This window comes from Mycobacterium parmense, from assembly GCF_010730575.1.
Classification (GTDB): Bacteria; Actinomycetota; Actinomycetes; order Mycobacteriales; family Mycobacteriaceae; genus Mycobacterium; species Mycobacterium parmense.
Genome location: NZ_AP022614.1, coordinates 3,084,027 through 3,311,906 on the forward strand (window position 1 = coordinate 3,084,027; position 227,880 = coordinate 3,311,906).

General features: G+C 70.1%; 211 protein-coding genes, 4 pseudogenes and 1 riboswitch (2 of these 216 running past the window's edge). Of the genes and pseudogenes, 100 read left to right on the forward strand and 115 right to left on the reverse strand.

The window, feature by feature from the left end; all coding sequences use genetic code 11:
- On the forward strand, window positions 1-257 hold the final stretch of the coding sequence (locus G6N48_RS14155) for an NUDIX hydrolase (protein ID WP_085270691.1). The gene continues 283 nt to the left of window position 1, outside the view; the window shows 257 of its 540 coding nt (coding positions 284-540); its start codon lies off the left edge, out of view; its stop codon occupies window positions 255-257.
- A gap of 34 nt (window positions 258-291) precedes the next feature.
- Here G6N48_RS14155 and manB read toward each other — a convergent pair whose 3' ends face one another.
- From manB to rfbD, 3 genes are read right to left on the reverse strand one after another with little or no spacing between them, the layout of a single operon-like run.
- A complete protein-coding gene (gene manB, locus G6N48_RS14160) occupies window positions 292-1,371 on the reverse strand; it encodes a mannose-1-phosphate guanylyltransferase (RefSeq protein WP_085270690.1) in 1,080 nt (359 codons plus the stop codon).
- Window positions 1,372-1,384: 13 nt separating this feature from the next.
- Window positions 1,385-2,275, reverse strand: coding sequence for a glycosyltransferase family 2 protein (locus tag G6N48_RS14165; protein WP_085270669.1), 891 nt, complete (start codon window positions 2,273-2,275; stop codon window positions 1,385-1,387).
- On the reverse strand, window positions 2,268-3,182 hold the full coding sequence (rfbD, locus tag G6N48_RS14170) for a dTDP-4-dehydrorhamnose reductase (protein WP_085270668.1): 915 nt from the start codon (window positions 3,180-3,182) through the stop codon (window positions 2,268-2,270). Before rfbD ends, G6N48_RS14165 begins: the two co-directional genes overlap by 8 nt.
- 78 nt (window positions 3,183-3,260) lie before the next feature.
- On the opposite strand from rfbD, the gene G6N48_RS14175 reads away from it, so the two are divergent.
- From G6N48_RS14175 to ctpC, 4 genes are all read left to right on the forward strand, one after another.
- Window positions 3,261-4,730: an LCP family protein gene (locus G6N48_RS14175; RefSeq protein ID WP_085270667.1), complete on the forward strand. Its 1,470-nt coding sequence runs from the start codon at window positions 3,261-3,263 to the stop codon at window positions 4,728-4,730.
- A complete protein-coding gene (locus G6N48_RS14180) occupies window positions 4,718-5,449 on the forward strand; it encodes a TIGR03089 family protein (RefSeq protein WP_197745593.1) in 732 nt (243 codons plus the stop codon). The genes G6N48_RS14175 and G6N48_RS14180 overlap by 13 nt, the downstream gene beginning before the upstream one ends.
- 79 nt (window positions 5,450-5,528) lie before the next feature.
- The gene (locus G6N48_RS14185; RefSeq protein ID WP_085270688.1) at window positions 5,529-5,810 is read left to right on the forward strand and encodes a DUF1490 family protein; all 282 of its coding nucleotides are present in this window, start codon (window positions 5,529-5,531) and stop codon (window positions 5,808-5,810) included.
- A 92-nt stretch (window positions 5,811-5,902) separates the two neighbouring features.
- Window positions 5,903-8,011 (forward strand): manganese-exporting P-type ATPase CtpC, encoded by a 2,109-nt coding sequence (ctpC, locus tag G6N48_RS14190; protein ID WP_139825908.1) that lies wholly within the window; start codon window positions 5,903-5,905, stop codon window positions 8,009-8,011.
- 9 nt (window positions 8,012-8,020) lie between these two features.
- Here the strand turns inward: ctpC and G6N48_RS14195 are convergent, their stop codons facing one another.
- Window positions 8,021-8,677: a cation transporter gene (locus G6N48_RS14195; protein WP_085270665.1), complete on the reverse strand. Its 657-nt coding sequence runs from the start codon at window positions 8,675-8,677 to the stop codon at window positions 8,021-8,023.
- 64 nt (window positions 8,678-8,741) lie between these two features.
- Window positions 8,742-10,349 (reverse strand): AMP-binding protein, encoded by a 1,608-nt coding sequence (locus G6N48_RS14200; RefSeq protein ID WP_085270664.1) that lies wholly within the window; start codon window positions 10,347-10,349, stop codon window positions 8,742-8,744.
- Window positions 10,350-10,480: 131 nt separating this feature from the next.
- On the opposite strand from G6N48_RS14200, the gene G6N48_RS14205 reads away from it, so the two are divergent.
- Window positions 10,481-11,395 carry a class I SAM-dependent methyltransferase gene (locus tag G6N48_RS14205; protein WP_085270663.1) on the forward strand — a complete coding sequence of 305 codons (915 nt, stop codon included), beginning with the start codon at window positions 10,481-10,483 and terminating at the stop codon, window positions 11,393-11,395.
- Between the two features lie 25 nt (window positions 11,396-11,420).
- Window positions 11,421-12,614: a CoA transferase gene (locus G6N48_RS14210; RefSeq protein ID WP_085270662.1), complete on the forward strand. Its 1,194-nt coding sequence runs from the start codon at window positions 11,421-11,423 to the stop codon at window positions 12,612-12,614.
- Window positions 12,615-12,620: 6 nt separating this feature from the next.
- On the opposite strand, the gene G6N48_RS14215 is transcribed toward G6N48_RS14210, so the two are convergent.
- The 6 genes from G6N48_RS14215 to G6N48_RS14240 form a co-directional block, all read right to left on the reverse strand.
- Window positions 12,621-13,064 (reverse strand): response regulator, encoded by a 444-nt coding sequence (locus tag G6N48_RS14215; protein ID WP_085270661.1) that lies wholly within the window; start codon window positions 13,062-13,064, stop codon window positions 12,621-12,623.
- Complete coding sequence (locus tag G6N48_RS14220) at window positions 13,061-14,590, reverse strand: sensor histidine kinase (RefSeq protein ID WP_085270687.1); 1,530 nt, start codon at window positions 14,588-14,590, stop codon at window positions 13,061-13,063. Before G6N48_RS14220 ends, G6N48_RS14215 begins: the two co-directional genes overlap by 4 nt.
- Before the next feature lie 71 nt (window positions 14,591-14,661).
- Window positions 14,662-15,852: a PP2C family protein-serine/threonine phosphatase gene (locus G6N48_RS14225; protein WP_085270686.1), complete on the reverse strand. Its 1,191-nt coding sequence runs from the start codon at window positions 15,850-15,852 to the stop codon at window positions 14,662-14,664.
- A 209-nt stretch (window positions 15,853-16,061) separates the two neighbouring features.
- Window positions 16,062-17,231, reverse strand: coding sequence for an acyl-CoA dehydrogenase (locus G6N48_RS14230; RefSeq protein WP_085270685.1), 1,170 nt, complete (start codon window positions 17,229-17,231; stop codon window positions 16,062-16,064).
- Window positions 17,232-17,303: 72 nt separating this feature from the next.
- Window positions 17,304-17,816 (reverse strand): 5-(carboxyamino)imidazole ribonucleotide mutase, encoded by a 513-nt coding sequence (gene purE, locus G6N48_RS14235; RefSeq protein ID WP_139825906.1) that lies wholly within the window; start codon window positions 17,814-17,816, stop codon window positions 17,304-17,306.
- 48 nt (window positions 17,817-17,864) lie between these two features.
- Window positions 17,865-19,106 carry a 5-(carboxyamino)imidazole ribonucleotide synthase gene (locus tag G6N48_RS14240; RefSeq protein WP_085270660.1) on the reverse strand — a complete coding sequence of 414 codons (1,242 nt, stop codon included), beginning with the start codon at window positions 19,104-19,106 and terminating at the stop codon, window positions 17,865-17,867.
- A 98-nt stretch (window positions 19,107-19,204) separates the two neighbouring features.
- Here G6N48_RS14240 and G6N48_RS14245 point away from each other — a divergent pair, with 98 nt between their 5' ends.
- Window positions 19,205-19,873 carry a GtrA family protein gene (locus G6N48_RS14245; RefSeq protein ID WP_085270659.1) on the forward strand — a complete coding sequence of 223 codons (669 nt, stop codon included), beginning with the start codon at window positions 19,205-19,207 and terminating at the stop codon, window positions 19,871-19,873.
- Here the strand turns inward: G6N48_RS14245 and G6N48_RS14250 are convergent.
- From G6N48_RS14250 to G6N48_RS14260, 3 genes are read right to left on the reverse strand one after another with little or no spacing between them, the layout of a single operon-like run.
- Window positions 19,828-20,346 (reverse strand): PH domain-containing protein, encoded by a 519-nt coding sequence (locus G6N48_RS14250; protein WP_085270658.1) that lies wholly within the window; start codon window positions 20,344-20,346, stop codon window positions 19,828-19,830. The genes G6N48_RS14245 and G6N48_RS14250 overlap by 46 nt on opposite strands.
- 37 nt (window positions 20,347-20,383) lie before the next feature.
- Window positions 20,384-21,202, reverse strand: coding sequence for a biotin--[acetyl-CoA-carboxylase] ligase (locus G6N48_RS14255; protein WP_085270657.1), 819 nt, complete (start codon window positions 21,200-21,202; stop codon window positions 20,384-20,386).
- 17 nt (window positions 21,203-21,219) lie between these two features.
- The gene (locus G6N48_RS14260; protein WP_085270656.1) at window positions 21,220-22,767 is read right to left on the reverse strand and encodes an FAD-binding protein; all 1,548 of its coding nucleotides are present in this window, start codon (window positions 22,765-22,767) and stop codon (window positions 21,220-21,222) included.
- Window positions 22,768-22,840: 73 nt separating this feature from the next.
- Here G6N48_RS14260 and G6N48_RS14265 point away from each other — a divergent pair, with 73 nt between their 5' ends.
- From G6N48_RS14265 to G6N48_RS14295, 7 genes are all read left to right on the forward strand, one after another.
- Complete coding sequence (locus G6N48_RS14265; RefSeq protein ID WP_085270655.1) at window positions 22,841-24,490, forward strand: acyl-CoA carboxylase subunit beta; 1,650 nt, start codon at window positions 22,841-22,843, stop codon at window positions 24,488-24,490.
- Between the two features lie 77 nt (window positions 24,491-24,567).
- On the forward strand, window positions 24,568-24,813 hold the full coding sequence (locus tag G6N48_RS14270) for an acyl-CoA carboxylase subunit epsilon (protein WP_232066627.1): 246 nt from the start codon (window positions 24,568-24,570) through the stop codon (window positions 24,811-24,813).
- Window positions 24,810-25,463, forward strand: a complete 654-nt coding sequence (locus tag G6N48_RS14275) for a Maf family protein (RefSeq protein ID WP_085270653.1) — start codon at window positions 24,810-24,812, stop codon at window positions 25,461-25,463. The genes G6N48_RS14270 and G6N48_RS14275 overlap by 4 nt, the downstream gene beginning before the upstream one ends.
- A 75-nt stretch (window positions 25,464-25,538) precedes the next feature.
- Complete coding sequence (locus G6N48_RS14280) at window positions 25,539-26,429, forward strand: sulfurtransferase (RefSeq protein ID WP_085270652.1); 891 nt, start codon at window positions 25,539-25,541, stop codon at window positions 26,427-26,429.
- Window positions 26,429-26,848, forward strand: a complete 420-nt coding sequence (locus G6N48_RS14285) for a cysteine desulfuration protein SufE (RefSeq protein ID WP_085270651.1) — start codon at window positions 26,429-26,431, stop codon at window positions 26,846-26,848. Before G6N48_RS14280 ends, G6N48_RS14285 begins: the two co-directional genes overlap by 1 nt.
- A gap of 124 nt (window positions 26,849-26,972) precedes the next feature.
- Window positions 26,973-28,766 (forward strand): acetyl/propionyl/methylcrotonyl-CoA carboxylase subunit alpha, encoded by a 1,794-nt coding sequence (locus tag G6N48_RS14290; protein ID WP_085270650.1) that lies wholly within the window; start codon window positions 26,973-26,975, stop codon window positions 28,764-28,766.
- A 181-nt stretch (window positions 28,767-28,947) separates the two neighbouring features.
- Entirely contained in the window at window positions 28,948-29,376 is a 429-nt protein-coding gene (locus G6N48_RS14295; protein ID WP_085270649.1) for an STAS domain-containing protein, read from the forward strand.
- Here the strand turns inward: G6N48_RS14295 and G6N48_RS14300 are convergent.
- Together G6N48_RS14300 and G6N48_RS14305 are read right to left on the reverse strand one after the other, a co-directional pair.
- Window positions 29,347-30,135: an RNA polymerase sigma factor SigF gene (locus tag G6N48_RS14300; RefSeq protein WP_085270648.1), complete on the reverse strand. Its 789-nt coding sequence runs from the start codon at window positions 30,133-30,135 to the stop codon at window positions 29,347-29,349. The genes G6N48_RS14295 and G6N48_RS14300 overlap by 30 nt on opposite strands.
- Entirely contained in the window at window positions 30,132-30,569 is a 438-nt protein-coding gene (locus G6N48_RS14305; RefSeq protein WP_085270647.1) for an ATP-binding protein, read from the reverse strand. The genes G6N48_RS14300 and G6N48_RS14305 overlap by 4 nt, the downstream gene beginning before the upstream one ends.
- Before the next feature lie 140 nt (window positions 30,570-30,709).
- Here G6N48_RS14305 and G6N48_RS14310 point away from each other — a divergent pair, with 140 nt between their 5' ends.
- Entirely contained in the window at window positions 30,710-30,850 is a 141-nt protein-coding gene (locus G6N48_RS14310; RefSeq protein WP_163670751.1) for a hypothetical protein, read from the forward strand.
- Window positions 30,851-30,982: 132 nt separating this feature from the next.
- On the opposite strand, the pseudogene G6N48_RS14315 reads toward G6N48_RS14310, so the two are convergent.
- Window positions 30,983-31,366, reverse strand: a pseudogene (locus G6N48_RS14315) (hypothetical protein).
- A gap of 327 nt (window positions 31,367-31,693) precedes the next feature.
- Here G6N48_RS14315 and G6N48_RS14320 point away from each other — a divergent pair.
- The 4 genes from G6N48_RS14320 to nei2 all read left to right on the forward strand — a co-directional run bounded on the left by G6N48_RS14320 (window position 31,694) and on the right by nei2 (window position 38,641).
- On the forward strand, window positions 31,694-32,401 hold the full coding sequence (locus tag G6N48_RS14320) for a methyltransferase domain-containing protein (RefSeq protein ID WP_085270646.1): 708 nt from the start codon (window positions 31,694-31,696) through the stop codon (window positions 32,399-32,401).
- A gap of 207 nt (window positions 32,402-32,608) precedes the next feature.
- Entirely contained in the window at window positions 32,609-33,277 is a 669-nt protein-coding gene (locus G6N48_RS14325; RefSeq protein ID WP_085270645.1) for a TetR/AcrR family transcriptional regulator, read from the forward strand.
- A gap of 31 nt (window positions 33,278-33,308) precedes the next feature.
- Window positions 33,309-37,883 carry an ATP-dependent helicase gene (locus tag G6N48_RS14330; protein ID WP_085270644.1) on the forward strand — a complete coding sequence of 1,525 codons (4,575 nt, stop codon included), beginning with the start codon at window positions 33,309-33,311 and terminating at the stop codon, window positions 37,881-37,883.
- A gap of 2 nt (window positions 37,884-37,885) precedes the next feature.
- A complete protein-coding gene (gene nei2, locus G6N48_RS14335; protein WP_085270643.1) occupies window positions 37,886-38,641 on the forward strand; it encodes an endonuclease VIII Nei2 in 756 nt (251 codons plus the stop codon).
- Window positions 38,642-38,645: 4 nt separating this feature from the next.
- Here nei2 and G6N48_RS14340 read toward each other — a convergent pair whose 3' ends face one another.
- Window positions 38,646-39,563, reverse strand: coding sequence for an extracellular catalytic domain type 1 short-chain-length polyhydroxyalkanoate depolymerase (locus G6N48_RS14340; protein WP_085270642.1), 918 nt, complete (start codon window positions 39,561-39,563; stop codon window positions 38,646-38,648).
- Window positions 39,564-39,767: 204 nt separating this feature from the next.
- Here G6N48_RS14340 and G6N48_RS14345 point away from each other — a divergent pair, with 204 nt between their 5' ends.
- From G6N48_RS14345 to G6N48_RS14355, 3 genes are all read left to right on the forward strand, one after another.
- On the forward strand, window positions 39,768-40,118 hold the full coding sequence (locus G6N48_RS14345; RefSeq protein ID WP_085270641.1) for a DUF732 domain-containing protein: 351 nt from the start codon (window positions 39,768-39,770) through the stop codon (window positions 40,116-40,118).
- A gap of 207 nt (window positions 40,119-40,325) precedes the next feature.
- The gene (locus tag G6N48_RS14350) at window positions 40,326-40,664 is read left to right on the forward strand and encodes a DUF732 domain-containing protein (RefSeq protein ID WP_085270683.1); all 339 of its coding nucleotides are present in this window, start codon (window positions 40,326-40,328) and stop codon (window positions 40,662-40,664) included.
- Between the two features lie 92 nt (window positions 40,665-40,756).
- Complete coding sequence (locus G6N48_RS14355) at window positions 40,757-40,975, forward strand: hypothetical protein (RefSeq protein ID WP_085270640.1); 219 nt, start codon at window positions 40,757-40,759, stop codon at window positions 40,973-40,975.
- A gap of 170 nt (window positions 40,976-41,145) precedes the next feature.
- Here G6N48_RS14355 and G6N48_RS14360 read toward each other — a convergent pair.
- Window positions 41,146-41,304, reverse strand: a pseudogene (locus tag G6N48_RS14360) (hypothetical protein); the annotation flags it as partial.
- Window positions 41,305-41,457: 153 nt separating this feature from the next.
- Here G6N48_RS14360 and G6N48_RS14365 point away from each other — a divergent pair.
- Both G6N48_RS14365 and G6N48_RS14370 read left to right on the forward strand, forming a co-directional pair.
- Window positions 41,458-43,206, forward strand: a complete 1,749-nt coding sequence (locus G6N48_RS14365; protein WP_085270638.1) for an ABC transporter permease — start codon at window positions 41,458-41,460, stop codon at window positions 43,204-43,206.
- A 26-nt stretch (window positions 43,207-43,232) separates the two neighbouring features.
- Window positions 43,233-44,558 (forward strand): ABC transporter ATP-binding protein, encoded by a 1,326-nt coding sequence (locus G6N48_RS14370; RefSeq protein WP_085270637.1) that lies wholly within the window; start codon window positions 43,233-43,235, stop codon window positions 44,556-44,558.
- On the opposite strand, the gene phoU is transcribed toward G6N48_RS14370, so the two are convergent.
- Window positions 44,552-45,217, reverse strand: a complete 666-nt coding sequence (phoU, locus tag G6N48_RS14375) for a phosphate signaling complex protein PhoU (RefSeq protein WP_085270636.1) — start codon at window positions 45,215-45,217, stop codon at window positions 44,552-44,554. The genes G6N48_RS14370 and phoU overlap by 7 nt on opposite strands.
- A gap of 216 nt (window positions 45,218-45,433) precedes the next feature.
- On the opposite strand from phoU, the gene G6N48_RS14380 reads away from it, so the two are divergent.
- Window positions 45,434-46,081 (forward strand): DUF5994 family protein, encoded by a 648-nt coding sequence (locus G6N48_RS14380; RefSeq protein ID WP_085270682.1) that lies wholly within the window; start codon window positions 45,434-45,436, stop codon window positions 46,079-46,081.
- Here G6N48_RS14380 and G6N48_RS14385 read toward each other — a convergent pair.
- The 7 genes from G6N48_RS14385 to G6N48_RS14415 form a co-directional block, all read right to left on the reverse strand.
- Complete coding sequence (locus G6N48_RS14385; RefSeq protein ID WP_085270635.1) at window positions 46,067-47,608, reverse strand: FMN-binding glutamate synthase family protein; 1,542 nt, start codon at window positions 47,606-47,608, stop codon at window positions 46,067-46,069. The two genes, G6N48_RS14380 and G6N48_RS14385, sit on opposite strands and share 15 nt — an antisense overlap.
- A gap of 167 nt (window positions 47,609-47,775) precedes the next feature.
- Window positions 47,776-49,011: a PPE family protein gene (locus G6N48_RS14390; RefSeq protein WP_085270634.1), complete on the reverse strand. Its 1,236-nt coding sequence runs from the start codon at window positions 49,009-49,011 to the stop codon at window positions 47,776-47,778.
- Between the two features lie 101 nt (window positions 49,012-49,112).
- Window positions 49,113-50,291: a PPE family protein gene (locus G6N48_RS14395; protein ID WP_085270633.1), complete on the reverse strand. Its 1,179-nt coding sequence runs from the start codon at window positions 50,289-50,291 to the stop codon at window positions 49,113-49,115.
- 336 nt (window positions 50,292-50,627) lie between these two features.
- Window positions 50,628-51,806, reverse strand: coding sequence for a cytochrome P450 (locus tag G6N48_RS14400; RefSeq protein WP_139825905.1), 1,179 nt, complete (start codon window positions 51,804-51,806; stop codon window positions 50,628-50,630).
- 445 nt (window positions 51,807-52,251) lie between these two features.
- Window positions 52,252-53,109: a pseudouridine synthase gene (locus G6N48_RS14405; protein WP_139825904.1), complete on the reverse strand. Its 858-nt coding sequence runs from the start codon at window positions 53,107-53,109 to the stop codon at window positions 52,252-52,254.
- Entirely contained in the window at window positions 53,106-54,860 is a 1,755-nt protein-coding gene (locus tag G6N48_RS14410) for a glycerol-3-phosphate dehydrogenase/oxidase (protein ID WP_085270630.1), read from the reverse strand. Before G6N48_RS14410 ends, G6N48_RS14405 begins: the two co-directional genes overlap by 4 nt.
- Window positions 54,861-54,969: 109 nt before the next feature.
- The gene (locus G6N48_RS14415) at window positions 54,970-56,394 is read right to left on the reverse strand and encodes an NAD(P)H-quinone dehydrogenase (protein WP_085270629.1); all 1,425 of its coding nucleotides are present in this window, start codon (window positions 56,392-56,394) and stop codon (window positions 54,970-54,972) included.
- Between the two features lie 59 nt (window positions 56,395-56,453).
- Between G6N48_RS14415 and G6N48_RS14420 the strand changes: the two genes are divergently transcribed.
- Window positions 56,454-56,927, forward strand: a complete 474-nt coding sequence (locus G6N48_RS14420) for a gamma-glutamylcyclotransferase (RefSeq protein WP_085270628.1) — start codon at window positions 56,454-56,456, stop codon at window positions 56,925-56,927.
- A gap of 55 nt (window positions 56,928-56,982) precedes the next feature.
- Here G6N48_RS14420 and G6N48_RS14425 read toward each other — a convergent pair whose 3' ends face one another.
- The 3 genes from G6N48_RS14425 to G6N48_RS14435 are packed head-to-tail and all read right to left on the reverse strand — an operon-like array spanning window position 56,983 to window position 60,032.
- Entirely contained in the window at window positions 56,983-58,152 is a 1,170-nt protein-coding gene (locus tag G6N48_RS14425; RefSeq protein ID WP_085270627.1) for an amidohydrolase, read from the reverse strand.
- Window positions 58,149-59,333 (reverse strand): M20 family metallopeptidase, encoded by a 1,185-nt coding sequence (locus G6N48_RS14430; RefSeq protein ID WP_085270626.1) that lies wholly within the window; start codon window positions 59,331-59,333, stop codon window positions 58,149-58,151. Before G6N48_RS14430 ends, G6N48_RS14425 begins: the two co-directional genes overlap by 4 nt.
- Window positions 59,334-59,372: 39 nt before the next feature.
- Window positions 59,373-60,032: a cutinase family protein gene (locus tag G6N48_RS14435; protein WP_085270625.1), complete on the reverse strand. Its 660-nt coding sequence runs from the start codon at window positions 60,030-60,032 to the stop codon at window positions 59,373-59,375.
- Between the two features lie 17 nt (window positions 60,033-60,049).
- Here G6N48_RS14435 and G6N48_RS14440 point away from each other — a divergent pair, with 17 nt between their 5' ends.
- Window positions 60,050-60,883: a purine-nucleoside phosphorylase gene (locus tag G6N48_RS14440; protein ID WP_085270624.1), complete on the forward strand. Its 834-nt coding sequence runs from the start codon at window positions 60,050-60,052 to the stop codon at window positions 60,881-60,883.
- Between the two features lie 39 nt (window positions 60,884-60,922).
- The gene (locus G6N48_RS14445; protein ID WP_085270681.1) at window positions 60,923-62,503 is read left to right on the forward strand and encodes a phospho-sugar mutase; all 1,581 of its coding nucleotides are present in this window, start codon (window positions 60,923-60,925) and stop codon (window positions 62,501-62,503) included.
- On the opposite strand, the gene upp is transcribed toward G6N48_RS14445, so the two are convergent.
- Window positions 62,500-63,123 (reverse strand): uracil phosphoribosyltransferase, encoded by a 624-nt coding sequence (upp, locus tag G6N48_RS14450; RefSeq protein ID WP_085270623.1) that lies wholly within the window; start codon window positions 63,121-63,123, stop codon window positions 62,500-62,502. The two genes, G6N48_RS14445 and upp, sit on opposite strands and share 4 nt — an antisense overlap.
- 147 nt (window positions 63,124-63,270) lie before the next feature.
- On the opposite strand from upp, the gene G6N48_RS14455 reads away from it, so the two are divergent.
- The 3 genes from G6N48_RS14455 (at window position 63,271) to G6N48_RS14465 (ending at window position 66,651) form a co-directional block, all read left to right on the forward strand.
- On the forward strand, window positions 63,271-64,110 hold the full coding sequence (locus tag G6N48_RS14455; RefSeq protein ID WP_443677841.1) for an alkaline phosphatase family protein: 840 nt from the start codon (window positions 63,271-63,273) through the stop codon (window positions 64,108-64,110).
- 107 nt (window positions 64,111-64,217) lie between these two features.
- Window positions 64,218-65,567: a protein export chaperone SatS gene (satS, locus tag G6N48_RS14460; protein WP_085270621.1), complete on the forward strand. Its 1,350-nt coding sequence runs from the start codon at window positions 64,218-64,220 to the stop codon at window positions 65,565-65,567.
- 100 nt (window positions 65,568-65,667) lie between these two features.
- Complete coding sequence (locus G6N48_RS14465; protein WP_085270680.1) at window positions 65,668-66,651, forward strand: VWA domain-containing protein; 984 nt, start codon at window positions 65,668-65,670, stop codon at window positions 66,649-66,651.
- A gap of 4 nt (window positions 66,652-66,655) precedes the next feature.
- On the opposite strand, the gene G6N48_RS14470 is transcribed toward G6N48_RS14465, so the two are convergent.
- The gene (locus G6N48_RS14470; protein ID WP_085270620.1) at window positions 66,656-67,663 is read right to left on the reverse strand and encodes a VWA domain-containing protein; all 1,008 of its coding nucleotides are present in this window, start codon (window positions 67,661-67,663) and stop codon (window positions 66,656-66,658) included.
- A 228-nt stretch (window positions 67,664-67,891) separates the two neighbouring features.
- On the opposite strand from G6N48_RS14470, the gene G6N48_RS14475 reads away from it, so the two are divergent.
- The gene (locus G6N48_RS14475) at window positions 67,892-69,406 is read left to right on the forward strand and encodes a sensor domain-containing protein (RefSeq protein WP_139825903.1); all 1,515 of its coding nucleotides are present in this window, start codon (window positions 67,892-67,894) and stop codon (window positions 69,404-69,406) included.
- Window positions 69,407-69,439: 33 nt separating this feature from the next.
- Here G6N48_RS14475 and G6N48_RS14480 read toward each other — a convergent pair whose 3' ends face one another.
- Window positions 69,440-70,492 (reverse strand): cupin domain-containing protein, encoded by a 1,053-nt coding sequence (locus G6N48_RS14480; protein ID WP_085270618.1) that lies wholly within the window; start codon window positions 70,490-70,492, stop codon window positions 69,440-69,442.
- A 144-nt stretch (window positions 70,493-70,636) separates the two neighbouring features.
- Between G6N48_RS14480 and G6N48_RS14485 the strand changes: the two genes are divergently transcribed.
- The 3 genes from G6N48_RS14485 to G6N48_RS14495 all read left to right on the forward strand — a co-directional run bounded on the left by G6N48_RS14485 (window position 70,637) and on the right by G6N48_RS14495 (window position 72,456).
- Window positions 70,637-71,308: a GntR family transcriptional regulator gene (locus G6N48_RS14485; RefSeq protein WP_085270617.1), complete on the forward strand. Its 672-nt coding sequence runs from the start codon at window positions 70,637-70,639 to the stop codon at window positions 71,306-71,308.
- 89 nt (window positions 71,309-71,397) lie between these two features.
- Entirely contained in the window at window positions 71,398-71,682 is a 285-nt protein-coding gene (locus G6N48_RS14490; RefSeq protein WP_085270679.1) for a GlsB/YeaQ/YmgE family stress response membrane protein, read from the forward strand.
- Window positions 71,683-71,781: 99 nt separating this feature from the next.
- Window positions 71,782-72,456 carry a GAP family protein gene (locus G6N48_RS14495; RefSeq protein ID WP_161494236.1) on the forward strand — a complete coding sequence of 225 codons (675 nt, stop codon included), beginning with the start codon at window positions 71,782-71,784 and terminating at the stop codon, window positions 72,454-72,456.
- A 28-nt stretch (window positions 72,457-72,484) separates the two neighbouring features.
- On the opposite strand, the gene G6N48_RS14500 is transcribed toward G6N48_RS14495, so the two are convergent.
- From G6N48_RS14500 to G6N48_RS14510, 3 genes are read right to left on the reverse strand one after another with little or no spacing between them, the layout of a single operon-like run.
- Entirely contained in the window at window positions 72,485-73,567 is a 1,083-nt protein-coding gene (locus tag G6N48_RS14500; RefSeq protein WP_085270615.1) for an adenosine deaminase, read from the reverse strand.
- On the reverse strand, window positions 73,564-74,847 hold the full coding sequence (locus tag G6N48_RS14505; RefSeq protein WP_085270614.1) for a thymidine phosphorylase: 1,284 nt from the start codon (window positions 74,845-74,847) through the stop codon (window positions 73,564-73,566). Before G6N48_RS14505 ends, G6N48_RS14500 begins: the two co-directional genes overlap by 4 nt.
- Complete coding sequence (locus G6N48_RS14510; protein WP_085270613.1) at window positions 74,844-75,239, reverse strand: cytidine deaminase; 396 nt, start codon at window positions 75,237-75,239, stop codon at window positions 74,844-74,846. Before G6N48_RS14510 ends, G6N48_RS14505 begins: the two co-directional genes overlap by 4 nt.
- A gap of 280 nt (window positions 75,240-75,519) precedes the next feature.
- Here G6N48_RS14510 and sdhC point away from each other — a divergent pair, with 280 nt between their 5' ends.
- The 4 genes from sdhC to G6N48_RS14530 are packed head-to-tail and all read left to right on the forward strand — an operon-like array spanning window position 75,520 to window position 78,919.
- Window positions 75,520-75,858 carry a succinate dehydrogenase, cytochrome b556 subunit gene (gene sdhC / locus G6N48_RS14515; protein WP_232066792.1) on the forward strand — a complete coding sequence of 113 codons (339 nt, stop codon included), beginning with the start codon at window positions 75,520-75,522 and terminating at the stop codon, window positions 75,856-75,858.
- Window positions 75,855-76,325: a succinate dehydrogenase hydrophobic membrane anchor subunit gene (locus G6N48_RS14520; RefSeq protein ID WP_085270611.1), complete on the forward strand. Its 471-nt coding sequence runs from the start codon at window positions 75,855-75,857 to the stop codon at window positions 76,323-76,325. The genes sdhC and G6N48_RS14520 overlap by 4 nt, the downstream gene beginning before the upstream one ends.
- Before the next feature lie 3 nt (window positions 76,326-76,328).
- Window positions 76,329-78,101: a succinate dehydrogenase flavoprotein subunit gene (gene sdhA / locus G6N48_RS14525; protein ID WP_085270610.1), complete on the forward strand. Its 1,773-nt coding sequence runs from the start codon at window positions 76,329-76,331 to the stop codon at window positions 78,099-78,101.
- Window positions 78,101-78,919: a succinate dehydrogenase iron-sulfur subunit gene (locus G6N48_RS14530; protein WP_085270609.1), complete on the forward strand. Its 819-nt coding sequence runs from the start codon at window positions 78,101-78,103 to the stop codon at window positions 78,917-78,919. Before sdhA ends, G6N48_RS14530 begins: the two co-directional genes overlap by 1 nt.
- 55 nt (window positions 78,920-78,974) lie before the next feature.
- On the opposite strand, the gene G6N48_RS14535 is transcribed toward G6N48_RS14530, so the two are convergent.
- Window positions 78,975-79,289: a hypothetical protein gene (locus G6N48_RS14535; RefSeq protein ID WP_163670840.1), complete on the reverse strand. Its 315-nt coding sequence runs from the start codon at window positions 79,287-79,289 to the stop codon at window positions 78,975-78,977.
- 462 nt (window positions 79,290-79,751) lie between these two features.
- Between G6N48_RS14535 and G6N48_RS14540 the strand changes: the two genes are divergently transcribed.
- From G6N48_RS14540 to G6N48_RS28280, 5 genes and pseudogenes are all read left to right on the forward strand, one after another.
- A complete protein-coding gene (locus tag G6N48_RS14540; RefSeq protein WP_163670842.1) occupies window positions 79,752-80,084 on the forward strand; it encodes a hypothetical protein in 333 nt (110 codons plus the stop codon).
- The gene (locus tag G6N48_RS14545) at window positions 80,018-82,564 is read left to right on the forward strand and encodes a WD40 repeat domain-containing protein (protein ID WP_332107557.1); all 2,547 of its coding nucleotides are present in this window, start codon (window positions 80,018-80,020) and stop codon (window positions 82,562-82,564) included. Before G6N48_RS14540 ends, G6N48_RS14545 begins: the two co-directional genes overlap by 67 nt.
- Before the next feature lie 16 nt (window positions 82,565-82,580).
- A pseudogene (locus G6N48_RS14550) lies at window positions 82,581-84,950 on the forward strand (WD40 domain-containing protein); the annotation flags it as partial.
- 86 nt (window positions 84,951-85,036) lie between these two features.
- Window positions 85,037-85,234 (forward strand): hypothetical protein, encoded by a 198-nt coding sequence (locus G6N48_RS28955; protein WP_408632585.1) that lies wholly within the window; start codon window positions 85,037-85,039, stop codon window positions 85,232-85,234.
- Window positions 85,235-85,241: 7 nt separating this feature from the next.
- Window positions 85,242-85,886 (forward strand): annotated as a pseudogene (locus tag G6N48_RS28280) (carboxymuconolactone decarboxylase family protein); the annotation flags it as partial.
- Here G6N48_RS28280 and G6N48_RS14555 read toward each other — a convergent pair.
- Window positions 85,858-86,760 (reverse strand): sigma-70 family RNA polymerase sigma factor, encoded by a 903-nt coding sequence (locus G6N48_RS14555; protein WP_085270899.1) that lies wholly within the window; start codon window positions 86,758-86,760, stop codon window positions 85,858-85,860. The pseudogene G6N48_RS28280 and the gene G6N48_RS14555 overlap by 29 nt on opposite strands.
- Before the next feature lie 111 nt (window positions 86,761-86,871).
- On the opposite strand from G6N48_RS14555, the gene G6N48_RS14560 reads away from it, so the two are divergent.
- The 4 genes from G6N48_RS14560 to nagA all read left to right on the forward strand — a co-directional run bounded on the left by G6N48_RS14560 (window position 86,872) and on the right by nagA (window position 92,032).
- The gene (locus tag G6N48_RS14560) at window positions 86,872-88,215 is read left to right on the forward strand and encodes an aspartate aminotransferase family protein (RefSeq protein WP_085270900.1); all 1,344 of its coding nucleotides are present in this window, start codon (window positions 86,872-86,874) and stop codon (window positions 88,213-88,215) included.
- A gap of 123 nt (window positions 88,216-88,338) precedes the next feature.
- Window positions 88,339-89,568: a D-alanyl-D-alanine carboxypeptidase family protein gene (locus G6N48_RS14565; protein ID WP_085270901.1), complete on the forward strand. Its 1,230-nt coding sequence runs from the start codon at window positions 88,339-88,341 to the stop codon at window positions 89,566-89,568.
- Complete coding sequence (locus tag G6N48_RS14570) at window positions 89,565-90,923, forward strand: sugar porter family MFS transporter (protein ID WP_085270902.1); 1,359 nt, start codon at window positions 89,565-89,567, stop codon at window positions 90,921-90,923. The genes G6N48_RS14565 and G6N48_RS14570 overlap by 4 nt, the downstream gene beginning before the upstream one ends.
- Complete coding sequence (nagA, locus tag G6N48_RS14575; protein WP_085270903.1) at window positions 90,914-92,032, forward strand: N-acetylglucosamine-6-phosphate deacetylase; 1,119 nt, start codon at window positions 90,914-90,916, stop codon at window positions 92,030-92,032. The genes G6N48_RS14570 and nagA overlap by 10 nt, the downstream gene beginning before the upstream one ends.
- Here nagA and yhjD read toward each other — a convergent pair.
- The gene (gene yhjD / locus G6N48_RS14580) at window positions 92,029-93,057 is read right to left on the reverse strand and encodes an inner membrane protein YhjD (protein ID WP_085270904.1); all 1,029 of its coding nucleotides are present in this window, start codon (window positions 93,055-93,057) and stop codon (window positions 92,029-92,031) included. The genes nagA and yhjD overlap by 4 nt on opposite strands.
- 9 nt (window positions 93,058-93,066) lie before the next feature.
- Window positions 93,067-94,098 (reverse strand): tryptophan--tRNA ligase, encoded by a 1,032-nt coding sequence (trpS, locus tag G6N48_RS14585; protein ID WP_085270905.1) that lies wholly within the window; start codon window positions 94,096-94,098, stop codon window positions 93,067-93,069.
- Window positions 94,099-94,172: 74 nt separating this feature from the next.
- Here trpS and G6N48_RS14590 point away from each other — a divergent pair, with 74 nt between their 5' ends.
- Window positions 94,173-95,027: an alpha/beta fold hydrolase gene (locus G6N48_RS14590; RefSeq protein ID WP_163670848.1), complete on the forward strand. Its 855-nt coding sequence runs from the start codon at window positions 94,173-94,175 to the stop codon at window positions 95,025-95,027.
- A 7-nt stretch (window positions 95,028-95,034) separates the two neighbouring features.
- Here G6N48_RS14590 and G6N48_RS14595 read toward each other — a convergent pair whose 3' ends face one another.
- Both G6N48_RS14595 and G6N48_RS14600 read right to left on the reverse strand, forming a co-directional pair.
- Window positions 95,035-96,264: an NADP-dependent isocitrate dehydrogenase gene (locus G6N48_RS14595; RefSeq protein ID WP_085270907.1), complete on the reverse strand. Its 1,230-nt coding sequence runs from the start codon at window positions 96,262-96,264 to the stop codon at window positions 95,035-95,037.
- A 37-nt stretch (window positions 96,265-96,301) separates the two neighbouring features.
- Entirely contained in the window at window positions 96,302-98,539 is a 2,238-nt protein-coding gene (locus G6N48_RS14600) for an NADP-dependent isocitrate dehydrogenase (protein ID WP_085270908.1), read from the reverse strand.
- 168 nt (window positions 98,540-98,707) lie between these two features.
- Window positions 98,708-98,825, forward strand: a riboswitch (SAM riboswitch).
- Between the two features lie 200 nt (window positions 98,826-99,025).
- Here G6N48_RS14600 and G6N48_RS14605 point away from each other — a divergent pair.
- Genes G6N48_RS14605 through G6N48_RS14615 form a run of 3 tightly spaced genes read left to right on the forward strand, consistent with a single transcriptional unit; the run spans window position 99,026 to window position 102,289 of the window.
- Entirely contained in the window at window positions 99,026-100,411 is a 1,386-nt protein-coding gene (locus G6N48_RS14605; protein ID WP_085270909.1) for a bifunctional o-acetylhomoserine/o-acetylserine sulfhydrylase, read from the forward strand.
- A gap of 10 nt (window positions 100,412-100,421) precedes the next feature.
- Window positions 100,422-101,558, forward strand: coding sequence for a homoserine O-acetyltransferase MetX (metX, locus tag G6N48_RS14610; RefSeq protein ID WP_085270910.1), 1,137 nt, complete (start codon window positions 100,422-100,424; stop codon window positions 101,556-101,558).
- Window positions 101,555-102,289 carry a class I SAM-dependent methyltransferase gene (locus tag G6N48_RS14615; protein ID WP_085270921.1) on the forward strand — a complete coding sequence of 245 codons (735 nt, stop codon included), beginning with the start codon at window positions 101,555-101,557 and terminating at the stop codon, window positions 102,287-102,289. Before metX ends, G6N48_RS14615 begins: the two co-directional genes overlap by 4 nt.
- Before the next feature lie 45 nt (window positions 102,290-102,334).
- Here the strand turns inward: G6N48_RS14615 and G6N48_RS14620 are convergent, their stop codons facing one another.
- A complete protein-coding gene (locus tag G6N48_RS14620; RefSeq protein ID WP_085270911.1) occupies window positions 102,335-103,738 on the reverse strand; it encodes an HNH endonuclease signature motif containing protein in 1,404 nt (467 codons plus the stop codon).
- Between the two features lie 90 nt (window positions 103,739-103,828).
- The gene (locus G6N48_RS14625) at window positions 103,829-105,289 is read right to left on the reverse strand and encodes an FAD-dependent oxidoreductase (RefSeq protein WP_085270922.1); all 1,461 of its coding nucleotides are present in this window, start codon (window positions 105,287-105,289) and stop codon (window positions 103,829-103,831) included.
- 205 nt (window positions 105,290-105,494) lie between these two features.
- Between G6N48_RS14625 and G6N48_RS14630 the strand changes: the two genes are divergently transcribed.
- The gene (locus G6N48_RS14630) at window positions 105,495-105,998 is read left to right on the forward strand and encodes a DUF732 domain-containing protein (RefSeq protein WP_085270912.1); all 504 of its coding nucleotides are present in this window, start codon (window positions 105,495-105,497) and stop codon (window positions 105,996-105,998) included.
- Here the strand turns inward: G6N48_RS14630 and G6N48_RS14635 are convergent.
- Together G6N48_RS14635 and G6N48_RS14640 are read right to left on the reverse strand one after the other, a co-directional pair.
- Window positions 105,995-106,300, reverse strand: coding sequence for a DUF3017 domain-containing protein (locus tag G6N48_RS14635; RefSeq protein ID WP_085270913.1), 306 nt, complete (start codon window positions 106,298-106,300; stop codon window positions 105,995-105,997). The two genes, G6N48_RS14630 and G6N48_RS14635, sit on opposite strands and share 4 nt — an antisense overlap.
- Window positions 106,297-107,142, reverse strand: a complete 846-nt coding sequence (locus G6N48_RS14640; protein WP_085270914.1) for a bifunctional methylenetetrahydrofolate dehydrogenase/methenyltetrahydrofolate cyclohydrolase — start codon at window positions 107,140-107,142, stop codon at window positions 106,297-106,299. The genes G6N48_RS14635 and G6N48_RS14640 overlap by 4 nt, the downstream gene beginning before the upstream one ends.
- A 243-nt stretch (window positions 107,143-107,385) precedes the next feature.
- Here G6N48_RS14640 and G6N48_RS14650 point away from each other — a divergent pair, with 243 nt between their 5' ends.
- The 3 genes from G6N48_RS14650 (at window position 107,386) to G6N48_RS14660 (ending at window position 113,924) form a co-directional block, all read left to right on the forward strand.
- A complete protein-coding gene (locus G6N48_RS14650; RefSeq protein ID WP_085270915.1) occupies window positions 107,386-108,576 on the forward strand; it encodes an NADH:flavin oxidoreductase in 1,191 nt (396 codons plus the stop codon).
- 35 nt (window positions 108,577-108,611) lie between these two features.
- A complete protein-coding gene (locus G6N48_RS14655) occupies window positions 108,612-111,248 on the forward strand; it encodes an FHA domain-containing protein (protein WP_085270916.1) in 2,637 nt (878 codons plus the stop codon).
- 69 nt (window positions 111,249-111,317) lie between these two features.
- Complete coding sequence (locus tag G6N48_RS14660) at window positions 111,318-113,924, forward strand: ATP-binding cassette domain-containing protein (protein WP_139825926.1); 2,607 nt, start codon at window positions 111,318-111,320, stop codon at window positions 113,922-113,924.
- 1 nt (window position 113,925) lies between these two features.
- Here the strand turns inward: G6N48_RS14660 and G6N48_RS14665 are convergent, their stop codons facing one another.
- The 6 genes from G6N48_RS14665 to G6N48_RS14690 form a co-directional block, all read right to left on the reverse strand.
- A complete protein-coding gene (locus G6N48_RS14665; protein ID WP_085270923.1) occupies window positions 113,926-114,462 on the reverse strand; it encodes a pentapeptide repeat-containing protein in 537 nt (178 codons plus the stop codon).
- Between the two features lie 26 nt (window positions 114,463-114,488).
- The gene (locus G6N48_RS14670; protein WP_085270917.1) at window positions 114,489-115,064 is read right to left on the reverse strand and encodes a GTP-binding protein; all 576 of its coding nucleotides are present in this window, start codon (window positions 115,062-115,064) and stop codon (window positions 114,489-114,491) included.
- Complete coding sequence (locus G6N48_RS14675) at window positions 115,045-115,431, reverse strand: DUF742 domain-containing protein (RefSeq protein WP_085270918.1); 387 nt, start codon at window positions 115,429-115,431, stop codon at window positions 115,045-115,047. Before G6N48_RS14675 ends, G6N48_RS14670 begins: the two co-directional genes overlap by 20 nt.
- A 9-nt stretch (window positions 115,432-115,440) precedes the next feature.
- Window positions 115,441-115,836 carry a serine protease inhibitor gene (locus G6N48_RS14680; protein WP_085270919.1) on the reverse strand — a complete coding sequence of 132 codons (396 nt, stop codon included), beginning with the start codon at window positions 115,834-115,836 and terminating at the stop codon, window positions 115,441-115,443.
- Entirely contained in the window at window positions 115,833-118,688 is a 2,856-nt protein-coding gene (locus G6N48_RS14685; RefSeq protein WP_179969876.1) for a sensor histidine kinase, read from the reverse strand. The genes G6N48_RS14680 and G6N48_RS14685 overlap by 4 nt, the downstream gene beginning before the upstream one ends.
- Window positions 118,689-119,077: 389 nt before the next feature.
- Complete coding sequence (locus tag G6N48_RS14690) at window positions 119,078-119,701, reverse strand: class I SAM-dependent methyltransferase (RefSeq protein WP_085270589.1); 624 nt, start codon at window positions 119,699-119,701, stop codon at window positions 119,078-119,080.
- A gap of 66 nt (window positions 119,702-119,767) precedes the next feature.
- Here G6N48_RS14690 and G6N48_RS14695 point away from each other — a divergent pair, with 66 nt between their 5' ends.
- On the forward strand, window positions 119,768-120,232 hold the full coding sequence (locus G6N48_RS14695) for a tRNA (cytidine(34)-2'-O)-methyltransferase (RefSeq protein WP_085270590.1): 465 nt from the start codon (window positions 119,768-119,770) through the stop codon (window positions 120,230-120,232).
- 1 nt (window position 120,233) lies between these two features.
- Here the strand turns inward: G6N48_RS14695 and G6N48_RS14700 are convergent, their stop codons facing one another.
- Both G6N48_RS14700 and G6N48_RS14705 read right to left on the reverse strand, forming a co-directional pair.
- Window positions 120,234-120,881 (reverse strand): nitroreductase family protein, encoded by a 648-nt coding sequence (locus G6N48_RS14700; RefSeq protein WP_085270591.1) that lies wholly within the window; start codon window positions 120,879-120,881, stop codon window positions 120,234-120,236.
- A 92-nt stretch (window positions 120,882-120,973) separates the two neighbouring features.
- On the reverse strand, window positions 120,974-124,261 hold the full coding sequence (locus G6N48_RS14705; RefSeq protein ID WP_085270592.1) for an error-prone DNA polymerase: 3,288 nt from the start codon (window positions 124,259-124,261) through the stop codon (window positions 120,974-120,976).
- A 153-nt stretch (window positions 124,262-124,414) separates the two neighbouring features.
- Here G6N48_RS14705 and G6N48_RS14710 point away from each other — a divergent pair, with 153 nt between their 5' ends.
- Both G6N48_RS14710 and otsB read left to right on the forward strand, forming a co-directional pair.
- Entirely contained in the window at window positions 124,415-125,791 is a 1,377-nt protein-coding gene (locus G6N48_RS14710; protein ID WP_085270593.1) for a wax ester/triacylglycerol synthase domain-containing protein, read from the forward strand.
- Window positions 125,748-126,971, forward strand: a complete 1,224-nt coding sequence (otsB, locus tag G6N48_RS14715) for a trehalose-phosphatase (protein WP_085270594.1) — start codon at window positions 125,748-125,750, stop codon at window positions 126,969-126,971. The genes G6N48_RS14710 and otsB overlap by 44 nt, the downstream gene beginning before the upstream one ends.
- Window positions 126,972-127,019: 48 nt before the next feature.
- Here the strand turns inward: otsB and G6N48_RS14720 are convergent, their stop codons facing one another.
- Window positions 127,020-127,892 carry a MaoC family dehydratase gene (locus G6N48_RS14720; protein WP_085270595.1) on the reverse strand — a complete coding sequence of 291 codons (873 nt, stop codon included), beginning with the start codon at window positions 127,890-127,892 and terminating at the stop codon, window positions 127,020-127,022.
- An 89-nt stretch (window positions 127,893-127,981) separates the two neighbouring features.
- Here G6N48_RS14720 and G6N48_RS14725 point away from each other — a divergent pair, with 89 nt between their 5' ends.
- The 4 genes from G6N48_RS14725 (at window position 127,982) to G6N48_RS14740 (ending at window position 132,115) form a co-directional block, all read left to right on the forward strand.
- A complete protein-coding gene (locus G6N48_RS14725) occupies window positions 127,982-128,689 on the forward strand; it encodes a histidine phosphatase family protein (protein WP_085270596.1) in 708 nt (235 codons plus the stop codon).
- A 64-nt stretch (window positions 128,690-128,753) separates the two neighbouring features.
- Window positions 128,754-130,787 carry an SDR family oxidoreductase gene (locus G6N48_RS14730; protein WP_085270597.1) on the forward strand — a complete coding sequence of 678 codons (2,034 nt, stop codon included), beginning with the start codon at window positions 128,754-128,756 and terminating at the stop codon, window positions 130,785-130,787.
- Between the two features lie 111 nt (window positions 130,788-130,898).
- Window positions 130,899-131,039 (forward strand): hypothetical protein, encoded by a 141-nt coding sequence (locus tag G6N48_RS14735; protein ID WP_161494235.1) that lies wholly within the window; start codon window positions 130,899-130,901, stop codon window positions 131,037-131,039.
- Window positions 131,039-132,115 carry a nucleoside hydrolase gene (locus G6N48_RS14740; RefSeq protein ID WP_085270598.1) on the forward strand — a complete coding sequence of 359 codons (1,077 nt, stop codon included), beginning with the start codon at window positions 131,039-131,041 and terminating at the stop codon, window positions 132,113-132,115. Before G6N48_RS14735 ends, G6N48_RS14740 begins: the two co-directional genes overlap by 1 nt.
- Before the next feature lie 140 nt (window positions 132,116-132,255).
- Here the strand turns inward: G6N48_RS14740 and G6N48_RS14745 are convergent, their stop codons facing one another.
- Complete coding sequence (locus G6N48_RS14745; protein WP_179969877.1) at window positions 132,256-133,827, reverse strand: DNA polymerase Y family protein; 1,572 nt, start codon at window positions 133,825-133,827, stop codon at window positions 132,256-132,258.
- 5 nt (window positions 133,828-133,832) lie between these two features.
- The gene (locus G6N48_RS14750; protein WP_085270599.1) at window positions 133,833-134,534 is read right to left on the reverse strand and encodes a hypothetical protein; all 702 of its coding nucleotides are present in this window, start codon (window positions 134,532-134,534) and stop codon (window positions 133,833-133,835) included.
- 98 nt (window positions 134,535-134,632) lie between these two features.
- On the opposite strand from G6N48_RS14750, the gene G6N48_RS14755 reads away from it, so the two are divergent.
- Window positions 134,633-135,238 (forward strand): hypothetical protein, encoded by a 606-nt coding sequence (locus G6N48_RS14755; RefSeq protein WP_139825900.1) that lies wholly within the window; start codon window positions 134,633-134,635, stop codon window positions 135,236-135,238.
- Here G6N48_RS14755 and G6N48_RS14760 read toward each other — a convergent pair whose 3' ends face one another.
- The 3 genes from G6N48_RS14760 to G6N48_RS14770 form a co-directional block, all read right to left on the reverse strand.
- Entirely contained in the window at window positions 135,239-136,171 is a 933-nt protein-coding gene (locus G6N48_RS14760) for an LLM class flavin-dependent oxidoreductase (RefSeq protein WP_085270601.1), read from the reverse strand. It abuts the gene before it with no gap.
- Between the two features lie 92 nt (window positions 136,172-136,263).
- Window positions 136,264-137,847: a glutamine-hydrolyzing GMP synthase gene (gene guaA, locus G6N48_RS14765; RefSeq protein WP_139825901.1), complete on the reverse strand. Its 1,584-nt coding sequence runs from the start codon at window positions 137,845-137,847 to the stop codon at window positions 136,264-136,266.
- Window positions 137,848-137,962: 115 nt separating this feature from the next.
- Window positions 137,963-138,610 (reverse strand): winged helix-turn-helix transcriptional regulator, encoded by a 648-nt coding sequence (locus G6N48_RS14770; RefSeq protein WP_085270602.1) that lies wholly within the window; start codon window positions 138,608-138,610, stop codon window positions 137,963-137,965.
- A gap of 76 nt (window positions 138,611-138,686) precedes the next feature.
- Here G6N48_RS14770 and G6N48_RS14775 point away from each other — a divergent pair, with 76 nt between their 5' ends.
- From G6N48_RS14775 to G6N48_RS14790, 4 genes are all read left to right on the forward strand, one after another.
- A complete protein-coding gene (locus G6N48_RS14775) occupies window positions 138,687-140,222 on the forward strand; it encodes an MFS transporter (RefSeq protein ID WP_085270603.1) in 1,536 nt (511 codons plus the stop codon).
- Between the two features lie 28 nt (window positions 140,223-140,250).
- Window positions 140,251-141,075 (forward strand): class I SAM-dependent methyltransferase, encoded by an 825-nt coding sequence (locus G6N48_RS14780; protein ID WP_085270604.1) that lies wholly within the window; start codon window positions 140,251-140,253, stop codon window positions 141,073-141,075.
- Entirely contained in the window at window positions 141,072-141,884 is an 813-nt protein-coding gene (locus G6N48_RS14785; protein WP_085270605.1) for a class I SAM-dependent methyltransferase, read from the forward strand. The genes G6N48_RS14780 and G6N48_RS14785 overlap by 4 nt, the downstream gene beginning before the upstream one ends.
- A 115-nt stretch (window positions 141,885-141,999) precedes the next feature.
- The gene (locus G6N48_RS14790) at window positions 142,000-142,542 is read left to right on the forward strand and encodes an alpha/beta fold hydrolase (protein WP_232066628.1); all 543 of its coding nucleotides are present in this window, start codon (window positions 142,000-142,002) and stop codon (window positions 142,540-142,542) included.
- 45 nt (window positions 142,543-142,587) lie between these two features.
- On the opposite strand, the gene G6N48_RS14795 is transcribed toward G6N48_RS14790, so the two are convergent.
- Together G6N48_RS14795 and G6N48_RS14800 are read right to left on the reverse strand one after the other, a co-directional pair.
- A complete protein-coding gene (locus G6N48_RS14795; protein ID WP_163670851.1) occupies window positions 142,588-143,829 on the reverse strand; it encodes an HNH endonuclease signature motif containing protein in 1,242 nt (413 codons plus the stop codon).
- Window positions 143,830-144,235: 406 nt separating this feature from the next.
- Window positions 144,236-145,366 (reverse strand): NmrA family NAD(P)-binding protein, encoded by a 1,131-nt coding sequence (locus G6N48_RS14800; RefSeq protein WP_085272036.1) that lies wholly within the window; start codon window positions 145,364-145,366, stop codon window positions 144,236-144,238.
- A gap of 108 nt (window positions 145,367-145,474) precedes the next feature.
- Here G6N48_RS14800 and G6N48_RS14805 point away from each other — a divergent pair, with 108 nt between their 5' ends.
- The 3 genes from G6N48_RS14805 (at window position 145,475) to G6N48_RS14815 (ending at window position 149,335) form a co-directional block, all read left to right on the forward strand.
- Window positions 145,475-146,098 (forward strand): TetR/AcrR family transcriptional regulator, encoded by a 624-nt coding sequence (locus G6N48_RS14805; protein ID WP_085272035.1) that lies wholly within the window; start codon window positions 145,475-145,477, stop codon window positions 146,096-146,098.
- A 103-nt stretch (window positions 146,099-146,201) separates the two neighbouring features.
- Window positions 146,202-146,942 (forward strand): beta-phosphoglucomutase family hydrolase, encoded by a 741-nt coding sequence (locus G6N48_RS14810; protein WP_085272034.1) that lies wholly within the window; start codon window positions 146,202-146,204, stop codon window positions 146,940-146,942.
- Entirely contained in the window at window positions 146,939-149,335 is a 2,397-nt protein-coding gene (locus G6N48_RS14815) for a glycoside hydrolase family 65 protein (RefSeq protein WP_085272033.1), read from the forward strand. The genes G6N48_RS14810 and G6N48_RS14815 overlap by 4 nt, the downstream gene beginning before the upstream one ends.
- Here the strand turns inward: G6N48_RS14815 and G6N48_RS14820 are convergent.
- Window positions 149,298-149,876 carry a TetR/AcrR family transcriptional regulator gene (locus G6N48_RS14820; protein WP_085272032.1) on the reverse strand — a complete coding sequence of 193 codons (579 nt, stop codon included), beginning with the start codon at window positions 149,874-149,876 and terminating at the stop codon, window positions 149,298-149,300. The two genes, G6N48_RS14815 and G6N48_RS14820, sit on opposite strands and share 38 nt — an antisense overlap.
- Window positions 149,877-149,940: 64 nt before the next feature.
- Here G6N48_RS14820 and G6N48_RS14825 point away from each other — a divergent pair, with 64 nt between their 5' ends.
- Window positions 149,941-150,843: a TauD/TfdA dioxygenase family protein gene (locus G6N48_RS14825; RefSeq protein WP_085272031.1), complete on the forward strand. Its 903-nt coding sequence runs from the start codon at window positions 149,941-149,943 to the stop codon at window positions 150,841-150,843.
- A gap of 255 nt (window positions 150,844-151,098) precedes the next feature.
- Here G6N48_RS14825 and G6N48_RS14830 read toward each other — a convergent pair whose 3' ends face one another.
- From G6N48_RS14830 to guaB, 3 genes are all read right to left on the reverse strand, one after another.
- A complete protein-coding gene (locus tag G6N48_RS14830; RefSeq protein ID WP_085272030.1) occupies window positions 151,099-152,835 on the reverse strand; it encodes a GMC family oxidoreductase in 1,737 nt (578 codons plus the stop codon).
- A gap of 127 nt (window positions 152,836-152,962) precedes the next feature.
- A complete protein-coding gene (locus G6N48_RS14835) occupies window positions 152,963-154,090 on the reverse strand; it encodes a GuaB3 family IMP dehydrogenase-related protein (protein ID WP_085272029.1) in 1,128 nt (375 codons plus the stop codon).
- 7 nt (window positions 154,091-154,097) lie between these two features.
- Window positions 154,098-155,708, reverse strand: a complete 1,611-nt coding sequence (guaB, locus tag G6N48_RS14840; RefSeq protein WP_085272028.1) for an IMP dehydrogenase — start codon at window positions 155,706-155,708, stop codon at window positions 154,098-154,100.
- A 173-nt stretch (window positions 155,709-155,881) separates the two neighbouring features.
- Between guaB and G6N48_RS14845 the strand changes: the two genes are divergently transcribed.
- Window positions 155,882-156,292, forward strand: coding sequence for a DUF5319 domain-containing protein (locus G6N48_RS14845; protein WP_085272027.1), 411 nt, complete (start codon window positions 155,882-155,884; stop codon window positions 156,290-156,292).
- 28 nt (window positions 156,293-156,320) lie between these two features.
- Here G6N48_RS14845 and G6N48_RS14850 read toward each other — a convergent pair whose 3' ends face one another.
- From G6N48_RS14850 to G6N48_RS14860, 3 genes are all read right to left on the reverse strand, one after another.
- Window positions 156,321-157,130: an anti-sigma-D factor RsdA gene (locus G6N48_RS14850; RefSeq protein ID WP_372511253.1), complete on the reverse strand. Its 810-nt coding sequence runs from the start codon at window positions 157,128-157,130 to the stop codon at window positions 156,321-156,323.
- Window positions 157,117-157,692 carry a sigma-70 family RNA polymerase sigma factor gene (locus G6N48_RS14855; RefSeq protein WP_085272025.1) on the reverse strand — a complete coding sequence of 192 codons (576 nt, stop codon included), beginning with the start codon at window positions 157,690-157,692 and terminating at the stop codon, window positions 157,117-157,119. The genes G6N48_RS14850 and G6N48_RS14855 overlap by 14 nt, the downstream gene beginning before the upstream one ends.
- Before the next feature lie 81 nt (window positions 157,693-157,773).
- Window positions 157,774-158,595: a hypothetical protein gene (locus tag G6N48_RS14860; protein WP_139826033.1), complete on the reverse strand. Its 822-nt coding sequence runs from the start codon at window positions 158,593-158,595 to the stop codon at window positions 157,774-157,776.
- Window positions 158,596-158,964: 369 nt separating this feature from the next.
- On the opposite strand from G6N48_RS14860, the gene G6N48_RS14865 reads away from it, so the two are divergent.
- The 4 genes from G6N48_RS14865 to G6N48_RS14880 all read left to right on the forward strand — a co-directional run bounded on the left by G6N48_RS14865 (window position 158,965) and on the right by G6N48_RS14880 (window position 161,541).
- Complete coding sequence (locus G6N48_RS14865; protein WP_085272024.1) at window positions 158,965-159,273, forward strand: WhiB family transcriptional regulator; 309 nt, start codon at window positions 158,965-158,967, stop codon at window positions 159,271-159,273.
- Between the two features lie 91 nt (window positions 159,274-159,364).
- Window positions 159,365-159,826 (forward strand): OsmC family protein, encoded by a 462-nt coding sequence (locus tag G6N48_RS14870; RefSeq protein WP_085272023.1) that lies wholly within the window; start codon window positions 159,365-159,367, stop codon window positions 159,824-159,826.
- A gap of 223 nt (window positions 159,827-160,049) precedes the next feature.
- Window positions 160,050-160,340 (forward strand): hypothetical protein, encoded by a 291-nt coding sequence (locus G6N48_RS14875; RefSeq protein WP_085272022.1) that lies wholly within the window; start codon window positions 160,050-160,052, stop codon window positions 160,338-160,340.
- A 235-nt stretch (window positions 160,341-160,575) separates the two neighbouring features.
- On the forward strand, window positions 160,576-161,541 hold the full coding sequence (locus G6N48_RS14880; RefSeq protein WP_372511251.1) for a lytic transglycosylase domain-containing protein: 966 nt from the start codon (window positions 160,576-160,578) through the stop codon (window positions 161,539-161,541).
- A 97-nt stretch (window positions 161,542-161,638) separates the two neighbouring features.
- On the opposite strand, the gene groL is transcribed toward G6N48_RS14880, so the two are convergent.
- The 13 genes from groL to glmS form a co-directional block, all read right to left on the reverse strand.
- Window positions 161,639-163,270, reverse strand: a complete 1,632-nt coding sequence (gene groL, locus G6N48_RS14885) for a chaperonin GroEL (RefSeq protein WP_085272021.1) — start codon at window positions 163,268-163,270, stop codon at window positions 161,639-161,641.
- A gap of 89 nt (window positions 163,271-163,359) precedes the next feature.
- Window positions 163,360-163,662 carry a co-chaperone GroES gene (groES, locus tag G6N48_RS14890; RefSeq protein ID WP_085272020.1) on the reverse strand — a complete coding sequence of 101 codons (303 nt, stop codon included), beginning with the start codon at window positions 163,660-163,662 and terminating at the stop codon, window positions 163,360-163,362.
- A gap of 240 nt (window positions 163,663-163,902) precedes the next feature.
- Window positions 163,903-164,937 carry a tRNA (adenosine(37)-N6)-threonylcarbamoyltransferase complex transferase subunit TsaD gene (tsaD, locus tag G6N48_RS14895; RefSeq protein WP_085272019.1) on the reverse strand — a complete coding sequence of 345 codons (1,035 nt, stop codon included), beginning with the start codon at window positions 164,935-164,937 and terminating at the stop codon, window positions 163,903-163,905.
- A complete protein-coding gene (rimI, locus tag G6N48_RS14900; RefSeq protein WP_085272018.1) occupies window positions 164,934-165,401 on the reverse strand; it encodes a ribosomal protein S18-alanine N-acetyltransferase in 468 nt (155 codons plus the stop codon). Before rimI ends, tsaD begins: the two co-directional genes overlap by 4 nt.
- Window positions 165,398-166,021, reverse strand: coding sequence for a tRNA (adenosine(37)-N6)-threonylcarbamoyltransferase complex dimerization subunit type 1 TsaB (tsaB, locus tag G6N48_RS14905; protein WP_085272017.1), 624 nt, complete (start codon window positions 166,019-166,021; stop codon window positions 165,398-165,400). Before tsaB ends, rimI begins: the two co-directional genes overlap by 4 nt.
- The gene (gene tsaE / locus G6N48_RS14910) at window positions 166,018-166,494 is read right to left on the reverse strand and encodes a tRNA (adenosine(37)-N6)-threonylcarbamoyltransferase complex ATPase subunit type 1 TsaE (protein WP_085272016.1); all 477 of its coding nucleotides are present in this window, start codon (window positions 166,492-166,494) and stop codon (window positions 166,018-166,020) included. Before tsaE ends, tsaB begins: the two co-directional genes overlap by 4 nt.
- Complete coding sequence (locus tag G6N48_RS14915; protein WP_232066794.1) at window positions 166,487-167,539, reverse strand: alpha/beta fold hydrolase; 1,053 nt, start codon at window positions 167,537-167,539, stop codon at window positions 166,487-166,489. The genes tsaE and G6N48_RS14915 overlap by 8 nt, the downstream gene beginning before the upstream one ends.
- A 52-nt stretch (window positions 167,540-167,591) precedes the next feature.
- Window positions 167,592-168,758, reverse strand: coding sequence for an alanine racemase (gene alr, locus G6N48_RS14920; RefSeq protein WP_179969878.1), 1,167 nt, complete (start codon window positions 168,756-168,758; stop codon window positions 167,592-167,594).
- A gap of 238 nt (window positions 168,759-168,996) precedes the next feature.
- Window positions 168,997-170,361 (reverse strand): glutamate decarboxylase, encoded by a 1,365-nt coding sequence (locus G6N48_RS14925; RefSeq protein WP_139826053.1) that lies wholly within the window; start codon window positions 170,359-170,361, stop codon window positions 168,997-168,999.
- 31 nt (window positions 170,362-170,392) lie between these two features.
- A complete protein-coding gene (locus tag G6N48_RS14930; RefSeq protein WP_085272088.1) occupies window positions 170,393-171,814 on the reverse strand; it encodes an NAD(P)H-hydrate dehydratase in 1,422 nt (473 codons plus the stop codon).
- Between the two features lie 52 nt (window positions 171,815-171,866).
- On the reverse strand, window positions 171,867-172,580 hold the full coding sequence (locus G6N48_RS14935; RefSeq protein ID WP_232066629.1) for a rhomboid-like protein: 714 nt from the start codon (window positions 172,578-172,580) through the stop codon (window positions 171,867-171,869).
- Window positions 172,581-172,631: 51 nt separating this feature from the next.
- Window positions 172,632-173,480, reverse strand: a complete 849-nt coding sequence (locus G6N48_RS14940) for a DUF4436 domain-containing protein (RefSeq protein WP_085272012.1) — start codon at window positions 173,478-173,480, stop codon at window positions 172,632-172,634.
- 84 nt (window positions 173,481-173,564) lie between these two features.
- Window positions 173,565-175,433: a glutamine--fructose-6-phosphate transaminase (isomerizing) gene (gene glmS, locus G6N48_RS14945; protein ID WP_085272011.1), complete on the reverse strand. Its 1,869-nt coding sequence runs from the start codon at window positions 175,431-175,433 to the stop codon at window positions 173,565-173,567.
- A gap of 606 nt (window positions 175,434-176,039) precedes the next feature.
- Between glmS and G6N48_RS14950 the strand changes: the two genes are divergently transcribed.
- The 3 genes from G6N48_RS14950 to G6N48_RS14960 are packed head-to-tail and all read left to right on the forward strand — an operon-like array spanning window position 176,040 to window position 178,254.
- Window positions 176,040-176,255: an Rv1535 family protein gene (locus G6N48_RS14950; RefSeq protein WP_085272010.1), complete on the forward strand. Its 216-nt coding sequence runs from the start codon at window positions 176,040-176,042 to the stop codon at window positions 176,253-176,255.
- Window positions 176,256-176,314: 59 nt separating this feature from the next.
- Window positions 176,315-177,154 carry a dienelactone hydrolase family protein gene (locus G6N48_RS14955; protein WP_085272009.1) on the forward strand — a complete coding sequence of 280 codons (840 nt, stop codon included), beginning with the start codon at window positions 176,315-176,317 and terminating at the stop codon, window positions 177,152-177,154.
- Window positions 177,155-177,201: 47 nt separating this feature from the next.
- A complete protein-coding gene (locus G6N48_RS14960) occupies window positions 177,202-178,254 on the forward strand; it encodes an LLM class F420-dependent oxidoreductase (RefSeq protein WP_085272008.1) in 1,053 nt (350 codons plus the stop codon).
- Window positions 178,255-178,258: 4 nt separating this feature from the next.
- Here G6N48_RS14960 and G6N48_RS14965 read toward each other — a convergent pair whose 3' ends face one another.
- The 9 genes from G6N48_RS14965 to eccCa all read right to left on the reverse strand — a co-directional run bounded on the left by G6N48_RS14965 (window position 178,259) and on the right by eccCa (window position 188,305).
- Window positions 178,259-179,626 carry a hypothetical protein gene (locus G6N48_RS14965; protein ID WP_085272007.1) on the reverse strand — a complete coding sequence of 456 codons (1,368 nt, stop codon included), beginning with the start codon at window positions 179,624-179,626 and terminating at the stop codon, window positions 178,259-178,261.
- Window positions 179,627-179,628: 2 nt separating this feature from the next.
- A complete protein-coding gene (locus G6N48_RS14970) occupies window positions 179,629-179,958 on the reverse strand; it encodes a type VII secretion target (RefSeq protein WP_085272006.1) in 330 nt (109 codons plus the stop codon).
- 44 nt (window positions 179,959-180,002) lie between these two features.
- The gene (gene glmM, locus G6N48_RS14975) at window positions 180,003-181,352 is read right to left on the reverse strand and encodes a phosphoglucosamine mutase (RefSeq protein WP_085272005.1); all 1,350 of its coding nucleotides are present in this window, start codon (window positions 181,350-181,352) and stop codon (window positions 180,003-180,005) included.
- Window positions 181,353-181,503: 151 nt separating this feature from the next.
- Window positions 181,504-182,034, reverse strand: coding sequence for a 30S ribosomal protein S9 (rpsI, locus tag G6N48_RS14980; RefSeq protein ID WP_085272004.1), 531 nt, complete (start codon window positions 182,032-182,034; stop codon window positions 181,504-181,506).
- Window positions 182,031-182,474, reverse strand: coding sequence for a 50S ribosomal protein L13 (gene rplM, locus G6N48_RS14985; protein ID WP_085272003.1), 444 nt, complete (start codon window positions 182,472-182,474; stop codon window positions 182,031-182,033). Before rplM ends, rpsI begins: the two co-directional genes overlap by 4 nt.
- A gap of 265 nt (window positions 182,475-182,739) precedes the next feature.
- Entirely contained in the window at window positions 182,740-183,036 is a 297-nt protein-coding gene (locus G6N48_RS14990; RefSeq protein WP_085272002.1) for a WXG100 family type VII secretion target, read from the reverse strand.
- Window positions 183,037-183,048: 12 nt separating this feature from the next.
- Window positions 183,049-183,366 (reverse strand): WXG100 family type VII secretion target, encoded by a 318-nt coding sequence (locus tag G6N48_RS14995; protein WP_085272001.1) that lies wholly within the window; start codon window positions 183,364-183,366, stop codon window positions 183,049-183,051.
- A 53-nt stretch (window positions 183,367-183,419) separates the two neighbouring features.
- Window positions 183,420-184,631, reverse strand: coding sequence for a type VII secretion-associated protein (locus G6N48_RS15000; RefSeq protein WP_085272000.1), 1,212 nt, complete (start codon window positions 184,629-184,631; stop codon window positions 183,420-183,422).
- The gene (gene eccCa / locus G6N48_RS15005) at window positions 184,628-188,305 is read right to left on the reverse strand and encodes a type VII secretion protein EccCa (RefSeq protein WP_085271999.1); all 3,678 of its coding nucleotides are present in this window, start codon (window positions 188,303-188,305) and stop codon (window positions 184,628-184,630) included. Before eccCa ends, G6N48_RS15000 begins: the two co-directional genes overlap by 4 nt.
- Before the next feature lie 130 nt (window positions 188,306-188,435).
- Between eccCa and eccD the strand changes: the two genes are divergently transcribed.
- Window positions 188,436-189,809: a type VII secretion integral membrane protein EccD gene (gene eccD / locus G6N48_RS15010; RefSeq protein WP_232066630.1), complete on the forward strand. Its 1,374-nt coding sequence runs from the start codon at window positions 188,436-188,438 to the stop codon at window positions 189,807-189,809.
- Window positions 189,806-191,098, forward strand: a complete 1,293-nt coding sequence (mycP, locus tag G6N48_RS15015) for a type VII secretion-associated serine protease mycosin (protein WP_139826032.1) — start codon at window positions 189,806-189,808, stop codon at window positions 191,096-191,098. The genes eccD and mycP overlap by 4 nt, the downstream gene beginning before the upstream one ends.
- On the opposite strand, the gene eccB is transcribed toward mycP, so the two are convergent.
- Window positions 191,054-192,433 carry a type VII secretion protein EccB gene (eccB, locus tag G6N48_RS15020; RefSeq protein ID WP_085272086.1) on the reverse strand — a complete coding sequence of 460 codons (1,380 nt, stop codon included), beginning with the start codon at window positions 192,431-192,433 and terminating at the stop codon, window positions 191,054-191,056. The genes mycP and eccB overlap by 45 nt on opposite strands.
- 124 nt (window positions 192,434-192,557) lie before the next feature.
- Here eccB and G6N48_RS15025 point away from each other — a divergent pair, with 124 nt between their 5' ends.
- Window positions 192,558-193,394: a cutinase family protein gene (locus G6N48_RS15025; RefSeq protein ID WP_085271997.1), complete on the forward strand. Its 837-nt coding sequence runs from the start codon at window positions 192,558-192,560 to the stop codon at window positions 193,392-193,394.
- A gap of 63 nt (window positions 193,395-193,457) precedes the next feature.
- Window positions 193,458-194,075 (forward strand): cutinase family protein, encoded by a 618-nt coding sequence (locus tag G6N48_RS15030; RefSeq protein ID WP_139826051.1) that lies wholly within the window; start codon window positions 193,458-193,460, stop codon window positions 194,073-194,075.
- Here the strand turns inward: G6N48_RS15030 and truA are convergent.
- The 8 genes from truA to infA form a co-directional block, all read right to left on the reverse strand.
- Window positions 194,072-194,956: a tRNA pseudouridine(38-40) synthase TruA gene (truA, locus tag G6N48_RS15035; protein ID WP_085271995.1), complete on the reverse strand. Its 885-nt coding sequence runs from the start codon at window positions 194,954-194,956 to the stop codon at window positions 194,072-194,074. The genes G6N48_RS15030 and truA overlap by 4 nt on opposite strands.
- The gene (gene rplQ, locus G6N48_RS15040; RefSeq protein ID WP_085271994.1) at window positions 194,913-195,518 is read right to left on the reverse strand and encodes a 50S ribosomal protein L17; all 606 of its coding nucleotides are present in this window, start codon (window positions 195,516-195,518) and stop codon (window positions 194,913-194,915) included. Before rplQ ends, truA begins: the two co-directional genes overlap by 44 nt.
- Window positions 195,519-195,555: 37 nt before the next feature.
- Window positions 195,556-196,599, reverse strand: a complete 1,044-nt coding sequence (locus tag G6N48_RS15045; protein WP_085271993.1) for a DNA-directed RNA polymerase subunit alpha — start codon at window positions 196,597-196,599, stop codon at window positions 195,556-195,558.
- A gap of 130 nt (window positions 196,600-196,729) precedes the next feature.
- A complete protein-coding gene (rpsD, locus tag G6N48_RS15050; RefSeq protein ID WP_085271992.1) occupies window positions 196,730-197,335 on the reverse strand; it encodes a 30S ribosomal protein S4 in 606 nt (201 codons plus the stop codon).
- A gap of 11 nt (window positions 197,336-197,346) precedes the next feature.
- Entirely contained in the window at window positions 197,347-197,763 is a 417-nt protein-coding gene (rpsK, locus tag G6N48_RS15055) for a 30S ribosomal protein S11 (RefSeq protein ID WP_085271991.1), read from the reverse strand.
- Between the two features lie 3 nt (window positions 197,764-197,766).
- Window positions 197,767-198,141 carry a 30S ribosomal protein S13 gene (gene rpsM, locus G6N48_RS15060; protein WP_085271990.1) on the reverse strand — a complete coding sequence of 125 codons (375 nt, stop codon included), beginning with the start codon at window positions 198,139-198,141 and terminating at the stop codon, window positions 197,767-197,769.
- 172 nt (window positions 198,142-198,313) lie between these two features.
- On the reverse strand, window positions 198,314-198,427 hold the full coding sequence (rpmJ, locus tag G6N48_RS15065; RefSeq protein ID WP_003879483.1) for a 50S ribosomal protein L36: 114 nt from the start codon (window positions 198,425-198,427) through the stop codon (window positions 198,314-198,316).
- Window positions 198,428-198,479: 52 nt separating this feature from the next.
- The gene (gene infA, locus G6N48_RS15070) at window positions 198,480-198,701 is read right to left on the reverse strand and encodes a translation initiation factor IF-1 (protein ID WP_003418601.1); all 222 of its coding nucleotides are present in this window, start codon (window positions 198,699-198,701) and stop codon (window positions 198,480-198,482) included.
- 255 nt (window positions 198,702-198,956) lie between these two features.
- Between infA and G6N48_RS15075 the strand changes: the two genes are divergently transcribed.
- The 7 genes from G6N48_RS15075 (at window position 198,957) to G6N48_RS15105 (ending at window position 207,149) form a co-directional block, all read left to right on the forward strand.
- Window positions 198,957-200,636 carry an FAD-dependent oxidoreductase gene (locus G6N48_RS15075; RefSeq protein WP_085271989.1) on the forward strand — a complete coding sequence of 560 codons (1,680 nt, stop codon included), beginning with the start codon at window positions 198,957-198,959 and terminating at the stop codon, window positions 200,634-200,636.
- 4 nt (window positions 200,637-200,640) lie between these two features.
- Entirely contained in the window at window positions 200,641-202,146 is a 1,506-nt protein-coding gene (locus G6N48_RS15080) for an ATP-binding protein (RefSeq protein ID WP_085271988.1), read from the forward strand.
- Between the two features lie 29 nt (window positions 202,147-202,175).
- Complete coding sequence (locus tag G6N48_RS15085) at window positions 202,176-203,027, forward strand: LLM class F420-dependent oxidoreductase (protein ID WP_085271987.1); 852 nt, start codon at window positions 202,176-202,178, stop codon at window positions 203,025-203,027.
- A gap of 21 nt (window positions 203,028-203,048) precedes the next feature.
- Complete coding sequence (locus G6N48_RS15090; protein ID WP_085271986.1) at window positions 203,049-203,915, forward strand: LLM class F420-dependent oxidoreductase; 867 nt, start codon at window positions 203,049-203,051, stop codon at window positions 203,913-203,915.
- Window positions 203,916-203,943: 28 nt separating this feature from the next.
- Window positions 203,944-204,939 (forward strand): dTDP-glucose 4,6-dehydratase, encoded by a 996-nt coding sequence (gene rfbB, locus G6N48_RS15095; protein ID WP_085271985.1) that lies wholly within the window; start codon window positions 203,944-203,946, stop codon window positions 204,937-204,939.
- Between the two features lies 1 nt (window position 204,940).
- Window positions 204,941-205,549 carry a dTDP-4-dehydrorhamnose 3,5-epimerase gene (rfbC, locus tag G6N48_RS15100; protein WP_085271984.1) on the forward strand — a complete coding sequence of 203 codons (609 nt, stop codon included), beginning with the start codon at window positions 204,941-204,943 and terminating at the stop codon, window positions 205,547-205,549.
- Window positions 205,550-205,712: 163 nt separating this feature from the next.
- Window positions 205,713-207,149, forward strand: coding sequence for a PecA family PE domain-processing aspartic protease (locus tag G6N48_RS15105; RefSeq protein WP_085271983.1), 1,437 nt, complete (start codon window positions 205,713-205,715; stop codon window positions 207,147-207,149).
- Here G6N48_RS15105 and G6N48_RS15110 read toward each other — a convergent pair.
- Genes G6N48_RS15110 through G6N48_RS15135 form a run of 6 tightly spaced genes read right to left on the reverse strand, consistent with a single transcriptional unit; the run spans window position 207,098 to window position 211,535 of the window.
- Window positions 207,098-207,505 carry a hypothetical protein gene (locus tag G6N48_RS15110; protein WP_085271982.1) on the reverse strand — a complete coding sequence of 136 codons (408 nt, stop codon included), beginning with the start codon at window positions 207,503-207,505 and terminating at the stop codon, window positions 207,098-207,100. The genes G6N48_RS15105 and G6N48_RS15110 overlap by 52 nt on opposite strands.
- Window positions 207,502-208,410, reverse strand: coding sequence for a metallophosphoesterase family protein (locus G6N48_RS15115; RefSeq protein ID WP_085271981.1), 909 nt, complete (start codon window positions 208,408-208,410; stop codon window positions 207,502-207,504). The genes G6N48_RS15110 and G6N48_RS15115 overlap by 4 nt, the downstream gene beginning before the upstream one ends.
- A gap of 14 nt (window positions 208,411-208,424) precedes the next feature.
- The gene (locus tag G6N48_RS15120; RefSeq protein WP_372511245.1) at window positions 208,425-208,823 is read right to left on the reverse strand and encodes a cupredoxin domain-containing protein; all 399 of its coding nucleotides are present in this window, start codon (window positions 208,821-208,823) and stop codon (window positions 208,425-208,427) included.
- Window positions 208,824-208,844: 21 nt separating this feature from the next.
- On the reverse strand, window positions 208,845-209,546 hold the full coding sequence (locus G6N48_RS15125; RefSeq protein ID WP_085271980.1) for a Rieske (2Fe-2S) protein: 702 nt from the start codon (window positions 209,544-209,546) through the stop codon (window positions 208,845-208,847).
- Window positions 209,543-210,082: an RNA polymerase sigma factor gene (locus G6N48_RS15130; RefSeq protein WP_085271979.1), complete on the reverse strand. Its 540-nt coding sequence runs from the start codon at window positions 210,080-210,082 to the stop codon at window positions 209,543-209,545. Before G6N48_RS15130 ends, G6N48_RS15125 begins: the two co-directional genes overlap by 4 nt.
- 16 nt (window positions 210,083-210,098) lie before the next feature.
- On the reverse strand, window positions 210,099-211,535 hold the full coding sequence (locus G6N48_RS15135; protein ID WP_085271978.1) for an NAD(P)-binding protein: 1,437 nt from the start codon (window positions 211,533-211,535) through the stop codon (window positions 210,099-210,101).
- Between the two features lie 89 nt (window positions 211,536-211,624).
- Between G6N48_RS15135 and G6N48_RS15140 the strand changes: the two genes are divergently transcribed.
- The 3 genes from G6N48_RS15140 to mmsB are packed head-to-tail and all read left to right on the forward strand — an operon-like array spanning window position 211,625 to window position 215,231.
- A complete protein-coding gene (locus G6N48_RS15140) occupies window positions 211,625-213,145 on the forward strand; it encodes a CoA-acylating methylmalonate-semialdehyde dehydrogenase (RefSeq protein WP_085271977.1) in 1,521 nt (506 codons plus the stop codon).
- Window positions 213,146-213,158: 13 nt separating this feature from the next.
- The gene (locus G6N48_RS15145; protein WP_085271976.1) at window positions 213,159-214,334 is read left to right on the forward strand and encodes an acyl-CoA dehydrogenase family protein; all 1,176 of its coding nucleotides are present in this window, start codon (window positions 213,159-213,161) and stop codon (window positions 214,332-214,334) included.
- A gap of 12 nt (window positions 214,335-214,346) precedes the next feature.
- Window positions 214,347-215,231, forward strand: coding sequence for a 3-hydroxyisobutyrate dehydrogenase (gene mmsB / locus G6N48_RS15150; protein WP_085271975.1), 885 nt, complete (start codon window positions 214,347-214,349; stop codon window positions 215,229-215,231).
- 23 nt (window positions 215,232-215,254) lie between these two features.
- On the opposite strand, the gene G6N48_RS15155 is transcribed toward mmsB, so the two are convergent.
- The 6 genes from G6N48_RS15155 to secY are packed head-to-tail and all read right to left on the reverse strand — an operon-like array spanning window position 215,255 to window position 219,782.
- Window positions 215,255-215,761 carry a MarR family transcriptional regulator gene (locus G6N48_RS15155; protein ID WP_085271974.1) on the reverse strand — a complete coding sequence of 169 codons (507 nt, stop codon included), beginning with the start codon at window positions 215,759-215,761 and terminating at the stop codon, window positions 215,255-215,257.
- A 17-nt stretch (window positions 215,762-215,778) separates the two neighbouring features.
- Window positions 215,779-216,495: an anti-sigma factor family protein gene (locus G6N48_RS15160; RefSeq protein WP_372511244.1), complete on the reverse strand. Its 717-nt coding sequence runs from the start codon at window positions 216,493-216,495 to the stop codon at window positions 215,779-215,781.
- A 21-nt stretch (window positions 216,496-216,516) separates the two neighbouring features.
- Entirely contained in the window at window positions 216,517-217,062 is a 546-nt protein-coding gene (locus tag G6N48_RS15165; RefSeq protein WP_085271972.1) for a sigma-70 family RNA polymerase sigma factor, read from the reverse strand.
- A 52-nt stretch (window positions 217,063-217,114) separates the two neighbouring features.
- Complete coding sequence (gene map, locus G6N48_RS15170; RefSeq protein WP_085271971.1) at window positions 217,115-217,912, reverse strand: type I methionyl aminopeptidase; 798 nt, start codon at window positions 217,910-217,912, stop codon at window positions 217,115-217,117.
- Between the two features lie 2 nt (window positions 217,913-217,914).
- Window positions 217,915-218,460, reverse strand: a complete 546-nt coding sequence (locus G6N48_RS15175) for an adenylate kinase (protein ID WP_085271970.1) — start codon at window positions 218,458-218,460, stop codon at window positions 217,915-217,917.
- On the reverse strand, window positions 218,457-219,782 hold the full coding sequence (gene secY / locus G6N48_RS15180; protein WP_085271969.1) for a preprotein translocase subunit SecY: 1,326 nt from the start codon (window positions 219,780-219,782) through the stop codon (window positions 218,457-218,459). The genes G6N48_RS15175 and secY overlap by 4 nt, the downstream gene beginning before the upstream one ends.
- A gap of 244 nt (window positions 219,783-220,026) precedes the next feature.
- On the opposite strand from secY, the gene G6N48_RS15185 reads away from it, so the two are divergent.
- Together G6N48_RS15185 and G6N48_RS15190 are read left to right on the forward strand one after the other, a co-directional pair.
- Window positions 220,027-220,932: a class I SAM-dependent methyltransferase gene (locus G6N48_RS15185; RefSeq protein ID WP_085271968.1), complete on the forward strand. Its 906-nt coding sequence runs from the start codon at window positions 220,027-220,029 to the stop codon at window positions 220,930-220,932.
- 152 nt (window positions 220,933-221,084) lie between these two features.
- On the forward strand, window positions 221,085-222,071 hold the full coding sequence (locus G6N48_RS15190; RefSeq protein ID WP_372511309.1) for a GGDEF domain-containing protein: 987 nt from the start codon (window positions 221,085-221,087) through the stop codon (window positions 222,069-222,071).
- Window positions 222,072-222,118: 47 nt separating this feature from the next.
- On the opposite strand, the gene G6N48_RS15195 is transcribed toward G6N48_RS15190, so the two are convergent.
- Together G6N48_RS15195 and G6N48_RS15200 are read right to left on the reverse strand one after the other, a co-directional pair.
- On the reverse strand, window positions 222,119-222,784 hold the full coding sequence (locus tag G6N48_RS15195) for a GNAT family N-acetyltransferase (protein WP_085271966.1): 666 nt from the start codon (window positions 222,782-222,784) through the stop codon (window positions 222,119-222,121).
- A gap of 9 nt (window positions 222,785-222,793) precedes the next feature.
- The gene (locus G6N48_RS15200) at window positions 222,794-224,164 is read right to left on the reverse strand and encodes a xylulokinase (protein WP_085272083.1); all 1,371 of its coding nucleotides are present in this window, start codon (window positions 224,162-224,164) and stop codon (window positions 222,794-222,796) included.
- Between the two features lie 30 nt (window positions 224,165-224,194).
- On the opposite strand from G6N48_RS15200, the gene G6N48_RS15205 reads away from it, so the two are divergent.
- The gene (locus G6N48_RS15205; protein WP_085271965.1) at window positions 224,195-225,184 is read left to right on the forward strand and encodes an NAD(P)-dependent oxidoreductase; all 990 of its coding nucleotides are present in this window, start codon (window positions 224,195-224,197) and stop codon (window positions 225,182-225,184) included.
- Entirely contained in the window at window positions 225,181-225,837 is a 657-nt protein-coding gene (locus G6N48_RS15210) for an L-fuculose-phosphate aldolase (RefSeq protein WP_085271964.1), read from the forward strand. The genes G6N48_RS15205 and G6N48_RS15210 overlap by 4 nt, the downstream gene beginning before the upstream one ends.
- A gap of 8 nt (window positions 225,838-225,845) precedes the next feature.
- Here the strand turns inward: G6N48_RS15210 and G6N48_RS15215 are convergent, their stop codons facing one another.
- Window positions 225,846-227,078 (reverse strand): zinc-dependent alcohol dehydrogenase, encoded by a 1,233-nt coding sequence (locus G6N48_RS15215; protein ID WP_085271963.1) that lies wholly within the window; start codon window positions 227,076-227,078, stop codon window positions 225,846-225,848.
- A 97-nt stretch (window positions 227,079-227,175) separates the two neighbouring features.
- Here G6N48_RS15215 and G6N48_RS15220 point away from each other — a divergent pair, with 97 nt between their 5' ends.
- Window positions 227,176-227,880: the 5' portion of a class I SAM-dependent methyltransferase gene (locus G6N48_RS15220; RefSeq protein ID WP_085271962.1), read on the forward strand. The gene runs 243 nt beyond the window's last position; the window shows 705 of its 948 coding nt (coding positions 1-705); the start codon lies at window positions 227,176-227,178; its stop codon lies off the right edge, out of view.

Here is a 227,880-nt window from a genome sequence, read left to right on the forward strand (position 1 = left end):
CCACCGAGGAGTCCGGAGTCGACGCCCTGCGCATCGACCCCGAGCTGGCCGCGGTGCACGTCCACCCGGTCACGTGTTCGCTGGGTGTGCCGACCCGTCACCTGGACCTGCAGTTCGTCGCGCACGCGCCCGCCGGCGTGCACATCGCGATCAGCGACGAGTCGGTGGACCTGCGCTGGTGGCCGGTCGACGCGCTGCCGGACGGCAGCGACGACGCGCTGGCCTATCTGGTCGCGCGGGCCACGCGTCGATCGTGACGTCAGCCGCACGCCCGGCGGGACAGCCAGCGGGCTAGACGTCCGAGGAGTAGCGGATCCCGCCGTCGGGAATGGAGATACCGGGCCAGACCCGGGCGCCGCGCAGCAGCTCGCAGCGCGCGCCGATGTCGGCGCCGTCGCCGATGACGCCGTCGCGGATCAGCGCCCGCGGGCCGATGCGCACCCCGAAGCCGATGATCGAGCGCTCGATCACGCTGCCGGCCTCGACCTTGACGCCGTCGAAGACCACCGCGCCGTCCAGCCGCACGCCGGGGCCGATCTCGGCGCCCCGCCCGACGACCGTGCCGCCGATCAGCACCGCGCCCGGCGACACCGCCGCGCCGTCGTGGACCAGCTGCTCCCCGCGGTGGCCCCGCAGCGCCGGTGACGGGGCGATCCCGCGGACCAGGTCCGCCGAACCGCGCACGAAGTCTTCGGGTGTGCCCATGTCCCGCCAGTAGGTGGCGTCGACGTATCCGCAGACCTTGACGTCGGCGTCCGAGAGCAGGGCGGGGAACACCTCGCGCTCGACGGAGACCTCGCGGCCGCGCGGGATCCGGTCGATCATCGCGCGTCCGAAGACGTAACAGCCGGCGTTGATCTGGTCGGTCGGCGGGTCCTGCGTCTTCTCCAGGAACGCGGTGACCCGGCCCTGGTCGTCGGTGGGCACGCAGCCGAACGCGCGCGGGTCGCCGACGCGGACCAGGTGCAGGGTCACGTCGGCGCGGTTGGTCTGGTGGAAGTCCAGCAGCTGGCCCAGGTCGGCGCCCGAGAGCACGTCGCCGTTGAACACCATCGCGGTGTCGTGGCGCAGCTTGTCGGCGACGTTCGCGATGCCGCCGCCGGTGCCCAGCGGGGTCTCCTCGGTCACGTAGTCGATCTGCAGGCCCAGCTTCGAGCCGTCACCGAACTCCGCCTCGAACACCGCCGCCTTGTACGACGTGCTGAGGATCACGTGCTCGATGCCCGCCGCCGCGATCCGCGACAACAGATGCGTCAGGAACGGCAGCCCGGCCGTCGGCAGCATCGGCTTGGGCGCCGACAGTGTCAGCGGCCGCAGCCGGGTGCCCTTGCCACCGACCAGGACCACGGCGTCAACCTGAGAGCCTCCCAACACGTTCGCCACTTCAGCGCCGCCCTTCTGCCAGCTTCCGACGTACCGCGTTGCGCACCATCAGCCGCGACCGCATGGCCAGCGACGCGCGCAGCGTCCAGCGCAGCGGCGCGCGCCGCCAGCCGGCGTGCCGATCGGCCAGGAAGAGATACGTGCTGCGGTGGTGGGCGGCGAGGTGGCTGGCCGGGTCGTGGCCGGTGGAGTGACCCTTGTGGTGCAGCACCTCGGCCGAGGGCGCGTAGACGCTCAGCCAGCCGGCCCGGCCGAGCCGGTCGCCGAGGTCGACGTCCTCCATGTACATGAAGTAGCGCTCGTCGAACCCGCCGATCTCACTGAACGCGCAACGCCGCACCAGAAGGCAGGATCCCGACAGCCACCCCACCGGGCGCTCGCTGGGCTCCTGGCGCTCCTGGCGGTACGCCGCCGTCCAGGGATTGCGCTTCCAGAGGGGACCGACGACGGCGTGCATGCCGCCGCGAAGCAGGCTGGGCTGGTGGCGCGCCGACGGGTACACCGACCCGTCGGGATCGCGGATCAGCGGGCCCAGCGCGCCGGCGCGCGGCCAGCGGGTGGCGGCCTCCAGCAGGGCGTCGATGCTGCCGGGTCCCCACTGCACGTCCGGGTTGGCGATGATCACCCAGTCCCGGTCCTCTTCCGAACCCTGGTCGAGCTGCGCCACCGCCCGGTTGATCGCGGTGCCGTAGCCGACGTTGCCGCCGGTGTGGAAGAGGCGGACGTTCGGGTAGCGCTCCACCGCCGCCTCCGGGGTGCCGTCGACCGAGCCGTTGTCGGCCAGCAGCACGCTCACCGGCCGCTCGGTGGCCATCGGCAACGAGGCCAGGAAACGCTCCAGATGGGGGCCCGGCGAGTAGGTCACCGTCACGACCGGCAGGACGTCAGTCACGCGTAGAGGGTAGCGGTCGCGGGCCGTCGGCGTCGGTCGCAGCGGCGGCCAGCGCCGCCACGAGCGCATCCCGCCAGGGCCGCAGCGGGGTCAGCCCCGCCGCGGCGGATTCGCGGCCCGACAGTGCCGAATAGGTGGGCCGCGGCGCCGGTCGCGGGAACTCGGCCGTGCTGACCGGGTGCACGCGCGACGGGTCGGCGCCGCACTCCTCGAAGATCGCGCGGGTCTGCTCGAACCGGGAGCACGCGCCCTCGTTGGCCGCGTGCAGGATGGGGCCGGGCACGCCGTCGTCGACGATCTGCAGCAGCGCGGCGGCGAGGTCGGCGACGTAGGTCGGCGAGCCGGTCTGGTCGTCGACCACGTTCACCGGCTTGTCGCCGCCGGCCAGCCGGCGCATGACGGCGACGAAATCCTTGCCGGTGCCGCCGGTGTAGACCCAGGCGGTGCGGACCACGACGCAATTGGAGGCGTCCGGGTACGCCTCTTGCACGGCCCGTTCGCCTGCGAGCTTGCTCAGGCCGTACACCCCGTGCGCGTCGGTGGGGTCGCTGGGCTCGTACGGGCGGGGCTGCGCCCCGCCGAAGTCGCCGCTGAACACGTAGTCGGTGGACACGTGGATCAGCCGGGCGCCGGCGCGGGCGCAGGCCTTCGCGATGTGACCCGGGCCCTCGGCGTTGACCGCGTAGGCGCGGGCCTCGTCGCTCTCGGCTCCGTCGACGTCGGTGTAGGCGGCGCAGTTGATCACGACGTCGCCGCGCCCGACCAGCCGTTCGGCGGCGGCCGCATCGGTGATGTCCCACTGCGACGACGTGCACGCGACCGTGTCGCGTCCCTGACCGGCGGCCAGCGACGCCAGGCAGGCACCCAGCTGACCACCGCCTCCGGCTATGACAATGCGTCCCGACATGGCATCGAGTTTGGCACGGGCCGGGCACGCCGGGGATCGCTACCCGTGAAGCAGCTGGGCCGCAAGTAATCTAGTGGGATGCCTGTGCAACGTGTGATTCGTGTGGTTGCCGCTGCGCTGACCCTCGTGGTGGTCCTGGGCACCGGGGTCGCGTGGAGCAATGTCCGGTCCTTCGAAGACGGCATCTTCCACATGTCCGCGGCCTCGCTCGGCAAAGGCGGCGACGACGGCGCGATCGACATCCTGCTGGTCGGGCTCGACAGCCGCACCGACGCGCACGGCAACCCGCTCTCGCAGGAGGAGCTCGAGACCCTGCGCGCCGGCGACGAGGAAGCCACGAACACCGACACGATCATCCTGATCCGGATCCCCAACAACGGGAAGTCGGCGACCGCGATCTCGATCCCCCGCGACTCCTACGTCCAGGCCCCGGGCCTGGGCAAGACCAAGATCAACGGCGTCTACGGCCAGACGCGCGAGGCGAAGCGGGCCAACCTGGTCAAGGCCGGCGACTCCGCTCAGGACGCCGCGGCGCAGGGCACCCAGGCCGGGCGGGACGCCCTGATCAAGACCGTCGCCGACCTCACCGGCGTCACCGTCGACCACTATGCCGAGATCGGGCTGCTCGGCTTCGCCTTGATCACCGACGCGCTCGGCGGCGTCGACGTCTGCCTCAAAGAGCCGGTGTTCGAACCGCTGTCGGGCGCGGACTTCCCCGCCGGCCAGCAGCGGCTGTCCGGCCCGGAGGCGCTGAGCTTCGTCCGCCAGCGCCACGAGCTGCCGCGCGGTGACCTCGACCGGGTGGTCCGCCAGCAGGTGGTGATGGCCTCGCTGGCTCACCGGGTGATCTCCGGCCAGACGTTGTCCAGCCCCGCGACGATCAAGCGGCTGGAGGCGGCGGTCCAGCGCTCGGTGGTGATCTCGGCGGGCTGGGACGTCATGGACTTCGTCCAGCAGATGCAGAAGCTGGCCGGCGGCAACGTCGCCTTCGCCACCATCCCGGTGCTCGACGGGGCCGGCTGGAGCGACGACGGCATGCAGAGCGTGGTGCGGGTGGACCCGCACCAGGTGCAGGAGTGGGTCGGGAGCCTGCTGCACGACCAGGAGCAGGGCAAGACCGAGCAGATCGCCTACACCCCCGACAAGACCACCGCCAGCGTGGTCAACGACACCGACATCAACGGGCTGGCGGCATCGGTGTCGCAAGTGCTGACGTCCAAGGGCTTCGCCACCGGCACCGTCGGCAACAACGACGGCGGCCACGTCAAGGCCAGCCAGGTGCGGGCGGCCAAGGGCGACGACCTGGGCGCGCAGCAGATCTCCAAGGAGCTGGGTGGCCTGCCGGTGGTCCCGGACCCCTCGCTGGCACCGGGATCGGTCCGGGTGGTGCTGGCCAACGACTACACCGGCCCGGGCTCCGGGCTTTCCGACGGCGGCCTGGTGAGCGCCGCCGCGGTGTCCAAAGCCGGAGGGGCGGCCGACCCGAACGTTCCGGCGCCCTCACCGATCCTGACCGCCGGCTCCGACAAGCCGGAGTGCATCAACTGAACACGCTGTCCGGCGCCATCCTGGGCCCGATGTTGCGGGCCGACCCCGTCGGTCCGCGCATCACCTATTACGACGACGCGACCGGCGAGCGCATCGAGTTGTCGGCGGCGACGCTGGCCAACTGGGCCGCCAAGACCGGCAACCTGCTGCGCGACGAGTTGGGGGCCGGGCCGGGCAGCCGGGTCGCGGTGCTCCTGCCGGCGCACTGGCAGACGGCGGCGGTGCTGTTCGGTGTGTGGTGGATCGGGGCCGAGGCGGTACTCGGGGTGGGCCCCGCGGACCCCGCCGCGGACGTGGCCCTGTGCACCGTCGAAAGGCTCGACGAGGCGGACGAAGCGGCGCCGGGGGGCGAGGTGGCCGTGCTGTCCCTGGACGCGTTCGGCCGCCCGGTGGCCGGCCTGCCCGTCGGCGTCACCGACTACGCGACGGCGGTGCGGGTGCACGGCGACCAGATCGTCGCCGAAGACCACCCGGGTCCGGCGCTGGCCGGCCGATCGGTCGACGAGGTCCTCGCGGATTGCGAAAGCGCCGCTGCGGCAAGGGATTTGACCGCCAAGGACCGGGTGCTCTCGAGCGCGTCGTGGTCCGGGCCGGGCGAGCTGGTGGACGGCCTGCTAGCGGTCCTGGCCGTGGGCGCGTCGCTGGTGCAGGTGGCCAATCCCGACCCGTCGGCGCTGCAGCGCCGCATGGAGTCCGAGAAGGTCACGCGGGTGCTGTAGGTGTATTCGCCGGGAATACATATTGATATCGCAATATGCCAATGTTAACGTCGTGGCAATCGACGAGGAGGTTCCCACAATGGCGGCGTACGGGCTCTTGGCGAAAGCGGCATCGACGGTGGCCACCGGCCTGGTCGGGGTGACGGCCTACGAGCTGGTGCGCAAGGCGGTGGCCAGGGCGCCGCTGCACGAGACCGCGGTCTCGGCGGCCGAACTCGGGCTGCGCGGGACCCGCAAGGCGGAGGAGGCGGCGGAGTCGGCGCGGCTCAAGCTCGCCGACGTCATGGCCGAGGCCCGCGAACGCATCGGCGAGGAAGCCCCCACCCCGTCGGTCACCGACGCCCACCAGCACGACCACTGATCGGGCGGGCGGACGTGTCCCTCGCCCTGGTCGTCGACGATTCCCCGTCCAACGACCCCGCGTTGCGGGTGATCTCGGATGCCGCGGGACGCATGCGGGTGTCGGTCGACTGGGTGCGCGGCGATTCCCGGCGCGCCGTGGCCGTCGAGGAGTCCGTCGCCCACCAGGCCGGCGTGCGCGCGGTACACGCCTACCCGCGCACCGGCTCCGTCGTCGTCTGGTACTCGCCGCGGCGCGCCGACCGGCCCGCGGTGCTGGCGGCGATCGGCGCCGCCGCGCGCGTCGCCCCCGAGCTCATCCCGGCGCGGGCCCCGCACTCGGACGAGATCCGCAACGCCGACGTGCTGCGCATGGTCGTCGGCGGCGCGGCGCTGGCCCTGCTGGGCGTGCGGCGCTACGTGTTCGCGCGGCCGGCGCTGCTCGGACCGAACGGGCGGGTCCTGGCGACCGGCGTCACCGTCTTCACCGGCTATCCGTTCCTGCGCGGGGCGCTGCGCTCCCTGCGCTCGGGGCGCGCCGGCACCGACGCGCTGGTGTCGGCCGCGACCGTGGCCAGCCTGGTGCTGCGCGAGAACGTCGTCGCCCTGACCGTGCTGTGGCTGCTCAACATCGGCGAGTACCTGCAGGACCTGACGCTGCGCCGGACCCGGCGCGCCATCTCCGAGCTGCTGCGCGGTAGCCGGGACACGGCGTGGATCCGCCTGACGGACGGGCCGCAGGCCGGCACCGAAGTCCAGGTACCCACCGACAGCCTGCAGATCGGCGACGAGGTGGTGGTGCACGACCACGTCGCCATTCCGGTCGACGGCGAGGTCGTCGACGGCGAGGCGATCGTCAACCAGTCCGCGATCACCGGCGAGAACCTGCCGGTCAGCGTCGTGGCGGGTGCACATGTGCACGCGGGCTCGGTGGTGGTGCGCGGCCGTTTGGTGGTGCGCGCCCAGGCCGTCGGCAACCAGACGGCCATCGGCCGCATCATCGCCCGCGTCGAGGAGGCCCAGCACGACCGGGCGCCCATCCAGACGGTGGGCGAGACCTTCTCCCGCCGGTTCGTGCCCACGTCGTTCATCGTGTCCGCGCTGACCCTGGCCGTCACCGGTGACGTCCGCCGCGCGATGACGATGCTGTTGGTCGCCTGCCCGTGCGCGGTCGGCCTGGCCACGCCGACCGCGATCAGCGCCGCGATCGGCAACGGCGCCCGCCGCGGCATGCTGATCAAGGGCGGCTCCCACCTGGAGCGGGCCGGGCGGGTCGACGCGATCGTCTTCGACAAGACCGGGACGTTGACCGTCGGGCGCCCCGTGGTCACCAACATCGTTGCGATGCACAAAGATTGGGAGCCCGAGCAGGTGCTGGCCTACGCGGCCAGCTCGGAGATCCACTCGCGGCACCCGCTGGCCGAGGCGGTGATCCGCTCGACGGAGGAACGCCACATCAGCATCCCGCCGCACGAGGAGTGCGAGGTCCTGGTGGGCCTGGGCATGCGGACCTGGGCCGACGGCCGGACCCTGCTGCTGGGCAGCCCGTCGCTGCTGCGCTCGGAGAAGGTCCGGGTGTCGAAGAAGGCGTCGGAATGGGTGGACCGGCTGCGGCGCCAGGCCGAGACACCGCTGCTGCTGGCGGTGGACGGCACGCTGGTGGGGTTGATCAGCCTGCGCGACGAGGTGCGCGCCGAGGCGCCCGAGGTGCTCGAGCAGTTGCGGGCCGGCGGGGTGCGCCGAATCGTGATGCTCACCGGCGACCACCCCGAGATCGCCGAGGTCGTCGCCGGTGAACTCGGGATCGACGAGTGGCGGGCCGAAGTGATGCCCGAGGACAAGCTCGAGGTGGTACGCGAGCTGCAGGAAGCCGGCTTCATCGTCGGCATGGTCGGCGACGGCATCAACGACGCGCCGGCGCTGGCCGCTGCCGACATCGGCATCGCCATGGGTTTGGCCGGCACCGACGTCGCCGTCGAGACCGCCGACGTGGCGCTGGCCAACGACGACCTGCACCGCCTGCTCGACGTGCGGGACCTGGGTTCGCGCGCGGTGGACGTCATCCGGGAGAACTACGGAATGTCCATCGCCGTCAACGCCGCCGGGCTGCTGATCGGGGCGGGCGGTGCGCTGTCCCCCGTGCTGGCCGCGATCCTGCACAACGCGTCCTCGGTGGCGGTGGTGGCCAACAGCTCCCGGCTGATCCGCTACCGGCTGGACTGACCGGCGGCACTAACAGCCGCAGTCGTGGCCGCGCCAGGCCCGAACGCCCTGCCACGCGGCGACGCCGGCGATGCCCAGCCCGACCGCCGGGTCGATCCGCCAGCCGCCGGACCACAGCGCCGCGGCGGCCAGGCCGACCAGCACCCCGGCCGCCTGGGCGGCGCACAGATAGTTCTGGATGCCTTCGGCTTCGGTGGCTCCCGAGTCCAGCCGCTCGCCCAACCGGCGGTTGGCCCGCCCCAGGATCGGCATGAGCAGCAGCCCGGCGGCCGTCAGCGCGATGCCGATCACCGACGTCTCGGCGTGGTGCCCACCGGTCAACTCCCGAAGGGATTCGGCGGCTATGTAGGGGGCGGTCAGCCAGAACGACACCGCCACGCCGCGCTGCGCGCGCCGCTCGGCGTGCTGCGAGAAGGTGCGGGCTCCGCTGAAGCGCCACACCACCATCGCGCTGGCCAGGGCCTCGGACACCCCACCGAGCGCCCACCCGGTGAGTGCGACGGACCCGACAGCCAGGCCCTGCCACAGCCCGACCACACCCTCGACGAGCACGACCGCCAGGCTGACCCACGCCAGCCGGCGCGCCCACTCGGCGCTGCGCTGCCAGCCGATGTCGAGCGGCGCGCTGACGGCGCAGTCACCGGCGAGGGCGGAGGAAATGGCCATCGCCCGAGGCTAGCCGCGATCACGCACCCGCCGGGCAAAGACACCCGGCGGTTACACAACCGTGTCATACCCGGCTGTTCAGCACCCGCTTGAGCACCTTGCCGCCCGCGTTGCGGGGCAGCTCGTCGAGGAACACGACGTCGCGCGGAACCTTGAACCGCGCCAACCGGTTTCGCACGAATTCCTTGATCTCCTGCTCGGTGGGCGCCGCGTCCGGGCGCGCCACGACATAGGCGCGCAGCCGCTGACCGAACTCCTCGTCGTCGACCCCCACCACGGCGGCGTCGGCGAGGCCGGGGTGATGCGCCAGCGCCTCCTCGACCTCTCCCGGGTAGACGTTCTCCCCACCGGAGACGATCATGTCGTCGTCGCGGCCGTCGATGAACAGCCGGCCGTGCCGGTCGAAGTGGCCGACGTCGCCGGTGGACATCAGCCCCATGATCGACTCCTTGGTGCCGCCGCCGGTGTAGCCCTCGAAGGCCAGCACGTTGCCCACGAAGATGCGCCCCGGCGTGCCCGGCGGGGCCTCGTGCCGGTCGTCGGTGAAAACCTTGACCACCGAGCCGGGCACCACCGCGCCCACGCACCCCGGCTCGGCCGCCAGGTCGGCGGGGGTGGCGATGGTGGCGTAGGCGACCTCGGTGGACCCGTACATGTTGTAGACCACCGGCCCCAGCGCACGCATCGCGCGGGTGGCCAGCGCGGCGCCCAGCTGGGAGCCGCCCACGAACACGATGCGCAGCGACGACAGGTCGTGCTCGGCGAGGGCCTGCGGCCCGAGATCGAGGATGCGCCGCAACATGATCGGCACGACGATCATCGCGCTGGCCCGGTGCGCGGCCACGCCCGCCAGGGCCTGCCGCGGGTCGAAGTGGCGTCGCAGCACCAGGGTCGAGCCGAGCACCATCGCGTACATGGCGTGGCTGAAGCCCAGCGAATGAAACAGCGGCACACAGCATGCGGTGACTTCCCGCCCGCGGAACGGCACCTTGCCGAGCAGGCCGCCGACCGGTATCAGCGAGTAGGGCTCCGAGCGCGCGGCGCCCTTGGGCACCCCGGTCGTCCCACTGGTCAGGATGACGATCTTGGGCCGGCCCCCGGACGCGGGCGGCGGACGCGGGTCACCGTCGTCGATCAGCGCGTCGAGGGTGTCGGGGCCGGGGTCGTCCGCCCAGGCCCGGAACCGCCCCAGCCTCGGGCGAACGTCGGCGACGACGGCGGCGTACTCGTCGTCGTAGACCAGCATGTCGACGCCCTCGCGGGCCACCATCTCGGCGAGCTGCGCGCCGCCGAATCCGGTGTTGAGCAGCAGGACGCTCGCCCCGCATTTCCCGGCGGCGAACACCGACTCCACAAAGCCCCGGTGGTTACCGGCCAGGATCCCGACGCCGGCGCCCGGGCCGAGGCCGCGGCGGCGCCACTGGTGGGCAAGCGCGTTGGTGCGGTCGTCGAGTTCGCCGAAGCTCAGCGGCCCGCGCTCGTCGATCAGCGCCAGCCCGTCGCGGTCGCGTGCGGCGGTGATCACCGTCGCCGCCCCCAGCAGGCCGTAGCGGTCGAGTGCGCGCAGCACCGCCACCGCCCGGCCCGGCGGGATCCAGCGCAGCCCCCCGGACCGCGCGTACAGCAGCAACGACCAGACCTCCAACGCCGCACGCCTCACCCAGGTCCGCACACGCCGATGCTGTCGAACGACGCCGCGGCGGGTAAGGGCGCAACGCCCTCACCTGCGGGGCCTTTGGTCATCGGCGCCCCGTCGCGAAAGTCATTATTGTGACTAACGAGTCGACTGGAAGGACTTTTCGCATGGCGCGCACCGACAACGACAGCTGGGATCTGGCCACGAGCGTGGGGGCCACCGCCACCATGGTGGCCGCCGGACGGGCCCGGGCCACCCGGGACGCACTGATCGACGACCCGTTCGCCGAGCCGCTGGTGCGCGCCGTGGGCGTCGACTTCATGACGCGGTGGGCCGCCGGCGAACTGAGCTCCGACGAGGTCGACGAGCCGGGCGCGCCGTGGGGCATGCAGCGCATGACCGACATGCTGGCCGCGCGCACGCGCTACATCGACGCGTTCTTCGCCGAGGCGGGCAACGCCGGCATCCGCCAGGTCGTCATCCTGGCCTCGGGCCTGGACGCGCGCGCCTACCGGCTGCCCTGGGCGGCGGGCACCACGGTCTACGAAATCGACCAGCCGGAGGTCATCGAATTCAAGACCGCCACCATCGCGAAGCTGGGCGCGCAGCCCACCGCCGAGGTGCGGGCCGTCCCGATCGACCTGCGGCACGACTGGCCGTCGGCGCTGCGGGAGGCCGGGTTCGACACCGCACAGCCCACCGCCTGGGCGGCCGAGGGCCTGCTCGGTTTCCTGCCGCCGGAGGCACAGGACCGGCTGCTCGACGACATCAGCGCGCTCAGCGCGAACGCCAGCCGGCTGGTGGCCGAGGTCTTCATGAACTCCGGCACCAACGGGGACGCCCTGAACGCCGCGAGCGAGAAATGGCGGGAGAACGGCCTGGACATCGCCCTCGGCGACCTCGGCTTCCCCGGGGAGCGCAACGACGCGGCCACCCATCTGGAGCGGCGCGGCTGGCGCCCCGTTAAGACACCCCTGAACCAGTTGTTGGCCGACAGCGGGTTACCTTTGCAAAGCACGGAACCCGGGGCGCCGTTTGCCCAGAACTACTACTGCACCGCGGTGCTGGACCGGGCCGGCTGATCAGCCGGCAAGAGAAAGGCGCCGCATGGCAGACAGCACGGCCCCCAGACCGCTCGACGGATTCCGGGTGCTCGACTTCACCCAGAACATCGCCGGACCGCTGGCGGGGCAGGTGCTGGCCGATCTCGGGGCCGAGGTCATCAAGGTCGAGGCGCCCGGCGGTGAGGCCGCCCGGCACATCACCGCGGTGCTGCCCGGCCGCCCGCCGCTGGCCACGCTGTTCCTGCCGCACAACCGCGGCAAGAAGTCGGTGCTCGCGGACCTGACCGACGACGACACCAAACACCAGATCATGCGGCTGGTCGACACCGCCGACGTCGTGCTGGAGGGCTTCCGCCCCGGGGTGATGGAACGCATGGGCCTGGGTCCCGACGACCTGCGGGCGCGCAATCCCAGGCTGATCTACGCGCGGCTGTCGGCCTACGGCGGCAACGGCCCACACGGCAGCAGGCCGGGCGTCGACCTGATGGTCGCGGCGGAGGCCGGCATGACCACCGGGATGCCCACCCCCACCGGCAAACCGCAGATCATCCCGTTTCAGCTCGTCGACGCCGCCAGCGGCCACGTGCTGGCCCAGGCGGTGCTGGCCGCGCTGCTCAACCGCGAGCGCCACGGGGTGACCGACGTCGTCCGGGTCGCGATGTACGACGTCGCGGTGGGCCTGCAGGCCGGCCAGCTCACCGTCCACCTGAACAAGCCGAGCGAGCCGGCCGAACCGGATTCGGCGCCAAAGCCCAAGAAGCGCAAGGGAGTCGGGTTCGCCACCCAGCCGTCGGACGCGTTCAAGGCGGCCGACGGCTACCTGGTGATCAGCGCCTACGTGCCCAAGCACTGGGCCAAACTGTGCGAGATCATCGGCCGGCCCGACCTGCGCGACGACGAGCGGTTCGCCAGCCAGCGTTCGCGCGCCCTGAACTATCCGGAACTGACCGAGGAGCTCGAGTCGGCGCTGGCCGCCAAGACCGCCGCCGAGTGGGTGGAGTTGTTGCAGGAAGGCGGGCTGATGGCCTGCCTGGCCAACACCTGGAAGCAGGTGGTCAACACCCCGCTGTTCGCCGAGAACGAGCTGGCCCTGCGCGTCGGCAGCGGCGAAGACGCCGTCACGGTGGTTCGCACCCCGGCGCGCTACTCGAGCTTCGACGCGGTGGCCACCGATCCCCCGCCCGCCCCCGGTCAGCACAACGACGCGTTCCTGGCCGCGCCGCAGCCCGCGCCCTGAGCGCGCTCAGAGGCTGGGCAGCCGCACCACCTGGACGAAGAACTCGTCGATCTGGCGCACCGCCTTCATGAACTGGTCGAGGTCCACCGGCTTGGTGACGTAGGCGTTGGCGTGCAGCTTGTAGCTGCGCAGGATGTCCTCCTCGGCCGAGGAGGTGGTGAGCACGACCACCGGGATGCGCGCCAGGTCCGGGTCGGACTTGATCTTCTCCAGCAGCTGACGGCCGTCGTATTTGGGCAGGTTCAGGTCCAGCAGGATGAGGTCGGGCCGCGGCGAGTCGGCGAACCGGCCGCGCTTGTACAGGTAGTCAAGACCCTCCTCGCCGTCGTGCGCGACGTGCAGCCGGTTCTTGAGCTTGTTGTGTTCGAACGCTTCCCGGGTGATGAGCTCGTCGCCCGGGTCGTCTTCGATCAGCAGGATGTCGATGGCCCTCTCGGCGGACGACGTCATTGCACTCCTTCCAAAGCGACGGGATTTTCCGCGCCCTCGGAGGCGGGCGCAGCAATCGGGAGGGTGAACCAGAACCGGGTCCCCTCGGTGTAGGACGTGTCGATCCACACGGTCCCGCCGTGGTGCTCGACGATCTTCTTGACCAGCGCAAGACCGACACCGGTTCCGCTGTACACGTCGCGGCCGTGCAGCCGCTGAAAGATGACGAACACCTTGTCGGCGAACTCGGCCGGGATGCCGATGCCGTTGTCCGACACGCTGAGCAGCCATTCGCCCGCGCGGTCGCCGCTGCCCTGGTCGCAGGTGATGACGACGCGCGGCGCGCGGTCCGCGTGCCGGAATTTCACCGCGTTGCCAATCAGGTTCTGCCACAACATGGTCAGCAGCGTCGGGTCGCCGACGATCTGCGGCAGCCCGTCGGGCCGCGCGACCTCGGCGCGCGACTCCTCGATAGCGGCGGCCAGGTTGGCCAGCCCCGCGTCTAGGGCCCGGTCGAGGTCCACCTCGGTCGCCGAGGTGTTCAGCCGGCCGACGCGGGAGAACGTCAGCAGGTCGTTGATGAGCACCTGCATGCGCTTGGCCCCGTCCACCGCGTAGCCGATGTACTCGACGCCGCGTTCGTCGAGCTTGTCACCGTAACGCTTCTCCAGCAGCTGGCAGAACGAGGCGACCTTGCGCAGCGGTTCCTGCAGGTCGTGCGACGCAACGTAGGCGAACTGCTCGAGTTCGGTGTTCGAGCGGCGCAATTCGACGGCCTGCTCGTCGAGCTGCGCCTGCGCCGAACGTGAGACCGCCAGCTCGTCGACGATCCGCTTGCGCATGTTCTCGACGTCCAGGGCCATGTCGCGGACGTCCTTCGGCCGCCTCGGCGCGACGATGACGTCGTCGAAATTGCCTTCGGTGATCCGCCGGCACGCCGCGGCCAGGGCCGCGAGCGGCCGGGCCACGGTGTCGCGCACCAGGAAACCGAGGACCCCGGCCGTGACGAAGAAGACCAGCACCATCGCGAACAGCACCCGGTCGCGCCAGGCGTCGGTGTGTTTGAGGGCGTCGGCCGAGCTCGTCCACGCGGCCGCCAGGTTGACGTTCTGCCGGTCGAACAGCGCGCGCAGGTGGTCGAATTCCGCCTTCCCGCGCTCGGCCGCGTTGCCGGTGATGACGTTGCGCGCGTTCGGGTTCACGCTGGCGATGATCGGTTCGGCGTAGCTGGTCCGCCAGTGGTCGGCGGCCCGCTCGATCGCATCCAGGTCGGCGATCAAATCCGGGCGCTGGGCGACGCGGCGGCGGATCTCGGCGGCGGCCGCCTGCTCGGCCTGCTCACCGTCGTAGTAGGGCGTCAGGAATTGGCGGTCGGTGGCGATCAGGTAGCCGCGCACGCCCGTTTCCTGGTCGCGCAGGGCCGCCTGCAGCTGGCTCGCCGCCACCCGCGCCGGCTGGATGTTGTCGATCAGCTCACGCGACATGTCGTCGGTTCGATGCAGCAACGTCGCGCCGATCAGCGCCCCGGCGAGCACCATCGCGCCCATGCTGAACAACACCACGGCCTGCCATCCGCGCACGGTCAACTGCGACAGGCGCAGGCGCCGCGACAGCGGGGTCACGCGGTGGTCCGCTCGACGCGCAGCACGGCGATGTCGTCGGTGAGCCCACCGCGCGGCTGGGCGAGCTCCTGGGCTCCGTCGATGAGGGCGTCGACGAACGCCGGTCCGGCCAGGTGCGCGCGCGACCGCGCCAGCGCCAGCAGGCCGTCCTCGCCGAGGCGGCGGTTGCCCTCCCCCGAATACCCTTCGAAAAGCCCGTCGGTCAGCAGCAGCAGGCCGTAGCCCACCGGCAGGTGCAGCTCGTACAGCGGCCAGTCGTCAGCGCGCAGGCCCAGGGCCGGGCCGCCCGGCGGCTCGATCCACTCGACGGTTTGGCCGCCCTGCAGCAACATCCCCGGGTGGCCGGCGCGGATTGCGGTGATCGGGCAATCGTGCGGCGGGATCTCGAGGCCGAGCACCGTCGCGAACACCGCGGTGTCGCTGCGTTCCGAGTGCAGGACGCGCTCGAGCTGCCGCATCAGCTCCACGCCGCGGACGCCCGCGAGCGTGAGGGCGCGGAACGCGATCCGCAGGGCCGCGCCCAGCGCCGCCTCGTGCGGCCCGTGGCCCGCCACGTCCCCGATCAGGACGTGGACGATGCGGTCGGCCGTCTGGACGACGTCGTAGAAGTCGCCGCACAACAGCGCGTCCTCGCGGCTGGGCCGGTACCGCGCGACGATCTCGACGCCCGGGGAGTCCAGCAGCAGCGGCGACGGCAGCAGGCCGCGTTCCAGCAGCGCGTTCTCCCGGGCCCGCAGCTGGCTGGCGTGCAGGTCGGCGGCGATCAGCTCGGCGCGTTTGCGCTCGATCGCATACAGCAGCGCGCGCCGCAGCATCTCGGGTTCGACGCGCCCCTTGACCAGGTAGTCCTGGGCGCCGGCCGCGACGGCGGACGCCCCGAAGTACTCGTCGTTCAGACCGGTGAGCACCACGATCGGCACCGTGGCGTCGCGCTTGGCGATGCGGTCGAGCGCGTCGATCCCGTTGGCGTCGGGCAGGTGCAGGTCCAGCAGCACGCAGTCGGGACGTGCGGACGCCAGCTCGCGCTCGGCGTGCGCCATCGACTGCGCCCACACCACCCTGATGTCGGCGACCGCGTCGGCGATCAGGTCCTCCACCAGCACCGCGTCGGCGCGGTCGTCTTCGACGAGCAGCAGCGACAGCGACCGCCAGTTGGCGGCCGGGGTGACCGGAGCGCGCACGGGCATCAATTCCGGGTCATCCACGAGCCGGCGCGGGATTTCACGTTGTTCACTGTGAACCCCCTGGCCGCGGTCAGACCCTTGCTCCTCGGTGACGCCCCGACCGACCGGTGCGCCGACGCTGACTGTACGTGTGGCCTCACCACCCCGAATGGCCGCCGTGGCAAATCTTATGCGCTGCGGCTGTGGTTTCCTGAGAGGACGGGCCGACGGAGTCAGCGCAGCAGCGCCCGCGACATCACCACGCGCTGGATCTGGTTGGTGCCCTCGTAGATCTGCGTGATCTTGGCGTCGCGCATCATCCGCTCCACGGGGAAGTCGACGGTATAGCCCGCGCCGCCGAACAGCTGGACGGCGTCCGTGGTCACCTCCATCGCGACATCGGAGGCCCAGCACTTCGAGGCCGCGGAGATGAAGCCGAGGTGGGATTCACCCCGCTCCGCACGCGCTGCGGCGTGGTAGACCATCAGCCGGGCGGACTCGAGCTTCATCGCCATGTCGGCGAGCATGAACTGCACACCTTGGTTGTCGCTGATGGGGCGGCCGAACTGCTTGCGGTCCCGGGTGTAGGCGATGGCGGCGTCCACCGCGCCCTGCGCGATGCCCACCGCCTGGGCGCCGATCGTGGGCCGGGTGTGATCCAGGGTGGCCAGCGCGGTCTTGAAGCCCGTGCCCGGCTCGCCGACGATCCGGTCGCCGGGGATGCGGCAGTTCTCGAAGTACAGCTCGGTGGTCGGCGAGCCCTTGATTCCGAGCTTGCGCTCCTTGGGACCGATGGTGAAGCCCTCGTCGTCGAGGTGCACCATGAACGACGAGATGCCGTTGGCGCCCTTGTCCGGATCGGTGACCGCCATCACGGTGTACCAGGACGACTTGCCACCATTGGTGATCCAGCATTTGGAGCCGTTGAGGATCCAGTCGTCCCCGTCGGCCTTGGCGCGCGTACGCATCGAGGCCGCATCGCTGCCGGCCTCACGCTCGCTCAGCGCATACGACGCCATCGCCGAGCCGTCGGCGATGGAGGGCAGCACCTGCTTCTTCAGCTCCTCGGAGCCGCGCAGGATCAGCCCCATGGTGCCCAGTTTGTTCACCGCCGGGATCAGCGACGCCGACGCGTCGACGCGGGCGACCTCCTCGATCACGATGCACGCCGCCACCGAATCCGCGCCCTGCCCGCCGTATTCCTCGGGCACGTGTACAGCATTGAAGCCCGACGCGACCAGCGCGTCCAACGCCTCCTGCGGGAACCGAGAGTTCTCGTCGACATCGGCGGCGTGCGGAGCGATCTCCTTCTCCGCCAGCGCGCGGATCGCGGCCCGCAGCTCCTGGTGCTCCTCGGGCAACTGGAACAAATCAAATGTGGGGTTTCCGGCCCAACCAGCCATCTCGGCCTCCTCGTGCACTCCGCCGGACGATCCGGCTCCTCCGCCCGCTGCCGGCCCCCCACCGTTACCGGGCTACTGGCCGGTAACTTTACCGTGAAGTTCTTGTAGCGCCGCATCCTTGGCCCGCACGCTGTCGGCCAGCTCCCCCTGGAACGCGGCGATGCGGGCCCGCAGCGCCGGATCGGACGCACCCAGGATGCGCACCGCCAGCAGGCCGGCGTTGCGTCCGCCGCCGATCGACACCGTCGCGACCGGGACACCGGCGGGCATCTGCACGATCGACAGCAGCGAATCCAGGCCGTCCAGCCGGGCCAGCGGAACCGGGACGCCGATCACCGGCAGCGGTGTGGCCGCGGCGACCATCCCGGGCAGGTGCGCCGCGCCGCCCGCGCCGGCGATGATCACCTCGATGCCGCGGTCCGCTGCGGTCCGCGCGTAGTCGAACATCACCTCGGGGGTGCGGTGCGCCGAGACCACCCGGGCCTCGGCCGGCACGCCGAACTCGGCCAGCGCGACGGCGGCGTCGGACATCACCGACCAGTCGCTGTCGCTGCCCATGATCACCCCGACCCGGGCCTCAGTCATTGCGCCGCTCCTCCTCATCGCTTCGTTCTGCATCGTCGCCGGCGCGGTTCAGCCATGTGGGTCCCATCCGTCCATCCACTGCGCGTGCGACAACCAGTGTGCCGCCAGCTCGGCCCGTTTCCGAAGCGCCGCCAGCCCGTCGGGGTCCGCACCGAGAAAGTTCACGTGCCCGACCTTGCGGCCGGGTCGTTCGGCCTTGCCGTAAAGGTGGACCCGCGCGTCGGGCATCCGGGCGAACAGGTGGTGCAGCCGCTCGTCGGTGGGCATCGCGGGCTCATGCGGCGCCCCGAGCACGTTGGCCATCACGGTCACCGGGGCGAGGGCGGCCGTGTCGCCCAGCGGGTAGTCGAGCACCGCGCGCAGGTGCTGTTCGAACTGGCTGGTGCGCGAGCCGTCCATGGTCCAGTGCCCGGAGTTGTGCGGCCGCATCGCCAGCTCGTTGACCAGCAAGTCGCCCTCGGTGTTCTCGAACAGCTCGACCGCCAGCACCCCCACCACCCCGAGCTCGTCCGCCAGCCGCAACGCCAGCCGTTGCGCGGCCGACGCCACGTCGCCGGGCAGGCCGGGGGCCGGCGCGACCACCTGCACGCAGATGCCGTCGCGCTGCACCGTCTCGACCACCGGCCAGGCGGCGCCCTGCCCGAACGGCGACCGCGCCACCAGCGCCGACAGCTCGCGGCGCAGGTGCACCTGTTCCTCGGCCATCACCGGGATCCCCTCGGCGAGGAAGCCGGTCGCGATCTCGCGGGCGTGCAGCGGGTCACGCGCCATCCGCACCCCGCGCCCGTCGTAACCGCCGCGGATGGCTTTCACGACCACCGGGCCGGCTATGCGCCGCGCGAAGCCGTCGAGTTCGTCGACGCTTCGGATCTCGGCGAAGCGGGGCACCGCGGCGCCCAGCGCCTCGAGCCGTCGCCGCATCACCAGCTTGTCCTGGGCGTGCACCAGCGCCTGCGGCGGCGGTGCGACGTTGACGCCCTCGGCGACCAGCTTGTCGAGCAGCTCGGCCGGGACATGCTCGTGGTCGAAGGTCAGCACGTCGGCGCCGGCGGCGACCCGGCGCAGGTCCTCGAGGTCGGTGTGCGAACCGATCACCACGTCGGGGGTGACCTGAGCGGCCGACTCGTCGGCGGCGTTGGCGAGCACCCGCAGCGTCTGTCCCAGCGCGATCGCCGCCTGGTGGGTCATGCGGGCGAGCTGACCGCCGCCGACCATTGCGACGCGGGGGGCGAGGTTCGGGGCGACGGCGGGAGTGGGGCCGGGCGGGCGTTGACTCGACACGGCCATCATGGTGTCACGACGCCCCACGGCGTGTTGACCGGCGGCGACGCGAAATCGTTATGTACGATTTTGCGTCGATTTTGCGTCGATCCGTACACTGACGTGTTGTGTCCTTCGCCGACGCCACAATCGCGCGCATGCCCCGAGCCGTTCAGCCCTATTTGCTGCGCCACCACGAGCTGATCAAATTCGCGATCGTCGGCGGCACCACATTCATCATTGACTCCGCAATTTTCTACACGCTCAAGCTGACAATTCTCGAGTCCAAGCCGGTGACGGCGAAGGTCATCGCCGGAATCGTCGCGGTCATCGCCTCCTACGTGCTCAACCGGGAGTGGAGTTTCCGCGACCGCGGCGGCCGGGAACGTCACCACGAGGCGTTGCTGTTCTTCGCGTTCAGCGGCGTCGGGGTCCTGCTGAGCATGGCACCGTTGTGGTTCTCCAGCTACGTCATGCAGCTGCGCGAGCCGATGGTGTCGCTGACCGTGGAGAACATCGCCGACTTCATCTCGGCCTACATCATCGGCAACCTGCTGCAGATGGCGTTCCGGTTCTGGGCGTTCCGGCGCTGGGTGTTCCCCGACGAGTTCGCCCGCAACCCCGACAAGGCAATCGAGTCGGCCCTGACGGCCGGCGGCATCGCCGAGATCTTCGAGGACGAGATCGAGACCGGCAATGTCACGCTGCTGCGCTCCTGGCGCAACAAGGCGACCAGGGCCGGACGCGTCAATCAGCTGGGTGACTCCTCGGAGCCCAGGGTGTCGAAAACTTCGTGATATAGCAGCGCGTGCACATCGCGCAGGCGCGGAATGTCGTAGAACTCCAACGGATCCTGTGACGCCGACTCGATGATCAACGTCCCGGTGCGAAACATCCGCTCGAAAAGGCGGTCCCGGAATTCGACGCTGTTGATCCGAGCCAGCGGAATGTCTATTCCGGTGCGGGTCAGCACGCCGTGCCGGTACATCACCCGGCGGTTGGTGACCACGAAATGGGTGGTCACCCAGCTCACGAAGGGCCACAGAGTCAGCCAGCCGACAGCGACCAGCCAGATGCCCCAGATGACGCCGTGCACGACGTTCTTGGCGAGCTGTTCGAAGTGCGTCGAGTTGACAAACCCGGACGCGAACGACGCCAGCCCCGTTGCCAGGATGAGCACAACCGCGGGCCAGATCAGCCCCTTCCAGTGCGGGTGACGGTGCAGGACCACCTGCTCGCCGGCGGCCAGGGCGTTGTCCGGGTAGCTCACGCTGACAGACATTAGCCCTGATAGGGGTGCGCGCCCACTAGCGCAGGTGCACCACGTCGCCGGCCGAGACGACCACGGTCCGGCGCTCGGTGTCGATACACAGCCTGCCCTGGTCGTCGATGCCCGAGGCGGTCCCGACTATTTGCCTGCCGCCGGGCAGGTGGGCGCGCACGCGGGAGCCGATGGTCAGGCTGCGCGCCTGGTAGTCGGCCGCCAGCGCCCAGTCCGCCCCGCGTGCGGCGCGCCACGCCACGATCCGCCGGCCGAGCTCGGTCAGCAGGCCGGACACCAGCCGGCCGCGGTCGGGCACCGCGACGCCGAGATCGACCAGCGAGACGGGTCTGGTGGCCCCGTCGACCGCCTCCGGGGCCTCAAACACGTTGAGCCCCAAGCCGATCACCACCACCGGCCGCGCGACCTCGGCCAGGATGCCCGCCAGCTTGCCCGGCGCGTCGTGCGGGCCGGCCAGCACGTCGTTGGGCCACTTGAGTCCGGTCCGGACGCCGGTGACGGCATGGACCGCGTCGACCACCGCGACGCCGGCGGCCAACGACAGCCAGCCCCACCCCTCGGTGGGCACGTCGACGACGCTCACCGCGACCGACATAGTGATCTGGGTCCGCGGGCCCGACGACCAGCCCCGGCCGTGCCGTCCGCGCCCGGCGGTCTGGTGCTCGGCGATCAGCACGGCCCCGGCGACGTCGGCTCCCGACGCCGCCTGCGCCAGCAGGTCGGCGTTGGTGGAGCCGGTCTGTTCGACGACGTCGAGCCGGCGCCAGCCCAGCCCCGTACCGATCAGCTCCGCGCGCAGCGCGGCCCGGTCCAACGGTGCCGGAAGCCGCTCGTGGTCTGTCACCGGATCCAGCGTAGAACTCAGCGGCGCCGGTCCCGCATGTCCAGGGCGGCCAGGTGGCTGAACAACATGCTGGTCCCGATGGGATTTCCCCCGCCGGGATAGGCGGTGCCGCTCGGCGCGGCCATCGTGTTGCCCGCCGCGTACAGGCCGGGGATGGGATCACCGGACGCGTCGAGCACCCGCGCCGCGGTGTCGGTGCGCAGGCCGCCCTTGGTGCCGAGGTCGGACAGGCCGAACGCGGCGGCGTGATAGGGCGGGCGGTCGATGGCCACCAGGGGCGACGCGCCCCCGGAGAACGCGCGGTCGAACGCCTCGTCGCCCCGGCCGAAGTCCTCGTCGACGCCGGCGGCGGCAAAGCCGTTGAACCGGGCCACCGTGGCGGCCAGCCGCCCGGGCGGCACGCCGATCTTGGCGGCCAGTTCCTCGAGGGTGTCCGCCGTGTGCCACAGCCCGGCCGCGACGTACTTGGCGGTCTCCACGATGGGGACGTTGGCCGCCTGCACCGGCGGCACCTCGCCCTCCTTGTCGTCGTAGATCATCCAGTACGGCAACGTCATCGAGCCGTCTTGCACCCGCGCGATGATCTCGCGGCCGGCGCGGTCGTAGGCCCGGGACTCGTTGACGAAGCGGTCGCCGTCCTGGTTGACGAAGATGCCGCCGGTGAACCACAGCGCGAAGGCGGACCGGCCGTCGGGATGGGTCATCCCGGGCGACCACCAGGCCTGGTCGAGCAGGTCGGTGTCGCCCCCCGCGGCGATGCCGGCCTGCAGGGCCAGGCCCTGACTGCCCGGGCCACCCATGGTGTCTCGCGCGACGCCCGGTACGCCGTAGCGGCGCCGCAGCTCGTCGTTGCTCTCGAAGCCGCCGGCGGCCAGCAACACCCCCAGGCGGGCGCGGATCGCGCGGCGCTCGCCGCCGGTCGCCACGATGGCGCCCGTCACGGCCCCGTCGGACGTCACCAGCTCGACCAGGGCGGTCTCACGTCGCAACGACGCCGTCGCGTACTGCCCGATGGCCTTGAGGAACCGGGCGATCAGCGCGCGGCCCCCGACGTAGTAGTCGGCCGGCGGTTCGGCGCCGAGGCGGTCGGTGGCCAGCGGACCGCGGATGGCCTCGCGGAACTCCGGCGCGGCCGCCACCTTCAGCGGCTTGGCGGCGATGTGGCGCTGCCCGTCGTGCCGCGCCTTCGGGGCCTTGCCGTAGTAGTCGGGCCAGGGCAGCGGCACGAACTTGAGGTTCGGGTCGGCCTCGAGGTACTCGATGAGCGGCGCGCCGCCGCGGACGAACGTCTCCTGCAGGTCGCGGGGCGTGCGGTCGCCGACGACCGCGTGGTAGTAGGTGAGGGCATCCTCGATGGTGTCGTCGCTGCCCGCCCTGAGCAGCACCGGGTTGCAGGGGAACCACACGCCGCCCCCGCCGGAGTACGCGGTGGTGCCGCCGAATTTCGAGGTCGCTTCGACCAGGAGCACGTCGAGGCCCTCGCGCGCGGCGGTGTAGGCGCCGGTGACGCCGCCGCCGCCCGACCCGGCGACCAGCACGTCGTGCTCCTCGGACCAGTCGACCATGAGCGGAGACTACTTAAGGACTTGTTAAGGGCCTCCAACAGGTCGCGAGGTCCTGCCGATACCATCGACTCCCATGACAAGCGTTACCGACCGCTCGGACCACTCCGCGGAGCCCGCTGCAGAGCACACCGTCGACATCCACACCACCGCCGGCAAACTGGCCGAGCTGCACAAGCGACGGGAGGAGTCGCTGCATCCGGTGGGCGAGGAGGCCGTCGAGAAGGTCCACGCCAAGGGCAAGCTGACCGCCCGCGAGCGCATTTACGCGCTGCTGGACGAGGATTCGTTCGTCGAGCTCGACGCGCTGGCGCGGCACCGCAGCAAGAACTTCGGGCTGGAGAGCAACCGTCCGCTGGGCGACGGAGTGGTCACCGGCTACGGCACCATCGACGGCCGCGACGTCTGCATCTTCAGTCAGGACGCCACGGTGTTCGGCGGCAGCCTCGGCGAGGTGTACGGCGAGAAGATCGTCAAGGTCCAGGAGCTGGCGATCAAAACCGGCCGACCGCTGATCGGCATCAACGACGGCGCGGGCGCCCGCATCCAGGAGGGCGTCGTCTCGCTGGGCCTCTACAGCCGCATCTTCCGCAACAACATCGTGGCCTCGGGCGTCATCCCGCAGATCTCGCTGATCATGGGGGCGGCCGCCGGCGGGCACGTCTACTCCCCCGCGCTGACCGACTTCGTCGTGATGGTCGACCAGACCAGCCAGATGTTCATCACCGGGCCCGACGTCATCAAGACCGTCACCGGCGAGGACGTCACCATGGAGGAGCTCGGCGGGGCGCACACCCACATGGCCAAGTCGGGCACCGCGCACTACGTGGCGTCGGGCGAGCAGGACGCGTTCGACTGGGTCCGCGAGCTGCTGGGCTACCTGCCGCCCAACAACTTCACCGACGCGCCGCGCTTCGCCGAACCCGTGCCCGAGGGCGCGATCGAGGACAATCTGACCGCCGAGGACATCGAGCTGGACACGCTGATCCCCGACTCGCCCAACCAGCCCTACGACATGCACGAGGTGATCACCCGCATCCTCGACGAGGACGAGTTTTTGGAGATCCAGAACGGCTACGCCCAGAACATCGTCGTCGGCTTCGGCCGCATCGACGGCCGGCCGGTGGGCATCGTGGCCAACCAGCCGACGCACTTCGCCGGCTGCCTGGACATCAACGCCTCGGAGAAGGCAGCCCGGTTCGTGCGAACCTGCGATTGCTTCAACATCCCGATCGTGATGCTGGTCGACGTCCCCGGGTTTTTGCCGGGCACCGGCCAGGAGTACAACGGCATCATCCGGCGCGGCGCCAAGCTGCTGTTCGCCTACGGCGAGGCCACCGTCCCGAAGATCACCGTCATCACCCGCAAGGCCTACGGGGGGGCCTACTGCGTCATGGGTTCCAAGGACATGGGCTGCGACGTCAACATCGCCTGGCCGACCGCGCAGATCGCCGTGATGGGCGCCTCCGGCGCCGTCGGGTTCGTCTACCGGCAGCAGCTCAAGGAGGCCGCCGCCAACGGCGAGGACGTCGACACGCTGCGGCTCCAGCTGCAGCAGGAATACGAGGACACGCTGGTCAACCCGTACGTCGCCGCCGAGCGCGGCTACGTCGACGCGGTGATCCCGCCGTCGCACACACGCGGCTACATCGGTACGGCGCTGCGCCTGCTGGAGCGCAAGGTGGCGCACCTGCCCCCCAAGAAGCACGGCAACATTCCCCTGTGAGTCGAGTGAGCGGAGCGAACGCAGTGAGCGACGGGAACGAGACGAACGCAGTGAGCGACGGGAACGAGGCGAACGCAGTGAGCGACGGGATCGAGGCGAACCAGCCCCACCAGCCGCACATCCAGATCCTGAGCGGCAAGCCCACCGACCGGGACATCGCCGCGCTGGTCGTCGTCCTGGCCGGCGCCGGCCGCACACCCGAGCCGCCGCCGGCCGAGCGCACCCGCTGGGGGCTCCCGGCGGATCGGCTGCGTTACGCGGTGTCCAACTTCCAGCGACTCACGATGCAGCAACGCCTGCACATGCAGCACATGCAGCAGTGACCCGGCTGGTGCTGGGGTCGGCCTCGGCGGGCCGGCTCAAGGTGCTGCGCCAAGCCGGTGTCGATCCGCTGGTCGAAGTCTCCGGGGTCGACGAGGACGCGGTCATCGCGGCGGCCGGTCCGGACGCTCCGCCCGGCGAGGTGGTGGCCGCCCTGGCGGTGGCCAAGGCCGAGCAGGTGGCCGCGCGGCTCGACGGCGCCGTCTCGTCCGACTGCGCCGTCATCGGCTGCGACTCGATGCTGTCCATCGACGGCCGGCTGTGCGGCAAGCCCGAATCCGCCGATGCGGCCACAGCCCAGTGGCGCCTCATGGGCGGGCGGGCCGGCCGGCTGCACACCGGGCATTGCCTGTTGCGCCTCAACGACGGCGCGATCAGCCACCGCGTCGTCGAATCTGCTTGTACCACAGTGTATTTCGCGTCGCCCACGGACGCGGAGTTGCGGGCCTACGTCGCCCGCGGCGAGCCGCTGCGGGTGGCGGGCGGGTTCACCCTCGACGGGCTGGGCGGTTGGTTCGTCGAGCGGATCGAGGGCGACCCGTCCAACGTCATCGGCGTGAGCCTGCCGCTGCTGCGCTCGCTGCTGGGCCGGGTCGGGCTGTCGGTGCCCGAGCTGTGGGCGGCCAACGCCGGCGCCGGTCGCGAGACGTAATCCGCCGCGCCCGCCAGGCCGGGAGGGATCACCGTGCCGGACGCTGCCGCCGAAGCCGCGCGGTAGGCTCGTTTGGTGCCGCTACCCGCCGATCCGGACCCCGCACTCTCGGCCTACGCCCACCCCGAACGACTGGTCACCACCGACTGGCTGTCCGCCCACCTCGGCGCCCCCGGCCTGGTGATCGTCGAGTCCGACGAGGACGTCCTGCTCTACGACGTCGGCCACATCCCCGGCGCGGTCAAGATCGACTGGCACACCGATCTCAACGACCCGCGCGTGCGCGACTACATCGACGGCGAGCGGTTCGCCGAGCTGATGAACCGCAAGGGCATCGCCCGCGACGACACCGTCGTGATCTACGGCGACAAGAGCAACTGGTGGGCGGCCTACGCGCTGTGGGTCTTCACGCTTTTCGGCCACCCCGACGTGCGGCTGCTCAACGGCGGGCGTGACCTGTGGCTGGCCGAGGGCCGCGAGACCACCCTGGACGTGCCGACGAAGACGTCGTCCGGTTACCCGGTGGTCGCGCGCAACGACGGGCCGATCCGCGCCTACAAGGACGACGTGCTGGCCATCCTGGGCAGCCAGCCGCTGATCGACGTACGCTCGCCCGACGAGTACACCGGCAAGCGCACCCACATGCCGGAGTACCCCGAGGAGGGCGTGCTGCGCGGCGGCCACATCCCCACCGCCCGGTCCATCCCGTGGGCCAGGGCGGTCGACGAGAGTGGGCGTTTCCGCAGCCGCCCTGAGCTCGAAGAGCTCTACGACTTCATCGGACCGGACGACAAGACCGTCGTGTACTGCCGCATCGGCGAGCGGTCCAGCCACACCTGGTTCGTGCTCACGCACCTGCTCGGCAAGCCCGGGGTCCGCAACTACGACGGATCCTGGACGGAGTGGGGCAACACCGTGCGGGTGCCGATCGTCGGCGGCGAAAGCCCGGGAACCGTACCGGCCTGATGCCTCTCCCCGCGCCCCTTGCCGAGGTGGTGTCCGACTTCGCCGAAGTCGAGGGCCAGGACAAGCTGACGTTGCTTCTGGAGTTCGCCAACGAGCTCCCGGCGCTGCCGCCCGACCTCGAAGAGGCGGCCATGGAGCCGGTGCCCGAGTGCCAGACGCCGCTGTTCATGCACGTCGACGCCAGCGACCCCAACCGGGTGCGGCTGCACTTCAGCGCGCCGGCCGAGGCGCCGACCACCCGCGGCTTCGCCTCGATCCTGGCCGCCGGCCTCGACGGGCAGCCCGCCGCCGACATCCTGGAAGTGCCCGAGGATTTCTACACCGACCTGGGTCTGGCCGCGCTGATCAGCCCGCTGCGGCTGCGCGGAATGTCGGCGATGCTGTCCCGAATCAAGCGCACATTGCGCGAGACCTCCTGAAAACGCGCCAAATCCGGCACCGCCTCGAAGTCCCGACGGCGCGGCGCTTAGACTTCCTCGCAGTCGTAAGAAACTCTCTTAGAGAAGCCGCAACCAAGTCTGCAGATACGCCAAAGGAGGCGCAGTGGCTAGTCACGCCAGCTCGAGGATCTCCAAAGTGCTCGTCGCCAACCGCGGCGAAATCGCTGTCCGGGTGATCCGCGCAGCCCGCGATGCGGGCCTGCCCAGCGTGGCGGTGTATGCCGAGCCGGACGCCGACGCGCCGCACGTGCGCCTCGCCGACGAGGCCTTCGCCCTGGGCGGCCAGACTTCCGCGGAGTCCTACCTCGACATCGGCAAGCTGCTCGACGCGGCGGCCAAGTCGGGCGCCAATGCGGTCCACCCCGGCTACGGCTTCCTTTCCGAGAACGCCGATTTCGCGCAAGCGGTGCTCGACGCCGGCCTGATCTGGATCGGCCCCAGCCCGCAGTCCATCCGCGACCTCGGCGACAAGGTCACCGCCCGCCACATCGCCGCGCGCGCCCAGGCCCCACTGGTGCCCGGCACCCCCGACCCGGTCAAGGACGCCGACGAGGTGGTGGCCTTCGCCAAGGAATACGGCGTGCCGATCGCCATCAAGGCCGCCTTCGGCGGCGGCGGGCGCGGGATGAAGGTGGCCCGCACCCTCGAGGAGATCCCGGAGCTGTTCGAGTCGGCCACCCGGGAGGCCGTCGCGGCGTTCGGCCGCGGCGAATGCTTCGTCGAGCGCTACCTGGACAAGCCCCGCCACGTCGAGGCGCAGGTGATCGCCGACCAGCACGGCAACGTCATCGTCGCCGGCACCCGGGACTGTTCGCTGCAGCGCCGCTTCCAGAAGCTGGTCGAGGAGGCGCCCGCGCCGTTCCTGTCCGACGCGCAGCGCAAGGAGATCCACGAGTCGGCCAAGCGCATCTGCAAAGAGGCCCACTATTACGGCGCCGGGACCGTCGAGTACCTGGTCGGCCAGGACGGGCTGATCTCGTTCCTCGAGGTCAACACCCGACTGCAGGTCGAGCACCCGGTCACCGAGGAGACGGCGGGCATCGACCTGGTGCTGCAGCAGTTCAAGATCGCCAACGGCGAGAAGCTCGACCTCACCGAGGATCCGACGCCCCGCGGCCACGCCATCGAGTTCCGGATCAACGGCGAGGACGCCGGCCGCGGCTTCCTGCCCGCCCCGGGTCCGGTCACCCGCTACGACATCCCCACCGGTCCCGGCGTGCGGCTGGATTCCGGGGTCGAGGCCGGCTCGGTGATCGGCGGCCAGTTCGACTCGATGCTGTCCAAGCTGATCGTCTACGGCGCCACCCGCGAGGAGGCGTTGGCCCGCTCCCGCCGCGCCCTGGACGAGTTCCACGTCGAGGGGCTCGCCACGGTCATCCCGTTCCACCGCGCCGTGGTCCGGGACCCGGCGTTCATCGGTGACGACGACGGCTTCTCGGTGCACACCCGCTGGATCGAGACCGAGTGGAACAACACCGTCGAGCCGTTCACCGGCGGGGAGTCCATCGACGAGGAGGACACCCGGCCTCGGCAGAAGGTGGTCGTCGAGGTCGACGGCCGTCGGGTCGAGGTGTCGCTGCCCGGTGACCTCGCGATGTCCGGGGGCGCCGCCGACCCGGCCGGCGTGATCCGCAAGAAGCCCAAGCCGCGCAAGCGGGGCGCCCACGCGGGCGCGTCGGCCTCCGGCGACGCCGTGACCGCGCCCATGCAGGGCACCGTCGTCAAGGTCGCTGTCGAGGAGGGACAGCAGGTAGCCACCGGCGACCTCGTGGTGGTCCTCGAGGCGATGAAGATGGAGAATCCGGTCACCGCGCACAAGGACGGCACCATCACCGGCCTCGCGGTCGAAGCCGGCGCCGCCATCACCCAGGGGACTGTGCTCGCCGAGATCAAGTGATCCGCGGGCCAGGCTGAACGTTGTCGGCTGGGCCACACGCGGGTACTGTTCAATCAGGTTGAGTTCACAGCCGTCCGGATCACGTCGGGAGACGCGGCCGGGGGCTGAATTCCCGGGCCCCCCAGCGCCACCACTTCGGCGTCCTCCCCAGCACATCCTCCTCTTACGCAGGGAGTCGGCAATGTCTGTGGCCCAACCGCGGCAATACAGCCACACGGCGCAGTTCACCGCTCGATGGGACGCGTCCGGTGCCACCGTCATCACCGTCGACGGCGAGCTCGACGCCTCCAACGCCGATCAGCTGGCCGCCTACGTCCAACACGGCATCACCCGTTGCCGGCGGGTGGTGCTGGACCTTCGCGGCTTGAAATTCATTGGCACTGCTGGTTTTTCGGCATTGCACCGGATCAACGTGGTGTGTTCGGGCGCGCAGGCGCACTGGGCCATGGCGCCCAGCGCGGCGGTGGCCAGGTTGCTGCGCATCTGCGATCCCGACGGCACCCTGCCGGTGACGACACCGCGCGACGAGCCGTTGCTGGGGTCCAGGACCTTCGACGGCAGCGACGGCGAACCCGAAGCGCTACTCCAACTGGTCGCGGAGCCGCGCTAGCGACTTGGCCAGCAACCGGGAGACGTGCATCTGCGAAATGCCGACCCGCTCGGCGATCTGTGTCTGCGTCATCGACTCGAAGAACCTGAGCACCAACACCGCTCGCTCCCGCTCCGGCAGCGCCTCGAGCAGCGGGCGCAGCGACTCGCGGTCCTCGATCCGGTCGAGACCGGTGTCCACGTCGCCGAGGGTGTCGGCGATGGCGCGCGCCTCCTCTTCCTCGCTGCCGCCGCCGCTGTCGATGGACAGGGTGTTGTAAGAGCTGCCCGCCACCAGGCCCTCGACCACCTCGTCGCGGTCCATGTCGAGTTCGGCGGCGAGTTCGGTTGCGGTGGGCGCCCTTCCGAGCCGTTGGGACAGATCCGCGGTGGCGGTGCCCAGCCGCAGGTGCAATTCCTTGAGGCGCCGCGGAACCTTCACAGACCAACTGTTGTCGCGGAAGTGGCGGCGGACCTCGCCCATGATCGTGGGGACCGCGAACGAGACGAAGTCGGACCCGGTCTCGACGTCGAAGCGGACGACCGCGTTGACCAGTCCCACCCGCGCCACCTGGATCAGGTCGTCGCGCGGCTCGCCGCGGCCCTCGAACCGGCGGGCGATGTGGTCGGCCAGCGGCAGGCAGCGCTCGACGATCTTGTCCCGCTGACGCTGATATTCCATCGAACCGGCGGTGACGCCGGTCAGCTCACGGAACATCTCCGGGACATCGGCGTATTCGTTCGGGCGCGAAGCCGAACCGCCGGCAGCGCGCGATGTCACCTGCTGGAGGCCGCCCGTCGCGCCGTCAGCGTGATACCGAAGACGCTTCCGGTTTCGTCGGGTTCTCGACCGTCGTGGAACGTGCGCACGTCGTCGGCCAACGATGTCAGGACATGCCAACTGAAGCTGCCCGGCGACACCACGTCGTGGGTGTCACAGGCCGCGGACGCCTCGACCACCAATTTGTCGTCCTGCGGGTCGACCACCACAACGAGCGTCGCGTCCGGGGTGGCCGAGCGGATCAGCCGGGTGCACACCTCGTCGACCGCAAGCCGCAGGTCGGCCACCGCGTCGAAATCCAGGTCCGCGAAGGTGCCGATGGCACCCACCAGCGTGCGCAGCATGGCGAGGTTCTCCAGTCGGGCCGCGACGTGCAATTCGACGGCACGGCGGCCCCGTTGACGCTTGCTCACACGCAATCCCGTTTCGTTCATCTGGTCTCCCGGCGACGTTTGACTGACACTACTACTGCTCCGCAGCCCCTCATCGACCGTCGGCTCGAGCCGATTAGTCACGATGGCCGCCGGGTATTCCGCCCCACATGGACGGGATCGGCAACGGGACCGTGGGACCAGTGGAAACGACCGATCCGAAACGCGAGCGCCGGCTCACGCGCGTCGCGATCATCGCCGGAATCACGCTGGTGGTGCTGATGGTTTTGGCTGTAAGCATTTACGTCGGTGTTGTCGTGATCCTGGCCCCGATGGCGGGGTGACCACGCTAACGCGTCCTTTCGACTCTGGTCATGACTGACGGCCGTGACTCACGGCATGGTGCAGACGTGATACCCGTTCATCGTCGCCGGTAACCCCGCAATCGCGGCCCGGACGCGCGTGGGCAGTTTCGTCTAGGGCCCCAGTGGCGGTCCGGCGATCGGCGTGACGCCCATCGCCACCATCACCGCCATCAGCGTGAACAGCAACCAGCCGGCCCCGTGCCATCCCCACCAGGTGCCGCCGGCCTTCTAGACGCGGTAGGTGCGCAGGAACGCCCAGATGCCGGAGGCCAGGAGGATCAACGGCCCGCCGAGCGCCAGGATCGTGCGCTGCGGGGTACCGCAGGCCGCCGTGTCGGTGCCCGTCACCGGGCAGGTACTCACCCACAGCGCGGCCATCACCAGGAAGCCGACCGCCGCGCACCCCGCCAGGGCCGCGAAGCGGACGGCGGCGTGGACCTCGCGGTCTTCCCGCCCCAGGCGGTCACCGCCCGGTCTCTCGTGTGCTTTGTGCATCCGCGACCTCGACTCCCCTGGTTGTGGAACTCACCCGGTTCTGGAGCTTCACCCGGTTCTGAAACTCTCGTTTCTGGCCCCATCTTCTGCTCATCGTTCATCGCTCGCCGCATCGGATTGGTTACCACACCCGAGACGATCCCCCCGAGGGTGTCGCCTGGGCGCCGGCCGGAAACCGCGCAACGCCAACCGGCGCGGGGTGCGGTGCCGCCCCACAGCCCCGCGGGCGCAGGCCACTCGGACGGGCTCACGTTGTCTGCGGGCGCCGGGTCGGTAAAAATCGATCGGAACGGGTCCACAGTCTGGGACGGGTCGAGGCGGGGGTAAATGGATCTCTCGGTGCGCAGCACTATGCCGGAAGTCCTCGACGGCGAAACCGTCGACATCGCCGATTACCGGCGCTGCCTGAACGAACTCGCCGTCGTCAATCGCATCACCCTCACCCACCGCCCGTCATTGCACTGGCTGGCGCAGGCGACGAAAGGCTGGCCCGTCGGCGAGAAATTCTCGGTGCTCGACGTCGGTTACGGCGACGGCGATCTGTTGCGCGCCATTGCCCGGTGGGCGGACCGGCGCGGGCTCAAGGCCCAATTGACGGGAATCGACCTCAATCCGCGGAGCGCTCAGGCGGCCAGCGGCGCCACCCCGCCGGAAATGGATATCACCTACCTGACGGGTGACGTTTTTTCCTATACTCCGAGCGAGCCAGCGGATTTCATCGTGAGCTCGCAGTTCGCGCATCACCTCGGCGACGATGATATTGTCAAATTTCTCCACTGGCTCGAGACGAATTCCGTTTATGGCTGGCATGTCAGTGATCTCCATCGCCATTCGCTCGCATATCACAGCTTTCCCATTCTCGCTCGCTTGATGCGATGGCACGGCATTGTCCTCTCCGACGGGCTGGTGTCCATCGCCCGGAGTTTTCGCCGCCAGGACTGGGAGGAATACCTGGACAAAGCGGGGCTGGACGCGGAGATTTCCTGGTACGCATTCCGGTTCTGCGTGCGCCGGATGAAAAGGGAATGGAATTGATTATCCGGTGGCCATTCGCGCCGGCTATGTGAGCTCATTCACGCCGAACCCGCCGAACCCGTTGCCGGGCGCGGCAATCCGTCCCGGCGCCCTGAGCGCCGGCGCTTGGCCGCCGCTTTGTGGTGTCGCCCACGTTCTTCTCGGCGAAATGTGTCTGATAAACGAATTCCGAATTGCGACTTAGGCTCCGTGGGTACTATCTGACACATGCCAACAGCTAGGAGGCGGTTATCCCCCGAGGATCGACGCGCCGAGCTGCTCGCTTTGGGGGCGGAAGTCTTCGGCAAGCGGCCGTACGACGAGGTTCGAATCGACGAGATCGCCGAACGGGCCGGGGTTTCCCGTGCCCTGATGTATCACTACTTCCCCGACAAGCGGGCCTTCTTCGCCGCGGTCGTGCAGGACGAGGCCGACCGGCTGCACGAGGCCACCAACCAGTTGCCTCCTTCCGGCTTGACGCTGTTCGAAGAGGTCAAGATGGGCGTGCTGGCCTACATGGCCTACCAGCAGCTCCATCCCGAGTCGGCGTGGGCGGCCTACGTCGGCCTCGGCCGCTCGGATCCGGTCCTGCTGGGCGTCAGCGACGAGGCCAAGAACCGCCAGATGGAGCACATCATGTCGCGCGTCGGGGAGGTGCTGGCCTCCGCGGTGCCGGACTCGAAACTCGACAGCGACGTCGAGCGGGACCTGCGCGTGATCGTGCACGGCTGGCTGGCGTTCACCTTCGAGCTTTGCCGGCAGCGCATCATGGACCCGTCGACCGACGCCGACCGGATGGCCGACGCCTGTGCGAACGCCCTGCTGGACGCCATCGCGCGGCTCCCGGGAATCCCGGAGGAGCTGGAATACGCGATGACCCACGCGCGACTCCAGTGATTTTGTCGGTGCCGATCGGCACCATGGTGGAGTGAGCAAGGCCGATCCCCTGGCGCGCTTCGGCGCGGTCACCCGCGAATGGTTCACCAGCACCTTCGCCGCGCCCACGACGGCGCAGGCCGACGCCTGGAACGCCATCGCCGACGGTCACAACACGCTGGTGGTTGCGCCGACGGGGTCCGGCAAGACGCTGGCGGCCTTCCTTTGGGCCCTGGACAACCTCGCCGCCCTCGCGGGTGCGCCGGACCGTGCGCCCGGCACGCAGGTGCTGTACGTCTCCCCGCTCAAGGCCCTCGCGGTCGACGTCGAGCGCAACCTGCGCACCCCGCTGGCCGGACTCACCCGGATCGCCGAACGCCACGGTGTGGCGCCGCCGGACATCAGCGTCGGCGTCCGCTCCGGCGACACGCCGCCCGCACGCCGCCGCGAGCTCATCGCCCGGCCGCCCGACGTCCTGATCACCACCCCCGAGTCGCTGTTCCTCATGCTCACCTCGGCCGCGCGCGAGACCCTGGCGGGGGTTCACACGGTCATCGTCGACGAGATCCACGCGATCGCCGGCGGCAAGCGCGGCGCACACCTGGCCCTGTCGCTGGAGCGGCTCGACGACCTGCGCCGCGGCATGTCCGGGAGCCGGCCCGCGCAGCGCATCGGGTTGTCCGCGACGGTGCGCCCACCCGAGGAACTGGCCCGGTTCTTGTCGGGGCAGTCCCCCACCCGCATCGTGGCGCCCCCGTCGACCAAGACCGTCGAGCTCTCGGTGCAGGTGCCGGTGCCCGACATGGCCAACCTGCCGGACAACACCATCTGGCCCGACGTCGAGAAGCGACTGGTCGACCTCATCGAGTCGCACGCCTCGACCATCGTGTTCGCCAATTCGCGGCGGCTCGCGGAGCGACTGACCGCGCGGCTCAACGAGATTCACGCCGAGCGTTGCGGTCTAGAGCCGTCGGTCGAACCGAATCCGAAGGTGCCCGGCGGGGCGCCGGCACACCTCATGGGCAGCGGCCAGACCCTGGGCGCGGACGCGGTGCTGGCCCGCGCGCACCACGGATCGGTCAGCAAGGAACAGCGCGCCCTCGTCGAGGAGGACCTCAAACGCGGGCTGCTCAAGGCGGTGGTCGCGACGTCGAGCCTGGAGCTGGGCATCGACATGGGCGCCGTCGATCTGGTGATCCAGGTGGAGGCGCCGCCTTCGGTGGCCAGTGGCCTGCAACGCATCGGCCGGGCGGGGCATCAAGTCGGCGAGGTCTCGCGCGGCGTGCTCTTCCCCAAGCACCGCACCGACCTGATCGGATGCGCGGTCAGCGTGCAGCGGATGCTGGCCGGCCAGATCGAGACCATGCGGGTGCCCGCCAACCCGCTCGACATCCTCGCTCAGCAGACCGTGGCCGCGGCCGCGCTGGAGCCGCTGGACGCCGACCAATGGTTCGACACCGTGCGCCGCAGCGCGCCGTTCGCCACCCTGCCGCGCAGCGTGTACGAGGCCACCCTGGACCTGCTGTCGGGCAAGTATCCGTCCACCGAGTTCGCCGAGCTGCGCCCGCGGCTGGTCTACGACCGCGACGCGGGCACGCTGACCGCGCGGCCCGGCGCGCAGCGGCTGGCCGTCACCTCCGGCGGCGCCATCCCCGACCGCGGCATGTTCACCGTCTATCTCGCCACCGAGTCGGAGAAGCCGTCGCGGGTCGGCGAGCTCGACGAGGAGATGGTCTACGAGTCGCGCCCCGGCGACGTCATCTCGCTGGGGGCCACCAGCTGGCGGATCACCGAGATCACCCACGACCGGGTGCTGGTGATCCCCGCGCCGGGGCAACCGGCAAGGTTGCCGTTCTGGCGCGGCGACGACGCCGGCCGCCCCGCCGAGCTCGGCGCCGCCCTGGGCGCCTTCACCGGCGAGTTGGCCGCCCTCAGCCGCGACGCCTTCGACAAGCGTTGCGCCACTCTGGGTTTCGACGCCTACGCGACCGACAATCTGTGGGGCTTGCTGGACGAGCAGAAGGCGGCCACCGGGGTGGTGCCCACCGACACCACCCTGCTGATCGAGCGGTTCCGCGACGAGCTGGGCGACTGGCGGGTGATCCTGCACTCGCCGTATGGGCTGCAGGTGAACGGCCCGCTCGCCCTGGCGGTCGGCCGGCGGCTGCGGGAACGCTACGGCATCGACGAGAAGCCGACCGCGTCCGACGACGGCATCGTGGTGCGGTTGCCCGACACGCTCGAGGAGACCCCGCCCGGTGCCGACCTGTTCGTCTTCGACGCCGACGAGATCGACCCCGTCGTCACCGCCGAGGTGGGCGGGTCGGCGCTGTTCGCGTCGCGGTTCCGCGAATGCTCGGCGCGGGCCCTGCTGCTGCCCCAGCGCAACCCGGGACGCCGCTCGCCGCTGTGGCAACAGCGCCAGCGCGCTGCCCAGCTGCTGGAGGTGGCCCGGAAGTACCCCGACTTCCCCGTGGTCCTCGAGACGGTCCGGGAATGCCTGCAGGACGTGTACGACGTCCCTGCGCTGACCGGGCTCATGGCCGGGATCGCCCAGCGCCGGGTGCGGGTGCTCGAAACGGAGACTGCCAGGCCCTCGCCGTTCGCCGCGTCGCTGCTGTTCGGCTACGTCGGCGCCTTCATGTACGAGGGCGACACCCCGCTCGCCGAGCGCCGGGCCGCGGCGCTGTCCCTGGACAGCTCCCTGCTCGCCGAGCTGCTCGGCCGGGTGGAGCTGCGCGAGCTGCTCGACCCCGCGATCGTCGCCGCTACGGGCCGGCAATTGCAGCACCTCACCGAGGACCGGACCGCGCGTGACGCCGAGGCCGTCGCCGACCTGCTGCGGCTGTTGGGCCCGCTGACCGAGGAAGAGGTCGGCGCCCGCGCCGGCGGCGCCGACGTCGGCGGCTGGCTGGAAGGTCTGCTGGCTGCCCGGCGCGCCCTGCGCGTGTCGTTCGCGGAGCGGGCCTGGTGGGTGGCCGTCGAGGACATCGGCCGGTTGCGCGACGCCGTGGGCGTGGCCGTGCCGCTGGGCGTACCGGCCACCTTCACCGAGGAGGTGCCGGACCCGCTGGGCGAGCTGCTCGGCCGCTATGCCCGCACCCGCACCCCGTTCACCACGGCCGAGGCCGCCGCCCGATTCGGCCTGGGGTTGCGGGTGACGGCCGACGTGCTGGGCCGGCTGGCCGGTGACGGCCGGCTGGTGCGCGGCGACTTCGTCGCGGCGCACCAGGGTTCGGCGGGCGCCGGGGGCGAGCAGTGGTGCGACGCCGAGGTCCTGCGCATCCTGCGGCGACGCTCCCTGGCGGCGCTGCGCGCCCAGGTGGAGCCGGTGAGCACCGCCGCCTACGGGCGCTTCCTGCCGGCCTGGCACCGGGTGGGCGGCGGCGACTCCGGACGTTTCAGCGGACTGGACGGCCTGGTCGCGGTGGTAGACCAGCTGGCGGGGGCCCGGGTGCCGGCGTCGGCGCTCGAGCCGTTGGTGCTGGCCCCGCGGGTGCGCGACTACGCCCCGGCGATGCTCGACGAGCTGCTCGCCACCGGCGAGGTCACCTGGTCGGGCTCCGGCTCGATCTCTGGCAGCGACGGCTGGGTCGCGCTGCACCCCGGCGACACGGCGCCGCTCACGCTGGCCGGGCCCGCCGACATCGAGCTCACCGACGCCCACCGTGCGATCCTCGACACGCTCTGCGGGGGCGGCGCGTACTTCTTCCGCCAGCTCGCCCAGAGCGGGGCCGCCGAGGCCGACCTCAAAGCCGCTCTGTGGGAACTGGTCTGGGCCGGCTGGATCACCGGTGACACGTTCGCGCCGGTGCGCGCCACGCTCGGCGGCGCGGGCGGCCGCAAGCGTTCCGCCCCGGCGCACCGGACCCGCCGCGCGCCGCGCCTGAGCCGGTACAGCGTCGCGCACCCACAGACCCGCACCACCGACCCCACCGTCGCGGGCCGTTGGTCGGTCCTCGCGCCACCGGAGCCGGACTCCACGGTGCGCGCCCACTACCAGGCCGAACTGCTGTTGAACCGGCATGGCGTGCTCACCCGGGGCGCCGTGGCGGCCGAAGACGTTCCCGGCGGGTTCGCCACCCTGTACAAGGTGCTCAGCACGTTCGAGGACGCCGGCAGGTGCCAGCGGGGCTATTTCGTCGAGTCGCTGGGGGGCGCGCAGTTCGCCGTCGCGTCCACCGTCGACCGGCTGCGGAGCTACACCGACGGGATCGACCCCGAACGGCCCGAGTACCGGGCCGTCGTGCTGGCCGCCGCCGATCCGGCCAACCCCTATGGCGCCGCCCTGCCCTGGCCGGCCCGGGACGCGGACGACGCCGGGCCGGGGGCGCGGCCGGGCCGCAAGGCGGGGGCGCTGGTCGTGCTGGTGGACGGCGAGCTGGCCTGGTTCCTCGAGCGGGGCGGGCGATCGCTGCTGACCTTCAGCGAAGACCCTGCGGCCCACCACGCGGCCGCCGCGGCGCTGGCCGACCTGGTCACCTCGCGGCGGGTCTCGGCGGTGCTCGTCGAACGCATCGACGGGGCGCCGGCCCTGCAGCCGCACGCCGGCGGGCCCGGCCCCGTCGTCGAGGCGCTGACCGACGCCGGCTTCGCCCGGACACCGCGCGGAATGCGGCTGCGCTAGCCATGCCCGAGGGAGACACCGTCTGGCACACCGCGGCCAACCTGCGAGCACACCTGGCGGGTCGCACGCTGACCCGCTGCGACGTGCGGGTGCCGCGCTTCGCCACCGTGGACCTGCGGGGCCACGCGGTCGACGAGGTGCTCAGCCGGGGCAAGCACCTGTTCATCCGTGTAGGGCCGGCCAGCATTCACTCGCACCTGAAGATGGACGGCAGCTGGCGCGTCAGCGAGCGCCCCGTCCGGGTGGACTACCGGGCGCGCATCGTCCTGGAGGCCGGCGCCGTGCGTGCCGTCGGAGTCGACCTGGGCGTGCTGGAGATCCTCGACCGCGACCGCGACGGCGACGCCGTGGCGCACCTGGGGCCCGACCTGTTGGGCCCGGACTGGGACCCGCGGCTGGCGGCGGCCAACCTGACCGCGGTCCCGGATCGGCCGATCGCCGAGGCGCTGCTGGACCAGCGGGTCATGGCCGGGATCGGCAACGTCTACTGCAACGAGCTGTGCTTCGTCAGCGGAGTCCTGCCGACCGCGCCGGTCGCCGCGATCCCCGACCCCCACCGGCTGGTCGTGCGTGCCCGGGACATGTTGTGGCTCAACCGCTCACGCTGGAACCGCTGCACCACGGGCGACACCCGTGCGGGCCGGCAGCTGTGGGTGTACGGGCGGGCGGGCCAGGGCTGCCGTCGCTGCGGGACCCCGGTCAACTACGACGACACCGGCGAGCGGGTCACGTATTGGTGCCCCACCTGTCAGCGTTGATCGCCTACTCGCGGCCGTGCGCCAAGAAGAACTGCGCGATGGCCTCCGACGCGTTGAGCGCGCGGGTGGTGGGCCCGATGACGGTTCGAGGCAGGTATTGCTTGCCGCCCGGCCAGGTGTGGCCGCCCTTGTCGACCTGATAGAGGACCACCTCTGAGGCCGCGGCGCACTCGCCGGAGTCGAAGCGGTGAACGACGGTGCCGTCCCCGGCGTCGGGCAGCACCTGCGCCGACGGGTCGCCCTGACAGCCGTCGACCGCACGCCATTTGCTCAACATGTTTTTAACGGACACCGCATGGCTCACCCCTCCGCGACCGCGCACCACGCCCCCGTTGAACGGCACCAGCGGATCGGCGGTGCCGTGCGCCGCCCACACCGAGACCGGCCGCGACGGGTTGCACGCCACGTTCGCGCCGAGTGTGCCCGCCACCGGCGCGATGGCGGCGAACACGTCGGCTCGGTCACAGGCCAGCCTGGTCGACATGAATCCGCCGTTGGACATGCCGGTGACGAAGACGTGACCGGGGTCGATGTTGTAGTCGCCCCGCAGTTTGCCGACCAGCGAGACGAGGAAGGCGACGTCGTCGACGTGGTGGCGGTCGGCGGGCGCCGCGCCGCGGCCATCGGCCCAGCTCTTCTCGAATCCGTCGGGATAGACCACCAACAGGTGATGGGCGTCGGCGACGGGGTCGAAATCGGTCAGGCCACGTTGCCCGATCCCGGTTCCGCCGCCCCCGTGCAGGCTGAGCACCAGCCCGACGGGTTCGCCCGGCGGCACATGCAGCGTGTAGGTCCGGTCGATGCCGCCCGAACGCAGGCCGCCGGGCAGGTCCTGGGCGCTGGCGGCCTCCACGTGCCGCACGCCGCAACCGACCAGACAGGTGGCCACCGCCGCGAGCGACAGCCATCGTGGGTACGGCATGCGGACAAATTACCGACCGCGGGTGGGCTTCGACGAGTGCCGGGCGGCTGGGCGCGGCGAGCGCAAGCCCGACGGCCACGGAGTTGCGGCGTTAGTAATGCCGACGATGATTGCAGGACGCCGTTTCGTAACTTTCCGGCCATGTTGGAAGGCCACGTTATGGACGACGAATCAGGGCCCTCACGTCGTACGGGAGTTTTCCACATGTTGATCACGCGCACTCGGACACCCAGCTGGGTGCTCACCCTTGTCGGTGCCGTCGTCGCTTCGGCGATTGCGCTGCTCACGCCCCTGCTAGCAGCGCCTACCGCGCACGCGGACGCCACAGACGACGCCTTCGTCGCGGCGCTCAAGGCTCACGGCATCGTCCACGAGTCCAACTCGGCCGCCATCGCCGCCGGCCACCTGGTCTGCCACCAGATGGACATGGGCAAGACCCAGGAGCAGATCGCCACGGACGTGATGAACAGCAGCACGCTCGACGGCGACAACGCCGGATACTTCGTCGCCGTCGCCGAACGCGCGTACTGCCCGCAGTACGCCGACATCTCCTGAGATAGCCGCCGGGGGCGGGGTTCGCAATCCCGCCCCATTCTTTCCTCAACCACCCCCTTCGATAGGGCCGTCGGCGGCGGCACCGTCCGCGCCGCCGTGGCCCAGATCTCAGCGATTCCCGGCTCGCGAGAACCTGTAACGTGCGAGCATTCGGGCTGGATTCGATGACAGCAACCAACGGCGCTTATGTTCTGGGGAGTGGCACAGATGACGAGCATCCGTATGCGAAAGCACGCGCGGTTGTTCTTGGCTACCGGGGTCGTCCCCGCGGTCGGGCTGCTCGGCACGCTGGCGGCGCCGAACGCACGCGGCGACGCCGTCGACGACGCGTTCATCGGGGCGCTGAAGGCAAAGAACATCACCTTCGAATCGCCGGCGACCGCCATCAACTCGGGCCACCTGGTCTGCCACGAACTCGACCTCGGCTCGACGCCGGAGCAGACCGCGCAGGACGTGATGAACAGCAGTCAGCTCGACGGCTACCACGCGGGCTACTTCGTCGGCGTCAGCATCCGGGCGTACTGCCCCAAGTACGCCGGCCAGTAACGATCCGATAATTAACAGCGCGTTGACAGGAACGCGATAATCCGGCGCGTAAAATTGGCGCGATACAAACAATTACGGAGATTCGGCTTTTCATGATAATGAAAGTCCTCAGCGGTGGTGCCATCGTCGTGGGCGTCGCCGTCGGACTATCGGGGACGGCCACCGCCGACCCGCCCAGTCCGTTCGGATCGCTCGGATGCAGCTGCCAGGAGACCGCACCGGCGGGTAGCCCGGCACTCACCCAGAAGATCGACCGCGGGATACGGCAGGGCCTTTCCGGGCTGCCGTCAAGCCCCGTATTCGACCAGTAGCGTTCGTCGGGCCGCATGTTCAGCCCGTCGCCCCCTGCGCCACGGCTTGCCGCGGACGGTGACCTGGCCCGCGGGAAATCGGTTCTGTAGACACCTGCTTGCAGCTGTCTACACCGAGGTAGTCATACATATGGTGCCGCCGCTGCGCCTTGTCGGGAGTCAGGGTGTCACTTGCCGAAACCAACTGTGGGGTCACGATTGTCACGCAGCGCGCGTGACAGCGAGGCGTAGCCGGCCGGCCTGACGGTGTAGTAGCGCGGCAACAAGCCGGGGAACTCGCGGACCGATCCGAAGCCCGCACGGGTCAGCAGCGCCGCGCGAGTCGGTGAGCTGAACCCGAAAGGCTTCTGCGACGTCTGTTTACCGCCCATTCACTCTGTGGATGGCGGCACCGGTGTCCGCTTGGTGAAAGCGTCTTCAGTGCGCCACCATTGCCCCTGGCTCGCCGAGCCGATTTCGCTGAGTGTCAGGGCGGTGGACGGATGACCTTGGTTGGCACATTTCCCGGCCGCGGTGTGGCTATGGCGGCGCGGCCGCCGCGCAACTGGGCAGCGGATGTCGCCGTGTTCGTCGGCGCCGCGGTTTTGTTGTGGTTGGTGGTGCGTGTCGGCCGCGGGACGGCTGTGCCGTGGACGGTGCCGAGCGCGCCCTCGTCGGTGTCCACCGATCCCGGCCAATTGCCGTACTACGCCGCCCGATCGCTGCTACGTATGTTCGCCGCGCTGGGCTTGTCGTTGATCTTCACGTTCTTCTACGCTACTGCGGCGGCGCGCTCACGACGCGCTGAAAAAGTGCTCATCCCGCTGTTGGACTTTCTGCAATCCGTGCCAGTCCTGGGATTCCTCGCCATCACCATCACCGGGTTCATCGCGTTGTTTCCCGGTTCGATGTTGGGCCTGGAATGCGCGTCGATCTTCGCGATCTTCACCTCGCAGGCGTGGAACATGACATTCGCGTTCTACCAATCGCTGATCACCCAGCCTCACGATCTCGACGAGGCCTCCCGTCTGTTACGGCTCTCACGATGGCAGCGATTCTGGCGGGTCGACCTGCCCAGCGGGGTAATTCCGCTCGTCTGGAACGGCATGATGAGTTTCGGCGGGGGCTGGTTTTTCCTCACCGCGTCGGAAGCCTTGAGCGTCAACAACCACAAGTTCGCCCTGCCCGGGATCGGCGCCTACGTGGCGTCTGCCAGCAACGAGGGAAACCTGACCAGGGTGCTGCTGGCCATCGTGACCATGATCGTGGTGATCATCGGGGTCAACGCGCTGTTCTGGCGCCCGTTGACGGCGTGGTCCGAACGGTTCCGCATCGAGGAATCCCAGGCCATCGAAGCGCCGCGCAGTGTCACGCTGAACATCCTGCGGCGCTCTCGTGTTCCCGGCATCGTCGGCCGTCCGCTCGGGCGGCTGGTGTATCCGATCGACCGAGTGACCGCGGTGTTCGGGACCACCGGACCTCCGCTGAAAACATCACCCGTGCGCCGCCGCGCCGGCGACGCCGTATTCATTCTCAGCGTGACGGTCGCGCTCGGCTACGGCGCGTTCCGGGTGATCGCTTACATCGCCGGCAGCGCCGGCTTCAGCGAGGTCGGGCACGCGGCGCTGCTCGGCTTGGCCACCTTCGCCCGCGTCGTGGTGGTGGTCGTCGTCTCAACGTTGATCTGGGTGCCGATCGGAGTCTGGATTGGCATGAATCCCAAGGTGACTCGGCTGGCCCAGCCGGTGGTGCAGGTGCTGGCGTCATTTCCGGCAAACTTCTTGTTCCCGTTGTTCACTGCCGCGCTGCTTGCCACCGGGATCAGCATCAACTGGGGCGGTATTTTGCTCATGGCGCTCGGCACGCAGTGGTACATCCTGTTCAACGTGATCGCCGGGGCCAGTGCGATTCCCACCGAGCTTCGTGACGCCGCCGCCAGCCTGAGGCTGCCCACGATGCTGAGGTGGCGCACCCTGATACTGCCCGGAATCTTCGGTAGCTACGTCACCGGCGGCATCACCGCAGCCGGGGGGGCGTGGAACGCGTCCATCGTCGCTGAAGTCGTCCAGTACCACAGCACCACATTGTCGGCCGTCGGGCTGGGCGCCTACATCACGCATGCCACCGCGGTGGGTGACGCGCCGCGCCTGCTGATCGGCGTGATCGCGATGAGCTTCTATGTCGTGACGATGAACATCGTGCTTTGGCAGCGCCTCTACCGCCTGTCCGAGCGGCGTTTCTCCTTATCCTGATCCGCAAAAGTTTGACGGAGGTTCCCATGACTGAAGACGACGTGATCATCCACCTCGACCACGTCGGCAAGACCTTCGCAAAGCCCGATGGCGGCACGTTGGTGGTCCTCGACGACATCAACCTCGACATTCGCGAGGGAGAAGTCGTCGCGCTGCTCGGCCGCTCCGGATGCGGCAAGTCGACGCTGCTGCGCATTATCGCCGGACTGATCGCCCCCACCAGCGGCGCCGCGCTCAACCACGACGCCGAACTCGACGCTGCCAACCCCGGTACGGCGATGGTGTTCCAAAACTTCGCCCTGATGCCATGGCTAACCGTGCAAAAGAATGTGGAACTCGGACTGGCAGCACGCAAGATCCCGCCGGCTGAACGGAGTCGGCAAGCGACGGAGGCCATCGACCTGATCGGCCTCGACGGTTTCGAATCCGCCTATCCCAAGGAACTTTCCGGCGGCATGCGGCAACGCGTCGGATTCGCCCGGGCGCTGGTGCTGCAACCCGATCTGTTGCTGATGGACGAACCCTTCTCCGCGCTGGACGTCCTGACCGCCGAAAACCTGCGCAACGAGCTGATGAGCCTTTGGACCGGCCAGGAGTTCCCTACCAAGGCCATCTGCGTCGTCACCCACAACATCGAAGAAGCGATCGTGCTGGCCGACCGCGTCGTCGTGCTGAGCAGCAATCCCGGCCACGTCTTGGCCGAATTCCCCATCCACCTCGAACGTCCCCGCGATCGCCGTTCGCCATCCTTCGAAGCGCTCGTGGACAAGCTTTACGGACTGCTGACCGGCACCGGATCCGCCACCACACTCGTCGAACCCGGCGCCACACCCACCAGCCACCCCCTGCCCAGAGCGACCGTCGGCGGGCTGGCCGGGTTGGTCGAAATCGTCTATGGCAAAGGTGGGCACGTCAGCATCCCCAACGTCGCCGCCGACTTGGGTATCGCGGCCGCAGACCTGTTGCCACTCGTGGACGCCGCCGCGTTGCTCGACTTCCTGCGCGTCAGCGGAACCGACCTCGAGCTCACCCCCATCGGCAAGGATTTCACCACCGGTGATATCCAAACCAGCAAGCAGATCTTCGCCCAACAGGTGCGCACCCGCGCGCCCCTGGTGCGCACCATCTGCCACGCTCTACATGACTGCCCCGACGGCAGCCTGCGCGCCGGATTCTTCCTCGACATCCTCCAACAGGGATTCAATCCCGAGGACGCCCGGCGACAACTCGACATCGCCATCGGCTGGGGCCGCTACGCGGAGCTCTTCGACTACAACACACACACCGACCAAATCACCGCCGACTCCAACGCCATCCTCGTGACGCCGGCCGAGTCCAGCGTCGCTCAGTAGGCGGATATCTCGTCCTCGGAGGGCAGCTCGCCGGTGACCATGAAGGTCACCCGGCGGCCGACCTCCACGGCGTGGTCGGCGAAGCGCTCGTAGAAGCGGCCCAGCAGGGCGGTCTCCACGGCCGCGGGGATGCTGTGCTTCCATTCGCCGTCGATCAGCTCGGTGAACAACCGCCGGTACAGCTCGTCCATGGCGTCGTCCTGTTCGTGCAGCCGGGCGGCCTCCTGCGGATCGCGGGAGATCAGCACCCGTTTGGCGCTGTCGCCCAACATGATCGCCACCTTGGCCATGCCGGCGAAGCACTCGCGGACTTCCGCCGGAAGGAGCTGTTGCGGGTACTCTCGCCGCGCGATCTCGGCGACGTGCACCGCCAGCGCGCCCATCCTTTCGGTGTCGGCGAGGATCTGGATGGCGCTGAAGACGGCGCGCAGCTCGCCGGCCACCGGCTGTTGCAAGGCCAACAGCGCGAACGCTTTGCCCTCGGCCTGCTGACGCAACGCCACGATCCGGGCGTGGTCGCGGATCACGCGGTTGGCGGCGTCGGCGTCGGCGTCCAGCAGGGCCTGGGTCGCGCGCTTCATCGCCACGCCGGCCAGGCCGCACATCTGCCCGAGTTGGCCGGTCAGCTCGTCCAGCTGCTGGTGGTAGACGGTTCGCATGGTGGTGACGCCTCTCTGAAGGACACCTGACTGGCACGCTAGGGACTCCCCGCCGACTTCCGCTAGGGACGAAAGCCACCCGGTGGCCGGTTTGTCGGCACGCCCGCCCGACCCGCCGGCGCGCCGCAGACGGTCACGCGGAGAAGGGCACAAGGTCACACCCGCGCGGTGCCCTCGACCCTGTCGGTCAGCGGTCACACCGACCAGAATCGAGCCGTGAACAACGAGAGCCGGGTGCAGCTCAAGCCTTATCGGTCTGTATCGGAGCACATCGACGGGGCGTGGTGGCCGCGGTCCTACGACCTGATCGGCGAGCTGCCCGGCCTACTCGCGTCGGTCGCCGAGCGGCTCGGGCGGGTGGTGATCGTGGGCTACCGCCGCAACGGCTGGCAGGAAACGCCGCCCCTTGCCGAGATCGGCGGCCACACGGTGGAACTGCTCGGGTTCACCAGCGACGAATCGGCCACCGTCATCCTGATCGGCGAGCACGGCCACCACCTCACGCTGGAGGTCGTCCGCCCGGACACCAGCGAGGACGCCGCGCGCGATGCGCTGAAACGGGCGGCGGTGCCCGCCGACACCGAGCCCGCACCCGCCGGTCGGACGACGATCGCGCGAACCGTGGCCGACGTGGCGGACAAGCTGGCCCGCCACGAGGGCCTCGGCGACGAGGAGCGGACCGCTCAGATCAGACAATGGGCGCAGGAGGCCCATCGACAGTTCGCCGATGCGCCCCTGCAGACCTTCGTGCCGATCCTGGTCGAACACATCGTGCGCAACCGCATGCTGGAAACCCGCCCGCGTCAGCATCGCGGTCCGCCGGCCGAAGAATCACGGACCGCAGAACAATCACAGACCGGGTAGGCCGCCCATCAGGGCGCTCAACGCTTTGGCGTCGGCCGGTCCGGGCAAACCCCAGCCGGGCCGGTAGTCGAACAACCGGTCCACCGTCACCGCCTTGAGGTCGACGTCCAGGAGCTCGATGGCGTCCGGCGGCACGAGCGCGGGATGCGCATAGCCACAGGCGCGCGCCAGGGACAACAGCTCGAAGCGCAGGGTGGCCAGATAGTTGGCGCAGCGCACCGATTTCACCGCCGGGTCCAGGCCGTGCTGCAACCACGCCGACTGGGTCGCGACGCCGGATGGGCACCGACCCGTGTGGCAGCGCTGGGCCTGGATGCAGCCGATCGAAAACATCGCCGTACGGCCGGCGTTGATCATGTCGCAGCCCGCGGCCAGAGCCAGCAGGGCGTTCTCCGGGATGCCGAGCTTGCCCGAACCGACGAACACCACCTCGTGATGCAGCCCGTGTTCGGCGAAAACCCGGTAGACGCGGGAGAACGCCCACTTGAAGGGCAGGGCGACATGGTCGGTGAAAACGAGCGGGGCCGCGCCGGTGCCGCCCTCGCCGCCGTCGATGGTGACGAAGTCGACACCGGTGCCGGTGCGGGCCATGCGCGCCGCCAGGTCGATCCAGAACCGCTCCTCGCCGACCGCCGACTTAATGCCCACCGGCAGGCCGGTCTCGGCGGCGATGGTCTCCACCAGCTCCAGCAGCCCGTCGACGTCGCGGAACGCCGTGTGGCCGGCGGGGCTCTTGCAGTCCACGCCTACCGGGATGCCGCGGATGGCGGCGATCTCGGGGGTGACCTTGGCGCCCGGCAGCATGCCGCCCAGTCCTGGTTTGGCGCCCTGGCTGAGCTTGATCTCGATGGCCCGGATCGATTGCGTGGCCGCAACCCGGTCGATCAGCCGGGGCAGGCTGAAGGTGCCGTCGTCGTTGCGGCACCCGAAGTAGCCGGTGCCGATCTGCCACACCAGTTCTCCCCCGTTGAGGTGGTACGGCGACACCCCGCCCTCGCCGGTGGTGTGCAGGGCTCCGGCCAGGGCCGCCCCCTTGTTGAGCGCGGTGATCGCCGCGGCGGACAGCGCACCGAAGCTCATCCCCGAGACGTTGACCAGCGACGCCGGCCGGAAGGCTCTGGCCCGCCCCCGCGCGCCGCCGAGCACCTTCGCCGACGGCAGCGGCACGGCGGGGTCGGGATGCCCGGGCTCGCCGCCGCCGGCCGGCAGCGGGAACGCCGCGTGCTTGATGATCGGGTAGTTATGGACCCGTTCCAGGTCGTTGTCGGTGCCGAACCCGAAGTATCGATTGCCCATCTTCGACGACGCGTACACCCACCGGCGCTGGTCGCGGCTGAAGGGCCGTTCCGCGTCGTTGTCGGTGACGATGTACTGGCGCAGCTCCGGGCCCACCGCCTCGAGCAGGAACCGCAGGTGGCCGACCACGGGATAGTTGCGCAGGATGGTGTGCCGGCGCTGCAACAGATCCCATCCCGTCACCCCGGCCAGGCCGCCACCCAGCAGGGCGGCCGCGAATCGTCGCTTCACGCCGGCACGGCGCGGAGTTCGCTCATGTGATCATGCTCGCCGCCCACGCCGCCCCTTCCTAGTGACGTGAGTCCTCAATTCCCTCCGGCACATGCGACATCCGGCCCTAGTCCGCGCCGCCGTCGCGACATCAGGCTGGCACACATGGGCGCTGCGGCGCGGAGCCCTCACCCCGCTGACGGCGGGCGGTGCATCACCGTCCCCTTGAGCTCCAGGCCGTACTCGATCCCCTCGTAGTCGCGCCCCTCGAGCTTGCGTGCCTTCTTCGAGGCCGCCGCCGCCGCGGGCATTCGCATCGGCGGCATCGGGATGGAGGGAAAACCCATGTCGTCCACGGGAAGGGGGGTCACCGACGACGCGAGCTGGACCGGAACCTGCGCGGCGGGCACCAGGCCCACCACCGACGGCGGCATCATCAGCTTGCCCACCGACACGGCCGCGCCCATCGCCGCGGCGGGCTCCACTTCCGCCACTCCGGCGCCCAGGGCACCGCCGAGTGAGCCCAGGCCCGAGGCCTCCGCGCCCAGCGCCGCCTCCCCCTCCGAGACGCCAGACCCGACGTCGGCGCCGACCGACTGCAGCGACTGGGACGCGCTCAACTGCGCGAGGTAACTGAGCAGGTTGATCGGGATCCCGCCCGCGATGAACTGGTTGCCGTACGCCATGGCCAGTCCGAACCACCCGGCCTTGGGGTCAAAGCCGAAAGGGGTGCTCAGCAGCGAGGTCAGCAGATCCCCGATCGCCGACTGCGCCGACGTCACGGCGGTCGGAGCAGCGGCCGCCGCGGGACTGGCGGCGGGGGTCGCGGCCGCGGCCCGTACCGTGCGGGCCGGCCCGGCGGCGGCCCGGGCTACACCGGCCACGTTCGGCAGCCGCGACGACTTCGCGATCGGGGGCGGCGGCGAGAACGACGGCAGCGTGACGGCCTGTGCCGACGCTGCCTGGTAGCGGTGCATCGCCCCGGTGTTGTTCGCCCACATCGCCGCGTACTCGTCTTCGGTCGCAGCGATCGCCGCGAGGTTGTTCCCGAACCAGTTGGTGGCCAACAACTGCGCCAGCCTAGCCCTGTTGTCGGCGACCTGGGCCGGCGTGACCATCGCCGAGCGGGCGGCGTCGAAGGCCGCCGCGGCGGCCTGAGCCGAGGAAGCCGCCTGCATACACTGCTGCGCGGTGACGGCCATCCAGTCGAGGTAGGGCTCGACGGCCCCGGTCATCGCGTCCGACGACGTGCCACCCCAGGAATCGGTCAGCGACGACAGGACCGCGGCGTAGCCTTCTGCGGAGGCCTCCAAGCCGTTGCCCAGTTCCTCCCAGGCGTCCGACGCCTCGATCAACGGCCAGGCTCCGGGGCCGGTGTGGATCAGCGCCGAGCTGACCTCGGGCGGCAGCGCTAGGGAATCCATGCCGTCTCATTCAGGAGAATGTCTCGGTTGCTGCTCGTCGCCGTTGACTCAGCCGGTGGCGGCAATGGGTGTCCGCGGTCGTGGGGCACCATGGTGTGCTCTTATCCGGCAGATGGCGGTCGGGGCATCACCGATCCCTTGACTCGCGCGCCGTACTCCTGCTCCTCGTATTTCTGCTGCTTGCGTTTGCGCCAGCCACTGCCCGCCGAGATCGGCGGCGGCATCAGGGGCGGGAGCATGGGCATGCCGGCGTCGCCCGGCGGCAGCGGCGACGCCGCCGACGCCAGCTGCACCGGCGCTTGCGCGGCGGGCAGCAGCCCCACCACCGCGGGGGGCGCGGTGATCTTGCCCAGCGACACCCCCACGCCGATCGCGCCGGTGGTACCCACTTGTCCGAGTCCGGCGCCGAGGCCACCGCCCATGGCCCCCAGACCCGACGCCGCGCCCGAGGCCGCCCCGCCGATCGCGGACTCGCCTTCGGTGAGGCCGGTGCCGACCTCGGCGCCCACCGACTGCAGGGCCTGGGCGGAGTTGGCCTGCGCCAGGTAGCTGAGCATGTTGATGGGGAAGCCCGACGAGATGAACTGGTTGGCCCACGTATTGGCCAGCCCGAACCAGCCGGCGTTGGGGTCGAAGCCGAATGGGGTACTCAGGATCGAGGTCAGCAGATCGCCGATCGCCGTCTGCGCTGACGTCGCCGCGCCGGGAGCGGCGCTCGTGGACGTGGCGGTGGTCTGGGCCGCCGCCCCGGCGGGATTCACGATCGAGGCCGGCGACGAGAACTGCGAGAGCGTCGTCGTGGCCTGAGACGACGCCGTCTGATAGCGGTTCATCGCCGCCGAGTTGTTGGCCCACATGGTCTGGTACTGATCTTCGGTCGCGGCTATCGCCGGCAGGTTGTTGCCGAAGCGGTTGGTCGCCAGCAACTGCGCCAGCCGCGCGCGGTTCGCACTCACCTGGGCCGGCGTAACCATCGTCGAGGCGGCGGAGGTGTAGGCCACCGCGGCGGCCTGAGTGGAGTAGGCCATCTGCTGGGCCTGCTGCGCGGTGTTGCGCATCCAGGCCACGTACGGGCGCGCGGCCTGGATCGCGGCGGCCCCGGACGGGCCGTCCCACGACTCAGCCAGCGACGAGAGCACCGCAGAGTAGCCGGCGGTGGAGTTCTCCAACTCGGTGCCCAGGCGCTCCCACGCTGCGGACGCCTCCATGATCGAGCCGGCTCCGGGCCCCGAGTGGATGAGCGCCGAGGTGATCTCTGGGGGCAGGGCTGAGAAGTCCATGGCACCTCACTTCGCAAACGTGGGCGACGAACGGAAGACATCGCGATGACTACGCCGCAACGAAACCCCAAACATTGAGTTTTGAAGTCTCATCTGCGGATCGGCGCCTTTCCCTGTCCCCCTACCGGATGCCACGAACATATACCGGCGACGCTGGTCAGCGAAGTGTTTACCGGTCAGGAGACCCTGTGTTTCGCTACACGTTTACCGTGGCGCCGCGCGGCAGGTCGACTCGGCCAAGCACGGCGGACAGCCGCGGCCGTCGTCGAACCGGATCGGGATCGTTTCGAGGGCCGGCGACGAGGTCGGTCTCGCCTCGACGGGCCGACGACGGGACTACCAGCGCAGCATCAGGCTTTCCAGGTGGGTCACGCCCGTCGGTTGATGCACGATGGCTGGCGCGAAGTCTGGTTCTAACTCGAAGTCTGGGATGCGGCCCAACCACTCGGCCACGAAGGTGGCCATTTCAAGGCGGGCCAAGTGCATGCCGAGGCATCTGTGTATGCCACTGCCGAACGCCCAATGACGTTGCCGATGAATCTCTCCGTCGCCGGCTGTCGATATCTCGTCGCCGCCGTTCTCTCTGCCCGCGGCTTCCAAAGCCAGCCAGACCACACTGCGCGCCGGGACTGTGACGCCGCCGATCTCGACCGCACGAGAGGTGACGCGCGGGATGGCCGGTCCCGGCGCTTCCAGCCGTAGCATCTCCTCGACGAACGCCGGGATCTGCGCGGCATCCTCGCGTAGGCGGGCCCGCAGCTGCGGGTCGCGGGCAAGGCGCAGTAGAGTGAAACAGTTTGCGGCGGAAACCATTTCAACCCCGGCGACGGAGAACAGCAAAAGGAGGACCGACACGGCTTCCACCTCGCTGAGCGGAAAGTCGCGATCGGCGGTGACTCCTTCCAGGAGCGGCCAGAGAACGCCGGGCAATCGAGCGGGATTGCTCGTCTGGGTGACCAGTTCAGAATTCAGCCATTGGACCAGCTCAAGTTCGGCCGCTCCGTTGGGGTCACCGACCACTGCCGCCCGGATCAGCCGTTCAGCCCTGGCGTCCTCAGCCGGTATCCCGCACACGGTGAGCAGCGTTTGGCAGGCGAAGCTGTCGGTGACCCCGACGGCGTCGCATCGCCCTTTCGCAGCGACCGTGTCGAACAGCAGCGCCGCCCGGGACCGCAACGCCGGAGCGAAGGGAGCCAATGCTTTAGGGCTGAAAAGAGGATGCAGTACACGGCCGAAACGGGCATGCTCGGACCGGCTCCCACAAGAAAGCGGAACTTGAGGAAGCGGCACGCCCGACAAGGCGATCTTGAAGGTTTTCGGTGGCGAGACAAACGTTTCCGGGTCGAGCAAAGCCGCCCGCACATCGTCTCGTCTGGTGAGGTAATAGCCGCGTAGCTCTGGTTTACCCGCCTCGAGTTTCACCACCGGGCCCAGTTCCCGCAACTGGCGCCAGAACGCGCCGCGGTCCGCAGCGAACTCCGGACTCTCCTTGTGGTGCAGCGGAGGCCAAGTCATGCCGCCTCCGACGAAGCCCAGGGCTCACCAACACAGGTGGCACAGCGATAACCCCGAATCGCGCGTCGTGGCGTCCCCGCGGACGCGGTCTCTGAATTCGCCTCGCCGAGCTCACCAAAGATGCCGAAGATCGTTGTTCGGTTCATCGTTTCGATGGCGGCATTCCGAATCCGAAGGACCGGGCACAATGAGTACGAGAGGCGCCGGGCGCTTTCATGCAGAAGGTGATGTCCGACATTCCAGGAAGCTCGGGACGCATGCTGTCGCGGGCCTCGGCACGCGGCGTGTCCCTGTCGTTCATTCCTGCCCAACTTACAGTCTCGTCGCAGCGATAGTTCAGGAACGCGGTGTAATGCGACGTGGATCACGGCCGGGGTTGTGCCGGCCGGGTTGGAACAACCGCATGAATGGCCGCCCTAACCGCTCCGCGCGCCGCCCGAGCAGCTCAGGGACCCGCCTGGCGGCTGACGAACTCGCGTCGCGCGCCGGTCAGCGGGTCGTCGAACTCGATGCGCTGCGCCAGCAGGCGCAACGGCGCACTGAAGTCGTCAGCCGGAACATCAATGATGTTGGGATACAACGGGTCTCCCCAGATCGGCACGCCCAGCGACGCCATGTGAACCCGCAGCTGGTGGGTGCGCCCGGTGCGCGGCGTCAGCCGGTAGACGCCGTCGGGCAACAACTCCACCAGGGTCTCGGCGTTGGGCGGACCCGGTTCGCACACCGCCTGCAGAACGCCCCGGCGCTTGACGATCTGGTTTGCCACGACGCGCGGCAGCTCCAGCGCCGGGTCGACGTCCGCCCGGGCCAGGTACGTCTTGTGCACCGCCCCGCGGGCGAACATCGTCTGGTAGGCGCCGCGCACCTCGCGCCGCGTGGTGAGCAACAGCACCCCGGCCGTCAGCCGGTCGAGCCGATGCGCCGGGCTCAGCTCGGGCAGGTCCAACTCCCGGCGCAGCCGCACCACCGCGGTCTGGGCGACGTGGCGCCCCCGCGGCATGGTGGCCAGAAAGTGTGGCTTGTCGACCACGACGATGCTGTCGTCGCGGTAGAGCACCGGGATGTCGAAGGGCACCGGCACCTCATCGGGCAGTTCTCGATACAGGTAGACGCTGGCCCCGGCGGGCAGCACCGTGGCCGGGTCGACCGCCGTGCCGTCGGCGTCGACGACCTCCCCGGCCAGGACCTTGGCGCGGGCCGAAGCGCCGAAGCGTGCGGTCAGCTCGGCGAGCACCTCGCCGCCGCGCAGGCGCACCCGGGCGGGGCCCAGCCCGTCGCGCACGGGCAGCGGCGCGGTTCTCAATTCAGGGGCACCGGCTCGAGGATCTCCGCGCGCGCCTCGGGCGCGCTGGCCCGCAATTCGTCGGCGGAGACGTCGTCGGGCTGGGCCTGCGAGAGGATCTCGGCCTCCACCCGCGCGGTGTAGTTCGCGACCTCGCGGTCGATGTCGCCCGCGGTCCACCCCAACACGGGCGCGACCACGTCGGCGACCTCGCGGGCGCAGTCCACGCCGCGGTGCGGATACTCGATGGAGATGCGCATGCGTCGGGCCAGGATGTCCTCGAGGTGCAGGGCCCCCTCGGCGGTGACCGCGTAGAGGGCCTCCACCCGCAGGTATCCCGGCGCCTCCTTGATGGGGTGGAGCAGGCCCGGATTGTCGGCCGCCAACCCCAGCACGTCGCCGATCAGCGAGCCGTAGCGGTCGAGCAGGTGGCGCACGCGGTAGGAATGCAGACCCTGCAGCGCGGCGACGTGCTCGGCCTGGTTGATCAGCGCGAAGTAGCCGTCGGCCCCCAGCAGGCTGACCTTCTCGGTGATCGACGGCGCAACCCGGGCCGGCACGAACTGGACCGCGGCGTCGATCGCGTCGGCCGCCATCACGCGGTAGGTGGTGTACTTGCCGCCGGCGATCGCCACCAGCCCGGGGGCGGGCACCGCGACCGCGTGCTCGCGGGACAGCTTGGAGGTCTCCTCGCTCTCCCCGGCGAGCAGCGGCCGCAAGCCGGCGTACACGCCGTCGATGTCGGCGTGGGTGAGCGGCGTGGCCAGCACGGTGTTGACGGTCCCGAGGATGTAGTCGATGTCGGCCTTGGTGGCCGCGGGGTGGGCCAGGTCCAGGGCCCAGTCGGTGTCGGTGGTGCCGATGATCCAGTGGCTGCCCCACGGGATGACGAACATCACCGACTTCTCGGTGCGCAGAATGATCGCGACGTCACTGACGATCCGGTCGCGCGGCACCACCACGTGGACGCCCTTGGACGCACGCACCCGAAATCGCCCGCGCTGCTTGGACAATGCCTGGATCTCGTCGGTCCACACCCCGGTGGCGTTGACCACGACGTGCCCGCGCACCTCGGTGATCGCGCCGTCCTCGGAGTCGCGCACCCGCACGCCCGTCACCCGGTCGCCCTCGCGCCGCAGCGCGACCACCTGCGTCGAGGAGCGCACCACCGCGCCGTAGTGCGCGGCGGTGCGCGCGACGGTCATGGTGTGCCGGGCGTCGTCGACGACGGTGTCGTAGTAGCGGATTCCGCCGACCAGCGACGTCCGCTTCAGGCCGGGGCTCAACCGCAGGGCACCGGCGCGGGTCAGATGTTTCTGCGCGGGAACGGATTTCGCGCCGCCGAGACGGTCGTAGAGGAAGATCCCGGCGGCGATGTAGGGGCGTTCCCACACCCGGTTGGTCAGCGGGAACAGGAAGGGCATCGGCTTGACCAGGTGCGGCGCCAGCGTCGTCAGCGCCAGCTCGCGCTCGTAGAGCGCCTCGCGCACCAGCCCGAACTCGAGCTGCTCGAGGTAGCGCAGCCCGCCGTGGAACATCTTCGACGAGCGGCTCGACGTGCCGGAGGCGAAATCGCGCGCCTCGACCAGGGCCACCTTGAGCCCGCGGGTGGCGGCGTCGAGTGCACAGCCGGAGCCCACGACGCCGCCGCCGATGACCACCACGTCGAACTGCTCGGTGCCCAGCCGCTCCCAGGCCACCGCACGCTGCTGCGGTCCCAGCACCGAAGCCGGCGAGTCGAGCTGGCTGGGCGCGTGGATCGGATCACTCACGGCCGAGGACTCCTAGGGTGAATCTGGTGTTGGTTACTCGTCAGTAGGACGCTGCCTCACCAAGGCTAGTCGGCAAGCCGATGTTCCGCCGTCCGGTGTGACGCGCACTTCAGTCGAGATCGTCGTGAGCCATCAGGCGGCGGGCGGCCTCGGTGATCGAGCCCGACAACGACGGGTAGACGGCCAGCGTCTGCGCCAGCTCGTTGACGGTGATGCGGTTCTGCACGGCGACGGCGATGGGCAGGATGAGCTCGGAGGCGATGGGCGCGACCACCACGCCGCCGATCACCACGCCGGTGGACTTGCGGCAGAACACTTTGACGAAGCCCTGCCGCAGCCCCGACATCTTCGCCCGCGCGTTGGTGCGCAACGGAAGCATGATGGTGCGGGCCGACACCGACCCGTCGTCGATCGCCGACTGCGGGACCCCGACGGCGGCGATCTCGGGCCTGGTGAACACCGTTGACGCCACGGTGCGCAGCCGGATCGGGCTGACGCCCTCGCCCAGCGCGTGGTACATGGCGATGCGGCCCTGCATGGCGGCCACCGAGGCCAGCAGCAGCAGGCCGGTGCAGTCGCCGGCGGCGTAAATGCCCGGCACGGACGTCCGCGACACCCGGTCGACCTTGAGGTAGTCGCCGCGGCCCAGCTCGATGCCCACGCGTTCGAGGCCGAGTCCTGCGGTGTTGGGCACCGACCCGATGGTCATCAGGGCGTGGCTGCCCTCGACGGTGCGACCGTCGGTCATGGTGACCAGGACCCCACTGGGGGGATGGCCGGTGCGGGTGACCGATTCCGCGCGGGCGTTCTTGATCAGCTGGACGCCTCGTTCGGCGAACGCCTCCTCGAGCACCAGCGCTGCGTCGGCGTCCTCGTAGGGCAGCACCCGGTCCCGGCTGGCCGCGACCGTCACCGGCACGCCCAGTTCGGTGTAGGCGTGCACGAACTCCGCGCCGGTGACGCCCGAGCCCACTACGATCAGGTGCTCGGGCAGCGCGTCCAGGTCGTAGAGCTGGCGCCAGGTCAGGATGCGTTCGCCGTCGGGCTGGGCCGACGGCAGCACCCGCGGGCTGGCGCCGGTGGCGATCAGCACCACGTCGGCCTCGTGCTCGGTGGTCGAGCCGTCCGCGGCGGTGGCCATGATGCGGTGCCGGGCCAGGCCGGGTTCGGGGTCGATCAGCTCGCCCCGCCCGGCGATCACGTGCACGCCCTTGCTGAGCAGGTCGGCGGTGATGTCGGCGGACTGTTCGCTGGCGAGCCGTTTGACCCGGGCGTGGATCCGCGGCAGCGAGATCTTGGCGTCGTCGATGTCGATGTCGAAGCCCAGCCGCGGCGCCCGGCGCAGTTCGGTGCGCAGCCAGGTGGAGGCGATGAACGCCTTGGACGGCACGCAGTCGTCCAACACGGCCGCGCCGCCGATGCCCTCGGAGTCGATCACGGTGATGTGCGTGGTGTCGGGGTGGGAGGTCGCGGCCACCAGCGCGGCTTCGTAACCGGCCGGGCCTCCACCGAGGATCACGATGCGGGTCACCACAAGCCCTAACCTAGCCGCGACCCGATACCCGTGCGCGGCGTGACGTCTAAGCTTTCCCCGTGCCGCTCTACGCCGCGTACGGCTCGAACATGCATCCAGAGCAGATGCTCAAGCGTGCGCCGCACTCTCCGATGGCCGGAACGGGGTGGCTGCACGGGTGGCGGCTGACCTTCGGCGGCGAGGACATCGGCTGGGAGGGCGCCCTGGCCACCGTCGTCGAGGATCCCGGCGCCAGGGTGTTCGTCGTCCTCTACGACATGACCCCTGCCGACGAGATCAACCTCGACCAGTGGGAGGGCTCGGAGTTCGGCGTGCACAAGAAGATCCGGTGCCGGGTGGAGAGGATCTCGTCGGACACCAACACCGACCCCGTGCTGGCGTGGCTGTATGTGCTCGACGCCTGGGAGGGCGGCCTGCCGTCGGCGCGGTATCTGGGCGTGATGGCCGACGCCGCCGAAATCGCCGGCGCCCCGCAGGATTACGTGCACGATCTGCGAACGCGCCCGGCCCACAACATCGGCCCCGGCACCTAGGTTTCTTCGCCGCTCGATGCGGCGTGTCGCTGTACAGACACGCGCGCTCGCGGGGCTAGAGGCGACCCGCCTGCTCGACGATGTTGACCATCAGCCGCACGCCGGTCGCCAGTGCTCGCTCGTCGAGGTCGAACGTCGGCTGGTGCAGGTCCAGCTGCGGGCCCTCCCCGGACCAGACGCCGAGCCGCGCCATGGCGCCGGGAACCTCCTCCAGGTACCAGGAGAAGTCCTCGCCGCCGCCGGACTGCCGGGTGTCGGCCAGCACGTCGGGCCCGATGGCCTCGATCGCGTGGGTGAGGATGTGCGTCGAGACTTCCTCGTTGACCACCGGCGGCACGCCGCGGTGATACCGCATCGTGTGCTCGATCGCCAGCGGCGACAGCAGCGCCGACACGGCCTCGCGGATGATCGCCTCGAGCGACACCCACGTCTGCCGGCTCGCCGTGCGCACGGTGCCGGACAGCACGCCGCTCTGCGGTATGGCGTTGGCGGCCACACCGGCGTTGACCGCGCCCCACACCAGTACCGTGGCGTTGCGTGGGTCGATGCGGCGCGACAGCACCCCGGGCAGCCCGGTGATCAGGGTGCCCAACCCGTAGACCAGGTCGGCCGTCAGGTGCGGGCGCGACGTGTGCCCGCCGGGTGAATACAGCGTGATCTCGATCGAGTCGGCCGCAGACGTGATCGGCCCCTGCCGCACGGCGACCTTGCCGACGGCCAGATGGGGATCGCAGTGCAGGGCGAAGATCCGCGTCACCCCGGCCAGCGCCCCGGCCGCGATCGCGTCGATCGCGCCGCCGGGCATCAGCTCCTCGGCGGCCTGGAAGATCAACCGCACCCCGACCGGCAGCTCCGGCACTGAGGCCAGCACCAGCGCGGTGCCCAGCAGGATCGCGGTGTGCCCGTCGTGGCCGCAGGCGTGCGCGATGTTGGGCATGGTCGAGGCGTACGGGGCGCCGGTCCGCTCGGCCATGGGCAGCGCGTCCATATCGGCCCGCAGCGCGAGCCTGGGCTCGCGCTCGGGACCGAGGTCGCACACCAGCCCCGTTCCGCCGGGCAGCACCTTGGGGTTCAGCCCCGCGTCGGCCAGTCGCTCGGCGACGAACTGGGTGGTGGCGTACTCCTGCCGGCCCAGCTCCGGGTAGCGGTGCAGGTGGCGGCGCCACTCCACCAGGTCGTCGGCGTGGGCGGCCAGCCACGAATCGGCGGTCTCGGCGAGGCTCATGCGTGTCCCCGACGTTCACACAGCGCCAGCACCCGGTCCCGCTCGGCGGGCGTCTGGGCCAGGGTGACGACGGTGCGCGCCAGCATGATGGCGCCGTCGACGACGGCGGCGTCGGCGCTGGGCCTGGCGGCGGCGGCCGTGAAGGCGCGCTGGTGCACCATGGCCCCGCCGGCGTCTACCCCGATCACCGGGTGGATCCCGGGCAAGACATGCGTCACGTTGCCCATGTCGGTGCTTCCCATGGGCAGCGCCGCCTCATACTGCGGCGCCACCGGCTCACGCCCGAGCCGGCGCATCTCCTCGCGGAAGACGTCGGCCAGCCACGCGTCGGGCTTGAGCTCGTCGTAGGCCGGCGCGGGGTTGTCGATCTCGTATTCGCATCCGGTGGCCAGCGCGCCCGCGGCGAAGCACGCGTATATCCGGCCCTCCAGCTCCCGCAGCGAATCCGCCTCGACGGCGCGCATCGCGTACTGCAGCGTGGCGTGCCCGGGGATGACGTTGACGGCCTGGCCGCCGTCGGTGACGATCCCGTGCACCAGCTGGCCCGCCGCGAGCTGCTGCCTCAGCACCCCGATGGCAACCTGCGCGACGGTCACGGCGTCGGCGGCGTTGATGCCGAGGTGCGGCGCGACGGCCGCGTGTGACTCCTTGCCTCGGTAGCGCACCACCGCCTCCGAGAGCGCCAGCGAGCGGGCGGCGGCGATGTCGGCCGGCCCGGGATGGATCATGACGGCCACGGCCACGTCGTCGAACAGGCCGGCCTTCAGCAGCAGCGCCTTACCGCCGCCGGCCTCTTCGGCCGGCGTGCCCAGCAACGACACCCGCAGGCCCAGTTCGTCGGCCACCTCGGCCAGCGCGAGGGCGGCGCCGACGGCCGACGCCGCAATGATGTTGTGCCCGCAGGCATGACCGATCTCCGGCAGCGCGTCGTACTCGGCGCACACGCCGACCACCAGCGGCCCGCTGCCGAAGTCGGCGCGGAACGCGGTTTCCAGACCACCGGCGGGCGCAGTGATCTCGAAGCCGCGCTCGGCGACCAGCGCCTGCGCCTTCGCGCAGCTCCGGTACTCGGTGAACGCGAGCTCGGGCTCGGCGTGGATGGCGTGCGACAACTCGACCAGATCGGCACCGCGGCGCCGCACGACGTCCTCGACGCTTTCCAACGCGGTGACTGTGGGCATGCTCGCAGTATCGCACCGCGGCCCCCCGGCCTCAGCGGCCTACACCAGTCCGGCGATGAACCCCGCGGCCTGGCCCGGGTAGGGCGGCGAGTCGTAGTCGTGGTGCGCGTCGCGGTCACGACCGCCCACGACGCAGACCGGGTCACCGGGGCTACACAGGTCGATGGCCCGCCCGGCGAACTGTCCCGTCGTCGACAGGGGAGTGTTGAAGCGGTTGCCGGGGTTGCCGAACACCGCCACCGCGGCGACCTTGCCGGCCAGGCCGGGGTCCAGCGCGGGGGCCGAGCCGAAGTTGCCGATCGTGTTGCCCAGCGGCGGCACTCCCGCCAGCATCGACACCGCGGCGGCGCCCTGCGAGAAGCCCCCGAGCACCAGATGCGTCGCGGGACACTGGTCGACCATCTGCGCGATGTGGTCGCGCGCGTCGTTGGCGGCGTCGGCGGTGGTCAGAAAGTTGTAGCTGGCAGGGTAGTTCACCGCGTAGTTGTCCAGGCTGCGCCCGCCGAGCGCGGACTGCATTGCGGCGAACAGCGCGTCGCCTTCGGCTCCCAGCCCGGGCGGTTCGGCGGTGCCGCGGGCGAAGATGAGCTGGACATCGGGACAGTCGGCGTTCGCCGTCGGCGAGCCGCCGCACAATGTCGAGGCCGACACCCCGACAGCGAGGACCAGGCCGACGAGCGGCCAACTACGAAAACCCATGTGGCAGATCCTGACATATGTCGGCAAACACCGTCGCGGCGCTAAGCTCGCGCATTGTGAGTGACCCCGGCGAACTCGCCAGGCGGGCGGCGCAGGTGATCGCCGAGCGCACGGGAATCCCCCGCCACGACGTCGCGATCGTCCTGGGCTCGGGCTGGTCGCCGGCCGTGGCGGCGCTCGGCACCCCGACCGCGGTGCTGCCACAGGCGGAGCTGCCGGGATTCGCGCCGCCGACGGCCGTCGGGCACACCGGCGAGCTGCTGTCGATGCGGGTCGGCGGGCACCGGGTGCTGGTGCTCGTCGGCCGCGTGCACGCCTACGAGGGACACGACCTGCGCCACGTCGTGCACGCGGTGCGCGCGGCATGCGCTGCCGGCGTGCACACCGTCGTGCTGACCAACGCGGCGGGCGGGCTGCGCCCGGAGATGACGGTCGGCGAACCGGTGCTGATCAGCGACCACCTGAACCTGACCGCCCGATCGCCGTTGGTCGGGCCGCGGTTCGTCGACCTCACCGACGCCTACTCGCCGCGGCTGCGCGGCCTCGCCCGCCAGGCCGACCCCACCCTGGCCGAAGGCGTGTACGCCGGATTGCCCGGGCCGCACTACGAGACCCCCGCCGAGATCCGGATGCTGCAGACGCTGGGCGCCGACCTGGTGGGCATGTCGACCGTGCACGAGACCATCGCGGCCCGCGCGGCCGGTGCCGAGGTGCTGGGGGTGTCGCTGGTGACCAACCTGGGCGCCGGGATCGGCGGGCAGCCGCTGAGCCACGCCGAGGTGCTGGCCGCCGGGGCCTCGTCGGCCAACCGGATGGGCGCTCTGCTGGCCGGCGTGATCGCCCGGTTCTGACCCCGACGAGACTCCGACGAGACCCCGATGACACCGTCGATGACACCCGAGGAATGGATCGCCCACGATCCCGACCCCCGGACGGCCGCCGAGCTCGCCGCCTGCGCCCCGGACGAGATCGCCGCGCGGTTCGCGCGGCCGTTGACGTTCGGCACCGCCGGGCTGCGCGGCCCGGTCCGGGGCGGGCCCGACGCCATGAACGTCGCGGTGGTGTCCCGCGCCACCTGGGCGGTGGCGCGGGTCCTCGGCGGCGCGCCCGGATCGCTGATCGTGGTGGGCCGCGACGCCCGCCACGGTTCGGCGGTGTTCGCCACCGTCACCGCGGAAGTGCTTGCGGCGCAGGGGGTTTCGGTGATCCTGCTGCCGGGTCCGGTGCCGACACCGCTGACCGCGTACGCCGTGCGCCGCCGGGGCGCGACCGCCGGGATCCAGATCACGGCCTCGCACAATCCGCGCACCGACAACGGCTACAAGGTGTACGCCGACGGCGGCATCCAGATCGTCTCGCCCACCGACCGCGAGATCGAGGCCGCGATCGCCGCAGCGCCCCCGGCCGACCAGATCCCCCGGGCACCGGTCGCACCTGCCGACACCGATCTGGTCCGGCGCTACGTCGAGCGCGCCGCCGGGGTGCGCCGCGGCAGGGGCTCGGTGCGGGTGGCGCTGACCGCGCTGCACGGCGTGGGCGGCGCGGTGGCGGTCGAGACGCTGCGCCGCGCGGGCTTCGACCATGTACACACCGTCGGGGAGCAGTTCGCGCCCGATCCCGACTTCCCGACCGTCGCCTTCCCGAACCCCGAGGAGCCCGGCGCCACCGACGCGCTGCTCACCCTGGCCGCCGACGTGCGCGCCGATGTCGCGATCGCGCTCGATCCCGACGCCGACCGGTGCGCGGTCGGCATCCCCACCGAGACGGGTTGGCGGATGCTGTCCGGCGATGAAACCGGTTGGCTGCTAGGCGATTACATTCTTTCCAGCTCAACGCCGGAGGCGCCGCCGGGACAGCGCGTGGTGGCCAGCACCCTGGTGTCGTCGCGGATGCTGGCGGCCATCGCAGCGCGCCATGGGGCCACCCACGTCGAGACCCGCACCGGCTTCAAGTGGCTGGCGCGCGCCGACGCGGACCTGCCCGGCCGCAGGCTGGTGTACGCCTACGAGGAGGCGATCGGGCACTGCGTCGACCCGGAGGCCGTGCGCGACAAGGACGGAATCAGCGCCGCGGTGCTGGTGTGCGACCTGGTGGCGACACTTGCCGCGCAGGGCCGCTCGGTGCCCGACGCGCTCGACGACCTGGCCCGGCGATACGGCGTGCACGACGTCGCGGCCGTGTCGCGCCGGGTTGCCGAGGCCGGCGAGGCCACCGGCCTGATGCGGCGGCTGGCCGCCGAGCCGCCACGACGGGTGGCCGGATTCGCCGCCACGGCCACCGACCTCGGCGACGCCGTGATCCTGACCGGCGGCGACGACGACGCCTCGGTGCGGGTGGTGGTGCGGCCCTCGGGAACCGAGCCGAAGCTCAAGTGCTACATGGAGGTTCGCTGCGCCGTGACCGGTGACCTGGCGGCGGCCCGGCGGCGGGCGCGCGCGCTGCGCGAGCAGCTGGTGGCCGAGTACGGCTAGCGGGGCCCGTACTGCCGGTCGCCCGCGTCGCCGAGCCCCGGCACGATGTAGGCGTTTTCGTTGAGCCCGTCGTCGACGGCGACGGTGAACAACCGCGCTTCTGGCGCCGCTTTCTCCAGCGCCGCAACACCTTCGGGCGCGGCGACCGCGCACAGCACCGTGATGTCGTCGGCGCCGCGGCGTTGCAGCAGGCCGATCGTGTGTCTCAGCGACCCGCCGGTGGCCAGCATGGGGTCGAGAACCATGACCGGGTGCCCGGCCAAGTCGTCGGGCAGGGACTCGAAATACCCGCTCGCCTGGTGGGTTTGCTCGTCGCGGGCGACGCCGACGAATCCGACCCGGGCCTGCGGCAGCAGAGCGAGGGCCTGGTCGACCATGCCCAGCCCGGCCCGCAGCACCGGAACGAGGACGGGCGGCCGGGCCAATCGCACACCGAGTGTTTCGGCGAGCGGCGTGCGGATCGGGAAGGCCTCCCGGCCCGCGTCCCGGGTGGCCTCGTAGACCAGCATCGCGGTCAGATCGCGCAGCGCGGCCCGGAAGGCCGCGTTGTCGGTGCGTTCGTCGCGCATGATCGTGAGCCGGGCGACCGCCAGCGGGTGGTCAACGACGCGCACCTCCACGGGGATCGACCCTATATAACAATCGCGCGTAAGCCCGCTGACACGCCTTCGCGGACGCCGCCAACGCAACGGTTGCCGCCATATACTCCCCCGGTGCGGAGCCGGAGAAAGCGGCCAAGAAGGCTGCCGGGCAGGGCATATCACGTCCTGCGCCTGGCCGGCGCCTTGGCGCTGGCCGCCTTGGCCGCGACCCCGCTGGCGCCGCGGGTGGACCTGAGCGCGGCCGCCATGCCGCAGCTGGCGCACGTGGTCGTCGTGATCGAGGAGAACCGCTCCGAATCCAACATCATCGGCAGCAAGTCGGCGCCGTTCATCACCGCGCTGGCCGCGGGCGGGGCGAACATGGCGCAGTCGTTCGCCGAGACCCACCCGAGTGAACCGAACTATCTGGCGCTGTTCGCCGGCAACACCCTCGGCGTCACCAAGGACGTCTGCCCCGTCAACGCCGGTGCGGTGCCCAACTTGGCGTCCGAATTGCTTTCCGCCGGTTACACATTCGCCGGTTTCGCCGAAGGCCTGCCCACGGTCGGCTCACCGGTGTGCACGGCGGGCAAGTACGCCCGCAAGCACGTGCCGTGGGCGAATTTCACCAACGTGCCGCCGGCGAACTCCCTGCCGTTCTCGTCGTTCCCGATGGGCAACTACGCGAGCCTGCCCACCGTGTCGTTCGTCATTCCCAACAACGACGACAACATGCACGACGGCTCCATCGCGCAGGGCGACGCCTGGCTCAACCGCGAGCTGTCGGGTTACGCCAACTGGGCGATGGCCAACAACAGCGTGCTGATCGTGACCTGGGACGAGGACGACGGCGGCCCCCGCAACCAGATCCCGACGGTCATCTACGGCGGGCACGTGCGTCCCGGCACCTACACCGAACAGATCAGCCACTACAACGTGCTGTCGACGCTCGAGCAGATGTACGGCCTGCCCAAGACCGGCTACGCGGCCAACGCGCCGGTGATCACCGACATCTGGAGCCCGTAGAGCCCTTCGAGGCCCCTGGCCCAATCGCCCCCTCAACCTCGCCGTCCCGGCGCTCGCCGTCGCGGGGTGTGGCAATCGCGGCGCCGATCGTCGCTATTGTGTGCCGCATGGCTGCTGACCTCGTGCCCATCCGCCTGAGCCTGCCGGCCGGCGACCGCTACACCGTCTGGGCGCCGCGCTGGCGCGACGCCGGCGACGAGTGGGAGGCGTTCCTGGGCAAGGACGAGGACCTCTACGTCTTCCAGAGCGTCGCCGACCTGGCCGCGTTCGTGCGTTCCGACACCGACAACGACCTGGTCGACCACCCCGCATGGAAGGACCTGACCGCAGCGCACGCGCGCAAGCTGCAACCCGCCGAGGACAAGCAGTTCGACCTGGTCGCCGTCGAGGAGCTGATGGCGGAGAAGCCCAGCGAGGCGTCGGTGAGTGCGCTGGCCGGCGCGCTGGCGATCGTGTCGTCGATCGGGTCGGTGTGCGAGCTGCCCGCCGTGTCGAAGTTCTTCAACGGCAACCCCTCGCTGGGCACGGTCTCCGGCGGGATCGACCACTTCGCCGGCAAGGCAGGGCAGAAGCGCTGGAACGCGATCGGCGAGGTCATCGGGCGCAGCTGGGACGACGTGCTCGATGCGATCGAGGAGATCATCAGCATCCCCGAGGTCGACGACGCCCTGTCCGAGAAGGCCGCCGAGGAGCTGGCCGAGGAGCCCGAAGAAGAAGACACCGGAGAAGCCGGCGACGAAGACCACGCCACAGAAGCCACCGAGGCCACCGAGGCCACCGAGGCCGGGGAGGCCACCGACTCCTCAGACGAGCCGGAGCAAGACGAAGCCGAACCCAGGCAAGACGAACACGAAGACGAAGAAGTCGAAGAAGACCGCGCGCCCGGCGACACCGTCGTGCTGGGCGGCGACGAGGACTTCTGGCAGCAGGTGGGCATCGACCCGATCCGGATCATGACGAGCTCGGGCACGTTCTACACGCTGCGCTGCTACCTCGACGACCAGCCGGTCTTCCTCGGGCGCAACGGCAGGATCAGCGTCTTCACCTCCGAGCGTTCGCTGGCGCGCTACCTCGCCGACGAACACGACCACGACCTGGCCGACCTGAGCACCTACGACGACATCCGCACCGCCGCCACCGACGGCTCGCTGGCCGTCGAGGTCACCGACGACAACATCTATGTCCTCAGCGGGCTGGCCGACGACCTCGCCGACGGGCCGGACGCCGTGGACCGCGACCAGCTGGACCTGGCGGTGGAACTGCTCCGCGACATCGGCGACTACTCGGAGGATTCCGCGGTGGACAAGGCGCTCGAAACCGGACGGCCGCTGGGCAAACTGGTGGCCTACGTCCTCGAGCCGGGCTCGGTCGGCAAGCCGGCGCCCCCGTACGCCGCGGTGGTGCGCGAGTGGGAGAAGCTGGAGCAATTCGTCGACGGGCGGCTCAGGCGCGAATAGCCCGTTTGACGGGTTTCCAAGTCTCCTCTTTACTGGCGGGCAGTGTCCGCCGCCGGCCGATGGGACGGCCGGCGGGCTCTAGAACGGGAAGGTGGACCACGTGTCGCTGCCCGGGATCGGCCCGCTGCCCCTGTACGGGTTTCAGCGTCCGGCCCTGCTGCTGTTCGCGCTGATCCCGGTCGCGCTGCTCGCGGTTTACGTCCTCGTTCAGGCCCGGCGCCGCCGCCGGCTGCGCCGGTACACCGAGGCCGAGGTGCCGCAGTCGTTGTGGCGGCACCTGCCGATCGCGGTGTCGCTGCTCGCGCTGCTGCTCTTGACGGTCGCCCTGGGCACGCCGACCCACGACATGCGCATTCCCCGCAACCGGGCGGTCATCATGCTGGTGATCGACATGTCCAACTCCATGCGGGCCACCGACGTCGACCCCAACCGGCTCAAGGCCGCCGAACAGGCCGCGAGCCAGTTCGCCACCCAGCTGACGCCGGGGATCAACCTCGGGCTCGTGGCGTTCGCGGGAACGCCATTCCTGCTGGTGCCCCCCACGCCGCAGCACCAGGCGACCGTCGACGCCCTGAAGAAGCTCGACTTCGCCGACAGCACGGCGACCGGCGAGGCCATCTTCACCGCCCTGCACGCGATCAGCGCCACGGCCGTGGCCGGCGGCGACACCCCGCCGCCCGCCCGCATCGTGCTGCTCTCCGACGGCGGCGAGAACAAGCCGTCGGACCCCAACGATCCGCACGACGGGGCCTACACCGCGTCCCGCCTGGCCAAGGACCAGGGCGTGCCCATCTCGACGATCTCCTTCGGGACGCAGAGCGGCGAGATCGAGATGGAAGGCCACCGCATCGCGGTCCCCGTCTCGACGGACCAGATGAAGATGATCGCCAAGTTGTCGGGCGGTCAGTCCTACACCGCCACCAACCTCAAGGAGCTGGAGAAGGACTACAACGCCATCGAGAACGAGATCGGGTATCGCACGGTGCCCGGCCCCGGCAGCTCGGGGTGGCTGCGCCTGGCCGTCGTCACCGCGCTGGTCGCGGCGGCGCTGGGGCTGTTGATCAACCGGCGGCTGCCCGCCTGAGGAACTAGGCCGGCAACCTGCGGTTGAGCAGCAGACCCGCCAGGATCGCGCCGGCCATGACGACCGCGCCGAGCAGCATCCAGGCCAGGCTGGCATCCCCCTTGACGGTTTCGTAGCCGATCTGGCGCTGCAGCGTCGTGTAGACCTGCTTCAGCGACTCCAGGCTGTCGGCGTGGAAGGCCTGGCCGTCGGTGATCTCGCAGATCTTCTGCAGGGTCTGGTCGTCCACCGGGACGGGGATCGTGGCACCCTCGAAGACGACCGTGCCGTCCGGCGTCCCGAAGGAGATCGTCGAGATCTGCACCCCCTCCGATTTGGCTGCCCGCGCTGCGGTGAACGCGCCCTGGGGGGCGTTGGGGTCCAGCGGCACGTTCTCGGCGCCGTCGGACTCCAGCACGATCCGCGCCGGCGGCGGGCCGTCACCGCCGCCCATCACCGAGCCCACCGTCGCGATCGCCTGCAGCGCGGTGAAGATGCCCTCGCCCGTCGCGGTCTTGGGTGCCGGCTGCAGGCTGTCGATGCCCGCCTTCACCGCCGCGCGGTTGGTGGTCGGCGGGACCAACAGCGTGGCGTTCGCCGCGAACTCCACCAGCCCGAGGTTGATGGCCGGCGTCAGCTCGCTGGCGAACTGCTTGCCCGCCTCCTTGGCGGCGTCCAGCCGGGTGGGGGCGACGTCGGTGGACGCCATCGACTCCGAGACGTCGATGACCAGCATCACGACCGCGCGGTTCAGCGGAATCCGGACGTCGGAGGTGGGCCCGGCCATCGCCGTCGTCAGCAGCACCAGCGACGTGGCCAGCAGGATGGTCGGCACGTGCCGCCACTTGCTCGGCCGCGCCGGCGCGACCCGCTCGAGCACCTCCATGTTGGCAAACCGCAGCACCCGCCGGCGCCGCGCGAACTGTTGGGCCACGTAGCCGACCACAACCAACGCCACGACCAGCAGAAACAGGAAGAACCAGGCGTTCTGGAAGCCGGTGAGCGACACGGGGCCCAGCAGGGGCAACTTCATGTCCAGCCACAGTATTCGTCGAGAGCCGACGCTGCACGCGCCCCGCGCGGGCGAAGCCGGGGCGCGAGATGGAACATTCGCGGGCCCGCCGCGGGCGAGCCGGCTACGTTCCCGGGTTGACCGGGCCACTTTGGTCCGCCAAGCACCCCGTCGACCGGGTATTCTCCTGCTCTATCGGCGGCTGGTGTGGGGCGTGTGGCCGACGTCGAGCGCGTGAGGGAGGCCGTGATGGGTCTTTTTATCAGCTACGCCAGCCGCGACAGGCGGGCCCTCGACGGCCTCATGGCGGCGTTCCAACGGGCCCACCTGCAGGTCTGGCTGGACGAGGAACTGGGCGGCGGCGAGGCGTGGTGGCGCGTGATCCTCGAGCGGATCCGCGACTGTGACGTCTTTATCGTCGCGTTGTCGAACAACTCGCTGGCGTCGAAGCCGTGTCAGGCCGAACTCCGCTATGCCCAGGCGCTGCAGCGGCCCATTCTGCCGGTTCAGGTCGGCCCGCTCGACAGCATGCGCCTCAACCCGCTGTCCACCATGCAGATCATCGACTACCGGAACCCGAGCGTCGACACCGGCATCCAACTGATCGCCGCCGTGCACGAGCAGCGGGCGCGGGTGGGCCCGCTGCCCTCGCCGCTGCCCGACGAGCCGCCGGTGCCGTTCGCCTACCTGATGCGGTTGGCCGTCACGATCAAAGACCCCGTACTCAGCGCTCGCCAGCAGTCCGAGTTGGTGTCGGAACTCAAGTCCGCGCTCGACGAAGACGGCGACGACCCGGCCGCCCGGCGCGATCTCACCCAGCTCCTGTGCATGCTGCGCGACCGCCCCGACGTCACCTACCGCACCCGAACCGACGTCGAGAGCATCATTGCCTCGATGAACGCGGCGGAACCCGCGTCCGGCCCCACCCCACAGCCTCCGTTCCCCCCCGGCCCGTTCCCACCACACACCTCGGGGCCGTTCCCAAGCCAGGGCGGGGGCCCGCCCCCGCAGCCTTTCACGGGACCGGCGCGGCCACCGTTTCCGGGCCCGACCCAGCATCCGGCCCCGACGGGTCGGCGGTCCCGGACGACATGGATCCTCGCCGGCGCCGGCGCCCTGGTCGCCGTCGTCGCGATAGTAATTGCGGCCGTGGTGTTTTGGCCGCACCCGCATCCGACGACGAAAGTCGTCAAGGCCGAGCAGCTGGACTCGATCCTGCTCACCGCCAGCGACCTGAACTCCATCATGGGCACCTCGAACATGCAGCAGATCTCGTCGAGCCATCAGATGGCCACCGCGCCGACGCTGTCGGATCCCAGTTGCGCCGGCGCGGCTGACACCGAGGAACTCACGGCCTATCAGGGCAGTGACTATCAGGCCGTGGCCGACCGGTACGTGCGCGAACCCGGCACCCAATTCGACCATGTCGTGGTCGAGGCCGCGGTCACGTTCTCGTACGCCCCCAACGCCCCCGCGTTCGTGCGGTCTTCCGCCGACAAGTGGAAAGCCTGCGCCGGAAAGACCGTGACGAAGACGCAGCCCGACGGGAAAACCTCGCAGTGGGGCTTCGCCGACGTCGTCGACAACGACACGAAGATCAGCGTCACGTCGTCGCAGGAAGGCTATGTCTGGAGCTGCCAACACACCCTGAGCACGGTGGCCAACGTCGTCATCGACGCCAACGCCTGCGCCGAGCACGTGACCAACGAAGGCACTCAGATCGCCGACAAGATCGCGACCAACGCGACCAACGCCGCGAAGTAGCCGCCCGCACGCGCTCGCCGCGGCGCGCCCGCGTCAGCCGGCGACGAGATCGCGCCGCTGAGTGAACTTGATGTCGAGGCTGCGCAGGTAAGTCTGCAGCCCCGCGTCCTGGATCGGGATGAGGTGCGCGGGCTCGCCGGTCTCGTTGTAGTGGGCGTGCCACATGCCCGGCGGGGTGGTGAAGGCGCAGCCCGCCCGCCAGTCGACGCGGGTCGGGTCGACGATGTCGCCGTGCTCGTCGAGGCGCGTCCCCAGCAGTGAGTAGCAGCCGCTTTCGGGCGCGTCGAGGATCAGGTCCAGCGCGACGGACTGATGCCGGTGCGGGCGCTGAACCTGATTGGGCGGCAGCACCCCGAACATGGCCCACAGCACGTGGGTGATGGTCAGCGTCTGCTCCTGGTTGGCGTTGGCCAGCAGGACGCTGACCCGGCTCTTCTCGTTGGCGCCGGGCCGCGACGCGATCTCCTCCAGCTTCGCCACCGCGTCCGCACGCCGGAACTTGGTCGCCCGGAACCGCGGCTGGGTCGCTTCGACGCCCAGGTAGCGCATCAGCGGCTCGTCGTGCACCCAATACATGGTCGTGTCGGTGGCCGCGTAGAACACCGAACGGGCGCCCGCCGGCAGCGTCAGGAAATCGCCCTTCTCCCACTCGACCAGCTGGCCGTTGACGGCCGCGAAGCCGCGCCCGTAGAGGACGTAGAACAGCTGCGAGGTGGCGTTGGGGCTGGTGTCGATCTGCTCGCCGGGACGGATGCGCAGGAAGTTGGCCAGCAGGGCGGGGCTAGTCGCCGCGCCGGAGCCGATGCCGAGTTCGCCCGACAGGTCCAGCGGGATGACTCCGGTGGGCGAATCGAGGTAGATCTCGGGCTCGAACCGGGTAATCGGCACCTGTGGGGCAAGGCCCGAGCCGATCGGGTTGGCGGCCTTGGAGTACTCGAACAGCCTGGCGTCGTCCGCCCAGTCCTGGAAGCGGCCCTCGAAGCCGTACTCGGCCACGTTGATCATCGGCGCGGGGACCGTGGGGTCCAGCATGGGGGCCAGCTCAGGGGCCGGCTTGGGGGCCACTGCGTTTTCGGTGGTGCTCATCAGCGTCTCCGTACATCGTCTCGTGTCGTGTCGCGTATCTGAATAGTATCTATCTTGTATCTCAGTTGCAAGGCCAACGTGGCCCGCGGCGGTGTACGGTCACCTCCACAACTGAGATACGACTCAGCTACCAGGAAGGACTCGGTGACGACGACGAACGCACGGCCGGCCACGGCCAAGGACCGCGCACTGGAATACGTCAAGACCCAGGTGCTCACGGGCGCTTTCCCCGGCGGCGACCTGATCAGCGAGGGCGACGTGGCCACCGCGCTGGGGATGTCGCGGACCCCGGTCCGCGAGGCGTTCCTGCGACTCGAGGCCGCGGGCCTGCTGCGGCTCTATCCGCAGCGCGGCGCCCTGGTCATCCCGGTCTCGCCCGAGGAGGTCCGCGCCGTCATCGAGGCGCGGCTGGCCCTGGAGCAGTTCGCCGCCGCCAGGGTGGCCGGGCGCGACCCCGCCGCGGGCGCCGCGCTGTACGAACGACTTTCGGGCGAGCTGGACCGGCAGCGCGCCGCCGCCGCGGCGGAGAACTGGAAGGATTTCCTGGACGCCGACCGCGCCTTCCACGCCGTCACACTGGAAGAGGCCGGGAACGCCATCCTGTCCGGGTTCTACTCGTCGCTGCGGGACCGGCAGATGCGGATGATCGGGGAATCAGCGCTGCGCGATCCCAACCGGATGTCGACGATCATGGACGAGCATCAGAGCATCGCCCAAGCCCTGCGCGACGGCGATCAGCCGCGCGCGCTGCAGGCCGTGCAGGACCATCTGGCGAGCACCGTGCGCGCGATGGGCCTCGCCTGGGACCCGATCTGACGGCCCAATTGCGTTAGACAATCGTCGATTCGGGGAAGTCCTTGACACAGATGGTGCCCGTCCCGGGTGCCGCGAAGTCAGGAGCTGAAATGATCGGATCGATTATCCTCGCCATCGTCGTGGGCGCGATCGTCGGTTTGGTGGCACGTCTCGTCATGCCGGGCAAGCAGAACATCGGCATGCTGATGACGGTTCTCGTCGGCGCCGTGGGGGCGCTGATCGGCTCGGCGGTGGCCAGCCAGTTCGGGTACCACAACGCCAACGGCGGAATCGCGTGGATTCCGTTCTTCATCGGGGTCGGCGCCGCCGTCGTCCTCATCGCGATCTACGAGGCCGTGACGGGTCGCCGCAGCGGCACCCGGCTGCCTCACTAGGGTTACAGCCAAGCAGTTGACCGCCCGAGGGCCGCGATCTTCTCCCGAGACCGCGGCTTTCGGGTGGTTGCGTTTAGAGCCAGGCTGAAAGGTGTTGCGTTGCTGGGTCTCTCGGGGCTTCTGCTGGCGAAGCTGGCCGCGTCGGCGCTGGTCGTGGCGCTGTCGCCCGTGGCGATCGTGGTGACCCTGGTGCTGTTGATCCACAACGACCGGCCGAAGTGGTCGAGCATCGGCTACCTGCTGGGCCGATCGGTGTCGGTGACGGCGATGACGCTGGTGTTCATGCGACTGCCCCGGTTGTTCGAGACTTTTCAGAGCCTTCAGGAGCCCGCGCCGGCGTGGACGGATTGGGTCGCCGTGACCGCCGGGGCGGTGCTCGTCGTGCTGGGCGCCTGGCTGTGGCGGCGGCGGGACCGGGCCACGAACAGCCGCTGGTGGGACGGGGTCGGCCGGATCCCGCCGGCGGTGGCCGCCGCCATCGGGATGTTCCCCATCCTGACCAATCTCAAGGTGCTGGCCGCCAGCGCGGCCGCGGGCACCCAGATCGCCCACGCGCCGTTGGACGTCGCCGGCGCGGTGGCGGCAGTCGCCTTCTATGCCGTCCTGGCGAACTCGACCGTCGCCGCGCCCATCCTGGCCTACCTCGTCGTCGGGCCGCGTATCGACCCGCAGCTGGAACTGATCCGGCGCTGGGTTCAGCGCCGCCACCGCACCATGACCGCCGCGACCTCCGTGGCCGTGGGGGTGGCCGTAGTGCTGTACGGGCTGGCCTGAGATCCGGCGCGCCCGTCGGAACGCCCCGTCAGCCGATCAGCACCGCGTACCGCGGTTTGATCACGTCGTCGATGATCGCCAGCCGCTCGTCGAACGGGATGAACGCCGACTTCATCGCGTTGATGGTGAAACGCTCCAGATCGCTCCACCCGTAGCCGAAAGCCTGGACCAGCCGGTGCATCTCGAGACTCATCGTGGTGTCGCTCATCAGCCGGTTGTCGGTGTTGACGGTGACCCGGAACCGGGCGCGGGCAAGCAGGTCGAACGGGTGCTCGGCGATGCTCTTGACGGCGCCGGTCTGCACGTTGGAGCTGGGGCACAACTCCAACGGAATTCGCTTGTCCCGCAGGATGGATGCCTGCCGGCCCAGGCGGACCCCGCCGTCAGCGAGCACGTCGATGTCGTCGACGATGCGCACCCCGTGGCCCAGCCGGTCGGCCCCGCAGAACGCGATCGCCTCGTGGATGGACGGCAGGCCGAAGGCCTCACCGGCGTGAATGGTGAACCGCGCGTTGTGGTCCCGCATGTACTCGAAGGCGTCCAGGTGACGTGTCGGTGGGTTGCCCGCCTCGGCCCCGGCGATGTCGAACCCGACAACGCCTTTGTCCCGGAAGCGGATCGCCAGCTCGGCGATCTCGCGGGACACCGCCGCGTGCCGCATGGCGGTGACCAGGAGGCGCACCACGATGGGGCGGCCGGCGGCCGCGGCGGCCTTCTCGCCGTCGGCGAAACCCGCGAGCACCGCGTCGACGATCTCGTCGAACGACAGGCCGCGGTCGATGTGCAGCTCGGGCGCAAACCGGACCTCGGCGTACACCACCGAGTCGGCGGCCAGGTCCTCCACGCACTCGTAGGCGACACGGTGCAACGACTCGGGTGTCTGCATCACCGCGACGGTGTGGGAGAACGGCTCCAGATAACGCTCCAGCGACCCGCTGTGCGACTGGGTGCGGAACCACTTCGCCAGTTCGTCGACGTCGGTGGTGGGCAGCCCGTCGTAGCCGACCTGGGCGGCGATCTCCACCACGGTCGACGGCCGCAGCCCGCCGTCGAGATGGTCGTGCAGCAGTGCCTTGGGCGCCTTCTTGATCTGAGACAGGTCCAGCTTCATGCGGTGATCCGATCGATGATCAGCGGACGCGGCGGGGGCGGTGCGTCGCCGACGCTCCAGCCGCCGTCGAGCTCTGCCAGCGCGGCGGCAAAGCGCTCCGGGGTGTCGGTGTAGAGGGTGAACAGCGCCTCGCCGGCCGCGACGGGCTCACCCGGGCGGCGGTGGATCCTGATGCCCGCGCCGGATTGCACCGCGTCGCCCGGGCGGGATCGCCCCGCGCCCAGCCGCCACGCCGCCAGCCCCACTGCCATCGCGTCGATATCGCCCATTGTGCCGCCCCGGCCGGCGGTCACGGTCTCCGAACACCGACCGATCGGGAGCGGCACAGACAAATCGCCGCCCTGCGCGGCGATCAGGCGGCGGAATCGGTCCATGGCGGAGCCGTCGCGCAGGGCCTCGGCGGGGTCGCGGCCGTCGATTCCGGCGAGCCGCAGCATCTCGGCGGCCAGCCGCAGAGTCAGCTCCACCACGTCGGGCGGTCCGCCGCCGGCCAGCACGTCGAGCGACTCGGCCACCTCGAGGGCGTTGCCGGCGGTTGCTCCCAGGGGGCGGTTCATGTCCGTCAGGAACGCGTGGGTGGGCACGCCGTGGGCGGCGCCCAGCTCGACCATGGTGTGCGCCAGCTCGCGGGACTGCGCCTCCGAGCCCGTCAACGCCCCGGCACCGACCTTCACGTCGAGCACCAGCGCGCCGGCCCCCTCGGCCAGCTTCTTGCTCATCACCGAGCTCGCGATCAGCGGCACCGACTCGACGGTGGCGGTGACGTCGCGCAGTCGGTACAGCTTGGCGTCGGCCGGCGCCAGCTCGCCGGCGGCGAAGATGGCCGCCCCCACCTCGGCGAGTTGCTCGCGCACCCGCCGCGTACAGATCGCGCCGGTGAACCCGGCGATCGCCTCCAGCTTGTCCAGCGTGCCGCCGGTGTGGCCGAGCCCACGGCCGGATGCCTGCGGCACCGCCGCGCCGCACGCGGCGACGACGGGCACCAGCGGGAGGGTGATCTTGTCCCCGACCCCACCGGTGGAGTGCTTGTCGACCGTGGGCAGCGGCAGGTCGCTGAAGTCGAGCCGCTCGCCCGACGCCAGCATCGCCGCGGTCCACCGGGCGGTCTCGCCGGAATCCATGCCGCGCAACAGGATCGCCATCAGCAGCGCCGCCATCTGCTCCTCGGCCACGATGCCCTCGGTGTAGGCCGCGATCACCCAGTCGATGGCGGCGTCGGACAGCCGGCCGCCGTCGCGCTTGGTCCGGATCACCGTGGGCGCATCGAAGGTCGCGGTCATGCCCGCGCGAGATCATCGGGCCCGAACGGGTCGGGCAGCAGGTCGCCCAGCCGGCGGGGCCCGGCCGGGTGGTCGATCAGCAGTTCGGTGCCGCCGTGCTCGAGCAGCACCTGACGGCACCGCCCGCACGGCATCAGCAACGCCCCGCGCCCGTCGACGCACGCCAGCGCGACCAGCCGGCCGCCCCCGCTCGCGTACAGGGCGCACACCACGCCGCACTCGGCGCAGAGACCAAGGCCATATGAGACGTTCTCCACATTGCAGCCGGTGACCACCCGCCCGTCGTCGACCAGCCCGGCCGCGCCCACCCGGAATTCCGAATAAGGCGCGTAGGCGTGGTCGGCCACACCTTTTGCCTTGTCCCGCAACATATTCCAATCGATATCAGGCACGCGCAGCCCCCCGGAAGCCGCGCTGCCGTATGGGCCTGATCACGACAGCAACCCTAGCCCGAGGTGGCACTTCGCAGTGCGGACCGCTCGGAGCAAACGGCACCCTGTGCGAGCTAGGCTGAACTGCTCGGCGTTGACTTCGACGAGCCGTGACTCGAGGCGGTGAGGGGCAGAGGTGAGTACGCAGGCGAAAACCGCGGATTCGGCCGGACCCGGCCCGGGTTCGGCGGCCTCGCGCAGGCGGCGCCCACCGCGAACCCTGTACCGCGGCGACCCCGGCATGTGGTCGTGGGTGCTGCACCGCATCAGCGGCGCGACGGTCTTCTTCTTCCTGTTCGTGCACGTGCTGGGCACCGCGATGCTGCGGGTCAGCCCGCAGACCTACGACGGGGTCATCCACGACTATCAGACCCCGGTGGTCGGGCTGATGGAGTTCGGGCTGGTCGCGGCCGTGCTGTTCCACGCGCTGAACGGGATCCGGGTGATCCTCATCGACTTCTGGGCCGACGGCACCCGCTACCAGCGGCTGATGTTGTGGATCGTCGGCGTGGTCTTCCTGCTGCTGCTCGTCCCGTCCGGCGTGGTGCTGGGCGTTCACGCTCTGGAGCACTTCCGATGAACAGCCCGGACCTGCAGCTCGGGAAGGGCGAGGTCGCGCCCGTCCGGCAGCGCAGCCACGACCGCCCCGCCAGCCTGGACAACCCGCGCTCGCCGCGCCGGCGCGCCGGCATCCCGAACTTCGAGAAGTTCGCCTGGCTGTTCATGCGGTTCTCCGGCGTCGCGCTGGTGGTGCTGGCGCTGGGGCACATGTTCATCACGCTGATGTGGGACGACGGCGTCTACCGCATCGACTTCAACTTCGTCGCGCAGCGCTGGGCCTCGCCGTTCTGGCAGATGTGGGACCTGCTGTTGCTGTGGCTGGCCGAACTGCACGGCGGCAACGGCCTGCGCGTCATCATCGACGACTACAGCCGCAAGGACAGCACCCGGTTCTGGCTGAACTCGCTGCTGCTGTTGTCCGTGCTGTTCACGCTGGTGCTGGGCACCTACGTGATCATGACCTTCGACCCGAACATCGGGAGCTGACCCATGATCGCCCAACACCGATACGACGTGGTGATCGTCGGCGCCGGGGGCGCCGGCATGCGGGCGGCGGTCGAGGCCGGTCCCCGGGTGCGCACCGCGGTGCTGACCAAGCTCTACCCCACCCGCAGCCACACCGGCGCCGCCCAGGGGGGCATGTGCGCCGCGCTGGCCAACGTCGAGGACGACAACTGGGAATGGCACACCTTCGACACCGTCAAGGGCGGCGACTATCTCGCCGACCAGGATGCCGTCGAGATCATGTGCCGCGAGGCCATCGACGCGGTGCTCGACCTGGAGAAGATGGGGATGCCGTTCAATCGGACCCCCGAGGGCCGCATCGACCAGCGCCGCTTCGGCGGGCACACCCGCGACCACGGCAAGGCCCCGGTGCGCCGCGCGTGCTACGCCGCCGACCGCACCGGCCACATGATCCTGCAGACCCTCTATCAGAACTGCGTCAAGCACGACGTGCAGTTCTTCAACGAGTTCTACGCGCTGGACCTGGTGCTCACGCAGACCCCGGGCGGGCCGGTGGCCACCGGGGTGGTCGCCTACGAGCTGGCGACCGGCGAGATCCACGTGTTCCACGCCAAGGCCGTCGTGATCGCGACCGGCGGCTCGGGCCGCATGTACAAGACCACCTCCAACGCGCACACCCTGACCGGTGACGGAATCGGCATCGTCTTCCGCAAGGGGCTTCCGTTGGAGGACATGGAGTTCCACCAGTTCCACCCGACCGGGCTGGCCGGCCTGGGCATCCTGATCTCCGAGGCCGTGCGCGGCGAGGGCGGCCGGCTGCTCAACGGCGAGGGCGAGCGGTTCATGGAGCGTTACGCCCCGACGATCATCGACCTGGCGCCACGCGACATCGTCGCCCGCTCGATGGTGCTCGAGGTCCTCGAGGGACGCGGCGCGGGACCGCACAAGGACTACGTCTACATCGACGTGCGTCACCTGGGCGCGGACGTGCTGGAGGCCAAGCTGCCCGACATCACCGAGTTCGCCCGCACCTACCTGGGCGTTGACCCCGTGCACGAACTGGTCCCGGTCTACCCCACCTGCCACTACGTGATGGGCGGCATCCCGACCACGGTGACCGGACAGGTGCTGGCCGACAACACCTCCACCGTGCCGGGGCTCTACGCGGCCGGGGAATGCGCATGCGTGTCGGTGCACGGCGCCAACCGGCTGGGCACCAACTCGCTGCTGGACATCAACGTCTTCGGCCGCCGGGCCGGGATCGCCGCGGCTTCGTACGCGCGGGGCCACGACTTCGTCGACATGCCGCCGAACCCGGAGCAGATGGTGGTGGGCTGGGTGCGCGGCATCCTCTCCGAGCACGGCAACGAGCGCGTCGCCGACATCCGCGGTGCCCTGCAGCAGACGATGGACAACAACGCCGCGGTGTTTCGCACCGAGGAGACGCTGAAGCAGGCGTTGACGGACATCCACGCCCTCAAGGAGCGGTACTCGCGGATCACCGTGCACGACAAGGGAAAGCGCTTCAACAGCGACCTGCTGGAAGCCATCGAGCTGGGCTTCCTGCTGGAGCTGGCCGAGGTCACCGTGGTCGGGGCGCTGAACCGCAAGGAATCCCGCGGCGGGCATGCCCGCGAGGACTACCCGGACCGCGACGACGTGAATTACATGCGACACACCATGGCCTACAAGCAAATTGGGGCCGACAAGCAGGGCACCGAGCTGCTGAGCGACATCGCGCTGGACTTCAAGCCCGTCGTGCAGACCCGCTACGAACCCAAGGAGCGCAAGTACTGATGACGGCAGGCGACAGCGTCGATACGGACGTCGAACGGGCGCCCGATCCCCCTCTGCCCCCCATCCCCGAGGGGGCGGTGATGGTGACGGTGAAGATCGCCCGGTTCAACCCCGACGATCCGGACGCCTTCGCCAAAACCGGCGGCTGGCAGAGCTTCCGGGTGCCGTGCCTGCCCAGCGACCGGCTGCTCAACCTGTTGATCTACATCAAGGGCTACCTGGACGGGACGCTCACCTTCCGGCGGTCCTGCGCCCACGGGGTGTGCGGCTCCGATGCCATGCGCATCAACGGCGTCAACCGGCTGGCCTGCAAGGTGCTGATGCGCGACCTGCTGCCACCAGACCGGCGCAAGACCAAAAAGGGGGGGCTGACCGTCACGGTCGAACCGATCCGCGGGCTGCCCGTGGAGAAGGACCTGGTGGTCGACATGGAGCCCTTCTTCGACTCCTACCGCGCGATCAAGCCCTACCTGGTCACCAGCGGCAATCCGCCCACGCGCGAACGCATTCAGAGCCCCACCGACCGGGCCCGCTACGACGACACGACCAAGTGCATCCTGTGCGCGGCGTGCACCACGAGTTGCCCCGTGTTCTGGAACGAGGGCAGTTACTTCGGCCCGGCGGCGATCGTCAACGCGCACCGCTTCATCTTCGACAGCCGCGACGAGGCCGCAGCAGAGCGCCTCGACATCCTCAACGAGGTCGACGGCGTGTGGCGGTGCCGCACCACGTTCAACTGCACCGAAGCCTGCCCGCGCGGCATCCAGGTCACCAAGGCGATCCAAGAGGTCAAGCGCGCCCTGATGTTCACGCGCTGACGCACTGCCCGCCGAGCGTGACGGCCGCGTCACGCTCGGGCCGCGGCCCCGGCCGTCAAAGCCCGTTGTCTCGCTTCATGATGATCGGCCCACACACTTCGGCTATGCCGTCGTTGTACACGTTACGGACCCGCTCGGTGGCGTTGTACACCGTGACGAGGTCCGACTGGCTTTGCAGAACCATGATCAAGGCGCGCGCCGCGTCCAGCCAGGCACGGATCGCACCCACGGGCGGATCGGGCACGTCGCTGCCCAGCGCGTCCGAGACCTGCTGCACGGCATTACTTTCCGCGGCGATAAACGCCAACCGCGTGGCATCGTAGGCAGGACTGGCCGTATTGAATGTGTTGAACTGCTGGTCGAAATCCAACTCGGAGTATCTGGCCAGTCGCGCTTGTGCCTCGACGTTCTCGCACGCATCATCGGCGGCCCATGCCGCATCGGTCGAAGCCGTGGCCGCCGGCGGCGGCGACGCGTGGCTTCCCGGGTGCGGGGTCGGTGCGGGGTCGAACAGGCCGCCATCGACCCGACGAGAACCAGGACAGCCGCCAGCAGCGGGGCGGCTATCTGCCGTGCCGTGGCACGGTCCGGGTGGGAGTCTGCCATCTCGACCTGTCGACTTCCTGCAATCGCCGGCTGCGGGCTTAGTGACAAGTACAGCTCACGCGGCCGTATTGAGCAAAGGGTGGCGCGTTTTGCTCGCGCGGCCCCGAAGTTGGCGGATAACTTTCGTGGCGTGGCGGGAGGTGTCAGACTTTGGCTGGCGGATGCGGTGTGGGCAAAGTCCGGTCGGTAGCCGGGTGGCAAGACGCCTGACGCTTCGGAGGTCGTGATGTCAGACACCACGCAGGCATGGGGACCGCCGGCGCCGGGATGGCAGGCGGGTGGCCCGCCGCCGACGCTGGAATACGACGCGTTCTTGTCCTACACCCACCGCGACCGGCCGGTGGCCTCCGGAATCCAGAAGGGACTACACCAGATCGGGCGCCGGCTGGGCCAGTTACGCGCGCTGCGGGTGTTTCGCGACGACACCGACCTGACCGTGCGCCCCGACTTGTGGGCGGCATCGCCGGCGCGCTGGACCGCTCCCGCTTCCTGGTGGTCCTGTTATCGCCCCAGGCCGCCGCCTCGCACTGGGTCAACCAGGAAGTCGGCTACTGGCTGACCCGGCGCGGACGTGGGCAGCTGCTGATGGTGCTGGCCGGCGGTCAGCTGCACTGGGACCGCGAGCACGCGCGGTTTGACCCCCAGACCTCCGACGCGGCGCTGCCGGTGCTCACCGAGCCCGGGGTATTGCCCGAGGAGCCGTTTTTCATCGACGTCAGCCCCGACGCGCCGTGGGACCCGCGCGCACCACTGCTGCGCGAGAAAATCACCGCGCTGGCCGCCCCGATCCACGGCAAACCCAAAGACCAACTGGCCAGCGACGATCTGCACGAACAGCGCCGCTTCCGCCGGCTGCGCGCCGGCGCGATCGCCGCCCTGGTCACACTGACCATCGCCGCCGTCGTCGCCGCCCTCATCGCCATCGACAAACAGCACGAAGCCATCCAGCAACGCAACCAGGCCATCGCCCAACGCCTCGACGCCGAAGCCCAATCCATCCTGGCCGGCGCCCGCCCCGGCGGCGACGCGCTCGCGTTCCAGGAATTGCTGGCCGCGCACAATATCGCCGGCGCACCCGACGACCCCGCCCTCCTGCACGCGGCGGCCCAGCGGATCACCACCTACAAGATCGCCGGCGCAGGCTGCGAATTGACGAAGGTGGCGTTCAGCCCCGACGGGCGCCGGGTCGCGACCGCAGGCAAGGATCACGCGGTGCGGTTGTGGGACGCCGCCACCGGACAACCCGTCGGCAACCCCCTGACCGGCCACACCGGCAGCGTGACCAGCGTGGCCTTCAGCCCCGACGGGCACCGGCTGGCCAGCGCGAGCTGGGACAAGACCGTGCGGCTGTGGAACGCCGACACGGGCCAGCCGCTCCTGACGCTCACCGGGCATACCGAATTCGTCCAGAGTGTGGCGTTCAGCCCCGACGGGCACCGGCTGGCCAGCTCGGGCTGGGACGACGCGGTGCGGCTGTGGAACGCCGACACGGGCGAGCCCCTCGGGCCACCACTTGTTCTGCACCCCGGCGTCGAACACGAACACCACTTCGATCTCTCCTTCGTCGTCGAGGCCGTGGCGTTCAGCCCCGACGGGCACCGGCTCGCCAGCGCGGGCGACGATCAAACGGTGCGGCTGTGGAACGCCGACACCGGCCAACTCCTCGTTCCGCCGCTCACCGGTCACTCGGCCGGGGTGTTCAGCGTGGCCTTCAGCTCGGACGGGCACCGCCTGGCCAGCGGCAGCCAGGACAAGACTTTGCGCCTCTGGGACGCCGACACCGGCCGGCCCCTCGGCGCGCCACTCACCGGCCACACCGACAGTGTGTTCAGCGTTGCCTTCAGCAGCGACGGGCACCGGCTGGCCAGCGCCAGCGGCGACACCACCGTCCGATTCTGGGACCCCGACAGCGGCCAACCGTTGGGCGCGCCACTCACCGGCCATACCGACTCGGTGAACGGCCTCGCATTCAGCCCGGACGGCCGCCGGCTGGCGACAGTCAGCCGGGACGAAACCCTGCGCGTCTGGGACCTCGACACCTATCTCACCGGTCACACGGACAGGGTGAACAGCGCGACGTTCAGCCCGGACGGGCACCGCCTGGCCAGCGCCGCCGCCGACCACTCCTTGCGGTTGTGGGACGCGGATACCGGTCGTCCCCTCGGCGCCCCCCTCAACGGCCACACCGACAGCGCGCTCAGTGTGGTCTTCAGCCCCGACGGGCATCGGCTCGCCAGCGCAGGCGCCGACCAGACCGTGCGGCTGTGGAACGCCGACACCGGCCAACCACTCCAAACCCTGACCGGCCACACCGCCGCCGTGACCAGCGTCGCGTTCAGCCCCGACGGACACCGCCTGGCCAGCGCAGGCGCCGACCAGACCGTGCGGCTGTGGAACGCCGACACCGGCCAACCACTCCAAACCCTGACCGGCCACACCGCCGCCGTGACCAGCGTCACGTTCAGCCCCGACGGACACCGCCTGGCCAGCGCAGGCGCCGACCAGACCGTGCGGCTGTGGAACGCCGACACCGGCCAATCAGTCGGCGATCCGCTGAAGGGGCATACCAACGCAGTTACGGCGGTGGCGTTCAGCCCGGACGGGCACCGGTTGGCCAGCGCCGGCATGGACCACACCGTGCGGCTGTGGGATGTCGAGAAGAGCCAGGCCGTGCTCACGCTGACCGGGCATACCAACGCGGTGCGGAGCGTGGCGTTCAGTCCGGACGGGCACCGGCTGGCTAGCGCCGGCGACGACCAGACGGTGCGGCTGTGGAATCCCGATACGGGCCAACCCCTCACCGATCCGTTCGCCGGGGACACGAACACGGTCGCCAGTGTGGCATTCAGCCCCGACGGCCACCGCCTGGTCTCCGCCAGCTGGGACCAGACGCTGCGGCTGTGGCCCGATGACACCACGCCAAAGGCGTTGTGCGACAAGCTCGTCACCGACATGAGCCACCAACAGTGGGACAACTCGGTGGGACCCGACATCAATTACCGAACCCTGTGCCCGGGCCTGCCCGCCGCACCCGCCTGACGCTTCGGAGGTCGTGATGTCAGACACCACGCAGGCATGGGGACCGCCGGCGCCGGGATGGCAGGCGGGTGGCCCGCCGCCGACGCTGGAATACGACGCGTTCTTGTCCTACACCCACCGCGACCGGCCGGTGGCCTCCGGAATCCAGAAGGGACTACACCAGATCGGGCGCCGGCTGGGCCAGTTACGCGCGCTGCGGGTGTTTCGCGACGACACCGACCTGACCGTGCGCCCCGACTTGTGGGGCGGCATCGCCGGCGCGCTGGACCGCTCCCGCTTCCTGGTGGTCCTGTTATCGCCCCAGGCCGCCGCCTCGCACTGGGTCAACCAGGAAGTCGGCTACTGGCTGACCCGGCGCGGACGTGGGCAGCTGCTGATGGTGCTGGCCGGCGGTCAGCTGCACTGGGACCGCGAGCACGCGCGGTTTGACCCCCAGACCTCCGACGCGGCGCTGCCGGTGCTCACCGAGCCCGGGGTATTGCCCGAGGAGCCGTTTTTCATCGACGTCAGCCCCGACGCGCCGTGGGACCCGCGCGCACTACTGCTGCGCGAGAAAATCACCGCGCTGGCCGCCCCGATCCACGGCAAACCCAAAGACCAACTGGCCAGCGACGATCTGCACGAACAGCGCCGCTTCCGCCGGCTGCGCGCCGGCGCGATCGCCGCCCTGGTCACACTGACCATCGCCGCCGTCGTCGCCGCCCTCATCGCCATCGACAAACAGCACGAAGCCATCCAGCAACGCAACCAGGCCATCGCCCAACGCCTCGACGCCGAAGCCCAATCCATCCTGGCCGGCGCCCGCCCCGGCGGCGACGTCCGGATGTTCGAGGAGCTGCTGGCGGCGCGGGCGTTGGCCGCGCCCGACGAGCCGACGCTGCTGCACACGGTCGCGCAGCGCAGCACCACACTGCGAATCATCGACGTCCGCAGCGGCGTCACCGGCGTGGCGTTCAGCCCCGACGGCGACCGGTTGACCGGCGTCGACCACGACGGAACCGTGCTGTCGTGGGACGCCGCCACCGGACAACCCGTCGGCAACCCCCTGACCGGCCACACCGGCAGCGTGGCCAACGTCGCCTTCAGCCCCGACCGGCACCGGCTCGCCGGTGCCGGACAAGACGGAGCCGTGCGCGTGTGGGACGCCGGCACCGGACAGGTCATCGGCGGCGCCTTCGGTCATTCGGCGACCAGCGTCGCGTTCAACCCCGACGGGCGCCGGCTGGCGGTCGGGAACCTGGACGGGACGGTGCAGATGTGGGATGCCGGCACCGGCCAGCCCCTCAACGCGCCGCTGTCCGGACACGCCGGCGCGGTGACCGGTGTGGCATTCAGCCCCGACGGGCACCGCCTCGCCAGCGCAGGGCAAGACGGAGCCGTGCAGCTGCGCGACCCCGACACCGGCCAGCCGGTCGGCGGGCCCATCGGCGGCCATTCGGCGATCGCCGTTGCGTTCGACCCCGACGGGCACCGCCTGGCCGTCGGCAACGTGGACGGCACCGTACAGATCTGGGACACCGCAACCGGCCAGCCCCTCGCCGCGGCGCTGACCGGTCACACCGACAACGTGGCCGCCCTCGCGTTCAGCCCCGACGGGCGCCGGCTGCTCACCGGCAGCGCCGACCACACCGCGCGCCTGTGGGACCTGAGCGAGCCTCTCATCGGCCAGACCGACAAGTTGCTCGGTGTGGCGTTCAGCCCGGACGGGCACAGGCTGGCCAGCGCCAGCTGGGACCAGACGGTGCGCCTGTGGGACGCCGACACCCGTCTGCCGATCGGCGAACCCCTGCGTGGTCATGTCGGCCCCGTGACGAGTGTCGCCTTCAGCCCCGACGGGCATCGGCTGGCCAGCGCCGGCGCCGACCAGACGGTGCGCCTGTGGGACGCGGACACCGGTCAACCGCTCGGGCCTCCCCTGATCGGGCACCGGGGGCCGGTCTCCAGCGTGGCGTTCAGCCCCGACGGGCACACCTTGGCCAGCGGCGGCGCCGACGCGACGGTGCGGTTATGGAATCCGGATACCGGCCAGCCCATCGGCTTTCCGCTCACCCGGGGGCCCGCCACCGTGCTCAGCATCGCGTTCAGCCCGGACGGTCATCGCCTGGTGACGGGCAACCAAGACCAGACGATCCGGTTCTGGAACCTCGACACCCGCCGGCAGATCGGCCACTGGTTCAAGGCGGACACCGAACAGGTCAACAGCGTCGCCTACAGCCCGGACGGCCACCGCGTGGCCAGCGCGAGTGCGGACCAGACGGTCAAGCTCTGGGACGCCGAGACGCACCAACTGCTCATGACGCTGACCGGCCACACGAAGAGTGTGTGGAGCGTGATGTTCAGCGCCGACGGTCACCGGTTGACCAGCGGCGGCGACGATCAAACGGTGCGGCTGTGGGATGCCGACACCGGCCGGCCCCTTTCGGCCCCGTTTCGGCCCCGTTCACCGGGCACACCGATTCGGTGCGGCGCGTGGTGTTCAGCCCCGACGGGCAGCACCTCGCCTCGGCCGGCCTGGACCAGACAATCCGGCTGTGGCCCGCCCAGGCCACACCGAAGATGTTGTGTGACAAGCTCGCTGCCAACGTGGGCCCCCAACAGTGGCACGACTGGGTGTCGCCGGACGTCGACTATCGAATCCTGTGTCCCGGACTGCCCGTCGCGTCGGGCTGATTCTCGAGCGTCACACTTCCGGATGCCATCTCGTCTGACCGGTATGACACAGACAACCCGCATCGAGCCCCTGCCACCGACGCGCGCCGGACTGCTGACGCGCGCCATCTATCGGATCGCCCGGCGCCGCTACGGCCAGGTGCCGGAGCCCTTCACCGTCGCCGCGCACCATCGCAGGCTGATGGTCGCCGGCGCCGTGCACGAGACGATGGTCGAGCGGGCGTCGCGGACGCTGCCGGCCGGCGTGCGTGAGCTGGCGGTGTTCTGGACGGCCCGCGCCGTCGGCTGCTCGTGGTGCGTCGACTTCGGGTCCATGCTGCAGCGCCTCGACGGGCTGGACATCGACCGGCTCACCGAAATCGACCGCTATGCAACGTCGCCCGCTTTCACCGACGACGAGCGCGCCGCCATCGCCTACGCCGACGCCGTGACCGCCGACCCGCACACCGTCACCGACGAGCAGGTGGCCGACCTGAGGGCCCGGTTCGGGGAGGCCGGCGTGATCGAGCTGACCTACCACGTCGGGCTGGAGAACATGCGGGCGCGGATGAACACCGCGCTGGGCATCACCGAGCAGGGCTTCAGTTCTGGTGACGCCTGCCGGGTTCCGTGGGATGGAAGGATCACGCCGAGCGCAGCGGAGAACCGCTGAACTTGTCGGGATTGGCGATATCCCAGGCGGCGCAGACCTTTCCGTCACGCACGGCGAACGCCACGATGCGCGGCTGCATCCCGCGGTGGCCGTCGCCGCCGGGGCTTCCCGCCGTGTAGGCGCCCAGTTCGCCGTTGACCAGCGCCAACTGGTTCGACGTGACGAACGCGGGCCCGTACCGGCGGGCCAGGCCGAACATGAACCGGGCCACCTTGTCCGGACCGCGGATGGCATGAACGGCGGTGGGCGCCTTGCCGTTCGAATCGCCGATGAAGGTCACGTCCGGATGCAGCAGCGCCACCACGGCGTCGACGTCGCCGGCGGCCATGGCGGCCATCAGCCGCCCGACCACCTCGTCGTGCGCCGGGTCGGGTTTGGGCGGCGGCGACGCCGCGACCGCCTTGCGGGCCCGCGAGGCCAGCTGCCGCGCGGCGGTCTCGGTGGTCGCGAGCACGCGGGCCACCTCGGCGAACGGCACGGCGAACCCGTCGTGCAGGACGAACGCCACGCGCTGATCGGGCGAGAGCCGCTCCAGCACCACCATCGCCGCGAACCTGGCGTCCTCGGCGGCCACCACGGCCGCCAGCGGATCCGAGCGGTCGAAGCCGGTCACCACCGGCTCGGGCAGCCAGTTGCCGGTGTAGGTCTCGCGGCGACGCGCGGCCGAGCGCAGCTTGTCCAGCCCGAGCCGGCTCACCACGGTGGTCAACCAGGCCTGCAGGTCGGCAATCGGTTGGTCCTGGGCGTCCCAGCGCAGCCAGGCCTCCTGGACGATGTCTTCGGCATCGGCCACCGTTCCGGTGAGCCGGTAGGCGACCGCCATGAGATGCGGTCGCAGGGCTTCGAATTGGGCGACCTGCTGGGTGGAGGTCATACGCCGAGCGTAGCCCGGCGCCAACCGGCGAGTGTGAAACCATCGGCACGCTCGGCGCGCAGTGTGACGGTGGCGCTACGTTCGCCGACGGGCCGCGTTACGCTCGCGGCGATGACCAACCACCTCTGGCTGCACTTCTCGCGGCACGGCCCGGACTGCACGCCGCCGGTCATCGTCCGCGGCGAGGGGGTGACGATCTACGACGACCGCGGCAAGAGCTACCTCGACGGGCTGTCCGGGCTGTTCACCGTCCAGGTCGGGCACGGCCGCGCGGAGCTCGCCGAGGTCGCCGCCCGGCAGGCGGGCACGCTGGCGTTCTTCCCGCTGTGGGGGTACGCGACCCCGCCGGCGATCGAGCTGGCCGAGCGTCTCGCGCATTACGCCCCCGGCGAGCTGAGCCGGGTGTTCTTCACCTCTGGCGGCACCGAGGCGGTCGAGACCGCGTGGAAGTTGGCCAAGCAGTACTTCAAGCTCACCGGCAAACCCGGCAAGCACAAGGTCATTTCGCGGTCGGTCGCCTACCACGGCACCACCCAGGGCGCCCTGGCGATCACCGGGTTGCCGCGATTCAAGGCGCCGTTCGAGCCGGTGACGCCCGGCGGCTTCCGCGTGCCCAACACGAACTTCTACCGCGCGCCCGAGCCGTTCAGAACCGGTGAGCGCACCGACCCGAAAGCCTTCGGGCAGTGGGCCGCCGACCGGATCGCCGAGGCGATCGAGTTCGAGGGGCCCGAGACCGTGGCCGCGGTGTTCCTGGAACCGGTACAGAACGCGGGCGGCAGCATCCCGCCTCCCCCAGGCTATTTCGAACGCGTGCGCGAGATCTGCGACGAATACGACGTGCTGCTGGTCTCCGACGAGGTGATCTGCGCGTTCGGCCGGATCGGGTCGATGTTCGCCTGTGCCGACTTCGGCTACGTGCCCGACATGATCACCTGCGCAAAGGGTTTGACGTCCGGCTACTCGCCGCTGGGCGCGATGATCGCCACCGAGAAGCTGTTCGAGCCGTTCGACGACGGCGTCACGACGTTTCCGCACGGCTACACCTTCGGCGGCCACCCGGTGTCGGCCGCGGTCGGGCTGGCCAACCTCGACATCTTCGAGCGCGAGGGGCTCAACGACCGCGTCAAGGCCCGGGCGCCGGCGTTGCGCGCCACCCTGGAGAAGCTCTACGACCTGCCGATCGTCGGCGACGTGCGCGGCGAGGGGTACTTCTACGGCGTCGAACTGGTCAAGGACCAGGCGACCAGGCAGACCTTCTCCGACGAGGAGCGACGACAGCTGCTCGCCCGGGTCAACGCGGGGCTATTCGAGGCGGGTCTGTACTGCCGCACCGACGATCGCGGAGATTCGGTCATCCAGCTGGCGCCGCCGCTGATCAGCGGGCAGGACGAGTTCGACGCGATCGAATCGATCCTGCGCGCCGTGCTGGCCGAGGAGTCCGAACGGCTCTGAACTGCCGGGGCGCGCCGTCACCCGCCGGGACGTGAGGGGCCCCGGCACTGAGTAACATCCGCCCCAGCAGTCACAGCGCGGCTCCCGGGGATCGCGGCCCCGATCGCTTACTGTGCACAGACGATGACCGTCTTACGCTCCGCGTCATGCCTGGCCGCGGCCGTTGTGTTGATGGCCGCCCCGGCGGCCCTCGGCGTCCCCGCCGCGAGCGCCGAACCGGGCCCCGAAGCCGCGCCCTCGTGCCCGTACCGGGTGAACACCCCGCCCGCAGTGGACTCGTCGGAGGCGCCCCAGGCCGGTGACCCGCCGATCCCGCTCCCGGTGCCGCCCAAGCCCGTCGGCGGGGATGCGCTGGGCAGTTGCGGGATCGTCGCCGCGCCCGGCACGCCGCCGCTGCCGACCGACGTCTCGGCCGACGCCTGGCTGGTGGCCGACCTGGACAGCGGGGCGGTGGTCGCCGCGAAGGATCCGCACGGCCGGCACCGCCCGGCCAGCATCATCAAGGTGCTCGTCGCGATGGCCTCCCTCAACTCGCTGAACCTCAACAAGTCCGTCCCCGGCACCGCCGACGACGCGGCCGCCGAAGGTACCAAGGTCGGCGTCAACGAGGGCGGGACGTTCACGGTCAACCAACTGCTGCACGGGCTGCTGATGCACTCCGGCAACGACGCGGCGCACGCGCTGGCCATGCAGCTCGGCGGCATGCAGACCGCCGTGGAGAAGATCAACGTGCTGGCCGCCAAGCTCGGCGGCAAGGACACCCGCGTGGCCACGCCGTCGGGCCTGGACGGGCCCGGCATGAGCACGTCGGCCTACGACATCGGCCTGTTCTACCGCTATGCGTGGCAGAACCCGACTTTCGCCGACATCGTGGCGACCAAGACCTTCGACTTCCCCGGCCACGGCGACCACCCCGGCTACGAGCTGGAGAACGACAACAAGCTGCTCTACAACTACCCGGGCGCGCTCGGCGGCAAGACCGGCTACACCGACGACGCCGGGCAGACGTTCGTGGGCGCGGCCAACCGCAACGGGCGGCGCTTGATGGCGGTGCTGCTGCACGGGACGCGGCAGCCGATCGCCCCGTGGGAACAGGCCGCGCACCTGCTCGACTACGGCTTCGGCACCCCGCAGGGCACCCAGGTCGGCTCGCTCATCGAGCCCGACCCCTCCCTGCTGCCCGCCAAGCACGACGCCGCGGGCGACCAGCAGGGCGCCGCCCAGGCCGGCGCCCTCGTCCCGTCGGCGGACGCGGTGCCGGTCCGCGTCGGCGTGGGTGTCATCGGCACGATCATCGTGTTTGGATTGATCATGGCCGCGCGCACCATGAACCGCCGACCGCAGCATCGTTGAGCGCCCGACCGCGAAGCCTGCGGCCCGCCCTCACCGCCGCGAGCGTCGGTGTCATCTACGGCTACGACCTGTCCATCATCGCCGGGGCGCAGCTGTTCGTCACCGAGGATTTCGGCCTCACGACGCGGCAACAAGAGCTGTTGACGACCATGGCGGTGGTCGGCCAGATCGCCGGCGCGCTGGGCGCCGGCACCCTCGCCAACAGGGTCGGGCGCAAGGCCTCGGTGGTGGCGGTCCTCGCCGCGTACGCGGCGTTCGCGCTGCTGGCCGCGTTCTCCGTGTCGCTGCCGATGCTGCTGGTGGCGCGCCTCCTGCTGGGCGTGGCCATCGGGGTGTCGGTGGTGGTGGTCCCGGTGTACGTGGCGGAGTCGGCGCCGGCGGCCGTGCGCGGCTCGCTGCTGACGGCCTACCAACTGGCGATCGTCAGCGGCCTCATCCTGGGCTACCTGACCGGTTACCTGCTGGCGGGCGCACACGGCTGGAGATGGATGCTCGGGCTGGCCGTGGCGCCCGCGATCCTGTTGATGCCCTTGCTCATTCGCCTGCCCGACACGGCCCGGTGGTATCTGATGAAGGGCCGGCCCGCCGACGCCCGCGCCGCGCTGCTGCGCGTGGAGCCCGCCGCGAACGTCGACGGGGAGCTCGACGAGATCGGCCGGGCCCTGAGCGAAGGTGCCGGCGGACCGTCCGAGATGGTGCGCCGCCCGTATTCGCGAGCCACCCTGTTCGTGGTCACGCTCGGCTTCCTCATCCAGATCACCGGCATCAACGCGATCATCTACTACTGCCCCCGGATCTTCGAGGCGATGGGCTTCACCGGCAATTTCGCGCTGCTGGGGCTTCCGGCGCTGATTCAGGTCGCCGGCTTGGCGGCCGTGGGCACCTCGGTGTTGCTCGTCGACCGGGTGGGGCGCCGCCCGATCCTGTTGTCGGGCATCGCCATGATGATCGCCGCCGACGTCGTGCTGATCGCCGTGTTCGGCAACGACGCCAGGGGATTCGGCGGCGCGGTCGCCGGCTTCGCCGGCATCCTGCTGTTCATCGTCGGCTACACCCTGGGATTCGGCTCGCTGGGTTGGGTGTATGCCAGTGAGAGCTTCCCGACCCGGCTGCGTTCCCTCGGGTCGGCCACGATGCTCACCTCGAACCTGGTGGGCAACGCGATCGTCGCCGCCGTCTTCTTGACCATGCTGCATTCCCTGGGCGGCGCAGGGACGTTCGCGGTCTTCGCGGCGTTCGCCGTGATCGCGCTGGTCGTCGTCCACCGGTATGCGCCGGAAACCAAGGGCCGCCAGCTCGAGGACATCCGGCACTTCTGGGAGAACGGCGGGCGCTGGGAGGCCGGGTGCGACTGATCCGTGCCGGCGCCATGGTCCTCGACGGGCAGGTCCGCCGGCCGGCCTGGCTGGAGATCTCCGGCGGCCGGATCAGCGCCTGCGGGTCCGGCCCACCGCCGCGCCCGGCAGACCGTGCGTTCCCCGATTGCACTGTGGTGCCGGGGTTTGTCGACATGCACGTACACGGCGGCGGCGGCGCCTCCTACACCGACGCCGGCGGCGTCGCCGACGCCGCGGCATTTCACCTGCGGTACGGCACGACGACGACGCTGGCCAGTTTGGTCACCGCCTCCCCCGCCGAGCTGATCGCCGGTGTGCGCGTCCTGGCCGCGGCCACCCGGCAGGGCGTCATCGCGGGGGTCCACCTGGAGGGGCCGTGGCTGAGCCGCGCGCGCTGCGGGGCGCACGACCCCGACCGGATGCGCGATCCGGACCCCGCGGAGATCGACGCCGTGCTGGCGGCCGGCGGCGGCACGATCCGAATGGTCACGCTGGCGCCCGAGCTGCCCGGCGCGCAGGCGGCGATCCGGCGGTTCTGCGACGCCGGAGTCGCTGTGGCCGTTGGTCATACGAATGCAACATACGAGCAGACCGAACTGGCGATCGCCGCGGGGGCCACGGTCGGGACCCATCTGTTCAACGCGATGCGGCCGCTGCATCACCGCGAGCCCGGCCCGGCGCTGGCGCTGTTGGCGGCCCCGCAGGTGACCGTCGAGCTGATCGCCGACGGCGTGCACCTGCATCCGGACGTGATCCGGGCCGTGATCCACGCGGCGGGCGCCGACCGGGTCGCGCTGGTCACCGACGCCATGGCCGCGGCCGGGCGCGGCGACGGGACGTTTCGGCTCGGCGAGGTGACGGTCGAGGTCGTCGCCAATGTCGCACGCGTGCAGGGCACGTCGACCATCGCGGGCAGCACCGCCACCATGGACCAGCTGTTCCGGGCGGTCGCGGGCCTCGCCGGACTGCCCGCCGCGGTGCAGATGACCGCCGCCACCCCGGCGCGCGCGCTGGGGCTGCCGGGGGTCGGCGGCCTGCGGCCCGGCCACGACGCCGACCTCGTCGTGCTCGACGACGGCCTGCGCGTCGTCGACGTGATGCGGCAAGGGCGGTGGCGCGACGCCTAGCGCAGCCAACGGGTCAGCCGCGAAAAAGCCAGCGCACCAACGGCTCCCAGGCCCATCGCGGTCAGCGCCTGACGAGTGCTGAGGCCCTCGTCGAGCTGCACCCGCGGGGCGATGATCGCGGGCGCGGGCGGATATACGTGGCGGTCGCGCGGATCGTCGGACGCCGTCGCGGCCCACGCGGTGCAGAACAACACGAGATACGCGGTGATGTAGGCGAACACCATCAGGCCCAGCACCGGCCCGAACGTCGCGCCCGCCGGGCTGCGCAGCACGACCTTGAGGTAGATCGACCCCACCTGCTTGAACAGCTCGAAGCCCGCCGCCGCGACGAAACCCGCGCGCGCCGACTCGACCAGGCTCACCTTCTCGCGCGGCAGCCGCGCGATCATCCAGGTGAACAGCAACCACGACACCAGCACCGAGAGGGCGATCGAGAAGAGCAGGAACAGCCAGTCGAACACCGTGAACTCAGGTATGCCAAGCCATTTCAGCATCGCGCCCATCGGCGCGGCATGGCCGAGTGTGGTGATGACGACGGTGCCGAGGGTCACCGCGAAGGTGCCCAGCATCGCCAACAGATCGGATAACTTGTTGCGCAGGAAGCCCGGCGAGGAGATCCGGTGCTCCCACCACATCTCCGTGAGGGCCTGGCGCAGATGGGAGATCCAACCCAGGCCGGCCCAGACCGCGGTGGCCAGGCCGATGACACCGATCGACGCCCGCGCGTCGATCGCCGAGTTGATCAGGTCCAGCAGCTGGTCGCCCAGCGCCCCGGTGACCTGGGAGCGGATGTGGTCGTCAATCGTGTTGAGCAGCTGGGGCCGTCGCGCCAGCGTGAACCCGACCACCGCGAAGCCGACCATCAGCAGCGGAAACAACGCGAAGATCGTGTAGTAGGTGAGCCCGGCGGCGAAGAACCCGCCGTTGCGCTTGTCGAAGCGCTCGTAGGCGCGCATGAGGTGGCCGAACCATCCGTACCGCGCTCGCAGCCGATCCAGGATCCCCGGCTTGGCCGGATCGCTCATGGTGGAACCCTATTCCCGTTGCGGAACGAAGCCTAGCCGATCGTAGACCCGCTGAACGGTTTCGCCGGCGACGTCGCTGGCGCGTGCGGCACCGCCGGCGAGCACGCGCTCCAGTTCGCCGAAATCTGCCGTCATTTCGTCCACGCGAGCCTTGATCGGGCCGACGAACTCGATGACGGCCTCGGCGGTGTCCTTTTTCAGGTCGCCGTAGCCGCGGCCCGCGTAGCCGTCGACGAGCTTGTCGACACCCACCCCGGTGACGGCCGACTGGATGGTCAGCAGATTCGACACGCCGGGCTTGGCCTCGAGGTCGAAGCGGATCTCGCGCTCGCTGTCGGTCACCGCCGAGCGAATCTTCTTGGCGGACACTGCCGGATCGTCGAGCAGGTTGATCAGCCCGGTGTCGGTGGCCGCCGACTTGCTCATCTTCGACGTCGGATCTTGCAGGTCGTAGATCTTGGCCGTCGCCTTCGGGATCATCATGTCGGGAACCACGAAGGTGTCCGGGAAGCGGGCGTTGAACCGCTGCGCGACGTCGCGGGCCAGTTCGAGGTGCTGGCGCTGGTCCTCCCCCACCGGCACCAGATCGGTGTCATAGGCCAGTACGTCGGCGGCCTGCAGCACCGGGTAGGTGAACAGGCCCACGGTCGTCGAGTCGCTGCCCTGCCGCGTCGACTTGTCCTTGAACTGCGTCATCCGCGACGCCTGCCCGAAGCCGGTGAAACACCCCAGCACCCACGCCAACTGGGTGTGGGCGGGCACGTGGCTCTGCACGAACACCGTGCTGCGGGCGGGGTCGATGCCCAGCGCCAGATACTGGGCCGCGGTGATCAGCGTTCGGCGGCGCAGCGCCCCGGGATCCTGGGCGATGGTGATGGCGTGCAGGTCGACCACGCAGAAGAACGCGTCGTATTCGTCCGGGTGATCGTCCTGCAGCGCGACCCACTGCGTGATGGCCCCCAACGCGTTTCCCAGGTGCAGGGAGTCCGAAGTGGGCTGGACGCCGGAGAAGATCCGGCGGGATCCGGTAGCGGTGCTCATGGTGTCCCGATCTTTTCACGCGCAGACCCGCCCTTGTTTGCGGTACCGGCGGTACCGGCATTATGGTCGGATCCATGGGGAGCAACGCGGGGATCCGCCCGCCGATACATGTCGGCTCCGGCGAGCCGGTCGTCTTACTGCATCCATTCCTGCTGTCGCAGTCGGTGTGGGAGGAGGTGGCCCAGCAGCTGGCCGACACCGGCCGTTACGAGGTCTTCGCCCCGACGATGGCCGGCCACAACGGCGGCCCCCCGGCGGGTACCTGGTTCCTGTCGTCGGCGGTGCTGGCCGATCACGTGGAGCGCCAGATGGACGAACTGGGCTGGAAGACCGCCCACATCGTCGGCAACTCGCTGGGCGGCTGGGTGGCCTTCGAGCTGGAACGGCGCGGTCGGGCGCGCAGCGTGACCGGCATCGCCCCCGCGGGCGGTTGGACCCGGTGGAGCCCGCACAAGTTCGAGGTGATCGCCAAGTTCATCCTGGGCATCCCGCTGCTGGTGGCCGCCTGGGCGTTCGGGCCGCGGGTGTTGCGCCTGCCGTTCAGCGACCGGCTGGCGACGTACGCGATCAGCGCGTCACCGGACGGGGTCAGCGAGCGTCAACTGTCCGGCGTCGTCGACGACGTCGCGCACTGCCCCGCCTACTTCCAGCTGCTGGTCAAGTCGCTGCTGATGCACGGCCTGCGCGAGCTCGCGGAGAACGCCGTCCCCGCTCACCTGGTGATCTGCGAGAAGGACCGGGTCGTCCCGGCGCCCCGGTTCAGCCGGCATTTCACCGCCGGCCTGCCGGCGGGGCACAAGGTCACCGAGCTCGACGGCGTCGGGCACATCCCGATGTTCGAGGCGCCGCGGCGCGTCACCGAGGTGATCACCGGCTTCCTCGACGAGTGCGTCGCGGCCGAGCCGGGCCGCGAACAGCCCGCGGGCTAACCAGCCGCTAACCAGCCAGAGCCTTATCCAGGTTCTCGGCGATCGAATTCAGGAACTCCTCGCTGTTCTGGTACTCCTGCTCGGGGCCGATCAGGATCGCGAGGTCCTTGGTCATCTTGCCGCTCTCGACCGTGGCGATGACGACGTCCTCGAGCGTCTGCGCGAACCTGGTCACCTCGGGTGTGTTGTCCAGCTTGCCGCGGTGTTGCAGGCCGCGCGTCCACGCGAAGATCGAGGCGATCGGGTTGGTCGAGGTCGGCTTGCCGGCCTGGTACTGCCGGAAATGGCGGGTGACGGTGCCGTGCGCGGCCTCGGCTTCGACCGTCTTGCCGTCGGCCGTCATCAGCACAGACGTCATCAGCCCCAGCGAGCCGTAACCCTGCGCGACGAGGTCGGACTGCACGTCGCCGTCGTAGTTCTTGCAGGCCCACACGTAGCCGCCTTCCCACTTCAGGCACGCGGCGACCATGTCGTCGATGAGCCGGTGCTCGTAGGTGAGCCCCTCGGCCTCGAACTTGTCCTTGAACTCCTCGTCGTAGATGCGCTGGAACTCGTCCTTGAACATGCCGTCGTAGGCCTTGAGGATGGTGTTCTTGGTGGACAGGTACACCGGCCACTTGGCGTTGAGGCCGTAGGCCAGCGAGGCGCGGGCGAAGTCCCGCACCGATGCCTTGAAGTTGTACATCCCCATCACGACGCCGCCGTCCTCCGGGATGGACACCACCTCGTGCACCATCGGCTCGCTGCCGTCGGCGGGGGTGAAGGTGATGGTGACGGTGCCGGGCTGGTCGACCTTGAAGTTGGTCGAGCGGTACTGGTCGCCGAAGGCGTGCCGGCCGATGACGATCGGCTTGGTCCAGCCCGGAACCAGCCGGGGCACATTGGAGATCACGATCGGCTCACGGAAGATGGTGCCGCCCAAGATGTTACGGATGGTCCCGTTGGGAGACAGCCACATCCTCTTGAGGTTGAACTCCTGGACGCGGGCCTCGTCGGGGGTGATGGTCGCGCACTTGACTCCCACACCGTGCTTCTTGATGGCGTAGGCCGCGTCGATGGTCACCTGGTCGTCGGTGCGGTCCCGGTGCTCGATGCTCAGGTCGTAGTAGTCCAGGTTGATGTCGAGGTGCGGAAGGATCAGCATGTCCTTGATCAGCTTCCAGATGACGCGGGTCATCTCGTCACCGTCGAGCTCGACCACCGGGCCCTTGACTTTGATCTTGCGTTCGGTGGACATCGGTGTCCGACTCCTCTTTGCCGCGAGCGTGCGGCGGTCAGGATTGCGAAGCCGCCAGCGCTTCGTTGAACGTCTTGCTGGGCCGCATCACCGCAGTCGTCTTCTCGCGGTCCGGCTGATAATAGCCACCGATGTCGGCCGGCTCGCCCTGCGCCTCGGCCAGCTCGGCCACGATGACCTCCTCCTTCTCGCTCAGCGCCTCGGCCAGGGCGGCGAAGTGCTCGCGCAGCTCCTGGTCGTCTGATTGCGCGGCGAGCTCCCGGGCCCAGTACAGCGCCAGGTAGAACTGGCTGCCGCGGTTGTCGAGTTCACCGGCCTTGCGCGACGGGCTCTTGTCGTTGTCCAGCAGCTTGCCGATCGCGGCGTCCAGCGTGGTGCCCAGGATCTTGGCGCGCGCGTTGCCGGTCTTGATCCCGATGTCCTCGAAACACGCTCCCAGGGCCAGGAATTCACCGAGGGAATCCCAGCGCAGGTGGTTCTCCTCGACCAGCTGGTGGACATGCTTGGGCGCCGATCCGCCCGCGCCGGTCTCATACATTCCGCCGCCGGCCATCAGCGGCACGATGGACAGCATCTTGGCGCTGGTCCCCAGCTCGAGGATGGGGAACAGGTCGGTGAGGTAGTCGCGCAGGATGTTGCCGGTGGCGGCGATGGTGTCCTGCCCGCGCATCGCCCGCTCGATCGTGTGCCGCATGGCGCGTTCCTGCGACATGATCGAGATGTCGAGGCCCTCGGTGTCGTGGTCGGCGAGGTACGCGTTGACCTTCTTGCGCAGCTCGTTCTCGTGCGGCCGCTCCTGGTCCAGCCAGAACACCACCGGCATGCCGGAGTTGCGCGCCCGGGTGACGGCGAGCTTGACCCAGTCGCGGATCGGTTCGTCGCGGACGATGGGCATGCGCCAGATGTCGCCGCATTCCACGTTCTGGGTCAGCAGGATCTCCCCGGTGTCGAGGTCGACGATGTTGGCGACACCGTCCTCCGGGATCTCGAACGTCTTGTCGTGCGAGCCGTACTCCTCGGCCTGCTGCGCCATGAGCCCCACATTGGGCACGGTGCCCATCGTCCGAGGATCGAATGCGCCGTGCGTCTTACAGAAGTTGATGATCTCCTGGTAGATGCGGGAGAACGTCGACTCCGGGTTGACGGCCTTGGTGTCCTTCTGCCGGCCGTCGGCGCCCCACATCTTGCCGCCGGCGCGGATCATCGCCGGCATCGAAGCGTCCACGATCACGTCGCTGGGCGAGTGGAAGTTGGTGATGCCCTTCGCCGAGTCGACCATGGCCAGCTCGGGCCGGTGCTCGTGGCAGGCGTGCAGGTCGCGGATGATCTCGTCGTGCAGCGACGCGGGCAGCGACTCGATCTTGTTGTACAGGTCGACCAGCCCGTTGTTGACGTTGACGCCGAGTTCGTCGAAAAGCTCCTGGTGCTTGGCGAACGCGTCCTTGTAGAAGGTCTTCACGGCGTGCCCGAAGACGATGGGGTGGGAGACCTTCATCATCGTCGCCTTGACGTGGAGGGAGAACATCACGCCGGTCTCGTAGGCGTCCTGCATCTGTTCCTCGTAGAACTCGATCAGGGCCTTTTTGCTCATGAACATGGAATCGATGACGTCGCCTTCGCGCAGCGACACCGAGGGCTTGAGCACGATCGCCTTGCCGCTCGCGGTCTCCAGCTCCATCTTCACGTTGCGCGCGCGGTCCAGCGTCATCGACTTCTCACCGTGGTAGAAGTCGCCGTGCTTCATGGTCGCGACATGGGTGCGCGACGCCGGCGACCACTCCCCCATGCTGTGCGGGTGCTTTCGCGCATACTCCTTGACCGCCTTGGGTGCGCGGCGGTCGGAGTTACCCTGTCGCAGCACCGGGTTCACAGCGCTGCCAAGGCATTTGGCGTAACGCTCGCGAATCTTCCTGTCCTCGTCGGTCTTCGGGCTCTGCGGAAAGTCCGGGATCTTGAATCCCTTTTCCTGCAGCTCCTTGACCGCGGCGATCAATTGGGGCACCGAGGCGCTGATGTTGGGCAGCTTGATGATGTTGGTGTCGGCGAGCTTCGTCAGCCGGCCGAGCTCGCGCAGGTTGTCCGCGACCCGCTGCTCCTCGGTGAGGTCCTCGGGGAACTCGGCGAGGATCCGGGCGGCCAGGGAGATGTCACTGGTCTTGATCTCGATTCCCGCCGGCTCGGCGAAAGCGCGAACGATCGGTAGGAACGCGTAGGTCGCCAGCAGCGGCGCCTCGTCGGTCAGCGTGTAGATGACGGTCGGCTTGTCGGCGCACACGGTCCCTCTCCCGGCTAAGTCGGTCAGAATCTGGGGGGCTCAGCGTTGTTCCTGCCACGTTATCAAGGGTGTTCGGACCGGCGTCGACCTGCATGCTCACCGCCGGCGGCCCTCGCCGGATCGGCGGCATTGGCGCCGAGTCGGCGTAGTAAGCTAATCTGCGTAATAGGTCATGAGTGCCAGCGCTAAGCCCCGGCTTGCTGGCCGGCAACCCTCCAACCGCGGTGGGGTGCCCCGGGTGAAAGACCAGGTCTAGTAGCCACAGGCTGCGCGGCAAGCGCGGGTCCGCCATAACGGACCCCTGACTAGAGGGGACAACGTGATGTGCACTCACCAAAACCATCCGGATCGGCTGATGCGTCGAATCCCCTGTTGTCGGTGTTGACCGGCGGCCGCCGGTCTCGACGTCGTCTGTGACGGCGTCCCGCGCGGCTGCCAGCACCGCCTCCACCCGATTCGTCCCTTTTCAGCAGAAAGCCAACCCAGATGAGCTCCGACGACAGCAACCCCGTTGACGACGCGACCGACACGACCGCGAACTGGTCGTTCGAAACCAAGCAGGTCCACGCCGGCCAGCATCCGGACCCGGCCACCAACGCCCGGGCCCTGCCGATCTACCAGACGACGTCCTACACGTTCGACGACACCAGCCACGCCGCGGCCCTGTTCGGGCTCGAGGTTCCCGGCAACATCTACACCCGCATCGGCAACCCGACCACCGACGTGGTCGAACAGCGCATCGCCGCGCTCGAGGGCGGTGTGGCCGCGCTCTTCCTCAGCTCGGGGCAGGCCGCTGAGACATTCGCCATACTGAACCTCGCCTGTGCTGGAGATCACATCGTCTCGAGCCCCCGGCTCTACGGCGGCACGTACAACCTGTTCCACTACTCGCTGGCCAAGCTGGGCATCGAGGTCAGCTTCGTCGACGATCCCGACAACCTGGAGTCGTGGCGGGCCGCGGTCCGCCCCAACACCAAGGCGTTCTTCGGCGAGACCATCTCCAACCCGAAGATCGACCTGCTGGACATCCCCGGGGTGGCCGAGATCGCCCACGCCAACGGCATCCCGCTGATCGTCGACAACACCGTCGCGACGCCATATCTGATCCAGCCGTTCTCCCACGGCGCCGACATCGTCGTGCACTCGGCCACCAAGTACCTCGGCGGCCACGGCGCGGCGATCGCCGGCGTCATCGTCGACGGCGGCACGTTCGACTGGACGCAGGGCCGCTTTCCCGGCTTCACCACGCCCGACCCCAGCTACCACGGTGTGGTGTACGCCGAGCTGGGGCCGCCGGCCTTCGCGCTCAAGGCGCGCGTGCAGCTGCTGCGCGATCTCGGCTCGGCCGCTTCGCCGTTCAACGCGTTCCTGGTGGCCCAGGGCATCGAAACGCTGAGCCTGCGCATGGAGCGGCACGTCGCCAACGCGCAGCGGGTGGCCGAGTTCCTGGCCGGTCACGACGGCGTGTTGTCGGTCAACTACGCCGGACTGCCGGATTCGCCGTGGCACGAGCGGTCGAAGACGCTGGCGCCCAAGGGAACCGGCGCGGTGCTGTCGTTCGAGCTGGCCGGTGGCATCGAGGCCGGCAAGGCGTTCGTCAACGCTTTGAAGCTGCACAGCCACGTCGCCAACATCGGCGACGTGCGCTCCCTGGTGATCCACCCGGCGTCGACCACCCACGCCCAGCTGAGCCCGGCCGAGCAGCTGAGCACCGGCGTCAGCCCCGGCCTGGTGCGCCTGGCCGTCGGCATCGAGGGCGTCGACGACATCCTGGCCGACCTCGAGCTCGGGTTTGCCGCCGCCCGCAAATACGGTGCGACGGCGCGGGGCGCCGGCACCACCAACGACCCGCAGGCTGTGGCCGCGTTCTGAAGGAGCCGCCATGACGATCTTCGACGTGCCCACCCGTACGCTGCCCACCGAAGGCGAAGTCGGCATCGTCGACATCGGTTCGCTGACCACCGAGAGCGGCGTGGTGATCGACGACGTCTCGATCGCCATCCAGCGCTGGGGTGAGTTGTCGCCGACGCGCGACAACGTGGTGGTGGTGCTCCACGCACTCACCGGAGACTCGCACGTCGCCGGCCCCGCCGGACCCGGGCACCCCACGCCCGGCTGGTGGGACGGCGTGATCGGGCCGGGCGCACCGATCGACACCGACCGCTGGTGCGCGGTCGCCACCAACGTGTTGGGCGGGTGCCGCGGCTCCACCGGCCCCAGTTCGCTCGCCAGGGACGGAAAGCCCTGGGGTTCGAGGTTTCCGCTGATCACCGTGCGCGACCAGGTGGAGGCCGACATCGCCGCGCTGGCCGCGTTGGGTATCCGTGAGGTGGCCGCCGTCGTCGGCGGATCCATGGGCGGCGCAAGGGCTTTGGAGTGGATCGTGGGACACCCGGACCGGGTGCGGGCCGGGCTGCTGCTGGCGGTCGGCGCACGCGCCACCGGGGATCAGATCGGCACACAGACCAGCCAGATCGCCGTGATCAAGGCCGACCCGAATTGGCAGGGCGGTGACTATCACGACACCGGGTGCACCCCCGACACCGGCCTGTCGCTCGCTCGCCGCTTCGCGCACCTGACCTATCGCGGCGAGGTCGAGCTGGACACCAGGTTCGCCAACGACAAGCAGGGTGCGGGGTCCGTTGATGAGGGCCGCTACGCGGTGCAGAGCTACCTGGAGTATCAGGGCGACAAGCTGCTGTCCCGTTTCGACGCGGGCAGCTATGTCGTCCTGACGGAGGCCCTCAACAGCCACGACGTGGGTCGCGGCCGCGGCGGGGTGCGTAAAGCCTTGCGTCGCTGCCCCGTACCGGTGGTGGTGGGCGGCATCACCTCCGACCGCCTCTACCCGCTGCGGCTGCAGGAGGAGCTGGCCGAACTGCTGCCGGGCTGCGCCGGGCTGCAGGTCGTCGACTCGATCTGCGGACACGACGGCTTCCTGGTGGAGACCGAGGCCGTCGGGGACCTGATCCGCAAGACGCTGGTTCTCGCCGAAAGCGAAGGTGCGTGTCCACGGTGATCCGCTCGCGCCACGACCGCTCCCTGTCGTTCGGCTCGGCAGCCGCGGCCTACGAGCGCGGGCGCCCGTCGTATCCGCCGGAGGCGATCGACTGGCTGCTGCCCGCCGGCGCACGTCAGGTGCTCGACCTGGGCGCCGGCACCGGCAAGCTGACCACCCGGCTGGTGGAACGCGGCCTGGAGGTGGTGGCCGTGGATCCGATCCCGGACATGCTCGAGGTCTTGCGCAGTTCGCTGCCGGAAACCCGCGCGCTGCTGGGCACCGCCGAGGAGATCCCGTTACCGGACAACAGCGTTGACGCCGTGCTGGTCGCGCAGGCGTGGCACTGGGTGGATCCCGGCCGCGCGATTCCGGAGGTGGCCCGTGTGTTGCGTCCGGGCGGCCGGCTGGGCTTGGTGTGGAACACCCGCGACGAGCGACTCGGCTGGGTGCGCGAGCTGGGTGCCATCATCGGCAGCGACGGCGACCGCGGCCGCTTCGACGTCTCGCTGTCCGAGTCGTTCACCGAGCCGGAACGCCACCAGGTCGAATGGACGAATTACCTTACGCCACAGGCTCTTATCGACCTGGTAGCGTCACGAAGCTACTGCATCACCTCGCCGGCGGAGGTCCGCACCCAGACGCTCGAGCAGGTCCGCGAGCTGCTGGCCACCCATCCCGCGCTGGCGAATGCCGCCGGCCTGGCGCTGCCGTACGTCACCGAGTGCATTCGGGCCACGCTGGCGCGATAGCCAGCCCGATCCGGCGGGACCAGCTCGATCGTTGATCACGCAAAGCTAGGAGTTGCCGGAAGCGTCATCGTCATCCCCGTCGCGCTCGTCGTCCCCGTCGCGCAAGAGCTTTTCGGGGTGGTGGAAGGTGTTGATACGCGGCCGGTTTCGGTCGAGGGACGGCGGCGGAATCCATTCGGTGTCGCCGTCGGTATTCTTGCGGGTGCTCCACCCGCCGGGTTTCAGCAGGCGATGGTGGGGTCCGCAGGCGAAGGTGAGGTCGTTGATGTCGGTGGTGTGGCTTTTGGCCCAGTCGGTGACGTGGTGGACCTCGCTGTAATAGCCGGGCACGGTGCAGCCGGGGGCCGAGCAGCCGCGATCCTTGCCGTACAGCACGATTCGTTGCGCCGGAGAGGCCAGGCGCTTGGTGTGGTAGAGCGCCAGTGCCCGGCCCTTGTCAAAGATCGCCAGATAGTGACGCGCGTGGCGGGCCAGGCGGATGACGTCGCTCATCGGCAGGGTGCTGCCGCCGCCGGTCAGCCCTCTGCCCGTCGCGGCCTGCAGTCCGGCCAGCGTGGTGGTCACGACGATCGATGCCGGCAACCCGTTGTGCTGTCCCAGCTTTCCGGAGGCCAGCAGCGCGCGCGCAGCGGCGAGCAGCGCGTCGTGGTTGCGCTGGCTCGGCGTGCGGGCGTCGTGGTCGATGGCGTCCTGGCTGGGCGCGCCGTCCACGCAGGGCTTCTCGTCGAGGGAGTTGCACATGCCGGGGGCGGCCAGTTTGGCCAGCACCGCCTCGAGGGTCGCGCGGGCTTCGGGGGTCAGGCGCCCGCGCAGCTCGCACATGCCGTCGGGGCCTTGCGGGCCCAGCACCACCCCGCGGCGGCGGGCGCGGTCGGCGTCGGTGTAGTTGCCGTCGGGGTTGAGGCAGTCGGCCAGCGTGCCGGCCAGCTTCGCGAGTTGTTCGGGGCGAAACCGGCTGCCTTCCTTGACCAGCCGGGCCTGCACCTGCTCGCGGGTGCCCTGATCGATCCAGCCCGGCAGCTGATGGCAGAACGTGCGGATCACCGCCACCTGGCCGGGGCCGAGCTTGCCCTCGCGCTGGGCGGCGGCGGTGGCGACCAACGCGGGCGCCAGCGGCTCACCGGTCAGCCCGCGGCGTGGGCCCAGATCCGCGGCCTCCTTGATCCGCCGCCCGGCCTCCGCCCGGTTGATCAGCGCCGCCTCGGCGATCGCGTGGGAAAGCCTGCCGCCCAACTCCTCCGCCGTGGCCTGACGCCCCAGGTTGTTGACGAGCGGATGCTCGATCGCCGGGATCCTGCGGCGCACCCGCTCGCATCGCTCCAGCATGTCCAACAGGTCGCGGGTGGTCAACGCGTCACAGTCGACCGCCACCGCCTTGTCCAAAGCGGCCTCGATGGTGTCGAACGCGGCCGTCAACGCCTGCCGACCGTCACCACCGCTGCGCACCATGGCCAAAGACTAAGCGAGCCCACCGACAGAAAACCCCTTCCTGAGGCCACTGAAACGACAGTGGCCCATGTTATTTCGAGTCGACGATGCTCAGAAGTCCAGCCCGGAGAACATCGTCCGGTTCGGGTCGTACTTCTGCCGCACGGTCGTCATCCGGGCGAGATTCGGGCCGAAGTAGCGTGCCGCCGGCGCGTCGGCCTCGAGGTAGTTGACGTAGCCCCCGACCGAGAATTGTTGCACGGCTTGATGAGCGGACGCCAGCCAGGAGTTCGCGGTCGCGGCCTGGCTGGCGACGGGTTCGACGTACCACTGCACCACGGCGGACTGGGTGCGCCACGGGAAGGCCGTGTCGGCCGGGGCCGTGTCGGCCACCGCACCACCCAGCGGATCGACGATCACCGACGCGGTCGCGCCGCCGGCGGCGGGCCACTGCCCGGCCGCGGTTGCGATCGCTTGTGCAGCAGCCGAATCCACCGTGCCGATGACGTCGGAGCCGGCGACGAAGCCGCGCGGCGAACTCGTCGGACCGCCGCCGGCCAGGTAGGTCACCAGTTCCATGTGACCGAGCGTCTTGTGCATGACCGATTCGGGAGTCTGCCCGATCGCGGACTTGACGGCGTCGGCCACGCCGGCGCCCGAACCCGCCGGACAGGTCGCCAGCACATGGCAATTCGCCTGCGACCCGCCTACGGACAGGTCGACCATTCCCCAGGTGTTCCGGTCTGCCGCCGACAGCCAGGACTGCCAGCCGGTGAGCACCTGCACCGCCGAGGACGGCGGGTATTCGACACGGACCAGGTCCTTGTCGCCGGTGACGACGGTCGCGAACGTCATCGACGTCGTCACCCCGAAATTGCCCCCACCACCGCCGCGCAGCGCCCAGAACAGATCCGGGTTCTCGTTGGCGGATGCGGTCACCGCGTTCCCGTCGGGCAGCACCACGGTAGCGGACAGCAGCGCGTCACAGGTCAGGCCGGCGCGTCGCGCGTCGGGACCCAGCCCGCCACCGAGGGCCAACCCCCCGATTCCGACCGTCGGGCAGCTACCGACGGGCACCGTCCGCCCGGCGCTCGCACAAGCCTGTTGCACCGCATAGAGATTGGCGGCCGGGACAACCGTGACCTTACCGCTGCCGCCGTCGAAGCTCATGTTGCCGGGAAGCCCGCGCAAGTCCAGCACCATGGCGCCGCCGGCACTCGACGCACCGATATACGAGTGCCCGCCGCTGCGCGGGGCGACCTTGAGGTCGTTGGCCGTCGCGAACGCGATAGCCCTCTGCACGTCCGCCTGCGATGAAACCCTCACGACCGCAGCGGGATTGGAGGTGTCGTAGAACGAGTTGAAGACCCGCTTTCCGGCGCCGAACTGAGCGCCGTCGGCGGGCAACAACACACTGCCGCCGATCGACGAGGCCAGACCCTTCCAGCCGCCCGGGCCGGCCGCCGCGCAACCACTCCCGAAAACCGCTCCCGTCGTCAACGCCGCGGCACCACGCAAAAAGGTCTGTCGCGAAATCGCCTGCTGGAGCGGACGGCTCCGGTTCGTGGCCATGCGCCGCATTCTCATCCATTTCGCATTCGCAAACCCGGCGGCGGCGCCCGTGTCGGGTCACATCTTCGCGACACGCCCAATAGACGACACGCCCGGCAAGCCGGGCTCACAAAACGCTTATTGGGCAAACCTTTATCTCACCGTGTCGCAAACGAGACGGCCATGGCTCAGAGTTCCTATGGTGATTCGAGATGGGGAGGCTGGGATGAAGGCACGTGGACGAACTCGCCGATGGGTCTGGCTCTTCCGCAATCAACCGCTGACCATTCGCCTGCTGGCCGCGGCCGCAGGCCTGGTCACCGCCGCGGCGGCCTTCTCGGCGCCGGCCGAGGCGGACCCGAACGACGACAACTTCATCGACGCGCTGAACCACGCCGGCGTGGACTTCGGCCAGCCGGGCAACGCGATGGCCGTGGGCCAGTCCATCTGCCCGATGGTCGCCCAGCCGGGCGGGAACTTCGCCGCGGCCGCCGCGAGCGTGCGCCGCCGGGGGATGTCGCCGCAGATGGCCCGGATGTTCACCACCATCGCCATCCAGGTCTACTGCCCGCAGGAGATGGAGGCGCTCACCAACGGCAACCTGACCGGTGGGCTGCCGCAAGCTCCGGGGATGCCCGGAATGCCGGGGGTCGGCGGCATGCCGGCGGCGGGAGCAGTGCCCGGCGCGCCGGGCGGCATGCCGCAGTATGCCGGGGTGCCGGGCTACTAACCGGTACCCAGCGGGTCGATGGTCGACGCGATGTAGACCATGGCCCCCGCGACCGTGGCGGTGGTCAGGAAGTCGACCCCCTTGCTGCGGACCACCAGCAGCCCGGCCCGCTCCTCGGGCAACAGCAGCCGCAGCGCCGCGGCCACGCCGACGCCGATGCCGATCAGCAGCGAACCGCGGCGCCAGAAGTTGGCGCCCACCAACGCGAAAGCGGTGACGAAGATCAGCGCGACCAGCAGGATCGGCCACTGCGCGTGCAGCACCGTCCTGGCCGAACCTCGCCGGAGAAGCCGCGCGCTCATTCCCGCTCGGCCAGCTCGACGACGTTGGTCAGCAGGAACGCGCGGGTCAGCGGGCCGACGCCACCGGGGTTCGGCGACACGTGGCCGGCCACCCCCCACACGTCGGGATGGACGTCGCCCACCAGTCCGCCGTCGGTGCGGCTGACGCCCACGTCGACGACGGCGGCGCCGGGACGGACCATGTCCGCGGTCAGCATGTGCGGGACGCCGACGGCGGCCACGATGATGTCCGCCTGCCTGGTGAACGTCGGCAGATCACGAGTTCCGGTGTGGCACAACGTCACCGTGGCGTTCTCCGAACGCCGGGTCAGCAGCAGCCCCAACGGGCGGCCGACGGTCACACCGCGTCCGACGACGACGACGTGCGCACCGGCGATCTCGACGCCGTAGCGCCGCAACAGGTGCACGATGCCCCGCGCGGTGCACGGCAGCGGCGCCGGGACGCTGAGCACCAGCCGGCCCAGGTTGGTCGGGTGCAGCCCGTCGGCGTCCTTGTCGGGATCGACGCGCTCGAGCGCCGCGTTCTCGTCCAGGTGCTTGGGCAGCGGGAGCTGCACGATGTAGCCGGTGCACTCGGGGTTGGCGTTGAGCTCGTCGATGGTCTGGTTGAGCGTCTCCGTCGAGATGTCGGCGGGCAGGTCGCGGCGGATGGACGTGATGCCGACCTTCGCACAGTCCGCGTGCTTGCCCCGGACGTAGGCTTGCGAGCCCGGGTCGTCGCCGATCAGGATGGTGCCGAGCCCGGGGGTGCGGCCGGCAGCGGTCAGGGCGGCGACCCGTTGCTTGAGGTCGACGAAGATTTCGTCCCGGGTGGCCTTGCCGTCCAAAGTGATTGCGCCCACGCCTCACAGTCTGGCATGTATCGGTCACCGCGACCCGCCGCGCCCGGCTCCGCCGCGCTTGCGATCGCCGGCGCCCCCGTGGCGACCCGCCGCGCCCGGCTCCGCCGCGCTTGCGATCGCCACTAACCTCCGGTGGCGACCCGCCGCGCCCGGCTCCGCCGCGCTTGCGATCGCCACTAACCTCCGGTGGCGACCCGCCGCGCCCGGCTCCGCCGCGCTTGCGATCGCCACTAAGCTCCGGTTATGTCTAGCCCCCCCGACGTGCTGAGCCCCGCCAAGCTGGGCCCGATCACGCTGCGCAACCGCACCATCAAATCGGCGACATTCGAGGCCCGCACGCCCGGCGCGCTGGTCAGCGACGATCTCATCGAATACCACCGGCGCCCCGCCGCCGGCGGGGTCGGGATGACCACGGTGGCCTACTGCGCGGTATCCCAGGGTGGTCGCACGGAGGGCAACGGGCTCTGGATGCGCCCGGAGGCGGTGCCCGGGTTGCGCCGGCTCGCCGACGCGATCCATGCCGAGGGCGCGGCGGTCAGCGCGCAGATCGGCCACGCCGGACCGGTGGCCAACGCCAAATCCAACCAGGCCAAGGCCCTGGCGCCGGTGCGGTTCTTCAACCCCATCGGCATGCGGTTCGCCAAGAAGGCGACCCGCGACGACATCGACGACGTGATCGCCGGGCACGCCGACGCCGCGCGGTACGCCATCGAGGCGGGCTTCGACGCCGTCGAAATCCATCTGGGTCACAACTACTTGGCGAGCTCGTTCCTGTCACCGCTGATAAACCGCCGCGACGACGAGTTCGGCGGGTCGCTGGAGAACCGGGCCAAGGTCGCCCGCGCGATGGTGATGGCGGTCCGGCGCGCGGTGGAAAAAGAGGGCACGCCGATCGCGGTCACCGCAAAGCTCAACATGGCCGACGGCGTGCGCGGCGGCATCAGCACAGAGGAGTCGCTCACCACGGCCAAGTGGCTGCAGGACGACGGCGGGCTGGACGCGATCGAGCTCACCGCGGGCAGCTCTCTGGTCAACCCGATGTACCTGTTCCGCGGTGACGCGCCGCTCAAGGAGTTCGCCGGCGCGTTCAAGCCGCCGCTGCGCTGGGGCATGCGCATGACCGGGACCAAGTTCCTTCGCGAGTACCCGTACCGCGAGGCCTACCTGCTGCGCGACGCCAAACTCTTCCGCGCCGAGCTGACGATGCCACTGATCCTGCTCGGCGGCATCACCAACCGCGAGACGATGGACCTCGCGATGGCCGAGGGTTTCGACTTCGTCGCGATGGGCCGCGCGTTGCTGGCCGAGCCCGATCTGATCAACCGGATCGCCGCCGACCGCACCGTGCACTCGGCGTGCACGCACTGCAACAAGTGCATGCCGACGATCTACACCCGCACCCGCTGCGTGGTCACCGGAGCGCCCGACGCTTAAGGGCCCGAACAGGACCGCGAGCTACAGTAGGTCCGATGAATGCACCAGCCCCACCCGTGCTGACTGTCCGTCACGATGGGTCGGAACGCACCTTCGCCGCTGGTCATGACGTCGTCGTGGGACGTGACCTCCGCGCCGACATGCGCATCACGCATCCCCTGATCTCGCGGGCTCATCTCCTGCTGCGCTTCGAGCAGGGCAGGTGGCTGGCGATCGACAACGGCTCGCTCAACGGGACTTTCGTCAACGGCCGCCGGGTCCCGGTGGTCGACATCCACGACGGCCAGTGCATCAACATCGGGAACCCCGAGGGTCCGCTGCTGCGGTTCGAGGTCGGCCGGCACCGAGGCATGGCGGGCCGCCCGCCCGAGACCGCGTCCATGCGCCTTCCGGCCGCGGCGGGGCAGGGGTCGGGCACCGCATGGTCGGCGTCTCCCGCCGGCCCGCCCGCGCCGATGCACGGGCGCCCACCGGTCCGCGCCGCCGCGCCGCCGATGCGGCACCATCCCGGGCCGCCGGGGCCGCACGCGCCGCCGCCCTATCCCCCGCGCCCGGCCGCGCCGCCGCCCGGGCCCGCCGCCCCGCCGCCCAACTTCCAGCCGCACCCGCCGCTCGCCGCGGCGGGCTCGTCGTACGCTTCGCCGCAGACCCAGATGTCGCCTTCCAGTCCCGCCAAGGCGCCCGAGGTCGGCAACCTGGCGACGAAGATGATGCACGCGCTGATGCCGTCGTGGACCGGGGGCATACAGAAGCCGTCCGGTGCGGTCACCATCGGCCGCGCCACCGACAACGACATCGTCATCCAGGACGTCCTGGCCTCGCGCCACCACGCGTTCCTCACGTCGACACCGCTGGGCACCGAGATCCGCGACGCGCGCAGCGTCAACGGAACGTTCGTCAACGGTGTCCGCGTCGGGTCCGCGGTGCTGACCGAGGGCGACGTGGTCACCATCGGCAACGTCGACCTCGTCTTCACCCGTGACACGCTGGTCCGGCGCACCGAGGCGGCGACCCGCACCGGCGGCCTGGAGGTCAACTCCGTCTGCTTCACCGTCGAGCACGGCAAGCAACTGCTCGACCACATCTCGCTGACCGCGCGGCCCGGAACGCTGACGGCCATCATCGGCGGGTCCGGGGCGGGCAAGACCACGCTGTCGCGGCTGATCGTCGGCTACAACAACCCCACCTCGGGGTCGGTGACGTTCGAGGGCCACGACATTCACAAGGAATACGCGTCCATGCGCAGCCGGATCGGGATGGTCCCGCAGGACGACGTCGTGCACCGCCAGCTCACCGTCAACCAGGCCCTCAACTACGCCGCCGAGCTGAGGTTGCCTCCGGACACCAGCAAGGAGGAGCGGGCCCAGGTCGTCGCGCAGGTGCTCGAAGAGCTCGACATGACCAAACACGCCGACACCCGCGTCGACAAGCTCTCGGGCGGCCAGCGCAAGCGCGCCTCGGTGGCACTCGAGCTGCTCACGCAGCCCTCGCTCCTGCTCCTCGACGAGCCGACGTCCGGCCTGGACCCGGCCCTGGACCGCCAGGTCATGCTGATGCTGCGGCAGCTTGCCGACGCCGGCCGCGTGGTGCTCGTGGTCACCCACTCGGTGTCCTACCTGGATGTCTGCGACCAGATCCTGCTTGTCGCGCCCGGCGGCAAGACGGCGTTCTGTGGTGCGCCCGACCAGGTCGAGGCCGCCATGGGCACCCGCAACTGGGCCGACATCTTCGCCAAGGTGGGCGCCGACCCGGACGAGGCGAACCGGCGCTTCAAGGAGCGCAACCAGCAGTCCGAACGGCCGCCGTCCCCGCAGAGCCCGGCCGACCTGGGCGAGCCGCCGAAGACGGACCTGTGGCGCCAGCTGTCCACGATCGCCCGGCGGCAGGTCCGGCTGGTCATCTCCGACCGGGGCTACACCATCTTCCTGGCGGTCCTGCCGTTCCTCATCGGAGCGCTCTCGCTCACGGTGAAGGGACCCAAACCCGGCCTCGGGATCGCCGACCCGATGGGCCCGGCGCCGACCCAGCCGCAGTACATCATGGTGTTGCTCAACATCGGCGCCGTCTTCATGGGCACCGCGCTGACCATCCGCGACCTGATCGGCGAGCGCGGCATCTTCCGGCGGGAGCAGGCCGTCGGGCTGTCCACCTCCGCGTATCTGCTGGCGAAGATCGCGGTGTTCTGCGTCTTCGCGACCGGCCAGGCCGCGGTGGCCACCATCATCGTGGTGCTCGGGAAGGGCGCGCCGACCGAGCCGCCGCCGTTCTTCGGCGACGCCAGCTTCTCGCTGTTCCTCACCGTCGCCGCCACGTGCATCGCGTCGGCGATCCTGGGCCTGATGCTGTCGTCCCTGGCCCAATCCAACGAGCAGATCACGCCCATGCTGGTGGTGTCGATCATGTCGCAGCTGGTGCTCTCCGGCGGCATGATCCCCGTCTATCAGCGTCTCGGCCTCGAGCAGCTCGCGTGGCTCACTCCCGGTCGCTGGGGCTACGCCGCGGGCGCGTCGTCGATCAACTTCCCGGCGCTGGTGAAGGTCAAACAGATCCCGACCAACGATCCGCTGTGGCAGCACTCCACCCACATCCTGCTATTCGACATGTTCATGCTCGCGGTGCTGTCGCTCGCCTACGGCGGCTTCGTGCGCTGGCACATCCGCCTCAAACGCTGACTTGCATTCACAGCAAGCTCCGGTTTTCGCACCGCCGAAGCAGCCTACGGGCGCATCTAGGCTGGTCTGATGGATCGATCCGCCCTTCCCGTGCTGACGGTCCGGTCCGACCGGTCGGAAGGTCGCTTCGCCGCGGGCCGCGACGTCGTCGTCGGCAGCGACGTGCGCGCCGACCTGCGGGTGGCGCACCCCCTGATCGCCCGCGCCCACGTGCTGCTGCGCTTCGACCAGGGCCGCTGGGTCGCCGTCGACAACAACTCGCTCAACGGCGTCTTCGTCAACGGCCAGCGGGTCCCGGTCGTGAACATCGAAGACGGCCAGACCATCAACATCGGCAAGCCCGACGGCCCCCGGGTCACCTTCGAGGTCGGTCATCACGACGGCAACGTGGGCCTGGCTCCGCCGACGGAGTCGATCCCGGTCATCGCGCCGCCCGGCCCCCCGCGCCCGGTGCGGCCGCAGCCGACCGGTCCCATGCCCGGCCCGGTGGGCCCGCCGGGCACCGGCCGCAGCGCCATGTCGGGCCCCGTGTCGCGGCCGCAGGCCGTCGCGCCGTCGATCCGCCGCGCCGACACCCAGCGCAGCGCCGCCATCCCGGCGCCCCCGCCGGCCGCCGTCACCGGCGCCGCGCCGCAGGCCCCGGCTCAGGCACCCGACCACGACCCGCCGACCCAGATCGGGGTGAGCGGCGAGGTCGCGGAGTTCCCGACCATCCGAGTCAAGACCCTCGGGACCGATTTCGACCGGGAGACACCCGCGGCGGGCGCCGCCTGGATCGGCCGCTCCCTCGAGAACGACATCGTGATCCACGACGTGCTGGCGTCGCGCCACCACGCGTTCCTGACGCCGACACCGATCGGCACCGAGATCCGCGACGCACACAGCATCAACGGGACTTTCGTCAACGGGATCCGGGTGGGGTCGGCGCTGCTGGCCGAAGGCGACGTCGTCACCATCGGCAACGTCGACCTGGTCTTCACCGGCGGCGTCCTGGTCCGGCGCCAGGACGTGGCGACGCGCACCGGCGGCCTGGAGGTGCGCGGCGTCGACTTCGCCGTCGACGGTAAGACCCTGCTGGAACAGATCTCGCTGACCGCCCGGCCCGGCACGCTGACGGCCATCATCGGCGGCTCCGGCGCCGGTAAGACCACGCTGTCGCGGCTCATCGCCGGGTACGCGACCCCCACCGCCGGCGCGGTCACGTTCGAGGGGCACGACATCCACACCGAGTTCGCGTCGTTGCGCACCCGGATCGGGATGGTTCCCCAGGACGACGTCGTGCACCGGCAGCTCACCGTCAACCAGGCGCTCGGATACGCCGCCGAGCTGCGCCTGCCGCCCGACACCAGCAAAGCCGACCGCGCGCAGGTCGTCGCCCAGGTGCTCGAAGAGCTCGGGCTGACCAAGCACGCCGACACCCGCGTCGACAAACTCTCGGGCGGCCAGCGCAAACGCGCGTCGGTCGCGCTCGAGCTGCTCACCGGGCCGTCGCTGCTGATCCTCGACGAGCCGACGTCGGGCCTGGACCCGGCGCTGGACCTGCAGGTGATGACCATGCTGCGGCAGCTCGCCGACGCCGGTCGGGTGGTGCTGGTGGTCACCCATTCACTGACCTACCTCGACGTCTGCGACCAGGTGCTGCTGATGGCGCCCGGCGGCAAGACGGCCTTCCTCGGCCCGCCCGACCAGATCAGCGACGCCATGGGCACCACCAACTGGGCGCACATCTTCGCGAAGGTGGGCGCCGACCCCGACGAGGCCAACCGCCGATTCTTGGCCCGCAACAACGAGCCGTCGCCCGCCCAGTCGGCAGCGCCGGCCGAGCTGGTCGCCCCGGCGCACACCAGCCTGCGCAGGCAGTTCTCGACGATCGCGCGCCGCCAGGTCCGCCTGGTCGTCTCCGACCGCGCCTACTTCGTCTTCCTGGCGGTATTGCCGTTCGTCATGGGCGCGCTGTCACTGACCGTTCCCGGCACCACCGGCTTCGGCTACGCAGACCCGGCGAGCCCGTCGGCCGACGAGGCCGGGATGATCCTCACGCTGATCACCCTGGCCGCCGCGTTCATGGGCACCGCGCTGACCATCCGCGACCTCGTCGGCGAGCGGCCCATCTTCCGGCGGGAGCAGGCGGTCGGCCTGTCCGCCACCGCGTATCTGCTGGCCAAGATCGCCGTGTTCTGTGTGTTCGCCGTGGTCCAGGCGGCGATCGCGACCGCCATCGTGGTGGCCGGCAAGGGCGCACCGACCCGGCCGGCCGTGCTGCTCGGCCATTCCAGTCTCGCCGCCACCGCGGAGCTGTTCGTCGCGGTCGCGGCCACCTGCGTCGCCGCGGCGATGCTCGGCCTGGCGCTCTCGGCGCTGGCGCGCTCCAACGAGCAGATCATGCCGCTGCTGGTGGTGTCGCTGATGATGCAGATCGTGCTGTGCGGCGGGATGGTGCCGGTCACCGACCGCATTGTCCTCGACCAGATCTCCTGGCTGGTGCCGTCGCGCTGGGGATATGCCGCGCAGGCGTCGACGGTCGACCTGTGGACGGTGGCGCCCGGTCCGCAGAGCCCCAGGGACAGCCACTTCCAGCACACCGCCGGAACCTGGCTGTTCGACATGGCCATGCTCGCGGTGCTCTCGGTCTGCTACACCGGCGTCGTCTCGTGGCGCATCCGGCTCAAACGCTAAATCAGGCGTCCAGCCGCAACCCGTGCGCCGCCGCGAACGCCACGGCCTGGCCGACATCGACGCGCGCGCCCGTCAGCGAGGCGGTCGTCCACAGCGCCGGGTCGACGGTGGCGCCCCGCAGGTCGGCTCCGTCCAGGCGGGTGCCGGCGGTCCGCGCGCCGGTGAAGTCGGCGCCGCGCAGCACCGCCTTACGCAGGTCGGTCTCCACCAGGCTGGTCTCCCGCAGCCGGCAGCCGCTCAGGTCGGCGCCCCGTAGGTCGTTGCCGCCGAGCATCGCCAGCGTGAAATCGACCTCGTCGAACGTCACCGGCCGCAGCCGGCACTGCACGAAGACCGAGCCCAGCATGCTGCACTGGGCGAAGGTGCTGTGCCACAAGATCGTTCTGGTGAAGCTGCAGTTGCGGAAGGCCGAGCCGCGGTGGCGCGACTCGGCCAGGTTGGCGCCGCGGAAGTCGCACTCGGTGAACAGCGCGCGCTCGGTGCTCAGGCGGCTGAGGTCCTGCTCGCAGAAGTCGTGGCCGGTGAACTCGCAGGCGATGGCGACCGACCCGCTGCGTAGATCGGTCAGCTCGCGGCCAAGGTCTCTAGCGCGTATTCGCTGACCGCGATCAGCGCGTCGGTGGCCGACCGGCGATTGCGGGCGTCGACGCTGATCACCGGGATGTGGGCGGCCAGGGTCAGCGCCTCGCGGACTTCCTCGACGGGATACTGCGGCGCGCCGTCGAACTCGTTGACCGCGACCAGAAATGGCAGGTTGCGGTGCTCGAAGAAGTCGACGGCGGCGAAGCTGTCCTGCAGCCGCCGGCAGTCGACGAGGACGATCGCGCCGATCGCGCCGCGCACCAGGTCGTCCCACATGAACCAGAACCGGCGCTGCCCGGGCGTGCCGAAAAGGTAGAGCACCAGGTCCTCGTCCAGGGTGATGCGCCCGAAGTCCATCGCGACGGTGGTGGTGCGCTTGTCCGGAGTGGCCCCGAGGGCGTCGACGCCGGCCGAGGCGTCGGTGAGCATCGCCTCGGTGCGCAACGGCATGATCTCCGAAACCGCCCCGACGAACGTGGTCTTGCCGGCACCGAATCCGCCCGCGATGACGATCTTCGTCGAGGCGTGGGCGTCACGGTCAGAGTGCTTTAAGGCCACGCAGCGTCCTTCCTATCAACTCGTGGCGCTCATCTCGGGTCGAACGCTCGGTCAAAGTCCTGTGCACCCGAAGGTAGCCGGACAGGACGAGATCGCCGATCAGGACGCGCGCGACGCCGATCGGCAAGTTCAGCCGGGCCGCGATCTCCGCGACCGAGGGGCTCGCGGAGCCCTGCCCACACAGCCTGATGATCCTGCCTCGCTCGTCGCCGGCCGACCACCGGTGGGCCAGCCCGGCCTGCAACGCCTGGATCGGGGCTTCCAGCGGGAGTTCGACGTCGGTGCCGGTCCGGCCGGCCGTCAAGGTGTACGGGCGGACCAGGTTCGCCTCATGTCGTGTCGGCTCGCCGGCCTCGGGACTGTCCATGGCGGCTCACTAGACGCTTGAGCGGCGGGTGGACTGCACGACGCCGCCCACGCGTTCGACGAGGATGGCCATCTCGTAGCCGATCTGACCGATGTCGCACGACGTCGCGGCAAGCGTGGCCAGGTGCGAGCCGTCGCCGACCCGCATCAGCAACAGGTAGCCGTTCTGCATCTCCACCACGGACTGCAGCACCTGGCCGCCGTCGAACAGCTGCGCCGCTCCGGTCGCGAGGCTGGCCAGCCCCGACGCCACCGCGGCCAGCTGGTCGGCGCGGTCCCGGGGCAGGTGCTCGCTGGCCGCGATCGGCAGGCCGTCGACGGACACCAGCAGCGCGTGTGCCACGCCGGGGACCTCGCGGGCGAACCGGGTCACCAGCCAGTCCAGTGAGTTTTCGGGCGACGTCATTCCTGATCGGGCCCCCGGCTCGCGTCTCGGGCGTGGGACCGTCCGGAATGCACGCCGCCGAAGTGGCTGCTGAAGGAGGCCCGAACCGCTTCCGGGTCACGCACCAGGGCCGCGTGCTGCTCGCCGGCCGGTGCGGATTCGCCGTTGGCGCTCTGCTCGGAGGGCTCGCCGGGTCCCTGCCCCGCGGCGGTCGCGCCGTTGCCCCCGCCGGGCACCAGCCGGGCGCCGGGCGTGCGCACCGGCAGCCCGTGGTCGGCCGTGCGCGCCTCGACGGGCTTGTCCTCGGCCTCGGCGGCCAGCGTCCAGCCGCGGTCCCACACCGTCTGCCAGTCGAGGTCCGGGCTGTTGGCCAGTGCCTGCGGGTCGCCGAGCATCTCCGAGAGCATCCTGCGGTAGATGACGTCGTCGTCGGCCGGTGCCGTGGTCGCGGGCCCGGGGGCGGGCTCGGCCGCCGCCGGGGGTGCGGTGTCGGGCTGGCCGGCGGCCTGCCGGGAACGCGCGGCGAAGAACGCCGACGTGTCCATGGGTGACCGGGCCGCCGGGGCGGCCGGGGTGGGCACCGGCTGGGGCGGCGCGGGTGGCTGCGGCGGCGTCCCCGGCTGGGGCGGCGACTCCTTCTCCCACCAGGGCGTCGGCAGCTCGCGACGGTGGCGGCGGGGTAGTCCCTGGGCGGGTGGCGCGGGGACATCGGTGATTCCGCTGGAACCGGGATTCCGGCGCGGCAGCAGCGTGACCGGCGGCCCGTCGACGGCCCCGTTCGCCGGCTGGAGTGTGCCGGCGTGCCTTCCGGCGGCTTCCCCGGCGCTCTCGGCGGCCTCTGCACCGGCGTCCGGCGCGGCGATCGCGCTGGCGAGCTTGGTGCTGGGCGACGACACCGGGCGAATGTGGTGCCGGCGGCCGGGCGGCTCGGCCGGCCGGCCGGCCGGGTCACCCGCACCCGCGAGGATCGTCGGCGCCAGGTAGATCTCGGCGGTGGTGCCCGAACCCTCCTCGTTGGCGGCCGGGCCGCGCAGCCCCACCCGGATGCCGTACCGGGCGGCGATGCGGCCGACCACGAAAAGCCCCATGTGGCGGGCGTTGTCGGGCGTGGGGTCGGGGCTGGCTTCGCCGCCGGCCTGCAGCCGCATGTTCGCCATCCGCCGGTCGGCCTCGTTCATGCCCAGCCCCGAGTCGGCGATCCGCACCACCGCTCCCCCGTCGCTGCTCGCCGCCGCCGACACCCGCACCGGCGTCGCCGGCGGGGAGTAGCGCAGGGCGTTGTCGATCAGCTCGGCGAAAAGGTGGATGGCGCCGCCGGACGCCGCGCCGATCAGGCTGCTGTCCGGCAGCCGGGCGACTTCGACGCGGCGGTAGTCCTCGACCTCGGAGACGGCGGCGTTGATGACCGTCGACAGCGGCACCGGCTCACGCTGATCGCGCGCCAGCTGGGCGCCGGCCAGCACCAGCAGGTTGGCGCTGTTGCGGCGCAGCCGGGCCGCCAGGTGGTCCAACCGGAACAAGCTGTCGAGCCGTTCAGGATCCTCCTCGTCGCGCTCCAGCCTGTCGATGAGCGACAGCTGCTGGTCGACCAGGGAACGGCTGCGCCGCGACATCGTCTCGAACATGTCGTTGACCAGCAGCCGCAACCGCGCCTCGTCGCCGGCGAGCAGCAGGGCCTGGGTGTGGAGTTCGTCGACGGCGTGGGCGACCTGGCCGATCTCCTCGGTGGTGTGCACCGGCAGCGGCGCCGGGGTCGGCTCGGTGCCACCGGCCTTCACCCGGGCGATCTCCTCCTCGAGGTCGGTGTGGGCGACCTTGAGCGCGCCGTCGCGCAACACTCGCAGCGGGCGGACCAGAGCCCGCGCCACCAACAGCACGACGATCAGGGCCACCGCCATGGCGGCCAGCACCAGGGCGGTGTCCAGGATGGCGGCGCGGCGCTTGTCGGACGCCTCGGAATGCACGGCCTTCGTCACCGCGGCCAAGGCGTCGCTGATGACCTGCTCGGCGATCCCGTCGGTGGCCTCGATGGACTGCAGCAGCGCGGGGTTGTCGACGAGCACCGCGGACGGATCGGACATGATCGCCATCCGCGTCACCATCTGCTGTTGCAACGTCCGGGCGTCGGCCGAACCGGCGCCGAGCACCCCGCTCATCCCGAACAACGTGGACGGCTCGGTGCCGGCCAGCGTGATCATCGACGTCCGCAACTGGGGCTCGGGGAGGTCGGCCCCGCGGGTCACCAGGACCTTCTGCATCGCCATCTGGCCGCGGGCCCCCACGGCCCGGCTCAGCCCTTGGACCTGCGTGCGGATCCGTTCGTTGTCCACCTGCACCGAGGCGTTGATGACGTCTTCGGCCGTCAGCAGCAGCGGCGCATAGGTGGTCACCCGGTCCCGCAAACCGATGCTGCTGTCGGCGATCTTGTCCACCAGAGCCTGGCCGCCGCTCAGCAGCGTGCCAACCCCCGCCCGCACCTCGGGCGAGACGTCGGTGTCCGACATCCGCGCCTGCAGCTCGTAGCGGCGCGCGTCATAGTTCTTCTTCGCCCCCTCCACGTCGCGTCCGGTCGCGCTCGCCAGCAGAGCGACGTCCAACGCCGACATGTACTTGGTGATCGCCGGCAGCACGTCGGCGCGCGCAGCGGCGAGCTTCAGACCGCTGGACTTGGCCATCGCGGCCTCTATTCGCAGCGCCCCGAAAACGGTCGCCAAAACGAGCGGCACCAGCACGATTGCCAGAACTTTGTACACGACGGGCCAGTTGCTCAGCGACCAGGCGGGCGGGCGTTTGACCGGGGCGGGGGCGGTGGGGGGCCGCTGCGGGGAATCGGACGGTTCCGCCTGGGCCGGTTGGCCCGGGCGGGCGAACATGGTCACGTCGTGGCGGCCGCGGATACGGCCGCCGCCCCGACGCTCAGCGCTGAAACAAACGAGAGGCTCATGAAACTTCCTGCTTTTCCCCACCCACCTCACGCAGAAAGCGCAAGCGGTAATTGCGTGGCAATTTGACGAGTATGACAGCCCGCGGCCCAGGTCACCAGAATCGTTACTGAGCAGGCGGAACCCGAGGGGGTCAGCCGTCGCGCCGGGCGGCAACCCTGGCAAACAAGGGGCGGGCCCCTGCCCGCCGGTTCAACCGGTGTGCGGGCGTCGCCGGCGGTGGACTGCGGAAGCCCGGCGTGTGGCTGCGGTGCGTTTCATAGCCGGGGCGTCCGCCGCCATTGCGGCGGAACGCAGTTGTCGATGCTGGTCGAGAAGCCTCACGCTGGTCGCAGGGCCTGGGCCGGCCGCAGGAGCGCGACGAGGAAGTCGGAGTCGTCGGTGAACGGTCGCATATCCCAGGTGGACAGCAGCAGCTCGGGGACATAGCCCGCTTCCGCCGCGTCGTCGAGGAACTCGGCGAACGCGTAGCCGCGGCCGGCGCCGAAACCGATCGCCGCTCGCCCGTCGCCGCTGAGGTGGGCGCGCAGCCGGCCCAGCACCTGGACCCGGGTACTGGGGGCAAGAAACGTCATGACGTTGCCGGCTGACACGATGACGTCGAACGGTTCGACGATGCCGCGAGCGGGCAGGTCGAGCTCGGCGAGGTCGCCGACGAGCCAGCGCGGGCCGGGATGATCGTGTTCGGCCGCTTCGATCAGCGCCGGGTCGACGTCGACGCCGACCACGCGGTGACCGGCCGCGGCCAGGTAACCGCCCAACCGGCCGGGGCCACAGCCGGCGTCGAGGATGTGGGCCCCGCGGGGCGCCAGCGCATCGACGAAGCGAGCCTCGCCGGCCAGATCGTCACCGGCGCGGGCCATGGCCCGGAAGCGCTCGACATACCAGCGCGAATGTCCGGGATCGGCAGCGACCTTCTGCATCCAGATGCTCTGCTCGACCATGCGGCCATTATCGCCGGTTGGCCGGCCCTGCATGACTGGCGGGCGCCTGCGGAAGGATGACGTGTTGTGTTCAGGCTGATGTTCGTCTCCCCGCGCATCGCACCCAACACGGGCAACGCCATCCGGACTGTGGCGGCGACCGGCTGCGAGCTGCATCTGGTGGAGCCGATGGGGTTCGACCTTTCCGAGCCCAAACTCCGGCGGGCCGGGCTGGACTACCACGACCTCGCGTCCGTCACCGTCCATGCGTCCCTGGCGGCCGCCTGGGAAGAGCTAACACCGGAGCGGGTTTACGCCTTCACCTCGCACGCGCCCACCTCGTTCGCCGACATCGGCTACCGCCCCGGCGACGTGCTGATGTTCGGCCCGGAACCGACCGGGCTGGATGCGCAGACGCTGGCCGATCCGCACGTCACCCAGCAGGTGCGCATCCCGATGCTGGCGGGCCGGCGCTCGCTCAACCTGTCCAATGCCGCGGCGATTGCGGTCTACGAGGCCTGGCGCCAGCACGGTTACCCGGGCGCGATCTGACTTACCAGCTGTCCCAGTGCGTGACCTGCTCGGCCGGCAGCCGTTTGGCCGGGCGGAAGTCGGTGCCCTTGGTGTAGGCGATCGGGAACAACCCGCCCTGGCTGTACTTGTCGTGCGGGATGCCGAGGACCTCGGCGGCCTGCCGGTCGCCGTCGTTGATCAGGTGCAGAGTCGTCCAGCAGGTGCCCAGCCCCCGCGAGCGCAGCGCCAGGCAGAAGCTCCAGCATGCGGGGAACAGCGACGCCCAGAACGACGCGCTCAGACCCAGCGGCGCATTCTCCACCCGGCCCTCCAGGCAGGGGATCATCAGCACCGGGGCCTCGTGCATGTGCTCGGCGAGGTAGAGCGCCGAGTCCTTCACCTTGTCCATCCGCTCCCCGCGGGTGTCGCCCTCGGGGTACTGCGCCGCCGGCAGGCTCAGGTAGGCGCGGGCGTTCGCCAGATAGATGTCGGCGATCGCCTTCTTCTTCCCGGCGTCCTCGACGAACACCCACTGCCAGCCCTGAGCGTTGGACCCGGTGGGTGCCTGCAACGCCAGTCGCAGGCATTCCATCAGCACCTCGCGGGACACCGGCTTGTCGAAGTCGAGGCGTTTGCGCACCGAACGCGTCGTGGTGAGGACTTCGTCGACGGACAGATTGAGGGTCATGTGTGGAGACTACCTAGGCGGCTTCGCGCCGAACGTGTACGTACTGCGAGAAATCGGCGGAATCTTCGCGCTGATCGCACGTTCGGCGGGGGTCACCGGAAGTCGCGGGACTTCGACCCGACGGCCAGGCTGATGCGGCCCAACCGTTCGGCGACGACGGTGACCGCGCCGGTGGCGTTTTGCACCTGCCCGCGGACCAGCATGGCCGGCGCCGTGTTCGCCAGCTTGCGGTGCCGCGCCCACACCGCCGGCGTGCAGAGCACGTTGACCATCCCTGTCTCGTCCTCGAGGTTGATGAACGTCACCCCCTGGGCCGTCCCGGGCCGCTGCCGATGGGTGACCGCGCCGGCGATCAGCACCCGGTCGCCGTCGGGCACGCTCAGCAGCCGCTCGGCGGGCACCACCCCCATGGCGTCCAGGTCGGCCCGCAGGAACTGGGTCGGGTAGCTGTCCGGGGAGACGCCGGTGGCCCACACGTCGGCGGCGGCCAGCTCCAGCTCGCTCATCCCGGGCAGTGCCGGAACCTGCGATGACGAGCCCACGCCCGGCAACCGGTCCGGCCGTTGCGTGGCCGCGGCCCCGGCCGCCCACAACGCCTCGCGCCGGGCCATGCCGAAGCAGCCGAGGGCCCCGGCCGTCGCCAGCGCCTCGGTCCGCGGCACGGAGAGCTGCAGCCGGCCGGTCAGATCCAGCAGGGACGCGAACGGGCCGTTGGCTTTTCGCTCCTCGACCAGCCGCTCGGCGAGGTCGTCGCCGATGTGGCGGACGGCGCCCAGCCCCAGCCGCACCTCCGTTCCCGTGTTCTCGAGGGTGGCGTGGGCCAGGCTGGCATTGACGTCCGGGCCGTGCACCGCCACGCCGTGCCTGCGCGCGTCGGCCACCAGCGACTGCGGCGAATAGAAGCCCATGGGCTGGGCGCGCAGCAGCGCCGCGCAGAACGCGGCCGGGTGGTGCAGCTTGAACCACGACGAGTAGAACACCAGCGACGCGAAGGACAGCGCGTGGCTTTCGGGGAAGCCGAAATTGGCGAAGGCCTCCAGCTTTTCGTAGGTCCGGTCGATCACCTCGTCGGGAGCGCCGTGCAGCGCGCGCATGCCCTCGTAGAACCGGCCGCGCAGCCGCTGCATGCGCTCGGTGGAACGCTTGGAACCCATGGCGCGGCGCAGCTGGTCGGCCTCGGCGGCTGAGAAGCCGGCGCAGTCGACGGCGAGCTGCATCAGCTGCTCCTGAAAGAGCGGCACCCCCAGCGTCTTTCGCAGGGCGGGCTCCATGGACGGATGGTCGTAGACCACCGGGTCCAGGCCATTGCGCCGCCGGATGTAGGGGTGCACCGACCCGCCCTGAATGGGCCCGGGGCGGATCAGCGCCACCTCGACCACCAGGTCGTAGAAGACCCGGGGCTTGAGCCTGGGCAGGGTGGCCATCTGCGCCCGTGACTCCACCTGGAAGACACCGACGGAGTCCGCGCGCTGCAGCATCTCGTACACCGCGGGCTCGGACAGGTCGAGCCTTGCCAGGTCCACCACGATCCCCTTGTGCTCGGCCACCAGGTCTTTCGCGTAGTGCAGCGCCGAGAGCATGCCCAGCCCGAGCAGATCGAATTTCACCAAACCGATTGCCGCGCAGTCGTCTTTGTCCCACTGCAGGACGCTGCGGTTCTCCATGCGCGCCCACTCCACCGGACACACGTCGGCGATCGGGCGGTCGCAGATCACCATGCCGCCGGAGTGAATGCCCATGTGCCGCGGCAGGTTCCGGATCTGATTGGCCAGCTCGATCACCTGCTCGGGAATGCCTTCGGCGTCCGGCGAGTCGGCGAGCCCGTTCCAATGGCTGATCTGCTTGCTCCACGCATCCTGCTGCCCCTGCGAGTAGCCCAGGGCGCGGGCCATGTCGCGCACCGCGATGCGACCCCGGTAGGTGATGACGTTGGCGACCTGTGCGGCATAGTCCCGGCCGTATTTGTCGTAGACGTACTGGATGACCTTCTCGCGCTGGTCCGACTCGATGTCCATGTCGATGTCGGGGGGCCCGTCGCGGGCCGGCGACAGGAAGCGCTCGAACAGCAACTCGTTGGCCACCGGGTCCACCGCCGTGACGCCCAGGGCGTAACAGACCGCGGAATTGGCCGCCGATCCCCTGCCCTGACACAGGATGTTGTTCTGGCGGCAGAACCTCGCGATGTCGTCGACCACCAGGAAATAACCCGGAAACTGAAGCTGTGCAATCACTTTCAGCTCATGCTCGACCTGGGCGTACGCTTTTGGCGCGCTCTCGGCCGGCCCGTACCGGTCGCGCGCACCGGCCATGGTCAGCTGCCGCAGCCAGCTGTCCTCGGTGTGACCGCCGGGCACGTCGAACGGCGGCAGCTGCGGCGCGATCAGTGCCAGCCCGAAGGCGCACTGCTCGCCGAGCTCGGCGGCGGCGGCCACCACCTCCGGCCGCTGCGCGAACAGCCGGACCATCTCCGCGCCGGACCGCAGGTGCGCGCCGCCCAGCGGCGCCAGCCACCCGGCGGCCGCGTCCAGCGACTGCCGAGCCCTGATGGCCCCCATCGCCATGGCCAGCCGGCCGCGCGACGGCTGGGCGAAATGAGCCCCGGTGGTGGCGACGACGCCGACACCGAAGCGCGGCGCGAGGGCGGCCAGCGCCGCGTTGCGCTCGTCGTCGAGCGGCTGGCCGTGATGGGTCAGCTCGATGCTGACCCGGTGCGCGCCGAACCGGTCCACCAGATCGGCCAGCGCCCGCTGCGCCGCGTCCGACCCACCCTCGGAAAGTGCTTGGCGCACATGCCCTTTTCGGCAGCCGGTCAGGATGTGCCAGTGCCCGCCCGCGGCCTCGGTCAGCGCGTCGAAGTCGTAGCGTGGCTTTCCCTTCTCACCGCCGGCCAGGTGCGCGGCGGCCAGCTGCCGCGACAGCCGCCGATAACCCTCCGGGCCGCGGGCCAGCACCAGCAGGTGGGGGCCGGCCGGATCCGGCGCCTCGGTCCGGGCCTGCGACCCCAGGGACAGTTCGGCGCCGTAGACGGTGCGCATGCCGAGCTCGGCGGCCGCCTCGGCGAACCGCACCGCCCCGTACAGGCCGTCGTGGTCGGTGAGCGCCAGCGCGCGCAAACCCAGGCGGGCGGCCTCCTCCACCAGTTCCTCCGGCGTGGCGGCCCCGTCGAGGAAGCTGAACGCCGAATGGGCGTGCAGTTCGGCGTACCCGACGGACGAGGGGGCCACCCGGGTTCCGGCGGGCGGCAGGTACGTCGCACGCTTGGGCGACAGGGGGGCCTCTTCCTGCGGCCACGCCGAGGTGTGCTCGCCGGCATGGCGCGGCTTGCTGTTGAGCACCCGCTCCATCTCCGCCCAGCTCGGCGGCCCGTTGAACCAGCCCACCTCGACAGTCTATCGAATACATGTTCGAATCGTGGGGCACATGTTAAACACATCTTCAACTTGCAAACACGTTCTTAACGTCGCCGGCCTGTCGCTGCGTAGCCGTAACGCAGAAACTGGTACAAGTGCGAAAAGTGACGGCGGGGGCTGAGCATGACGCAGGCGAACACACTGGACACGGCTTTCCTCCAGGCTTCTGCGGATCACCACGCCGGCCTGGCGGTCGGGGCGGTCGCCATCGTCGACGGGACCCCCGACTACTCATCGCTCAAACGCCTTCTGGCGCAACGTGTTCAATCCCTGCCCCGCTGCACCCAGGTGCTGCGGACATCGCCGTCGGGCACCGCGTGGACCGATAGCCCGCAATTCGATCTCGCCCACCATGTGCGCCGGGTCGCCCTTTGTCGTCCGGGCGGCGACGCCGAGCTGTCCGCCGCCATCGCCTTCGCCCTCGAACGCCCCCTCGACCCGGACCGCCCGCCCTGGGAGTGCTGGATCATCGAGGGCCTCGAGGACGCGAAGTGGGCGATCCTGATGAAGGTTCACCACCGCCTGGCCGACGACAACTCCCCCGCCCGCCTGCTCACCAGGCTCTGCGACGACGCCGAGACCGGCGCGGCGCCCGAAGCCGATCCGATCGAGCCTGTTCCCCCGCGACCGCCCCGCAGGCACGGGTTGACCGATGCGTTGCGGCGGGCTTCGTCTGTCGCCGGCACCGTCGCGGACACCCTCGTGGGCGCGGCCTGGCCGGCGCTGCGGACGTCCCCGGCCGGCGGGGCCACCATGCGCCGGTACCGCACGGTGCGAGTGCCGATCGCCGACGTCGACCGGGTCTGCCGCAAGTTCGGGGTGACCGCCGACGACGTGGCGCTGGCCGCCATCACCGAGGGTTTCCGCGCGGTGCTGCTGCAGCGCGGCGAGCAACCGCGGCCCGACTCGCTGCCCACCCTGTCGCCGACGCCGGCCCGTGCGGCCATGCCGGCTTATCTGCCGGTGGAACACGACGACCCGGTGCGCCGACTGCGGGCCGTGCACCACCGGCGCAGGGCCCGGCGGCCCGGTGGCGGCCTGGTCGAGTCGGCGTTGAACCGGCTACCACCCCTGGTGCGGGGCAACGTGTTACAGCTGCTGGACCGGCTCCCGCGGGGCGACATCGTGACGCTGGCGACCAGTGTTGCCGGCCCGCGGCGCCAGTTGCGGCTGATGGGCCAAACCATCGAGCGCCTGCTGCCGCTGCCCCCGACGGCCGCACAGCTCAGTAACGGTGTGGCGGTGCTGAACTACGGCGACGAACTCGTCTTCGGTATCACCGCCGACTACCACGCCGCATCCGACGTCAGGCGGTTGGCCGCCGGTATCGAGATCGGCGTCGCGCGATTGGTCGCGCTGAGCCAGGATTCGGTATTGCTGTTCGCCAAAGACCGCCCGCGCAAGCGGGGGACCGGCCCGGGCTCGGGGGCAACGGCCACCGTGAGAAGGTTGGGTCGTGCGCACGTCGGAGCCGGTGATCGTCGACCCGCGCCGCCATGATGCCGCGCTGTTCGACCTCGACGCGGTAACGGACGCCGGGGGCGCTGTGCTGGACTCCGCGGTGAACGTGGTGCGTCAGTTGCGGGACATCGGGGTCGGCGCTGCCGTCGTGGTCCCCGACGACCGCGGCGACGTCCCGCCGGACCTGTTCGCCGCCCGGGCCGACGGCGTGGTCGCCGCGGCCGACCGCCTGCGGGTGCGCCCCGGCCGGTGCGTCGTCGTCGCGAGCGACGTCGCCGTCGTCACGGCCGCACGCGAGAGCGGCTTCGCGCTGGTCGTCGGCGTGGCCAGGCGCGACGACCAACGCGCCGCGCTGGACGCGGCCGGCGCCGACGCCGTTGTCGCCGACGTGGGCGAGATCGCGGTGCGGACCGGAGACCGCCGGATGTCGCAGCTCCGCGACGCGTTGCAGGCCCTGCAACCGCCTGGGAACCCGGCGGTGTTCTTCGACTTCGACGGCACGCTGTCCGACATCGTCGACGACCCGGGCGCGGCGCGGCCCGTCCCCGGCGCCCAAGATGCGCTGCGGCAGCTGGCCGCTCGGTGCCCCGTCGCCGTGTTGTCCGGCCGGGACCTGGTCGATGTGACGAAGCGGGTCGGCCTGCCCGGCATCTGGTATGCCGGCAGCCACGGCTTCGAGCTCACCGCGCCCGACGGGACCCACCATCAGAACGAGGACGCGGCCGCGGCCATCCCCGTGCTGGAGCGCGCGGCCGGTGAGCTGCGCGAAAGGGTGGGGTCCATTCCCGGAGTCGTGGTGGAGCACAAGAGGTTCGGCGTGGCCGTGCATTACCGCAACGCCGCGCGGGAGCGCGTCGGCGAGGTGGCCGCGGCGGTGCGCGCGGCCGGTCGGCACGACGCGCTGAGGGTGACCACCGGCCGTGAGGTCATCGAGCTGCGCCCGGACATCGACTGGGACAAGGGAAAGACGCTGCGCTGGGTGCTCGAGCACCTGCACCGGGCCGGCTCGGGCCCGTTGACGCCGATGTACCTCGGCGACGACATCACCGACGAAGACGCGTTCGACGCGGTGCGCGACGGCGGCGTGCCCATCCTGGTGCGGCACGACGAGGACGGTGATCGCGCCACCGCCGCGCTGTTCGGGTTGGACAGCCCGGCCGCGGTGAGTGAGTTCACAGCGCGACTGGCCCGCCGGCTCGCTGACGCTCAGGTGAATTGACCTGTGACCGTTGGTCATCCCTGCGCGGACGGGACCCAGCGCGAACAGCTACCCCTCGGCGTACTCGACCGCACCGTCGTCGAGCACCACGCGAACGCCGGAGCCCTCGGCTCCCGACGCCTCGGTGCGGAACACCGCTTTGCCCGGCTCGGTGCGCCAGATCGACGTCGTCAGCGTCTCCCCCGGGAACACCGGCGAGGTGAACCGCGACGCGATCGAGGTGACATTGGCCGCGACGCCCTTGCCGAGTTCGGCGACCAGCGCGCGTCCCGCGACCCCGTAGCTGCACAGTCCGTGCAGGATCGGCTTCGGGAATCCGGCCAGCTCACGGGCGAACCAGGGGTCGCTGTGCAGCGGGTTGCGGTCGCCGGAGAGCCGGTAGATCAGGGCCTGGTCCTCGCGGGTGGGCAGCGCGACCCGGGCGTCGGGCTCGCGGTCCGGGATCTCCGGTGCGATCGGGCGCTGACCGGGCGCTCCGCCGAACCCGCCCTCGCCGCGAATGACCAGCGTGGTCAGCGTCTCGGCGATCAGCTTGCCCGACTCGGGCTCGGTGCCGCGGCCGCGCAGCACCAGGATCGCGTTCTTGCCCTCGCCCTTGTCCTGGATGTCGGCGACCTCGGACACCACCGACAGCTTGCCCGCGGCCGGCAGCGGTGCGTGCAGGCGGATCTCCTGCGATCCGTGCAGCAGCATGGCCCAGTTGAACGTTCCGACCTTGCCCGCGGCGCCGAAGGCCGGGCAGCAGATCACCGCATAGGTGGGCAGCACCTGCTGCGTGATGTCGTGGCTGTTCTCTGTCGTGAACGACAGGTCCTCGAGCCCCGCGCCGACGCCGAGCGCGTATAACAGCGTGTCCCGGTCGGTCCACTCGAACAGCATCGGATCGGTCACAGCGCCGACGGCACTCGGGTCAATCGCCACGGGGGACTCCTTCTGCGGATTTCTGGGCTTTCTGCACTAACCATCGCAAACCCTTCCCACCGACGCCGTCGGCAGGGCAGGCTATCGACATGCGCAAGCGCAGCATGATGTCGACAGCCTCCAAGGCGGTGGCCGCGCTGGCCGTAACCATGGTCATCGGCGCCTGCGGCGGGCCGCCGCAGCAGCGCAGCATTACATTGACCTTCATCCGGCACGCACAATCGGAGGCCAACGCCAGCGGCGTCATCGACACCGAGGTGCCGGGCCCCGGTCTGAGCCCGGAAGGCAAGGAGCAGGCGCTCGAGGTGGCCCACCAGCACCACGACTTCGACGCCGTGTACGCCTCGACGATGACCAGGGCCCAGCAGACCGCGGCGCCGCTGGCCGCCGAGATGGGCAAGCAGGTGGAAATTCTGCAGGGCGTCCAGGAGATCAACGCCGGCTGGTACAACGGGAAACCCGAGTCGATGGCCGCCGCGACGTACATGGTGGCACCACGCGACTGGCTCAACGGGGACCGGCAGGACTCCATCCCGGGCTCGGTCAGCGGCACGGAATTCAACGAACGGTTCACCGCGGCGGTCCAGAAGGTCTACAACAGCGGGAACAGCAAGCCGGTGATCTTCTCCCATCTCCTCGCGATCGAGTACTGGGTGTTGATGAACACCAAGAACGCGAAGGACAGCCTGGCGACCAGCCATCCGCTGCCGAACATCGGCCGCGTCGTGATCACCGGCAACCCGATGACCGGCTGGACGCTCGAGGACTGGGACGGCATCCGCAACTTCAGCGGCTGACCCCACCGGCACGATTCGAACGGCGCAGTTGACGCGCGCGGCCACCAGCCGCCACGATGGCTCCATGCGGTATGTCGTTACCGGCGGTACCGGGTTTATTGGTCGCCGCGTCGTGGATCGTCTCCTTCAGACGCGGCCGGACGCGCAGGTGTGGGTGCTGGTCCGGCGCCAGTCCCTGGGCCGGTTCGAACGTCTCGCAAACGAGTGGGGCGACCGCGCGAAGCCGCTGGTCGGCGAACTGCCCGGCTTGGAGCTGACTGACGACGTACTCGCCGAGCTCGCCCGGGTGGACCATGTCGTGCACTGCGCGGCCATCTACGACATCACCGCCGGGGAGGCCGAGCAGCGGGAAGTCAACGTCGAGGGCACCCGTGCGGTGATCGGCCTGGCGCGCCGGCTGGGCGCCACGCTGCACCAAGTGTCGTCGATCGCCGTGGCGGGCGATTTCGCCGGCGAGTACACCGAGGACGACTTCGACGTCGGCCAGCAGCTGCCCACGCCGTATCACCGGACCAAGTTCGAGGCCGAGGCGCTGGTGCGAGCGGCCGAGGGGCTACGGCACCGGATCTACCGCCCGGCGGTGGTGGTGGGGGACTCCCGCACCGGGGAGATGGACAAGATCGACGGGCCGTACTACTTCTTCGGAATATTGTCCGCGTTGGCTCGACTGCCGAAGTTCACGCCGATCCTGCTGCCCGACACCGGGCGCACCAACGTCGTCCCGGTCGACTACGTCGCCGACGCGCTCGTCGCGCTCATGCACGCCGCGGACTGCGACGGCCGCACCTTCCACCTCACGGCGCCCAAGACCATCGGCCTGCGCGGGATCTATCGCGGCGTCGCGAAGGCGGCCGGGCTGCCGCCGGCGCGCGGGTCGCTGCCCCGCTCGGTGGCCGCGCCCGTGCTGAAGGTTCGCGGGCGCGCCAGGGTGCTGCGCGACATGGCCGCCACCCAGCTCGGGGTTCCCGCCGAGGTCTTCGACCTGGTCGACCTCAGGCCGGTGTTCGTCAGCCAGAAGACCCGGGATGCCTTGCGCGACAGCGGCTTTAGCCAGCGCGATGGCAGTGGCATCGACGTTCCCGAGTTCTCGGCCTACGCGCCGCGGCTGTGGCGTTACTGGGCGCAGCACCTCGACCCCGACCGGGCGCGTCGCGACGACCCGGACGAACCCCTGCGTGGCCGGCACGTCGTCATCACCGGCGCGTCCAGCGGCATCGGGCGGGCGTCGGCCATCGCCGTCGCCGAGCGGGGGGCGACGGTGTTCGCCCTGGCCCGCAACGGCGACGCGCTGGACGAACTGGTCGAGCAGATCCGCGCCAAGGGCGGCGACGCGCACGCCTTCAGCTGCGACGTCACCGATTCGGCGTCGGTGGATCACACCGTCAAGGACATCCTGGGCCGCTTCGACCACGTCGACTACCTGGTGAACAACGCCGGCCGGTCGATCCGGCGCTCGGTGGTCCACTCGACGGACCGGCTGCACGACTACGAGCGGGTGATGGCGGTCAACTACTTCGGGGCGGTGCGGATGGTGCTCGCCCTGCTGCCGCACTGGCGCGAGCGCCGGTTCGGGCACGTGGTCAACGTCTCCAGCGCCGGGGTGCTCGCCCGCAATCCCAAGTACAGCTCGTATCTGCCCACCAAGGCGGCACTGGACGCGTTTTCGGACGTGGTCGCCTCGGAGACGCTGTCCGACCACATCACCTTCACGAACATCCACATGCCGCTGGTCGAGACGCCGATGATCGTGCCGTCACACCGCCTCAACCCGGTGCCCCCGATCAGCCCCGAACGCGCCGCGGCCATGGTGGTGCGCGGGCTGGTCGAGAAGCCGGCACGCATCGACACCCCGCTGGGCACGCTCGCCGAGGCCGGAAATTACTTCGCGCCCAAGACTTCTCGCCGGGTGCTGCACCAGCTCTACCTGGGCTACCCCGATTCGGCCGCGGCGCGCGGGATGCCGGCCGACGCCGTCGCGCCGCCGCCGGCAGCCGCGCGGCGCAAGCCGCGTAGCCCGGTCCGCGCCGTCGCGGGCGGACTGCGCACTCCCCGGCCGGTCAAGCGGCTGGTCCGGTTGGTGCCCGGGGTGCACTGGTAGAGCCGGCGGGCGGGCGGTGACCGGCCGACGGGCGGGGCGGACGCGCACCGGACATGGCCGGACATGGACAATGAATGCCGGCCCCGGTATGCGCCAGAAGGGAAGGCCGGCATGGTCGACACGCACCTCGAGGTCCACGTCCGGCCGCTGGACAGCGACACCGGGCCGGGGCAGGCGGTGCTGACCGTCGGCGACATCGAGGCCGCGCACCGGGATCTCGCCGGCCGCGGCGTCGAAACGAGCGATATCTGATGCGGCATCGCAGCGCGGAGACGCGGCCGGAATCCGTCCGGAAAGTGCGGCCCGTTTTCGTCGACGTCGACACCGGCGTGGACGACGCGCTGGCGCTGGTGTACCTGCTGGCCAGCCCGGACACCGAGGTGGTCGGCATCGCCTCGACCGGCGGAAACGTTGGGGTGGAACAGGTTTGCGAGAACAACCTGGGCCTGTTGAAGCTGTGCGGCGTCCCCGGCATCCCGGTCTCGAGGGGCTCTGACCGAACCCTGACCGGTCCGTTGCGCCTGCCGTCGAAGGTCCACGGGCCCAGGGGCCTGGGGTATGCCGACCTGCCGCGCAGCGACGGTCGGCTCACCGACCACGACTCGGCGACGGCCTGGGTGCGCGCCGCCCGCGCCCACCCGGGTGAGCTCATCGGGGTGGCGACCGGCCCGTTGACCAATCTGGCGCTCGCGTTGCGCGCCGAACCCGCGCTCCCGACGCTGCTGCACCGGTTGGTGATCATGGGCGGCTCCTACGATCACCGGGGCAACACCACGCCCGTGGCCGAGTGGAACATCAGCGTGGACCCCGAGGCGGCGGCCGAGGTGTTGGCCGCGTGGACCGCCGATGTTGTCGGGCCGCAGCGGCTTGCGATCCTGTGCGGCCTGGACCTGACCCGCAGGGTCGCGATGACGCCCGATCACCTCGCCCGGTTGGCGGCCGCCGCGGGGTCGACGACCACGGTGCTGAGCCCCTCCGACGAACGCGGCACCCGCTCGAGGGCGTCCAATCCGCTGATCCGGGTCATCGAGGACGCGATGCGGTTCTATCTCGAGGCCTACCACGACATCGGGCACGGGTACGAGGCGCACATGCACGATCCGCTGGCCGCCGCCGTCGCGCTGGAGCCGGGGCTCGTCACGACCGCCCCCGCGACGGTGGACATCGAGCTGACCGGGACCCTGACCCGCGCCATGACGGTGACCGACTGGTCGGGGGTGCGCGAACCCAATGCCTTGATCGGTGTGGATGTCGACGCGGCGGCGTTCTTCGACCGATTCATCGAGCGGGTTGGGCCGTTCGCGCAGCGGCTATCACACAACGCATGAAGATTCGCGGCATCGAGCTGGTGCGGGCCGGGTGGGGCACGGCGGCGGTGGGGCCCTGATGGAGCGCGCGCGAGCGGTGCTCGAAGAGCGGCCCTGAAGCGCGGCCCGTTTGGCGGGTGAACCACGGGTAAGCGGCATAGCTATTCGTAGCTCCCCTCGACGTACCAACGCCTCTGCCGATAGCAGAGCAGCAACGCCCGCTCGGTTTCCAGCAGCGCCTGGGCCCGTGCGGTGCGGCCCCTTGCCGGATCGGTGTCCCACCACCGCTCGTCGACAGGCCACGGACCGGCCCACCAACACAACCGCTCGTCACGCCCGCGGACGATCAGCCGTGCCGGATCGGTGGAGAACATCCCCCGGCTGGTGACCCGTACCGGATTTCCTTGCACGTCAATCAGTTCCACCGGGTCGTCCAGCAGCACGGCCGGTGACGGCCCGGGCAGGCGGCCCGGCCACGGCAGGTCGGGGTCGGCCTGCGGCACCGGCTCGTCGCCCAACGGGATCAACGTGATGCGCTCGGCCGGTCCGCGACCACCGGACAGCACCGGCACCCGCACCGCCTCAGGGCCGAGCAGGCCCTGCACCCGCACCAGCGCCCGCCGAGCCCGCAGCCTGTCCTCCTCGCCCAGACCCCCCCACAGCGGCAACTGCAGCGCCTCGGCGGACACCACCTCCACGGCCTGCAGCCGCAACCGCGTCACCGCCGCGGTGGGACGGGAATCGCGCGCCGTCCGGCTGCTCAACCACCCGTCCAGTTGCCAGCGCACCCGGTCGGCGGTGGCGTCCTCGGTGAGCGGCTCGGCGCACCGCCACACCCGGCTGCGCTCCTCTCCGTTGGCGGTGACCGCGTGAATGGCCAGCCGGGTGCATCCCACCCCGGCTGCCATCAGCGCCTGATGCAACGCGCTCGCCAGCGAACGGCCGGCGAACGCCGCCGCATCGACCCGGTCGATCGGTGGGTCGAAGTCGCGCACCGCCTCGAGTTCTGCCGGCGGCTCCCGCCCGGACGGCCCGCGCTCCGGTTCGCCGCGGGCCAACCGGTGCGCGGTCACCCCGTCGGCGCCGAACCGGGACGCCACGTCGCTGCGCAGCAGCGCGGCGAACTGGCCGATGGTGCGAATCCCCAGCCGCCACAACAGGTCCGCCAGGTCCTCCCGCCCCGGGCCGGACAGGCTGGGCTCGGTGGCGAGCTGGCGGATCGACAGCACCGACAGGAACTTCGCGTCGCCTCCCGGTTCCACGACACGGCCCGCCCGCGCGGCGAAAACCGCGGTGGACAATTGGTCGGCTATCCCGGCCTGACACTCGGCGCCGGCGGCGGCCACCGCGTCGATCAGCCGCTCGGCGGCCTGCGCCTCAGACCCGAAGTAGCGGGCCGCCCCGCGCACCGGCAACACCAGCAGCCCGGGCCGCAGCACCTCGGCGCGGGGCACCAGGTCGTCCACCGCCGCCACCACCGCCTCGAAGAAGCGGGCGTCGCGGTCGGCGTCGGCGGTCGCGACGTGCAGCTGCGGGCAACGGGCCGCCGCCTCCCGGCGCCGCAGCCCCCGCCGCACCCCGGCCGCCCGGGCGGCCGACGAGCAGGCGACCACCCGATTGGCCAGAGTGACCGCGACCGGCGCCGTCGCGGGCAGACCCACGGCCGCCGCCGCCGCGACCGCGGGCCAGTCCATGCACCAGATCGCCAGCACGCGAGAGGCTTTGGAGCTCATCCGGCTCACCCGGCCCGAACCCGGCCAAGCGCCCGCCCCGCGCACACCCCTCCGACCTGCAGCCGCACCTTGCCGATCCGTCCGAACCCCGGGGCGGGCATGCCCCCATGGCTTGACGTCAGCTCGTAGCCGCAGACCCGGGCCTCGAGCCGCGTCGACGCGCCCTGCCAGTCGCCGTCGGTGACCAGCAGGGTGCAACCCTTCTGGTGGGCACGGGCGACCACCGCGCGCGCCCGTGTCTGCGGCACCCGGCGCCCACCCAGACCCAGCACCACCAGATCCATGCCGTCGACGAGCACGGCGGCCACCTCCACCGGATCGGTTCCAGGATCCGGTATCACCGCGATCCGGCTCAGGTCCGCCCCCATCTCCACGGCGGCCAGCAGCCCGATGTCCGGCTGGCCGACGATGGCCGCGTTGCCCCCGGCCGCAGTGACCGCGGCTACCACACTCACCAGCAGCGAGCGGGCCCCCGACAGGACCGCCACCGATCCCTTCGGCAGCGGCACCGGCAGCGCCTCCGCGAGCCACGGCGGAAGCGCCAGCCGCGCTTGTGAGTCCGGCGCCAGGTCATCGACGCCGGCGACGGCGCGCCCGGCCATCTTGGCGGATATGCCGGCCATCTGCCGGCGCAACGATTCCAGCTGCTCAGCACGGTTTTCCCGACTGAATTCGGGGGATTGCCCGGAGGCGAAAGCCGCAGTCATGACTGCCTCCCGACCGCTGTTTTCGAAAGTATGTTCGATTCGATTTCGAGTAAACACCCGCCCTCCGACAAGCGTCAAGAAACGTGAGAGGCTGCTTTATGCGGTCGATACTGCTGTGGCTGATGGTGCTATGCGGTGCCGTTTTCCTGACGCCGACCGCCCGCAGCGCCGCCACGCCGTGTCAACCGGCGGAGCTGTTCCTGGCCGGCAACCCCGATGCCCCGTCCGAACTCCAGGCCGACGCCACGATCCTGCGGAACGGCGCCTCGGTGCAGGGATCGACCCCGCTCGACGGGGTGTACTGGTCGGCCCCGCTACGGCAGACCGCCTCCGAACCCTCGCGGGAATTCCACCTCTGCGTCCCCGAGGGGCCTACGCTGCACGACGTCGCCGAGGCGCTGCGCCACCAGTTCGCACAGGAGGCGGTGCTGACCTTCGACTACCTGCCTCAGAACGCGCCCGGGGCCGACGCCGTCGCCATCCGCGTGCCCGACGTCGACGCCGCACGCCTCCGCGCTGCGTTCACCGCCGATTCGCCCGCTCACGACCGGCTGCTGGGCGCATCGGTCACGACCACCGACCACACCCTGATCCTGGTGGCCGCCCAGGGCGACCTCGATGACGCCCGGCGACTCATCGGCGAGGCCGGCGGCGATTGGGAAGCCGCGACCACCGCCTACGGCAGGCGCGAAGTCGTGCGCTAGCTACAGCGCGCCGATCACGCCCGACGCCAGCAGTTCCAGTGTCGCGTCGCTGCCGCGGTCGTGTGTGAACAGCACGATCTGCCCGAAGCCCAGCGCCTCGAGTTCCTTGATGCGGTCCACGATCTGCGGGGCGGTGCCGACCAGGCCGCCCTCCTGCAGGCCGAAAGCCGGTGCACCGAAGCGCTTCTCGGCCAGCGCTCGCACCCCGGGCAGCGCCGTGTCGTCGGGGGCGAGCGCCATGACGGCCTCGACCGACAGCACGATCTCCTCCGGATCACGACCGGCGTCGGCGCAGCAGGCGCGCAGCACGTCGCGTTTGCGCTCCAGTTCACCGAGCGCGTAGGTGGGCACGTTCCACACGTCCGCGTACCGGGCGACCAGCGGCAGCGTGAACTTCTCCCCCACGCCGCCGACGACGATCGGCGGGCGCGGCTTCTGCACCGCCCCGGGGACGATCGGCATGTCGGTGACGGTGTAATGGCGGCCCGCGAAGTCGATCCGCCCGTTGGCGAACGCCTGCGTCAGCATCTCGAGTGTCTCGCCGAGCCGCTCGGAACGTCCGCGGAAAGCGCCCCACGGCAACCCCATTCGCTCGTGTTCGTCGGGAATGGAACCACTGCCGAGCCCGAGTTCGAGCCGTCCCTGCGAGATCTGGTCGAGCGTGGTGGCCATCTTGGCCAGCACCGCGGGGTGACGGAACTGGTTGCACAGCACCATGTGTCCGACGCGCAGCCTTTCCGTGCCGGCCAGCAGCGCGGTCGCCAGCGTCCACGCCTCCATCGACGGGATCGCCGGGGCGCCGGGACCGTACATGTGGTCATAGAGCCACAGCGAGCCGATGCCGAACTCCTCGCAGCGCCGGGCGCGGTGCAGGATGTCCGGATAGGTGAATCCCATCTGGGGCACGTAGACGCCGATGTCGAGGGTGCTCATGGCCGCTACCTTTCCATGCGCGCTCCGCGTGCGGGTGAAGTGCCGTCGGTGGCAGCGGGTTCAACGAGTACCGGCGAGCGCGCCCGCGCGGGTCATTCCCACTCGATGGTGCCCGGGGGCTTGCTGGTGACGTCCAGCACCACCCGGTTGACCTCGGCGACCTCGTTGGTGATGCGGGTGGAGATGCGCTCCAGCACCTCGTAGGGCACCCGGGTCCAGTCGGCGGTCATGGCGTCCTCGCTGGACACCGGCCGCAGCACGATCGGGTGGCCGTAGGTGCGGTTGTCGCCCTGCACCCCGACCGAACGCACGTCGGCCAGCAGCACCACCGGACACTGCCAGATCAGGGTGTCCAGGCCCGCCGCGCTCAGCTCCTCGCGGGCGATCAAGTCGGCGCGCCGCAGCGTGTCCAGCCGCTCGGCGGTGACCTCGCCGACGATCCGGATGCCCAGCCCCGGCCCCGGGAAAGGTTGGCGCGCGACGATTTCCTCAGGCAGGCCCAGCTCGCGTCCCACCGCGCGCACCTCGTCCTTGAACAGCAGCCGCAGCGGCTCGACGAGCCTGAACTTGAGGTCGCCGGGCAGGCCGCCCACATTGTGGTGGCTCTTGATGTTGGCGGTGCCGCTGCCGCCGCCGGACTCCACCACGTCGGGATACAGCGTGCCCTGGACCAGGAACTCGACCTGCGAGTCGCTGTCGCCCACGATGTCGAGCACCGCGCCCTCGAACGCCCGGATGAACTGGCGGCCGATGATCTTGCGCTTGCCTTCGGGGTTGGTCACGCCCGACAACGCGGTGAGGAACGTCTCCTGCGCGTCGACCGTCACCAGGTTGGCGCCGGTGGCCGCCACGAAGTCACGTTGCACCTGGGAGCGCTCGCCGGCACGCAGCAGCCCGTGGTCGACGAAGACACAGGTGAGCCGGTCGCCGATCGCGCGCTGCACCAGCGCGGCCGCCACCGCGGAGTCCACACCGCCGGACAGCCCGCAGATGGCGTGGCCGCTGCCGATCTGGGCGCGTACCTGCTCGACGAGCGCGTCGGCGATGTTGGCGGGCGTCCAGTCCGCGCCGAGCCCGGCGAAGTCGTGCAGGAACCGGCCGAGCACCTGCTGCCCGTGCGGGGTGTGCATCACCTCCGGGTGGTACTGGACACCGGCCAGGCGCCGGCCCCGGTTCTCGAAGGCGGCCACCGCCGCGCCCGCGCTGGAAGCGACCACGTCGAATCCCTCCGGTGCCGCGGTGACCGCGTCGCCGTGACTCATCCACACCGGCTGGATGTCCGGCAGGCCCGAATGCAGCTCGCCGCCAAGCACTTTCAGCTCCGTGCGGCCGTACTCGCTGGTGCCGGTGTGGGCGACCGTGCCGCCCAGGGCCTGCGCCATGGCCTGAAACCCATAGCAGATGCCGAACACCGGCACGCCCAGGTCGAACAGCGCCGGATCCAGCTGCGGGGCGCCCTCGGTGTAGACGCTGGCCGGGCCGCCGGAGAGCACGACCGCGACCGGGTTGCGGGCCTTGATCTCCTCGACCGTGGCGGTGTGCGGGATGACCTCGGAAAAGACCCGCGCCTCGCGGACCCGCCGGGCGATCAACTGCGCATACTGCGCGCCGAAGTCCACCACCAGCACCGGCCGGTCGACCGGCCCGGCCGCCTCGGAATCACCAGGTTTCGCCACGCCGCAAGCTTAGTGGCTGGGCTCGTCATCGGTTCATGAGTGCACGCTTTCGGGGGCCGTCCGGGTCGAAGCGGACACCAGCGTGTCGAAGAGCAGCCCGATGCCGACGGTGGTCCTACGCCAGCGCGAACGCCTGACGCACCGCCTCGACGGCCTCCGGGTCGCCGTCGAAGGTGATGCGCCGCAGCGCCGCCCTGCGCTTGGCGTCGCTCGCCCCGAGGCGCGCGGTCACCAGGTCCGCGGCGCTGGCGGTGACCGTCACCGAAGGCTCGCCGCGAGCGCCCGCGAGCCGACCCTGCGTCACCGCGAATTCGAAACGGCGGCCATCGATTTCGATGCGAATCGTTGCTTCCAGGCCGGCCGCGCCACCCGAATCGAAGCCGAGCAGGAATCCGGCCAGAAATCCGTTCAGTGGCGATGCCGGGGCGTCCCCGATCGGGTCCAGGCGGTCCAGCCCGAACCACGCGAAGCTCCGCAGCACCGGCAGCACCCGCTGCCAGCCCATGTCGGAAAGCGTGTACACGGTACGCCCGATCGGGGCGGGCAGATCGGTCCGCTCGACGACCCCGGCCTCTTGTAATTCCTTGAGCCGCTCGGCGAGCAGATTGGTCGCGATGCCGGGCAGCGCGTCGCGCAGGTCCCCGTATCGGCGGGGTCCGCCGACCAGCTCGCGCAGGATCAGCAACGTCCACCGCTCGCCGAGGACGTCGAGGCCGCGCGCGATCGGGCAGTTCTGGTTGTAGTTCCTGCGGGAAGCCACCATGCCACCTTAGCTCCGCCACACATCTTTTTCAACTTGTCACTTGATTTATTTGTCTACTAGCTTTACCGTCTTGTCCATGCCTACCGACCCGCTCTTCCGGAACCGGCCGATCGCCGCGCTGGCCGTCATCTGCCTCGGCGTCTTCGTCATCAGCGTCGACGCCACCATCGTCAACGTCGCGCTGCCCACCCTGTCGCGGCAACTCGGCGCCGACACCGCCCAGTTGCAATGGATCGTCGACGCCTACACCCTGGTCATGTCGGGCCTGCTGCTGTCGGCCGGCAGCCTGTCCGACCGCTACGGCAGGCGCGGCGCGCTCAGCCTCGGCCTGGCCCTGTTCGCCCTGACTTCCGGCGTTGCCGCACAGGCGGATTCGGCCGACGCGCTGATCGCGGCCCGCGCCGCGATGGGCGTGGGCGCGGCGGTGATCTTCCCGACCACCCTGGGGCTGATCACCAACATCTTCACCGACCCGGTGCCGCGGGCCAAGGCGATCGGGATGTGGGCGGCGATGGTGGGTGTCGGGGTGGCCGTGGGACCGATCAGCGGGGGCTGGCTGCTCGAACACTTCTGGTGGGGCTCGATCTTCATGGTGAACATTCCCATCGCGGCACTGGCCGTCATCGGTGGCATCTTGTTCGTCCCGACCTCGCGCGACCCCGCGGCGCCCCGCGTCGACTTCGGCGGACTGATCCTGTCGACGGCGGGTATCACGACGCTGGTCTACACGGTCATCGAGGCGCCCACGTGGGGATGGACCAACATCCGGACCGCGGCCGGGTTTGCGTTGGCTACGGTCGTTCTCGCCGGGTTCGCCGGGTGGGAGCGGCGCAGCACCCACCCGATGCTGGACGTGTCCGTGTTCGGCGACCGCCGGTTCTCCGGCGGCAGCCTGGCGGTGACCGCCGGCTTCCTGACGCTGTTCGGCTTCATCTTCGTCATCACCCAGTACTTCCAATTCATCAAGGACTACACGGCATTTCAGGCCGGCGTGCGGTTGCTGCCGGTCGCCGTCTCGATCGCGCTGGCCAGCATCGCGGGTCCCCGGCTGGTGGAGCGGGTCGGCACCACCGCCGTCGTCGCCACCGGCCTGACCGTCTTCGCCGCCGGGCTGGCCTGGGCGTCCACCGCCGACGCCGCCACGCCCTACAGCCAGATCGGCGTGCAGATGCTGCTGCTCGGCGGCGGACTCGGCCTGACCGTCTCGCCGGCCACCGAGGCCATCATGGGATCGCTGCCCGCCGACAAGGCCGGGGTCGGCTCGGCGGTCAACGACACGACGCGCGAACTCGGCGGCACCCTCGGCGTGGCCATCTCCGGCAGCATCTTCGCGTCGGTGTACTCCGGACATCTCGCGTCAACGGCCCTGCCGGGGTTGCCCGCCGAGGCGATGCGGCACTCGATGGCATTGGCGCACACGGTGATCGGGCGGCTGCCCGCGCAACAAGCCGGCTACGTCCGCGGCGCCGTCAATCATGCGTTCCTGGACGGCCTAAAGGTGAGCTCGCTGGTATGCGCCGGCATCGCGCTGGGCGCCGCGATCGTCGTGGCCTGGCTCTTGCCGGCACGCGCGCGGCAAGATGCGCTATCCCCCGCACTGGCCAAGACCTAAAACCCCCATCAAAGAAAGGCACGCAACCATGACCACAACGTCATCCGGCAGCAGTTATGTCCTCGGGCACGCCGACGTGGAGGTGCAGCGACTGCTCCTGCAGGGACGGCTGTATGACAGCTACACCGAGCACGCGCTGCAGCTCGCCGGGCTGCGCCCGGGCATGCGGGTGCTCGATATCGGCAGCGGCCCCGGCAACGTGTCGTTCGTCGCCGCCCGGCTCGTCGGCCCGACCGGTTGCGTGCTCGGCGTCGATGCCGCACCCGCGATGGTCGAACTAGCCCGCCGCCGAGCAGCCGAAAAGGGCTTCTCCACAGTGCGTTTCACACAGGCCACAATCGACGCGATCGAACTCGACGAGCCTGTCGACGCGGTGATCGGCCGGCTGATCCTGATGCACCTGCCCGATCCGGTCGCCGCGCTGCGCCGGCTCAGCTCGTTCGTGCGACCCGGCGGCGTGATCGCGTTCTCCGAGAATGACATCGCCGCGGCGCGCAGCGTCCCCGACATGCCGCTGTTCGGCCAGGTGATACCCGGGATCGTGCGCGCCTTCGAGGCCATGGGGCTGTCCGCGCGGTTCGGCACCACGCTGCACACGATCTTCGCCGACGCCGGCCTGGGCGCGCCGCAGCTGACGCTCGGCGCCCCGATCGGCACCGCCGCCGACACCGACATCCTGGCCTACGGCGCGGCGGTCTGGCGTCTGGTCTCCCCCATCGCGCAACAGGGCGGCTTCGCCATCGACGAGGTCGCCGACATCGACAACTTCGTGCCGCGCTTCCGCGAGGAGGCGCTCGCGGCCAACGCCCTCATCACGATGCCACCCATCATCACCGCGTGGGTGCGTAAATGAGCAACATGATCCAAGACCAGTATTCGACCGGCCTGTCGCGCGACAACATCGAGCGCGCGCTGCGCGCGGCCGGCATGGACCTCGACGGCCTCGCCCCCGCCGACCTGGCCCTGTTGGAGGACTTCCACACCATGGGCCGAATCGCCACCGCCCAGTTGGTGGACCTGGCGCAGATCACCGGTCAGAGTCGAGTTCTCGACGCCGGCAGCGGTGTCGGCGGCACCGCTCGCTACGTCGCCGACCGCTACGGCTCCCGCGTGACAGCCGTGGATCTCACCGACGAGTACTGCGAAACCAACCGCTGGCTCAACCAGCTGGTCGGGCTCGACGAACGGATATCGGTTCGTCAGGCCGACGCCACCGCACTGCCCTTCGCCGATCGCACTTTCGACGTCGCCATCAGCCAGCACGTCCAGATGAACGTGGCGGACAAGGCGCGCCTGTACTCCGAGGCACATCGCGTGCTCACGGATGGCGGGCGTCTTGCCCTCTGGGACATCACGATTGGTGACGGCGGCGAACTGAGTTATCCCCTGCCCTGGGCCGACCACCCCGCGCGCAGCCACCTCGTCACCGCCGAGGAACTGCGCGGCGCCGTCGAATCCGCGGGTTTCACCGTCAAAACGTGGAACGACCTCACCGAGCAGGCCGCCGCGCTCATGCAGGCCATCCTGGCCCAGCCCGACAGCCCGCTGGGCCTGCACGCCTTCGTCACCGATTTCCGCCAAAAAGCCGAGAACCTCACCCGGGCCCTGACCGACGGGCGCCTGCGCGCCATCCAGGCAATCTGCGAACGTCGAACACCATGATGCCCAACGAGATCATCGTGCCCGGCGCCCGATACGGGGAGCCCGAATTACGCGGCGCCGTCGTCGAATTCGTGCGAACCTCGGCCTGCGTGACGCCACGCTGGCGGGCGAGTCGATGGGAGCCGCGCTCGCGCTGCTGGCCTCGATCGAGCTGACCGACCGGGTGAGCGGGGTGATCGCGTTCAACCCCTACGACTACCCGGGCGGACTCGAGCGCGGCAACTGGTTCGCCCGCGTGATCGGGACGGGGGTCCGCCTGCCCGGATCGGGACCGATCTTTGCCCGATTGGAGCATCGCGTGATCCTGCGGGGCGTGCTGCGCGGCGGTTTCGCCGACCACCACGCGTTGCCGAAGGACCTGCTCGTCGAACTACGCCGAAGCGGCCGCCGGCCCGGCTACCCCGGGGTCAACCGGGCCATCATGCGCATCCTCGCCGGGCTGATCGACGCGAAAAGCCGCTACGCGCAGGTGAAGACACCGGTCACGTTGGTCTACAGCGAGCACGATTGGTCGCGCCCGGCGGATCGGGAGCAGGTCGCTCGCCTACTTGGTGTCCGGGCCGTCGCGGTGCCGGGTGCGGGCCACTTCTCGGCCCTCGAGCGCCCCACCGAGATGGTCCGGATCATCCGGCACGCGCGGCACAAGCTGTCACGGTGAAACCCGGGTTGGCTCGAATTAGTGCCCACCAACCTGTTTTCCGACCTAGTTCGTTGGTGGTGGTTGGGGTTGGAAGGGGTCGTACCACCACCAGTCGGCGCGCTCGCCGAGGGGCCCGGGGTAGGGCCTGACCGGGGGCGGGGCCTGGGTGGGTGGGCGGGCGAGTGATCCGGGCTGCAGGGGTTGGCCGTCGCTGTCGGTGACGCACAGAGCGTCTGCAGGTCCGGTGAGGGTGATGTGGCCTTGGTGGTGCAGGCGGTGGTGATAGGGGCAGACCAGGACCAGGTTGGGCAGCTCGGTGGGCCCGCCGTCTTCCCAGTGCCGCAGGTGATGGGCGTGCAGGCCGCGGGTGGCCCCGCAGCCGGGCACCGCGCAGCTGCGGTGGCGGTGCTCCAGGGCCCGGCGCAGCCGCCGGCTGATGGTGCGGGTGGTGCGCCCGGCGCCGATGGGCTGGCCGTCGCGTTCGAACCAGACTTCGCAGGTGGCATCACAAGTCACATAGCGGCGGTCGGCATCCGACAGCAGCGGGCCCAGGTGCAGCGCTGCAGCGCGCTGCGCGGCGTCGACGTGCACCACCACCGTGGTGTGCTGCCCATGAGGCCGCCGCGCCGCCTCGACATCCCACGCGGACTCCACCAAGCGCAGAAATGCCTCGAGGTTGCCCGGCAACGGTGGCGCGGTCTCTGAGGCACTATCGCCGTGATCGTGTTTCCACTCGGCGATCAGCGCATCCCGATGAGACGCCAACGCCGCGTCGAACCTCGCGGCATCCAGATGCGGAAGCCTGATCCGCCAACAGCTGAACTCCTCATCGCAGGTCTTAGTGATCGAGGCCTGCGGCTGCGGCCCAGCATCGGGGTCGGGTCGCGGTTCGAGCTTCAACGCGGTGCGCAGCTGGTTGACCGTGGCGACCCGCGCCAACCGCTCGTAATGCGCATCCGATCCCTCACCGGCCCGCGCCGCGATGACCCCGACCTGATCCAGCGACAAGCGCCCCTCCCGCAGGCCCGCCGCGCAGCGCGGAAACTCACCCACCCGCCGCGCGATGGCGGTCGCCGTGTGAGCATTCGCCGACGACCAACCCAGCTTCCAAGCCACCAACGCCGCCACCGAGCGTGCACCCGTCATCCCACACAGCTGGTCGCGATCGATCTCGCCGACAATCTCCACGATGCGGCCATCAATCGCGTTGCGCTGACCGGCCAGCTCCGCCAACTCCTCAAACAACACCTCCAGGCGCTCTTTAGGGCTCACCACCCCGGCGTCACCGGATGCGATCAAGGACATAACTGCATCATCGCAGCCACCTACGACAAGTTTCGGCCGCCGATCCGCGCCGGGGTGGGGCCGGCATCATCGGCCAAGCGACACAGCCCGATTGGCCGCCAAGCGCCCAACCACGGCGCTCACGCGCCCCGAGGCGATGATCCGCACCTCCGGCGCACGCGTGGCGTCCGTAAGCTGTGGTCGTGGAACGTGCCAGGAGTGCGGATTCGCATACGACCTGACCGCTGCGACACAGGCCTGCGACGACATTCGGGGTGACGTCGCCGAATTGGCCCGGCTGATTACCACCACCGAACGACGTACCCTCGCGCGGCCGAACGCGCCGGAGGAGGTGACCGCAGGTGGCCGTGAACACGCTGCACGACGTGCACCACCACCTGCTGGACACACCGCCAACTCGCCCCAACTACGTAACGGACAATCGCTGATTCCACAGTCGGTCGGGCCCGAACCGGTAATGGGCCGGGTCAGCCGACGGGTCGTGCTCGCTTCGCCACACGGCCGAGTCGCCTGAATACCGCGGTCGGGCCGGCTGGGGATGCTGCTGGCGCCTGTCGAAGCGATCGAGCCGGTGCGCCGGCACCAGCCCGGTCAGCATGAGATTTCCGATCTCGCGCAGCACTTTGCCCGCGGTGCGCCGGGTGTCCGCCGCCTTGACGTAGCGGCGCGCGACGGTGAGAAAGTCTTCGGGCTCGACCCCGGCGACATCACGCACGTGAGTGGTCGGTCCGCCCACCTCCCAGCTGCCCAGGGCGGTCTCAGGCAGGTAATGGCGCAAACCGGACTCGAAGTACATGTCGGCTCCGAGTCGCTTGGCGTTCAGGCGCACCGCTCGCATGAACATCCACGGGGGAATTTCCATGAGCCGGACCCGCCGGCCCAACGCCTCACCCACCGCTTCGGCAACGTCGGCACCGGACAACAGCTTTGGCCCGGTCGGGCGGTAGGCGCGACCGTCATGGCGGTGCGGGTCGAGCAATGCGCCCACCGCGACCCTGGCGATGTCCTCGTTGGATGGGGGCGCGTTGAGTCGTCCCCCGGTACTTGGCGTCGGCAACACCCCGAGTTGGGCCGCAACCGGCAGCACCTGGAAATAGTTGTCCGCGAAGAATCCGGGATCGACCGCGACGTGGGCGGTGTCCGGCAGCAACTGAAACAGCTTGTCCGACAACCAGTGCTGGCGCGTCATCAGGGCCGGATGCTCGGGGCTGGCCAGCCACTGGCCCAGCGCGACCACGGCCTCTACGCCGGCGCCGCGCGCGGCCACGGCAAAGGTGACCGCACTGTCGAGTGCGTGCGGGTGATACGGGGGGTTGAAGAACAACCGATCCACGCCGTCGACCGCGGCCCGAACGTGTTGAATGTCAAGCATATCCGCGACGACGACCTCGGCCCCCAAGGCACGCAAACGGGCACTGCGTCGATCATCGCGACGTACCAATGCCCTGGTGGCCACGCCCTTTTCCAGTAATTGGGCCGCCACCGCGCCGCCGATCCTTCCCGTCGCGCCGGTGACCAGCACCCGTGTGTTTGTCATTGGAGTTCCTTCCTGCGAGATCTGACGATGTGACCAATGGTTACATCGGCAGTATGCGACCGCGATGTGACCGTTGTCAACATTTGGCGCGCGTGAGATCGTGATGGCATGAGTTCCGCCGGACCCCCCGCCAAAAAGGGCTACCACCACGGCGCGTTGCACTCGGCTCTGATCGAGGCGAGCATCGCCCTGGCCCGCGAGGGCGGACCCGATCGGGTGATCCTGCGCGAGGCGGCCCGGGCCGCCGGAGTGTCGCATTCGGCCGCCTACCGCCACTTCGCCGACCGCGAGGAGCTGCTGGCCGAGGTGTCAAGCTATGCGCGCAGCGAGCTCGCGGCGCAGATGCGCCGACGCGTCAATCGCTCCAACGACCCTCGCAAGAGGCTGCGCGCGGTCGGCGCCGCGTACATCGACTTCGCGATTTCCGAGCCTGGACTGTTTCGCGCCGCATTCACCTCGCATCCCGCGACATCCCCCGACGCGGAGCGCGATCGCGCGACAACGGGCCCAGACCCTTTCGAGGTCCTCGGTCAAGTGCTCGACGAAGCCCAAGCCGCCGGTCTGCTTGACGCGCGCCGCAGGCCGGGGGCCGAGGTGGCCGCCTGGTCAGCGGTGCACGGCCTGGCCAGCCTGCTACTGGATGGACCGCTGCCCAGGAGCCCCGCCGCCGTCAGATTCGCGCAGGCCCAGGTGTTCGATCTCATCGAACGCGGTCTGCTGAACGACACGTAAACGGGCTCCACAAGACGGGCGACCACTGGCGGTGCGCGCACAGGCATGGTGGAGTGGGTATCGCCCATCCAGGGCCCCCACCAACCCGAGAGCGAGGTACGCCGTGCTGGGCCTGCCGGAGCAAGTGCACGCCTGCCTGTTCGACTTGGACGGCGTGCTGACCGATACCGCCAGCGTGCACACCAAGGCCTGGAAGGCCATGTTCGACGCCTTCCTGTCCGAACGGGCCAAGCAGACGGGCGAGAAGTTCGTCCCCTTCGACGCGGCCGCCGACTACCGCAAGTACGTGGACGGCAAGAAGCGCGAAGACGGGGTGCGCTCGTTCCTGGACAGCAGGGGTATCGAACTGCCCGACGGCAGCCCCGATGACCCGAAAGACGCCGACACGGTCTACGGCCTGGGCAACCGCAAGAACGACATGTTCCAGAAGGTGCTCCACGACGACGGCGTCGAGGTGTTCGACGGCTCGCGGCGTTACCTCGAGGCGGCCTCGGCCGCGGGTCTGGGGATCGCCGTGGTGTCCTCGAGCGCCAACACCCGCGAGGTCCTGGAGATCACCGGCCTCGACCGCTTCGTGCAGGCGCGCGTGGACGGCATCACGCTGCGCGACGAGCACATCGCGGGCAAGCCGGCCCCGGACTCCTACCTGCGCGGGGCGCAGTTGCTGGGCGTCGAGCCAAGCGCGGCGGCCGTGTTCGAGGACGCCATCTCGGGCGTGCAGGCCGGCCACGCCGGCCATTTCGGCCTGGTGGTGGGCGTCGACCGGGTGGGCCAGGCAGAGGATCTGCGCCGCAACGGCGCCGACGTGGTGGTGACCGACCTGGCCGAGCTGCTGAAGTCATGATCGACGAAGAATGCTTCCCCGTTGATCCGTGGCACTTTCGCGAGACGAAGCTCGACCTGAACCTGCTGGCCCAGACGGAGTCGCTCTTCGCGCTGGCCAACGGGCACATCGGGTTGCGCGGCAACCTCGACGAGGGAGAGCCCTACGGCCTGCCGGGCACGTACCTGAACTCCTTCTACGAGATCCGGCCGCTGCCCTACGCCGAGGCCGGCTACGGCTACCCCGAGGCCGGCCAGACGATCGTCGACGTCACCAACGGCAAGATCATCAGGCTGCTGGTCGAGGACGAGCCGTTCGACGTCCGCTACGGCGAATTGATCGGGCACGAACGGGATCTGGATCTGCGCGCCGGCACCCTGACGCGGCTCGCACACTGGCGGTCACCCGCCGGCAAGGAAGTCAAGGTGGTGTCCACCCGGCTGGTGTCGCTGGCCCAGCGCGGCGTCGCGGCCATCGAGTACGTCGTCGAAGCGGTCGGCGAGTTCGTGCGAGTGACGGTGCAGTCGGAACTGGTCACCAACGAGGACCAGCCGCAGACCTCGGGAGACCCGCGGGTATCGGCCATCCTGGAGAACCCGCTCGAGGAAGTCGACCACGAAAACACCGACACGGGTGCACTTCTCATGCACCGGACCCGTAGCAGCGCGCTGATGATGGCCGCCGGCATGGACCACGAGGTCGACGTTCCGGGGCGCGTCGAAGTGACCACCGACGCGCGCGCCGACCTCGCGCGGACCACCATCATCTGCGGGTTGCGCGCCGGGCAGAAGCTGCGCATCGTCAAGTACATCGCCTACGGCTGGTCGAGCATGCGGTCGCGTCCGGCGCTGCGCGACCAGGTCGCCGCCGCGTTACACAGCGCGCGCTACAGCGGGTGGCAGGGCCTGGTGGATTCGCAGCGGGCCTACCTCGACGACTTCTGGGACAGCGCCGACGTCGAGGTCGAGGGCGACCCGGAATCCCAACAGGCAGTGCGTTTCGGGTTGTTCCACCTGCTGCAGGCCAGCGCGCGCGCCGAACGCCGCGCGCTTCCGGCCAAGGGGCTCACCGGAACCGGCTACGACGGGCACGCCTTCTGGGACACCGAGGGTTACGTGCTGCCCGTGCTCACCTACACCGCGCCGCACGCGGTCGCCGACGCGCTGCGGTGGCGGGCGTCGACCCTGGACCTCGCCAAGGAGCGGGCGACCGAGCTCGGCCTCGAAGGCGCCAGCTTTCCGTGGCGCACCATCCGCGGTCAGGAGTGCTCGGCCTACTGGCCGGCCGGCACGGCCGCCTTCCACATCAACGCCGACATCGCGATGGCCTTCGAGAGGTATCGCGTGGTCACCGGTGACGATTCGCTGGAGGCCGACTGCGGCCTCGCGGTGCTGATCGAGACCGCCCGGCTGTGGCTCTCGCTCGGGCACCACGACCGCCACGGCGTCTGGCACCTCGACGGCGTCACGGGCCCCGACGAATACACGGCCATAGTCCGCGACAACGTGTTCACGAACCTGATGGCCGCGCACAACCTGCACGTCGCCGCCGACGCGTGCGTTCGCCACCCCGAGGCGGCCAAGTCGATGGGTGTCACCACCGAGGAGACCGCGGCGTGGCGCGACGCGGCCGACGCCGTCAACGTCCCCTTCGACGAGGGGCTGGGCGTCCATCAGCAGTGCGAGGGGTTCACGACGTTCGCGGAGTGGGACTTCGAGCGCAACACCACCTACCCGCTGCTCCTGCACGAGGCCTACGTGCGCCTCTACCCCGCCCAGGTGATCAAGCAGGCCGACCTCGTGCTGGCCATGCAGTGGCAAAGCCATGCGTTCACGCCCGAACAGAAGGCCCGCAACGTCGACTACTACGAGCGGCGCATGGTGCGCGACTCGTCGCTGTCGGCGTGCACCCAGGCGGTGATGTGCGCCGAGGTCGGCCACCTGGAACTGGCCCACGACTACGCCTACGAAGCCGCCCTGATCGACCTGCGCGACCTGCACCACAACACGCGCGACGGACTGCACATGGCCTCGCTGGCCGGCGCCTGGACCGCGCTGGTGGGCGGTTTCGGCGGCCTGCGCGACGACGAGGGCATCATTGCGCTGGATCCTCAACTGCCCGAGGGCATATCGCGACTGCGGTTCCGACTGCGGTGGCGCGACTTCCGGCTGACCGTCGACGTCAACCACTCCGACGTCACCTACACCGTGCGCGACGGGCCCGGCGGCCAGCTGACCATCCGGCATGCCGGTGACGAGTTGGTGCTCGACACCGAGTCGCCGACCACCGTCGCGATCCAGCCGCGCAAGCCGCTGCTGTCGGCGCCACAACAGCCGCCGGGCCGCGAACCGCTGCGCCGCCGCAGCCTGACAGCACTCAGTGAGGCTGCACCAACCGCTGCACCTCCGCGCTGACCGCCTCCCCCAGCTCCGCGTCCGCCATGTCCTCCAGGCCGGCCGCCGAACGTAGGAACGGGGCAAAGAGCCGCCAACCCAGCTGCAGCGCAAAGGCGTTCGCGACGGCCAGCCGGGCGCTGCGGTCGTCGTCATGCATTGGGCGTACGCGGTCGAAGAGCTGGGAGGCGCCGGGGAACCGCGACTGCAGCTTCCCCGCGGGGTAGCCGTCGAGCAAGGTTCGGGCCATCACACGCATGTGCCGGTCGAGCGCCCGCTCGACCTCCGCGGCCGACGGATCGGTCTGCAGCAGCGCGGTGGTCGTCGCCCCCAGGTGGTCCAGCACCGCGCCGACCAGCTGCTCCTTGGTGCCGAAGTGACGAAAGACCAACCCGTGGTTGACCTTTGAGCGCGCGGCGATGTCGCGAATGGATGTCGCGGCGGGGCCGCGCTCGGCGAACAACTCGGTGGCGGCCTCGAGGACCGCGGCGGCTACCGCCTCCCGTCCGACGGGGGCGGCGCGGCCGGCGGGTGACTTCGGTGTTGCCGAACGTGTAGTCATGTGACTACACTAGCCGATATCGTAGTCGATTGACTACACCAAGAATCACCCGAAGGACCATGCCATGACAGACTCGATCACCGTCACCAAGCTCGGCAGCCACATCGGCGCCCGCGTCGACGGGGTGCGCCTCGGTGGCGACCTCGACGCCGCCACCGTCGAGGGAATCCGCCAGGCGCTGCTGGCACACAAGGTGATCTTCTTCCGGGACCAGCGCCACCTCGACGACCAGCAGCAACTGGCCTTCGCCGGCCTCCTCGGCACCCCGATCGGCCACCCGGCCGCCTCGGTCCTGTCCGCCGAGAACGCCCCGATCATCACCCCGATCAACTCCGAGTACGGCAAGGCCACCCGCTGGCACACCGACGTCACGTTCGCGGCCAACTACCCGGCGGCCTCGATCCTGCGGGCGGTCACCCTGCCCACCTACGGCGGTTCGACGCTGTGGGCGTCCACCGCCGCGGCCTACGCGCAGCTGCCCGAGCCCCTCAAGCAGCTGGTCGAGAACCTGTGGGCGCTGCACAGCAACCGCTTCGACTACATCACCGAAGAGGCCCAGGCCGCCATGAACGACGCGCAGAAGGCTTTCCGGCAAGCCTTCGAGAAGCGCGAATTCCGCACCGAGCACCCCGTCGTGCGGGTGCACCCGGAGACCGGTGAGCGAACCCTGCTGGCTGGAGACTTCGTCCGCAACTTCGTCGGCCTGGACAGCTACGAGTCGACAGTGCTGCTCGACCTGTTGCAGCGGCGAATCACGGCCCCCGAGAACACCGTTCGCTGGGCGTGGGAGGCGGGCGACGTCGCGATCTGGGACAACCGGGCCACGCAGCACCGAGCCGTCGACGACTACGACAACCAGCCCCGGCTGATGCACCGCGTCACGCTGATGGGCGACGTTCCGGTGGACGTTCACGGCGAGCGCAGCCGGGTGGTCAGCGGCGCCCCCCTCGAGGCGATCGCGAGCTAGGCGCAGCCGAGCGAAGCGGGTCGCCGACCGACAACCCAGCGGCGATCGCGAGCTAGGCGCAGCCGAGCGAAGCGGGTCGCCGACCGACAACCCAGCGGCGATCGCGAGCTAGGCGCAGCCGAGCGAAGCGGGTCGCCGACCGACAACCCAGCGGCGATCGCGAGCTAGGCGCAGCCGAGCGAAGCGGGTCGCCGACCGACAACCCAGCGGCGATCGCGAGCTAGGCGCAGCCGAGCGAAGCGGGTCGCCGACCGGTCAGCCTGCGTGGCTGACCGGGTCGATCGGCAACCATCGCAACGCGCCCGGAGCATCGGCGGGCACCACCGGTTGCTTCGGCGCTATCGGCTCCATCCGCCGGTAGGCGTCGCCCTGTAGCGGCCGCTCGTCGTTCTCACCCTTGTTCGGCCAGAGCGACGCGGCGCGCTCGGCCTGCGCGGTGATGGACAGCGACGGGTTCACCCCGAGGTTCGCCGAGATCGCCGCGCCGTCCACCACGTACAGCGTCGGGTAGTTGTAGACCCGGTGGTAGGGGTCGATGACCCCGCGCTCGGGGCTGTCGCTGATCGCCGCGCCCCCCAGGAAGTGCGCGGTGAGCGGGATGTTGAACAGCTCGCCCCAGGTGCCACCGGCCACGCCGTCGATCTTGGCGGCGATGCGGCGCGTGACCTCGTTGCCCACCGGGTTCCAGGCGGGGTTGGGGTCGCCGTGGCCCTGTTTGCTGGTGTACCAGCGGATGCCGAGCTTGCCGCGCTTGGTGTAGGTGGTGATCGAATTGTCCAGGTGCTGCATCACCAGCGCGATCATCGTGCGCTCGCTCCACTGGCGGGGGTTGAGCAGCCGCAGCATGCGGCGGGGGTCCTCGCCGGCCTGCTCCAGGAGTTGGCGCCACCGTGGGACGTCGGTGCCGCCGGGACCCGTGCCGTCGGTCATCAGCGTCTGCAGCAGCCCCATCGCGTTGGAGCCCTTGCCGTAGCGGCACGGTTCGACGTGGGTGTCCGACGTCGGGTGGATCGAGGACGTGATCGCGACCCCGTGGGTCAGGTCGAGATTGGGGTCGACCTCCAGCTTGCCGGCGCCGACGATCGACTCGGAGTTGGTGCGCGTCAGCACGCCCAGCTGCTTGGAAAGCCGCGGCAGCACGCCCTTGTCGCGCATCTTGAACATCAGGTGCTGGGTCCCCCAGGTGCCGGCGGCCAGCACCAGGTACGACGCGGTGAAGGTGCGCCGATCGCGGCGCAGCCAGCTGCCGGTGCGCACGGCGCGAACCTCCCAGAGCCCGTCGGAGCGCTGCCGGAAGCCCTTGACGGTTGTCATCGGAATCACTTGCGCCCCAGCGGATTCGGCGAGGCCCAAGTAGTTCTTCACCAGGGTGTTCTTGGCCCCGTAGCGGCAGCCGGTCATGCAGGACCCGCATTCCAAACAGCCCGTCCGCGCCGGACCCGCGCCCCCGAAGAACGGGTCGGGCACCGTCTCGCCGGGCTTCTTGGTGCCGTCGGGCCCGAAGAAAACCCCGACCGGGGTCGGCACGAACGTGTCACCGCACCCCATGTCGTCGGCGACCTCTTTGAGGACGCGATCGGCGTCGGTGAACGTCGGATTCTGCACCACGCCGAGCATCCGTTGCGCCTGGTCGTAGTGGGGCATCAGCTCGTCGCGCCAGTCGGTGATGTGTGCCCACTGCCGGTCGGCGAAGAACGGCTCCGGCGGCACGTACAGGGTGTTGGCGTAGTTCAGCGACCCGCCGCCCACTCCCGCGCCGGCCAGGATCAGCACGTTCTTCAGCGGGTGGATGCGCTGGATGCCGTAGCAGCCCAGCCTCGGCGCCCACAGGAACTTCCGCAGGTTCCAGGATGTCTCGGCGAACTCCTCGTCGGCGAAGCGGCGACCGGCTTCCAGAACGCCTACGCGATAACCCTTTTCCGTCAGCCGCAACGCGGTGACGCTGCCCCCGAATCCCGAACCGATGATCAGGACGTCGTAATCCGGCTTCATCGCACCAGTATGGCCTTACCCGTCGGTAATAAACCAGCGGCCCGGCCGGCCACGAGTGTGCGGCCAGCCGCACACCGGGGCCCGAGTGTGCGGCCAGCCGCACATTGGGGCCCGGGACGCGCCAAACCTAGCTTCCGACGGTCAGGCCGACCTTCTGGAACTCCTTGAGGTCGCAATAACCGGCCTTGGCCATCGACCGGCGCAGGCCGCCAACCAGGTTGAGGCTGCCGAACGGGTCGTCGGAGGGCCCGTTGAGTACCTGATCGAGTGACGGGCGTTCAGCGACGGCGATCTGCAACAGCGCGCCACGCGGCAACGAGGGGTGCGCCGCGGCCGCCGGCCAGAACCAGCCACCGCCGAGCGCCTCCGCGGATTCGGCCAGTGGCGTGCCCAGCACCACCGCGTCGGCGCCACAGGCGATGGCCTTGGCCAGCTCGCCGGAGGTGTGGATGTCGCCGTCGGCCAGCACGTGCACGTACCGGCCGCCCGTCTCGTCCAGGTACTCACGGCGCGCGGCCGCGGCGTCGGCGATCGCCGTGGCCATCGGCACGCTGATGCCCAAAACCTCGTCGGAGGTGGTCACGCCCCGGGTGGAGCCGTAGCCGACGATGACGCCCGCCGCGCCGGTGCGCATCAGGTGCAGCGCGGTGCGGTGGTCGAGCACGCCGCCGGCGACCACCGGGATGTCCAACTCGGCGATGAACGTCTTCAGGTTCAGCGGCTCACCGTCGCTGGCGACCCTCTCGGCGGAGACGATGGTGCCCTGGATGACGAGCAGGTCGATCCCGGCCTGCAACAGCACCGGCGTCAGCGCCTGCGCGTTCTGCGGGCTGACCCGCACCGCGGTGGTCACCCCGGCCTCGCGGATTCGCGCGACCGCGGAGCCCAGCAGGTCCGGGTCCAGCGGTGCCGCGTGCAACTCCTGCAACAGCCGGATCGCCGCCGAGGGTTCGGGCTCCTTGCTCGCGGCCTCGACCAGTTGGGCGACCTTGGCCTGCACGTCGGCGTGCCGGCCGATCAGCCCCTCGCCGTTGAGCACCCCGAGGCCGCCGAGCCGCCCGAGTTCGATGGCGAACTCCGGCGACACCAGGGCGTCGGTCGGATGGGCCACCACCGGGATCTCGAACCGGTAAGCGTCCAGCTGCCAGGCGGTCGACACATCCTGCGACGAGCGCGTGCGCCGCGAGGGAACGATGCTGACTTCGCTGAGTTCGTACGTGCGACGGGCGTTGCGGCCCATCCCGATTTCGACCATGTCCGCCTCAGCGCGCGAAGTAGTTGGGCGCTTCGACGGTCATCGCGACGTCGTGCGGGTGGCTTTCCCGCAACCCGGCCGCCGTGATCCGCACGAACTGCGCCTGCTGCAACGACTCGATGGTAGGCGAGCCGGTGTAGCCCATGGCGGCCCGCAGGCCGCCGGTGAGCTGGTGGATCACCGACGACAGCGGTCCGCGGAACGGCACCCTGCCCTCGATACCCTCGGGCACCAGCTTGTCCTCCGACAGTGCGTCGTCGGCGAAGTAGCGGTCCTTGGAGTACGACTTGCCCGTCCCAGCAGGCCCGGCCCGCCCGGCCATGGCACCCAGCGACCCCATGCCCCGGTAGCTCTTGAACTGCTTGCCGTTGACGAAGATCAGCTCGCCCGGCGCCTCGGCGGTGCCGGCCAGCAACGAGCCCAGCATGGCCGTCGACGCGCCGGCGGCCAGCGCCTTGGCGATGTCGCCCGAGTACTGCAGTCCGCCGTCGGCGATCACCGGCACGCCCGCCGGACCGCACACCGCGACGGCCTCCAGGATCGCGGTGATCTGCGGGGCGCCGACGCCCGCGACCACCCGGGTCGTGCAGATCGATCCCGGCCCCACGCCGACCTTCACCGCGTCGGCGCCGGCCTCGATCAGCGCCGCGGCGGCCGACCGGGTGGCGACGTTGCCGCCGATGATCTCGACGCGTTCGCCGACCTCGGCCTTGAGCTTGCCGACCATGTCGAGCACCAGCCGGTTGTGCGCGTGGGCGGTGTCCACGATCAGCACGTCCACGCCGGCGTCGACCAGCATCATCGCGCGGACCCAGGCGTCGCCGCCGACGCCGACGGCGGCACCCACCAGGAGCCGGCCGTCGCTGTCCTTGGTGGCCAGCGGGTGCTGCTCGGTCTTGACGAAGTCCTTGACGGTGATCAGCCCGGTCAGCCGGCCGTGGCCGTCGACGACGGGCAGCTTCTCGATCTTGTTGCGGCGCAACAGGCCCAGCGCCGCGTCGGCGCTGACGCCCTCCTGCGCGGTGATCAGCGGGGCCTTGGTCATCACCTCGGCGACCTTCTTGGTCTGGTCGACCTCGAATCGCATGTCGCGATTGGTGATGATGCCCACCAGGGCGCCGGAGTCGTCGACCACGGGCAGCCCGGAGATCCGGAACCGTGCGCACATCGCGTCGACCTGGGCCAGCGTGTTGTCCGGCCGACAGGTGACCGGGTCGGTGACCATGCCCGCCTCGGAGCGCTTCACCATCTCGACCTGACCGGCTTGTTCGGCGACCGGCAGGTTGCGGTGCAGCACCCCCATCCCGCCCGCGCGCGCCATTGCGATCGCCATCCGCGATTCGGTGACCGTGTCCATCGCGGAGCTGACCAGCGGCACCTTGAGCCTGATCTTCTTGGTGAGCTGGCTGGAGGTATCCGCCGTCGCCGGCACCACGTCCGATGCGGCGGGCAACAGCAGCACGTCGTCGAACGTCAGTCCCATCATCGCCACTTTGTAGGGGTTGTCCCCGCCGGTGAACACGGAGCCGTCCGCGAGCCCCCCGAGGGGGGCCTCGCGCACGTACGGGCTGGCAACCAGGTCGGAGCTGTCTTCGAGGTTGGACATGCCACGGGACATCGGTGGGGCCTCCAGATGACGCGGAGTGAGATTCCCATCCTATCGGCTCGCGGCCCCCCGGCGACGCTTGCTCGGGCGTGCCGCGAGCGGCAACCGCCACGGCCCGGACCACACGGGATGGCAGGTATGTCCCTGCTGGCGAAATCCCCGCCCGGCTGCGTAGGCTAGGGGACGTGCGCGACCACCTCCCGCCGGGTTTGCCGCCCGACCCGTTCGCAGACGACCCCTGTGACCCGTCGGCGGCGCTGGACGCCGTAGAGCCGGGCCAGCCGCTCGATCAGCAAGAGCGCATGGCGGTCGAGGCCGACCTGGCCGATCTGGCCGTGTACGAGGCCTTGCTGGCCAACCGCGGCATCCGCGGACTCGTGGTGTGCTGCGACGAATGCCAGCAGGACCACTATCACGACTGGGACATGCTGCGCGCCAACCTGCTGCAGCTGTTGATCGACGGTACCGTCCGTCCGCACGAGCCCGCCTACGACCCGGAGCCCGACGCCTACGTGACGTGGGACTACTGCCGGGGCTACGCCGACGCCTCGCTGAACGAGGCGACATCCGACGCGGACGGATTTCACCGGCGCTGAGCGCGCCTTTCACCGAAAAAGCTTCCGGTCAGGGCGTGCCGCTGGGTGCGTCCGCGGGTGGCACCGTCGTGTGCGGGTGATGCCGGTGCCGCCCCGACGACGGGGTGGTCGACGGCGTGGCCGGCAAGGACGGCGCCGGGCTCTGCGATTCGCCGGGAGCCGGTTGGCTCGGCGGCACCGCGGTGGTGGCGGCCGGAAGCGGGCCGGCGGGGCCCGGCGAGACGGCCGGCGCGGGCAGCGTCGCATTCGGGTTGCGCGACTGCACCCGGGTGTTGAGCAGGTTCACCTGATCCATCAGGTCGTGTTTGCCGGCGCCGTCGTCCATCGACTGCACGGTGGAACTCACCTCGGCGAGCTGATTGTGCGCCTGGTCCCACTGCCCTTCGTCGATCATTTGCTGGACCTTGGCCAGCTCGGCCTTGGCCGACAGCTCGATGTGACTGTCGTTGACCCGCGGCTGGTCGAAGAACATGGCGTGCAGGCCGTACAGGGTGTCGCCCGGACGGGCCTCGACGACCATGGCGCCGAAGCCGCTCAGCATCAGCAGCGCAGCGGCGACGGATCCGATCGTCGCCAGGCCGCGGCGCCCGTGCCGGCGCTCCGCGAGTCCCGTGCGCAGGGCTTCGATGGCCTGTTCCGGCGAGACCAGGGCGCTGGCCGGTGGCCACCTCAGGTCGTCGCGCCAGTCCTCCAGCAGGGCGGCCAGCGCATCGTCGTCACGGTCGTCGAGCTCGACCGGGCGGCGCGCGGCCAGCGCGTCGACGAGCAGGTCGGTGCGGGCCACCTCGTCCAGGGCCGGCTGGTCGCCGAGGGCGTATCCGAATTCAGGCATAGTCACCCGCCGCGACGATCTCGGACTTGAGCCGCGACAGCGCGCGGTGCTGCGCCACCCGGACCGCGCCGGTGGTGCTGCCGACCGCGGCGGCCGTCTCCTCGGCGGACAGGCCGACCACCACGCGCAGGATCAGGATCTCGCGCTGCTTGGCAGGCAGGATTTCCAGCAGGTCGCTCATCCTGCTCACGGATTCGGCCTCGATGGCCCGCTGTTCCGGGCCGGCTTCGCGCGACCAGCGCTCCGGCACCGACTCGGCGGGGTAGGCGAGATCGCGCCCGGCGGCCCGGTGGGCGTCCGCGACCTTGTGGGCCGCGATGCCGTAGAGGAACGCCAGGAACGGCCGCCCGCGGTCCCGGTAGCGCGGCAGCGCGGTGATGGTGGCCAAGCACACCTCCTGTGCCACGTCGTCGGCTGACAGGCCACCCCGCTCGACGGTGCCGACTCGCGCCCGGCAATATCGCACGACAATCGGGCGGATGGTCTCCAGCACCTCCCGTAATGCGTTGCTGTCCCCCGTCACGGCCTGCGCGACCGCAGCGTCGAGACGTTCTCCTTGAAGTGTCATCGACGGCGGTCTCTCCCACGTTACGAAGCGGGCACATCGCGGGGCTATCTAACGCACTGACAATAAGGCCTGAAGACCGTTTCAAGCGGAACGCCAGGTTCCCCCGGCGCGTCGCACCTGACCTGCGCAGATATCCCGAATTTCGCGCAATTTCGGTGTCGCAACCGTGACGCTTCCGATATCGATCAGCAAGCAGGCCACCGCCCATCGCAGGGGCAACAGCCCCAGCCGGCCGGTGTCGCCGAGCGCGGCGTCCGCGATCTCGCGGGCGCGCCCGGTGTCCCCGGCGCTGCACAGGGCGGCGGCCAGCACCACGTCACTCTTGACCCGGTGCCGCTCCGACGGCACGGCCATGGCCCCCGCCAGCTCCACCGCCTCGGCGGCGTGGCGGACGGCGAGCGCACCGTCGCCACACGCCATCGCCAGCTCCGCTGCCACCCAGTGCCGGCGGACCGGGAGCCGGTCGGGCAGCGGACCGCGCGCCGGATCCACCCGGCCCAACAGCGTCGCCGCTGCGGCGAACCGGCCGACGCCCAGCGCGTCGGCCGCCAGCCCGATCAAGGCGTCGGCGCGCGCCTCGCCGGCTTCGACGCCCCCGCCCGCCAGCGCCAGGGCGCGGCCGTCCCACCCGCGAGCCATCACGTGCCAGCCGAGCTGCCGCAGGAACGATCCCTGTGTGCTGTGGGCCAGCGAAGCCAGCGGTCCCGCCGGTGCGCTGCGCCGTAACTCCGCCAGGTCGCGGTAGGCGCTGCCGTAGCGGCCCTGACCGCCTGCGGCCACCGCGCGCAGCCACAGCTGATGAGGCGTCCGGGCGGTCGGCAGCGGCCGCATGCCCGGCCGGTCACCGAAGGCGGCGGCCGCCAGGGCGTGCTCGATATCGAAAGTGTGACGAGTTTCGTTCACGGTGACGGTAGTAAACAGTTTGTGGTCTTTCTGTTACTGATCTGTTAATCACTCTAGGCGCCGTACTAATTGCTCAATCCGGGTGCCTAGCCCGTGAGCTGCAAGATTCCCGATCCGGCAAGTCGCTGGTTAGCACGGTTATCGTTCTGCAAATGCTTTGCAGATGAACGTGAAGTTAATTCTCCTCCAACGAGCACATAGTTTGGAGAGCTAAGTGGCTATTGACGGAAATTCGCCGTCGCCCCTAACGTCTACGGATGACGGGTAGTCATCGGTGACGCCACATCATTTCAGATGCACAATCGGTTCTCGGACGCTTTTCGAACTTGACCTCACTTGGGCGTGCCGTGCAGAGAGGGAAACACACCAATGCCACAACCGGAGCAGCTACCTGGGCCCAACGCCGACATCTGGAACTGGCAACTGCAGGGCTTGTGCCGCGGCGTCGACTCATCGATGTTCTTCCACCCCGACGGCGAGCGCGGCCGTGCCCGCATGCAGCGCGAGCAGCGCGCCAAGGAGATGTGCCGGCGCTGCCCCGTGATCGAGCAGTGCCGATCCCACGCCCTGGAAGTCGGCGAGCCGTACGGGGTTTGGGGCGGCCTGTCGGAATCCGAACGCGACCTGCTGCTCAAGGGCGACATCGGTCGCTCCCGCGGCATCCGCCGGTCCGCCTAGAGATCGTCCATCCCGTCGGCCCCCGCCCACCCGGCGGGGGCCGACTGGTGTCGGTTGGTGTGCGGAGCGGCGGTCCGCCAAGGTAAGTGGCATGACGACACCCCAGACCAGTTCTGCCGAGGCGCCGGCCGAGGGCACGGTGACCGTGACCGAAGCCGGCACGGGCACCTACGCGCAGCAGATCACCGCCGGGCCGCACCGGCTCGCGGCCGACGAACCGCGCCCGATCGGCGACGACACCGGACCGACGCCCTACGATCTGCTGCTGGCCGCGCTCGGGGCGTGCACGTCCATGACCCTGCGAATGTACGCCGACCGCAAGGGTTGGCCGCTGGAGCGGGTTCGGGTGACGTTGCGGCACACCCGTATTCACGCCAAAGACTGTGCGGAGTGCGAAACGCGCAGCGGATGGATCGACCACATCGACCGCGACATCGAGTTGGCCGGACGCCTCGACGAGATGCAACGGCAACGGTTGCTCCTGATCGCCGACCGGTGCCCCGTGCATCAGACCCTGACCTCGGAGGTTCGCGTCGCCACGTCGCTGACGTGACTCGCCCGGGTGCACTGGCACGGGTAGGGCCGGAAGTCACCGGGTTCGCGAACCGGGCCGCACCCGCCGAATTCCTGACTGCGCCGGCGTGCCCGCGTACAAGCCGGACGCGCGGACCAACGGCTCTTTGCCTGTGACCATCGGCCATATCCGGTGACGCCGCGGGTGGCTAGCGTCAGTTCGGTACAGGCAGAGAACAACTGAGAGACAGGGAGCTTTTGACATGACCCAAGGTGCTGAGAAGAAAACGGTGGCGCCTCGCGCGGTAGAACTGGTCGACGATGTGCGCGAGTCGGCCAAAGCCGGACAGGAGGTCGCGAGCAAGGCGTTGCGTAAATTCCGTGACACGGTCGATCAGGCCCTTCCTGAATCTGTCGAGCCGCTGCGCAAGAAGATCGTCGACGCCGCAATTGAACTGGCCGACCAGCTGGTCAACGCGCAGTACAAGTTTCACCGCAGCATCGTGCGCAGCGCGGAGCGTGTGCTGACCAAGTCCGACGGCGATAACGAGTGAACGGCCGCCGCGTGCGGCGTGGCCGAAAGCGACGTCGGCTGGACTGGCAGGCCGGCCCGGCGTCATAGCGCCTAATGTCGTGGGCCCGGCGTGGCGGGCTGCTGGCGCCACCGCCCGGTGCCGGTCGACAACTCCGGCCGCGCCGGGCAGCGCGCGCTTGATCGACCGGCGCCCCCGGTGGTGGCGCCGAATTCCTGCGTTTCGCAATCGTCGTCTGATACGAATGAGTCAGTCGATGGAAGCGAACACAGTGAGCCCAACCCGTACAGTCGTCGTCGCCTCCGCCGGCCTTGTTCTCGCCACGGTCATGTTCGCGGTCGCCGCTTGCACGGAGCCGACAGCACCACCGACCGCGATGACGGCGGCTCCCTTGACCGCGACGGCGCTGCCGGCCACCGGGCCGGCGCGCGCGGCCATGATTCCGTCGGGCGCGCAGCCCGAGCTGGCGTCCGACCCCGCGCAGCTGGCCGACGACCTCGTCGCCGACGAGCAAGCGGTGCGTGACCGCTCGACGCCGGAGCCGGCCTTGGTCGCGGCGGCGCGCCGCCAGCAGGCGGCCTACCGCGCGATCGGGCGGAACCCGGAATGGGACGCGATCACCCGGCCGCGGATACCGCCGCAATTGCTGGCGGCATACGACCGCAACGTCGACGCACGCCGGCAGCTCGCCGCGATGACTCCCGCGAAGGCTACGGTGCCGGCGTGGCGCATCGAGCCGCCGGCACCGGCGGACGAACTGCTCGGCGACTATCGCTCAGCGGAATCGGCGTCCGGGGTCGGCTGGAATTACCTGGCGGCGATCAATCTGGTCGAGACCCGGTTCGGCAGCATCAAGGGGGACAGCACCGCGGGCGCCCGGGGCCCCATGCAGTTCCTGCCCGCCACGTTCGCCGCCTACGGCGAGGGCGGCGACATCGAGTCGCCGCGCGACAGCATCATGGCGGCCGGCCGCTATCTGTCAGCCAACGGCTTTGCGAACAACCCCGATAGCGCCATCCGGCAGTACAACCACTCCGACGAATATGTGCGCGCCGTCGACGAGTACGCGGGCGTGCTCGCCGACGATCCCGCCGCGTTCGCCGGCTACTACCGGTGGGAGGTGTACTACGTCACCACCGCCGGCGACGTCCTCCTGCCGATCGGCTATTCCGAGTCGTCGCCGATCCCGGTGGGCGACTACCTGTCGACACACCCGCAATGACGGCAGGCCCCGAGCACAGCAGGCCGGTCGCCGGCGAGGCCCGCAAACAAAGCACCCCCGGCCGTGCGCACGGCCGGGGGTGCTTGGTACGGCTCACCTAGTGGTGGTGGTGATGGCCGTGGCCGTGGCCATGGCCATGGTCGTCTGCCTCGTCGGCGGGCTTGTCGACGACGGCCGTCTCGGTGGTGAGCAACATCCGCGCCACCGACGCCGCGTTGAGCACCGCCGAGCGGGTCACTTTGACCGGGTCGATGACGCCGTCGGCGATCAGGTCGCCGTAGCTGAGCTTCTCCGCGTTCAGCCCCTGTCCGGCGGGCAGCTCACCGACCTTGTTGACCGTGACCGCGCCGTCCAGACCGGCGTTGGTGGCGATCCAGTACAGCGGCGCCCCCAGCGCCTCGGAGAACACGGCGACACCTGTCGCCTCGTCCCCGGTCAGCGACGCCTGCAGCTCCGTCAGCGTCTTGCGAGCTCCGATGAGCGCCGACCCGCCGCCGGCGACGATGCCCTCCTCGACGGCGGCCTTGGCGGCCGCGACGGCGTCCTCGACGCTTTCCTTGCGCTCCTTGAGCGCGGTCTCGGTGGCGGCGCCCACCTTGATGACGGCCACGCCGCCGGCCAGCTTGGCCAGCCGCTCCTGCAGCTTCTCGCGGTCCCAGTCGGAATCGCTGTTCTCGATCTCCGCGCGCAGCTGCTTGATGCGGCCGGCGACCGCTTCCTTGGAGCCGCCGCCGTCGACGACGATGGTGCTGTCCTTGGTGACCACGACGCGGCGGGCCGAGCCGAGCACGTCGGTGTCCACCTCGCGCAGCACCAGGCCGGCGTCCGGGTTGATCACCTGACCGCCCGTCACCACCGCCAGGTCCTCGAGGAACGCCTTGCGCCGATCGCCGAAGAACGGCGCCTTGACCGCGACCGCCTTGAGCGTCTTGCGGATGGAGTTGACGACCAGCGTCGCCAGGGCCTCGCCCTCGACGTCCTCGGCGATGATCAGCAGCGGCTTGCCCGACTCGGCGACCTTCTCGAGCATCGGCAGCAGGTCCGGCAGCGAGGTGATCTTCTCCTGGTGCAGCAGGATCATCGGGTCTTCGAGAACGGCCTCCTGGGAGTCGAAGTCGGTCACGAAGTAGGCGGACAGGAAGCCCTTGTCGAAACCGACGCCCTCGGTGAACTCGAGCTCGGTGCTCAGCCCCGAGGATTCCTCGACGCTGACCACACCGTCGGTGCCCACCTTGCTCATCGCCTCGCCGACCAGCTCGCCGAGGTGCGCGTCGCGCGACGACACCGTCGCCACCTGAGCGATGGCGTCCTTGCCGGAGACCGGGATGGCCGACGCGAGCAGCGCCTCGGACACCGCGTCGGCGGCCTTGTTGATCCCCGCGCCGAGCGCGATGGGGTTGGCGCCCGCGGCGACCATCCGCAGGCCGCCCTTGACCAGCGCCTGCGCCAGCACCGTCGCGGTGGTGGTGCCGTCGCCGGCGACGTCGTTGGTCTTGGTGGCCACCGACTTCACCAGTTGGGCGCCCAGGTTCTCGAACGGGTCGGCCAGGTCGATCTCGCGGGCGACGGTGACGCCGTCGTTGGTGACCGCGGGTCCGCCGAACGCCTTGGCCAGCACCACGTGCCGGCCGTGCGGACCCAGCGTCACCCGCACCGCGTCGGCGAGCTTGTTCACGCCGGCCTCCATGGCGCGCCGCGCGGCTTCGTCGTACTCAATGATCTTGCTCATCAGGCTCCTTTAAGAGGGGCGATAACGCATGCCGCCCCGGAAAATCCCCGTGCTTTCGGCACGGGGATCGCCGGGGCGGGACACGATGCTTATTTCGAGACGACGGCCAGCACGTCGCGCGCCGACAGGATCAGGTATTCCTCGCCGCCGTACTTGATCTCGGTGCCGCCGTACTTGCTGTAGATGACGGTGTCACCCTCCGACACGTCCACCGGAATCCGCTTCGCGCCGTCCTCGTCCCAGCGGCCGGGGCCGACTGCGACGACGGTGCCTTCCTGCGGCTTCTCCTTGGCGGTGTCAGGAATGACCAGACCGGACGCGGTCGTGGTCTCGGCCTCGTTGGCCTGCACGAGAATCTTGTCCTCGAGTGGCTTGATGTTCACCTTCGCCACGATAGGAGCCCTCCACTAGTGAGATGGGGTCCGGGGCTTCGCCCGGACCGGAGTTGCCGGCCGGCCCTGGGCTTGCCCGGAACCGTCCGATTATCAGGGGATTCGGCGTTCGTCCGTTCCCTTGCGCCGTCGTCGCGGGTGCCGGCGCAGGGGATCGTCCGAATGCCACCTAGCACTCTATACACGAGAGTGCTAGCACTCAAGGGCCCCCCGCTGCTTCCGGAGTTTCGCCCTTGGCGATCAGGCGATCGGACCGTTCACCTGACCTGTCGTGACGGGCAGACCCGGGTCGCTGGGCGCGTCCAGCGGCGAGGCCTTCGCGCCCGCGGCGACGAGGTGCGCGGCGAACGCCGCGATCATCGCCCCATTGTCGGTGCAGAGCCGCGGCCGGGGGATCCGCAGGGTCAAGCCGGCCGCGGCGCAGCGCTCTTCGGCCAGCTCGCGCAGCCGCGAATTGGCGGCAACTCCCCCGGCGATCAGCAGGGTGGAGACGCCCAGCGTGGTCGCGGCGCGCACGGCCTTGCGGGTCAGCACGTCGGCGACCGACTCCTGGAAGCCCGCCGCCACATCGGCGTTCGCGGCGTCCGGGTGGCTCTCGAGATAGCGCGCCACCGCCGTCTTGAGCCCGGAGAAGCTGAACGCGTACGGGTCGTCGGCCGGGCCGGTCATGCCGCGCGGGAACGTGATGGCGTCGCGGTTGCCGGTGTGGGCCAGCTCGTCGAGCACCCTGCCGCCCGGATAACCCAGCCCCAGCAGCCGCGCGACCTTGTCGTAGGCCTCGCCCGCCGCGTCGTCGACGGTGCTGCCCAGCTCGACGATCGGCTCGGCGAGGGAACGGATGTGCAGCAGGTGGGTGTGCCCGCCGGACACCAGCAGCGCCACACATTCGGGCAGCGGTCCGTGCTCGTAGACGTCGGCGGCCAGATGTCCGCCGAGGTGGTTGACGGCGTAGAACGGCACCCCCCAGGCCGCGGCGTAAGCCTTGGCCGCCGCGATTCCCACCAGCAGGGCGCCGGCCAGCCCGGGCCCGATGGTGGCGGCGACGACGTCGGGCTTGTCGACGCCGGCGGCCGACAGGGCGCGCCGCATGGTCGGCCCCAGCGCCTCCAAATGGGCCCGGGACGCGATCTCGGGGACGACGCCCCCGAAGCGGACATGCTCGTCGACGCTGGAGGCCACCTCGTCGGCGAGCAGCGTCACGGTGCCGTCCCCGGCCAGCCGCGCGATCCCGACTCCCGTTTCGTCGCAGGAGGTTTCGATGGCGAGGACGATCATCGGGCCTCCCGTCGCATGGTGTAGGCATCGGCGCCGCTGACCCGGTAGTAGCGCCGGCGCAGCCCGATCTGTTCAAAGCCCACGCTGCGGTACAGCGCGACGGCGGCCGCGTTGTCGGTGCGAACCTCGAGGTACACCACGCCGCCCTCGGCGAAGGCGAGCAGCTGGTCGAGCAGCCGGCGCCCGATGCCCCGGCCCTGATAGACCGGGTCCACGCCAATGGTGTGCACCTCGTATTCGAACGGCGGTTTGCGACCCAGCCGGGAGATGCCCGCGTAGCCCACGACCATGCCGCCGGCGCGTGCGGCCACGTAATGATTGTGGGCGCTTGCCAGTTCGCGGTTGAACGCCGCGGCGGGCCACGGGTCGTCGCCGTCGAACAACAGCGCCTCGAGCTCGGCGCACCGCGCGGCGTCCGCGGGCGTCAGCGCGCCGACGGTGACGGGCTCGCTGGGGGCGGTCATCCGCGGGCCGCCAGCGGCCTGGCGTCGGGACGGCGCAGATACAACGCCACCAGCGGCTGCGGGGGCTGCGACCAGTCGGAAACCGCGGCGACGAGCCCGGCCGGCGTCGGGTGGACCGGCGCGCACGGCGGCAGGCCGAACAGGGCGGCGTGGTCGGGCGAACCGGCCACCGCTCGCGCCGGTCCGGGGTCGACTTCGGCCGGCGCGCTGACCCCGGGGCCGTCCATGCGGACCCCGTCGTGGTAGCGGGCCCAGTACACCTCGCGGCGTCGGGCGTCGGTGACGACCAGGGTGTCGCCGGTGGTCCGCACGCCGATGGCGTCGAGGCTGCACACGCCGCGCACCGGGATACCGAGCGCGTGCCCGTACGCGGCGGCGCTCGCCATGCCGGCCCGAAGCCCGGTGAACGGTCCGGGGCCGCAGCCCACGACGACGGCGTCGAGGTCGGGCATCGCCAGCCCGGCGTCGGCGAGGGCGCTCAGCACGTTCGGGGTGAGCCGTTCGGCGTGCGCCCGGGCGTCGACGGTCACGCGTTCGGCCAGCACCGAGAGGTCGTCGAGCCGCACGATCCCGGCTGTCACGGCGGGCGTCGAGGTGTCGAGGGCCAGCACCAGGGTCATGAGTCGGCCCCGCTCCCGGCCCACTGCCAGGTGGCGATGCGCACGTCGGAGTGGCTCACGCGCTCGAGGCGGACGTCGAGATGACGCTCGGAGAGCCGCTCGGCCAATCCCTCGCCCCACTCCACGACGACGACGGCGTCCTCGAGATCGCTGTCGAGGTCCAGCGAGTCGAGTTCGCCGAGCAGGTCGGCGCCGCGCCGGTCCAGGAGGCGGTACATGTCGACGTGGATCATCGCCGGCGTGCCTTCGCGGCGCGCCGGGTGCACCCGCGCCAGCACGTAAGACGGCGAGGTCACGGGTCCGTCGACGGCCATCGCCGCGGCGATCCCCTTGGCCAGCACCGTCTTTCCCGCACCGAGCGGGCCCGAGAGCACCACCACGTCGCCGGCGCGCAGCTGACGGCCAAGGCGCTCCCCCAGCGCGACGGTGTCCTCGACGCGCTCGCAGGTGGCCGTGCCCGACCGCTCAGCCATTGCGGCCCAACCTGTTTCGCACCTGCCGGATCGCGAGCGCGGCCTTGCTCGGAGTGGCCCGCTTGACCAGCCGGACCAGGCCGTCGTTGATGGCATCCGGCTTGTCCAGCAGTGCCAGGTGGCTGGCACCGGCGACGATGACGAGCTCGGATTGCGGCAACGACGCGGCCATCCGTCGCGAATACTCGTCCGGGGTGAGCAGGTCGTGGTCGCCGCAGGCGATCAGGGTCGGCACCCGCAGCAGCGTCCACAGCCCGGCGGTCTCGTCATGCTTTTCCAGGGCGTCCAGGAAGCCCACCATGGTGCGGATCGGGGTGCCGTTCATCATCCGCTGCGAGAAGGCGTCCAGGCTGCGGCTGACCTGCAGGTCGCTGAAGGACGCCGCCCGCAGCACCGGGCCGATCAGCGAGCGGGACACGTTGCGGCCGCGGTGCATCAGCTTCGGCGCCGAGCGCGCGGTGAACCGGACGGCTTCCAGCGCCGGGTTCCGCAGTATCTCGCCCAGCGGAGATCGCGAAACCCCCTCGGCCGCAGAGGAAATCAGCGCAACGCCCACTATGCGGCGCCCGTAGCGGTCGGGGAACTGCCGCGCGTGCGACAGCACCGTCATGCCGCCCATCGAGTGGCCGACCAGCACCACCGCCCCGCGGGGTGCGACCACCTTCAGCACCGTCTCCAGATCGGCGCCGAGCTGGGTCAGCGTGTAGCTTTCGGGCGCGGCCTCCCCGGAGCGCCCGTGGCCGCGTTGGTCGTAGAAGACCATTCGCACGCGCCCGCCCAGCCGGTCGGGCAACCGAGTCCGCTGGAAATGGAACGCGCCCATCTGCAGGCAGAATCCGTGCACGAAAACCATGGTCAGCGGCGCGTCGGCCGGGCCCGCCTCGCGAACCGCCAGCGGCACTCCGTCCGGGGTGGTCACCACGTACCCACGGTCGTCGTCGATCAGGTCGAAATCCTCGGTCGCGTAAGGGTCTTCACCGGCGCGCGCCCGTTGGGTGATCGACCGCCTGGCCGAGGCCCCGACGATGGTGGCGACGGCGGTCAGCCCCGCGCCTCCCGCAAGCCAGGCGCTGCCCCTGAGGCGTCTGCGGGCTTTGTCAGGTCGCAACGTTCCGCGCCTCGCGATAGGTCCGGGTGATGCGCCCCCGCGGGCTGGTCACCACTTCGTAGTGGATGGTGCCGAGCAGCTCAGCCCAGTCCTGGGCGGTGGGTTCGCCGCTGCCGCCCGGGCCGAACAGGATGGCCTCGTCACCCTCGGCGACGTCGACCGGCCCGGGACCCAGGTCCACGACGAACTGGTCCATGCAGATCCGCCCGACGCCGGGCCGGCGCCTGCCGTTGATCAGCACGTCCAGCCGCCCGCCCAGCGACCGGAAAATTCCGTCGGCGTAGCCGACGGGCAGCAGCCCCAGGGTGGTGTCGCGCCGCGCGGTCCAGGTGTGCCCGTAGGACACGCTCTGCCCCGCCTTGATCGGCTTCACCAGCGCCACTGGGCATTTCACGGTCATCGCCGGTATCAGGCCCATGTCGCCGAGCTCGGGCACGGGGCTGAGGCCATACACCGCGATGCCCGGGCGCACCAGGTCGAAGGCGAGGTCCGGACGCGACATCGTGGCCGACGAGTTCGACAGGTGGGCCACCTCGAACCGCAGCCCCCGGGCCCGCGCCCGCTCGAGCAGCTCGGAAAAACGTTGGCCCTGTTCGTCGTTCATAGGATTGCCCGGCTGGTCGGCGTAGACCATGTGCGACATCAGCCCGCGCAGCCGGATGGCGTCCTCGGCGACGGCCCGGCCCAGCGCCGCCAGCATCGACGGGTACTGCGCTGGGTGGACGCCGTTGCGGTTCAGCCCGGTGTCGACCTTGACGGTGACGGTAGCGGTCTTGCCGGTGCGGCGCACCGCGTCGCGCAGCTCGTCGAGCTGACGCTCGCCGGACACGGCGATCTCGACGTCGGCCAGCAGCGCCGGCGCGAAGTCGACGCCGGGCGCGTGCAGCCACGCCAGCATCGGCGCGGTGATTCCGGCCGCGCGCAGCGCCAGGGCCTCGTCCACGGTCGCGACACCCAGCTCCGCGGCCCCGGCGGCCAACGCCGCGTGGGCGACGCGGGTGGCCCCGTGGCCGTAGCCGTCGGCCTTGACGACCGCCATCACCTGTGCGGGGCCGGCGTGCTCGCGCAGCACCCGCACGTTGTGCTCAATGGCACCCAGATCCACCACGGCCTCGGCGAGGACACCGGGTGTCCGGGATGTCGGCGTAACGGACACGGCCGCCATTGTCCCAGAACGGTCCGGTGCCACCGATTCACGACGGCGGGGCGCGCCCGCGGCGCAGTCACACCCGGCGCAGGTGCCACTTGCGCCCCCGATCAGCGGTCCGCCCGTCTCAGGGCGCCGGGCGGCCGACACCCGGGATCGTCGCTGGGAGGCGGGCACACGGACGGGCCCCGCCCCGGGCCGTCACCGAAGTGGGAACGTGACGAAGGTGACAGCGGCGCTCGCCGTCCTAGTGCGCGAAGTGCTGGGCCTCGTAATGGCCGCCAGGCTTGAGCTTGTCCAGCGAGGCCAGCGCGGTGCGGGCGTCGTCGTGCAACGCGCGGGCCAGGTCGGCGGAGAGGCCCTCGCGGACCACGATGCGCAGCACCGACACGTCGGTGGCGTTGTCGGGCATCGTGTAGGCGGGCACCTGCCAACCGAAACTCCGCAGCTCGTGGGAGACGTCGAACTCGGTGTAGCCGCGGTTCCCGGCGAGCCGGAAGGCGACCACCGGTATCGCCGACCCGTCTGAGATCAGTTCGCAGTGATCGCCGACGCGCAGTTGGTGACCCAGCCATTGCGCGGTCGACGACAGCGTCTGCATGACCTGGGTGTAGCCCTCACGGCCCAGCCGCAGGAAGTTGTAGTACTGGCCGACCACCTGGTTACCGGGGCGGGAGAAGTTCAGCGTGAAGGTCGGCATGTCGCCGCCGAGATAGTTGACGTGGAAGACCAGGTCCTCGGGCAGATACTCCTTGCTGCGCCACACCACGAACCCGACGCCGGGATAGGTCAGGCCGTACTTGTGGCCGCTGACGTTGATCGACACCACCCGGGGCAGCCGGAAGTCCCACCTGAGGTCGGGATGCAGGAAGGGCACCACGAAGCCCCCGCTGGCGGCATCCACGTGCACCGGCACGTCGACGCCGCCGCCGGCCGCCAACTTGTCCAGCGCCGCACAGATGTCGGCGATGGGCTCGAGTTCGCCGGTGTAGGTGGTGCCCAGGATCGCCACCACGCCGATGGTGTCCTCGTCGACGGCGTCGACCACCTGCTCCGGGGTGATGATGTAGCGCCCCTCCTCCATCGGCAGGTAGCGGGGCTCGACGTCGAAGTAACGGCAGAACTTCTCCCACACCACCTGGACGTTGGAGCCCATCACGAGGTTGGGGGTGCGACCCTTCCACTCTTTGCCGACCTTCTCGCGCCACCGCCACTTCATGGCCAGCCCGCCCAGCATGACCGCCTCGCTGGAGCCGATGGTCGACACGCCGCAGGCGCTCGACGGGTCGTCGTCGCGCAGGTCGTCGGCGTGGAACAGGTCGGCCACCATGCACACGCAGCGCTGCTCGATGGCCGCGGTCGCCGGGTACTCGTCCTTGTCGATCATGTTCTTGTCGAACGTTTCGGCCATCAGCCGCCCGGCTTCGGGGTCCATCCAGGTGGTGACGAAGGTGGCCAGGTTGAGCCGGGAACTGCCGTCGAGCATGAGCTCGTCGTGGATGAACCGGTAGGCGGCTTCGGGGTCCATCGATTCGTCCGGCAGCCGCAACGCCGGCACCGGCGCGGTGAACATGCGGCCGGTGTAGGCGGGAGCGATGGAGTGCGCGGGCATGGACGGGTGCTGTGGCACGTGGTGATCCTTTCTAAAGGGCGGCCAGGGCCGCCCGGATGTGCGGCACGATGCGCGACGCCGACGTGGGCACCTCGCGCGGGCCAGGGTCGGCGGCCGAGCGCTCCGCCGCGTGCGCGTGAACGAAGGCCGCCGCCGCGGCCGCCTCCGCGGCCGGCAGGCCCGCCGCCAGCAGCGCACCGATCATTCCGGACAGGACGTCGCCGGAACCGGCGGTCGCCGCCCACGACTGCCCGGCCGGGTTGAGGTAAACCGGGCCACCCGGGTCGGCGACCACGGTGACGTTGCCCTTGAGCAGCACCGTCGCGCCGAACGTGTCGGCCAGCTTGCGGCAGGCCCCGACGCGGTCGTCCCCCGGCGGGTTACCCGCCAGGCGGGCGTATTCACCCGCGTGGGGGGTGAGGACCGTCGGTGCCGTCCGGTTCGCCACCAGCTCGGGGTGGGCGGCCAGGATGGTCAGGCCGTCGGCGTCCACGATCACCGGCAGGTCGGTTTCCAGCGCGAACCACAACGCCGCCGCGCCGGCCTCGTCGGTGCCCAGGCCGGGCCCCACGATCCAGGCCTGCACCCGGCCGGCCGACGCCGGAGTGGGCGACGCGATCACCTCGGGCCACACGGCGAGCACCTCGCGGTGAGCGCTGCCCGCGTAGCGGACCATCCCGGAGGTGGCCGCGACCGCGGCGCCGGTGCACAGCACGGCCGCGCCCGGATACGTCGACGAGCCGGCCATCACGCCGGTCACGCCCTGGGTGTACTTGTCGTCGCGGGGGCCCGGGACCGGCCAGCGAGCCACGACGTCGGCGGCCTCGAAACCCAGGACGTCGGTCGGCGGCAGGTCGAGCCCGATGTCGATCAGTTCCACGCGGCCGCAGTCGGCCAGCGCGTGCACCGGCTTGAGCCCGCCGAAGGTGACCGTCAGCGCGGCGTGCACCGCCGGTCCGGTGATCGCACCGGTCGCCACGTCGATGCCGCTGGGGCTGTCGACGGCGACCACCGGAATCCCCGCCCGGTCGACCGCCGAGAACACGTCGGCCGCGGCCGGCCGCAGCGAACCCGAACCGGAGATGCCGACCACCCCGTCGATCACGAGATCGGTTCCCAGACAGACTTTTTCGACGACGCGCCCGCCGGCTTTGCGGAATGCCGCCAGTCCCTTGCGGTGGACGCGGTCGGGGCTGAGCAGCACCGCGTCGGCGGCCGCGCCGCGCCGGCGCACGAAGGTCGCCGCCCACAGCGCGTCGCCGCCGTTGTCCCCGGAGCCGACGACCGCGCACACCCGCCTCCCGGCGACCCCTCCGGTGCGGGCGGTCAGCTCGCCGACGATCTCGGTGGCCAGCCCGAAGGCGGCGCGCCGCATCAGGGCACCGTCGGGCAGGGCGGCCAGCAGCGGCGCTTCGGCCGCGCGGATCGCGTCCACGGAGTAGTAGTGCCGCATCAACGCAAGCATCCCATGCCGGGCCGCGATCAGACCACGCCACCGCCTGCGGTCAGGCGGAACCCTCCGAGGAGCCGCCCCGGCGCATCATCGCCTTGACCCGGGCCGGGCTGAGCTGCCCACCCTTCTTGGTGCGGGTCATCGGGTAGAAGCACAACCCGATGAGGATCGAGGTGAAGTGCCCGATCGCGGTGAAGTTCAGCTCGATGCGGTCCATGGTCAGCAGCGGGAAGCCGAAGATGACGAACAGGATCGCGAGGTAGCCCCAGCGCCACGGACGCGCGATGTGGTAGGTCAGCACGGCCATCACGCCGACCAGGAAGTAGCTGACGCCGATGTCGCGGGCGTGCACCAGCCGTTCGGCGGCGTCGTGCTCCTCGATCGCGAAGTACAGCAGGCTTTCGCTGATGTAGGTGGACAGGATGTGGGCGGACAATCCCACCGTGAGCCAGCGCAATTGGCCGAGCCAGTGCTCGGCCGGCGCCAGAAACAGGGTGAACAGCAGCAGGTAGGGCTCGAGCTCCTTGCCGTCGATCCACAGCAGGCTGGAGAACAGCACGTCGAGCGGGTCGCGCGCCAGCGCGTGGATGTTCGTGGAGTGGTGCAGCAGCATCGCGTGCAGCTCCCGCTTGGGGAGTTCGTTTTGGACGATCGTGGTGATCGCCAGCACCACCAGCCAGCCGTAGGTCAGCGGTGCGTTGCTGACGAAGTGCCAGACCACGAGGCCGATGCCCCGCAGCCGCCCCCGCACCGACGAATTCGCCACCCGTTAACCTTCGCACGCCGTGCGGCGGGAGGTGAACTTCGGGCGCACGCGTCAGGCCGGCTTGTCGGCGTCGGGCCGCAGGTGCCGCCACCAGCAGCTGATGTAGAGCGACATCGCGACCGCCAGGGCGACCAGCACCCAGATGACGACGGTGAGGTCGATCCAGCTGCCGAACGGCGGCGAGCCGGGCAGCGCGTTGCGCAGCGGCACGACCGCGAACAGCATCGCCCCGTACCAGGTCGTCATCGGCGGCTGGAATTTGCGCCGGTCACGCACCGTCTGGATCGCGACGAACAGGGCCAGGACGGCGATGGTGACCAGGACGCCGATGACCACGATCGCGAACGCCGCCGTGCTCGGCGCCCGGCGCAGGTTGAGCCGGTAGGGGGCGTTGTCGCTGGGCTTGCTGGCGCCGACCTGCCAGCCGGACAGGTGGTCGACGAAGGTCACGGGCACGAGTTCGGGCGTGGTGCCGCCGCCGTGGAAAAGCTGCACCTCGATCGGTCCGGAGCGGTAGTGGTCGAAGGGCCAGCGCTCGAGGTGGCCGGCGAGGGTCAGCGGGACGGGGAAGACGCCGGGCAGCATGCCCCTGGTGTACTCGCGGTGGGTGGGCGCGGCGGCGGACCTGACCCGAAGCGTGAGGTCTTCCTTGAGCCGGTGGGTCAGCGGATCCAGCAGCGCGGGGCCGGGCAGCACGGCCAGGTTGGCGACGACCGCGCTGTAGTTCGGCTGCATCTCTTCGACGCTCAGCGTCGCCGTGGTCCCGTCGCTGCCGGCCGGACCGTCGAAGACGTTGGTCGCCGAACTGCTGCGGGCGTAGAACATCAGCGACGCGGCGTAAGCCCCGACGATGACGACGACCAGACTGACGATGCCGAAACGCGTGACGGCCGTTCGCATTTGTCCTCCCCGGGGCGTGCTTCAACGGGGAATCTAATGCAACCGCCGCGTGCCCGTCGGCCGAACCGCCGAAGCGGCGCCCGGCTACTCGACCGTGACGGACTTGGCGAGGTTGCGCGGCTTGTCGACGTCGTACCCGCGCGCCTGGGCCACCGACGCGGCGAACACCTGCAGCGGGATGGTCGACAGCAGCGGCTGCAGAAGCGTTGACACCGAAGGGATTTCGATCAGGTGGTCGGCGTAGGGTCGCACGGTGTCGTCGCCCTCCTCGGCGATCACGATGGTGATCGCGCCGCGGGCCTGGATCTCGCGGATGTTGGACAGCAGCTTGGCGTGCAGGGTGGCCTGACCCTTGGGCGAGGGCATGACGACGATCACCGGCAGGTCGTCCTCGATGAGCGCGATCGGGCCGTGCTTGAGCTCGCCGGCGGCGAACCCCTCGGCGTGCATGTAGGCCAGCTCCTTGAGTTTCAGCGCGCCTTCCAGCGCCACCGGGTAGCCGACGTGACGGCCCAGAAACAGCACGGTGGACGACTGGGCGAACCGGTATGCCAGGGCGGCCACCGGCTCGACCGTCGCCAGTACCCGGGCCACCAGGTCCGGCATCGCCTCGAGCTCGGAATACTCGCGCTCCACCTCGTCGGGGTACTTGGTGCCGCGGGCCTGCGCCAGCGCCAGGCCGACCAGATAGTTGGCGGTGATCTGCGCCAAAAACGTCTTCGTCGACGCCACGCCGATCTCCGGGCCGGCGCGCGTGTAGAGCACCGCATCACACTCGCGCGGAATCTGCGAGCCGTTGGTGTTGCAGATGGCCAGCACCTTGGCCTTTTGTTCCTTTGCGTGCCGGACGGCTTCGAGGGTGTCGGCGGTTTCCCCGGACTGGGAGATGGCCACCACCAGGGTGCTGCGGTCGAGCACCGGGTCGCGGTAACGGAATTCGCTGGCGAGCTCGACCTCCACCGGCAGCCGCGTCCAGTGCTCGATCGCGTACTTGGCCAGCAGCCCGGAGTGGTACGCGGTGCCGCAGGCGACGACGAAGACCTTGTCGACTTCGCGCAGCTCCTGGTCGGAGAGCCGCTGCTCGTCGAGGACGATGCGGCCGTCGGCGAAGTGACCGAGCAGCGTGTCGGCCACGGCGGCGGGCTGCTCGGCGATCTCCTTGAGCATGAAGTACTCGTAACCGCCTTTCTCGGCGGCGGCCAGGTCCCAGTCGATGTGAAAACGGCGGGCGTTCGCGGCGTCGTCGTTGCCGGCGAAGTCGGTGATCCGGTAACCGTCCGCGGTGATCACCACGGCCTGGTCCTGGCCGAGTTCGACGGCCTCGCGGGTGTGCGGGATGAACGCCGCGACGTCGGAGCCGACGAACATCTCGCCGTCGCCGATCCCGACGACCAGCGGCGTGGACCGGCGCGCGGCGACGATGGTGCCGGGCTCGTCGGCGTTGGCGAACACCAGCGTGAAGTGGCCCTCCAGCCGGCGCAGGACAGCCAACACGGACGCGGTGAAGTCGCCGGCGGTCTCGCCGTGCCGGTAGGCCCACGCCACCAGGTGCACGGCCACCTCGGTGTCGGTGTCACTGGCGAACTCGACGCCGGAAGCCTCGAGCTCCTGGCGCAGCGCGGCGTAGTTCTCGATGATGCCGTTGTGGACCACCGCGATCTTGCCGGCGGCGTCGCGGTGCGGGTGCGCGTTGCGGTCGGTGGGACGTCCGTGGGTGGCCCAGCGGGTATGGCCGAGGCCGGTGGCGCCCGCCAGGGACTCCGGCGGCATCTCCGCCACCGCTTCCTCGAGGTTCGCCAGCCGGCCGGCGCGGCGGCTCACGGTGAGCCTGCCCGTGTCGTCCACCAACGCGATGCCCGAGGAGTCGTAGCCGCGGTATTCCATCCGGTGCAGCGCATCCATGACGACCTTGCAGGCAGGCCGCTGCCCGACGTAGCCGACGATTCCGCACATTCTGACCAGGGTAGTGCAGTGATCCGCCTGGGCCCGTCCCCGCGCGGCCGACGCGAGACGGAATCGCGACGGCCCGGGCACGCCGGCGCCGGGCGGGCGGCGGTCGCGGACGCGGGCCGGCCCGGCCTCGCCCGGCCTCAGCCCGGCACGACTTGGGCGGCCGTTTCGGGCCAATTCATACCGTCTTCATAAACGACCGCAACTCTTTTCACCTGATGTATCTTCGGCGTTTTCGTTGGCGTCAGTGCCTGAGCATGTTTGCCCTTTAGACTTCCGAATATCAGCCAGAGCTGGCAACCACTTAAGCCAGCGGAAAGGACCCCGGTGTAGACGCCCGCCTGATCACGTTGCGGATGGCCGCCAGCGATCGCTTCTCGGTAATCACTATGTAAGACAGCGTTTTACCGTGACACGCGAACCGTGCGGGCCACGCGATTTCTTTGACGATCTAATTTCGAGCAGACATCAATGCCGATAGTCCAGTTACCGAGTGCCGATTTGCTGAATGCATCGGACAAAAAACGCAAAAGCCATTTATGCCGGGCATCGATTACTTCTTATCACCCGGTCAATGCGCCGACTCGGCGCCCTCTCAAGGAGACAACCATGACCGCTGTCCTCTACGACGACGTTCCCCCCGTCCCGGCTGCGCCGGCCGCGCCGCACCTGACGCTGGCGCCCGCACCGGCCCCGAAGCGGCACCGCTCACCGATCGGCGGCGGCGACCCACTGGTCGACGGCGCCGCCCGTTTGCTGAGCATCCCGCTGCGCCAGGTGTACGCCGTGCTGTGGCGCGTGGGCGTCATCGAGGTCACGGCCTGAGCAGCACGGTGGGCTGTGCGTTTTCCCGGCGCCGGAGGGCGATGCGCTAACGTCGACGGGTGGCCCGCACCCGCAAGCTCGTCGCAGCCCTCAGCCGCCGAGGACCGCACCGGGTTTTGCGTGGTGACCTGGCCTTTGCCGGACTGCCCGGCGTGGTGTACACCCCGGAAGCCGGCCTGAATCTGCCCGGCGTGGCGTTCGGTCACGACTGGCTTACCGGCACCGCCCGCTACTCGCGGCTGCTCGAACACCTGGCGTCGTGGGGCATCGTCGCGGGTGCCCCCGACACCCAGCGTGGGGTGGCACCTTCGGTACTGAACCTGGCGTTCGACCTCGGCACCGCCCTCGACATCGTGTCGGGCGTGCGCCTCGGCCCGGGGAAGATCAGCGTTCATCCCGCCAGGCTCGGCGTGGCGGGCCACGGTTTCGGGGCGTCGGCCGCCGTGTTCGCCGCGGCCGGTATGCCCGACAAGCCGGCGGCGGTCGCGGCGATCTTCCCGAAGGTCACCGATCCGCCGGCCGAGCGGCCGGCCGCGACGCTGAAGGTTCCGGGCTTGATCCTGAGCGCACCGGACGATCCGAAAACCCTGAACGCCGACGCACCCGAGCTGTCCCGCGTCTGGAAGTCGGCCACGCTGCGCATCGTCAGCAAGGCCCACCCGGCGGGGCTGGCCGAGGGTCGCCGGCTGACCGGCGTCCTTGGCCTGGGCGGTCCACACCGGCGCACGCAGCGGTCGGTCCGAGCGCTGTTGACGGGCTATTTGCTGTACACCCTGGGCGGCGACAAGACGTACCGCGATTTCGCCGATCCCGACGTCCGGCTGCCCAGGACGGACCAGTTGGATCCGGAGGCCGAGTCGGTGCCCCTCGAGGAGAAGATCGTCGCCCTGCTGAAGTGACGTGCGTTTCCTTTCCGCTGCTCGGCGGCCGGCGGGCGTCGTGGTAGATGTCGTGGGTGCGAATCGGGATTGCTCTTGATTACTCGGGCGGGTTTCACGATGCCGTCGAGCGCGTCGTCGAACTCGAAAAGGCGGGCATCGACGCCGCCGTCGTCGCCGAGGCGTACGCCTTCGACGCAGTCAGCCAGCTCGGCTACCTGGCGGCGAAGACCAACACCGTCGAGTTGGCGTCCGGGGTGTTCCCCCTCTTCATCCGCACACCGTCGCTGCTGGCGATGACCGCGGCCGGGCTGGACTTCGTGTCCGACGGGCGATTCCGTCTCGGGATCGGCACCTCCGGCCCTCAGGTGATCGAGGGCTTCCACGGTGTCGAGTTCGACGCTCCGCTGGGCCGCACCCGCGAGGTCGTGGAGATCTGCCGCCAGGTGTGGCGCCGCGAACGGGTGCAGCATGCCGGTAAGCACTACCAGATCCCGCTGCCCGCGGACCGCGGGACGGGTCTGGGGAAACCGCTGCAGCTCATCAATCATCCTGTGCGCGAACGTATTCCGATCACTATTGCGGCGCTTGGCCCCAAGAACGTCGAGCTCACCGCCGAGATCGCCGAGGGCTGGCAGCCCGTGTTCTTTCACCCGGAACGCGCCGCATCGGTGTGGGGCGGGGCGCTCGCTGCCGGCTCCGCGCGGCGTGATCCGGCGCTGGGGCCGCTCGACGTCGTGGTGCACGCGTCGCTGGCCATCGGGGACGACGTCGGAGACCGGCTGGCCCGGGTGAAACCGCAACTGGCCCTCTACATCGGCGGGATGGGCGCCAAGGGCCGCAACTTCTACCACCGCCTGGCGACGCGCTACGGGTTCGGCGAGGTCGCCGACCGGATCCAGCAGCTGTACCTGTCCGGCCGCAAGCAGGAGGCCATCGATCTGGTGCCCGAAGAGTTGGTGCGGGGCATCTCGCTGGTCGGACCGCGCGGATACGTCGCCGAGCGCCTGGCCGCATTCGCCGCCGCCGGCGTGACGACGCTTTTGCTGAGCCCACTGGCCGCCGACCGCGACGAGTACGTGCGCTTCGTGAAGGAAGCCTTGGCGCTACGGCCCGCCTGAGCCGTCACTGCCCCGCCTGTGGAAGCTGGTCGGCGGCGATTTCGCAGGGCGTCGAGTGCTCATCCGCCGGAGGTGCCGGCGGCGCCGCATCGGCCGCAGCCGCCGCGGGCGCGGGTTCGCCGCCCGCAGGCGGCGGCGAGGGCGTGACTTCGGCCGGCTCCGAAACGCCCTGCGGCGGCGCCGTACCCGTTGCCGGCATTGGCGCGTCGACCGGCGACGGCGCCTCCGCGGTACCGGCCGGGTCGGCCTCGTCGTCGGCCGGGTCGGCCTCGTCGTCGGCCGGGTCGGCCTCGTCGTCGGCGTGGAAGGGATCGTCGCCGAGGTCTTCGGTCGCCGATCCGACCAGGCCACTCATCGCGTCGACGATTCTGCCTGCCAGGCCGGCGAGACCGCCCAGGCTGCCGAGGCCGCCCAGGCCACCGCCGAGATCTCCGGCTGGAAGGCTCGAGGCGTCCCCGAGCGCGGCGCCCCAGTCCGGAACGGGAGCTGCGGGCGCGGGAGCCGGCGCTGCCGACGCGGCGACGGGGGCCGCCGCTGCCGGAGCGGAAGCCGCGTCTACCGGCGCGGGCACAACCGCAGCGGGGGCGACAGCCGCGGGGGCGCCGGGCGCCGGTGCGACGGCCGCCGGTACTGGGGCGAGTGCCGGCGGCATTGACTGCGGGCCGGGCAGATAGCCCCCACCGAGGTCACCCGGAAATTCGAAGCAGGCCGTCGGTGCGGCGGCCATCCTGTCGATCACCATGTCGTACGACGTCGCGACGGCGTCGGCCGTCGAGCGCATCGTCGTCAGCCAGTCGATCACCACGTCCTCGCGCACGTAGGGCCCGACCTCCTGGCGGATGAGCTGTTCGGCGCTCGGCCTGTCGCCCGCCCCGCCGGTGACGGTCGCGGCGGCGGCCAGCCACGACTGCCGCTGCGCCACGGTCCGATCGTCCACGGCGACGGCGGTCGCCACCTTGGAATCGACCAGATACCAGAGGTTGTCGCGCAGCGACTCACACCGCTGCGCCGCCGCACGCAATTCGGTGGCCACGCCCGCCGCGACGTCACAGTGGCGCTGCACCAGCCGCACCGCCGAGTCGCCGCCGGGCCCCTGCCATGCCGCGGCGAGCTCGGCGGCTTGGGCGCGCTGCATCCGGAGGGCCTCCGTCACCGCCGCACCCGCAGCGCGCAGCGCCGCGCAGTCCTGGTCGAGCGCGTGCAGGTCGAGGCCGTCTTCGCCGTCGTACCAGTCTGGGACCTGGGACGGGTGCGAGGTCAGGTCGGGATGGCCGAAGCCCAGCGCGTGACACGCCTGCACGTAGGCCTGGGTGTGCTCGACGGCCTCCCGCCCCTCGGCGAGGCGCGCCGCGACGTCCAACCGGTCGGCCACGGTCAGGCGATCCGCGCGGCGGCAGAGAGTTCGGCGTCGGCGTAGCGGTCGGCGCAGGCCCGCAGCGCCGCCGCGATATCGACCGATGTGCGTGCCCACTGCGACAACTCGGCCCCCAGCCGGTGCAACTGGACCCGCAGCGCATCGCCGCGTGCGGCATACGCGCGGCCGGCACGGTCCCCCCCGAACGTGAGCGCGGCGAGGTGATCGGTGGCCGCGGCGTCGATGAGCTCGGCGGCGGCGCCGAACTGGCCGGCGATCCGGCGCGTCGCCACGACGTCGATCTCCGTTCGCGCGACGGTGCTCTGTCGTACCCCTGTGTCGAATCTCATGCCTTGTTCGACGGTCGGTACGGCGTCGGGGTTCCGGCGCGACGTCAGCGCGCGAGGCTCACCGCTTCGGCGACCCGGTTGGCGACCCGCTGCGCGACGCCTTCCTCGGGCGCCTCCACCATGACACGGATCATCGGTTCGGTGCCCGAGGGGCGCAACAGGATTCGGCCGGTGTCACCGAGCTCGGCCTCGGCCTCGCCGACCGCGCTCCGTACCGACGGCGCGGCGGCGGCGGTGGCCTTGTCGGCGACCTGAACGTTGATCAGCACCTGTGGCAGCGCCCGCATTGTCGAGGCGAGGTCGGCCAGCGACGAGCCCGTCTGCGCCATGCGCATCATCAGCCGCAGCCCGGTGACGATGCCGTCGCCGGTGGAACCCACGGCGGGCATCACGATGTGGCCGGACTGCTCCCCGCCCAGGCTGTAGTCGCCGGCCCGCAGCTCCTCGAGGACATAGCGGTCACCGACGCCGGTCGTGCGCACGGTGATGCCGGCCGAGCGCATCGCCAGGTGCAGTCCGAGGTTGCTCATGACCGTCGTCACCAGTGTGTCGGAGGCCAGTTCACCGGCCTCCTGCATCGCCAGGGCCAGCACCACCATGATCGCGTCGCCGTCCACGAGCTGCCCGTGGGCATCGACGGCCAGGCACCGGTCGGCGTCGCCGTCGTGCGCCAGACCGAGGTCGGCGTGGTGGGCGATGACGGCCGACCGCAGCGAGTCCAGGTGCGTCGAGCCACAGCCGTCGTTGATGTTGAGCCCGTTGGGCTCGGCGTTGATCGCGATGACCTGCGCGCCGGCCGCGCGGTAGGCGCTGGGCGCCACCGACGACGCGGCGCCGTGCGCGCAGTCGACCACCACGGTCAGGCCGTCTAGCCGCACCGCGTTGACCTTGCTCAGATAACGCAGGTAACGCTCGGCGGCGTCCTCGGCGTCGAGGACGCGGCCGATGCCCGCGCCGACGGGCCGCAGCCCCGGGCCGGCGGCGACCAACTCCTCGATCTGGTCCTCGGTCTCGTCGTCGAGCTTGCGGCCGCCGGGACCGAAGATCTTGATGCCGTTGTCGGGCATCGGATTGTGCGACGCCGAGATCATCACGCCGAAGTCGGCGTCGTAAGCACCGGTCAGGTAGGCGACCGCGGGCGTCGGCAGTACCCCGACCCGCAGGGCGTCCACGCCCTGACTGGCCAGCCCGGCGATGACCGCGGCCTCCAACATCTCGCCGCTGGCCCGCGGGTCGCGGCCGACGACGGTCACGCGCCGCGCGGGCGCCGCCGAGCCGCGGCCGGTGCCCGCCAGCCGCCGCGCTGCGGCTGCTCCCAGCGCCAGCGCCAGCTCGGCGGTCAGCTCGCGGTTGGCGATCCCCCGAACGCCGTCGGTGCCGAATAGTCGACCCATGCGGACAAACCTCTCACAGTTAGCGGTTCCGCACCTAACGTGCCCTTATCTTTCTGACCGAAACCGTGCGGATAAGTGCGCAGACACGCCGACAACGACGCACCTCGTGTTCGAACAAGATGCGCCGTTGCGGCCAGAAAGTGATCGCAGGTCAGCGCTTGCTGTACTGCGGCGCCTTGCGCGCCTTCTTCAGCCCGTACTTCTTGCGCTCGGTGGCGCGCGGGTCGCGGGTCAAAAAGCCCGCCTTCTTCAGCGCGGGCCGGTCCTCCGGCGCGGCCACGATCAGCGCCCGCGCGATGCCCAGGCGCAGCGCGCCGGCCTGGCCCGAGGGTCCGCCGCCGGAGAGCAGGGCGTAGATGTCGAAGCTCTCCGCCCGGTCGACCGTGACCAGCGGGGCCTTGATGAGCTGCTGGTGCACCTTGTTGGGGAAGTAGTCCTCGAGGCTGCGCCCATTGAGGCTGAACTTGCCGGTGCCGGGCACCAGGCGGACCCGCACGACGGCCTCCTTGCGGCGACCGACGGTCTGGATGGGCCGCTCGTAGACGAACGATTCGCCGGACGCGGCCGCCTCGGCGGCAGGCGCCTCGGGAGCCTCCGTGGCTTCGGTGACCTCCGTGACGTCGGCAGCCTCGGTGACGTCGGCGGCCTCGGTGACGTCGGTGGCTTCGGTTGTCTCGGTCACTGGGCCACCTGCTTGATCTCGTACCGCACCGGCTGCTGAGCCGTGTGGGGGTGCTCGGGGCCGGCGTAGACGCGCAGCTTGCGCTGGATCTGACGGCTGAGCTTGTTCTTGGGCAGCATGCCGACGATCGCCTTCTCCACGACACGGTCGGGGTGCTTCTCCATCAGCTGGCCGATCGTGCGCCTGTGCAGGCCGCCGGGATACCCGGAGTGGCGGTAGGCCATCTTGTCCCGCAGTTTCTCGCCGCTGATGGCGACCTTGTCGGCGTTGATGACGATGACGAAGTCTCCGCCATCGACATTGGGGGCGAACGTCGGCTTGTGCTTACCGCGCAACAGGTTGGCTGCCGCGACGGCAAGGCGGCCAAGCACCACGTCCGTGGCGTCGATGACGTACCACGAGCGCGTGGTGTCACCCGCCTTGGGCGCATAGGTGGGCACAGCGCTTACCTTCTTCTCTCGAGTGGATCCCGGTTTCACCGGGTGCCGGTCAGGCGTCAGGCGGTGGGGTTGATCTCGGCGACCGACGTTGACCCGAGGCCCCGGCGTACCGCACGCCAACGGAGCAGCTTACCGACCGCCATCCCCGCAGGTCAAAATCACTGTGTGGTCCCGGCGGCTCTCCCCCGCCGGGACCACACAGCGTCTATCAGGCGCGGCCCAGCCCGCGCGGCGTCTATCAGGCGCGGCCCAGCCCGCGCGGCGTCTAGCGTCCCCACGCGCCCGCGGCGCGACGGTCGGCGTCCGCCACGTCCTGCGCCCCGTCGCGGACCGCGTTTCCCAGGTCGACGAGCATCTCGTTCAGCGCGGTTGCCGCCTGGTGCCACTTGCTCTGCTCGACCTGATAAGCGGTCGCCGCCTCGCGGGTCCAGAGCTGCTGCAGCGGGGCGATCTGCGATCTCAGCTGGTCGAGGGCGGCATTGAACCGGGCAGCGGTCGCGTGGATCTCCTGGCGCACCGAGTGTTCGATCTCGCCGAAGTCATAGGACAACACCGGATCCACGGGTGGCCTCCCTCACAGGTCTCCGCCGGCGGCGGCGATGCTGCCGGCATGGTTCTGGGCGGCGTCCTGCAGCGCGGCGGCGTTGTGCCGGATGGTCTCGGCGATGGCGTGGAGGACGCGGTACAGCCGCAGCGACTCGGCGTTCCAGCGGTCCACCACCTCTTTGAACCGCGCCGCGGCGAGCCCTCCCCAGACCGGTGCCGGCACGCAACCCATGCGTCCGATGAACGTCTGCAGCATCGCCCGGATTTCTTCGTTGTGGGCATCGGTGCTGGCCGCGATGGACCGCATCAGGTCGAAGTCGGTGCTCAGGGTGTTCGGCGCTGCCATACCTAATCCGACCCCGGGGGGCCGTGTTCGGTTCCCTCGAATCTGCGGTCTCATCAAATCGCGTGCGCGGATCGCACCGCCTGCTCGCAGACTGCGCGGATGGCGTCCTCGCCACCCGGCCGGCTCTGGCACCCGATGCTGATCCGCACGGGCCCGTCGAGCAGCACCGTCCACCGCACGTGGTGGCCGGTGCGGACTTCCCGATAGGTCACCCCGGACCGGCCGGCACTGACCCCGGTCGGGTTGAAATCGACGAACACCCCTGCGGGCTCGGCGTCGATCGCTCGTCGCAGCCGTTGTGCGCTGTCACCCGGCGTCTCGCCCGAGACCGGCGATTGCGTGACGTGCAACGCGACCTCGGGGTCCGAGGGCGACGTGACCTGTACCCGCGCGGAACCGGGTCCCCCGGTCAGCCGTTGCGTGGGCCAGCCCGCGGGCACCACGACCGCGACGCGGCCTTCCACCAGGAACGTGGTCTGCGAGATCTCCGCCCGGGTCACGGGGATCGCGGCGTGCCGCTCCACGGTCGCGACGGCCGGCACCCCCGCCACCAGCGCCGCCGCAGCGGCCCCGAGCCCGGCGACCGCCCTGACGCGTCGCCGGCCTCCGGGTGGCGGCCGGGGCGCGGCGCTTGCCGCCGGCGGGCTCGACCGCGCGAGGCGGGGCAGCTGTACGTCGTCGACCTCGACGACCGTGCGCCCCGCGGCCCGCGCCGCGCCGGCGATCAACCTCGCAAGCGTGGCGGCCCCGTCGACGGCGCCCGGCGCGTCGATCAGCACGACTGCCGGCTCCATGCCGGCGATCGCGGCCAGGGCCTCGTCGCCCGCGAGTTGCGGGTCGGCGCGGCGGGGCAGCGCGATCTTCTCGGCGCCGGAGACCATCACCAGGCGCTCGGCGATCTCCACAACCGCCGTCGTTCCGCAACCGGCACGGGAGGCCCGCAGCAGCAGCCACGACCGGGGGCGCGCCACCGCGTCACCGGTGACCGCGCCCATGGCCGCGGTCACCCTGTGCACCCGCGCCGACGACCACCACGACGGGTGCACGACGACCGCCCCGTCACACCCCGCACAAGCCACCGCGGCCAGCGCCGACCGCCACAGCGAATCCACGGCCACCGGACGCTCGTCGACGAGGGCGAACTCGTCGTCCAGGCTGCCCAGCAGCGCGCGAATGACCTCAGTGTCCGCCACACACGCTGCGCCGCAACATAATCGGCGTATCGTGGCCGGCCCGCACTCGATGATCGCGCGATGCCCGCTCACGGCGGGCTCCAGCCAACCTGGACGAGCTGGTCGTCGTCGCCGCGGGCCGCCAGGACGCCCCGGCCCGCCGGCATCCGGGACGGGCGCCCGGTCCCGAACGGCGCGCCGCCGTCCGGGCAGCCGCTCATCATCAGCGTCATGCACCCGAGGTCGCGCAGGCCCGCCAGCAGCGGCTCGAACAGCGCACGCTCGGCGCCGGCGCTGCGCCGGGCGACAATGAGGTGCAACCCGAGATCCCTTGCATACGGCAGGTATTCGAGGACACCGGCCAGTGGGCTGGCCGTCGGTGCGGTCGCCAGGTCGTAGTCGTCGACGACGAGGAAGACCTCCGGGCCCGACCACCAGGGCCCGGCCCGCAGCAGCTGCGCCTGCGAGGCGTCCGCGGGGGGCATGCGTTCCCGCAACACCTCCAGGAGCCGCGGCATCAACGCAGCCAATGCCGACGGCGACATGGCATACCCGTCGAGGTGTTCGGACTCGATCGCCCCCAGCAGCGAACGCCGGAAGTCGACGATCACCAGCCGGGCCTGCCCGGGGGTTCGGGTGCGGACGACCTCGCGGCACAGGGTGCGCAGGGTGGCGGTCTTCCCGCACCGGTCCTCCCCGAAGACCAGCAGGTGCGAGTGCCGCGCGAAGTCGGCCGCCACGGGCCGGATTCGACGCTCCTCGAGGCCGAGCAACAGCTGCGCTCCCGAATCGTCACCGGCCTGGTCGACGACGGCGTCGTGGGCCACCAGCGCGGGCAGCAGCGGTATCCGCGGCGCCGACGATTCGCCCTGTGGGACAACGTCTCCGGGCAGGGCGATGACCATGTGCAGCCCCTCGCGGGACAGACCGCGCCCCGGCCTGTCATGGGGTACGTCGCGCGCCGCCTTGCGGCTCAGCTCCGAGTCGGCCGGGTCACCCAGCCGCAGCTCGATACGGGTGCCGGCCTGATCCTTCAGCGACGGCCGTATCTCGGCCCACCGCGACGCCGACAGCATCACGTGCACGCCGTACGAAAGACCCTCGGCCGCCAGGGCGGTGATCCGGTGCTCCAAATCCTCGAACTCGCGGCGCAGCGTCGCCCAGCCGTCGATCACCAGGAACACATCCCCGAAGGGATCGTCGCCGCACCCCGGGCGCCGGCGACGGTACTCGCCCATCGATGCAATGCCGCGGCAACCGAACAAGGCCTCCCGCGAGCGGACGACGGACTCGCACTCGGCCACGATGCGCGCGGCGAGTCGTGGCTCGGCGCGGCCGGCGACCGCGCCGACGTGCGGCCACGGCCGCAGCGACGCCAGCGCCCCGCCGCCCAGGTCGAGGCAGTAGAACTGCACCCGGCGCGCGTCGTGAGTGGCCGCCAGCGCGGTGATCAGGCTGCGCAGCGCCGTCGACTTGCCCGATTGCGGCGCGCCGACAATCGCGACGTTGCCCGCGGCCCCGGACAGGTCCACCACCAGCGGTGTCCGGCGCTGTTCGAACGGCCGGTCGACGATCCCGATCGGCACCGTCAGGGCCGCTGCGGTCGCGCCGCCGCGCAACACGGCGTCCAAAGACGGCGCCTCGTCGAGCGGCGGCAGCCAGACCCTGTGGGCGGGCGGCCCGTACGCCGACAGCCGGTCGAGGATCGCACCCAGAACCGTCGGTGCCGCGGTGCCCGCGCGGGCGGCCGGGCGCGTCACCCGGCCGGCCGGGCGCGTGGTGAACGGACGCGCCAAAGCGGCCGCCGCCGTCGGTGTTCGGGACGGCGGTAAGCAGCGCGGCCCGGACGCGTACGCGGCCTGGAACCGGATCATCCCGCCGCCCCCGACCCGGAGCAGGCCGGCGCCGGGTGTGCTCGGCAGTTCGTAGGCGTCCTGCGATCCCAGGACCGCGCGTGATTCGGCAGCCGACATGGTTTTCAGGCAGATCCGGTAGGACAGGTGCGCCTCCAGGCCCCGCAACCGACCCTCGTCCAGCCGCTGACTGGCCAGCAGCAGGTGCACGCCCAGCGATCGGCCCAGCCTGCCGATCGCCGCGAACGTCTCGGCGAATTCCGGCTGCTGCGAGAGCAATTCGGAGAACTCGTCGACCACCACCAGCAACGTGGGCAGGGGGGCGAGCCCGGCGCAGTCCCGCCGCGCACGCTCATAGTCCGCGACGCTGCCACAGCCGGCCGCACGCAGCACCCGTTGGCGGCGATTCAGCTCGCCCGCGAGCGCCTCTCGCATCCTGGCCACCATTGGCGCCTCCTCGGCGAGGTTGGTGATGACGGCGGACACGTGGGGAACGGCCGCGAACTCCAGAAATGTTGCGCCGCCCTTGAAGTCGACAAGCAGCAGGTTGAGCGCCTCCGGGGAATTGCGCGCCACCATACCCAGGGCGATGGTCCGCAGCAGCTCCGATTTGCCCGACCCGGTCGCCCCGACGCACAACCCGTGGGGCCCCATGCCCCCGGCGGCGGCCTCTTTGATGTCGAGCTCGACCGGGCCGCCGTCGGCGGTTCCGATGGGCACGGTCAGGCGTGCACCGTTGCGCCACAACCGGGCAGGGTCGAATTCGGCCACGTCCCCGACACCGGCCATCGCGGCCCAATCCGCCTTGGCGACGGACCCCGGCCGGTAACCGGCCAGCCGCCTCGCGCAGACCAGCGCGTCCTGCCGGCCCAGCCGGTCCGGGCGCGACAGTGCCTCGCGCGCACCGGAGGCTCGCACGATCACCGGGGCGCCGTCACCACCGGCGCCGACCCGCAGGACGGTCGCGCCGGCGGCCTCGAAGGCCTCGGCGCGCTCGCCGAGGTCGGCGACGACCACCGCGTGCGCGCCGTCGGCATGGCCGAGCGCCTCGAGCGCCTGCGCGGGGTTCCGGTACACCATCCGGGCGGCGCCCAGCGCATCGGCATCGGCGGCATGCCGGTTGTGCGGCAACCACTTCAGCCAGTCCCACTCGGCGTGGCGGTCGCCAACCGCGCCCACGATCGACAGCTGATCCGGAGGGTGCAGCACGGCCAGCTGGCAGATCAGCGCGCGCAGGACCCCCCGCACCGCCGACGTGTCACCGTCGATCGTCACGGTCGCGTGCGCCCGCAGGTCGATCGTGATCGGCGCGTCGATCGTCGAATACGTCCCCAGGAAACGTTGCAGCGCCTCGACGGTGACCGGATCACGGCGCCGGCCCTCCGGAAGGTCGGGGGCCACCAAACGGGTTGCGAGAGGGCGTGTTCCGAAGCCTATCCGTACGAGTCCGAAGTCATCGTCGCCCGCCCGCCTCTCCCACATTCGCGGGCCGCCGACCAGCGTCCACAGCGTGTCGGGATCCGGATGGCTCCAGCACAGTGACAATCGTTGCGCCGCAGCGGTTTCGATAACCTGCTCGCGCAACCGGCTCAGGTAGGCCAGGTAGTCTGCCCGGTCGGTATCGACGCCCGCCCCGGACGCTCGCCCGCCTCCGGTGAAGGCCGCCGTCACCATCGAGACCAGCATCGTCACCGGGAACACCAGGAACATCGGGTTACGCGTCATGCCCGACCCGGACACGAACGCCACGGCCACGACGCCCAGGCTCACCACCGACATCGCGATCGGCGCCAGCCGCATCAGCGTGCTCCGCCCGCCCGGCGAGGGCACCGCGGGCGGGGCGGTGACGGCGACGTCCGCGGTCGCGCACGCCGGCGGCCGGCGCCGCGGCGCGGGCGCGAAGACATTGGTCACCCTTGTTCCTCCCGACAGGTTGGCGACGCTAGGCAGCGCCGGACCCGGCGGCAACTCACCTGTGGACAACCGGATATGGGCCCTGAGCGAAATGGCTACCGTGCGGTGATCCGACCGAAAGGGGTCCGCGTTGCCTGCATCCGAGCCGGGACTGCGCCGCGTGTCGGTTCACGCCGGCGCCGCCGTCGTCGACCTGGTGCTGCCCGCCGAGACCCCGGTAGGCGTGCTGCTCCCGTCGATCGTCGACCTGCTGCCGGATCAGCGCGGCGACGACGGTTGGGTGGGGACGCGACACCAGCTGTCGCTGCCCGGCGCGGCCCCGCTCGACACCTCGACCACACTGGTGCAGAACGATATTCCCGACGGCGCCGTCCTGGTGCTGAGCCGCCCCGCGACACCGTTGCCCGCTCCCCGCTTCCACGACGCCGCCGAGGCCCTGGCGCAGGCGCCGGGGCCCGGGTCCCGGGTCCTCAGCCGGCGCGCGATCCGCCTCACCGCCGCGGTGGCGGCGGCCTGCGTGACCGTCGCCGGGCTGGCGACGCTGATCTGGACGTCCCGCATCGACGCCGGCGCAAGGGAAGTCGTCTCGGTCGCCACGGCGTCGGCCGCCTTGGTCGCGCTGCTCCTCGCGGTGATCGCGCAGCGGTCGTACCGGGACGGGGCCGTCGGCCTGACGCTGGGTTTGGCCACCGTGGCCTTCGCCACGGCGACCGGTTTCCTCGCAGTGCCCGGCGGCCCCGGCGCCCCGCACGTCCTGCTGGGCGCGACGGCGACGGCCGTCACCTCGGTGGTGACCATGCGCGCGGCCGCCTGCGGCCTCGCCACGTTCACGGCGACGTCGGCCCTGGCCCTGATCGTCGCGCTGGCGGCGTCGGCGGCCCTGCTCACCGCCGCCCCCCTGCGCGCCGTGGGTGCGGCATCGGCGTTGGTGTCCGTCGGCCTGCTCGGCGTCGCGGCGCGGCTGTCGATCCTGCTGGCGGGGTTGTCGCCGCGGCCCTCGGACCCCGGTGATCCCGCGCTCGCCGACCGGGCCGCGCGCGCCGAGTGCTGGCTGTCCGGCCTGCTCACGGCGTTCGCCTCGTCGGCCGCCGGGGGCGCGGTGGTCACCGTGCTCGCCGGCGCGCCCGGCCTGTCGTGCACCGCTTTCGGCGCCCTCACCGGCGCACTGCTGCTGCTGCGCGCCCGATCCGCCGGCCGCAGCGGCGAGGCGCTGACGTTCACCGCCGGCGGCACGGCCGTCGTCGTGGCGACCCTGACCGTTGCGGCCTCGCGCGCCCCGGCACCCGCCGCGTGGGTCGTCGCGGTCACCGCGGGGCTGGCCGCCGCGGCGCTGTACCTGGGGTTCGTCGCCCCCGAGCGGCGGCCCTCGCCGGTCGCGCGCCGCGGCGTCGAGCTGCTGGAGTGCGCGGCGCTGGTCGTGCTGGTTCCGCTGACCTGCTGGGTGTGCGGCCTGTACGGGGCGGTGCGGGCACTGGACATCCCGCGACTCGCCGATCTTCGGTGAAGATCCCACGCCTGCTGGCGGTTTCGGCGTTGGCGGCGGCATGGGTCATCGCATCACCGGTGGCGCACGCGGTCTCGCCGCCACCCATCGACGACACGTGGCTGCCCAAGCCCGGACTGCCGGCGCCACCGTGGCCGACGGTGCAACGCGAGGTGTGTGCGCAGATACCGTCAGGGCCGGGCCCCGATCAGGAACTCGGCGACCTGCCGCGGGTCTGGCGACTGACCCGCGGCGCGGGGCAACGGGTCGCGGTCATCGACACCGGCGTGTCGCGCCACCGCGGGTTGCCCGACGTGGTGCCCGGCGGCGATTACGTGTCCACCGGCGACGGCGTGCAGGATTGCGACGCGCACGGCACGCTCGTGGCCGGAATCATCGCTGCGGCGGCGGGGTCGGAAGCCGATGGCTTCCGCGGAATGGCGCCCGAGGCCACCGTGGTCAGCATCCGGCAGTCCAGCGCGAAGTTCGCGCCCGCCCACGACCGGGCCCGGGCCGGGGTGGGCGATGTCGAGACCCTGGCGAAAGCCGTCCGGACGGCCGCCGACCTCGGCGCGTCGGTGATCAACATCTCCTCGGTCGCCTGCGTTCCGGTCACCTCGGGACTCGACGATCGCGCTCTGGGCGCCGCGCTGGCGTACGCGGTCGACGTCAAGAACGCCGTCGTCGTAGCCGCGGCGGGCAACACCGGCGGCGAGGCGCCCTGCCCGCCGCAGCGGCCCGACGCGACGTGGGAGAACGTCACGGTGGCCGTCAGCCCCGCCTGGTACGACGACTTGGTGCTGACCGTCGGGTCGGTCGATCGGGAGGGCGAGCCGTCGCCGTTCACGCTGGCCGGCCCGTGGGTGGACGTCGCCGCCCCCGGCGAGGCGGTGCCTTCGCTCGGTTCGCAACCGGTCTCCGGCACCAGTTACGCCGCGCCGGTGGTCAGCGGGCTCGCCGCACTGATCCGCGCCCGGTTCCCGGCGCTGAACGCTCGACAGGTGATGCAGCGCATCGAGTCGACCGCACACCACCCGCGCGCCGGGCGCGATCCGCGCGTCGGCAACGGCACCGTCGACGCCCTGGCCGCCGTCAGCACCGAGGCGTCCCCGCGTCCCACGGCCGCCCCGAGGCCCGTGCCGGTCACCCGAGCGCCCCACGCCGGCGCCCCAAGCCCGCGCGCCCGCGACTTCGCGCTGCGCGGCGCGGCCGCCTGCCTGCTCGCCCTCGGGGTCGCTTTGGCGCTCGGCGCGGCGCGAGGCCGGTTACGGCGCGGCGATGTCCGGTCCGGTGGCGTCTCGCGCGACTGACGCGCGCTGCCTGCTCAGTTCCGGTCCGCACGGGAGGGCGGCCAGCACGGGCCAGGGCGCGGGGATCGGCTCGGCGAGGCCGAGGTCATGCGCGGCGTCGTCGTCGCGCACGGCGAACCGCACCCCGGCGTCGGTGACCAGGTAGCGCGTGCCGTCCCGGCCGTCGCCCCGCACGTAGGCACTGCGGCCCGGCGGCAGATAAACCGCGTCGAGTGCCGGACCGCGTCCATCGGCTTGCGCCAGGGTCAGCGGCGTCTGACCGGCCGGCACCGGCGGCGCGCTCGCGGTCAGCAGCGCGGCGCGCGCGTCGGCCACGTCCCGCGCGACGCACAGCGTGCCGTCATCGCCCACCAGCGTCGGGGCGTGGTCGGGATAGCCGGCCACCGGCAGCGCGTCGACGACCGCGGCGGCACGGACGACGTCGGGTGCCACCGCGATGGCGTTCGTGGTGCCCCGCGAATCGGCGAAACGCAGGAGATCGGCGGCCACCTGCCCGATCCGCTGGACGCCGCCGGGCAGCACCGCGTAATTCTCGTCACCGTCGGCGCGGCTCACCCGCAACACGCTGCCCACCGGGAACCCCGCCGCACCGGGAACCTCACCGAGAACTCGCCGGATCCGCGGTGCGGCGATCGGCGGCGCTTCGGGCAGGGCGCTCAGCAACCACGACGACACGGGGCGAGGGGCGCGGCCCTCCAGCCGCAGCGCCCGCACCACCGCCGCGTCGGCGAGATCGATCACCGCGCGCTGCCCGTCGTAGAGCAGGAAGGTCGGCGAACCGGAGACCGGGACGGCCAGGACGGCTTGGCCGGTGGGCAGTCGACCGACGGACGCCGCCCCGGCGCCGCCGACGACGACCGTCGTCGCCGCCCCGCCGGGGCCGTCGCATACGGTCCAGCCCGCTTCTTCGGCGGGCAGCGGCGAGCCCACGAACGACGGCGCGCCCGGAATGCCCAGCAGCGGCCCGCGTTTGACGTTCGCGAGATCGGCCTCACGGACCTTGAGCGGATCGCCGGCCGTCGCCGCCACCAACCGCGCCGAGGCCAGGTTCGGCACCGGGTGCCAGGTGTCACCCACGCGCACGTACAGCGCCCCGGACCGCTCACCGATCACGATCTGCGCCCGGTCCAGCGCCGGGTGCGGTCGCAGCAAACCCAGCAACGCGCACCCCGCCAGCGCGACGGCCGCCACGACCGACCCGACGGTCAGGGAGATCGCCTGTGCCCGCAAACGGGCGCCGCAGGCGACGAAGTCACCGCCCAGCAACGCGCACTCGAGGCGCCGGAGCAGGAACCGATAACCGCTGAGGTACAGCCATGCCGGCTGGCTGTGCAGCACCGATGCCCCCTGATCTGCGGATCCGTTGTGAACACGTTAGAGAGCCGGCCGCCCGCCCGGTCTCGCCCATCCACAGGTCAGCGAATTTTCGGTCCTCGCTCACAGCGCGTAAAATCGCGTCGTGATCAGTCACCGCTTACGTGGCCTGCTCGGTGCAGGCGCGCTGGCCGCCGCCACGGGCCTGCTGGCGAGCCCGGGATCCGCGCCGATCGCCTCCGCCGACGACTGCCCGGACGTCGAGGTCATCTTCGCCCGCGGCACCAACGAGCCCCCCGGCCTGGGCCGCGTCGGCGACGCCTTCGTCGACTCGCTGCGTCAGCAGACCAACGGATTGAACATCCTGCCGTACGGCGTGAACTACGCGGCCAGCAAGCTGCAGCTGCACGGCGGCGACGGCGCCAACGACACGATCGACCGCGTCAAGAAGAGCGTGGAGAAGTGCCCGAGCACCAAGATCGTGCTGGGCGGCTACTCCCAGGGCGCGTCGGTGATGGACATCGTGGCCGGTGTTCCCATCGGCGGCATCAACTGGGGCAGCTCGCTGCCGCCGCAGTATGCGAGCAACATCGCGGCCGTCGTCACCTTCGGCGACGTGGCCGACCGCGCCGGCGGCACGCTGCCCAGCCAGAGCGCGCTGCTGGGCTCCAAGGCGCTCGACCTGTGCAACCCCAACGACCCGATCTGTCATGCGGGCCCGGGCAACGAGTGGAGCGGCCACACCGAGGGCTACGTCCCCGTCTACACCACCCAGGCCGCGGCGTTCGTCGCATCCAAGCTGCTGGGCGCCGGCCAGCAGGTGCCTGGTTACGGGCCGCAGCTGCCGGGACCGCAGTCGCCCGGATACGGGCCGCAGTCGCCGGTCAACGGACAGCTGCCCCCCTCGATCCACGGAAACGTGCCGGGGCCGAGTTCGCCGGAAGACTCGATTCCGCCGTCACCGCAAGCCCCTCTCGTCTGAATCGTTACCGTCGCGCGATCTTCGCGCCCCTAACATCGTTGTGTGAGGCTCACACCGTTCAAGCTGGTCGCCGCGTTTCTTGCGCTGGCCGCTCTGTGGGTGGTGGTTCCTCGCCTGATCCCGCACGCCTGGGCGTCCTGCCCCGGCGTTCAAGTGGTGTTCGCCCGGGGCACCGACGAACCGCCCGGCGTTGGGCGGGTCGGGGAGGCCTTCGTGAGCGCGCTGCGCCAGCAGACCCGCAGAAGCGTCGGCGTGTACGGGGTCAACTACCCGGCCAATAAGGACTTCCTGGCCGCCACGAACGGCGCGAACGACGCCAGCAACCAGATCCAGCAGATGGCGGACAACTGCCCCGACACCAAGCTGGTGCTCGGCGGTTACTCGCAGGGCGCCGCCGTCGTCGACATCGTCACCGCCGCGCCGCTTGCCGGATTCGGCTTCCGCGACCCGCTGCCTGCCACGGCGGCCGATCACGTGGCCGCGGTCGCGCTGTTCGGGAACCCGTCCGGCCGGGCGGGTGGGTTGATGAGCGCCCTGAGCCCGAATTTCGCGGGCAAAATCATCGACCTGTGCAACCCCGGCGACCCGATCTGCTCGCCGGGCAATCTCTGGGCCGCGCACCTCGGTTATGTGCCCACGCTGACCAACCAGGCGGCGAGTTTCGTCGCCGCCAGGGTCTAGCGGGTCCGCAGGTCCCGGGTGATCAGGTTGCGTGCGCTCAACTGGTCGTCGGGCGGATAGTCGACGCCGACCAGCGTCAGCCCGTGCGCGGGCGCGGCGGCGAAGTCGCTGGATCGATCTGTGGCGGTGAGTAATTCGCGGCACCACGACACCGGCCGCCGACGTTCGCCGACGGCCAGCACGGCACCCACGAGCGAGCGCACCATCGACCAGCAGAACGCGTCGGCGCTGACGTGCGCGGTGATCAGGTCGCCGTCGCGCGACCAGGCGAACCGCTGCAGGTCGCGAATGGTGGTGGCGTTCTCCCGGTGCCGGCAGAACGCCGCGAAATCGTGCAACCCCAGCAGGTCTCGTGACGCGGCCGTCATCGCCTCCAGGTCCAGGTCGCGCGGCCACGCAGCGATGAAGCGGGCCTGGAGCGGCTCCACGCCGTAGGGCGCCGTCGACAGCCGGTAGCGGTAGTGGCGCCGCAGCGCCGAGAACCGTGCGTCGAAACCGTCAGGGGCGCAAGCGATGTCCAGGACCCGGACGTCGGTCGGCAGGAAGCGCCCGAGACGACGCAACAACGGCACGAACTCCGCTTCGCCGACGCGCGGCGAGCGCGGGTACGCGTTGGGCAGCGCCGCGCACGGCACATCGGCGTGGGCCACCTGCGCGGTGGCATGAACGCCGGCGTCGGTGCGGCCCGCCGCGCGTAGGCGCACCGGCGTGCGGAAGATCGTCGTCAGCGCCTCATCGAGGACGCCCGCGACCGTGCGCTGGCCGGCCTGCGCCGCCCAGCCCGCGAAACCGGTTCCGTCATAGGCGATGTCGAGCCGCAGACGGACGGTCTCGTCGTCAGCTCTCGGTGGCCTCATTCGGCTCGTCGGCTTCGGCCTCATTCGGCTCGGCGGTCTCGGCCGCGGCGGTCTCGGCTTCGGCGGTCTCGGCCGGTTCGGCGGCCTCGTCGGCCGTCGGGCCGACCGCTTCCTCGGGCTCCACGGCCGCCTGCGGGGCGGCCGCGGCGGCCACGGGTGCAGACCCGCTCTCGGACCGCTTCTGCGAAGCGCTCGCCCGCCGCGCCCGGTCGGCCTCCGACGTCACCGTCTTCTCCCGCACCAGTTCGATGACGGCCATGGGAGCGTTGTCGCCCTTGCGCGCCTCGACCTTGATGATGCGGACGTACCCGCCGTTGCGGTCGGCGTAGAACGGCCCGATCTCGTCGAACAGGGCGTGCACGACGTCCTTGTCGCGGATCTTCTTCAGAACCTCTCGGCGGTTGTGCAACGTGCCCTTCTTCGCATGCGTGATCAGCTTCTCCGCATACGGCCGCAGCGCCCGCGCCTTGGGCTCGGTGGTCTTGATCCGGCCGTGCTCGAACAGCGACGTGGCCAGGTTGGCCAGAAGGGCCTTCTGGTGCGACGACGACCCGCCGAGGCGAGGGCCCTTGGTGGGCTTGGGCATTGCTGACGCTCCTGTCTAGATGTTCAAGACCGCTCGGTTAGAGCTGTTCGGTTTCCGCGTAGTCCTGGTCGTCGTAGGCGGCCTCGGTGGACCAGGTGCCCGTGGCGACGTCGTAGCCGGCGACCTGCGACGGGTCGAAGCTGGGCGGGCTGTCCTTGAGTGACAGGCCCAGCTGGTGCAGCTTGACCTTGACCTCGTCGATGGACTTCTGGCCGAAGTTGCGGATGTCCAGCAGGTCGGACTCGGTGCGGCTCACCAGCTCGCCGACGGTGTGCACGCCCTCACGCTTGAGGCAGTTGTAGGACCGGACGGTCAGGTCCAGGTCGTCGATGGGCAGGGCGAACGACGCGATGTGGTCGGCCTCGGCCGGCGACGGCCCGATCTCGATGCCCTCGGCCTCGACGTTGAGTTCCCGCGCCAGGCCGAACAATTCGACCAGGGTCTTGCCCGCCGACGCCAGCGCGTCGCGCGGCGTGATCGAATTCTTGGTCTCGACGTCGAGGATCAGCTTGTCGAAGTCGGTGCGCTGCTCGACACGGGTGGCGTCCACCTTGTAGGTGACCTTGAGCACCGGCGAGTAGATCGAATCGACCGGGATGCGGCCGATTTCGGCGCCCGAGGCGCGGTTCTGAACGGCCGGGACGTAGCCACGGCCGCGCTCGACGACGAGCTCGACCTCGAGCTTGCCCTTGTCGTTCAGGGTCGCGATGTGCATGTCCGGGTTGTGCACGGTCACACCGGCGGGCGGCACGATGTCGCCCGCGGTGACCTCGCCGGGGCCCTGCTTGCGCAGGTACATGGTGACCGGCTCGTCCTCCTCCGAGGACACGACCAGGCTCTTGAGGTTCAAGATGATCGCGGTGACGTCTTCCTTGACCCCGGGCACGGTGGTGAACTCGTGCAGCACACCGTCGATGCGGATGCTGGTGACGGCCGCGCCGGGGATCGACGACAGCAGCGTCCGGCGCAGCGAGTTGCCCAGCGTGTAGCCGAATCCGGGCTCCAGCGGTTCGATGACGAACTGGGAACGGCTGTCGGTGAGGATCTCCTCCGACAGGGTGGGTCGCTGAGAGATCAGCATGGTGTTTCTTTTCTCCTTCTCGGCACCCGCTATTTGATGCCGTTGTGTTTCCCGCGGTGACCCGCTGCGCCCGGCTTCGCCGCGCTGGCGATCACCGCTGTGTTTCCCGCGGTTCGGTGCGGGGGCCTTACTACTTCGAGTAGAACTCGACGATCAGCTGCTCGGTGAGCGGCACATCGATCTGCGCGCGCTCGGGCAGCTGGTGGACGAGGATGCGCTGACGCTCCCCGACCACCTGCAGCCAGCTCGGGATCGGGCGATCGCCCGCGGTCTCCCGCGCGATCTGGAAGGGCACGGTGTTCAGGGAGTTGTCCCGCACGTCGATGATGTCGTACTGCGACACCCGGTAGCTGGGCACGTTGACGTGCACGCCGTTGACGCTGAAGTGCCCGTGGCTGACCAGCTGGCGGGCCATCCGGCGGGTGCGCGCCAGGCCGGCGCGGTACACGACGTTGTCCAGCCGGCTCTCCAGGATCTTCAGCAGCTCCTCACCGGTCTTGCCGGTCTGCCGCACGGCCTCTTCGTAGTAGCGACGGAACTGCTTCTCCATCACGCCGTAGGTGAAGCGAGCCTTCTGCTTCTCCTGCAGCTGCAGCAGGTATTCGCTCTCCTTGATCCGCGCACGGCCGTGCTGGCCGGGCGGGTAGGGGCGCTTCTCGAACGCCTGGTCGCCGCCGACGAGGTCGGTGCGCAGCCGGCGGGACTTACGCGTGATGGGTCCGGTGTAACGAGCCATGATTTACCTCCCTAGACCCTTCTCCGCTTGGGGGGACGGCAGCCGTTGTGCGGCTGCGGCGTGACGTCGGAGATCGCACCGACCTCCAGGCCCGCGGCCTGCAGCGACCGGATCGCGGTCTCCCGGCCCGAACCCGGGCCCTTGACGAACACGTCCACCTTGCGCACCCCGTGCTCCTGTGCCTTGCGGGCCGCGTTCTCGGCGGCCAGCTGGGCGGCGAACGGGGTCGACTTGCGGGAGCCCTTGAATCCGACGTGGCCCGACGACGCCCAGGCGATGACGTTGCCCTGCGGGTCGGTGATGCTCACGATGGTGTTGTTGAACGTGCTCTTGATGTGGGCGGCGCCGTGCGGGATGTTCTTCTTTTCCCGCTTGCGGGTCTTCTGCCCCTTCTTGGGAGCCGACGAGGTTGTCTTCTTCGGTGGCATCGGTTACCTGGCCTTCTTCTTGCCGGCGATGGTGCGCTTGGGGCCTTTCCGGGTCCGCGCGTTGGTCTTGGTCCGTTGGCCGCGCACCGGCAGGCCGCGACGGTGCCGCAGGCCCTGGTAGCAGCCGATCTCGATCTTGCGGCGGATGTCGGCCTGCACCTCACGCCGCAGGTCGCCCTCGACCTTGAGGTTGGCTTCGATGTAGTCACGAAGGTGGGTCAGCTGGTCGTCCGTGAGATCGCGCGAGCGCAGATCGCGGTCGATGCCGGTGGCCGCCAGGATTTCGTTGGACCTGGTGCGGCCGATGCCGAAAATGTAGGTCAGCGCGATCTCCATCCGCTTGTCACGCGGCAGATCGACGCCCACTAGTCGAGCCATGAGTGGCGTTTCCTCTTTCTCAGCGAAGGTCTAATCCCAGCCCGTTCCCGCCTGCTGCGGCGGGGCCCGGCCTCCGTCCGGGCGTGATGAGCGGCCTGTCCGCTCAGTGGCGCTGGGAGGTCAGCATTCAGTTGTGTGGCGCCGCGCCCGCGGCTCGAGGCGAGAGTCCGGCTCAGCCCTGGCGCTGCTTGTGGCGCGGATCGGAGCAGATCACCATGACCCGCCCATGCCGACGGATCACCCTGCACTTGTCACAGATTGGCTTGACGCTCGGGTTCACCTTCACGGCTGTTCGATCCTGTTCTTCTGCTCGTCGGTTGCTTGTCTCGGGCTTCTCGTCACTTGTACCGGTACACGATGCGGCCCCGGGACAGGTCGTAGGGGGACAACTCCACCACCACCCGGTCCTCGGGCAGGATGCGGATGTAGTGCTGCCGCATCTTGCCGCTGATGTGGGCGAGCACCTTGTGACCGTTCTCCAGCTCAATGCGGAACATCGCATTGGGCAGGGGCTCGACCACGCGGCCCTCGACCTCTATGGCACCGTCTTTCTTGGCCATAACTTCTTAAGAGTCCTCGTCTTTGGTTTCGTATCGCTTTTGGCGCCCACTTCGGCGCAACATTGAACACCGACTTCGAACGTGAGCCGGTGACAGGAAATTCCTAGGGACTTGGCACACAGAAAGCCGGCGCGCATGACGCACCGTCGGTCAACGATACCTTGTGTATGGGCCGGACCCAAATCGCTGTAAGGGGAATCGGGCCGGCCGGCACGACCTGCCGCATGCGGCCTGACGAGCGCATACTTGAGCGCGATGACGAAACCAGGTGCCGGCGGCGCGGCTCAGTCCCGCAAGCCCGTGATGCTGACCGTCGACGACGATCCCGCGGTCTCGCGGGCCGTTGCCCGCGACCTGCGCCGCCACTACGGCGAGGAGCACCGGATCGTGCGCGCGGAGTCCGGGGCGGACGCGCTGGGCACGCTCAAGGAACTCAAGCTGCGCGGCGAGACGGTCGCGGTGCTGATCGCCGACTACCGGATGCCGCAGATGAGCGGCATCGAGTTCCTCGAGCAGGCCATGGACCTCTATCCGGCGGCGCGCCGGGTGCTGCTGACCGCGTATGCCGACACCCACGCCGCCATCGATGCGATCAACGTCGTCGACCTCGACCACTATCTGCTCAAGCCGTGGGACCCGCCCGAGGAGAAGTTCTACCCCGTCATCGACACCCTGCTGGACGCCTGGCGCGCCGCGCCCGAGCACCCGATCCCGCACACCAAGGTGATCGGGCACCGCTGGTCGGCCCGGTCCTGGCAGGTGCGCGACTTTCTGGCCCGCAACGGGTTGTACTACACCTGGTTCATGGCCGACGAGCCGGACGGCGAACGCCTGCTCAACGCCGCCGGCGCGGACTCGCTGCGGTTGCCCGTCGTGGTCACCGAGCGCGGCGCCACCCTGGTCGAGCCCTCCGACGCCGAGCTCGCCGACACGCTGGGCCTCACCACCAATCCCTCGCAGGACTTCTACGACCTGATCGTCATCGGCGGTGGACCCGCGGGGCTGGCGGCGGCCGTGTACGGGGCGTCCGAGGGCCTGCGCACGGTCCTCATCGAGCGCACCGCCACGGGCGGACAGGCCGGCCAGAGCTCGCGGATCGAGAACTACCTGGGCTTTCCCGACGGCGTGTCGGGCGGCCAGCTGGCCGACCGCGCGCGCCGACAGGCCGAGAAGTTCGGCGCGGAGCTGATCACCGCCCGCAAGGCGGTCGCCTTGGAGGTCAACGGCCCCAAGCGCACCGTGCGATTCGCCGACGGAGGGGCCGTCGACGCACATGCCGTCATCCTGGCCACCGGCGTCGCCTACCGGAACCTCGAAGCCGAGGGGTGCAACGAGCTGAACGGCTGCGGCGTCTACTACGGCGCCGCGGTGTCGGTGGCATCCGAATGCGAGGACGAAGAGGTCTACGTGGTCGGCGGGGCCAATTCGGCGGGTCAGGCCGCGATGTATCTCTCCCGCAAGGCCAAGGCGGTGACGATCGTCGTGCGCGCCCCGTCGCTGCAGGCGTCGATGTCGTACTACCTGATCCAGCAGATCGAGGCGACACCCAACATCGCCGTGCGCACCTGCACCGAGGTGCACCGCGCCACCGGCGACGGCCACCTCGAGAAGCTGACGCTGCGCAACAACCGCACCGGCGACACCGAGGACGTCACCTGCGCGCGGCTGTTCATTTTCATCGGTGCCGCGCCGCGCACCGAATGGCTCGACGGCGTGCTGGCCCGCGACGCCCACGGCTTCATCCTCACTGGCCCCGACCTGCGCAACGTGTGCGGCTGGACGCTGGACCGCCCGCCGCACCACCTGGAAACGAGCGTTCCCGGGGTGTTCGCCACCGGGGACGTCCGGTCGGCGTCCGCCAAACGCGTCGCGGCCGCCGTCGGCGAAGGATCGATGGCCGTGATGCTGGTCCACCGCTACCTCGCCGAGTCGTAGACCCATGACCCCCACGGTGCCGTGCGACCCCGGCGAGCTGCGCAGCCTGTTCCTGTTCGAGGCCCTCTCCGACGAGCAGCTCGCGGTGCTGTGCAGCCAGGGGCAGATCCAGAACTACCAGCCCGGTCCCCTCTGCGTCGAAGGCGAGCCGGCGACGTGCTTCTACGTCCTCATCGAAGGAGAGCTGACGATGTCCAAGCTCTCCGGGGGCCAGGACATCGAAACCAACCGCACCTCACAGCGCGGCGTCTACTGCGGGGCCTGGCGCGCGTTCACCGGTGGCAAGCAGAAGAGCTACGACGCCTCGGTCCACGTGACCAGGCCGTCGAGATTCTTCGTCATGGACGCGCCGGTGTTCGCGCAGTTCATGAAGGACCAGTTCCCCATGGCGGTCCATCTGCTCGACGGGATCGCGGTGGGCACCGACCGGACCCGCAGGATCATCGACAACCGGGAGAAGCTGCTGGCGCTGGGGCGGTTGTCGGCCGGGCTGACCCATCAGCTCAACAATCCCGCCGCGGCCATCGCCCGCGCCGCCGACGAGCTGCGCGGACGCATCGCCAACATGCGCGGGAAACTGGCGATGCTCGCCGACGGCACCGTCTCGCCGGAGACGCTGAACGCTCTGGTGCGGCTGCAGGAGGCGGTCGCCGAGCAGGTCGCCAAGTCGGCGGCGCAGAACGTGACCGCGATCGAGACGGCGGACCGCGAGGACGCCGTCGGCGACTGGCTGGACGACCACGGTATCGACGGCGGATGGGACATCGCGCCGACGCTCGTCGAGGGCGGCATCGACACCGACTGGCTGGAGCGCATCGCGGCCACCGCCGAGGAATTGGAGAGTTCGGCTTCGTTGGAGCTGGCGGTCCGCTGGATCAGCTACACGATCGAAAGCGAGCTGCTGATGAACCAGATCTCCGAGGCGAGCAGACGGATTTCGGCGCTGGTCGCCGACGCCAAGCAGTATTCGCAGATGGACCGCGCCCCCTTCCAGGTGGCCGACGTGCACGAACTGCTGCGCAGCACGCTGGTGATGTTCGCCGACCGGCTGACCAAAGACGGCAAGCAACCCGGCGCGATCTCGGTGGTCAAGGAGTTCGACCCGTCGCTTCCCCAAATCCCTTGCTTCCCGGGAGATCTCAATCAGGTTTGGACCAACATAATCGACAACGCGCTGGCCGCGATGCGCCCCAAGGGCGGCACGCTGACCGTCCGCACCTGCCGGGAGGGCGAAAACATGGCGCGGGTCGAGATCTGCGACACCGGCCCCGGCATCCCCGACGAGGTGCGCGAGCACATCTTCGAGCCGTTCTTCACCACCAAGCCGGTCGGGGAGGGCACCGGCCTCGGGCTGGATCTCGCGTGGAACATCGTCGTCAAGAAGCATCGCGGGGACCTCAGGGTGGAATCCGCGCCGGGCGACACCCGCTTCATCGTGTTGCTGCCACTCGAGAAACCACCCACCGAGGATTTGTCAGATCCCGACCTGGATGCGGAATCCGCGGAATAGCGGTTCCACCCCGGGAGGTTGGAGACACCATGACCGACTCAGTTCCAGGCAAACCAAATCTCGGCCGGTTCGGATCGTTCGGACGTGGCGTCACTCCTGCGCAAGCCAAAGAAATCGAGTCTCTGGGCTACGGGGCCGTCTGGGTGGGCGGGTCACCGCCTGCCGAATTGGCCTGGGTGGAGCCCATCCTGGAGGCGACCACCACCCTGCAGGTGGCCACCGGGATCGTCAACATCTGGACGGCGCCCGCCAAACCGGTCGCGGACTCGTTCCACCGCATCGACAAGGCCTACCCCGGGCGTTTCCTGCTCGGCATCGGCGTGGGCCACCCCGAGGCGCACACCGAGTACCGCAAGCCGTACGAGGCGCTCACGGAGTACCTGGACCGGCTCGACGACTACGGCGTGCCGGCGAGCCGGCGCGTGGTGGCGGCCCTGGGGCCGCGCGTGCTCAAGCTGTCCGCGCAGCGCGCCGCCGGCGCTCACCCCTACCTGACCACGCCGGAGCACACCGCGCGGGCCCGCGAGCTGATCGGCCCGGAGGCCTTGCTCGCGCCCGAGCACAAGGTGGTGCTGACCACCGACCCCGAGAAAGCCCGCACAGTGGGCCGCCGCGCGCTCGACATCTACTTCCAGCTGGCCAATTACCGCAACAACTGGAAGCGGCTGGGCTTCTCCGACGAGGAGATCACCAAGCCGGGCAGTGACCGGCTGGTCGACTCGCTGGTGGCCTACGGCACGCCGGACCAGATCGCGGCGCGGCTCACCGAGCACCTCGACGCCGGGGCCGACCACGTGCCCGTCCAGGTCCTGACCAAGGATGAAAACCTGGTGCCGGCGCTGGCCGAACTGGCGGGGCCGCTCGGACTGAACCCGTCTTAAGCAAGCAGAGAGGGACCCAAGATGACCGAGGCAATAGCACTTAAGCCCGACCTGGGCCGGTTCGGCGTCTGGCTGCCCAACCGCTCGATCACTCCCGAAGTGGCCACGGGCATCGAATCCCTCGGATATGGCGCCGCCTGGATCGGCTGGTCACCAGACGCCGAACTGGCCTGGGCCGAGCCGGCGCTGGCGCGGACCAGCTCGCTGCAACTGGCCACCGGGATTGTCAACATCTGGACCGCGCCGGCGCCGACGGTTGCCGAGTCCTTTGCGCGCATCGAGAGTGCGTACCCGGGAAGGTTTCTGCTGGGCGTCGGGGTGGGCCATCGCGAGCACACCCAGGAGTACGTCAAGCCGTACGATGCGCTGGTCAGTTACCTCGACGAGCTCGACGCCGCGGATGTGCCGACCAGCCGCCGCGTGCTCGCGGCGCTCGGGCCCAGGGTGCTGCGGTTGGCGGCGCAGCGCAGTGCCGGCGCCCACCCGTATCTGACCACACCGGAACACACGGCCAAGGCACGTGAACTGGTCGGCAACTCGGTTTTCCTGGCCCCGGAACACAAGGTGGTGCTCACCACCGACGCCGCGGAGGCGCGCGCGGTCGGCCGCCAGACCGTCGAAACCTATCTGGGCCTGAGTAACTACGTGAACAACTGGCTGCGGCTGGGATTCACCGAAGCCGACGTGCGCAAGCCGGGTAGCGACCGGCTGATCGACGCCGTGGTGGCCTACGGCACCCCGGACGCCATCGCCAGGCGCCTCGACGAGCACCTGCAGGCGGGCGCGGACCACGTGGCCGTCCAGGTGCTGGGCGCCGGCGACGACGAGGCACTGTTGCGTGCGCTCGGTGAATTGGCGGGACCGCTCGGGCTAACTCCTGCAAAGTGACCGATCCGCTCGGTTAGGGTGTTGACCCATGCGGCTACTGGTCACCGGCGGCGCCGGCTTCATCGGCGCCAATTTCGTGCACAGCACCGTACGCGATCACCCCGAGGATTCCGTGACGGTGCTCGATGCGCTGACCTACGCCGGCCGGCGCGAGTCATTGGCCGAGATCGCCGACGTGATCACCCTGGTCGAGGGCGATATCACCGACGCCGAGCTGGTCTCCCGGCTGGTCGCCGACTGCGACGCGGTGGTGCACTTCGCCGCCGAGACCCACGTCGACAACTCGCTGGAGGACCCGCACACCTCCCTGCAGACCAACGTCGTGGGAACGTTCGCCATTCTGGAGGCGGTGCGGGCCCACGGCGTGCGGCTGCATCACATCTCCACCGACGAGGTCTACGGCGACCTCGAGCTCGACGACCCGCAGCGGTTCACCGAATCCACGCCCTATAACCCGTCGAGCCCGTATTCGGCCACCAAGGCGGCCAGCGACATGCTGGTTCGCGCCTGGGTGCGGTCCTACGGGGTGCAGGCGACGCTCTCCAACTGCTCGAACAACTACGGGCCGTATCAGCACGTCGAGAAGTTCATCCCGCGCCAGATCACCAACGTGCTGACCGGTCGCCGGCCCAAGCTGTACGGCGGGGGCGCCAACGTCCGCGACTGGATCCACGTCGAGGACCACAACAGCGCGGTGCGACGGATCCTGGAGAAGGGCGAGATCGGCCGGACCTACCTCATCGCCGCCGAGGGCGAGCGCGACAACCTGACGGTGATGCGCACGATCCTGCAGATGATGGGGCGCGACGCAGACGACTTCGACCATGTGACCGACCGCGTCGGCCATGACCTGCGCTACGCCATCGATCCGTCCACGCTGTACAGCGAGTTGGGTTGGGCACCCAAGCATTCCAACTTCGACGAGGGCCTGCGCGCCACCATCGACTGGTATCGGACCAACGAGGCATGGTGGCGCCCGCTGAAGGACGCCGCCGAAGCGCGCTACGCAGAGCGGGGCCAGTGACGTGCAGGTCCGCGAACTCGGTGTCCCCGGCGCGTGGGAGATCACCCCGACACTGCGCGGCGATTCGCGCGGGGTGTTCTTCGAGTGGCTGACCGACCACGGGTTCACCTCGTTCGCCGGCCATCGCCTCGATGTCCGGCAGGCCAACTGCTCGGTGTCCTCGGCCGGGGTGTTGCGCGGCGTGCACTTCGCTCAGCTGCCCCCGAGCCAGGCCAAGTACGTGACATGCGTGTCCGGCTCGGTTTTCGACGTGGTGGTCGACATCAGGGTGGGTTCGCCGACGTTCGGGCAGTGGGACTCGGTTCTGCTCGACGACAAGGACCGCAGGACGATCTACATCTCCGAGGGCCTCGGCCATGGATTCCTTGCGCTACAAGACAATTCGACGGTGATGTACTTGTGCTCCGCTGAGTACAACCCGCAGCGCGAGCACACGATCTGCGCGACGGATCCAGCGCTGGGGATCGACTGGCCGCTTGTTGACGGCGCCGCGCCCAGCCTGTCCGATCGCGACGCCGCGGCGCCGAGCCTCGACGAGGTGCGCGCCTCCGGCATCCTGCCCACCTGGGAGGACACGCGGCGCTTCGTGGACGGGCTGCGCGGCGCATAACCGCCCGGCATCCCCGCCCGCACGGTCGCGGGATTGAATTCAATTGACACACAGGCGCGCTCGCTTGGCTGAAAACACGGCGTTTCACCCCGGATAGTGTTTAGCATCACACTGTCGTCTTCGGGTGCGACAGCTCGATCGTGGGGGTCGTGGGAGGTGTGCAATGTCGTTTGTGCTGGCAGCACCTGAGGCGATGGCGGATGCGGCGAATCGCCTGGCGGGGATCGGCTCGGCGATCAGCGCGGCCAACGCGGCCGCGGCGGCGCGAACGACGGGAATGCTCTCGGCCGGTGCCGACGAGGTCTCGTCGGCCGTCGCGTCGGTTTTCTCGCAGTACGCCAAGGCTTTTCAGTCCCTCACCGCGAGCGCCACCGCGTTGCACTCCCAGATGGTGCAGACCCTCACCGGAGGCGCCGGACTGTATTCCGCCGCCGAGGCCGCCAACGCCTCACCGTTGCAGACCCTGCAGCAGGATGTGCTGGGGCTGATCAACGCACCCACGAACACCCTCTTCGGCCGGCCGCTGATTGGCAACGGCGCCAACGGAACAACGAACGCGCAAGGGGTCGGCACCGCCGGCGGCCCGGGCGGCTTCCTCCTCGGCAACGGCGGCAACGGTGGGAACAGCACCGCGACGGGGGCGGCCGGCGGGGCGGGCGGCGCGGGCGGCTTCCTGTCCGGCGTCGGCGGCAACGGGGGCACCGGCGGCGCGGGTGCACTCGGCGGGGCCGGCGGGACCGGCGGCCTGCTGGGCGGGGCCGGCGGCACCGGCGCGGCCGGTCCGGGCACCGTCCCGCTCACGCTGCAGAACGGGCGGCTCGTGGCGACCATCTCGATCGGCAGCGGGCCCAACGCTCAGGTGATCGTCGACACCGGGTCGAAGGGCCTCATCGTGCCGCCCCAGGACGTCAACCTGTCGAGCCTCGGCGCGGCCACCGGGTCGGGACAGGTCACGTACGGCGAGCCCGGGAACTACCTGACCGAGTACTACAACACCTATTCGGCGACGGTGAATTTCGGCAACGGCATGGTCACCACGCCGACTTCGGTCGCCGTCGTCACCTCGGCGACCTCAAACGGCGTGCCCTATGCGGCCTCCCAGGCGCCGGCGATCCTGGGCATCGGGGTGAACTCCGGCGGCCCGGTCTCCACCAGTCCGGTGACGTCGCTGACGGGATCGTACGGCCAGGGCGTGCTGCTCAACGAACCCAACGGGACAATGACGTTCGGGTCCAACCTGTTTCCGAGTTCGGGGTCGGTCAGCGGCGCGCCCGTCACCACCGTCGACGTGCGGATCGACGGCGGCACCCTCACGTCGACATCCGGCGCGTTCATCGACTCCGGCGGCTTGTACGGTGACGTCCCGACCGCCCTCAACCCACCCGACATCGGCGGTTACGTGGCGCCCGGCACCACCATCTCGGTCTACAACACCGGCGGCACGCTGCTGTACACGACGACCACCGGCGTCGACCAGACGGTGGTCGTGTCGAGCTTTGCGGGCGGAACCTTCAACACCGGTCTCGCGCCGTTCCTCGAGGACCCGATCTACCTCTCGTACAGCCCCACCGGTACCGGATCGATCTTCTTCGACACCTGAGCTCGGCTCCCCGCCCAGACCGCCCACAGCAGCACGGTCGAGATTTCGGCGCCCACGCTGATCGCGGCATAGGGCGAAGGATCCCAGCCGCGTTCGGAGAATCCTAGCACGCCAACGGTTCTCGACATGGCAAACGCAGCCAGCGACCCGCCGGCCACCGCGGCCGCGGCCCAGCGCAGCCACCCCGGGCCGCCTAGGAGGATCAACAGCGCCAGGGAAAACGATATGGCGGCCTGGGCCAGGAACGCCGCGCCGATGCCCGGGATATGTTGGTAGCCGTGAACATACAGGTACGCGTGACTGGTGGCGCTTGCCGCCAGCGTCGTGGCCAGGCCGATTCGTGATAAGAAAGTCATTGCAGCGTAGTCTCTTTGAGCGCCAGCGTGTTCTGCCCCTTGATGTAGCCGACCTCGCGGATACCCAGCGCGTCGCGCAGCTTGCCGGCGGGCAGTGTGACCGGCTTGGGCGCCGGGCCGTCCCCGGGATGCGGGAGCGGGTACGCGGTGGTCGTCCCGCTGTAGAAAGTGACGTTGCCTTCGGTCTTGGAGAACAGTTGGTGCACATGGCCGTTGAGGCAGGTGACCGACGCGAACCGGGACAGGTAGCCGAGCGCGCGGGCGGCGTCATCGGTGCCCCAGCCCCAGCCCGGGTACATGGCGAACAGCGGGATGTGACTGAACACGATGATCGGGGTGTCGCTGGACAGCCCCGCGACGTCCTTGCGGACGAAGTCGAGCTGGTCGGTCCCGAGGTGCCCGAGCTTGCGCAGGTTCAGCGTGTTCACCAGCGCGATCACGTGCACGCCGGCGATGTCGAAGCTGTACCAACCGTCGCCGCGCGATCCGGCGCCGAAGGCCCGGCGGTACTTCTGGCCCGCGTCGTCGACCGAGTCGTGTTCGCCGGGCACGGTGAATACGTGCGGGGTTGATATTCGGCTCATCATCTGCTTGACCTGGTCGAATTGGTCCGGAGCGGACAGATGCGTCAGGTCGCCGGTGTGGATGACGAAATCCGGTGTGTAGCCGAGCTTGTTCACCCGGTCGATCGCGCTGCCGAACGTCGCGGTGACGTCCGGGTTTGCCGCCCCGGTGAAGCCCAGGTGACTGTCGCTGATCTGCGCGAAGCGCAGGGCGGGGCGAGCCTTCGCATGCTCGGCGGCGGCGGCCCCGGCGACGTGCGAAATGACCTCGCCGCCCACGACGGCCAACCCGACCGCGGCGCCGAACCACGCGCCGTGCCGGATCAGCTGCCGACGGCTCATCGGGAGTGGGTCGCTCACGACGTCACCACCACGGTGCCGTGCATCATCGGGTGGATCGAACAGACGTAGTCGAAAGTTCCTGTCGCGGGGAACAGGTGCGAGAAGGTCGCCCCGGTTCCCATCCCGGGCGAGTGGAAGGACCCGTCGCTGGCCGCGACGGTGTGGGGCTCTTCGTCGTGGTTGGTCCAGGTGACAGTCGTTCCCGCGCGAACGGTCAACGTCGCCGGGGCGAAGGCGAAGTCGTCGATGCTGACCTGGTTGGCGCCGGCCGGCGCCGCGGTGAGGGGCGCAGTGGCCGTCGTGGGCGAAACCGGTGCGGCCGGCCCGGCATGGTGTGGAGCGGCCGAGCACCCGGCCATCAGGAGCGCACCGACGGCCATCGAGGCCATGCGGGTACGCGGCATCACGATCATGCCTGAAGATAAGGCAGCGGGTTACACGGATGCGTCGGGGCGCCGCGGCGCGAACACCTCGATCACGCCGTCGATCTCGCGAACCATCAAGGTGGGCAACGGCTTCGGCGCGATCGGCAACTGATGGGTGAGCACCTCGCCCACCGGCGAAAAGGACGTGGTGTGGCATGGGCAGCGCAGCCGGTTCCCGGGTGCGTCGAACCAGAGCCGACACCCCTGATGGGTGCACACGCCCGAGACCGCCTGCGGTTTGCCGTCGACGCGGCGGACGAACCCACTGACCGAACCGAGGTCAAACGGATGCATGAACCCGTCCGGCACGTCCGAACTGGCCGCCACCCGTTGCCAGACCCCGTCGTTCGGCGCCAGTTCCCCGCCCGCGACGTCGGGCGCCGGCGAGCCGACGTCGAACACCGCCCGGTCGATGGCGACGGCGGCGGCCGCGGCGGCCGCGGCGGCCGACGTGCCGACGATCACCTGGCGCCGCGTGGTGCCTCGCGGTGGCGCCGATTCGGCCGGCGTGCCCGTCATCTGCTCGGCCAGGCGACGGTGCAGGCCGGCGAGGAACTGCTGGCTGGGGGCGTCCTCGTCGCCGATTCGGGCGGCGCGTAACTCGATCGCCGTGCGGATCTGCGCCGCCTCGAAGTCGTCGGCGGCGAAGGCCTTCGGCCGCCGGCCGTTCAGCAGATCGTCGACGTAGCGGCGCAGCCCTTGGGCGTTCACGGCCCGCCTCCCTCGTTGACCTGAGCCGCCAGGCGCAGCGCCCGGTGCTGGAGCACCTTGGCATTCGCCACGCTGATCCCGAGTTCAGCGGCGGCCTGCTTGATTGAATTTGCTTGCAGGAAGCGCAATTCCAATATCCTCCGGTACCGGGCGGGCAGGCTGTCGAGCACCTGCTCGACGCGCTGCGGCGCGTTGCTCATGGCTTCCTCGCCATCGGCGGGCTGTTCGATGTCGTCGATCGAGGTTATCTCCCGGCCCATGGTCTGGCGCCAGTGCGCGGCCAGCACCGTCCTGGCGGTGGCCCGCAGATAGGCGCGGACCTCTGCGACGCTCGCGGTCAGGCGCAGGGGACGGAGCGCGGCGAGGAACACCTCGGTGGTGAGGTCTTCCGCGTCGGCGCGGTTGCCTACCCGCGCGAACAACGTGCGGTACACCCAGGACGCATTGTCCTGGTAGACCGCTTCCCAGTCGGGATAACCATCGTCGGGCACCGCACGCAGCGGTCGCGGCCCGACGGCATCGTGGTGAGCCGGCACGTGCCTCCTTCACCGATCAATATCGGCCGGGGTTACACGAGGCCTCGTCGATCGGGTCGGCCATCAATTGGTCCAGCTTCGTCGCGGTCGCCGACAGCGCCGACTTGGCCATCCGCAGCACCCGGTCGCGCACCTGCGGCTTGGCCGAGGCGGGCGCCAGGACGTGACTCATCAGGTGGCCGAAGATGTCGAGTCGCGCCGCGGAAAGCCACGCGGTCAACCGCGGGTCGTCCAGCCAGCGGAGCTGATTGGCGTAGTCGGCCCGCGCCAGCCGCAGCCAGTCGACGTCGGTGTCGGGATGCGGCAACGGCACACACAGCTCGTTTTTGACGGCGTCGTCGCAGTAGGCGGCCTCGACGTGGGCCACCAGCGCCGCGCTGAAGATCTGCTGGCAGCCGCGCACGCTCTGCAGCGTGATGCGGCCGGGCTCGAAGATGGTTGTGGCCGGCCGCTTCTCGGCGCCGTCGGCCGTGCAGTCGACGTACAGCGCCGGGCCGAGGCCGACGGTGCCACCGTCGAGGACCATGGCGCGCGGCTCGGCGCGCAACAGGTGACCCATGCGCACGACGTCGGTGATCCGCCGCAGCTGCTCGAGTTCGGCGCGCGTGACCGTCGCGCAGCGGTACATGGTGGGCCGCACGGCCGGATCGAGGCGCAACAGCGCACCGGCCTGCTCGAGACGCACGAACAGCTCGTCGACCGACTCCGCGTCGCGGACCGCCCCCAGTTGTGCGCCGAACGCGTCCCTGACGCGCTCGGCGAACAGGGCGCCCGGCTGGATCGCCGCACGATCCAGTAGCCACGAGTCGCGGGGCATCACCCACGTCAGCCGGTCCGGCGCGACGCCGTGGGCGAGCAGCCACAGGCAGGCGTCGATGCCCGTCTTACCGGCCCCGACGACGACGTAGTGCTCCTGCGCGGGCAATCGCGGCAGCTCGTTGGGGGCCACGCAGGCGACCCCGGGCGCCACCGCGTACGGCGGGGGGCGCATGGCGGGAACCTCGACGCGCATGTAGGTGCCGTCGACGATGCGGCGCGTGACGTCGACCGTGTACTCCGCGCCCCCCAGCGTGGTGAACCGGCCGTCGCCGTGGTACTCGCTCATCGGGAAGTAGCTGACCCGGCCCGTCGGCAGGAAACTCCGGCGCAGAACATGGGAGTAGTACGCGCAGACCTCGGCGGCGGTCGCGAGCTCGTAGAGGCCCTCGTTCCAGCCGAAGTCATCGATGGCGCCGCTGCCCAGCGGAAGCGAGTTGACGCCGTAGAACGCCGACGGCTGGTGCAGCCGCACGAAGGGGTAGGCCACGGTCCAGTGCCCACCCGGCTGGTGATTGCGGTCGACGAGCACCACGCGCGCCTGCGACTCGGAAGTCTCGGACAAGAGCGTGTCGGTGAACGCCATGCCCATGGCGCCCGCGCCGACCACCAGGTAATCGGCCTCGATGGTGTGCATACGGCTTCCCACGCTACCCACTTGTCAGCCCCGCCGACCGGTTACTAGGATATCCAAGTATCCGCTGTACCCGACAGTCGAGGGCACCCATGACCAGACAGATCCCGCACTTCATCGACGGGAAGCGCACCACCGGCCAATCCTCCCGCACCGCCGACGTCTACAACCCCAGCACCGGTGAGGTCCAGGCCACGGTGCCCATGGCCGGCAAGGCCGACGTCGACGCCGCGGTGGCCTCGGCCGCCGAGGCCCAAAAGGGCTGGGCTGCCTGGAATCCCCAGCGCCGCGCCCGCGTGATGATGCGCTTCATCGAGCTGGTCAACCAGCACAACGACGAGCTCGCCGAACTGCTGTCCCTCGAGCACGGCAAGACGCTGGCCGACGCGCGCGGCGACATCCAGCGCGGTATCGAGGTCATCGAGTTCTGCGTCGGGATCCCGCACCTGCTCAAGGGCGAGTACAGCGAGGGCGCCGGCCCGGGCATCGACGTCTACTCGCTGCGCCAACCGCTGGGCGTCGTCGCGGGCATCACCCCGTTCAACTTCCCGGCGATGATCCCGCTGTGGAAGGCCGGCCCCGCCCTCGCCTGCGGAAACGCGTTCGTGCTCAAGCCCTCTGAGCGCGACCCGTCGGTTCCGCTGAGGCTGGCCGAGCTCTTCGTGGAGGCCGGCCTACCGGCCGGTGTGTTCCAGGTCGTGCACGGCGACAAGGAGGCCGTCGACGCCATCCTGCACCACCGCGACATCGCGGCGGTCGGCTTCGTCGGCAGCTCCGACATCGCGCAGTACATCTACTCGACGGCGGCGGCCACGGGCAAGCGGTCGCAGTGTTTCGGCGGGGCGAAGAACCACATGATCGTGATGCCCGACGCCGATCTCGACCAGGCCGTCGACGCGCTGATCGGTGCCGGGTACGGCAGCGCGGGCGAACGCTGCATGGCGATCAGCGTTGCCGTGCCGGTCGGAGAGCAGACCGCGGATCGGTTGCGCGCCAGGCTCGTCGAGCGGATCAACAACCTGCGCGTGGGCCACAGCCTTGACCCGAAGGCGGACTACGGGCCCTTGGTCACCGAGGCCGCGCTGACCCGGGTGCGCAACTACATCGACCAGGGCGTGGCCGCCGGCGCCGAGATCGTCGTCGACGGACGCGACCGGTCCAGCGACGAGCTGGCTTTCGGCGACGCGAGCCTCGAGGGTGGATACTTCATCGGCCCGACCCTGTTCGACCGCGTCACCCCGGACATGTCGATCTACACCGACGAGATCTTCGGGCCCGTGCTGTGCATCGTGCGGGCGCACGACTACGAAGAGGCGTTGCGGCTGCCCTCCGAACATGAGTACGGCAACGGCGTGGCGATCTTCACCCGCGACGGCGACGCCGCCCGCGATTTCGTCTCCCGGGTGCAGGTCGGCATGGTCGGCGTCAACGTGCCGATCCCCGTGCCCGTGGCCTACCACACCTTCGGCGGCTGGAAGCGCTCCGGCTTCGGCGACCTCAACCAGCACGGTCCGGCTTCGATCCAGTTCTACACCAAGGTCAAGACCGTGACGTCGCGCTGGCCGTCGGGCATCAAGGACGGCGCCGAATTCGCCATTCCCACGATGAACTAGGGCCGAGGGCTCCATGGCTTTCACTCTCGACGACGACGAACGGGTGATCACCGAGACGGCCGCCGCGTTCGCCGCCAAGCGGCTCGCCCCATACGCCCTGGAATGGGATGCGACACAACACTTCCCGACGGACGTGTTGCGCGAGTCCGCCGAACTCGGCATGGCCGCGATCTACTGCCGCGAGGACGTCGGCGGCAGCGGGCTGCGTCGGCTCGACGGTGTCCGCATCTTCGAGCAGCTGGCCATGGCCGACCCGGTCACCGCCGCGTTCCTGTCCATCCACAACATGTGCGCGTGGATGGTCGACTCCTTCGGCACCGCCGAGCAGCGCAAGCTGTGGGTCCCGCGGCTGGCCTCGATGGACGTGATCGCCAGCTACTGCCTGACCGAGCCCGGCGCCGGGTCCGACGCCGGCGCTCTGAGCACCCGCGCGGTCAAGCAGGGTCCCGAAAAGAACGCGGACTACGTGCTCGACGGCGTCAAGCAGTTCATCTCCGGCGCGGGAGCCTCGGACGTCTACGTGGTGATGGCGCGCACCGGGAGCGAGGGCCCGCGCGGCATCTCGGCCTTCGTGGTCGAAAAGGGCGCGGCGGGACTGAGCTTCGGCGCGCTCGAGGAGAAGATGGGCTGGCACGCGCAGCCCACCGCCCAGGTGATCTTCGAGGGCGTCCGGGTTCCCGCCGACGCCATGCTCGGCGGCGCCGACGGCGAGGGTGCCGGCTTCGGTATCGCGATGAACGGCCTCAACGGCGGCCGGCTCAACATCGCGGCGTGCTCGCTGGGCGGCGCCCAGGCCGCCTTCGACAAGGCGGGGACCTACGTGCGTGACCGTCAGGCGTTCGGCTCCGCCCTCCTCGAGGAGCCGACCATCCGCTTCACCCTGGCCGACATGGCCACGGGGCTCGAGACGTCCCGAATGATGTTGTGGCGGGCCGCGAGTGCGCTCGACGCCGACGACCCGGACAAGGTCGAGCTGTGCGCGATGGCCAAGCGCTACGTCACCGACACCTGTTTCGACGTCGCCGACAAGGCCTTGCAGCTGCACGGCGGCTACGGCTACCTGCGTGAGTACGGTCTGGAAAAGATCGTCCGCGACCTGCGGGTGCATCGGATCCTGGAAGGCACCAACGAGATCATGCGGGTGGTCATCGGCCGGGCCGAGGCCGCGCGCTTCCGGGCGACCGCCTAGAAAGGTCGGCAGATGACGACCACCGCGTTTTTGGGACTGGGGAACATGGGCGGGCCCATGGCCGCCAACCTGGTCGCCGCCGGCCACACCGTGCGCGGGTTCGATCCGGTGCCCGCGGTGACGGCCGCGGCGGCCGCCAAGGGCGTCACCGTGTTCGACAGTGCCGCCGAGGCGGTCGCCGAGGCCGACGTGGTCATCACCATGCTGCCCAACGGCGACATCGTGAAACGTTGCTACGCCGACGTTTTGCCCGCCGCGCGGACCGGTGCGCTGTTCATCGACAGCTCCACGATCTCGGTGGACGACGCGCGGGAGGTGAACTCGATGGCGGGTTCGCACGGTGTGTCGCAGCTGGACGCGCCCGTCTCCGGCGGTGTGAAGGGCGCCGTCGCCGGCACCCTGGCGTTCATGGTCGGCGGCGACGAATCCGCGCTGCGGCGGGCGCGGCCGGTGCTGGAGCCCATGGCGGGCAAGGTCATTCACTGCGGAGCCGCCGGAGCGGGGCAGGCCGCGAAGGTGTGCAACAACATGGTGCTGGCGGTGCAGCAGATCGCGGTCGGCGAGGCGTTCCTGTTGGCCGAAAAGCTCGGGCTGTCCGCGCAGTCCCTGTTCGACGTCATCACCGGCGCGACCGGTAACTGCTGGGCGGTGCACACCAACTGCCCCGTGCCGGGCCCGGTGCCGACCTCACCGGCCAACAACGATTTCAAGCCCGGGTTCGCGACCGCCCTGATGAACAAGGACCTGGGCCTGGCCATGGACGCGGTGGCCTCGACCGGTGCGGCGGCGCCGCTGGGCGCCCACGCCGCACAGATCTACGCTGAGTTCCTGGCGTCCGATGCCTCCCATGGCGGCCTGGACTTCAGTGCCGTCATCGAGATGCTGCGCGGCAGCTGATCCGCGCCACATCTGCCGGCGCCTCAGAAATCCCCGGCGTTGCGGCGCAACGTTTCGATCGAGGAGACCAGCGCCCGCGATTGGTCCGCGTCCATCCCGATATCGGCGAACACCTGCTCGTTGAGCGTGACGGTGGCGTCCTCCACGGTGGAGCGCCCCAGGTCGGTGATCTGAACCAGCGTCGTGCGTCCGTCGGTGGGATGCGGCACCCGCTGCACCAGCCCGTCGGCCTCCAGGCGCCGGATCGCGTGGGTCACGCTGGTGACGTGGACCTGCAACCGGTCGGACGCCTTGGTGATCGGCAGCGCCCCGGTCCGGCTGAACGCCAGCAACCGCAGCAACTCGTAGCGGGAGAAGCTCAAATCGTAGGGGCGCAGCGCAGTCTCGACGCGCGCCAGCAGAATCTGATGCGCCCGCATGACCGACGTGACGGCGACCATGCCCTCGGCCACGTCGCCCCAACCGGCGTGTTCCCAGTTGGCACGGGCCGCGTCGATCGGGTCACGCTTGAACGGTCGTGCGTCAGCCACGCCCCTTCATACCGCACTCAGAGCGAACGCTGTAGCAGAACCTGGCCGGTGTCGGCGGCGACCACCTGTACCGCGGCGATCTGGCTGACCGGCGTCGAAATGCTGCTCGCGGGTGTCGCGGTGTGGCCGGGCTCGGCCGTCCACGTCGCCAGCCGCGTCCGGCTGCCGTCGCGGGCCACGATCACCATCGCCAGCGTGTCGTGGTGCGCGTTCAGCGGAGCCAGGCAGACGCACCGCAGGTTGATCGACGTCCCCCAATGCTCGCTGCTCAGTGAGACATCCGACGTCAGCAGGGTGGTGCCGACTTGAGCCATCGGCTGCGATGCGACGGTCGTCTGCGGTCCGCCCGCCGAAAGGTATTGCTGCACACCGATGAACACACCGAGCGCCAGCACGGCCGCGGCCGCGGAGGAGGCCACGCGGGTCAGGACCCGTGTGCGGCGCCGCCGCCAGCGCACGGCCGCCAGCAACGACGGCAACAACTCCGGCGACATCTCCGGCGCCGCGGCGGGGCCGGTCTCGGCCATCGCGGCCACCTCGTCGCGGTCGAGCCGCGACAGCAGTCCCGGCACGCCGCTCAGGTCGGCGACCGCAGCCCGGCAGGCCCGGCACCCGGCCAGGTGCGTCTCGAACTCGCGCCGGTCGGCGGCCGACAACGATCCCAGCACGTACGCGGCGTCCCACATCGCGTAGCGGTCGCCGGGTGGGCCCATGTCCTTGTGTTCTGCGTTCATCTCATTCATCTCCTGGTCAAATCAGCGGGTTACCCCGAGCTCCTGCAGCGTGAGCCGCAGCGCCCGAACGGCGTAGTGGAGGCGCGATTTCACCGTTCCCTCGGCGATGCCGAGGTCGGCGGCGATCTGCGCGGTGGTCCAGCCGCGGTAGTAGGACCTTTCGATCACCGCGCGGTGCTCGCCGGACAGCTGGGCCATCGCGTCGGCTATCAGCAGCCGGTCCAGTGCCGCGTTCACCTCGTCCGGAGTCGACCGCTCGGGCGTGATCCCGTCGTCCGTCGAGCCGACGACGTTGCGGTACCGAGCGCTGCGCCGGTCGTCGATGATCATGTTCCGGGCGACCGTGAACAACCACGCCCGCGCCGAACGCTCGGTGTCGCCGATCACCTCCGGATGCTGCCAGGCTCGCAACAGCGTTTCCTGGACGACGTCCTCGGACTGGCTCGGATCCCCCGTCAGCCGAAGCGCGTAGCGCCACAACACGGCCGCGTGCTCGTCGAAGAGCGCCTTCATCAGGGCGGCTTCGGCGGCCCCGGACGCACCGCGAGTACCAGCCACACGAGCCACTCCATCACCTCCGCCTATTGACACGAGCGGATCGGGTGTTCAGTTCAAGGCTCTACAGGGTCAGGATGCGTGGTCCGTCGTCGGTAACCGCGACGGTGTGCTCCCAGTGTGCCGCGCGCGACCCGTCGGCGGTGGTGACCGTCCATTCGTCGTCGAGCACCAAAGTCTGGCCGGTACCGGCAGTCAGCATCGGTTCGATCGCCAGCACCGAGCCCGGGGCCAGCAGCGGTCCGCGCCCGGGCGAGCCCTGGTTGGGCAGGAACGGGTCCATGTGCATGTGCCGGCCGATGCCGTGGCCGCCGTAGCCTTCCACGATCCCGAACTCCCGCCCGTACCGGGCCTCGGCCGCCCGCGTCCCCTGCTCGATGGCGTGCGACACGTCCGTCAACCTGTTGCCGGGGACCATCGCCGCGATCCCCGCCTGCAGCGAGTCCCTGGTCGCCGTCGACAGCGCCTCGTCGGCGGGGTCCAGGGCGCCGACCCCGAAGGTGATGGCGGCGTCGCCGTGCCAACCGTCGAGCACAGCGCCGCAGTCGATCGACACCAGGTCACCCTGAGCCAGGATCTCCGCCGCGGACGGAATCCCGTGCACCACGCGGTCGTTGACGGACGCGCAGATGGACGCCGGATATCCGTGATAGCCCAGGAACGACGGTATCGCGCCGGCCTCCCGGATCAGGGACTCGGCGATCTCGTCGAGGCTCAGTGTCGACGTCCCGGCCACCGCGGCGGCGCGGACAGCCTTCAACGCGGCGGACACGACGGCCCCGGCCGCCGCCATCGCGTCCAGCTCACCGGCGCTGCGTTGCGGCACGACCTTACGACTGCGCAGCCGTGCCAACGGCTTCATCCTTACTTGCCCAGCGCTTTGAGCGCGCGGGCAAAGACCTCGTCCACGGTGCCGACGGCGTCGACGGTCTTGAGCTGGTCGCTGTAGTACTCCAGCAGCGGCGCGGTCTCGTCGCGGTAGACCTTCATGCGGTTGCGGATCACGTCCTCGGTGTCGTCGGCGCGGCCGCGCGCCTTGAGCCGCTCGAACAGCTCGTCCTCCGACACCCGGAACTCCACCACCGCATCGATGTCGGTGGCGCGGCGTTCGAGCATCCTGTGCAGCGCCTTGGCTTGCTCCACGGAGCGCGGATACCCGTCGAGGATGAAGCCGTCGGCCACGTCGGGGTCGTTGAGGCGGTCGTCGACGAGCTGGTTGGTCAGTTCGGAGGGCACCAGATCGCCCGCGTCCAGGTAGCGCTTGGCCTCGAGTCCGAGTTTGGTTCCTTCGCCGATGTTGCGCCGGAACAGTTCACCAGTGGAGATCTGCGGGATGCCGAGCTTTTCCTCGAGTTTCTCCGCCTGCGTGCCTTTGCCCGCCCCCGGCGGCCCCAGCAAAACGACTCTCACTTGAGGAACCCTTCGTAGTTGCGCTGCATGAGCTGGCTCTCGATTTGCTTGACCGTATCCAAACCGACACCAATCATGATCAAAACCGCAGTGCCGCCGAACGGCAAATTCTGCACCGCTCCGCCGTTGCCGATCTGCAAGAACAGATTGGGCAGCACCGAGATCGCGCCGAGGTAGATCGAGCCCGGCAGGGTTATCCGGCTCAGCACAAAGCGCAGGTAGTCGGCGGTGGGCTTGCCCGGCCGGATGCCGGGAATGAAGCCGCCGAACTTCTTCATCTCGTCGGCACGTTCGTCGGGGTTGAACGTGATCGAGACGTAGAAATAGGTGAAGAAGATGATCAGCCCGAAGTAGATGCTGATGTAGACGGGGTCGCTCGGGTCGGAAAGGTAACTGCCGACGAACTTGTCCCACCAGCTGTTGCCCGTGCCGCCGCTGCCGCTGCGGATCAGCTGGGTGATCAGGTGCGGGATGTAGATCAGCGACGACGCGAAGATGACGGGGATGACACCGGCCTGGTTGACCTTGAGCGGCAGGTATGTCGACGTCCCGCCGTACATGCGGCGCCCCACCATGCGCTTGGCGTACTGCACCGGGATGCGGCGCTGGCCCTGCTCGACGAAGACCACGCCGACGATGATGACCAGCGCGGCCACCAGCACGGCGGCGAAGATGACCCCGCCGCGGCTGTCCAGGATGGTCTTGCCCTCGGCGGGGATGCGCGCCGCGATGCCGACGAAGATCAGCAGGGACATGCCGTTGCCGATGCCGCGCTCGGTGATCAGCTCACCCATCCACATCACCAGCGCCGCCCCGCCCGTCATCACCAGCACGATGACGACCAGCGTGAAGATGCTCTGGTCGGCGATGATGTCCAGCGAGCAGCCCTGCAGCAGCCCGCCGTTGGCCGCCAGCGCGACGATGCTGGTGGCCTGCAGGACGGCCAGCGCGATCGCCAGGTAGCGGGTGTACTGCGTCATCTTGGCCTGGCCGGACTGGCCTTCCTTGCGCAGCTCCTCGAAACGCGGGATGACCACGGTGAGCAGCTGCACGATGATGCTGGCGGTGATGTAGGGCATTACGCCCACCGCGAACACTGTGAGTTTGAGCAGCGCGCCGCCGGAGAACAGGTTGATGAGCGAGTAGATCTGCCCGGCCGCGCCGCCGCTGGCCTCCTTGATGCACTGCTGGACGTTGGGGTAGTTCACGCCGGGGGACGGCAGTGCGGCGCCGAGCCTGTAGAGAAGCACGATGCTGAGCGTGAAGAGGATCTTCCGTCTCAGGTCGACTGTCCGCAGCGACGAGATGAAAGCCGAAAGCACTCTATCCTCCTGCGCAGCGGGGGTCATCCTGCGTCACGCGCCCAACACTCGCAGGCCAGGACGTTCGGCCGACCTTATCTACAGCGCGTCAAATCGTGTACGAGACTAACAGCTGATCCGGACATGCCCGGTCAAGGGCCGTCGGGGCCGCCCAAAAAGTACAGGAAGCCGTCAGCGATCAGGCGTAGAGTTTAGTTGGCTCGTTGCATTTGCTAAGTAACAAACCGGGGCGAGGGACTCATACATGACACGTACTGATCAAGACACCTGGGATCTGGCCTCCAGCGTCGGGGCCACCGCCACCATGGTCGCCGCGGCCCGCGCGCGGGCCAGCGTGCAGCCCCAGGCAATCATCGACGACCCGTTCGCGGCGCCGCTGGTGCGCGCGGTGGGCGTCGACTTCTTCGTCCGCCTGGTCGACGGCACGGTGGTCCCGTCGGACGCTGAGGAGGGCGAGCGGGACCTGCAGCTGGAGACGGATTCGATGGCGGTCCGGACCCGGTTCTTCGACGACTTCTTCCTCAACGCCGCCCGCGACGGCATCCGCCAGTCGGTGATCCTCGCCGCCGGTCTCGACGCCCGCGCCTACCGGTTGGCCTGGCCGCCGGGGAGCGTGGTCTACGAAGTCGACCAACCCAAGGTCATCGAGTTCAAGACCACGGCGATGGCCGACATCGGCGCCTCCCCGACCTGCGACCGCAGAACCGTCAGCATCGATCTGCGCGACAACTGGCCGGAAGCCTTGCGCCGCAGCGGATTCGACACCTCCCAGCCGACGGCCTGGAGCGCCGAGGGCTTGCTGATGTACCTGCCACCCGAGGCCCAGGACCAGCTGTTCGACCACATCACCGCGCTCAGCGCGCCCGGAAGCAAGCTGGCCACCGAGTTCCACGGCGACACGGACCGCACGATGAAAGATCGCGCGCGCCAGTTCCACGATCGGTGGGCCAACCTCGGCTGTGACATCGACCTGTCGGGCCTGTTCTTCGAAGGCGAGCGCAGCAACGTCGTCGAGTACCTCGGCGCAAAGGGGTGGGAGGTGACCGCCCGGCCGAGGCGCGAGTTCTTCGCCGACTACGGCCGGAAGTTCCCCGACGACGAGGAGTCGCAGCTGCGCAACATCGTCGCCGTCACCGCGGCGCTGCGCTAGGGCCCTGAGGTGCCCGGTATGGCGCCCCGGTAGGTCGGCACCGGGCTTGGGCTCCGACGTTGCCCGTGCGGCCCGCCTGCGCGCCGTCGCCGTTCCGTTTTCCCTGGTTGACGACCGACTGCGCGCACGGGCAGATTAATGCCATGTATCAGCTGCGCTCGCTTGCCGGCGCAGATCGCCACGTGCTCGGCAAGCAGCGAGTGCGGTTGCTGCGCATCTATTTGAGCGCGACCACATTTCTGTATTCGTACGGGGTCGTGTTCACGCTCTTCCCGGTGCGCAGGGACATCGCCTATGGCGATCCGACCGGGGGAATCATCGCGGTCGCCCTGGGGGCGTGGGCGTTGGCGTACCTGGCCGTAAGGCCGGGCCGCTTCGCCGGAGCCACCGCGGCGGCGATTGCGGCCACCCCGGTCGTCATGGCATTCCATGTCTCCATCGTCGCGGAATACGTCTGCCTGATCGCCCCGATGTTCCTCGCGATGTACCTGCGGGCTTTCCACTCGACCCGCCAGGCGTGGCAGATGATCGGACCTCTCATCGGCGCCTGCGTCATTGCCGTCGGCGTAGCCCCGGCGCCGCACACGGGTGTCATCACCTATCTCATCATCGCCGTTGCGATCACGGGGGCCGCCGAATCCTTCGGCATGCTCATGCGCGCGATGTTCACGGCGGCGTGTACGGACACCCTGACGGGGCTTCTCAATCGGGCGGGTTGGGAGATCGGCACGGCTGACCTGTTGTCGGCGCCTCGCGCGGCACCCGTATCCGTCACTGTCGTCGCCCTCGACATCGACGGCCTCAAAAGCCTCAACGACACCTACGGACACCAGGCGGGAGATCGCCGGATCACCGAATACGTTTCCCACTGGAAGCGGGTCGCGCCCAGCCGCGCCGTGTTGGCCCGCCTGGGCGGCGACGAGTTCGCGGTTTGCGTCGCGGGCGAAAGTCCGGCGGTCGTCGAGGATTTCCTCCGCGAGGTTCGGCTGGGCACGCCCGGGGTCAGCCTGGGCACCGCCACGCGGACCTCGCTCGAGGTCAGCATCCCCGAACTCTACGCACAAGCCGATGCCGCGCTCTATCGCAGTCGCGGGCGGCCGCTCTTGGACGATCGATCCGGGCACGGGCTCGGCGAGTAGGCGGCCGAACCGGCCCGCGCAACAACCGAAGTTCCCGTTGCTTCGACTCAGCGGGGATCGGCGGCCGGTGCGCGCACCACCATCGGCACCGCGGGAAAGCACCACGCCATCTCCGAACGCGACTTGCGCAGCGCCGCCGTCCCGTAGCCCTGCTTGCGGTAATCGGGGTGGATCCAGATCCGCACGTCGACCTCGCCGCGCACCAGCTCGCCGAAGACCATGCCGACCTTGCGGCCGGAGTCGACGGCCACGAACCACGCGGCCTCTTCGTCGTCAACCCGTCGCAGCGCGGCGGTGATCTCGTCCTCGAGCTTGCCGGCCGGCACCCCGGACCCGTCGCCGGCGGTCTTGATCTCCTCGGTACGGGTGGCGAAGATGTCGCTGTCCTCGGTGGCGGAGAACGGCCGCAGTTCGAGCGTGTCGCCGGAGCTGGCCGGCCGCTCCTTGACCGTGAAACTCAGCTGCTTGTTGAGATCCTCGAGCTCGTCGAGGATCTTCTTGCGCGAGTCTTTGGTGAGCTGATCGAACGACATGCCCATCACCGCCTCGGCGGCCGCATGCGACGTGCCGAGCAACCCGGCGACCGACTCCACGGCGGCCGCCTTATTGTCGGAGTCCACAACGACATCGGCGATTTCGTGCCGGCGTTCGAGGGCGTTCAACAGGGCATCCGCTATCTCGCGGCGGGCGGCTTTGCGGTCGTGGTCGGTCATCACATCAGCCTAGATCGCCGGTGGCGAAATCGCGCCGGATCTCCGGGCGCCCAGTTCGCAGAACCGTTGGTAGCGATCCTCGACCGCCGCCGCCCAGGCGGGCTGCGGATCGACGACGCCGCCCGTGCGGACCCAGCGGCCGGCATCGCCGATCGAGGTCTCCAGGCCGGCCGCCAAGCGGGCCAGGAACGCCGCGCCCAGCGCCGCCCCCTCCGCCACCGCGGACACCTGCACCGGCCGACCGGCGGCATCGGCGATGGCCTGCATCCACGGCCGGACCCGGGTCCCGCCGCCCGCGGCCACGATGCGCTCCACCGGCGCTCCCGTCAGCTCGATGAGCTGCCGCACGACGAATCCCGACGCCTCGTAGGCGGCCCTGCGCAGCGCGGCGGCGTCCTGAGTGAGGTCCAGGGCGTCGAGCACCGCGCGGCGATCCGGGTCGTGAAACGGCGTGCGCTCGCCCCGGATGTACGGCGACCACACCGGCACCCGGCCGGGACTCGCGCCCGCCGGGTCGGCCCGGGCGAGCACGCGGTCGACCCAGCCCAGAAACAGGCCGCCGGCGTTGCTGGCGCCCCCGATCTGGCTCTTGCCCGCGGCGGTGTGCGGGATGGTCCACAGGCCGGGCACCTGCCGCGCCGCCGGGACGGTCACCCACACGATCAGCGTGGTGCCGCACAGCACCAGCACATCCCCGTCCCGGTCGGCACCCGCCACGATCTGCTCGCACAGGGCGTCGATGCCGCCGGTCCCCAGCACGGCGCCCGTCGGGCGGAGCTCCCCGGCGGCCACCCCGATCGCCTGGACCCGCGGCATCTGCGCGACGGCCGCGCCGCACCCGGCGCACGCCGCCGGGTCCCAGCCGGTCCCGTCGAACAGCGGGTACGCGGTCGCCGCGGTGGCGAGGTCGATCACCGCCTCCCCGGCCAGGGCGTGGTTGGCCACGGCCTGCGCCGGCCAGTGACCCTCCGCATCCGGGGCCTCGGCGGCCGTCCAGCGCAGGAACTCGGCCGTCTCCCCCACCGACGGCAGCGGCTGAGCCGTGAGTGGGCGCCCGGCGCCGGGAACGCGCCCCCTGGCGTCGCCGTACAGCAGGCCGGGGGTCACCGGCCTGCCCGCTGCGTCGACGGCGGCCAGTGTCGGGACCATCGCCGCGACGGCCACCGATTCGGCTTCGGGACAACCCAATTGCTGCAGGGCTACCAGCGGGCCGCGGCGCCAGGCCTCGTCGGCGTCGTGCTCGAGCCGGTCGGGCGCCGGCACCCGCAACGCGTGCGGGATCCGCGCCCGCGCCCGCACCCGGCCGTCGGCGTCGGCGGCGACCGCTTTGACCGCGGTGCTGCCGACGTCGATGCCGATTGTGACGCCGACACGTGACACGGGCGTCACCGTACGCCAGCATTGGCATTCGTGACGTCACGACCACGCGCCCTGGTCACCGCCCCGCTGAGGGGACCGGGTTTCGCCAAGCTGCGACAGCTGGCCGACGTGGTCTACGACCCGTGGATAGACCAGACGCCGCTGCGGATCTACAGTGCCGAGCAGCTGGCCGAGCGGATCGACGCCGAGGCCGCCGATGTGGTTGTGGTGGAAAGCGACTCGGTGGGCGGCCCGGTGTTCGAGCAGGGTTCGCGCGCCCTGATCGCCGTGGCCGCCACCCGTGGGGACCCCAACAACGTGGACATCGAGGGGGCCAGCGCGGCCGGCGTTCCGGTGCTGAGCACGCCGGGCCGCAACGCGGACGCGGTCGCCGAGCTGACGGTCGCGCTGCTGCTGGCCGTCACCCGCCACGTGTTGCCCGCCGACGCCGATGTCCGCGGCGGCAACATCTTTCGTGACGGTGGCATCCCGTATCAGCGGTTCCGCGGCCGGGAGATCGCGGGCCTGGTCGCCGGACTGGTCGGCCTGGGCGCCGTCGGCCGCGCGACCCGGTGGCGGCTGTCGGGTCTGGGACTGCGGGTCATCGCGCACGATCCCTATAACGACGAGGCCCGCCACGCCCTCGGCGAACTGCTGGACCAGGCCGACGTCGTCTCCCTGCACGCGCCGGTCACCGAGCGCACGGTCGGGATGATCGGCGCACGGGAGTTCGCCGCCATGCGCGACGGGGTGGTGTTCCTCAACACCGCCCGCGCCCAGCTGCACGACACCGACGCGCTCGTCGACGCGCTGCGCGGCGGCAAGGTGGCCGCCGCCGGGCTGGACCACTTCGCCGGGGAGTGGCTGCCGCCCGACCACCCGCTGACCACCATGCCCAACGTCGTCCTGACCCCGCACATCGGTGGCGCCACCTGGGACACTGAAGCACGGCAGGCGCAGATGGTGGCCGACGACCTGGAGGCGCTGCTGTCCGGCGGAACGCCGGCCCACATCGTCAACCCGGAGGTGCTGGCGCGATGAGGTTCGTCGAGAACGCGGAGACCGCCGTGCTGGGCTCCGCCAAGGACATGCTGCGCCGGGGCCTGGTCGAGGGGACCGCCGGCAACATCTCGGCGCGGCGCGCCGACGGCAACATCGTGATCACACCGTCGTCGGTCGACTACCGCGACATGCAACTCGACGACCTGGTGGTGATCGACCCCGAGGGCGTCGTGCTGCAAGCCGCCGACGGCCGCGCGCCCTCGACGGAGATGGGGCTGCACCTCGCCTGCTATTGCGCATATGACGACATCGGCAGCGTGATCCACAGCCACCCGGTGTGGGCGACGATGTTCGCCGTCGCACACCAGCCGATTCCGGCCTGCATCGACGAGTTCGCGGTCTATTGCGGCGGGGACGTCCGGTGCGCCGAGTACGCGGCCTCCGGCACGCCCGACGTTGGCGCCAACGCGGTCAAGGCACTCGACGGCCGGGCCGCGGCGCTGATCGCCAACCACGGCCTGGTGGCCGTGGGGCCGCGGCCCGACAAGGTGCTGCACGTCACCGCACTCGTTGAGAGGACCGCTCAGATCGTTTGGGGTGCAATTGCTCTCGGCGGTCCGGTGTCGATTCCCGAGGACGTCAACCGCAACTTCGCCGGGGTGTACGGCTACCTGCGCGCGAATCCCATGTGACGCCTGCGCTAGCGCTGATCTATCGCCACCTTCACCGCCCCGCTGTCAGCCTGGTTGGCGATCGCCAGGAAGGCGTCGCGCCACCGCTGCAGCCCAAACGTGTGGGTCAGCATGGGGCGCAAGTCAATTCGGCCGGCCGCGACCATGCCGAGGTAGTGGGCGATGGCGTGTTCGCGGCGGCCCTCCACCTCTTCGACACCGAAGGCGTTGCTGCCCACCAACGCGATCTCCTTGAAATACAGCGGACTTGACTCCCACCGCCCCGGCGCATGGACGCCGGCCTGCACCAGCGTGCCTCGGGCGGTCAGTACGCGCACTCCCACCTCGAAGGTCTCCGGCTTGCCGATCGTGTCGTAGACGACGTCGACCGCGCCCGGGTGCGCCATCGGCAGCCCGTGCAGCGGCTCCCACAGGCGGCCGCCACCCCAGGCGACGAGTTCCTCGACGATCGTCAGCCGCGGCTCGTGCGCCAGCACGGTGGCGGCGCCGAAGCGGCGGGCCAGGTCGGCCTGGGCGGCGAAGCGTGCGACCACCGCGACCGCGACGTCAGGGCGCAGCGCCCGCAGGATCGCGACGGCGCACAGGCCCAGCGAGCCGGCCCCGTAGACCAGGACCCGACCGGAACGGGGCGGCGGATGACGGGTGATCGCGTGCAACGACACCGAGAAGGGATCGGCGAACACGGCCGCCTCGTCGGGGATCGAGTCGGGGACGGGGTACAGCATGCTGTCGTGGGCGGGCATCAATTCGGCGTAACCGCCGGTCACGTCGGCCGACACCCCGGTGTGGATGCCCGGCCTGATGTCGCCGTCGGCGAAGCTCCAGCACAGGCTGTAGTCGCCCGCCACACAGGCGGGACAGGGCGGATCAATGCCCCGCGGCCCGCACGACAGCCACGGGTTGAGCACGACGCGCTGCCCCACCTCCAACCCGCGGGCCCGGCGGCCCAGCGCCACGACGTCGGCGACGACCTCATGTCCCATGACCTGAGGGAAGGAACAGAAGGCGGCCATCGCGTTGTCGCCGTCGCCCTCGCCGAAGTCCATCAGGATCTGCTTGGAGTCCGAGCCGCAGATTCCGGTGAGGCGCGGCCTGGTCAGCACCCAGTCGTCGTGCGGCAGTGCAGGATCCGGCAGTTCCCGAAGGCCCGTCGGCGTCCGGCCGAGGTTGCGGGTCAGCGCATTCGCGTCCGCGGGAACGTCGGCCGGTTCGGGCCGCACGCCGTAGACCAGCGCCTTCATGAGTCAAGGTTGCCGCGAATCGGCGGCGGCGTACAGTGGAGGAAGCTTGTTATATCGGCTAAATATTAGCTTAACTACTTCCGAAAAGGGGCGAAACATGACGTCAACCAGGTATGAGGGGGACACCTGGGACCTCGCATCCAGCGTCGGGGTGACCGCGACCATGGTCGCGGCAGCCCGGGCTATGGCCACGCGGGCGCAGCGACCGCTGATCAGCGACCCGTTCGCCGAGCCGCTGGTCCGGGCGGTCGGGGTCGACCTGCTGACCCGGCTGGCCACCGGCGAGCAGGACCCGGCCGAACTCAACGACGCCCACGACGGCGCCGCCGGATCAGTGGGCGCGATGTCGCGCATGGCCGACAACATGGCGGTGCGCACCAAGTTCTTCGACGAGTTCTTCACCGACGCGGCGAAGGCCGGCGTCAAGCAGGCCGTGATCCTGGCCTCCGGGCTGGATGCCCGCGCGTACCGGCTGGCGTGGCCGGCCGGAACGGTGGTCTACGAGGTCGACCAGCCGGAGGTCATCGAGTTCAAGTCCCGCACCCTGGCCGAACAGGGCGCGGCTCCCACCGCCGACCGGCGGGTGGTGGCCGTCGACCTGCGCGACGACTGGCCCACCGCGTTGCGCGCCGCCGGGTTCGACCCCGCCAGCCCTACCGCGTGGAGCGCCGAGGGCTTGCTCGGCTACCTCCCGCCGGAGGCCCAGGACCGCCTCCTGGACACCATCACCGAGCTGAGCGCGCCGGGCAGCCGGATCGCCACCGAGAGCGCACCCAACCCCGAGCCGGGGGACGAGGAGAAG

Coding starts and splice junctions, on each gene's coding strand:
- rfbD (WP_085270668.1), bottom strand. CDS start 3,182: ATGTCGGGACGCATTGTCATAGCCGGAGGCGGTGGTCAGCTGGGTGCC.
- G6N48_RS14175 (WP_085270667.1), top strand. CDS start 3,261: ATGCCTGTGCAACGTGTGATTCGTGTGGTTGCCGCTGCGCTGACCCTC.
- G6N48_RS14185 (WP_085270688.1), top strand. CDS start 5,529: ATGGCGGCGTACGGGCTCTTGGCGAAAGCGGCATCGACGGTGGCCACC.
- ctpC (WP_139825908.1), top strand. CDS start 5,903: ATGCGGGTGTCGGTCGACTGGGTGCGCGGCGATTCCCGGCGCGCCGTG.
- G6N48_RS14195 (WP_085270665.1), bottom strand. CDS start 8,677: ATGGCCATTTCCTCCGCCCTCGCCGGTGACTGCGCCGTCAGCGCGCCG.
- G6N48_RS14205 (WP_085270663.1), top strand. CDS start 10,481: ATGGCGCGCACCGACAACGACAGCTGGGATCTGGCCACGAGCGTGGGG.
- G6N48_RS14210 (WP_085270662.1), top strand. CDS start 11,421: ATGGCAGACAGCACGGCCCCCAGACCGCTCGACGGATTCCGGGTGCTC.
- G6N48_RS14215 (WP_085270661.1), bottom strand. CDS start 13,064: ATGACGTCGTCCGCCGAGAGGGCCATCGACATCCTGCTGATCGAAGAC.
- G6N48_RS14220 (WP_085270687.1), bottom strand. CDS start 14,590: ATGGGCGCGATGGTGCTCGCCGGGGCGCTGATCGGCGCGACGTTGCTG.
- G6N48_RS14225 (WP_085270686.1), bottom strand. CDS start 15,852: ATGCCCGTGCGCGCTCCGGTCACCCCGGCCGCCAACTGGCGGTCGCTG.
- G6N48_RS14230 (WP_085270685.1), bottom strand. CDS start 17,231: ATGGCTGGTTGGGCCGGAAACCCCACATTTGATTTGTTCCAGTTGCCC.
- purE (WP_139825906.1), bottom strand. CDS start 17,816: ATGACTGAGGCCCGGGTCGGGGTGATCATGGGCAGCGACAGCGACTGG.
- G6N48_RS14240 (WP_085270660.1), bottom strand. CDS start 19,106: ATGATGGCCGTGTCGAGTCAACGCCCGCCCGGCCCCACTCCCGCCGTC.
- G6N48_RS14260 (WP_085270656.1), bottom strand. CDS start 22,767: ATGGTCGACTGGTCCGAGGAGCACGACGTGCTGGTCGCCGGGTCGGGC.
- G6N48_RS14265 (WP_085270655.1), top strand. CDS start 22,841: ATGACAAGCGTTACCGACCGCTCGGACCACTCCGCGGAGCCCGCTGCA.
- G6N48_RS14285 (WP_085270651.1), top strand. CDS start 26,429: ATGCCTCTCCCCGCGCCCCTTGCCGAGGTGGTGTCCGACTTCGCCGAA.
- G6N48_RS14295 (WP_085270649.1), top strand. CDS start 28,948: ATGTCTGTGGCCCAACCGCGGCAATACAGCCACACGGCGCAGTTCACC.
- G6N48_RS14305 (WP_085270647.1), bottom strand. CDS start 30,569: ATGAACGAAACGGGATTGCGTGTGAGCAAGCGTCAACGGGGCCGCCGT.
- G6N48_RS14320 (WP_085270646.1), top strand. CDS start 31,694: ATGGATCTCTCGGTGCGCAGCACTATGCCGGAAGTCCTCGACGGCGAA.
- G6N48_RS14325 (WP_085270645.1), top strand. CDS start 32,609: ATGCCAACAGCTAGGAGGCGGTTATCCCCCGAGGATCGACGCGCCGAG.
- nei2 (WP_085270643.1), top strand. CDS start 37,886: ATGCCCGAGGGAGACACCGTCTGGCACACCGCGGCCAACCTGCGAGCA.
- G6N48_RS14340 (WP_085270642.1), bottom strand. CDS start 39,563: ATGCCGTACCCACGATGGCTGTCGCTCGCGGCGGTGGCCACCTGTCTG.
- G6N48_RS14345 (WP_085270641.1), top strand. CDS start 39,768: ATGTTGATCACGCGCACTCGGACACCCAGCTGGGTGCTCACCCTTGTC.
- G6N48_RS14350 (WP_085270683.1), top strand. CDS start 40,326: ATGACGAGCATCCGTATGCGAAAGCACGCGCGGTTGTTCTTGGCTACC.
- G6N48_RS14355 (WP_085270640.1), top strand. CDS start 40,757: ATGATAATGAAAGTCCTCAGCGGTGGTGCCATCGTCGTGGGCGTCGCC.
- G6N48_RS14365 (WP_085270638.1), top strand. CDS start 41,458: ATGACCTTGGTTGGCACATTTCCCGGCCGCGGTGTGGCTATGGCGGCG.
- G6N48_RS14370 (WP_085270637.1), top strand. CDS start 43,233: ATGACTGAAGACGACGTGATCATCCACCTCGACCACGTCGGCAAGACC.
- phoU (WP_085270636.1), bottom strand. CDS start 45,217: ATGCGAACCGTCTACCACCAGCAGCTGGACGAGCTGACCGGCCAACTC.
- G6N48_RS14390 (WP_085270634.1), bottom strand. CDS start 49,011: ATGGATTCCCTAGCGCTGCCGCCCGAGGTCAGCTCGGCGCTGATCCAC.
- G6N48_RS14395 (WP_085270633.1), bottom strand. CDS start 50,291: ATGGACTTCTCAGCCCTGCCCCCAGAGATCACCTCGGCGCTCATCCAC.
- G6N48_RS14400 (WP_139825905.1), bottom strand. CDS start 51,806: ATGACTTGGCCTCCGCTGCACCACAAGGAGAGTCCGGAGTTCGCTGCG.
- G6N48_RS14425 (WP_085270627.1), bottom strand. CDS start 58,152: ATGAGCCTCGCCGAGACCGCCGATTCGTGGCTGGCCGCCCACGCCGAC.
- G6N48_RS14430 (WP_085270626.1), bottom strand. CDS start 59,333: ATGCCCACAGTCACCGCGTTGGAAAGCGTCGAGGACGTCGTGCGGCGC.
- G6N48_RS14435 (WP_085270625.1), bottom strand. CDS start 60,032: ATGGGTTTTCGTAGTTGGCCGCTCGTCGGCCTGGTCCTCGCTGTCGGG.
- G6N48_RS14440 (WP_085270624.1), top strand. CDS start 60,050: ATGTCGGCAAACACCGTCGCGGCGCTAAGCTCGCGCATTGTGAGTGAC.
- G6N48_RS14445 (WP_085270681.1), top strand. CDS start 60,923: ATGACACCCGAGGAATGGATCGCCCACGATCCCGACCCCCGGACGGCC.
- satS (WP_085270621.1), top strand. CDS start 64,218: ATGGCTGCTGACCTCGTGCCCATCCGCCTGAGCCTGCCGGCCGGCGAC.
- G6N48_RS14470 (WP_085270620.1), bottom strand. CDS start 67,663: ATGAAGTTGCCCCTGCTGGGCCCCGTGTCGCTCACCGGCTTCCAGAAC.
- G6N48_RS14475 (WP_139825903.1), top strand. CDS start 67,892: ATGGGTCTTTTTATCAGCTACGCCAGCCGCGACAGGCGGGCCCTCGAC.
- G6N48_RS14480 (WP_085270618.1), bottom strand. CDS start 70,492: ATGAGCACCACCGAAAACGCAGTGGCCCCCAAGCCGGCCCCTGAGCTG.
- G6N48_RS14490 (WP_085270679.1), top strand. CDS start 71,398: ATGATCGGATCGATTATCCTCGCCATCGTCGTGGGCGCGATCGTCGGT.
- G6N48_RS14500 (WP_085270615.1), bottom strand. CDS start 73,567: ATGAAGCTGGACCTGTCTCAGATCAAGAAGGCGCCCAAGGCACTGCTG.
- G6N48_RS14505 (WP_085270614.1), bottom strand. CDS start 74,847: ATGACCGCGACCTTCGATGCGCCCACGGTGATCCGGACCAAGCGCGAC.
- sdhC (WP_232066792.1), top strand. CDS start 75,520: ATGTGGTCGTGGGTGCTGCACCGCATCAGCGGCGCGACGGTCTTCTTC.
- G6N48_RS14520 (WP_085270611.1), top strand. CDS start 75,855: ATGAACAGCCCGGACCTGCAGCTCGGGAAGGGCGAGGTCGCGCCCGTC.
- sdhA (WP_085270610.1), top strand. CDS start 76,329: ATGATCGCCCAACACCGATACGACGTGGTGATCGTCGGCGCCGGGGGC.
- G6N48_RS14530 (WP_085270609.1), top strand. CDS start 78,101: ATGACGGCAGGCGACAGCGTCGATACGGACGTCGAACGGGCGCCCGAT.
- G6N48_RS14540 (WP_163670842.1), top strand. CDS start 79,752: ATGTCAGACACCACGCAGGCATGGGGACCGCCGGCGCCGGGATGGCAG.
- G6N48_RS14555 (WP_085270899.1), bottom strand. CDS start 86,760: ATGACCTCCACCCAGCAGGTCGCCCAATTCGAAGCCCTGCGACCGCAT.
- G6N48_RS14560 (WP_085270900.1), top strand. CDS start 86,872: ATGACCAACCACCTCTGGCTGCACTTCTCGCGGCACGGCCCGGACTGC.
- G6N48_RS14565 (WP_085270901.1), top strand. CDS start 88,339: ATGACCGTCTTACGCTCCGCGTCATGCCTGGCCGCGGCCGTTGTGTTG.
- yhjD (WP_085270904.1), bottom strand. CDS start 93,057: ATGAGCGATCCGGCCAAGCCGGGGATCCTGGATCGGCTGCGAGCGCGG.
- trpS (WP_085270905.1), bottom strand. CDS start 94,098: ATGAGCACCGCTACCGGATCCCGCCGGATCTTCTCCGGCGTCCAGCCC.
- G6N48_RS14590 (WP_163670848.1), top strand. CDS start 94,173: ATGGGGAGCAACGCGGGGATCCGCCCGCCGATACATGTCGGCTCCGGC.
- G6N48_RS14595 (WP_085270907.1), bottom strand. CDS start 96,264: ATGTCCACCGAACGCAAGATCAAAGTCAAGGGCCCGGTGGTCGAGCTC.
- G6N48_RS14605 (WP_085270909.1), top strand. CDS start 99,026: ATGAGCTCCGACGACAGCAACCCCGTTGACGACGCGACCGACACGACC.
- metX (WP_085270910.1), top strand. CDS start 100,422: ATGACGATCTTCGACGTGCCCACCCGTACGCTGCCCACCGAAGGCGAA.
- G6N48_RS14620 (WP_085270911.1), bottom strand. CDS start 103,738: ATGGTGCGCAGCGGTGGTGACGGTCGGCAGGCGTTGACGGCCGCGTTC.
- G6N48_RS14625 (WP_085270922.1), bottom strand. CDS start 105,289: ATGGCCACGAACCGGAGCCGTCCGCTCCAGCAGGCGATTTCGCGACAG.
- G6N48_RS14630 (WP_085270912.1), top strand. CDS start 105,495: ATGAAGGCACGTGGACGAACTCGCCGATGGGTCTGGCTCTTCCGCAAT.
- G6N48_RS14635 (WP_085270913.1), bottom strand. CDS start 106,300: ATGAGCGCGCGGCTTCTCCGGCGAGGTTCGGCCAGGACGGTGCTGCAC.
- G6N48_RS14650 (WP_085270915.1), top strand. CDS start 107,386: ATGTCTAGCCCCCCCGACGTGCTGAGCCCCGCCAAGCTGGGCCCGATC.
- G6N48_RS14655 (WP_085270916.1), top strand. CDS start 108,612: ATGAATGCACCAGCCCCACCCGTGCTGACTGTCCGTCACGATGGGTCG.
- G6N48_RS14660 (WP_139825926.1), top strand. CDS start 111,318: ATGGATCGATCCGCCCTTCCCGTGCTGACGGTCCGGTCCGACCGGTCG.
- G6N48_RS14675 (WP_085270918.1), bottom strand. CDS start 115,431: ATGGACAGTCCCGAGGCCGGCGAGCCGACACGACATGAGGCGAACCTG.
- G6N48_RS14680 (WP_085270919.1), bottom strand. CDS start 115,836: ATGACGTCGCCCGAAAACTCACTGGACTGGCTGGTGACCCGGTTCGCC.
- G6N48_RS14685 (WP_179969876.1), bottom strand. CDS start 118,688: ATGTTCGCCCGCCCGGGCCAACCGGCCCAGGCGGAACCGTCCGATTCC.
- G6N48_RS14690 (WP_085270589.1), bottom strand. CDS start 119,701: ATGGTCGAGCAGAGCATCTGGATGCAGAAGGTCGCTGCCGATCCCGGA.
- G6N48_RS14700 (WP_085270591.1), bottom strand. CDS start 120,881: ATGACCCTCAATCTGTCCGTCGACGAAGTCCTCACCACGACGCGTTCG.
- G6N48_RS14710 (WP_085270593.1), top strand. CDS start 124,415: ATGACGCAGGCGAACACACTGGACACGGCTTTCCTCCAGGCTTCTGCG.
- G6N48_RS14725 (WP_085270596.1), top strand. CDS start 127,982: ATGCGCAAGCGCAGCATGATGTCGACAGCCTCCAAGGCGGTGGCCGCG.
- G6N48_RS14730 (WP_085270597.1), top strand. CDS start 128,754: ATGCGGTATGTCGTTACCGGCGGTACCGGGTTTATTGGTCGCCGCGTC.
- G6N48_RS14735 (WP_161494235.1), top strand. CDS start 130,899: ATGGTCGACACGCACCTCGAGGTCCACGTCCGGCCGCTGGACAGCGAC.
- G6N48_RS14740 (WP_085270598.1), top strand. CDS start 131,039: ATGCGGCATCGCAGCGCGGAGACGCGGCCGGAATCCGTCCGGAAAGTG.
- G6N48_RS14745 (WP_179969877.1), bottom strand. CDS start 133,827: ATGAGCTCCAAAGCCTCTCGCGTGCTGGCGATCTGGTGCATGGACTGG.
- G6N48_RS14750 (WP_085270599.1), bottom strand. CDS start 134,534: ATGACTGCGGCTTTCGCCTCCGGGCAATCCCCCGAATTCAGTCGGGAA.
- G6N48_RS14755 (WP_139825900.1), top strand. CDS start 134,633: ATGCGGTCGATACTGCTGTGGCTGATGGTGCTATGCGGTGCCGTTTTC.
- G6N48_RS14760 (WP_085270601.1), bottom strand. CDS start 136,171: ATGAGCACCCTCGACATCGGCGTCTACGTGCCCCAGATGGGATTCACC.
- G6N48_RS14770 (WP_085270602.1), bottom strand. CDS start 138,610: ATGGTGGCTTCCCGCAGGAACTACAACCAGAACTGCCCGATCGCGCGC.
- G6N48_RS14775 (WP_085270603.1), top strand. CDS start 138,687: ATGCCTACCGACCCGCTCTTCCGGAACCGGCCGATCGCCGCGCTGGCC.
- G6N48_RS14780 (WP_085270604.1), top strand. CDS start 140,251: ATGACCACAACGTCATCCGGCAGCAGTTATGTCCTCGGGCACGCCGAC.
- G6N48_RS14785 (WP_085270605.1), top strand. CDS start 141,072: ATGAGCAACATGATCCAAGACCAGTATTCGACCGGCCTGTCGCGCGAC.
- G6N48_RS14790 (WP_232066628.1), top strand. CDS start 142,000: ATGGGAGCCGCGCTCGCGCTGCTGGCCTCGATCGAGCTGACCGACCGG.
- G6N48_RS14795 (WP_163670851.1), bottom strand. CDS start 143,829: ATGTCCTTGATCGCATCCGGTGACGCCGGGGTGGTGAGCCCTAAAGAG.
- G6N48_RS14800 (WP_085272036.1), bottom strand. CDS start 145,366: ATGACAAACACACGGGTGCTGGTCACCGGCGCGACGGGAAGGATCGGC.
- G6N48_RS14805 (WP_085272035.1), top strand. CDS start 145,475: ATGAGTTCCGCCGGACCCCCCGCCAAAAAGGGCTACCACCACGGCGCG.
- G6N48_RS14815 (WP_085272033.1), top strand. CDS start 146,939: ATGATCGACGAAGAATGCTTCCCCGTTGATCCGTGGCACTTTCGCGAG.
- G6N48_RS14820 (WP_085272032.1), bottom strand. CDS start 149,876: ATGACTACACGTTCGGCAACACCGAAGTCACCCGCCGGCCGCGCCGCC.
- G6N48_RS14825 (WP_085272031.1), top strand. CDS start 149,941: ATGACAGACTCGATCACCGTCACCAAGCTCGGCAGCCACATCGGCGCC.
- G6N48_RS14830 (WP_085272030.1), bottom strand. CDS start 152,835: ATGAAGCCGGATTACGACGTCCTGATCATCGGTTCGGGATTCGGGGGC.
- G6N48_RS14835 (WP_085272029.1), bottom strand. CDS start 154,090: ATGGTCGAAATCGGGATGGGCCGCAACGCCCGTCGCACGTACGAACTC.
- guaB (WP_085272028.1), bottom strand. CDS start 155,708: ATGTCCCGTGGCATGTCCAACCTCGAAGACAGCTCCGACCTGGTTGCC.
- G6N48_RS14855 (WP_085272025.1), bottom strand. CDS start 157,692: ATGACACTTCAAGGAGAACGTCTCGACGCTGCGGTCGCGCAGGCCGTG.
- G6N48_RS14865 (WP_085272024.1), top strand. CDS start 158,965: ATGCCACAACCGGAGCAGCTACCTGGGCCCAACGCCGACATCTGGAAC.
- G6N48_RS14870 (WP_085272023.1), top strand. CDS start 159,365: ATGACGACACCCCAGACCAGTTCTGCCGAGGCGCCGGCCGAGGGCACG.
- G6N48_RS14875 (WP_085272022.1), top strand. CDS start 160,050: ATGACCCAAGGTGCTGAGAAGAAAACGGTGGCGCCTCGCGCGGTAGAA.
- G6N48_RS14880 (WP_372511251.1), top strand. CDS start 160,576: ATGGAAGCGAACACAGTGAGCCCAACCCGTACAGTCGTCGTCGCCTCC.
- groL (WP_085272021.1), bottom strand. CDS start 163,270: ATGAGCAAGATCATTGAGTACGACGAAGCCGCGCGGCGCGCCATGGAG.
- tsaD (WP_085272019.1), bottom strand. CDS start 164,937: ATGATCGTCCTCGCCATCGAAACCTCCTGCGACGAAACGGGAGTCGGG.
- rimI (WP_085272018.1), bottom strand. CDS start 165,401: ATGACCGCCCCCAGCGAGCCCGTCACCGTCGGCGCGCTGACGCCCGCG.
- tsaB (WP_085272017.1), bottom strand. CDS start 166,021: ATGACCCTGGTGCTGGCCCTCGACACCTCGACGCCCGCCGTGACAGCC.
- tsaE (WP_085272016.1), bottom strand. CDS start 166,494: ATGGCTGAGCGGTCGGGCACGGCCACCTGCGAGCGCGTCGAGGACACC.
- G6N48_RS14925 (WP_139826053.1), bottom strand. CDS start 170,361: ATGCCCGCGCACTCCATCGCTCCCGCCTACACCGGCCGCATGTTCACC.
- G6N48_RS14930 (WP_085272088.1), bottom strand. CDS start 171,814: ATGCGGCACTACTACTCCGTGGACGCGATCCGCGCGGCCGAAGCGCCG.
- G6N48_RS14940 (WP_085272012.1), bottom strand. CDS start 173,480: ATGCGAACGGCCGTCACGCGTTTCGGCATCGTCAGTCTGGTCGTCGTC.
- glmS (WP_085272011.1), bottom strand. CDS start 175,433: ATGTGCGGAATCGTCGGCTACGTCGGGCAGCGGCCTGCCTGCAAGGTC.
- G6N48_RS14950 (WP_085272010.1), top strand. CDS start 176,040: ATGACCGCTGTCCTCTACGACGACGTTCCCCCCGTCCCGGCTGCGCCG.
- G6N48_RS14960 (WP_085272008.1), top strand. CDS start 177,202: ATGTCGTGGGTGCGAATCGGGATTGCTCTTGATTACTCGGGCGGGTTT.
- G6N48_RS14970 (WP_085272006.1), bottom strand. CDS start 179,958: ATGAGATTCGACACAGGGGTACGACAGAGCACCGTCGCGCGAACGGAG.
- glmM (WP_085272005.1), bottom strand. CDS start 181,352: ATGGGTCGACTATTCGGCACCGACGGCGTTCGGGGGATCGCCAACCGC.
- G6N48_RS14995 (WP_085272001.1), bottom strand. CDS start 183,366: ATGGCAGCGCCGAACACCCTGAGCACCGACTTCGACCTGATGCGGTCC.
- truA (WP_085271995.1), bottom strand. CDS start 194,956: ATGAGGCCGAAGCCGACGAGCCGAATGAGGCCACCGAGAGCTGACGAC.
- rplQ (WP_085271994.1), bottom strand. CDS start 195,518: ATGCCCAAGCCCACCAAGGGCCCTCGCCTCGGCGGGTCGTCGTCGCAC.
- G6N48_RS15045 (WP_085271993.1), bottom strand. CDS start 196,599: ATGCTGATCTCTCAGCGACCCACCCTGTCGGAGGAGATCCTCACCGAC.
- rpsD (WP_085271992.1), bottom strand. CDS start 197,335: ATGGCTCGTTACACCGGACCCATCACGCGTAAGTCCCGCCGGCTGCGC.
- rpsK (WP_085271991.1), bottom strand. CDS start 197,763: ATGCCACCGAAGAAGACAACCTCGTCGGCTCCCAAGAAGGGGCAGAAG.
- rpsM (WP_085271990.1), bottom strand. CDS start 198,141: ATGGCTCGACTAGTGGGCGTCGATCTGCCGCGTGACAAGCGGATGGAG.
- infA (WP_003418601.1), bottom strand. CDS start 198,701: ATGGCCAAGAAAGACGGTGCCATAGAGGTCGAGGGCCGCGTGGTCGAG.
- G6N48_RS15075 (WP_085271989.1), top strand. CDS start 198,957: ATGACGAAACCAGGTGCCGGCGGCGCGGCTCAGTCCCGCAAGCCCGTG.
- G6N48_RS15080 (WP_085271988.1), top strand. CDS start 200,641: ATGACCCCCACGGTGCCGTGCGACCCCGGCGAGCTGCGCAGCCTGTTC.
- G6N48_RS15085 (WP_085271987.1), top strand. CDS start 202,176: ATGACCGACTCAGTTCCAGGCAAACCAAATCTCGGCCGGTTCGGATCG.
- G6N48_RS15090 (WP_085271986.1), top strand. CDS start 203,049: ATGACCGAGGCAATAGCACTTAAGCCCGACCTGGGCCGGTTCGGCGTC.
- rfbB (WP_085271985.1), top strand. CDS start 203,944: ATGCGGCTACTGGTCACCGGCGGCGCCGGCTTCATCGGCGCCAATTTC.
- G6N48_RS15105 (WP_085271983.1), top strand. CDS start 205,713: ATGTCGTTTGTGCTGGCAGCACCTGAGGCGATGGCGGATGCGGCGAAT.
- G6N48_RS15110 (WP_085271982.1), bottom strand. CDS start 207,505: ATGACTTTCTTATCACGAATCGGCCTGGCCACGACGCTGGCGGCAAGC.
- G6N48_RS15115 (WP_085271981.1), bottom strand. CDS start 208,410: ATGAGCCGTCGGCAGCTGATCCGGCACGGCGCGTGGTTCGGCGCCGCG.
- G6N48_RS15120 (WP_372511245.1), bottom strand. CDS start 208,823: ATGATCGTGATGCCGCGTACCCGCATGGCCTCGATGGCCGTCGGTGCG.
- G6N48_RS15135 (WP_085271978.1), bottom strand. CDS start 211,535: ATGCACACCATCGAGGCCGATTACCTGGTGGTCGGCGCGGGCGCCATG.
- G6N48_RS15140 (WP_085271977.1), top strand. CDS start 211,625: ATGACCAGACAGATCCCGCACTTCATCGACGGGAAGCGCACCACCGGC.
- G6N48_RS15145 (WP_085271976.1), top strand. CDS start 213,159: ATGGCTTTCACTCTCGACGACGACGAACGGGTGATCACCGAGACGGCC.
- mmsB (WP_085271975.1), top strand. CDS start 214,347: ATGACGACCACCGCGTTTTTGGGACTGGGGAACATGGGCGGGCCCATG.
- G6N48_RS15160 (WP_372511244.1), bottom strand. CDS start 216,495: ATGAACGCAGAACACAAGGACATGGGCCCACCCGGCGACCGCTACGCG.
- map (WP_085271971.1), bottom strand. CDS start 217,912: ATGAAGCCGTTGGCACGGCTGCGCAGTCGTAAGGTCGTGCCGCAACGC.
- G6N48_RS15185 (WP_085271968.1), top strand. CDS start 220,027: ATGACACGTACTGATCAAGACACCTGGGATCTGGCCTCCAGCGTCGGG.
- G6N48_RS15195 (WP_085271966.1), bottom strand. CDS start 222,784: ATGACCGACCACGACCGCAAAGCCGCCCGCCGCGAGATAGCGGATGCC.
- G6N48_RS15210 (WP_085271964.1), top strand. CDS start 225,181: ATGAGGTTCGTCGAGAACGCGGAGACCGCCGTGCTGGGCTCCGCCAAG.
- G6N48_RS15215 (WP_085271963.1), bottom strand. CDS start 227,078: ATGAAGGCGCTGGTCTACGGCGTGCGGCCCGAACCGGCCGACGTTCCC.